General features: G+C 70.7%; 204 protein-coding genes, 3 tRNA genes, 4 pseudogenes and 1 riboswitch (2 of these 212 cut by a window edge). Of the genes and pseudogenes, 119 read left to right on the top strand and 92 right to left on the bottom strand.

The window, feature by feature from the left end; all coding sequences use genetic code 11:
• From OG199_RS16335 to OG199_RS16325, 3 genes and pseudogenes are all read left to right on the top strand, one after another.
• Positions 1-2,014 (top strand): annotated as a pseudogene (locus OG199_RS16335) (trypsin-like peptidase domain-containing protein); it begins 158 nt to the left of the window's first position.
• A gap of 244 nt (positions 2,015-2,258) precedes the next feature.
• Positions 2,259-2,690: a sec-independent translocase gene (locus OG199_RS16330; protein WP_405830042.1), complete on the top strand. Its 432-nt coding sequence runs from the start codon at positions 2,259-2,261 to the stop codon at positions 2,688-2,690.
• 203 nt (positions 2,691-2,893) lie between these two features.
• On the top strand, positions 2,894-3,550 hold the full coding sequence (locus OG199_RS16325) for a hypothetical protein (RefSeq protein WP_356797096.1): 657 nt from the start codon (positions 2,894-2,896) through the stop codon (positions 3,548-3,550).
• 494 nt (positions 3,551-4,044) lie between these two features.
• On the opposite strand, the gene OG199_RS16320 is transcribed toward OG199_RS16325, so the two are convergent.
• From OG199_RS16320 to OG199_RS16310, 3 genes are read right to left on the bottom strand one after another with little or no spacing between them, the layout of a single operon-like run.
• The gene (locus OG199_RS16320) at positions 4,045-5,178 is read right to left on the bottom strand and encodes an Mrp/NBP35 family ATP-binding protein (protein ID WP_356797094.1); all 1,134 of its coding nucleotides are present in this window, start codon (positions 5,176-5,178) and stop codon (positions 4,045-4,047) included.
• A 44-nt stretch (positions 5,179-5,222) separates the two neighbouring features.
• Positions 5,223-5,807, bottom strand: coding sequence for a DUF1003 domain-containing protein (locus OG199_RS16315; RefSeq protein ID WP_266701203.1), 585 nt, complete (start codon positions 5,805-5,807; stop codon positions 5,223-5,225).
• Positions 5,797-7,086, bottom strand: a complete 1,290-nt coding sequence (locus OG199_RS16310) for a magnesium transporter MgtE N-terminal domain-containing protein (protein WP_356797091.1) — start codon at positions 7,084-7,086, stop codon at positions 5,797-5,799. The genes OG199_RS16315 and OG199_RS16310 overlap by 11 nt, the downstream gene beginning before the upstream one ends.
• Before the next feature lie 300 nt (positions 7,087-7,386).
• On the opposite strand from OG199_RS16310, the gene OG199_RS16305 reads away from it, so the two are divergent.
• Positions 7,387-8,145 (top strand): hypothetical protein, encoded by a 759-nt coding sequence (locus tag OG199_RS16305; protein ID WP_405830039.1) that lies wholly within the window; start codon positions 7,387-7,389, stop codon positions 8,143-8,145.
• Between the two features lie 124 nt (positions 8,146-8,269).
• Here OG199_RS16305 and OG199_RS16300 read toward each other — a convergent pair whose 3' ends face one another.
• Both OG199_RS16300 and OG199_RS16295 read right to left on the bottom strand, forming a co-directional pair.
• Complete coding sequence (locus OG199_RS16300; protein ID WP_405830038.1) at positions 8,270-8,809, bottom strand: hypothetical protein; 540 nt, start codon at positions 8,807-8,809, stop codon at positions 8,270-8,272.
• Between the two features lie 40 nt (positions 8,810-8,849).
• Positions 8,850-9,962 carry a magnesium and cobalt transport protein CorA gene (locus OG199_RS16295; protein ID WP_356797087.1) on the bottom strand — a complete coding sequence of 371 codons (1,113 nt, stop codon included), beginning with the start codon at positions 9,960-9,962 and terminating at the stop codon, positions 8,850-8,852.
• Between the two features lie 520 nt (positions 9,963-10,482).
• On the opposite strand from OG199_RS16295, the gene OG199_RS16290 reads away from it, so the two are divergent.
• Positions 10,483-11,067: a suppressor of fused domain protein gene (locus tag OG199_RS16290; protein ID WP_153288765.1), complete on the top strand. Its 585-nt coding sequence runs from the start codon at positions 10,483-10,485 to the stop codon at positions 11,065-11,067.
• Between the two features lie 28 nt (positions 11,068-11,095).
• On the opposite strand, the gene OG199_RS16285 is transcribed toward OG199_RS16290, so the two are convergent.
• Entirely contained in the window at positions 11,096-12,349 is a 1,254-nt protein-coding gene (locus tag OG199_RS16285; RefSeq protein ID WP_356797085.1) for an MFS transporter, read from the bottom strand.
• 162 nt (positions 12,350-12,511) lie between these two features.
• Between OG199_RS16285 and OG199_RS16280 the strand changes: the two genes are divergently transcribed.
• The 3 genes from OG199_RS16280 (at position 12,512) to OG199_RS16270 (ending at position 14,979) form a co-directional block, all read left to right on the top strand.
• On the top strand, positions 12,512-13,153 hold the full coding sequence (locus OG199_RS16280; protein ID WP_329290223.1) for a DUF6758 family protein: 642 nt from the start codon (positions 12,512-12,514) through the stop codon (positions 13,151-13,153).
• Between the two features lie 199 nt (positions 13,154-13,352).
• The gene (locus OG199_RS16275; protein ID WP_356797083.1) at positions 13,353-14,210 is read left to right on the top strand and encodes a PHP domain-containing protein; all 858 of its coding nucleotides are present in this window, start codon (positions 13,353-13,355) and stop codon (positions 14,208-14,210) included.
• Between the two features lie 163 nt (positions 14,211-14,373).
• Positions 14,374-14,979 (top strand): MarC family protein, encoded by a 606-nt coding sequence (locus OG199_RS16270; RefSeq protein ID WP_356797081.1) that lies wholly within the window; start codon positions 14,374-14,376, stop codon positions 14,977-14,979.
• Between the two features lie 177 nt (positions 14,980-15,156).
• Here OG199_RS16270 and OG199_RS16265 read toward each other — a convergent pair whose 3' ends face one another.
• Positions 15,157-15,309 carry a hypothetical protein gene (locus tag OG199_RS16265; RefSeq protein ID WP_168530098.1) on the bottom strand — a complete coding sequence of 51 codons (153 nt, stop codon included), beginning with the start codon at positions 15,307-15,309 and terminating at the stop codon, positions 15,157-15,159.
• Positions 15,310-15,538: 229 nt separating this feature from the next.
• Here OG199_RS16265 and OG199_RS16260 point away from each other — a divergent pair, with 229 nt between their 5' ends.
• Entirely contained in the window at positions 15,539-16,435 is an 897-nt protein-coding gene (locus OG199_RS16260) for an NYN domain-containing protein (RefSeq protein WP_356797079.1), read from the top strand.
• Positions 16,436-16,529: 94 nt separating this feature from the next.
• On the opposite strand, the gene OG199_RS16255 is transcribed toward OG199_RS16260, so the two are convergent.
• Positions 16,530-17,399 (bottom strand): alpha/beta fold hydrolase, encoded by an 870-nt coding sequence (locus tag OG199_RS16255; RefSeq protein ID WP_405830034.1) that lies wholly within the window; start codon positions 17,397-17,399, stop codon positions 16,530-16,532.
• 240 nt (positions 17,400-17,639) lie between these two features.
• Positions 17,640-20,045 carry a DEAD/DEAH box helicase gene (locus OG199_RS16250; protein WP_405830032.1) on the bottom strand — a complete coding sequence of 802 codons (2,406 nt, stop codon included), beginning with the start codon at positions 20,043-20,045 and terminating at the stop codon, positions 17,640-17,642.
• Between the two features lie 459 nt (positions 20,046-20,504).
• Here OG199_RS16250 and OG199_RS16245 point away from each other — a divergent pair, with 459 nt between their 5' ends.
• Positions 20,505-21,275 carry a ferritin-like fold-containing protein gene (locus OG199_RS16245; RefSeq protein WP_356797073.1) on the top strand — a complete coding sequence of 257 codons (771 nt, stop codon included), beginning with the start codon at positions 20,505-20,507 and terminating at the stop codon, positions 21,273-21,275.
• A gap of 78 nt (positions 21,276-21,353) precedes the next feature.
• On the opposite strand, the gene OG199_RS16240 is transcribed toward OG199_RS16245, so the two are convergent.
• The 4 genes from OG199_RS16240 to OG199_RS16225 form a co-directional block, all read right to left on the bottom strand.
• Complete coding sequence (locus OG199_RS16240) at positions 21,354-21,623, bottom strand: hypothetical protein (RefSeq protein WP_266701215.1); 270 nt, start codon at positions 21,621-21,623, stop codon at positions 21,354-21,356.
• 226 nt (positions 21,624-21,849) lie between these two features.
• Positions 21,850-22,077: a DUF3107 domain-containing protein gene (locus OG199_RS16235; protein WP_028801993.1), complete on the bottom strand. Its 228-nt coding sequence runs from the start codon at positions 22,075-22,077 to the stop codon at positions 21,850-21,852.
• A 145-nt stretch (positions 22,078-22,222) separates the two neighbouring features.
• A complete protein-coding gene (locus OG199_RS16230) occupies positions 22,223-22,864 on the bottom strand; it encodes a TetR/AcrR family transcriptional regulator (protein WP_405830029.1) in 642 nt (213 codons plus the stop codon).
• Between the two features lie 196 nt (positions 22,865-23,060).
• Positions 23,061-23,282, bottom strand: a complete 222-nt coding sequence (locus OG199_RS16225; RefSeq protein WP_401799470.1) for a hypothetical protein — start codon at positions 23,280-23,282, stop codon at positions 23,061-23,063.
• 158 nt (positions 23,283-23,440) lie between these two features.
• Between OG199_RS16225 and OG199_RS16220 the strand changes: the two genes are divergently transcribed.
• From OG199_RS16220 to moeZ, 12 genes are all read left to right on the top strand, one after another.
• Entirely contained in the window at positions 23,441-24,430 is a 990-nt protein-coding gene (locus OG199_RS16220; protein ID WP_405830028.1) for an alpha/beta fold hydrolase, read from the top strand.
• A 503-nt stretch (positions 24,431-24,933) separates the two neighbouring features.
• On the top strand, positions 24,934-26,214 hold the full coding sequence (locus tag OG199_RS16215) for a DUF3152 domain-containing protein (protein ID WP_405830026.1): 1,281 nt from the start codon (positions 24,934-24,936) through the stop codon (positions 26,212-26,214).
• A gap of 79 nt (positions 26,215-26,293) precedes the next feature.
• Positions 26,294-26,386, top strand: a complete 93-nt coding sequence (locus OG199_RS16210) for an Ms4533A family Cys-rich leader peptide (protein WP_356808905.1) — start codon at positions 26,294-26,296, stop codon at positions 26,384-26,386.
• 151 nt (positions 26,387-26,537) lie between these two features.
• On the top strand, positions 26,538-28,256 hold the full coding sequence (locus OG199_RS16205; protein WP_356808904.1) for an ABC transporter substrate-binding protein: 1,719 nt from the start codon (positions 26,538-26,540) through the stop codon (positions 28,254-28,256).
• Positions 28,257-28,260: 4 nt separating this feature from the next.
• A complete protein-coding gene (locus OG199_RS16200; RefSeq protein WP_356808903.1) occupies positions 28,261-29,253 on the top strand; it encodes an ABC transporter permease in 993 nt (330 codons plus the stop codon).
• Entirely contained in the window at positions 29,250-30,266 is a 1,017-nt protein-coding gene (locus tag OG199_RS16195) for an ABC transporter permease (protein ID WP_401799478.1), read from the top strand. The genes OG199_RS16200 and OG199_RS16195 overlap by 4 nt, the downstream gene beginning before the upstream one ends.
• A 5-nt stretch (positions 30,267-30,271) precedes the next feature.
• Positions 30,272-32,095, top strand: coding sequence for a dipeptide ABC transporter ATP-binding protein (locus OG199_RS16190; protein ID WP_405834564.1), 1,824 nt, complete (start codon positions 30,272-30,274; stop codon positions 32,093-32,095).
• A 190-nt stretch (positions 32,096-32,285) separates the two neighbouring features.
• On the top strand, positions 32,286-34,187 hold the full coding sequence (locus OG199_RS16185; RefSeq protein ID WP_405830023.1) for a DUF3492 domain-containing protein: 1,902 nt from the start codon (positions 32,286-32,288) through the stop codon (positions 34,185-34,187).
• Between the two features lie 473 nt (positions 34,188-34,660).
• Positions 34,661-35,797 (top strand): hypothetical protein, encoded by a 1,137-nt coding sequence (locus OG199_RS16180; protein WP_405830021.1) that lies wholly within the window; start codon positions 34,661-34,663, stop codon positions 35,795-35,797.
• A gap of 280 nt (positions 35,798-36,077) precedes the next feature.
• Positions 36,078-37,037, top strand: coding sequence for an NAD-dependent epimerase/dehydratase family protein (locus tag OG199_RS16175; RefSeq protein ID WP_356802489.1), 960 nt, complete (start codon positions 36,078-36,080; stop codon positions 37,035-37,037).
• Positions 37,025-37,774, top strand: coding sequence for a spherulation-specific family 4 protein (locus OG199_RS16170; protein ID WP_405830019.1), 750 nt, complete (start codon positions 37,025-37,027; stop codon positions 37,772-37,774). The genes OG199_RS16175 and OG199_RS16170 overlap by 13 nt, the downstream gene beginning before the upstream one ends.
• A 63-nt stretch (positions 37,775-37,837) precedes the next feature.
• Entirely contained in the window at positions 37,838-39,016 is a 1,179-nt protein-coding gene (moeZ, locus tag OG199_RS16165; RefSeq protein WP_405830017.1) for an adenylyltransferase/sulfurtransferase MoeZ, read from the top strand.
• A gap of 94 nt (positions 39,017-39,110) precedes the next feature.
• On the opposite strand, the gene OG199_RS16160 is transcribed toward moeZ, so the two are convergent.
• The 3 genes from OG199_RS16160 to OG199_RS16150 all read right to left on the bottom strand — a co-directional run bounded on the left by OG199_RS16160 (position 39,111) and on the right by OG199_RS16150 (position 45,305).
• Positions 39,111-40,661 (bottom strand): alpha/beta hydrolase, encoded by a 1,551-nt coding sequence (locus OG199_RS16160; protein ID WP_405830015.1) that lies wholly within the window; start codon positions 40,659-40,661, stop codon positions 39,111-39,113.
• 116 nt (positions 40,662-40,777) lie between these two features.
• Positions 40,778-42,322, bottom strand: a complete 1,545-nt coding sequence (locus tag OG199_RS16155) for an alpha/beta hydrolase (RefSeq protein WP_405830014.1) — start codon at positions 42,320-42,322, stop codon at positions 40,778-40,780.
• A 166-nt stretch (positions 42,323-42,488) separates the two neighbouring features.
• Positions 42,489-45,305: a lysylphosphatidylglycerol synthase domain-containing protein gene (locus OG199_RS16150; RefSeq protein WP_401799495.1), complete on the bottom strand. Its 2,817-nt coding sequence runs from the start codon at positions 45,303-45,305 to the stop codon at positions 42,489-42,491.
• A 186-nt stretch (positions 45,306-45,491) separates the two neighbouring features.
• On the opposite strand from OG199_RS16150, the gene OG199_RS16145 reads away from it, so the two are divergent.
• The 6 genes from OG199_RS16145 (at position 45,492) to OG199_RS16120 (ending at position 56,907) form a co-directional block, all read left to right on the top strand.
• Positions 45,492-45,857, top strand: coding sequence for an MGMT family protein (locus OG199_RS16145; protein WP_356802479.1), 366 nt, complete (start codon positions 45,492-45,494; stop codon positions 45,855-45,857).
• Positions 45,858-46,105: 248 nt separating this feature from the next.
• Positions 46,106-49,603 (top strand): ATP-dependent helicase, encoded by a 3,498-nt coding sequence (locus OG199_RS16140; RefSeq protein WP_405830012.1) that lies wholly within the window; start codon positions 46,106-46,108, stop codon positions 49,601-49,603.
• Between the two features lie 179 nt (positions 49,604-49,782).
• Positions 49,783-53,373 carry an ATP-dependent DNA helicase gene (locus tag OG199_RS16135; RefSeq protein WP_405830011.1) on the top strand — a complete coding sequence of 1,197 codons (3,591 nt, stop codon included), beginning with the start codon at positions 49,783-49,785 and terminating at the stop codon, positions 53,371-53,373.
• 10 nt (positions 53,374-53,383) lie between these two features.
• Positions 53,384-54,796 carry a dipeptidase gene (locus tag OG199_RS16130; RefSeq protein WP_356802474.1) on the top strand — a complete coding sequence of 471 codons (1,413 nt, stop codon included), beginning with the start codon at positions 53,384-53,386 and terminating at the stop codon, positions 54,794-54,796.
• A gap of 129 nt (positions 54,797-54,925) precedes the next feature.
• Entirely contained in the window at positions 54,926-55,867 is a 942-nt protein-coding gene (nudC, locus tag OG199_RS16125; protein ID WP_405830009.1) for an NAD(+) diphosphatase, read from the top strand.
• Between the two features lie 203 nt (positions 55,868-56,070).
• Positions 56,071-56,907: a M55 family metallopeptidase gene (locus OG199_RS16120; RefSeq protein ID WP_405834563.1), complete on the top strand. Its 837-nt coding sequence runs from the start codon at positions 56,071-56,073 to the stop codon at positions 56,905-56,907.
• A 67-nt stretch (positions 56,908-56,974) separates the two neighbouring features.
• Here OG199_RS16120 and OG199_RS16115 read toward each other — a convergent pair whose 3' ends face one another.
• The gene (locus OG199_RS16115) at positions 56,975-57,232 is read right to left on the bottom strand and encodes a glutaredoxin domain-containing protein (RefSeq protein WP_148010353.1); all 258 of its coding nucleotides are present in this window, start codon (positions 57,230-57,232) and stop codon (positions 56,975-56,977) included.
• A gap of 196 nt (positions 57,233-57,428) precedes the next feature.
• Between OG199_RS16115 and OG199_RS16110 the strand changes: the two genes are divergently transcribed.
• The 5 genes from OG199_RS16110 (at position 57,429) to OG199_RS16090 (ending at position 61,317) form a co-directional block, all read left to right on the top strand.
• The gene (locus OG199_RS16110) at positions 57,429-59,624 is read left to right on the top strand and encodes an ATP-dependent DNA helicase UvrD2 (protein ID WP_405830007.1); all 2,196 of its coding nucleotides are present in this window, start codon (positions 57,429-57,431) and stop codon (positions 59,622-59,624) included.
• 164 nt (positions 59,625-59,788) lie between these two features.
• Positions 59,789-60,112 (top strand): hypothetical protein, encoded by a 324-nt coding sequence (locus OG199_RS16105; RefSeq protein ID WP_356802471.1) that lies wholly within the window; start codon positions 59,789-59,791, stop codon positions 60,110-60,112.
• A 174-nt stretch (positions 60,113-60,286) separates the two neighbouring features.
• Complete coding sequence (locus OG199_RS16100; protein ID WP_010984500.1) at positions 60,287-60,655, top strand: WhiB family transcriptional regulator; 369 nt, start codon at positions 60,287-60,289, stop codon at positions 60,653-60,655.
• Entirely contained in the window at positions 60,652-60,975 is a 324-nt protein-coding gene (locus OG199_RS16095; protein WP_401799510.1) for a hypothetical protein, read from the top strand. Before OG199_RS16100 ends, OG199_RS16095 begins: the two co-directional genes overlap by 4 nt.
• Positions 60,976-61,092: 117 nt before the next feature.
• Positions 61,093-61,317, top strand: a complete 225-nt coding sequence (locus OG199_RS16090; RefSeq protein ID WP_401799512.1) for a hypothetical protein — start codon at positions 61,093-61,095, stop codon at positions 61,315-61,317.
• A gap of 100 nt (positions 61,318-61,417) precedes the next feature.
• Here OG199_RS16090 and OG199_RS16085 read toward each other — a convergent pair whose 3' ends face one another.
• Together OG199_RS16085 and OG199_RS16080 are read right to left on the bottom strand one after the other, a co-directional pair.
• Positions 61,418-62,782, bottom strand: coding sequence for an ABC1 kinase family protein (locus OG199_RS16085; RefSeq protein ID WP_401799515.1), 1,365 nt, complete (start codon positions 62,780-62,782; stop codon positions 61,418-61,420).
• Positions 62,775-63,956: a TOMM precursor leader peptide-binding protein gene (locus OG199_RS16080; protein ID WP_405830003.1), complete on the bottom strand. Its 1,182-nt coding sequence runs from the start codon at positions 63,954-63,956 to the stop codon at positions 62,775-62,777. The genes OG199_RS16085 and OG199_RS16080 overlap by 8 nt, the downstream gene beginning before the upstream one ends.
• A gap of 214 nt (positions 63,957-64,170) precedes the next feature.
• Between OG199_RS16080 and OG199_RS16075 the strand changes: the two genes are divergently transcribed.
• The 4 genes from OG199_RS16075 to OG199_RS16060 all read left to right on the top strand — a co-directional run bounded on the left by OG199_RS16075 (position 64,171) and on the right by OG199_RS16060 (position 68,068).
• Entirely contained in the window at positions 64,171-64,767 is a 597-nt protein-coding gene (locus OG199_RS16075; protein ID WP_356804775.1) for a M48 family metallopeptidase, read from the top strand.
• A gap of 136 nt (positions 64,768-64,903) precedes the next feature.
• Positions 64,904-66,604: a TerD family protein gene (locus tag OG199_RS16070; RefSeq protein WP_405830000.1), complete on the top strand. Its 1,701-nt coding sequence runs from the start codon at positions 64,904-64,906 to the stop codon at positions 66,602-66,604.
• An 11-nt stretch (positions 66,605-66,615) separates the two neighbouring features.
• The gene (locus OG199_RS16065; protein ID WP_356270469.1) at positions 66,616-67,296 is read left to right on the top strand and encodes an AIM24 family protein; all 681 of its coding nucleotides are present in this window, start codon (positions 66,616-66,618) and stop codon (positions 67,294-67,296) included.
• 16 nt (positions 67,297-67,312) lie between these two features.
• The gene (locus tag OG199_RS16060; RefSeq protein WP_356804772.1) at positions 67,313-68,068 is read left to right on the top strand and encodes an AIM24 family protein; all 756 of its coding nucleotides are present in this window, start codon (positions 67,313-67,315) and stop codon (positions 68,066-68,068) included.
• An 87-nt stretch (positions 68,069-68,155) separates the two neighbouring features.
• On the opposite strand, the gene OG199_RS16055 is transcribed toward OG199_RS16060, so the two are convergent.
• Together OG199_RS16055 and OG199_RS16050 are read right to left on the bottom strand one after the other, a co-directional pair.
• Complete coding sequence (locus OG199_RS16055) at positions 68,156-68,683, bottom strand: NUDIX hydrolase (RefSeq protein WP_405829998.1); 528 nt, start codon at positions 68,681-68,683, stop codon at positions 68,156-68,158.
• Complete coding sequence (locus OG199_RS16050) at positions 68,680-70,158, bottom strand: zinc-dependent metalloprotease (protein ID WP_405829996.1); 1,479 nt, start codon at positions 70,156-70,158, stop codon at positions 68,680-68,682. Before OG199_RS16050 ends, OG199_RS16055 begins: the two co-directional genes overlap by 4 nt.
• Before the next feature lie 192 nt (positions 70,159-70,350).
• On the opposite strand from OG199_RS16050, the gene OG199_RS16045 reads away from it, so the two are divergent.
• The 4 genes from OG199_RS16045 (at position 70,351) to OG199_RS16030 (ending at position 73,809) form a co-directional block, all read left to right on the top strand.
• Complete coding sequence (locus OG199_RS16045; RefSeq protein ID WP_356804767.1) at positions 70,351-71,466, top strand: SDR family oxidoreductase; 1,116 nt, start codon at positions 70,351-70,353, stop codon at positions 71,464-71,466.
• A gap of 309 nt (positions 71,467-71,775) precedes the next feature.
• Positions 71,776-72,237 (top strand): molybdenum cofactor biosynthesis protein MoaE, encoded by a 462-nt coding sequence (locus OG199_RS16040; protein WP_356804766.1) that lies wholly within the window; start codon positions 71,776-71,778, stop codon positions 72,235-72,237.
• A gap of 184 nt (positions 72,238-72,421) precedes the next feature.
• Positions 72,422-72,628: a hypothetical protein gene (locus OG199_RS16035; RefSeq protein WP_356804786.1), complete on the top strand. Its 207-nt coding sequence runs from the start codon at positions 72,422-72,424 to the stop codon at positions 72,626-72,628.
• An 86-nt stretch (positions 72,629-72,714) separates the two neighbouring features.
• Positions 72,715-73,809 (top strand): PDZ domain-containing protein, encoded by a 1,095-nt coding sequence (locus tag OG199_RS16030; protein ID WP_356804764.1) that lies wholly within the window; start codon positions 72,715-72,717, stop codon positions 73,807-73,809.
• A 33-nt stretch (positions 73,810-73,842) separates the two neighbouring features.
• On the opposite strand, the gene OG199_RS16025 is transcribed toward OG199_RS16030, so the two are convergent.
• Positions 73,843-74,385 carry a PPA1309 family protein gene (locus OG199_RS16025; RefSeq protein WP_356804762.1) on the bottom strand — a complete coding sequence of 181 codons (543 nt, stop codon included), beginning with the start codon at positions 74,383-74,385 and terminating at the stop codon, positions 73,843-73,845.
• A gap of 163 nt (positions 74,386-74,548) precedes the next feature.
• Here OG199_RS16025 and OG199_RS16020 point away from each other — a divergent pair, with 163 nt between their 5' ends.
• The 4 genes from OG199_RS16020 (at position 74,549) to OG199_RS16005 (ending at position 80,318) form a co-directional block, all read left to right on the top strand.
• The gene (locus OG199_RS16020; protein ID WP_401800062.1) at positions 74,549-77,530 is read left to right on the top strand and encodes a UPF0182 family protein; all 2,982 of its coding nucleotides are present in this window, start codon (positions 74,549-74,551) and stop codon (positions 77,528-77,530) included.
• Positions 77,531-77,572: 42 nt separating this feature from the next.
• Positions 77,573-77,646, top strand: a tRNA-Met gene (locus OG199_RS16015).
• A 294-nt stretch (positions 77,647-77,940) separates the two neighbouring features.
• A complete protein-coding gene (locus OG199_RS16010; RefSeq protein WP_405829995.1) occupies positions 77,941-79,773 on the top strand; it encodes a sel1 repeat family protein in 1,833 nt (610 codons plus the stop codon).
• Positions 79,774-80,244: 471 nt separating this feature from the next.
• Positions 80,245-80,318 (top strand) — tRNA-Met (locus OG199_RS16005).
• A gap of 121 nt (positions 80,319-80,439) precedes the next feature.
• On the opposite strand, the gene OG199_RS16000 is transcribed toward OG199_RS16005, so the two are convergent.
• Complete coding sequence (locus tag OG199_RS16000) at positions 80,440-80,859, bottom strand: Fur family transcriptional regulator (protein WP_356809919.1); 420 nt, start codon at positions 80,857-80,859, stop codon at positions 80,440-80,442.
• A gap of 125 nt (positions 80,860-80,984) precedes the next feature.
• Between OG199_RS16000 and OG199_RS15995 the strand changes: the two genes are divergently transcribed.
• Entirely contained in the window at positions 80,985-82,457 is a 1,473-nt protein-coding gene (locus OG199_RS15995; protein WP_405829993.1) for a catalase, read from the top strand.
• A gap of 89 nt (positions 82,458-82,546) precedes the next feature.
• Here OG199_RS15995 and OG199_RS15990 read toward each other — a convergent pair whose 3' ends face one another.
• Together OG199_RS15990 and hisN are read right to left on the bottom strand one after the other, a co-directional pair.
• Complete coding sequence (locus tag OG199_RS15990; RefSeq protein ID WP_266701263.1) at positions 82,547-82,939, bottom strand: cyclic nucleotide-binding/CBS domain-containing protein; 393 nt, start codon at positions 82,937-82,939, stop codon at positions 82,547-82,549.
• 182 nt (positions 82,940-83,121) lie between these two features.
• Positions 83,122-83,922, bottom strand: a complete 801-nt coding sequence (hisN, locus tag OG199_RS15985) for a histidinol-phosphatase (protein WP_266701264.1) — start codon at positions 83,920-83,922, stop codon at positions 83,122-83,124.
• Between the two features lie 298 nt (positions 83,923-84,220).
• Between hisN and OG199_RS15980 the strand changes: the two genes are divergently transcribed.
• Positions 84,221-84,829 (top strand): TetR/AcrR family transcriptional regulator, encoded by a 609-nt coding sequence (locus OG199_RS15980; protein ID WP_356809593.1) that lies wholly within the window; start codon positions 84,221-84,223, stop codon positions 84,827-84,829.
• A gap of 214 nt (positions 84,830-85,043) precedes the next feature.
• Here the strand turns inward: OG199_RS15980 and OG199_RS15975 are convergent, their stop codons facing one another.
• From OG199_RS15975 to OG199_RS15960, 4 genes are all read right to left on the bottom strand, one after another.
• A complete protein-coding gene (locus OG199_RS15975) occupies positions 85,044-85,367 on the bottom strand; it encodes a multidrug efflux SMR transporter (RefSeq protein WP_266701266.1) in 324 nt (107 codons plus the stop codon).
• Between the two features lie 180 nt (positions 85,368-85,547).
• The gene (gene rsgA / locus OG199_RS15970; protein ID WP_356799627.1) at positions 85,548-86,558 is read right to left on the bottom strand and encodes a ribosome small subunit-dependent GTPase A; all 1,011 of its coding nucleotides are present in this window, start codon (positions 86,556-86,558) and stop codon (positions 85,548-85,550) included.
• 16 nt (positions 86,559-86,574) lie between these two features.
• Positions 86,575-87,933 carry a 3-phosphoshikimate 1-carboxyvinyltransferase gene (gene aroA, locus OG199_RS15965; protein WP_356799629.1) on the bottom strand — a complete coding sequence of 453 codons (1,359 nt, stop codon included), beginning with the start codon at positions 87,931-87,933 and terminating at the stop codon, positions 86,575-86,577.
• Between the two features lie 256 nt (positions 87,934-88,189).
• Complete coding sequence (locus tag OG199_RS15960; protein ID WP_356799631.1) at positions 88,190-88,912, bottom strand: M50 family metallopeptidase; 723 nt, start codon at positions 88,910-88,912, stop codon at positions 88,190-88,192.
• 50 nt (positions 88,913-88,962) lie between these two features.
• Here OG199_RS15960 and OG199_RS15955 point away from each other — a divergent pair, with 50 nt between their 5' ends.
• The 10 genes from OG199_RS15955 (at position 88,963) to OG199_RS15910 (ending at position 99,391) form a co-directional block, all read left to right on the top strand.
• Positions 88,963-89,778, top strand: a complete 816-nt coding sequence (locus OG199_RS15955) for an SOS response-associated peptidase (protein ID WP_405829990.1) — start codon at positions 88,963-88,965, stop codon at positions 89,776-89,778.
• Between the two features lie 46 nt (positions 89,779-89,824).
• Positions 89,825-90,463 (top strand): alpha/beta family hydrolase, encoded by a 639-nt coding sequence (locus tag OG199_RS15950; protein WP_405829989.1) that lies wholly within the window; start codon positions 89,825-89,827, stop codon positions 90,461-90,463.
• A gap of 297 nt (positions 90,464-90,760) precedes the next feature.
• Positions 90,761-91,444, top strand: a complete 684-nt coding sequence (gene sigR / locus OG199_RS15945) for an RNA polymerase sigma factor SigR (protein WP_153288710.1) — start codon at positions 90,761-90,763, stop codon at positions 91,442-91,444.
• Positions 91,441-91,743 carry a mycothiol system anti-sigma-R factor gene (gene rsrA, locus OG199_RS15940; protein ID WP_148010381.1) on the top strand — a complete coding sequence of 101 codons (303 nt, stop codon included), beginning with the start codon at positions 91,441-91,443 and terminating at the stop codon, positions 91,741-91,743. Before sigR ends, rsrA begins: the two co-directional genes overlap by 4 nt.
• Positions 91,744-91,956: 213 nt before the next feature.
• The gene (locus OG199_RS15935; RefSeq protein ID WP_405829988.1) at positions 91,957-93,327 is read left to right on the top strand and encodes an HD-GYP domain-containing protein; all 1,371 of its coding nucleotides are present in this window, start codon (positions 91,957-91,959) and stop codon (positions 93,325-93,327) included.
• The gene (locus tag OG199_RS15930) at positions 93,324-94,724 is read left to right on the top strand and encodes an HD-GYP domain-containing protein (protein WP_405829986.1); all 1,401 of its coding nucleotides are present in this window, start codon (positions 93,324-93,326) and stop codon (positions 94,722-94,724) included. Before OG199_RS15935 ends, OG199_RS15930 begins: the two co-directional genes overlap by 4 nt.
• Positions 94,725-94,877: 153 nt before the next feature.
• Entirely contained in the window at positions 94,878-95,858 is a 981-nt protein-coding gene (locus OG199_RS15925) for a hypothetical protein (protein WP_148010382.1), read from the top strand.
• A 101-nt stretch (positions 95,859-95,959) separates the two neighbouring features.
• Positions 95,960-96,610, top strand: coding sequence for a peptide deformylase (gene def / locus OG199_RS15920; RefSeq protein ID WP_356799641.1), 651 nt, complete (start codon positions 95,960-95,962; stop codon positions 96,608-96,610).
• A 328-nt stretch (positions 96,611-96,938) separates the two neighbouring features.
• Positions 96,939-98,024 (top strand): epi-isozizaene synthase, encoded by a 1,086-nt coding sequence (cyc1, locus tag OG199_RS15915; RefSeq protein ID WP_356799643.1) that lies wholly within the window; start codon positions 96,939-96,941, stop codon positions 98,022-98,024.
• Positions 98,021-99,391 (top strand): cytochrome P450, encoded by a 1,371-nt coding sequence (locus OG199_RS15910; RefSeq protein WP_401799551.1) that lies wholly within the window; start codon positions 98,021-98,023, stop codon positions 99,389-99,391. The genes cyc1 and OG199_RS15910 overlap by 4 nt, the downstream gene beginning before the upstream one ends.
• A 36-nt stretch (positions 99,392-99,427) precedes the next feature.
• Here OG199_RS15910 and OG199_RS15905 read toward each other — a convergent pair whose 3' ends face one another.
• A complete protein-coding gene (locus OG199_RS15905; protein WP_405829983.1) occupies positions 99,428-100,390 on the bottom strand; it encodes a GlxA family transcriptional regulator in 963 nt (320 codons plus the stop codon).
• Between the two features lie 94 nt (positions 100,391-100,484).
• Between OG199_RS15905 and OG199_RS15900 the strand changes: the two genes are divergently transcribed.
• Positions 100,485-100,634: a hypothetical protein gene (locus OG199_RS15900; protein ID WP_266701277.1), complete on the top strand. Its 150-nt coding sequence runs from the start codon at positions 100,485-100,487 to the stop codon at positions 100,632-100,634.
• Here the strand turns inward: OG199_RS15900 and OG199_RS15895 are convergent.
• The 8 genes from OG199_RS15895 to OG199_RS15860 form a co-directional block, all read right to left on the bottom strand.
• Positions 100,609-101,067 (bottom strand): hypothetical protein, encoded by a 459-nt coding sequence (locus OG199_RS15895; RefSeq protein ID WP_401799555.1) that lies wholly within the window; start codon positions 101,065-101,067, stop codon positions 100,609-100,611. The genes OG199_RS15900 and OG199_RS15895 overlap by 26 nt on opposite strands.
• Positions 101,068-101,167: 100 nt before the next feature.
• Positions 101,168-103,246, bottom strand: coding sequence for a putative Ig domain-containing protein (locus tag OG199_RS15890; RefSeq protein WP_405829981.1), 2,079 nt, complete (start codon positions 103,244-103,246; stop codon positions 101,168-101,170).
• Between the two features lie 372 nt (positions 103,247-103,618).
• Positions 103,619-104,632: a ribonucleotide-diphosphate reductase subunit beta gene (locus OG199_RS15885; RefSeq protein ID WP_356799653.1), complete on the bottom strand. Its 1,014-nt coding sequence runs from the start codon at positions 104,630-104,632 to the stop codon at positions 103,619-103,621.
• Complete coding sequence (locus OG199_RS15880; protein ID WP_405829978.1) at positions 104,632-107,049, bottom strand: ribonucleoside-diphosphate reductase subunit alpha; 2,418 nt, start codon at positions 107,047-107,049, stop codon at positions 104,632-104,634. Before OG199_RS15880 ends, OG199_RS15885 begins: the two co-directional genes overlap by 1 nt.
• A gap of 126 nt (positions 107,050-107,175) precedes the next feature.
• Positions 107,176-107,331: riboswitch (cobalamin riboswitch) on the bottom strand.
• Positions 107,332-107,363: 32 nt separating this feature from the next.
• Entirely contained in the window at positions 107,364-107,882 is a 519-nt protein-coding gene (locus OG199_RS15875) for a GNAT family N-acetyltransferase (RefSeq protein ID WP_405829976.1), read from the bottom strand.
• 174 nt (positions 107,883-108,056) lie between these two features.
• Positions 108,057-109,667 (bottom strand): monocarboxylate uptake permease MctP, encoded by a 1,611-nt coding sequence (gene mctP / locus OG199_RS15870; RefSeq protein ID WP_356799657.1) that lies wholly within the window; start codon positions 109,665-109,667, stop codon positions 108,057-108,059.
• Positions 109,664-109,945 carry a DUF3311 domain-containing protein gene (locus OG199_RS15865; RefSeq protein WP_356799659.1) on the bottom strand — a complete coding sequence of 94 codons (282 nt, stop codon included), beginning with the start codon at positions 109,943-109,945 and terminating at the stop codon, positions 109,664-109,666. The genes mctP and OG199_RS15865 overlap by 4 nt, the downstream gene beginning before the upstream one ends.
• Positions 109,946-110,251: 306 nt before the next feature.
• On the bottom strand, positions 110,252-111,016 hold the full coding sequence (locus tag OG199_RS15860; RefSeq protein ID WP_148010391.1) for a GntR family transcriptional regulator: 765 nt from the start codon (positions 111,014-111,016) through the stop codon (positions 110,252-110,254).
• 403 nt (positions 111,017-111,419) lie between these two features.
• On the opposite strand from OG199_RS15860, the gene OG199_RS15855 reads away from it, so the two are divergent.
• The 4 genes from OG199_RS15855 (at position 111,420) to OG199_RS15840 (ending at position 116,220) form a co-directional block, all read left to right on the top strand.
• Positions 111,420-112,706 carry an extracellular solute-binding protein gene (locus OG199_RS15855; protein WP_356799661.1) on the top strand — a complete coding sequence of 429 codons (1,287 nt, stop codon included), beginning with the start codon at positions 111,420-111,422 and terminating at the stop codon, positions 112,704-112,706.
• Between the two features lie 90 nt (positions 112,707-112,796).
• Positions 112,797-113,783, top strand: coding sequence for a sugar ABC transporter permease (locus tag OG199_RS15850; RefSeq protein ID WP_356799663.1), 987 nt, complete (start codon positions 112,797-112,799; stop codon positions 113,781-113,783).
• Complete coding sequence (locus OG199_RS15845) at positions 113,780-114,637, top strand: carbohydrate ABC transporter permease (RefSeq protein ID WP_356799665.1); 858 nt, start codon at positions 113,780-113,782, stop codon at positions 114,635-114,637. Before OG199_RS15850 ends, OG199_RS15845 begins: the two co-directional genes overlap by 4 nt.
• Before the next feature lie 8 nt (positions 114,638-114,645).
• Entirely contained in the window at positions 114,646-116,220 is a 1,575-nt protein-coding gene (locus OG199_RS15840) for a glycoside hydrolase family 3 N-terminal domain-containing protein (protein ID WP_356799667.1), read from the top strand.
• A gap of 105 nt (positions 116,221-116,325) precedes the next feature.
• Here OG199_RS15840 and nagB read toward each other — a convergent pair whose 3' ends face one another.
• Positions 116,326-117,111 (bottom strand): glucosamine-6-phosphate deaminase, encoded by a 786-nt coding sequence (gene nagB / locus OG199_RS15835; protein ID WP_356799669.1) that lies wholly within the window; start codon positions 117,109-117,111, stop codon positions 116,326-116,328.
• A 644-nt stretch (positions 117,112-117,755) separates the two neighbouring features.
• Here nagB and OG199_RS15830 point away from each other — a divergent pair.
• Positions 117,756-119,222, top strand: coding sequence for a PAS domain-containing sensor histidine kinase (locus OG199_RS15830; RefSeq protein ID WP_356799714.1), 1,467 nt, complete (start codon positions 117,756-117,758; stop codon positions 119,220-119,222).
• A 231-nt stretch (positions 119,223-119,453) separates the two neighbouring features.
• Here the strand turns inward: OG199_RS15830 and OG199_RS15825 are convergent, their stop codons facing one another.
• The 6 genes from OG199_RS15825 to OG199_RS15800 all read right to left on the bottom strand — a co-directional run bounded on the left by OG199_RS15825 (position 119,454) and on the right by OG199_RS15800 (position 123,835).
• Positions 119,454-119,711, bottom strand: a complete 258-nt coding sequence (locus OG199_RS15825; protein ID WP_006380970.1) for a WhiB family transcriptional regulator — start codon at positions 119,709-119,711, stop codon at positions 119,454-119,456.
• Between the two features lie 318 nt (positions 119,712-120,029).
• The gene (locus OG199_RS15820) at positions 120,030-120,998 is read right to left on the bottom strand and encodes a diacylglycerol kinase family protein (RefSeq protein WP_356799671.1); all 969 of its coding nucleotides are present in this window, start codon (positions 120,996-120,998) and stop codon (positions 120,030-120,032) included.
• 176 nt (positions 120,999-121,174) lie between these two features.
• Positions 121,175-121,630: a hypothetical protein gene (locus OG199_RS15815; protein WP_356799673.1), complete on the bottom strand. Its 456-nt coding sequence runs from the start codon at positions 121,628-121,630 to the stop codon at positions 121,175-121,177.
• A gap of 84 nt (positions 121,631-121,714) precedes the next feature.
• Positions 121,715-122,905: an RNA polymerase sigma factor SigF gene (locus OG199_RS15810; RefSeq protein ID WP_401799568.1), complete on the bottom strand. Its 1,191-nt coding sequence runs from the start codon at positions 122,903-122,905 to the stop codon at positions 121,715-121,717.
• Positions 122,902-123,315, bottom strand: coding sequence for an anti-sigma regulatory factor (locus OG199_RS15805; RefSeq protein ID WP_054228129.1), 414 nt, complete (start codon positions 123,313-123,315; stop codon positions 122,902-122,904). Before OG199_RS15805 ends, OG199_RS15810 begins: the two co-directional genes overlap by 4 nt.
• A 259-nt stretch (positions 123,316-123,574) precedes the next feature.
• On the bottom strand, positions 123,575-123,835 hold the full coding sequence (locus tag OG199_RS15800; RefSeq protein ID WP_405829970.1) for a UBP-type zinc finger domain-containing protein: 261 nt from the start codon (positions 123,833-123,835) through the stop codon (positions 123,575-123,577).
• Positions 123,836-123,896: 61 nt separating this feature from the next.
• Here OG199_RS15800 and OG199_RS15795 point away from each other — a divergent pair, with 61 nt between their 5' ends.
• On the top strand, positions 123,897-125,492 hold the full coding sequence (locus OG199_RS15795; protein WP_356799678.1) for a Na+/H+ antiporter: 1,596 nt from the start codon (positions 123,897-123,899) through the stop codon (positions 125,490-125,492).
• Positions 125,493-125,516: 24 nt separating this feature from the next.
• On the opposite strand, the gene OG199_RS15790 is transcribed toward OG199_RS15795, so the two are convergent.
• The 3 genes from OG199_RS15790 to OG199_RS15780 all read right to left on the bottom strand — a co-directional run bounded on the left by OG199_RS15790 (position 125,517) and on the right by OG199_RS15780 (position 127,520).
• Positions 125,517-126,449, bottom strand: a complete 933-nt coding sequence (locus OG199_RS15790; protein ID WP_405834560.1) for a 1-aminocyclopropane-1-carboxylate deaminase/D-cysteine desulfhydrase — start codon at positions 126,447-126,449, stop codon at positions 125,517-125,519.
• Between the two features lie 98 nt (positions 126,450-126,547).
• A complete protein-coding gene (locus tag OG199_RS15785) occupies positions 126,548-127,138 on the bottom strand; it encodes an N-acetylmuramoyl-L-alanine amidase (protein WP_356799680.1) in 591 nt (196 codons plus the stop codon).
• Between the two features lie 148 nt (positions 127,139-127,286).
• On the bottom strand, positions 127,287-127,520 hold the full coding sequence (locus OG199_RS15780) for a hypothetical protein (RefSeq protein ID WP_356799682.1): 234 nt from the start codon (positions 127,518-127,520) through the stop codon (positions 127,287-127,289).
• 288 nt (positions 127,521-127,808) lie between these two features.
• On the opposite strand from OG199_RS15780, the gene OG199_RS15775 reads away from it, so the two are divergent.
• The 4 genes from OG199_RS15775 to OG199_RS15760 all read left to right on the top strand — a co-directional run bounded on the left by OG199_RS15775 (position 127,809) and on the right by OG199_RS15760 (position 131,687).
• Complete coding sequence (locus OG199_RS15775; RefSeq protein ID WP_168530167.1) at positions 127,809-129,215, top strand: family 2B encapsulin nanocompartment shell protein; 1,407 nt, start codon at positions 127,809-127,811, stop codon at positions 129,213-129,215.
• A 131-nt stretch (positions 129,216-129,346) separates the two neighbouring features.
• Entirely contained in the window at positions 129,347-130,393 is a 1,047-nt protein-coding gene (locus tag OG199_RS15770; RefSeq protein WP_356799685.1) for a family 2 encapsulin nanocompartment cargo protein polyprenyl transferase, read from the top strand.
• 196 nt (positions 130,394-130,589) lie between these two features.
• Positions 130,590-131,216, top strand: a complete 627-nt coding sequence (locus tag OG199_RS15765) for a GNAT family N-acetyltransferase (RefSeq protein WP_405829967.1) — start codon at positions 130,590-130,592, stop codon at positions 131,214-131,216.
• Between the two features lie 207 nt (positions 131,217-131,423).
• Positions 131,424-131,687 (top strand): hypothetical protein, encoded by a 264-nt coding sequence (locus OG199_RS15760; protein ID WP_405829965.1) that lies wholly within the window; start codon positions 131,424-131,426, stop codon positions 131,685-131,687.
• A 58-nt stretch (positions 131,688-131,745) separates the two neighbouring features.
• Here OG199_RS15760 and OG199_RS15755 read toward each other — a convergent pair whose 3' ends face one another.
• Positions 131,746-132,516: a YoaK family protein gene (locus OG199_RS15755; protein ID WP_405829964.1), complete on the bottom strand. Its 771-nt coding sequence runs from the start codon at positions 132,514-132,516 to the stop codon at positions 131,746-131,748.
• A 324-nt stretch (positions 132,517-132,840) separates the two neighbouring features.
• Entirely contained in the window at positions 132,841-133,407 is a 567-nt protein-coding gene (locus OG199_RS15750) for a TetR family transcriptional regulator (protein ID WP_405829963.1), read from the bottom strand.
• Positions 133,408-133,493: 86 nt separating this feature from the next.
• On the opposite strand from OG199_RS15750, the gene OG199_RS15745 reads away from it, so the two are divergent.
• Both OG199_RS15745 and OG199_RS15740 read left to right on the top strand, forming a co-directional pair.
• Positions 133,494-134,420: an SDR family oxidoreductase gene (locus OG199_RS15745; protein WP_401799580.1), complete on the top strand. Its 927-nt coding sequence runs from the start codon at positions 133,494-133,496 to the stop codon at positions 134,418-134,420.
• Positions 134,421-134,601: 181 nt separating this feature from the next.
• Positions 134,602-134,934: a DUF952 domain-containing protein gene (locus tag OG199_RS15740; RefSeq protein WP_405829961.1), complete on the top strand. Its 333-nt coding sequence runs from the start codon at positions 134,602-134,604 to the stop codon at positions 134,932-134,934.
• Between the two features lie 81 nt (positions 134,935-135,015).
• Here the strand turns inward: OG199_RS15740 and OG199_RS15735 are convergent, their stop codons facing one another.
• The 4 genes from OG199_RS15735 to OG199_RS15720 all read right to left on the bottom strand — a co-directional run bounded on the left by OG199_RS15735 (position 135,016) and on the right by OG199_RS15720 (position 137,705).
• Positions 135,016-135,801, bottom strand: coding sequence for a VOC family protein (locus OG199_RS15735; protein ID WP_405829959.1), 786 nt, complete (start codon positions 135,799-135,801; stop codon positions 135,016-135,018).
• A 72-nt stretch (positions 135,802-135,873) separates the two neighbouring features.
• On the bottom strand, positions 135,874-136,731 hold the full coding sequence (locus tag OG199_RS15730; protein WP_401799588.1) for a hypothetical protein: 858 nt from the start codon (positions 136,729-136,731) through the stop codon (positions 135,874-135,876).
• 124 nt (positions 136,732-136,855) lie between these two features.
• Positions 136,856-137,272, bottom strand: a complete 417-nt coding sequence (locus tag OG199_RS15725) for a VOC family protein (RefSeq protein ID WP_356799703.1) — start codon at positions 137,270-137,272, stop codon at positions 136,856-136,858.
• Positions 137,273-137,321: 49 nt separating this feature from the next.
• Positions 137,322-137,705 (bottom strand): helix-turn-helix transcriptional regulator, encoded by a 384-nt coding sequence (locus OG199_RS15720; RefSeq protein ID WP_405834558.1) that lies wholly within the window; start codon positions 137,703-137,705, stop codon positions 137,322-137,324.
• Between the two features lie 175 nt (positions 137,706-137,880).
• Between OG199_RS15720 and OG199_RS15715 the strand changes: the two genes are divergently transcribed.
• The 4 genes from OG199_RS15715 (at position 137,881) to OG199_RS15700 (ending at position 141,494) form a co-directional block, all read left to right on the top strand.
• On the top strand, positions 137,881-138,513 hold the full coding sequence (locus OG199_RS15715) for a hypothetical protein (RefSeq protein ID WP_356799705.1): 633 nt from the start codon (positions 137,881-137,883) through the stop codon (positions 138,511-138,513).
• A 101-nt stretch (positions 138,514-138,614) separates the two neighbouring features.
• Entirely contained in the window at positions 138,615-138,854 is a 240-nt protein-coding gene (locus OG199_RS15710; protein WP_356799707.1) for a ferredoxin, read from the top strand.
• Positions 138,844-140,238, top strand: a complete 1,395-nt coding sequence (locus tag OG199_RS15705; protein ID WP_356799708.1) for an FAD-dependent oxidoreductase — start codon at positions 138,844-138,846, stop codon at positions 140,236-140,238. Before OG199_RS15710 ends, OG199_RS15705 begins: the two co-directional genes overlap by 11 nt.
• A 23-nt stretch (positions 140,239-140,261) precedes the next feature.
• The gene (locus OG199_RS15700) at positions 140,262-141,494 is read left to right on the top strand and encodes a cytochrome P450 (RefSeq protein WP_401799595.1); all 1,233 of its coding nucleotides are present in this window, start codon (positions 140,262-140,264) and stop codon (positions 141,492-141,494) included.
• A gap of 184 nt (positions 141,495-141,678) precedes the next feature.
• Here OG199_RS15700 and sodN read toward each other — a convergent pair whose 3' ends face one another.
• Positions 141,679-142,074, bottom strand: coding sequence for a superoxide dismutase, Ni (gene sodN / locus OG199_RS15695; RefSeq protein ID WP_023546844.1), 396 nt, complete (start codon positions 142,072-142,074; stop codon positions 141,679-141,681).
• A 144-nt stretch (positions 142,075-142,218) separates the two neighbouring features.
• Here sodN and sodX point away from each other — a divergent pair, with 144 nt between their 5' ends.
• On the top strand, positions 142,219-142,653 hold the full coding sequence (sodX, locus tag OG199_RS15690; protein WP_266701310.1) for a nickel-type superoxide dismutase maturation protease: 435 nt from the start codon (positions 142,219-142,221) through the stop codon (positions 142,651-142,653).
• Here sodX and OG199_RS15685 read toward each other — a convergent pair.
• Positions 142,557-143,186, bottom strand: coding sequence for a CGNR zinc finger domain-containing protein (locus OG199_RS15685; protein WP_405829955.1), 630 nt, complete (start codon positions 143,184-143,186; stop codon positions 142,557-142,559). The genes sodX and OG199_RS15685 overlap by 97 nt on opposite strands.
• Before the next feature lie 110 nt (positions 143,187-143,296).
• Here OG199_RS15685 and OG199_RS15680 point away from each other — a divergent pair, with 110 nt between their 5' ends.
• On the top strand, positions 143,297-144,100 hold the full coding sequence (locus OG199_RS15680) for a class I SAM-dependent methyltransferase (protein ID WP_401799600.1): 804 nt from the start codon (positions 143,297-143,299) through the stop codon (positions 144,098-144,100).
• A 115-nt stretch (positions 144,101-144,215) separates the two neighbouring features.
• On the top strand, positions 144,216-144,422 hold the full coding sequence (locus OG199_RS15675) for a hypothetical protein (protein ID WP_405829953.1): 207 nt from the start codon (positions 144,216-144,218) through the stop codon (positions 144,420-144,422).
• Between the two features lie 62 nt (positions 144,423-144,484).
• On the opposite strand, the gene OG199_RS15670 is transcribed toward OG199_RS15675, so the two are convergent.
• Genes OG199_RS15670 through OG199_RS15660 form a run of 3 tightly spaced genes read right to left on the bottom strand, consistent with a single transcriptional unit; the run spans position 144,485 to position 147,199 of the window.
• Entirely contained in the window at positions 144,485-145,246 is a 762-nt protein-coding gene (locus tag OG199_RS15670) for an amino acid ABC transporter ATP-binding protein (RefSeq protein WP_329290342.1), read from the bottom strand.
• Positions 145,243-146,208 (bottom strand): amino acid ABC transporter permease, encoded by a 966-nt coding sequence (locus OG199_RS15665; protein WP_168530186.1) that lies wholly within the window; start codon positions 146,206-146,208, stop codon positions 145,243-145,245. Before OG199_RS15665 ends, OG199_RS15670 begins: the two co-directional genes overlap by 4 nt.
• A 28-nt stretch (positions 146,209-146,236) precedes the next feature.
• Complete coding sequence (locus OG199_RS15660; RefSeq protein ID WP_356799407.1) at positions 146,237-147,199, bottom strand: ABC transporter substrate-binding protein; 963 nt, start codon at positions 147,197-147,199, stop codon at positions 146,237-146,239.
• A 541-nt stretch (positions 147,200-147,740) separates the two neighbouring features.
• Here OG199_RS15660 and OG199_RS15655 point away from each other — a divergent pair.
• The 4 genes from OG199_RS15655 (at position 147,741) to OG199_RS15640 (ending at position 151,156) form a co-directional block, all read left to right on the top strand.
• Entirely contained in the window at positions 147,741-148,988 is a 1,248-nt protein-coding gene (locus OG199_RS15655) for an NADP-dependent malic enzyme (RefSeq protein ID WP_356799405.1), read from the top strand.
• Between the two features lie 291 nt (positions 148,989-149,279).
• Positions 149,280-150,245, top strand: coding sequence for a zinc-binding dehydrogenase (locus tag OG199_RS15650; RefSeq protein WP_356799403.1), 966 nt, complete (start codon positions 149,280-149,282; stop codon positions 150,243-150,245).
• Between the two features lie 135 nt (positions 150,246-150,380).
• Positions 150,381-150,590 carry a helix-turn-helix domain-containing protein gene (locus OG199_RS15645; RefSeq protein WP_148010429.1) on the top strand — a complete coding sequence of 70 codons (210 nt, stop codon included), beginning with the start codon at positions 150,381-150,383 and terminating at the stop codon, positions 150,588-150,590.
• Positions 150,590-151,156, top strand: coding sequence for a Clp protease N-terminal domain-containing protein (locus OG199_RS15640; RefSeq protein ID WP_356799401.1), 567 nt, complete (start codon positions 150,590-150,592; stop codon positions 151,154-151,156). Before OG199_RS15645 ends, OG199_RS15640 begins: the two co-directional genes overlap by 1 nt.
• Positions 151,157-151,242: 86 nt before the next feature.
• Here OG199_RS15640 and OG199_RS15635 read toward each other — a convergent pair whose 3' ends face one another.
• From OG199_RS15635 to OG199_RS15605, 7 genes are all read right to left on the bottom strand, one after another.
• Positions 151,243-152,331, bottom strand: a complete 1,089-nt coding sequence (locus OG199_RS15635) for a helix-turn-helix transcriptional regulator (protein WP_401799614.1) — start codon at positions 152,329-152,331, stop codon at positions 151,243-151,245.
• Between the two features lies 1 nt (position 152,332).
• On the bottom strand, positions 152,333-153,241 hold the full coding sequence (locus OG199_RS15630; RefSeq protein ID WP_401799615.1) for a DUF4097 family beta strand repeat-containing protein: 909 nt from the start codon (positions 153,239-153,241) through the stop codon (positions 152,333-152,335).
• A 525-nt stretch (positions 153,242-153,766) separates the two neighbouring features.
• Complete coding sequence (locus OG199_RS15625) at positions 153,767-153,955, bottom strand: DUF6104 family protein (protein ID WP_356799395.1); 189 nt, start codon at positions 153,953-153,955, stop codon at positions 153,767-153,769.
• A gap of 109 nt (positions 153,956-154,064) precedes the next feature.
• Positions 154,065-157,892, bottom strand: coding sequence for a multifunctional oxoglutarate decarboxylase/oxoglutarate dehydrogenase thiamine pyrophosphate-binding subunit/dihydrolipoyllysine-residue succinyltransferase subunit (locus OG199_RS15620; protein WP_356799393.1), 3,828 nt, complete (start codon positions 157,890-157,892; stop codon positions 154,065-154,067).
• A gap of 282 nt (positions 157,893-158,174) precedes the next feature.
• Entirely contained in the window at positions 158,175-159,275 is a 1,101-nt protein-coding gene (locus OG199_RS15615) for a HAMP domain-containing sensor histidine kinase (RefSeq protein ID WP_266701322.1), read from the bottom strand.
• Positions 159,276-159,315: 40 nt separating this feature from the next.
• On the bottom strand, positions 159,316-160,053 hold the full coding sequence (locus tag OG199_RS15610) for a response regulator transcription factor (RefSeq protein WP_054236710.1): 738 nt from the start codon (positions 160,051-160,053) through the stop codon (positions 159,316-159,318).
• 113 nt (positions 160,054-160,166) lie between these two features.
• The gene (locus OG199_RS15605; protein ID WP_405829949.1) at positions 160,167-160,844 is read right to left on the bottom strand and encodes a spermidine synthase; all 678 of its coding nucleotides are present in this window, start codon (positions 160,842-160,844) and stop codon (positions 160,167-160,169) included.
• A 389-nt stretch (positions 160,845-161,233) separates the two neighbouring features.
• Between OG199_RS15605 and OG199_RS15600 the strand changes: the two genes are divergently transcribed.
• The gene (locus OG199_RS15600; protein ID WP_405829947.1) at positions 161,234-162,130 is read left to right on the top strand and encodes a rhomboid-like protein; all 897 of its coding nucleotides are present in this window, start codon (positions 161,234-161,236) and stop codon (positions 162,128-162,130) included.
• Positions 162,131-162,499: 369 nt separating this feature from the next.
• Positions 162,500-164,923 (top strand): endopeptidase La, encoded by a 2,424-nt coding sequence (lon, locus tag OG199_RS15595; RefSeq protein WP_356799386.1) that lies wholly within the window; start codon positions 162,500-162,502, stop codon positions 164,921-164,923.
• 75 nt (positions 164,924-164,998) lie between these two features.
• Here the strand turns inward: lon and OG199_RS15590 are convergent, their stop codons facing one another.
• A complete protein-coding gene (locus OG199_RS15590; protein ID WP_356799384.1) occupies positions 164,999-165,907 on the bottom strand; it encodes a lysozyme in 909 nt (302 codons plus the stop codon).
• A gap of 280 nt (positions 165,908-166,187) precedes the next feature.
• Here OG199_RS15590 and OG199_RS15585 point away from each other — a divergent pair, with 280 nt between their 5' ends.
• Positions 166,188-166,679, top strand: a complete 492-nt coding sequence (locus tag OG199_RS15585; protein WP_266701327.1) for a MarR family winged helix-turn-helix transcriptional regulator — start codon at positions 166,188-166,190, stop codon at positions 166,677-166,679.
• Positions 166,680-167,307: 628 nt separating this feature from the next.
• Here the strand turns inward: OG199_RS15585 and OG199_RS15580 are convergent.
• Entirely contained in the window at positions 167,308-168,096 is a 789-nt protein-coding gene (locus tag OG199_RS15580; protein ID WP_356799382.1) for a hypothetical protein, read from the bottom strand.
• Between the two features lie 395 nt (positions 168,097-168,491).
• On the opposite strand from OG199_RS15580, the gene OG199_RS15575 reads away from it, so the two are divergent.
• The 6 genes from OG199_RS15575 (at position 168,492) to OG199_RS15550 (ending at position 176,064) form a co-directional block, all read left to right on the top strand.
• Entirely contained in the window at positions 168,492-171,413 is a 2,922-nt protein-coding gene (locus tag OG199_RS15575) for a nitrate- and nitrite sensing domain-containing protein (RefSeq protein WP_405829944.1), read from the top strand.
• On the top strand, positions 171,410-171,913 hold the full coding sequence (locus tag OG199_RS15570) for a roadblock/LC7 domain-containing protein (protein ID WP_168530199.1): 504 nt from the start codon (positions 171,410-171,412) through the stop codon (positions 171,911-171,913). Before OG199_RS15575 ends, OG199_RS15570 begins: the two co-directional genes overlap by 4 nt.
• Positions 171,910-172,317 (top strand): DUF742 domain-containing protein, encoded by a 408-nt coding sequence (locus OG199_RS15565; RefSeq protein ID WP_356799378.1) that lies wholly within the window; start codon positions 171,910-171,912, stop codon positions 172,315-172,317. The genes OG199_RS15570 and OG199_RS15565 overlap by 4 nt, the downstream gene beginning before the upstream one ends.
• Positions 172,298-172,978 carry a GTP-binding protein gene (locus OG199_RS15560; RefSeq protein ID WP_401799630.1) on the top strand — a complete coding sequence of 227 codons (681 nt, stop codon included), beginning with the start codon at positions 172,298-172,300 and terminating at the stop codon, positions 172,976-172,978. The genes OG199_RS15565 and OG199_RS15560 overlap by 20 nt, the downstream gene beginning before the upstream one ends.
• A 24-nt stretch (positions 172,979-173,002) precedes the next feature.
• Entirely contained in the window at positions 173,003-174,256 is a 1,254-nt protein-coding gene (locus tag OG199_RS15555; RefSeq protein WP_356799376.1) for a styrene monooxygenase/indole monooxygenase family protein, read from the top strand.
• A 173-nt stretch (positions 174,257-174,429) separates the two neighbouring features.
• A complete protein-coding gene (locus OG199_RS15550) occupies positions 174,430-176,064 on the top strand; it encodes a multicopper oxidase family protein (RefSeq protein ID WP_356799374.1) in 1,635 nt (544 codons plus the stop codon).
• An 84-nt stretch (positions 176,065-176,148) separates the two neighbouring features.
• Here the strand turns inward: OG199_RS15550 and OG199_RS15545 are convergent, their stop codons facing one another.
• From OG199_RS15545 to OG199_RS15530, 4 genes are all read right to left on the bottom strand, one after another.
• Positions 176,149-177,315, bottom strand: a complete 1,167-nt coding sequence (locus OG199_RS15545; protein WP_405829940.1) for an NlpC/P60 family protein — start codon at positions 177,313-177,315, stop codon at positions 176,149-176,151.
• A 102-nt stretch (positions 177,316-177,417) separates the two neighbouring features.
• A complete protein-coding gene (locus OG199_RS15540; RefSeq protein ID WP_351715517.1) occupies positions 177,418-177,735 on the bottom strand; it encodes a hypothetical protein in 318 nt (105 codons plus the stop codon).
• A 25-nt stretch (positions 177,736-177,760) separates the two neighbouring features.
• Entirely contained in the window at positions 177,761-178,486 is a 726-nt protein-coding gene (locus OG199_RS15535) for a helix-turn-helix domain-containing protein (RefSeq protein WP_356799371.1), read from the bottom strand.
• A gap of 113 nt (positions 178,487-178,599) precedes the next feature.
• Positions 178,600-179,544 (bottom strand): diiron oxygenase, encoded by a 945-nt coding sequence (locus OG199_RS15530; protein WP_356799369.1) that lies wholly within the window; start codon positions 179,542-179,544, stop codon positions 178,600-178,602.
• 138 nt (positions 179,545-179,682) lie between these two features.
• On the opposite strand from OG199_RS15530, the gene OG199_RS15525 reads away from it, so the two are divergent.
• A complete protein-coding gene (locus OG199_RS15525) occupies positions 179,683-180,795 on the top strand; it encodes a ferritin-like domain-containing protein (protein ID WP_405829937.1) in 1,113 nt (370 codons plus the stop codon).
• Between the two features lie 148 nt (positions 180,796-180,943).
• Positions 180,944-181,126, top strand: a pseudogene (locus OG199_RS15520) (ADP-ribosylglycohydrolase family protein); the annotation flags it as partial.
• 39 nt (positions 181,127-181,165) lie between these two features.
• Here the strand turns inward: OG199_RS15520 and OG199_RS15515 are convergent.
• The 7 genes from OG199_RS15515 to OG199_RS15485 all read right to left on the bottom strand — a co-directional run bounded on the left by OG199_RS15515 (position 181,166) and on the right by OG199_RS15485 (position 189,432).
• Positions 181,166-181,930, bottom strand: a complete 765-nt coding sequence (locus OG199_RS15515) for a TIGR03943 family putative permease subunit (protein WP_405829935.1) — start codon at positions 181,928-181,930, stop codon at positions 181,166-181,168.
• Positions 181,927-182,907 (bottom strand): permease, encoded by a 981-nt coding sequence (locus OG199_RS15510; protein WP_356799424.1) that lies wholly within the window; start codon positions 182,905-182,907, stop codon positions 181,927-181,929. Before OG199_RS15510 ends, OG199_RS15515 begins: the two co-directional genes overlap by 4 nt.
• A gap of 244 nt (positions 182,908-183,151) precedes the next feature.
• The gene (locus OG199_RS15505; protein ID WP_405829933.1) at positions 183,152-184,669 is read right to left on the bottom strand and encodes a penicillin-binding transpeptidase domain-containing protein; all 1,518 of its coding nucleotides are present in this window, start codon (positions 184,667-184,669) and stop codon (positions 183,152-183,154) included.
• 19 nt (positions 184,670-184,688) lie between these two features.
• Positions 184,689-186,101: an FtsW/RodA/SpoVE family cell cycle protein gene (locus OG199_RS15500; RefSeq protein ID WP_356799422.1), complete on the bottom strand. Its 1,413-nt coding sequence runs from the start codon at positions 186,099-186,101 to the stop codon at positions 184,689-184,691.
• A gap of 119 nt (positions 186,102-186,220) precedes the next feature.
• Entirely contained in the window at positions 186,221-187,801 is a 1,581-nt protein-coding gene (locus OG199_RS15495) for an ATP-binding protein (RefSeq protein WP_405829932.1), read from the bottom strand.
• A complete protein-coding gene (locus OG199_RS15490) occupies positions 187,798-188,586 on the bottom strand; it encodes a hypothetical protein (protein ID WP_356799362.1) in 789 nt (262 codons plus the stop codon). Before OG199_RS15490 ends, OG199_RS15495 begins: the two co-directional genes overlap by 4 nt.
• A gap of 339 nt (positions 188,587-188,925) precedes the next feature.
• A complete protein-coding gene (locus tag OG199_RS15485) occupies positions 188,926-189,432 on the bottom strand; it encodes a dual specificity protein phosphatase family protein (protein WP_356799418.1) in 507 nt (168 codons plus the stop codon).
• A 97-nt stretch (positions 189,433-189,529) separates the two neighbouring features.
• Between OG199_RS15485 and OG199_RS15480 the strand changes: the two genes are divergently transcribed.
• Complete coding sequence (locus OG199_RS15480) at positions 189,530-190,333, top strand: nuclease-related domain-containing protein (RefSeq protein ID WP_401799641.1); 804 nt, start codon at positions 189,530-189,532, stop codon at positions 190,331-190,333.
• A 165-nt stretch (positions 190,334-190,498) separates the two neighbouring features.
• Here OG199_RS15480 and OG199_RS15475 read toward each other — a convergent pair whose 3' ends face one another.
• Positions 190,499-191,779 carry a GNAT family N-acetyltransferase gene (locus OG199_RS15475; protein ID WP_356799416.1) on the bottom strand — a complete coding sequence of 427 codons (1,281 nt, stop codon included), beginning with the start codon at positions 191,777-191,779 and terminating at the stop codon, positions 190,499-190,501.
• A 338-nt stretch (positions 191,780-192,117) separates the two neighbouring features.
• Positions 192,118-192,999 carry a non-homologous end-joining DNA ligase gene (gene ligD / locus OG199_RS15470; RefSeq protein WP_405829930.1) on the bottom strand — a complete coding sequence of 294 codons (882 nt, stop codon included), beginning with the start codon at positions 192,997-192,999 and terminating at the stop codon, positions 192,118-192,120.
• A 147-nt stretch (positions 193,000-193,146) separates the two neighbouring features.
• On the opposite strand from ligD, the gene OG199_RS15465 reads away from it, so the two are divergent.
• Positions 193,147-194,283 carry a Ku protein gene (locus tag OG199_RS15465; RefSeq protein WP_405829928.1) on the top strand — a complete coding sequence of 379 codons (1,137 nt, stop codon included), beginning with the start codon at positions 193,147-193,149 and terminating at the stop codon, positions 194,281-194,283.
• Positions 194,284-194,421: 138 nt separating this feature from the next.
• Here the strand turns inward: OG199_RS15465 and OG199_RS15460 are convergent, their stop codons facing one another.
• Positions 194,422-196,182, bottom strand: coding sequence for a beta-ketoacyl-[acyl-carrier-protein] synthase family protein (locus OG199_RS15460; protein ID WP_405829926.1), 1,761 nt, complete (start codon positions 196,180-196,182; stop codon positions 194,422-194,424).
• 299 nt (positions 196,183-196,481) lie between these two features.
• Positions 196,482-197,372, bottom strand: a complete 891-nt coding sequence (locus OG199_RS15455) for a LysR family transcriptional regulator (protein WP_405829924.1) — start codon at positions 197,370-197,372, stop codon at positions 196,482-196,484.
• A gap of 201 nt (positions 197,373-197,573) precedes the next feature.
• On the opposite strand from OG199_RS15455, the gene OG199_RS15450 reads away from it, so the two are divergent.
• The 4 genes from OG199_RS15450 to OG199_RS15435 all read left to right on the top strand — a co-directional run bounded on the left by OG199_RS15450 (position 197,574) and on the right by OG199_RS15435 (position 200,425).
• Complete coding sequence (locus OG199_RS15450) at positions 197,574-198,017, top strand: hypothetical protein (RefSeq protein WP_356799349.1); 444 nt, start codon at positions 197,574-197,576, stop codon at positions 198,015-198,017.
• A gap of 38 nt (positions 198,018-198,055) precedes the next feature.
• Positions 198,056-198,478: a nuclear transport factor 2 family protein gene (locus OG199_RS15445; RefSeq protein WP_356799347.1), complete on the top strand. Its 423-nt coding sequence runs from the start codon at positions 198,056-198,058 to the stop codon at positions 198,476-198,478.
• A 232-nt stretch (positions 198,479-198,710) separates the two neighbouring features.
• On the top strand, positions 198,711-199,754 hold the full coding sequence (locus OG199_RS15440; protein ID WP_356799345.1) for a zinc-dependent alcohol dehydrogenase family protein: 1,044 nt from the start codon (positions 198,711-198,713) through the stop codon (positions 199,752-199,754).
• 224 nt (positions 199,755-199,978) lie between these two features.
• Positions 199,979-200,425 (top strand): hypothetical protein, encoded by a 447-nt coding sequence (locus OG199_RS15435; protein WP_405829921.1) that lies wholly within the window; start codon positions 199,979-199,981, stop codon positions 200,423-200,425.
• A gap of 433 nt (positions 200,426-200,858) precedes the next feature.
• Here the strand turns inward: OG199_RS15435 and OG199_RS15430 are convergent, their stop codons facing one another.
• Together OG199_RS15430 and OG199_RS15425 are read right to left on the bottom strand one after the other, a co-directional pair.
• Entirely contained in the window at positions 200,859-201,584 is a 726-nt protein-coding gene (locus OG199_RS15430) for a DUF4839 domain-containing protein (protein ID WP_405829919.1), read from the bottom strand.
• A gap of 725 nt (positions 201,585-202,309) precedes the next feature.
• Entirely contained in the window at positions 202,310-202,684 is a 375-nt protein-coding gene (locus tag OG199_RS15425) for a hypothetical protein (RefSeq protein WP_405829918.1), read from the bottom strand.
• A 1,035-nt stretch (positions 202,685-203,719) separates the two neighbouring features.
• Between OG199_RS15425 and OG199_RS15420 the strand changes: the two are divergent.
• Positions 203,720-204,536 (top strand): annotated as a pseudogene (locus OG199_RS15420) (IS5 family transposase).
• Positions 204,537-204,634: 98 nt separating this feature from the next.
• Here the strand turns inward: OG199_RS15420 and OG199_RS15415 are convergent.
• Together OG199_RS15415 and OG199_RS15410 are read right to left on the bottom strand one after the other, a co-directional pair.
• Positions 204,635-204,862, bottom strand: coding sequence for a hypothetical protein (locus OG199_RS15415; RefSeq protein ID WP_356809390.1), 228 nt, complete (start codon positions 204,860-204,862; stop codon positions 204,635-204,637).
• Between the two features lie 202 nt (positions 204,863-205,064).
• A complete protein-coding gene (locus OG199_RS15410; RefSeq protein ID WP_405829916.1) occupies positions 205,065-206,018 on the bottom strand; it encodes an IS481 family transposase in 954 nt (317 codons plus the stop codon).
• 1,639 nt (positions 206,019-207,657) lie between these two features.
• On the opposite strand from OG199_RS15410, the gene OG199_RS15405 reads away from it, so the two are divergent.
• The 3 genes from OG199_RS15405 to OG199_RS15395 all read left to right on the top strand — a co-directional run bounded on the left by OG199_RS15405 (position 207,658) and on the right by OG199_RS15395 (position 212,248).
• On the top strand, positions 207,658-207,801 hold the full coding sequence (locus tag OG199_RS15405) for a hypothetical protein (RefSeq protein ID WP_405829914.1): 144 nt from the start codon (positions 207,658-207,660) through the stop codon (positions 207,799-207,801).
• A gap of 474 nt (positions 207,802-208,275) precedes the next feature.
• Complete coding sequence (locus tag OG199_RS15400; RefSeq protein ID WP_405829912.1) at positions 208,276-210,465, top strand: ATP-binding protein; 2,190 nt, start codon at positions 208,276-208,278, stop codon at positions 210,463-210,465.
• Between the two features lie 703 nt (positions 210,466-211,168).
• Positions 211,169-212,248, top strand: coding sequence for a ComEC/Rec2 family competence protein (locus OG199_RS15395; protein WP_405829910.1), 1,080 nt, complete (start codon positions 211,169-211,171; stop codon positions 212,246-212,248).
• A gap of 369 nt (positions 212,249-212,617) precedes the next feature.
• On the opposite strand, the gene OG199_RS15390 is transcribed toward OG199_RS15395, so the two are convergent.
• The 4 genes from OG199_RS15390 to OG199_RS15375 are packed head-to-tail and all read right to left on the bottom strand — an operon-like array spanning position 212,618 to position 214,221.
• Positions 212,618-212,995 carry a hypothetical protein gene (locus OG199_RS15390; RefSeq protein WP_405829909.1) on the bottom strand — a complete coding sequence of 126 codons (378 nt, stop codon included), beginning with the start codon at positions 212,993-212,995 and terminating at the stop codon, positions 212,618-212,620.
• Positions 212,992-213,345 (bottom strand): hypothetical protein, encoded by a 354-nt coding sequence (locus tag OG199_RS15385; protein WP_405829907.1) that lies wholly within the window; start codon positions 213,343-213,345, stop codon positions 212,992-212,994. The genes OG199_RS15390 and OG199_RS15385 overlap by 4 nt, the downstream gene beginning before the upstream one ends.
• Complete coding sequence (locus tag OG199_RS15380) at positions 213,339-213,767, bottom strand: ATP-binding protein (protein WP_402175236.1); 429 nt, start codon at positions 213,765-213,767, stop codon at positions 213,339-213,341. The genes OG199_RS15385 and OG199_RS15380 overlap by 7 nt, the downstream gene beginning before the upstream one ends.
• 46 nt (positions 213,768-213,813) lie before the next feature.
• Complete coding sequence (locus OG199_RS15375) at positions 213,814-214,221, bottom strand: NUDIX domain-containing protein (RefSeq protein ID WP_351951160.1); 408 nt, start codon at positions 214,219-214,221, stop codon at positions 213,814-213,816.
• Between the two features lie 107 nt (positions 214,222-214,328).
• Here OG199_RS15375 and OG199_RS15370 point away from each other — a divergent pair, with 107 nt between their 5' ends.
• The 11 genes from OG199_RS15370 to OG199_RS15320 all read left to right on the top strand — a co-directional run bounded on the left by OG199_RS15370 (position 214,329) and on the right by OG199_RS15320 (position 221,987).
• Positions 214,329-215,114 carry a GntR family transcriptional regulator gene (locus OG199_RS15370; protein WP_129813870.1) on the top strand — a complete coding sequence of 262 codons (786 nt, stop codon included), beginning with the start codon at positions 214,329-214,331 and terminating at the stop codon, positions 215,112-215,114.
• 156 nt (positions 215,115-215,270) lie between these two features.
• Positions 215,271-215,627 (top strand): hypothetical protein, encoded by a 357-nt coding sequence (locus OG199_RS15365; RefSeq protein WP_329326438.1) that lies wholly within the window; start codon positions 215,271-215,273, stop codon positions 215,625-215,627.
• Positions 215,627-217,003 carry an FtsK/SpoIIIE domain-containing protein gene (locus OG199_RS15360; protein WP_405829904.1) on the top strand — a complete coding sequence of 459 codons (1,377 nt, stop codon included), beginning with the start codon at positions 215,627-215,629 and terminating at the stop codon, positions 217,001-217,003. The genes OG199_RS15365 and OG199_RS15360 overlap by 1 nt, the downstream gene beginning before the upstream one ends.
• An 84-nt stretch (positions 217,004-217,087) precedes the next feature.
• Entirely contained in the window at positions 217,088-217,708 is a 621-nt protein-coding gene (locus OG199_RS15355) for a DUF2637 domain-containing protein (RefSeq protein WP_402175247.1), read from the top strand.
• 12 nt (positions 217,709-217,720) lie between these two features.
• Complete coding sequence (locus tag OG199_RS15350) at positions 217,721-217,912, top strand: mobile element transfer protein (protein ID WP_030673588.1); 192 nt, start codon at positions 217,721-217,723, stop codon at positions 217,910-217,912.
• Positions 217,913-217,927: 15 nt separating this feature from the next.
• Positions 217,928-218,122: a hypothetical protein gene (locus OG199_RS15345; protein ID WP_405829901.1), complete on the top strand. Its 195-nt coding sequence runs from the start codon at positions 217,928-217,930 to the stop codon at positions 218,120-218,122.
• A gap of 25 nt (positions 218,123-218,147) precedes the next feature.
• Complete coding sequence (locus tag OG199_RS15340; protein ID WP_355875813.1) at positions 218,148-218,393, top strand: SpdD protein; 246 nt, start codon at positions 218,148-218,150, stop codon at positions 218,391-218,393.
• Positions 218,394-218,554: 161 nt separating this feature from the next.
• Positions 218,555-219,847 (top strand): replication initiator, encoded by a 1,293-nt coding sequence (locus OG199_RS15335; RefSeq protein WP_405829899.1) that lies wholly within the window; start codon positions 218,555-218,557, stop codon positions 219,845-219,847.
• Positions 219,844-220,038, top strand: coding sequence for an AlpA family transcriptional regulator (locus tag OG199_RS15330; protein WP_129813863.1), 195 nt, complete (start codon positions 219,844-219,846; stop codon positions 220,036-220,038). The genes OG199_RS15335 and OG199_RS15330 overlap by 4 nt, the downstream gene beginning before the upstream one ends.
• Positions 220,035-221,408, top strand: a complete 1,374-nt coding sequence (locus OG199_RS15325; RefSeq protein ID WP_405829897.1) for a tyrosine-type recombinase/integrase — start codon at positions 220,035-220,037, stop codon at positions 221,406-221,408. The genes OG199_RS15330 and OG199_RS15325 overlap by 4 nt, the downstream gene beginning before the upstream one ends.
• Positions 221,409-221,603: 195 nt before the next feature.
• Positions 221,604-221,987, top strand: a complete 384-nt coding sequence (locus OG199_RS15320; protein ID WP_405829895.1) for a DUF6083 domain-containing protein — start codon at positions 221,604-221,606, stop codon at positions 221,985-221,987.
• Positions 221,988-222,162: 175 nt separating this feature from the next.
• Here the strand turns inward: OG199_RS15320 and OG199_RS15315 are convergent.
• A tRNA-Arg gene (locus OG199_RS15315) sits at positions 222,163-222,234 on the bottom strand.
• A 259-nt stretch (positions 222,235-222,493) separates the two neighbouring features.
• On the opposite strand from OG199_RS15315, the pseudogene OG199_RS15310 reads away from it, so the two are divergent.
• The 6 genes and pseudogenes from OG199_RS15310 to thrB all read left to right on the top strand — a co-directional run.
• A pseudogene (locus tag OG199_RS15310) lies at positions 222,494-223,003 on the top strand (response regulator); the annotation flags it as partial.
• Positions 223,004-223,424: 421 nt separating this feature from the next.
• The gene (gene nrtL, locus OG199_RS15305; RefSeq protein WP_405829893.1) at positions 223,425-224,477 is read left to right on the top strand and encodes an ArgS-related anticodon-binding protein NrtL; all 1,053 of its coding nucleotides are present in this window, start codon (positions 223,425-223,427) and stop codon (positions 224,475-224,477) included.
• Positions 224,478-224,484: 7 nt separating this feature from the next.
• Positions 224,485-225,876, top strand: a complete 1,392-nt coding sequence (gene lysA, locus OG199_RS15300) for a diaminopimelate decarboxylase (RefSeq protein WP_356804065.1) — start codon at positions 224,485-224,487, stop codon at positions 225,874-225,876.
• A gap of 167 nt (positions 225,877-226,043) precedes the next feature.
• The gene (locus OG199_RS15295) at positions 226,044-227,342 is read left to right on the top strand and encodes a homoserine dehydrogenase (protein ID WP_356804069.1); all 1,299 of its coding nucleotides are present in this window, start codon (positions 226,044-226,046) and stop codon (positions 227,340-227,342) included.
• Positions 227,343-227,348: 6 nt separating this feature from the next.
• Positions 227,349-228,407 (top strand): threonine synthase, encoded by a 1,059-nt coding sequence (thrC, locus tag OG199_RS15290; protein ID WP_266701388.1) that lies wholly within the window; start codon positions 227,349-227,351, stop codon positions 228,405-228,407.
• 400 nt (positions 228,408-228,807) lie between these two features.
• Positions 228,808-228,939, top strand: the 5' end (the start) of a protein-coding gene (thrB, locus tag OG199_RS15285; RefSeq protein WP_266701389.1) for a homoserine kinase. Its footprint extends 798 nt past the window's final position; only the first 132 of its 930 coding nucleotides appear in the window; its start codon is at positions 228,808-228,810; its stop codon lies off the right edge, out of view.

The raw sequence follows: 228,939 nt of genomic DNA, 5'->3' as shown, positions 1-228,939 counted from the left end.
CGGCTTCGAGCGTGACGGCGACTACGGGTCTGACGGCGACTTCGAGCTGGAACCTCCTGCGTCCGCGCCCGCGCCCACGGCCGACGCACCGGATGCCGGGACGTTCGCCGGAGTGTCCGCCACCGCACCCGCGGCCCCGGATCCCACCGACCGTCCCAGGCCCCTGCACGACCCGGACCCCTACAGCACCCCGCCGTACGGCGAGCCCGGCCCCTGGGCACCCGCCCCGCCGGTCCAGCACCCGGCGATCACATCCGCGCACGGCACCCCGACCCCGGCACCCGCGCCGGCGCACGGACCGGCGGCTCCCACGGGCGCCGCCGCGCAGGGAACGCCCGCCGCCGCGGCCCCGCCCGCGTCCCCCGCGCCCACGCCCACACACGGCGTCCCCGCGCAGCCGGTCACCCCCGCGCAGGGAACACCCGCCCCCATGTACGGCGCACCCACCCCCGAGGGCACCTCCGCGTACGAAACGCCGGCCGCGGCGGGCGGTACGGGCGGTGCCCCGTACGAGATACCGACCCCCGCGGCCGGTGCCCCGTACGAGATACCGACCCCTGCGGCCGGTACCGCATCCGAAAGACCGACCCCCGCGGCCGGTACCGCGTACGAATCGCCGACCCCCACATACGAGACACCGACCCCTCCGGGCGCCTCCACGTACGGCGCCCCCGCCCCCCTGGGCGGCGGCTCGCTCGGCGCGTCCGCCCCGGTGGCCGTCTCCGGGGACGGGACGGGTGTCCCGGCGGGAACCCCGGTCCCGGGGGCCTCCCTGCCCCCAGGGGCCCCTCCAGTCCCGTACACGAGCGATTCCCGTCCCGCTCCGGACCCCTGGCAGAACTACGACCCCTGGGCCGCTCCCGGGCCCCTCCAGCAGAACGGCGCGGCGTTCGGGACGCGGCCGCGGCGACGGGCGAGGAGGGCGCTGGTCCTCGGGGCCGTGCTGATCGCCGTCGTCTCGGGGGGCGTCGGCGGTGCCGTGGGTGCCTATCTGGAGCACAACGGCGGGACGGGGGACATCGAGCTTCCCCAGGCCGCGAAGGAGGCCCCCGGAAGGCCCGCGGACAGCGTCGCGGGGATAGCCGCCCGCGCCCTGCCCGGCGTCGTCACGCTGCATGTGCGCGGCACCGACCAGGAGGACACCGGCACCGGTTTCGTGCTCGACACCCGGGGCCACATCCTCACCAACAACCACGTGGTCGAACCGGCCGGCACGCGTGGCGAGATCACCGTGACCTTCAGCGGCGGCGAGAGCGCCAAGGCCACCGTCGTCGGGCACGACAGCGGATACGACCTCGCCGTGGTCGAGGTGTCCGGGGTCGGCGGACTGCGGCCGCTGTCGCTGGGCAACTCCGACAGCGTCTAGGTCGGCGACCCCGTCGTCGCCATCGGCGCACCCTTCGACCTCGCCAACACCGTCACCTCCGGGATCATCAGCGCCAAGGAGCGGCCCATCACGGCCGGCGGCAAGAAGGGCGACGGCAGCGACGTCTCGTACGTGGACGCCCTGCAGACCGACGCGCCCATCAACCCCGGCAACTCCGGCGGACCCCTGCTCGACTCCCGGGCGCGCGTCATCGGCATCAACAGCGCCATCCGCTCCGCCGACGGAGCCACCGACCCGGAGGCGGGCCAGGCCGGTTCCATCGGGCTCGGTTTCGCCATCCCCGTCAACCAGGCCAGACGCGTCGCCGAGGAGCTGATCAACACGGGCCGGGCGACCCACCCCGTGATCGGCGTGACGCTCGACATGGACTACACCGGCGACGGCGCCCGGGTCGGCACGAAGACGAGCGGCGGCTCACCGGTCACCCCGGGCGGGCCCGGCGCCCGGGCGGGGATCAGGGCGGGCGACGTCATCACCGAGGTCGACGGGCTGCCCGTGCACTCGGGGGAGGAGCTGATCGTGCGGACCCGCGCCCACCGCCCCGGCGACCGGCTGCTGCTGACCCTGCGGCGGGACGGTGCCCGCGAGCAGATCACCCTGGTCCTCGGCTCGGCCGACGGCGGCTGACCGCCGCTGACTGACCGCGGCCCACCTCGACGGGCGGCGAGGGACGGCGCGCGGCATGTTCGCCCGGGAGGGGCCCGCACCCCGGCCCGTGCGGCAAACATCCGGGAAAACTCGACGTGTACACGGACCCGGAGGCCCCGGCACAGTTCCGGACGGACGGGATCGCCGGGTACCGTGGACCCGGCCCGGACCACGGAGGAACCGCCGAGGGCCGAGGACCGAAGGACATCGCAAGGAGCTTCAGGTGTTCAATGACATAGGACCGCTCGAGCTGGTGGCGCTCGTTGTCCTCGCCGTGCTCGTCTTCGGTCCGGACAAGCTCCCGAAGATGATCCAGGACGTCACGCGCACCATCCGCAAGATCCGTGAGTTCTCGGAGACCGCCAAGGCGGACATCCGTGAGGAACTCGGCCCGGAGTTCAAGGACTTCGAGTTCGAGGACCTCAACCCCAAGACGTTCCTGCGCAAGCAGCTGGACAACGACGAGCTGGGGCTCAAGGAGATCCGCAACGGCTTCGACCTGAAGAAGGAGATGGCCGAGGTCACGGACGCGGTGCACAACCGCGAATCCGAGTCGGCGAGCTCCGGTTCGGCCGGCTCGACCGTGGACATGACCAAGAAGCCCGAGAAGTCCGGCCCGGAGGAGCGACCGCCCTTCGACGCCGACGCCACCTGAGCCGTACCCCGATCGGGGTAGGTCAGGGGCCCGGGGCCGTGTGACACGGCCGGAAATCGACGGCGGGCGCGACCCACGCGACGGGTGCTTTCCCTGCTGCTCGGAGCGGTGTGGCTATGCTGCCCAGTTGTTGTGCGGACTGCTGAGGACGCCCGAGGGGGGCGGGCCGCCTGGTCCGACGAGAGCAAGGAGGCGTCCGGCAGATGGAGACGACAAGTCGGGTAGGCGCGCAGGCACCGGCCACGGAGGGCGGACAACCGGCCCCCTTCGCCCGGCGCACGGTCGACGGCTACCTGCTGGCGCCCTTCCCGTGGTACGGCCTCGACGAGGCCTTCACGGGACCGCGCTGGCTGATGCAGGTGGGCATGTCGGCGGACGGCGCCGTCGAGCACGGTTCGATCGGGCACGGCGAGGAGCCCTCGGTGCGCAGCGAGTCGACCGAGGACAAGGAGCGCTTCGCGGTCGTGGTGACCGTCGCGGCGAGCCCCTCGCGCCGCAGCGCGGACGGTACGGGGCTGCTGGAGGCCACCTCGGTGTCCTCGGCGGCCTGGCTGGCAGGTGTGGGCCTGCTGTCCTTCACCTGGCCCGGCCAGATGGACCACACCCTGCGGGACGACTGGCTGGACCAGCAGACCGAGACGGCGTGGGTCCTCGCGGACGATCTCGACGGGTCGGACTGGTCCTCGCTGTCCCTCCCCGTGGACGGCGTGCCCACGCCGTTCCACTACCGCGAGTCCGAGTTCGGCTGGGTGCTCGCGGGGTCGACCCAGGAGGGCGTGCACGTGGGTGCGTACGGGCGGGGCATGAGCGCGTACGGGCTGGGCTTCGCCGTGATCAAGGACATCGCCGCCTACGCGTGAGTGCTCCGCGGGGTGACCGGTCGGGGGCTGCGGGGCGGTTCTTCGGCCGGGGGGTCGGACGTGGCCGGTCGCGCAGTTCCCCGCGCCCCGAGGGGCGGGGTTCTCCGCGCTGAGGCCGCGCGGATCCTCCGGGCCCGACACGGCGGGCAGCTCTCCGCGCTCCTGGCGGTGCGGGCCCGTCACGGCGCAGATCTCCGCGCTCCTGGCGGTGCGGGCCCGTCACGGCGCAGATCTCCGCGCTCCTGACGGTGCGGGCCCGTCACGGCGCAGATCTCCGCGCTCCTGGCGGTGCGGGCCCGTCACGGCGCAGATCTCCGCGCTCCTGACGGTGCGCCGTTTCCCGCGCCGCCGTCGTGGCCGGTCGCGCAGTTCCCCGCGCCCCTGAGGGGCGCGGGTTCTCGCGTTTCTGAAGGCTGACAGTTCCGCGCGCTCCCGACGGGGCGCGCGGATCCCTCGCGCTCCTGACGGCGCGGGGGCGCGTTCGCGGCGGTGGGCTAGAACTTGTTCCGCGGGGTGATGCCGAGGGACATGCCCGACAGGCCGCGCTGTCGGCCGCCCAGCTTGCCGGCGATGGCGCGCAGGGCCGAGCCGGCCGGGGACGAGGGATCCGTCAGGACGACCGGCCTGCCGTCGTCGCCACCCTCGCGCAGGCGGACGTCGATGGGGATGGAGCCGAGCACCGGGACGCTCGCGCCGGTGGTGCGGGTCAGGCCGTCCGCGACCGTCTGCCCGCCGCCGGTGCCGAAGACGTCGACCATCTCGCCGCAGTGCGGGCACGGCAGGCCCGACATGTTCTCGACGACGCCCACGATCTTCTGGTGGGTCTGGACGGCGATGGAGCCCGCGCGCTCGGCGACCTCGGCCGCCGCCTGCTGCGGGGTGGTGACGACGAGGATCTCGGCGTTCGGCACCAGCTGGGCGACGGAGATCGCGATGTCGCCGGTGCCCGGCGGGAGGTCGAGCAGGAGGACGTCCAGGTCGCCCCAGTACACGTCCGCCAGGAACTGCTGGAGGGCGCGGTGGAGCATCGGGCCGCGCCACACGACCGGGGCGTTGCCCGGGGTGAACATGCCGATGGAGATGACCTTCACGCCGTGCGCCGACGGCGGCATGATCATGTTCTCGACCTGGGTCGGACGGCCGTCGACGCCGAGCATCCGGGGCACGGAGTGGCCGTAGATGTCCGCGTCGACCACGCCGACCTTGAGACCGTCGGCCGCCATCGCCGCCGCCAGGTTCACCGTCACCGAGGACTTGCCGACGCCGCCCTTGCCGGAGGCGACCGCGTACACGCGGGTGAGTGAGCCCGGCTTGGCGAAGGGGACCTCGCGCTCGGCCTGCCCGCCGCGCAGCGCGCCCGCCAGCTCGCGGCGCTGTTCGTCGCTCATGACGTCCAGGGTCACGTCGACGCGGGTGACGCCCTCGACCGCCGAGACCGCCTTTGTCACGTTCTCGGTGATGGTCTCGCGCATCGGGCAGCCGGAGACGGTCAGATACACGGTGACCGCGACCGCGCCATCCGCACCGATGTCCACCGATTTGACCATCCCCAGTTCGGTGATGGGTCGCTGGATCTCGGGGTCGTTCACCGTCGCCAGTGCTTCGCGCACCGCGTCTTCCGTAGCCATAGGGACGATGGTACGGCGCCCGGGCCGGGGCCCGGAAAGACCCGTCAGCGGTCGCCTGTGTCACGTCCGGGCGACCGTTCCGCCGGGAATACGACATGGCTGTCGGAATGGTCCTCCTCCAGTGCCCTGACCAGGTCCTCGAGTTCGGAGCGGATCCAGTCGCGGGTGGCCACCTCGCCGAGGCCGATGCGCAGGGCGGCGATCTCGCGCGTGAGGTACTCGGTGTCCGCGATCGACCGCTCGTTCTGCTTGCGGTCCTGTTCGAGGTTGACCCGGTCGCGGTCGTCCTGACGGTTCTGCGCGAGCAGGATCAGGGGGGCGGCGTACGAGGCCTGCAGCGACAGCATCAGGGTCAGGAAGATGAACGGGTAGTTGTCGAACCGCAGGTCACGGGGAGCGCTGACGTTCCACACCACCCACAGGATGATGACGACCGTCATCCAGACGATGAAGCGCCCGGTGCCGAGGAAGCGGGCGATCCGCTCCGACAGCCGTCCGAAGGCCTCCGGGTCCCACTCGGGCAGCAGTCTGCGGCGTGGCGGCATCGGCTGGTCGAGACGGCTGCGCGGCCGGGTGGTCGCGGTGGCGCCCGTGACGGCCCGTTCACGGGTCTCGCGGTCAGGCGTCATGGCTCCCCCCTGCGGGCTCGTCCTCGTGCAGGTGGAACTCCGTCTCGCGCCAGTCCTCGGGCAGCAGGTGGTCCAGCACGTCGTCCACGGTCACCGCGCCGAGCAGCGAGCCGCTCTCGTCGACCACCGGCGCGGCGACCATGTCGTAGGTGGCGAAGAAGCCCGCGACGACCGGCAGCGCCGCGTCCGGCGCCAAGGGCTGCAGATCGTCGTCGAGGAGCGAGCTGACCAGCGTGTACGGCGGGTCGCGCAGCAGCCGCTGGAAGTGCGCGGTGCCCAGGTACTTGCCGGTCGGTGTCTCGTCCGGGGGACGGCACACGTACACCTGGGCGGCGAGCGCGGGGGACAGGTCGGAGTTGCGGACCCGGGCGAGCGCCTCGGCGACCGTGGAGTCGGGCCGCAGCACGATGGGCTCGGTCGTCATCAGACCGCCCGCGGTGCGCTCCTCGTACGCCATCAGCCGCCGTACGTCGGCCGCGTCGTCGGGCCGCATCAGCGTCAGCAGCCGCTCCACGTCCTCCTCCGGCAGTTCGGCGAGCAGGTCGGCCGCGTCGTCGGGGTCCATCGCCTCCAGGACGTCCGCGGCGCGCTCCTCCTTGAGCTTGCCGAGGATCTCGATCTGGTCGTCCTCGGGGAGTTCCTCCAGGACGTCGGCGAGGCGGTCGTCGTCGAGTGCGGCGGCCACCTCGCCGCGCCGCTTCGGGGAGAGGTGGTGCAGCACGTTGGCGAGGTCGGCGGCGCGCAACTGCTCGAAGGTGGCGAGCAGGCTCTCGGCGCCCTGTCCGTGTTCCTCCAGCGAGAACCCGGTGACAGCGGACCAGTCGACGGTCAGGGTCTCGCCCCGGGTGCGCCGGAAGGTCCCGCTGCGGGCCCGGCGTACGAAGACCCGGCCGATCTCCCACTCCCGCCGGGCCGGCAACTGCTGGATCGACACGTCCAGGACGGTCACCTCCTCGTCCGTGTCGACGAGCCGTACCCTCCGGTCGAGCAGTTCGCCGAACACGAGCCGCTCGGTGGGCCGCTGTTCGAAGCGACGTACGTTCACCACGCCGGTGGTGATGACCTGGCCGGACTCGATACCGATCACGCGGGTCATGGGCAGGAAGATGCGCCGCCGGGTGGACAGCTCGACGACCAGCCCCAGGAGCCGGGGCGGGCGCCGCCCCACGCGCAGCATGGCGACCAGGTCCCGCACCCGTCCGACCTGGTCGCCGTTCGGGTCGAAGACGGCGACACCGGCGAGGTGCGAGACGAAGATCCGGGGGGCGCCTGCGGCCATGCCCGCGCCTCCTTCTTTCCGTGCTGTCCCGGTGGGTGTTTCCCGTGCTGTCCCGGTACGTGCGTCAGGGTGGTGTCGCCGTACGCGTGCTTGGTCCCGCTCTGTCCGCTCGGGTGGGCTTCAGGCTAGCCCGTCCCGGTCGGATACGCCCTGGTGAGCGGTCCGGACGGACTGGCTCCGCCGGGCCGGGGCGGCACCGGTACGCTGCCGTACGCCGTGGTGGGCACCCCGTGTGGAACCCCCGCAGGGCGCCCCGGCACGGACACCCGCATGGACCCCCGTACGAAAGGCAGCCCACCTGTGACTGCGATTCTCCAGGGCCGTACCCGCAGGGCCGCACTGGTGGGCGCGATGTGCGCCCTGGTCGTGACGGGGACGGGACTGACGGGGTGCGGGAGCGAGGATCCGGACGCGGGCACGAACGGGGTGGGCAAGCTGCCCGCCGCCACGATCCAGTCGAAGTCCCGCACCGCGGCCACGTCCGCGGAGGCGGTCAGGCTCGCCGGAACCGTGGTGTCGAACGGACGCACGTACAAGTTCGACATGCGTCTGAAGGCGGACGGCGGCACCGGGTCGGTCACCTCGCAGGGCGCGAGCTTCAGGCTGCTGCGGGTGGGCGAACACCTCTTCCTCAAGGCCGGCGCCGAGTTCTGGAGCCATCAGGGCGACAAGAGCGGCTCCAGCTCGGCCGACACGGCCGCCGCCGACAAGCTCGGCGGCAAGTACGTGAAGGTGCCGACCGGCGACCCGGCCTACAAGCGTTTCATCAGCTTCACGGACAAGGACGTCCTTCTGGACGGCCTGCTGACCCTGCACGGCTCGCTCGCGACGGACGGCCACCACGAGCAGTCCGGCCTGCGCACCATCCGCATCACCGGTGACAAGGGAGCGGGCGGCACCCTCGACGTCTCACTGAAGGGGACGCCCTACCCCGTTCTCCTGGTCCGCGCGGGCGGCGCCGGCACCCTCCGCCTCACCGACTGGGGCAAGGGGTTCGCCCTCGCCGAACCGGCCAAGGACGAGACCGTCGACTACGGCAGGCAACTGCCGACCTCGTGACGTCGGCGCCGTGCCCGTCGGCCACCCGCGCCTCCCGGAGCCACCGTGGCCCCCTGGCCGCCTCGCGCCCATGGGCCGCCTCGCGCCTCGCGAAGCGGCCGGGAACCACGACAGGCGGCCGGGCCTACGACCGCTTGCGCTTCTTGAAGAGGAGACGGGGGACGGCCGCCGGGACGGGCTGCCGGGTCGTCGCCGGGGTCGGCGGGGGCGCGGCGGCCAGCGAGCCGTCCGGCAGCGGGAGCGTGCCGGCCAGGGGCTCCAGACGCAGCACCCGGCACTCGCGCGCCCAGCGGGCCGGCATCTCCTCACCGTCGGGCGCGTTCAGACGCTTGCCCTTGAGTTCCGCGACCGTCTCCTGCCACGCGTCGGTCTCGGGCGCGAGCTCGACCACCCGCGCCGTCCAGGCCACCACGCGCCCGCCCTTGTCCTTGCTGCGGACGGTGACCACGGCCGCGCCCCCGTCGCGGAGCCCGGGCAGCGGCTGCTCGCCGGGCCCGTCGCCGATCACACAGACAGCGCCGTCGTGCCACACGTGCCACAGGGCCTGGGCGGGGTCCTCGGGGCCCGGGGCGGTCGACGGCGTGCCGTCGCCACGCACCCAGACCAGCCCGGACTTCTTGGTGGCCTCCTCGATGAGGGCCCGATCGAGCAGCTGTTCCGTCATGGACTCACCCTAGCCAGCCGGCCGGCGGGAGGCACCGGCGTCAGAGCCATCCGTTGCGCTTCAGGATCCGGTGGATGGAGAGGCAGATGCCGACGGTGACGCCGAGCGTCAGGGGATAGCCGAACTTCCAGCGCAGCTCCGGCATGTAGTCGAAGTTCATGCCGTACACACCGCACACCATCGTCGGTACGGCGATGATCGCGGCCCAGGAGGTGATCTTGCGCATGTCCTCGTTCTGCGTGACGGACGCCTGCGCGAGGTTGGCCTGGAGGATCGAGTTGAGCAGCTCGTCGAAGCCGAGGACCTGCTCCTGCACCCGGGCGAGATGGTCGGCGACGTCGCGGAAGTACTTCTGGATGTCCGGGTCGACCAGCCGCATCGGCCGCTCGCTCAGCAGCTGCATCGGACGCAACAGCGGCGAGACCGCCCGCTTGAACTCCAGTACCTCGCGCTTGAGTTGGTAGATGCGGCCGGCGTCCGTGCCCCGCGGAGTGCCCTTTCGCCCGAGCGAGAACACCGCGGTCTCGACCTCGTCGATGTCGTCCTGCACGGCGTCCGCGACCGCGATGTACCCGTCGACGACATGGTCGGCGATCGCGTGCAGCACGGCCGAGGGGCCCTTGGCGAGCAGGTCCGGCTCGTCCTGCAGCCGGTGCCGCAGCGCCCGCAGCGAGCCCTGCCCGCCGTGCCGGACGGTGATGAAGAAGTCCCGGCCGGTGAAGCACATGACCTCGCCGGTCTCCACGACCTCGCTGGTGGCGGTGAGCTCGTCGTGCTCGACGTAGTGGATCGTCTTGAAGACCGTGAACAGGGAGTCGTCGTAGCGCTCCAGCTTGGGCCGCTGGTGCGCCTGGACGGCGTCCTCCACGGCCAGCGGGTGCAGCCCGAACTCGCTCGCGATGCCCGAGAACTCGGCCTCGGTGGGCTCGTGCAGGCCGATCCACACGAAGCCGCCGTCGCGGTGCACCAGGCGCATCGCCTCGTGCGGGGTGAGGGGCTCGCGGGTCTGGACGCGGGCGCCGTCGCGGTAGACCGCGCAGTCGACCACGGCGGAGTTGGTGCCGGGGGCGCGGGTGGTGTCGTACGAGCCGCCGTCCTTGCGCAGGGAGGGACGGGGACGGACCGCGGCACGGAGGTCACGGATCATCGACATGGCAGGCTCCTTCACAACTGGAGGCCGCCGGCGACGGTTGGAACTGCCCGGAATGGGGACGTCCTGACTGCGGATGTTTGGCACGTCCACAAAGCGGGGAGCACCGCACCGTCGCGGTGGCAGCTTCGCTACTGATTCAGATCAGACAGATCAGGCGGGAACGAAGCGCTCTTCCGTGGTGCAACGGACAACGCTGACACGTATGCACACGTTTGCGGGAGGCGGCAGCCGGCCGGGTAAGGAAACCAGCTACAGAATTCAGCGACCGGAAGAGCGGGTGGTACTGCACGGTCGACTTCGGTCCATTGCAGCCCCACCTCCTCCGGCCGGTCCCCCGTGAGGGACGATCCATCCCCCGTGGGGGAGCTGTCTCCCCGTGGGGGAGATCAGTCAGTCTCAGTGCGTCGGAGCTCGAGAGCGACGCTTCTGCGTGCTGCCCCGACCAGCGGCCAAGACTATCAGCGCACCGAAGCGTCAAGCCGCCGCTTTGCCCGTTGCTGACGAGTTCTATGCTCGGTTCATGGCTGATGTTCTTCCTCTGGTCGAGGCTCGGTTGCGTTCCGCGCTGGGCGAACCCGACGCGCGGGCCGCGGTCACCTTCCTCGGTACCGACCGTATCGAGGTGCTGCGCTTCACGGAGGGCGACGTCGTCCGCTACGCGACGCTCGGCATGTCCGCCCAGCCGATGGCGGACCCCACGGTGGTGCTCGCCGATCCGGTGAAGGGTCCGCGCGCCGAGCTGGTCCTCTCGGTGCGCGCGGGTGGCGCCGAGACCGACAAGGTGCTGCGCGCGCTCGCGGTGCTCGGCGCGTCCCCGCAGGTCGAGGGGCTGGTGGTGGCTCCCGGTGCCTCGCTCGACGTGGGCGGACCGCTCTGGCCCGGCGCACCCTTCACCTCCGTGCTGGTCGCGGAGTCCGGTGGCCTGGTCGAGGACCTGGAGCTGGACGCGCCCGCCGATCCCGTACGGTTCCTGCCGCTGCTCCCGATGACGCCGAACGAGGCCGCGTGGAAGCGGGTGCACGGCGCCGGGGCCCTCCAGGAGCGCTGGCTGAACGGCGGAACGGACCTGCGCGATCCGCTGCGCCGGTCCGTTCCGCTGGACTGAGACCAGGTCAGTTCCTGGCCGGAAGAAGTCAGTTGGCAAAAACCGTGACGGCGTCCTCGGCGGCGTGCCGCGGCTGAAGCTCGGCCGCCTCGTGCGTGAGCGCGTTCCGCCGTACGCAGACCACCGCGGCGCCGATCAGCGCCGTGACGGCCGCGACCAGGAACGGGATGCGGACGGAACTCCACTCCTCGATCTTCGGCGCGAAGTAGGGCGCCGCGGCCGCCGCGAACCAGCGCACGAAGTTGTACCCGGCGCTCGCCACCGGGCGCGGCGCGTCCGACACGCCCAGTGCCAGTTCGGTGTACACGGTGTTGTTCACCCCGATGAAGGCGCCCGAGAGGATCGTGCAGACGACAGCGGTGGTGTGGTCGCCGTAGCCCAGTACGAGCACGTCGGCGGCGAGCAGCACCAGGGAGCCGCAGAGCACCTTCAGCGATCCGAACCGTGCCTGCATGCGCGGCGCCACGACGACGGAGAAGGCCGCGAGCAGGACGCCCCAGCAGAAGAAGACCGCGCCGGACTTGTAGGGGGTCATGTCCAGTACGAACGGCGTGAAGGCCAGCACGGTGAAGAACGTGTAGTTGTAGAAGAACGCGGAGACGGCCGCCGAGGCGAGACCACCGTGGCCGAGCGCCTTGAGCGGGTCGAGCAGCGCGGTCCTGCGGGCCGGCTTCGGCTGCTCCTTCAGGAAGGCCGTGACGCACAGGAAGCCGACCGCCATCAGGAACGCGGTGCCGAAGAACGGGTAGCGCCAGCTGGCGTTGCCGAGCAGTGCGCCGAGCAGCGGTCCGCAGGCCATGCCGAGGCCGAGCGCGGACTCGTACAGCAGGATCGCCGCGGCACTGCCGCCCGCCGCCGCGCCGACGATGACGGCGAGGGCCGTCGAGACGAACAGGGCGTTGCCGAGCCCCCAGCCGGCCCGGAACCCGACGAGTTCGCCGACCGACCCGGAGGTGCCCGCGAGCCCGGCGAAGACCACCACGAGCGCGAGGCCGAGCAGCAGGGTCTTCTTGCCGCCGATGCGACTGGAGACGAAACCGGTCAGCAGCATCGCGACGGCGGTGATCAGGAAGTACGAGGTGAAGAGCAGGGAGACCTGGCTCGGGGTGGCGTCCAGGCCCTTGGCGATGGAGGGCAGGATCGGGTCGACGAGCCCGATGCCCATGAAGGCGACGACGGAGGCCCCGGCGGTCGCCCAGACGGCCTTCGGCTGACGCAGGAGGCCGCCCGCGCCCGCGTCGAACGTGTCCCCTTCGGCGGGGCCTCCCGTACTGCTGGTCATGTCCGCTCCTCTGACTGCCCTGACGAGGTCGTTGTCGTATGCACACAATAAGTTAGGTGGGCTAATTAGTGCAAGTTACATCTAGTTTCGCGCGGTGACGGCGCGCTCCGGACGGGTGATCGTCCTTGACGCGGCGAAAGACGGGGAGGACCGTGGGGCTCTATGAGGGGCGAACCCAGTTGCCCGAAGTGTGGTGGCCGGGTCAGGGCTCCCGGCCTTTTTGCCGACTCCTGGCAGTGCGATGCGCACGGGACCGTGCATCCACTGCAGCCCGTGATCCCGCCCAGCGTCGAGGCCCTCGGTGTCGTGGTGCACCGTGCCCGGGTACCGGTGTGGATGCCGTGGCCGCTGCCGGTCGGATGGCTCTTCACCGGCGCCGGATTCGCGGGCGACGACCGCAGTGGCGGGCGCGCGACCATGGTGGCCTGCTCGGGCCCCGGGCCGCTCGGCGGCATCGGGGAGCTGATCCTGGTCGCCGAGGAGCTCGGCGTCGGCCTCGGCGCACGCTACGCCGGCATCGACGCCCCCGACCCCGGGCCCTACATGAGTGTCGAGAAACCGCCGCAGGCCAAGGTCCTCGCGGCCGGCCGGCCCACCCCGCTGTGGCATGTGGCCGGCGCCCCGGACGACCGCGCCGTCTTCGCGGGCGAGGCGCTCGGGCTGTGGCTGTGGGCGGTCGTGTGGCCCGAGCAGTCGGGCCTGCTGATGTACGACGAGCTGGTGCTGACCGACCTGCGCGACGCGGGGGCGGAAGTGGACCTGCTGCCCTGCGGGGCGCTGTCGCCGCGCATCCTGGAGCCGTAGCGCTCCGTCGGTTCGCCGGGCGGGGATCACGGCCCGCTCGCGGATGGACGCGGGCGCGGAGGCCCCCGAACTGCCGCGGGACCGCTCGTGGAGGTGCTCCGTAGGGGGCGCTCGACGGTTGCGGGTGTGACAGGGGTGCCCGGGAATCCCGTTATCCTTGGGTGTCCCCTTCCGTGCCGTCACCGCCTGGAGTCGCGTAGTGCGCATCGACCTGCACGCCCACTCCACCGCTTCCGACGGCACGGACACCCCGGCCGAGCTGGTCCGCAACGCGGCCGCCGCCGGTCTGGACGTCGTCGCGCTGACCGACCACGACACCACCCGCGGACACGCGGCGGCCGTCGCGGCCCTCCCCGAGGGACTCACCCTCGTCACCGGCGCCGAACTCTCCTGCCGTCTCGACGGCATCAGCATGCACCTGCTGGCCTACCTCTTCGACCCCGCGGAGCCCGAGCTGCTCGCCGAGCGCGAGCTGACCCGGGACGACCGGGTGCCGCGGGCCCGGAGCATGGTCGCCAAGCTCCGGGAACTGGGCGTGCCGGTCACCTGGGAGCAGGTCGCGCGCATCGCGGGCGACGGCTCCGTGGGCCGGCCGCACATCGCCTCCGCCCTGGTCGAGCTGGGGGTCGTGGACAGCGTGTCCGACGCCTTCGGCGGCGACTGGCTCGCCGACGGCGGCCGGGTCTACGTACCCCGTCACGAGACGGACCCCTTCGACGCGATCCGGCTGGTCAAGGCCGCGGGCGGCGTGACCGTCTTCGCGCACCCGGCCGCCGCCAAGCGGGGCCGCACCGTGCCGGAGGCGGCGATCGCGGAGCTGGCCACCGCGGGACTCGACGGCATCGAGGTGGACCACATGGACCACGAGCCGGCGACCAGGGCGCGGTTGCGCGGTCTCGCGGCCGAGCTGGGACTGCTCGTCACGGGGTCCAGCGACTACCACGGCAGTCGCAAGACCTGCGTCCTCGGGGAGTACACGACCGACCCCGAGGTGTACGGGGAGATCACGCGGCGGGCCACCGGGGCGTTCCCGGTGCCGGGAACCGGCGGAGCCTGACCGCCCGCCCCTCGGAACCGTCCCCGGATCCGGGTCCCCTTCGCACGCACCCGGCGCTGTCCGCCGTGTGCCCCGTTCCGCCCGGCGGAACTCCCTTTTCCCCAGCGGTGACTGCTGATCCCGCCGTGCCGCTTTCCCCACCTTCGCAAGGCCTCACTGAACCATGTTCGACGTCGCCGTCTTCGGCTCCCTCTTCCTCACCCTCTTCGTGATCATGGATCCCCCCGGGATCACCCCGATCTTCCTCGCGCTCACCGCGGGACGCCCCGCCAAGGTGCAGAAGCGCATGGCGTTCCAGGCCGTCTGCGTGGCGGGCGGGGTGATCGCGGTCTTCGGTCTGCTCGGTCACCAGATCCTGAACTACCTGCACGTCTCCGTACCCGCGCTGATGATCGCGGGCGGACTGCTGCTCCTGCTGATCGCCCTCGACCTGCTGACCGGCAAGACCGACGAGCCGAAGCAGACCAAGGACGTCAACGTCGCCCTCGTGCCGCTCGGCATGCCGCTGCTCGCGGGCCCCGGTGCGATCGTCTCGGTGATCCTGGCCGTGCAGAAGGCGGACAGCGTCGCCACACAGGTGTCCGTGTGGAGCGCGATCCTCGCGATCCACGTCGTGCTGTGGGTGGTCATGCGCTACTCACTGCTGATCATCCGCGTCATCAAGGACGGGGGTGTGGTGCTGGTGACCCGGCTGGCGGGCATGATGCTCTCGGCGATCGCCGTCCAGCAGATCATCAACGGCGTCACACAGGTCGTCAGGGGCGGCTGAGCCGCCTCCTTGGCGGGCCGGCGGCCCCGGGCACGGCCGGGCGGCCGCGGGCACGGCCGGGCGGCCGCCTCCGGCGCCGCGGCGGTCCGGTCGTATACGCAAAGCCCCGTACGGCGTCGATGCCGTACGGGGCTTTGAAGTCTGAGACGTCCGGGACGTCCGAGAGGTGTCCGCGGGTTACGAAGCGGACGAGTCGGCCGGGCGGATCCACAGTCGCTGCCCGATGGCGGCGGCCTGCTGAACGATCCGGTTGACGGAGGCGGCGTCAACGACGGTGCTGTCCACGGGCGTGCCGTTGACATCGTCGAGTCGCATGATTTCGAAGCGCATGGGCTTCTCCCTTCGTCTGGTCATCCTCCTGAGGAGAACTACTTGGTGTGTGGCGCGCGAGCTGAGACAGTCCCCCGCTTCCGTTCGTATTCAACGGTGTGCGTGTTACAAACATTCCCTACGCTAAGGAAATTTTTCGAGAACCTAATTACCGGCGGGTAAGAAGTGTGAAGGAGACTGAACGGGACCAGTTGTGTTCGAAGCGTGACCGCCGGGAGAATGGGGGGTGATGAACGACGACCTCGCGGCGCTCGGCGCCCGCATCGACCGCACGAACGAGCTGCTCCAGCGCATGCTCGCCGAGGTGGCGAAGACGCCCTCGACCCACGCGATCTTCGTCGACGCCGGATACCTGTACGCCGCCGGGGGACGGCTCGTCGCCGGGACCGAGGACCGCCGCTCCTTCGACCTCGACGCCGAGGGCCTCATCGAGGCCCTCATCGACAAGGCCCGCACCATCTTCGCGGACAGCAGGCTGCTGCGGGTGTACTGGTACGACGGCGCGCGCCGCCGCATCCACACCGCCGAACAGCAGTCGATCGCCGAACTTCCGGACGTCAAGGTGCGGTTGGGCAACCTGAACGCCAACAACCAGCAGAAGGGCGTCGACTCCCTGATCCGGTCCGACCTGGAGTCCCTGGCCCGGCACCGCGCCATCAGCGACGCCGCCCTGCTCGGGGGCGACGAGGACCTGGTGTCGGCGGTCGAGGCCGCGCAGGGGTACGGGGCGCGGGTCCACCTCTGGGGCATCGAGGCGCCCGAGGGCCGCAACCAGGCCGAGCCGCTGCTCTGGGAGGTCGACAGCCAGCGCACCTTCGACCTCGACTTCTTCAAGCCCTACGTGTCCCGCCGGACCGCCACCACGTACGACGCGAGCGCGGTGAGCAGGCCCACGCGTGAGGACGTGCGGTTCGTGGGCGCCCAGATCGCCGCGAAGTGGCTGGCCGCGCGGGGGCGCGAGGCGCTGGTGGACCTGCTGCCCGGCCATCCGTACCTGCCCGGTTCGGTCGACCAGGACCTGCTGGTCGAGGCGGAGGGGCTTCTCCAGTACTCCCTGCGGGGACAGGCGGATCTGCGCCGAGCGCTCCGGGACGGCTTCTGGGAGCATCTGCAGGCGCAGTACTGACCGGCCGGCAGTACTGACCGGTCACCGGTCACCGGTCACCGGCCATCTCCGGCCCCCGGTCTCCGTTGTGGGTCTGTCCGCCACGGGCCACGGGTCACGCGGTCGCGGTGGTGCGGTCCCAGAAGTCGGCGAGGGCGCGGGCGGTCGGCAGGGGCTGGTCCGTGTTGGGGGAGTGCTCGGCGCCCTGTACGACCGTGCGCCGGGCGTCGAGACGTACGGCCATGTCGTCCAGCAGCTCCACCGGCCAGGTGTCGTCGTGCGAGCCGGACAGGACGTGCTTCGGCAGCCGCACGGCGGCCAGCTCGGCGACGCGGTCGGGCTCGGTGCACAGCTGACGGCCCGTCGCGATCAGCTGGGCGGGGCTGGTGGCCAGCCAGCGGCGCCGCAGGTCGTCGCGGTCGTCCAGACCCGCGTCGAGCTCTCCGGTCTCGGTCTCCTCCGGCGGCTCCATCGCCTGGATCGCGTCCCACACCTGGCCCATGTCCATCACGGCGAGCGCGTCCCGGAGCAGCTTGACGCGCTGCTGCTGGGAGCCGGAGATCTGGGCGGGGCCCGAGGACATCAGGGTGAGGGAGGCGAAGGGCGCCGGGTCGAGCAGGACGGCGGCCCGGGAGACCTGCCCGCCGAGGGAGTGCCCGACGAGGTGCACGGGTGTCGCGAGGGCCGCTGCCTGCGCGAGTACGTCACGCGCCAACTCGTCCTGCGCGTAAGCCGTTTCGTCGTGCTCGGGCCCGTCGCTCTCGAACTGTCCACGTCCGTCGACGGCGACGGTCCGGTACCCGCGCGCGGCCAGCGGTTCGTGCAGCGCGATGAAGTCCTCCTTGCTTCCGGTGAAACCCGGCAGGAGCAAGGCGGTTCCCCGTACGGCGGTACCGGCCTCGATCACCGCGAACTCGCCGCGCGCGGTGTCCAGCCGGTACGCGCGCGCTCCGGCCGGCGGGATGAAGGAGGGGGGACGACTCATGGCTCCGAGGCTATCGGGCGGGGCCTCGCTCCACGGTCCGGGGCGTCTGTTCGGGTCGTCCGTCCGGGGCGTCGGTTCAGGTCGCCTGTCCGGGTCGCCTGTCCGGGTCGCCTGTCCGGGGCGTCGGCCGCTGTCGGCCGGAGGGGCCGTCGGGGTGCGTACGGCGCCGGGCGGGTGATGTGCCGGAACGCCGATGGCCCGGCCCCCCGGAAGCGGGGGACCGGGCCATCGGACTGTGGATCAGCTCTCCGCGGGCTCCGCGACAGCGGCGGCCTTACGGGTGCGGCGACGCGGCTTGGCCTCGTCCGTCTCCGGGGTCACCACGGCCTCCGCCGTCTTGCGGGTGCGGCGGCGCGGCTTGGCCTCCGGCTCCTCGACGGCGGCCGTCTGGGCGGGGATGGTCGCCTCGACGGTCTCCGCGGCGGCCTTGCGGGTCCGGCGGCGGGGCGTGACGGGCGCCTCGGCGGTGTCCGCGGTCGCCTCGGTGGCCACCTCGGGCGTGGCCTTGGTGGTCGCCTTGGCGCGCGTGCGGCGCGGCTTCGGCTCCGTGGCCTCGACGGCCTCGGCGACCGCGGCTGCCTCGGTCGTGGCCACCGCGGCCTTGCGGGTACGGCGCGGCTTGGCGGCCGGTGCCTCGGCGACGCCCTCCGCCGTGTCGACCGCGGTCTCGGCGGCCTTGCGGGTGCGGCGGCGCGGCTTGGCCTCCGGCTCCTCGACGGCGGCCGTCAGGGGCGCGCTGTCCGCCTCGACGGTCTCCGCGGCTGCCTTGCGGGTGCGACGCCGGGGCTTGGCCTCCGCCGTCTCCGTGGTGTCAACGGCGCTGTCCACGGCGGGAGTTGCCGCGGTCGTGGCCTTGGCGCGGGTGCGGCGCGGCTTGGTCTCGGTGACCTCCGGCGTGCCCTCGACCGTGTCGAGGACGGCCTCCGCGGTCTCGGCGGCCTTGCGGGTGCGGCGGCGCGGCTTGCCGGCCGGAGCCTCCGCGACGGCCTCGGCGGGCGCGGCGGCGACGGTCTCGGCGACCGCGACGGGCTCGGCGACGACCGTGACGGTCTCGGCCGGGGCCTGTGCCGTCCTGCGGGTGCGGCGGCGCGGCTTGGTGGCCGTGGCGTCCGCGCCCTCGGCCGTCGCGACCGCGGTCTCCGCGGCCTCGGGCACGGCCGGCTCGATCGCCTCGGTGGCACCGGCGGCCGCCACCGGCTCCGACGACGCACCGACGCGCGTACGGCGACGGCGGCGCGGCGTACGGGGCTCGTTGGCCTCCGGAGCGGCGGGCTCGGCCGGAGCGTGCGGCGACGTCGTCGACGTGGCGGGTGTGGTGGAGGTCTCGTCCAGCGGTGTGCCGTTGCGCGTACGACGGCGACGGCGCGGGGTGCGGTCCGGACGCTCCCGCTCCCGCTCGCGCTCGACGGCGGGCGCCGAGGAGCGGCCACCACGGCCGCGCGGACCGCGCCCGCCGGTCTCGCCGAGGTCCTCGACGGCCTCGGCCGAGAGCCCGGCGCGGGTGCGCTCGGAACGCGGCAGGACACCCTTGGTGCCGGCCGGGATGCTGAGTTCCTCGAAGAGGTGCGGGGACGTGGAGTACGTCTCCGGCGGGTTGTTGAAGCCGAGGTCCAGCGCCTTGTTGATGAGCTGCCAGCGCGGGATGTCGTCCCAGTCGACGAGGGTGATCGCGATGCCCTTGGCGCCCGCGCGGCCGGTCCGGCCGATGCGGTGCAGGTACGTCTTCTCGTCCTCGGGGGACTGGTAGTTGATGACGTGGGTGACGCCTTCGACGTCGATGCCGCGGGCGGCGACGTCGGTGCAGACGAGGACGTCGACCTTGCCATTGCGGAAGGCGCGCAGCGCCTGCTCGCGGGCGCCCTGGCCGAGGTCGCCGTGGACCGCGCCGGAGGCGAAGCCGCGCTGCTGGAGCTGGTCGGCGAGGTCGGCCGCCGTCCGCTTGGTGCGGCAGAAGACCATCGCGAGTCCGCGGCCGTCGGCCTGCAGTATGCGCGCGACCAGTTCGGGCTTGTCCATGTTGTGCGCGCGGTAGATGAACTGCGCGGTGTTCGCCACGGTCGCGCCCGCGTCGTCCGGCGCGGTGGCGCGGATGTGGGTGGGCTGCGACATGTAGCGGCGCGCGAGGCCGATGACCGCACCCGGCATGGTCGCCGAGAACAGCATGGTCTGGCGGCGGGCCGGCAGCATGTTCATGATCTTCTCGACGTCGGGCAGGAAGCCCAGGTCGAGCATCTCGTCGGCCTCGTCGAGGACGAGGGCCCTGATGTGCTTGAGGTTGAGCTTCTTCTGGCCCGCGAGGTCCAGCAGACGGCCCGGGGTGCCGACGATGACGTCGACGCCCTTCTTGAGGGCCTCCACCTGGGGCTCGTACGCCCGGCCGCCGTAGATGGCGAGCACGCGGACGTTGCGGACCTTGCCCGCGGTCAGCAGGTCGTTCGTCACCTGGGTGCACAGCTCGCGCGTCGGGACGACGACGAGGGCCTGCGGTGCGTCGGTCAGCTGCTCGGGCTTGGCGCGGCCCGCCTCGACGTCGGCGGGGACGGTGACGCGCTCCAGGAGGGGGAGGCCGAAGCCCAGCGTCTTGCCGGTGCCGGTCTTGGCCTGGCCGATGACGTCGCTGCCCGAGAGGGCGACGGGGAGTGTCATCTCCTGGATGGGGAAGGGGTTGATGATGCCGACGGCCTCAAGGGCTTCGGCCGTCTCGGGAAGGATTCCGAGCTCTCGGAAAGTCGTAGTCAGGGTGCTGCCTCTTCTGTGTACGCGGTGCGAGGCGAGCGCGGGGGTCGTGACGGGGACCGTGCCGGGGACGTCGGCCGCTTGTCGGGCGGGCCGAGTGGCATGGGACCACTGCCGACGCTCGAGCGCTCGTACCGCTGAGGGTCCCTCCGGATGTCGTACGCATCGTGCCGTACCGACGGGAGGGCTGTCGGGTCGGAGCCGATCGGGCCACCGACCGGGCATCCTCATTCGTGCGGCCCGTCGAATACTCGCCGGGCGCATTACCACCATACCCCGGAATCGCGCATATGCGATGGCCGATTTGGTCACGTAGTCGTCGTCACACTGGATGAGCAGGGACTTCCCTGCTGCGGCGGGCGGGCTATTGTGCGCTTCATGACGACGCCTGACAACGCCGCTGACACGTCCGCCGAGGCACCCGGCGACACCACCCCCGCGGCCACCCGGGTCGCCGCGCAGAACTGGGACACGGCCTCCGCCGACCCCCAGTACCGCGCCGCGGTCGTGGACCTGCTCGGAGCGCTCGCGTACGGCGAGCTGGCGGCGTTCGAGCGGCTCGCCGAGGACGCCAAGCTGGCGCCGACGCTGAGCGACAAGGCGGAGCTGGCCAAGATGGCGTCGGCCGAGTTCCACCACTTCGAGCGGTTGCGGGACCGGCTCTCCGGGATCGGCGAGGAGCCGACCGGCGCGATGGAGCCGTTCGTCGCCGCGTACGACGGCTTCCACAAGCAGACCGCGCCCTCCGACTGGCTGGAGGGGCTCGTCAAGGCCTATGTCGGCGACTCGATCGCCAGTGACTTCTACCGGGAGGTCGCCGCGCGGCTGGACGAGGACACGCGCGGTCTCGTCCTCGGTGTCCTGGACGACACCGGGCACGCGAGTTTCGCCGTGGAGAAGGTCCGCGGCGCGATCGACGCGGACCCGCGGGTGGGCGGTCGGCTCGCGCTGTGGGCGCGGCGGCTGATGGGCGAGGCGCTGTCCCAGTCGCAGCGGGTGGTCGCGGACCGCGACGCGCTGTCGACGATGCTCGTGGGCGGCGTGGCGGACGGCTTCGACCTGGCGGAGGTCGGCCGGATGTTCTCCCGGATCACCGAGGCCCACACGAAGCGGATGGCGGCGCTGGGCCTGGCGGCCTAGGTCTGCATAGGTCTGCCTAGGTCTTGTGCGGCCCGGTCCGGATCCGGTTCCTACGGGATGCGCCGTCGCCCGGTGCGGTCACGCCGTCGCCGAGCGGCGGCGAAATCTTTCCGCCGGGCGCAGCAGCAGCGAGAGCAGTGCGGCCGAGACGATCGCGGCGCCGAAGAGGATCACCGGGTAGTACCCGGAGCCCAGCGCCGTGTGGGTGAGGAAGGCTCCGAACAGCCCTCCCGCGACGCCGGTCGACAGGACCAGGCTGCGGGCGGGCAGGCGGTGCGGCAGACGGCGCGAGGCGGCCCATGCCAGGGCCAGACCGAGCGCCGCGGCGCCGAGCGCTTCCAAGAACATGGTGGGGGTCCCTCCCGCACGGCCCGTGCAAATCGGTCGTAGCCGGTGTACCCGTGACGTGCGGAACGCAATCCTCCCCTGTGGCGGAACTGTGCTCCGTCTGTGGTGCGGGGACGGAGGGGCTCGGGGGGCGGGAACGGATTCCGGTGGTCGCGGCGGGACCGGTTTCGGGCAGGTGCGCGGAGGGGCCCGGTGACAGCGTCACCGGGCCCCTCCGCGTGGCTGACTACAGCGCGCTGAATCCCACCTTGCGCTGCGTGGGCTCGCCGAGCTCCACGTAGGCGAGGCGGTCGGCCGGAACCAGGACCTTGCGCCCGTGGTCGTCCACGAGGCTCAGCAGCTGCGACTTGCCGGCCAGCGCCTCGGACACCGCGCGCTCGACCTCTTCCGGGGTCTGACCGCTCTCCAGAACGATCTCGCGGGGCGCGTGCTGCACGCCGATCTTGACCTCCACGGCTTTGTCCCTCCGACGGTCAGTCATGTGCGCGTTCATCCGCGCCGTACGCAGCACACATTAGCCCGGTGAGGGGACGTACACGCTCCGCCCGAGAACGCCAGGAGCGAACAGCGGGTGGGAACAAAGTGGCGGTCAGCGGTGGTCAGTGGTGGTCGGTCGTGTGCAGCGGGAAGCCCGCGATGCCCCGCCACGCCAGCGAGGTCAGCAGCTGGACCGCCTCGTCGCGCGGCACGCTGCGGTCGCTGTGCAGCCAGGAGCGGGCCACCACCTGGGCCAGCCCGCCCAGACCGGAGGCGAGGAGCATCGATTCGGCGCGCGAGAGACCGGTGTCCTCCGCGATGACGTCGCAGATGGCCTCGGCGCACTCGTGCGTGACCTTGTCCACGCGCTCGCGGACCGCCGGCTCGTTCGTCAGGTCTGACTCGAACACCAGTCGGAAAGCGCCGCCGTCGTCCTCGACGTACGCGAAGTACGCGTCCATGGTGGCGCGGACGCGCAGCGAGTTGTCCGTGGTGGACGCCAGTGCGGTCCGTACCGCCTGAAGCAGGGACTCGCAGTGCTGGTCCAGCAGGGCGAGATACAGGTCCAGCTTGCCCGGGAAGTGCTGGTAGAGAACCGGCTTGCTGACGCCCGCGCGCTCGGCGATGTCGTCCATGGCGGCCGAGTGGTATCCCTGAGCAACGAACACTTCCTGGGCGGCGCCGAGGAGCTGGTTGCGTCGGGCACGGCGCGGCAGGCGAGTGCCCCGCGGGCGCGCCGCCTCTGTCTGCTCGATGGCTGTCACGCCGCCTCCCAAAATTGTCCACTTGCGGTGTGCGCCGCGCCGCCATCGTACTTTTCGGTAACCCTGGTGTGCGCGGTGCGAGCGCAGAATTTCACGGACCGGACGCGGGCGATAGCGGCACAGAGGCCGTCCAACGGGGGCAGGGCGGGCGTCGTGGCACCCGGATCACCCCGGTCACCCGGCCGGTTCCTGCGGCCTAGCGGTAGTCGTCCTCGTTGAGCTCGACGACTCTGGCCTGCTCGGCGAGGTCCGCCTCGTCGGCGTTGAGAGGGTCGCCCACGGCCTGGCGGCCGTCGTCCTGCGGTGTCAGTTCCGCGTGCTGTTCGGCGGCGTCGGCCTCGGGGGCCTCCGGGTCGAGGTCCGGGCTCTCGTCAACTACTGCGGTGAAGGTCTCGGGGTCCGTGGGGTCGACTGTCATGGTTCCTCTTCCCGAGTGGTGCGAGTGCGCTCCTGTGTGTCTGCGAGTGCCCTCGTCTGAAGCCTAGGAGACACCCGATCCAGACGCTATGCGATTCGCCCACCATCTGTGACGGCGAACACATGAACCACTGCGTGATCGTCTCGTAACATTGCCGCATGTCTTCGACCGAGCTGCCGTCCGTGCTGGCCGCAACCGTCACGCCGAGGGTGGGGACCGTCCGGGTCGCGGAGGGGGAGCGGCTGAGATCGGTCGGTCTGCCCGGGATCACGCTGACCGTGCGTTCCCGGCCACCCGTGCGTGAGGGGCTGCCGCCCGCGCTGTACGTGCACGGGCTGGGGGGTTCCTCGCAGAACTGGTCGGCCCTGATGCTGCTGCTCGACGGGCTCGTCGACAGCGAGGCCCTGGATCTGCCGGGCTTCGGGGACTCGCCGCCACCGGACGACGGCGACTACAGCGTCACCGGGCACGCGCGCGCCGTCATCCGCTACCTGGACGCCGCCGAGCACGGCCCCGTGCACCTGTTCGGCAACTCACTGGGCGGCGCCGTCGCCACCCGGGTCGCGGCCGTGCGGCCCGATCTCGTCCGCACGCTCACGCTCGTCTCGCCCGCGCTCCCGGAGATCCGCGTGCAGCGCACCGCGTGGCCGACCGCGCTGCTCGCGGTGCCCGGGGTGGCGGGGCTGTTCACCCGGCTCACCAAGGACTGGAACGCCGAGCAGCGTGTCCGCGGGGTCACGGCGCTCTGCTACGGGGATCCCGGCAGGGTGACGCCCGACGGGTTCCGCGAGGCGGTCGAGGAGATGGAGCGGCGGCTGGCGCTGCCCTATTTCTGGGACGCCATGACGCGCTCGGCGCGCGGCATCGTGAACGCGTACACGCTGGGCGGCCAGCACGGACTGTGGCGGCAGGCCGAGCGGGTGCTCGCGCCGACGCTGCTCGTCTACGGCGGGCGGGACCAGCTCGTCGGCTACCGTATGGCGCGGCGCGCCGCGCGTGCGTTCCGTGACGGCCGGCTGCTGTCCCTGCCGGAGGCGGGTCATGTCGCGATGATGGAGTATCCGGAGACGGTGGCCATGGCCTTCCGTGAACTCCTCGCGGAATCCACCGAGTCGACCTCGTCGGCCGTCACCGGTGCGGGGAGCTGAGGCAGGGCGTGGGACGACACAGTCGCCGGGGGCGGGCGGAGAAGAGCGACGCGGGGGACAAGCCGGGGGCACCGGCACCCGGTGCGGCGCCGAGTACGGCCCAGAGGCCGGGAGGCGCGCCGCAGGAGACCCCGCGCGGCGCACTGGGCCCCCGGCCGCCCCGCCCTCAGACGGGCGGGACACCGGCCGCGGGAGCGCCCCGCGGGACGGACGGGACCCCGGCGCACGGAGTGCCGCGCTTCCAGGACCGCTTCCAGGACGGGACGCCGGCCCACGGCATCCCCCGGCAGTCCGACGGGACGCCGGCCCATGGGGTACCGAGTTTTCCTGACGGGACGCCGGCCCGTGGTGTGCCGCGTCTCTCTGACGGGACGCCCGCGCACGGCATCCCGCGTTTTTCCGACGGGACGCCCGCGCACGGCATCCCGCGGATGCCCGACGGGACGCCTGCTCGCGGTGTGCCGCGGATGCCCGACGGGACGCCTGCTCGCGGTGTGCCGCGGATGCCCGACGGGACGCCCGCGCGCGGTGTGCCGCGGATGGCCGACGGCGCTGCGGCCCGAGGGTCGGCCCAGACGCGTGGCGGGCACCCCGAGCAGCGTGAGACCGGCGGTGGCTGGGGCGAGTTCAGGGGCGGTCCGCCGAGCGGAGCCGCGTACGGCGGCCCCCGGGTGACACCCCAGGCCGCGCCCGGTGGCCACTCCGGGCCCGCGGCACCGGGCGGGCCCCGCGTCCCCGGCCAACGCCAGGAGGCCGGAACAGGGCTGGGAACCGGTTCCGGTTCCGGGCGTGGACCCCGGCAGGCCTACGTCGACGCCTTCGACGACGACGGCACCGGGGACGTCGACGTCTTCGCACCCCGCCGGACGACCGCACTCCGCAGCGCTCCCCATGGCCCCGTCACCGACTGGGATCCGCAGATCGTCGAGGAGGCGCCGCCGCAGCCCGACGAGGAGGGCAGGTCCAGGGGCGGCAAGGGCCGGACCTTCACCGGCATCGCCGCGGCCGCCGTCACCACCGTGCTCGCCGTCGTGGTGGCCGGACAGGTGGCCACCGGACGCGACGGCGGCGGCACGCACACGCAGTCCGCCGCCGGTGCGGGCCGGGGCGCCCTCGACCCCGCCTCACGCGGCGACGGCCGGGCCACCGCGTCCCGCGCACCGGGCGTGCAGGCCGTGAAGACGCTGACGTACGACCAGAAGATGGGCGAGAAGTACCCGCTCGGACCCAAGCTCAAGGCGTCGGGCAGGTTCGACGCGGTCGCCGGGTTCGACAAGGCGCCCGGCAGGGGCCGGAAGTACACCTATCGAGTGGATGTGGAACAGGGCCTCGGACTTGACGGCGCGCTCTTCGCGCAGGCCGTGCAGAAAACCCTGAACGACCAGAGGAGCTGGGCCCACAAGGGCGCCCGCACCTTCGAGCGGATCTCCTCCGGCAGGCCCGATTTCGTGATCACGCTGGCCAGCCCGGGCACCACCGCCGAGTGGTGCGCCAAGTCCGGCCTGGACACGACCGAGGACAACGTGTCCTGCGACTCGGCCTCCACCGAACGCGTCATGATCAACGCGTACCGCTGGGCCCAGGGCTCCACGACGTACGGCGACGCGATCCACCCCTACCGGCAGATGCTCATCAACCACGAGGTCGGCCACCGGCTCGGATACGGCCATGTCAGCTGCGAGAAGGACGGCTCGCTCGCTCCGGTGATGCAGCAGCAGACCAAGTTCCTCGACCATGACGGGATTCACTGCCTGCCCAGTCCCTGGCCGTATCCGGGCAGTTGACCCCAAGTCGACAGGAGTCACGTCCGTCACGGGCCGGACCACGTTGACATGCTCCGAAAGTTCGTTCATATTTCTGCGCATGTGGTCCAGTCCTGCCGTGAGTCGCGCCGCCATCGAGCTGGCGCTGATCGGCGTGACCGCGCTCTGCGTGGCCGACATCCACTGTCGCTGACGTCCGCCCCCGGCGTGCTCGTCGCGATTCCGTTTCCTCCGTGACCGCAATGGTCCGTGACCTTTCGGCGACCTGACGCCGGGGCAGACGTCTGTTCACTTTCGTCTCACTCCTCGTCAATCCGTCTCATCATCCGAGAGGTCGTCTTCCGATGCGTCAACCGTCCGTGCACAGAGCCCGTGTGGCCACCGTTTCGCTTGCCCTGGTCGTGGCAGCGGGCGCCGCCGCCTGCGGGCCCGAGGACAACGATGCCAAGGGCGCCGGTGGCGACTCCGAGCTGCGGAAGGGAGGCACGCTCACCGTCCTCAACGCCATCCCGCAGGAGGACTTCGACCCGGCGCGCCTGTACACCTCCGGCGGCGGCAACGTCCCCTCCCTCGTCTTCCGCACGCTCACCACGCGCAACCGTGAGAACGGGGCCGACGGCGCCAAGGTCGTCCCCGACCTCGCCACCGACACCGGCCGTCCGAACAAGGACGCGACCGTGTGGACGTACACCCTGAAGAAGGGCCTCAAGTACGAGGACGGCACGCCGATCACCTCCGCCGACATCAAGTACGGCATCGAGCGTTCCTTCGCGGCCGAACTCTCCGGCGGCGCGCCCTACCTGAGGGACTGGCTGATCGGCGGCGCCGACTACCAAGGCCCCTACAAGGACAAGAAGGGACTCGACTCGATCGAGACCCCGGACGACCTCACCATCGTCTTCCACCTCGACAAGCCCGAGGGCGAGTTCCCCTACCTCGCCACCCAGACGCAGTTCACGCCCGTCCCGAAGGCCAAGGACAATGGCACCAAGTACGAGGAGCACCCGATCTCCTCGGGTCCGTACAAGGTCGTCAAGAACGAGAACGACGGCGAGCGGCTGATCCTGGAGCGCAACACGCACTGGTCCGCGTCGACCGACGCCGAGCGCAAGGCCTACCCCGACAAGATCGACGTACGGTCCGGTCTGGACTCGTCCGTGATCAACCAGCGGCTGTCCTCCTCCCAGGGCGCGGACGCCGCCGCCGTCACCACCGACACCAACCTCGGCCCGGCCGAGCTCGCCAAGGTCACCGGTGACAAGGAACTCGCCTCGCGCGTCGGCACCGGGCACTTCGGCTACACCGACTACATCGCCTTCAACCCGAAGGTGAAGCCGTTCGACGACCCGAAGGTGCGGCAGGCGATCTCGTACGCCATCGACCGCACATCGGTGATCAACGCGGCCGGCGGCTCCTCCCTCGCCGAGGCGGCGACCACCTACCTGCCGAACCAGAAGTCCTTCGGCTACACGCCCTACGACCACTTCCCGGCGGGCGCGTCGGGCAACCCGGCGAAGGCCAGGGAGCTCCTGAAGGAGGCGGGCCACCAGAACGGCCTCACCGTCACCCTCACACACTCCAACGACAAGGACTTCGAGACCAGCCCGGAGATCGCCACCGCCATCCAGGACGCCCTGAAGAAGGCCGGAATCACCGTCAAGCTCCAGGGCCTGGAGTCCAACGACTACAAGGACAAGATCCACGGCGCCAAGACCGAGCCCGGCTTCTTCCTCGCCCACTGGGGTGCCGACTGGCCCTCCGGCGGTCCCTTCCTCGCCCCGATCTTCGACGGCCGCCAGATCGTCAAGGACGGCGCCAACTTCAACACCGGCTTCCTCGACGACAAGGCCGTCAACGCCGAGATCGACGCGATCAACAAGCTGACCGACCTCGACCAGGCCGCACAGCGCTGGGGCGCACTCGACAAGAAGATCGGCGAGCAGGCCCTGACCGTGCCGCTGTTCCACCCGGTGTACAAGCGCCTCTACGGCAAGGACGTCAAGAACATCGTGATCAGCGACTGGACCGGCGTGCTGGACATCTCCCAGGTCGCGGTGAAGTAGCACCGTGAGCGAGGCAATCGTCGCCTCCCAGGCCCCCGGGACGGACATAGCCGTCCCGGGGGCCTCCGGGGCCCGTCAGTTCTGGCGGCGGCTGCGCACGCAGCGCGCCGCCCTCGTCGCGGCGGCCGTCGTCGCGCTGCTCGTCCTGGTCGCACTCGCCGCACCGCTGCTCACGGCGGTCGAGGGCCAGGACCCGACCACCTACCACCCCTCACTCGTCGACTCCGCACGCGGCGGCGTACCCCTCGGTTCGCTCGGCGGTGTCAGCGGCGACCACTGGCTCGGCGTCGAACCGCAGACGGGCCGCGATCTCTTCGCCCGCCTCGTCTACGGCGCCCGGGTCTCCCTCGGTGTCGCGTTCGCGGCCACCCTCGTACAGGTCCTCATCGGCGTCGTCGTCGGTGTCGCGGCCGGGCTCGGCAACCGATGGGTCGACCAACTGCTGAGCCGCGTCACCGACATCATCATCGCGATGCCCCTCATGATCATGTCCCTCGCACTGCTCGCGATCGTGCCCAGCAGCTTCCCGCGCCCCGTCCTGGTCGCCCTCATCATCGGCCTGGTCGCCTGGGGCTCGACCGCGAAGATCGTGCGCGCCCACACGCTGACCCTCAAGGAGCTCGACCACGTGGCGGCGGCCCGGCTCAGCGGCTGGGGCCCCTGGCGCGTCGCCCGCCGCGAACTCCTGCCCGCGCTGGCCGCGCCCGTCATCACGTACGCCGCCCTCCTCGTCCCCCTGAACATCACCGTCGAGGCGGCGCTCAGCTTCCTCGGCGTCGGTGTGAAGCCGCCGACCCCCTCGTGGGGCCAGATGCTGACCGCGGCCGACGTCTGGTACCAGGCGGCACCGCAGTACCTGCTGTTCCCGGCGGGCTCGCTGTTCCTCACCGTGCTCTCGCTGACCGTCCTCGGCGACGGGGTGCGCACGGCCCTCGACCCGCGCGCGGCCTCGCGGCTGCGCGTCGGCACGGGACGCAAGCGGGAGGCCAGGGCATGAGCGGCCTGCCCGGGGCCGGCGGATTCACCGGATTCGCCGTACGGCGTCTGGTCGGCGCCGTCGTCACCCTGCTCGCGATCTCCGTGATCATCTACCTCGTCTTCTACGTCGCGCCCGGCGACGTCGCCCAGATCACCTGCGGCCCGCGCTGCTCGCCCGCCCAGGTGCACCAGGTCTCCGAACAGTTGAAGCTCGGCGATCCGCTGTACCTGCGCTACTGGCACTTCCTGCAGGGCATCGTCGCCGGACACGACTACTCGACGGGCACCTCCGTACAGCACTGCGGCGCGCCCTGCCTCGGCCTCTCGTACCAGAGCGACCAGCAGGTCACCCACCTGATCTGGACGAAGCTGCCCGTCACCCTCTCGCTCGTGCTCGGCGCGATGGTGCTGTGGCTGGTCCTCGGCGTCGGCACCGGCGTGCTCTCCGCGTGGCGGCGCGGCCGGATCACCGAGCGCGTGCTGACCGGCATCACGCTCGCCGGCACCGCCACACCCGTCTTCGTCATCGGCCTGGTGCTGATGATCGTCGTCTGCGGACAGCTGCAGTGGCTGCCCTTCCCGCAGTACGTGCCCTTCACCGAGGACCCCGAGCAGTGGGCGTGGAACCTGCTGCTCCCCTGGCTGGCGTTCGCGCTGATCGAGGCCGCCAAGTACGCCCGGCTGACCCGGGCCTCGATGCTGGAGACCCTCGCCGAGGACCATGTCCGCACCTTCCGCGCCTACGGCGTGGGGGAGCGCTCGATCATCGGCAGGCACGCCCTGCGCGGTGCGATCGCGCCGGTCATCGCGCTGAACGCCAACGACGTCGGCTCGGCGATCGGCGGCGCCGTGCTCACCGAGACGATGTTCGGACTGCCCGGCCTCGGACGTGAACTCGTGCACGCGGTACAGGTCGTCGACCTGCCCGTGGTCGTCGGGATGGTCCTGGTCACCGGCTTCTTCGTGGTCCTGGCCAACGCCGTCGCGGACGTCCTGTACGCGGTGGCCGACCGACGGGTGGTGCTGTCGTGAGTCTCCTGAAAACAGACGAATCCCCGGCCAGCGGCCCTGACGACACCGACGACACTCTCGTGGACGTCCGCGACCTCGTCGTCGGGTTCGGGGACCTGCGCGCCGTCGACGGGCTCTCCTTCACCCTCAGGAAGGGCGCCGCGCTCGGACTGGTCGGCGAGTCCGGCTCCGGAAAGTCCACCGTGGCCTCCGCGCTGCTGGCGCTGCACCGGGGCACCGGCGCGCGCGTCGGTGGCGCGGTGCGGGTGGCCGGGGTCGACGTACAGGCCGCCTCCGACGACGAACTGCGGCGGCTGCGGGGCGGGAAGGCCGCGATGGTCTTCCAGGATCCGCTGTCGTCACTCGACCCGTACTACGCGGTCGGCGACCAGATCGCCGAGGTGTACCGGGTCCATGTGAAGACGTCCCGGCGCGCCGCACGCGCGCGTGCCGTCGAGGTGCTCGACCGCGTCGGCATCGCGGACGCCGCCCGCCGCGCCCGCTCGCGCCCGCACGAGTTCAGCGGCGGCATGCGGCAGCGCGCGCTGATCGCGATGGCGCTGGCCTGCGCGCCCGACCTGCTGATCGCCGACGAGCCGACCACGGCCCTCGACGTGACCGTCCAGGCCCAGATCCTCGACCTGCTGCACACCCTGCGCGAGGAGACCGGGATGGGGCTGCTGCTGGTCACGCACGATGTGGGCGTGGCCGCCGAGAGCGTCGACGACGTGCTGGTCATGCGGCACGGGAGGGCGGTCGAACACGGGCCGGTCGCGGCGGTCCTCGGGGCGCCGCGAGAGGCGTACACGCGCGAACTGCTGGGCGCGGTCCCACGCGTGGACGCACCACGCGTCCGGCCCGGGACCGGGTCGGCTCCTGCCGGGGTGAGCGGGGGCGGCGGGGCGGATGGACGCGAGGTGTCGGACGGGGTCGTGTCGGGCGGTGGTGTGTCGGGCGGTGTCGTGTCGGACGGGGTCGTACCGGTCGGTGGTGCGCCGGACGACGGCGTGCCGGTCGGCGATGCGCCCGGTGGTGCGTCCCGTGACGGGGCGGTCGGTGAGGTCGTTCTCGAAGCGGTCGATCTGCGGCGTGTATTCGGGCGCGGCAAGCGGCGGTTCACGGCCGTGGACGGTGTGTCGCTCACGGTCCGGCGCGGGGAGACGCTCGGCGTCGTCGGCGAGAGCGGCAGCGGCAAGACCACGCTGGGGCGGATGCTGGTCGGGCTGCTGGAGCCCACCGCCGGGTCGGTCCGGTACGAGGGCCGGGCACAGTCCGGCGTCCGTCCCACCGTCCAGATGGTCTTCCAGGACCCCGTCTCCTCCCTCAACCCCCGGCGCAGTGTGGGCGAGTCGATCGCCGACCCGCTCCGGGCCCGCGGCGAACGGGACGAGACCCGCATCCGGGGGCGTGTACGGGAGCTGCTGGAGCGCGTAGGGCTCGAAGCGGCGCACTACGACCGCTACCCGCACGAGTTCAGCGGCGGACAGCGCCAGCGCGTCGGCATCGCGCGGGCGCTCGCCGCCGACCCGCACGTCATCGTCTGCGACGAGCCGGTCTCCGCGCTCGACGTCACGACACAGGCCCAGGTGGTCGCCCTGCTCGCCGAACTGCAGCGCGAACTCGGTCTCGCGCTCGTCTTCGTGGCGCACGACCTGGCGGTCGTGCGCCAGGTCAGCGACCGGGTCGCGGTGATGCGACGCGGCCGGATCGTCGAACACGGCCCCGCCGACGAGGTGTACGAGTCCCCACAGGACCCGTACACGAAGCAACTGCTCGCCGCCGTACCGGCACTCGACCCGGAGATCGCGGCGGAACGACGCCGGGCCCGCAGACAGCTGGCCACGGTGTGACGGGGCGTCACCTCGTGACGCCTTAGCGCGACAGAACGCGACCTGCGCGAGAAAGTTACGACCGTTCACCCCTTTTGGTGGCGCGATGGACAACCGTCCGTCGCGCCACCGCCATGTCCGCATACGTTCTTCCCGCTGCGAGCCGCCGGGTCAACGGCGGCTCCCCATATGGGAGATCGGGGGTGCACTCGTGCGCATCGGACTGCTTACGGAGGGTGGCTATCCGTATGTGAGCGGTGACGCCAAGCTCTGGTGCGACCGGCTCGTGCGCGGGCTCGGGCAGCACGAGTTCGACATCTACGCGCTCAGTCGCAGCCGACGCCAGGAGGACGAGGGCTGGGTCCAACTGCCGCCCCAGGTCAGCCGGGTACGAACGGCTCCGCTGTGGACGGCCGAGGACGACGGGGCGGTGCACGGGCGCAGAGCGCACGGACGCCGGGCGCGACGGCGTTACGCCGAGTGCTTCGGGGAGCTGGCGGCGGCCGTGTGCGCGGGCCCGGGAAGCCTGGACGGCCCCGAGAATTCCGGCGCTCCCGGTGGAGCGGGGGTGGCCGGCGACGCGGGGGCGACCGGTGGCCCCGGTGCCACCGGGGGACCGGGCGTCACGGGGGCACCGGGCGTGGCGGGTCGACCGGGCGACGCGGGTGGACCGGGCTTCGGGGGCGCTTCGGGGGCCCTCGCCGGCTCGGGGGATTCCTTCGGCCTTGAGGCGGACCGTTTCGCCACCGCGCTGTACGGGCTCGCGGAACTCGCCCGCGACGAAGGCGGCCTGGCCGGAGCGCTGCGCTCCGAGGGCGCCGTGCGCGCATGGGAACGCGCCTGCCGCGCGCCGGGCGCACTGCGCGCCGCGCGCACCGCTCGCGTGCCCGACCTGCTCTCCGTCGCCGCCCACGTCGAGCGGTCGCTGCGCCCCCTCTCACTGGACTGGTACACGGACGACGGGCTCGGCGCGGTCGACCTCTGCCACGCGGCCGCCGGCGGCTCGGCGGCCCTGCCCGGTCTGCTCGCCCGGCACTTCGCCTCGGTCCCGCTGCTCGTCACGGAGTACGGGGTGCCGTTGCGCGCGCACTATCTGGCCTCCGCCGCCACCGAGGAGGCGCCCGCCGTACGGGCGTTGCTCGCCTCCTTCCACGGCAGGCTGGCCACCGAGGTCTATCGCCGGGCCGCGCTCATCACGCCCGGCAACACCCACGCCCGCCGGTGGCAGGAGCGCTGCGGCGCCGACCGCGCCAAACTGCGCACCGTCTACCCCGGCATGGAGGCGTCCCGCTTCGCGGAGGTGGGGGAGAGCGCCGAGGGCGCCGGCGGCGCGGACCCGGACACGCTGGTCTGGGTCGGCCGCGTCGAACCGTCGAAGGACCTGGTCTCCCTGCTGCACTCCTTCGCCGAGGTCCGCAAGGAGGAGCCGAAGACCCGGCTGCGGATCTTCGGGGCGCCCGCCGACGGGCCGGACGGCGCGGCCTATCTGGCTCACTGCAAGGCGCTGGCCGCCCACCTCTTCCCCGACGAGGCCGAGGGCGCGCACGCCGTCGGCGACAACCCGGTGTCCTTCGAGGAGATCGGCGGTCCGGAAGCTCCGGGGCTCGCGGAGGCGTACGCGTCCGGTGCCCTGGTCGTCCTGTCCAGCGTCGTCGAGGGCTTCCCGATCAGCCTCGTCGAGGCCATGTTCTGCGGCCGCGCCACGGTGTCCACCGACGTCGGCGCGGTCGTCGAGGTCATCGGCGGTACGGGACTGGTGGTGCCGCCACGCAATCCGCGGGCGCTCGCCGAGGCGTGCGTGGCGCTGCTGCGCGACCCCGAGCGGTGCGCACGCCTCGGCGCGGCGGCACGCGCGCGTGCCCTCGAACTGTTCACCATCGAGCAGAACGTCGAGGCATTTCACGGCATTTACCTGGAGATCGTCTCGCACTCCCCGATCCGGCGGGTCGTCGTGGACGCGACGGGCGAACCACTGCCCTTCGGCGTACCCGCCGAGGCCCACGTACCCGGCCGCTGGACCGAGGCCCGCGTCATCGCCGCGGGGCGTCCGCGCTGGGCGGCGGGAGCCCCGGTACGCGCGACGGTTCCGCTGACCGCCGGGGAGGGCGCGTGACGAGCGAAGCTGGCCGCACCGAAGGACGACTCGGCGAACTGGACCGGCCCCCGACACCGGAGAGTTCCGGGGCCTGGGACGAGCAGTCGGTGGAGTGGCTCGTGGCGGACGAGGGGACCGCCGGGGACGAGGAGGCGGACCCGCGCGCGCGGACGGTCGTCCCGAACGACGGGAGTCCGACGGGGACCGCACCCGCGACAGCACCCGGGGATGTGCCGTTGCGCCCATCCGTATCGGCGGCTGGACCGACACTGCCGGCTGGACCGACACCCGTACCGGTGGCCGAATCGGTGGCCGCACCGGCATTCCCGCCGGCACCGGCGGACGGCTCTGTGTCCACCTCTGTGCCCACATCCGAGCCCACATCTGTGCGCACACCCGTGCTCACAGCCGGGCGCGCATGCGGTCCCGCAGCCGGTCCGGCGGCCCTCGACGCGGGGGCGGGGGCGGGGACAGGGGCCGGGGCTCGGGGCATGGGCACGAGCGAGGTACCGAACGTCTTGAACGACGCGGGCGGCCTCCCCGGGCACTCCCGCAGGCCCTCCGGCCGCAGGAACGCCGTGGACCCGGTGAAGGCCCTGATGCACCGGCACCGCGAGCTCTGCGAACGCGCCGTCGACCCGCTGGAGATCGCGGCGGGCCTGGAGGCACACGGGCTCACCGACCGGACGGCCACCCGCTTCCGCCACCGGGACGTGTTCTCCCTCGCCGAGGAGATGTACGCACGCCGGGCGCGCGACGTGGAACCGGCCCCGCAACCCGCCCCCGCGGAACGCTCCGGCGCGCGCGCCGGCTGGGCCGTGCTCGCCGTGCTTCCGGGCGTCCTCTGCGCGGCGACCCTGACCGGACTGCGGTTCACCGAAGGACAGGCCCACCTCGCCGTCGCCGCGGCCGGCATCCTCGCAGTGGCCCTCGGCCTGCGCGCCGCCCTGCGTCACGGACCCCTCGGCACCGCCCACCGCTCCACGAACGGCACCCGGGCGTGGACCTGTTGGCTGATCGCCTACGCCCTGTTCGGTGACGGCCTGCTCAGCGGCGCCCTCGCCGGCGGACCCGACGACCCCTGGCCCGCCGCCACGGCGCCCGTACTCGCCCTCGCCCTGTCCTGCGCCCCCGCGGCCTGGTGCGCCCACCTCTTCATGACGCGCGCCCGCCACGGACTGGCCGCCAGCCGGGGCCTGGAGGAGTTCGCGGTCTCCGTAAGGCCCCTGCTCCTTGGCGTGTTCGCCCTCTTCCTGTGCGCCCTCGGCGCCCTGCTCGCGCTGTGCGGGGCGGCCCTGGACGAGCCCCCCGCCTACGCCGGAGCGATCGCCCTCGGCGCACTGCTGCTCCTCGCACGCCTGCTCGCGACGCGTGGCTTCACCCACGCCCCCGCTGTCGTGCTCGGCACCGCCGGCGCGGCCGAGGCGACCGCGACGGCCACGGTCTTCGCCGGCCGCCTGCCCGGCTGTTCGTTCCTGGGCACGCCTGTCGAGACCGTCGCCTACGCCTGGGGACCCGGCGCCGTCCCCGCCCTGGTGTGCGGCGCGGGCGCACTCGTCCTCCTGATCCACGCGACCCGCACCCTGACCCGGGCCTCGGCCCACGCCGCACCCGACGGGACGCCATGAGCAGCGCCCCCGCCACCGACCCGGGCCGCGCACACGGCGGCGAACAGCACGGCGCGCCGCCCGCCCCGCGTCACGACCCGCGCACGTCGAACCGGCCCGCGGTCGCCGCCACCCTCGTGAGCCGCCGCAAGCGCCACCCGAGGGTCCAGCCCTTCTGCAGGGCCCACCTCTCCCGCGGGGCCGACACCGCGGGCCTTCCTTCCGACCCACGGCACCACCCCGAAGGAGAACGCCAGATGATCACCTCCCGAACCGGAGAATCCGCCCCGGGAGCCGCCCGATGAGGGTCCTGCTGATCGGAGCCAACGGATACCTCGGCCGTTTCGTCGCCGACAGACTGCTCGCCGACCCGGCCGTGCAACTCACCGCGCTCGGCCGGGGCGACGACGCCGACGTACGGTTCGACCTCGCCTCGGGCAGCCCCGGCGCACTCACCCGTTTCCTGGACGCGGTGCACCCCGGGGTCGTCATCAACTGCGCCGGTGCCACCCGCGGCGGCGCCCGCGAACTGACCCGGCACAACACCGTCGCCGTCGCCACCGTCTGCGAGGCCCTGCGGCGCAGCGGGTGCGGGGCGCGGCTCGTGCAGGTCGGCTGCGGCGCCGAGTACGGGCCCAGCCAGCCCGGCTCGTCCACCGCCGAGGACGCCGTACCGCGCCCCGGCGGCCCGTACGGCGTCAGCAAGCTCGCGGCCACCGAACTGGTCCTCGGCTCCGGACTCGACGCCGTCGTCCTGCGCGTCTTCTCGCCCGCCGGTCCCGGTACGCCCGCCGGATCCCCGCTCGGCCGCCTCGCCGAGGCCATGCGGCGCGCCATGCAGTCCGGCGACGGCGAACTCAAACTCGGCGGACTCGGCGTCCAGCGCGACTTCATCGACGTCCGCGACGTCGCCCGTGCCGTCCACGCCGCCTCCCTCTCCGCCGCACAGGGCGTCATCAACATCGGCTCGGGCCGCGCCGTCCGCCTGCGCGACGCGGCCGCCGTCCTCGCCCGCGTGGCCGGCTACGGCGGCACGCTGCACGAACTCGACGGCCCGCCCGGACCCATGAGGGGACCCATCGGGCACCCGCGCCCCGAACCCGACCACGGGGGCCCGGTCGCCTACCCCTACCCGGACGGCTGCGGCAGCTGGCAGCAGGCCGATGTACGCACCGCGCGCGACCGCCTCGGCTGGCGGCCCCGGATCAACCTCGAGGAATCCCTCGCCGATATCTGGATGGAGGCGGCATGCCGCATCTGACCAGCGCCACAGCGGGCACCCCGAGCACCGGCCTGCGGACCGGCTTCGGCATCCCCGGCTATGCGCACCCCCTCGTCGCACCGGCGGAATGGGGCGCACTCACCCGCCCCGGCACCCCCCTGCACTGGGTCGTCCTGAACGTGGCCGAGGGCCCGGGCGTCCGCCCCGACCCGCACTGCCTGGAGGCCGTCGGCCGGCTCCGCCACGCCGGTGTGCGCGTGCTCGGACACCTGGACGTCACGTACGGCGCACGGGCCGTCGGCGAGGTGATGTCCGAGGCGCACCGGTATCTCGACTGGTACCGGGTCGGCGGGTTCCTCCTGCACCGCTGCCCCACCGAGCGCGCCGCGCTTCCCGAGGTCCGCCGGACGGTCACCGGGCTCCGCGCGCTCCTCGACGACCCGCACATCGTGCTCGGTCACGGCACTCACCCCTACCCCGGCTATGCGGAGAACGCCGACCAGCTGGTGACGTTCTCCGGCCCGTGGAGCGACTACCGCTGGTCGCAGGTCGCCGAGTGGACCGCCGACTACGCGCCCGAACGCTTCTGCCACTTCGTCCACGGTGTGCCCCGCGGTCATCTGGACGAGGCGCTGCGTATCGCCCGCTGGCAGGGCGCCTCGACCATCTACCTCACCGACCGCACGGACCGGGGCGGTCGCGCCGACCCCTGGGAGACGATGCCCGGCTACTGGGACGAGATCGTCTCGCGGATCGGAACGGGTGTCTCGGAATGAAGAAGGGCGTGGCAGTGTTACGGGGAGAACAACTGTAGTGATTGACCGACCAACGGAGTCCCCGTGTCGCTGCCACCCCTGGTCGAGCCGGCTGCCGAGCTCACCGTAGACGAGGTCCGCAGGTACTCCCGCCACCTGATCATCCCCGATGTGGGCATGGACGGGCAGAAGCGGCTGAAGAACGCCAAGGTGCTGTGTGTGGGCGCCGGCGGCCTCGGGTCCCCGGCGCTGATGTACCTGGCCGCGGCGGGCGTGGGCACGCTCGGCATCGTGGAGTTCGACGAGGTCGACGAGTCGAACCTGCAGCGCCAGATCATCCACAGCCAGGCGGACATCGGCCGGTCCAAGGCCGAGTCGGCGCGCGATTCCGTGCTGGGCATCAACCCGTACGTGAAGGTCGTCCTCCACGAAGAGCGGCTCGAGGCCGAGAACGTGATGGACATCTTCAGCCAGTACGACCTGATCGTCGACGGCACGGACAACTTCGCGACCCGCTACCTGGTCAACGACGCGTGCGTGCTCCTCAACAAGCCGTACGTGTGGGGCTCGATCTACCGCTTCGACGGCCAGGCGTCCGTCTTCTGGTCCGAGCACGGTCCCTGCTACCGCTGCCTCTACCCGGAGCCCCCGCCCCCCGGCATGGTCCCCTCCTGCGCCGAGGGCGGTGTCCTGGGCGTGCTGTGCGCGTCCATCGGCTCCATCCAGGTCAACGAGGCGATCAAGCTGCTCGCGGGCATCGGGGAGCCCCTGGTCGGCCGCCTGATGATCTACGACGCCCTGGAGATGCAGTACCGCCAGGTCAAGGTCCGCAAGGACCCGAACTGCGCGGTCTGCGGTGAGAACCCCACCGTCACCGAGCTCATCGACTACGAGGCCTTCTGCGGCGTCGTGTCCGAGGAGGCCCAGGAGGCGGCGGCCGGCTCCACGATCACTCCCAAGCAGCTCAAGGAGTGGATCGACGACGGCGAGAACATCGAGATCATCGACGTCCGCGAGATCAACGAGTACGAGATCGTCTCGATCCCCGGCGCCAAGCTGATCCCGAAGAACGAGTTCCTCATGGGGACCGCCCTGGAGACCCTTCCGCAGAACAAGAAGATCGTCCTGCACTGCAAGACGGGTGTCCGCAGCGCGGAGGTCCTCGCCGTCCTGAAGTCCGCGGGCTTCTCGGACGCGGTGCACGTCGGCGGCGGCGTGATCGGCTGGGTCAACCAGATCGAACCGGACAAGCCGGTCTACTGAGCAACGGGCGAGCCGGTCCGCCGAGCACCGGCTCGCCCCGCACTTCCGACGGCGGGGTCTCGCACACGACAGGTGTGGGGGACCCCCGCCGTCGTCATGAACAGACCTTGCCGTCCTTCGGTACCGTCCCGTTCAGCAGATAGCCGTTCACCGTGGAGTCGACACACTCGCTGCCACTCCCGTACGCGCCATGGCCCTCGCCCTTCCAGGTGAGCTCCACCCCGACGCCCTTGCCCAGTTCGTCGGCCATCCTGCGGGCGCCCTCGTACGGCGTCGCGGGGTCCCCGGTGTTGCCCACGACCAGGATGGGCGCGGCTCCCGGCGCGCTGACCTCCGGGGTGTCGTGCTGACCGGCGACCGGCCAGTCGTGACACCAGCCCGCGGTGTCCCAGCCCATGAAATCGCCGAAGACGGGCGAGATCTTCTCGAACTCCGGCAGCAGCTTCCTCGTCTCCCCGGGAGTCGGCCGCTGCTTGTCGTCCAAGCACGATATGACCCGTTGCGAATGGGTCGTCGTGCCGTAGTGCCCTGCGGAGTCACGGTCGTTGTACCCGTCGGCGAGCTCCAGCAGTGCCGTCCCGTCGCCGTCCTCGGCCGCATCGAGCGCCCTGGTCAGACGCGGCCAGCCCGCCTTGCTGTACAGCGGCTGCACAATGCCGGTGAGGGCCAGGGTCTGGGTGAGCTCGCGGCCGCCGGTGGTCCGCAGTGGCTTCGCGTCGATCCGGTCCAGAAGGTCCACGATCCTCCGGGAGCCCTGCTCGGGGTCCTGGCCGGTGGACTTGAGGTAGTCGTCCAGGGCGCGCTGGAACCCCAGGGTCTGGTTCTTGGCGTGGCCCACCGTGTCGGCGCTCGGGTCGACGACGGCGTCCAGCACCAGCCGTCCCACGTTCTTGGGGAACAAGTGGGCGTACACACCGCCGAGTTCTGTGCCGTAGGAGATACCGAAGTAGTGCATCCGGCTGTCGCCGAGAACCTGGCGCATCAGGTCCATGTCGCGGGCGGTGTCGGTCGTCGAGACGTGCGACATCAGCTTTCCGGCGGCCTTCTCGCAGCCCTTGCCGAAGTCCGTGGCGTCCTTGAAGTAGGCGCTCTCCTCGGCGGCGTCGTCCGGAGTCGCGTCCACCGACTCGGCGGCCTGGATCGCCTTGTCACCGCGGCAGCGCACACCCTCGCTCGCGGCGACACCGCGAGGGTCCCAGCTCACCAGGTCGTAGCGCTCGTGGAGCGGGCCGACGAGGTTCTCGTAGTAGGGCATCGTGGAGACGCCAGAACCGCCGGGGCCGCCGAAGTTGAACAGGAGCGAGCCGAGGCGCTCGCCCTGGCCACCGGTCGCCTTCGAACGGATCAGCGCGAGGCCGATCGTCTCGCCGCCCGGCTTCGCGTAGTCGAGCGGCACCTTGAGTGTCGCGCACTGCCAGCCGCCGCCCTGGGCGGCGGAGCCCGAAGATCCCTTGCAGCGGCCCCAGTCGAGCTTCTGCGCGGTGAGCGAGGCCGGCAGGGCCGAAGCGGCGCCGGACGAAGGCGTGGTGGCCGACGGAGGGTCGCTGTTCTTCCCCTCGTCCTTGCCGTTCCCCGACGAGCCGCCGCAGCCGGCCGCCAGCAGAGCGGCCGCCACCATGGCAGTCCACCGCGCGAAACGCGTCATGAGATTCCCCCCTCACCCGTGGTCCGCCGGATGCCGCGGATCACCTGCACGCCATATTAGGCCTCCGCGGCGAGCAGCCCCGCGTACCTGTGGATAACCGTTTGACCTGCACTTTTCTAGGTGCAGACGGTTCCGGCAGGGGGTACGGTCCCGTCCAGCAGATAGCCGTCCACCGCGTTGTGCACGCACTTGTTCCCGCTGTCGTACGCGCCGTGCCCCTGGCCCTTGTAGGTCAGCTCGACGCCGACGCCCTTGCCGAGCGCCCCCACCATCTTCTTCGCGCCCTCGTACGGGGTGGCCGGGTCACCGGTGTTGCCGACCACGAGGATCGGCGCCGCGCCGGCGGCGCCGACGTCCGGGTGGTCGGCGGCCCCCGGGACGGCCCAGTCGGTGCAACTGAGCATGCCCCAGGCCAGATAGTCGCCGAACAGGGGCGACGCGGCCCGGAACTCCGGAAGTTTCGCCTCGACGTCGGCGGCGGTGTAACGCGGCTTCTCGTCCGCGCAGTTGATGGACACGTTCGCCGCGGTGAGATTGCTGTACTGGCCGTCCTCGCTGCGCCCGTTCATCGAGTCCGACAGCACCATCAGCTCCTTGCCGTCACCGCTGTACGCCTGGTCCAGGCCCTCCGTCAGGTACTCCCAGAAGTCCTTGGAGTACAGGGCCTGGGCGATGCCGCTGGTCGCCGCGGTCTGGGTCAGCTCACGCGGGAAGGTGCCGGGGACCGGCTTGCTCTCCAGGTCGGTGAGGAGCTTGGCGATGCGGCCCTTGACGTCCTGCGGGGTGTCGCCGATCGGGCAGGGATCCGCCTTCGAGGTGCAGTCCTCGGCGAAGTTGTCGAGTGCGAGCTGGAATCCCCTGGCCTGTCCGAGCGCGCTCTGTTCCGGGTCCTGCGTCGGGTCGACCACCCCGTCGAACACGGCGCGGCCCACCTTCTTGGGGAACAAGTGGGCGTACACACCGCCGAGTTCGGTGCCGTAGGAGATGCCGAAGTAGTGCAGCTTGTCGTCCCCGAGGACTTGGCGCATGAGGTCCATGTCGCGGGCCGCGTCGGTGGTGCGCACGTGCGGGATGGTCCGGCCCGAGTTCTTCTCGCAGGCCGCGTTGAACGCCTTGGTGTTGTCCAGGAGCGCCTTGCGCTGGGTGTCGTCGCCGGGGATGGCGTCCTGCTGGAAGTACGAGTCGAGCTGGCTGTCGTCCTCGCACTTCACCCCGTCGCTGCGGCCGACCCCCCGCGGATCGAAGCTCACCAGGTCGTAGCGGGTGCGCAGCTTCGCGTAGTCCCCACCGAAGGCGGGCAGCGTGGTGACGCCCGAGCCGCCGGGGCCGCCGAAGTTGAAGACGAGGGAGCCGACGCGTTTGTCCGGGTCGCCGCTCGCCCGCGCCCGGATCAGCGCGATGCCGATCGTGTCGCCCTTGGGGGCCGACCAGTCGAGGGGAGCCTTCATGGTGGCGCACTGCCACTGCGCACCGCCCGGCAGAGGAGAGGGGGCGTCGCCGCCGCCCTCGGACTCGGAGGGGGCCGGGCAGTCCTGCCAGTCCAGCTGCTGGGCCGCCAGGTCCCCGTCCTTGGGTCCTTCGCCGCAGCCCGTCAGCACACAGGACAGCAGGACGGCGGTCACGGTGAGGGCAGCGGCGCGCCACTGGGACGGGTTCGGCATGTCTCCCATCCTGCGGTCGCGCCGGGCGGTGCGCTCGGGACGCGGGCCGTGCGGGTGAGGGCACGGCGGCCCGTGCCCCGCCCATGCGGGTCAGGGGGGCGGTGCCCGTGCGGCCGGGATGCGCCGCGCCCAAGCCGCCCGGGGTGCGGTGTGCCGCGCCGGCTCCCTACAGGGCGCCCTTGCGCGTGAGGTGGTTGAAGAACAGCCAACCGGGCAGCACCGGCAGCCACAGCGTCAGCAGCCGGTACAGCAGCACCGCGGGCGCGGCGACCTCCTTGGGGAGGCCGACGGCGATCAGACCGACCGTGAGCGTCGCCTCGACCGCGCCGACACCGCCGGGGGTCGGCGCCGCGGAGCCGAGCGCGTTGCCGGCGAGGAAGACGACGGCCACGCTGGCGAGGCTGAGCGTGGTGGTCTCCTCATGACCGAAGGCACGGATCGACGCGTCCAGGCACATCACGAAGCAGGCGGTCAGCAGCAGCATGCCGCCGATGCCGGTGATCAGCTTCTGTGGACGCTGCAGCACGTCCAGCATCCGCGGCACGACCCCGGCGAACAGCGACCTGACGCGGGTGACGATGAACTTCCGCAGGAACGGCACCGACGTCACAACCAGGACGAGCACCGCGACCGTGAGCAGACCGGCGATGACCGTGCGCGAGGGCGACAGGGACGGTGTCTTCTCCGTGCCGGTCAGATAGCCGAAGGACAGCAGCATCAGGATGTGACAGCCGAGCCCGAACAGCTGCGACGCGCCGACGCTCGCCACCGCGAGGCCCGGCCGCACCCCGGCACGCTGCAGGAAGCGCGTGTTGAGGGCGACACCGCCGACCGCCGCGGGTGCCACGATCTTCACGAACGAGCCGGCGACCTGCGCGGCCACGGTCCGCAGGAACGGCACCCGTTCGGGCACGAAGCCGAGCAGGCTCATCGCCGCCGCGAAGTAGCTCAGCGCCGAGAACAGCACGGCCGCGGCGACCCAGCCCCACTCGGCGCTCTCGAAGAGGGTCGCGAACTCGATGTGGGTGAGCTGTGTCAGAAGGAAGTACCCGCCGATGGCACCGGCGATGAAACTGATCAGCGTGCGCGGTTTGATCCGCTCCAGGCGGGCCGGCTCGACCGGTGCCTGCGGTCTGATCCGCAGCACCTGGTGGCGGATCTGGGTGAGCAGGTCCTCCTCGCGTGCCTCGTCCAGCGCTTCGTCCAGCGCCCGCTTCTCGGCCCGCTGCTCCGCCCGTACGGCCTTCTTGCCGGGCTTCTCCGCCACCGTCTCGGCGTGCTGGGCCTGCTCCGCGCGCGCGAGCTTGTCCTGCCGTGAGGCCTCCAGGACCGCCTCGCGCTCGCGCTGGGCACGCTCCCGGGCCAGTTTGCGCAGCGTCGCGCGCGTGGAGCGGGACAACGCGATGGGCTGCAGCAGTGGCAGACAGTCGGCGACGGCGTCCGGACCCAGCACACCGACCGCGGACGCCACCGTGCGCTCGGCGCCGACGCGCAGCCCTAGGGTGGTCAGCAGTTGGGCGATGTCCATGCGCAGCAGCAGATCGCCCGCTGCGATCTCGCCGCCGCGCAGATCGGTGAGGATCACCGTGCCGGAACGATCCACCAAAATCGCGTCACCCGCGAGCCTGCGGTGCGCGATGCGCCGTGACTGCAGCGCCTGCACCTGATGCCAGGTGTCGCGCAGCAGGCCGTCGGTGATGAGCTCCCCGGGCAGCGAGTCCAGGGTGCGTCCCCCCGTGTGCTCGTAGACGAGCATCACGGCGTCCGGACCGAGCTCGGACGTCGCGATCAGCTTCGGCGCGTTGGCGCCGGCCGCGATGGCCGCGTACGCGAGGAGCGCCTCCTGCTCCAGGGCCTGCCGCAGCGACTGGAGACTGCGCCGGGTGGCGAGGCCACGAAGGGTCAGATTGCGCCAGACCCGGTAGAAGAAGCCCTGCGCCTGCTGCTCACGGTCGACCACCGTGACGTCCAGTGGCGGTCCGTCCTCCAGGGTGACGAAGTAACGGCGGCCGCGGTCGCCATTGTCGGACGTGTCCGGGGTCTCCTCGCGGGCGGCGCTGACGGGGTGGAAACCGACGTGCCGGAGCCCCGCCATCAGTGTCCGCCCGGTCGGCCGGACGTTCGGCGACCCGACCGCGTACAGCGTCCCGTAGGCGATGGTCCAGCCGATCAGCACCGTCAGGATGATCGAGAACGGCGTCGTGTAGCCGGTGACCAGCATGGAGAAGGCGTCCAGGAGCAGCACCACCCACAGCACCGAGCGCCAGCGGGGTCTGCGGGACATGCCGACGGCCGTCATGTAGGCGATGACCGGTGCCAGATAGCCGTGCACCGGGTCGGTGAGGGCGTGGATGTCACCCGGTGAGGGCTGGGTGAGGGCCTCCTGGATGGAGCCCGGCGCGGCCTTCGCGACCCACAGGTCGGTGGCGAGGGTCACTCCGTGCGCGAGGACCGCGGCGAGCACGCCGTCGGCGATGCGCAGCCCGTCCCGCTTGATCAGGCGCTCGATCGCGAAGGCGACCGGCACCAGCAGGATCGCGATGCTCGACGCGAGCCCCGCGATCTTGATCAGCAGATCGGGCGCCTGGCCGGTGCCCTTGTTGATGTCCTGTTCGAGCCCGGACGTCGTCCCGTGCGCGAACGCCGCGATGGCGAGCAGCACGACGATCGCGAGGAAGCCGACCAGCAGCCGCATCAGGTCCGACGGACGGTGCACGCGCGCGGGCAGCAGCGGTTCGTCGCCCTCTACCTCGTCGTTGTGGGCATCGTCACCGCAGTCGTCGTCGCCCGTCGCCCGCCGATTCCGCGCGCCGCGCGCCTCGGAGGAGGGCTTTTCGTCCGCCTTCGAGGAGGAATCGGTCTTCGGATCGGGCTCGCCGGCCGTCTTGCCGGAGCCCTCGGCGGCGGCTTCGGAGGCTTCCGGGCGCGACGAAGCGGCGGAGGTGCTCTCCGCGCCTTCGGGGTGCACGCCCTGCTGCCTCATGGTCTCTTCTTGATCTCGTATCACCAGTCACCGCCCGCACGATGGTGGCATGCCCCACCGACACACGGGGGCATCAGGGTGCAAATGCGGGGGCGCACAGTCTGCCCGAAGCGCGCCTTCGGGGCGAGAGATACCCACAGTCGCCATCCCCTCACACTGTCGGTGGGGTGGGGCAGGATGGGGCGGATGAGCGAGGAGAGCCTTCCGGCGGACGAGCTGCCGGAGTACGCGGAGCGGGTCCTTGAGGTCGCCGACCTCATTCCCCCCGGGCGCGTCATGACGTACGGGGATGTCGCCGAGTGGCTGGAGGAGGGCGGCCCGCGCCAGGTGGGCCGCGTGATGGCCCTCTACGGAGGAGCGGTCCCGTGGTGGCGGGTCGTCCGCGCGGACGGAGTCCTGCTGCCGGGCCACGAACTCGAGGCACTGGACCGCTACCGCACGGAGGGCACGCCGCTGAAGGAGGCGAGCAGGGCTTCCGAAGGGCATCGGCCGCGCGTCGACATGAGACGAGCACGATGGGACGGCGACGAACGCGCGCGGGATCACACCTGACAGCTTCCGGCATCGCACGGGCGGACGGGGCGTCTGTGGCCCGTACGGGGGAAACGAGGCACGTCCGTGACATGCCGTACGTTCGACGAGCGGGGAACGCACCGGGTGTGAGGGAAGAACGGGAAGCCGTCCATCCGCGATGTCCACCGGCGTACCGTCGACGGCGCGCATCCCCCTCATCCCGCGGCCACCACCCTCGGCCCGCGACGCTCCGCCCACCAGCACAACCTCCAGGACCGGCGAACCACGTGAGCTCCTCTTCCTCCACCAGGCGCCTGCCGCACCCCCAGGTGCGGCAGGGGACCCGCGGCGCGTACCGACTGGTGCGCACCGCGCCGGTCCGGGTGGGCCCCCCTCGTCTGGACGCAGGACAGCGCACAGTGGTTGACCACGGATCGGGCCCGCTCCTCGTGCTGGCGGGCCCCGGCACCGGCAAGACGACCACCCTCGTCGAGTCCGTGGCGGCCCGGATCGCACAGGGCGGCGACCCGGAACGGATCCTGGTCCTCACGTTCAGCCGCAAGGCGGCCGTGGAACTGCGCGACCGCATGGCGCTGCGCATCGGGGCCGCCCGCGCCCCCCGGGCCACCACCTTCCACTCGTTCTGCTACGCCCTGGTCCGCGCCCACCAGGACAGCGACCTGTTCGTGGAACCGCTGCGGCTGCTGTCCGGACCCGAACAGGACGTCGCGGTGCGCGAGCTGCTCGCGGGCCAGCCCGACCTGGAGCGGCTCGGCCTCGCCCACGTGCGCTGGCCCGACGAACTGCGCGCCTGCCTGACCACACGCGGCTTCGCCGACGAGGTCCGAGCCGTCCTGGCACGCAGCCGCGAACTGGGGCTCGGCCCCGATGCCCTGACCGCCTTCGCCCGCCGGATCGGCCGCCCCGACTGGGGCGCCGCCGCGGCATTCCTCGCCGAGTACCTCGACGTTCTCGACCTGCAAGGCGTGCTCGACTACGCGGAACTCGTCCACCGCGCGGTACTGCTCACGGAGCGCCCGGGCGTCGCCGGACGTCTCGCCGCGCAGTACGACGCCGTCTACGTGGACGAGTACCAGGACACCGACCCCGCCCAGGTACGGCTCCTGCGCGCCCTGGCCGGCGGCGGCCGCACCCTGGTCGCCTTCGGCGACCCCGACCAGTCGATCTACGCCTTCAGGGGCGCCGACGTGAACGGCATCCTGGACTTTCCCGACGCCTTCCCGCGCGCGGGCGGCCACCCCGCGCCGGTCGAAGTACTGCGCACCTCCCGCCGCTCCGGCGCCACCCTGCTCGACGCCACCCGCCTGCTCACCCAGCGCATGCCGCTGACCCGGCTGCCCGCGCCGAAGGTGCGCGCCCACCGCGAACTGACGCCGGTACGGGACGGCGGCACGGTCGAGGTCTACACGTATCCGACGGCGGGCACGGAACTGGACAACATCGCGGACATCCTGCGCCGCGCGCACCTGGAGGACGGCGTCCCCTGGGGCGAGATGGCCGTCCTGGTGCGCGCCGGCTCCCGCACGATCCCGGTGATCCGCCGCACGCTCACCGCAGCCGGAGTACCGCTCGACATCGACGGCGACGACCTTCCCCTGCGGCACGAGCCCGCGGTGACGCCGTTGCTGACGGCCCTGCGGGCGGTCGCCCGCGCCGAGTCCGGGACGGGGACGGGCGCGGCACCGACGCCCATTGCCGACAGCGAGGATCCCGCCGACGCCCCGGACGAGCCCTCCGCTGAAGCCCCTGACGACGCACCTGGAGCCGCTCCCGAAAACGATCCCGGAGCTGCCCCTGAAGCGGTTCCGGCAGCCGTGCCGCAAGCCGTTCCTGAAGACGCGGACGCACAGCCCGAGGACACCGGCCTCCAGAGGACGGTGCCCTGGCTCGACACCGAGACCGCGCTCACCCTGCTCGCCTCACCCCTCGCCGGCATGGACGCCGCCGACCTGCGGCGCCTGGGCCGCGCGCTGCGCGAGGAGGAGCGCGCCGCCGGCAACCACGTACCGCCGCCCTCCGACGAGTTGCTCGCCCTCGCGCTCGCCGAACCGGAACGGCTCGTCGCCCACGACCCGGCCTACGCCCGCGGAGCCCAGCGCCTCGGCGCGCTGCTGCGCAAGGCACGGGAGCGCCTGGCGGGCGGCGGGACGGCCGAGGAGGCGCTGTGGGACCTCTGGGAAGGCACACCCTGGCCGCAGCGCCTGGAGCGCGCCGCCCGGCGCGGCGGCGCGGCCGGACGCAACGCCGACCGCGACCTCGACGCCGTGTGCGCGCTGTTCGCGACCGCGGCCCGCGCCGAGGAACGCACCGGCGGACGCGGCGCCCTCAACTTCCTGGAGGAGATCGACGCCCAGGACATCGCCGCCGACACCCTCACCCGCCGGGCCGTACGCCCCGACGCCGTGCGCCTGATGACCGCGCACCGCTCCAAGGGCCTGGAATGGCACCTCGTCGTCGTGGCGGGCGTCCAGGAGGGTCTGTGGCCCGACCTGCGCCGCCGCGGCTCCCTGCTGGAAGCGGACCGTATCGGTCGAGACGGCCTCGCCGAACCCCTCACCCCCGGAGCGCTCCTCGCCGAAGAACGCCGCCTGTTCTACGTGGCCGCCACCCGCGCGCGCGAACGCCTCGTCGTCACCGCGGTGAAGGCACCCGCCGACGACGGGGACCAGCCCTCCCGCTTCCTCACCGAACTCGGCGTCGAACCCAAGGACGTCACCGGCCGGCCCCGCCGCCCGCTGTCCGTCGCCGCCCTCGTCGCCGAACTGCGCGCCACCACCGTCGACCCACGCGTCTCGGAACCCCTACGGCAGGCCGCGGCCCACCGCCTGGCCCGGCTCGCCGCCCTCGCCGACGACGACGGCCGCCCCCTGGTGCCCTCCGCCCACCCCTACCGCTGGTGGGGCATGTACGACCCCACCGAGAGCAAGGTCCCGCTGCGCGACCGCGACCAGCCCGTCGTGCTCTCCGGAAGCGCCCTCGACCAGCTCGCCAACACCTGCGCACTGCAGTGGTTCCTGGGGCGCGAGGTGAAGGCCGACGCGCCCGCGACCGCGGCCCAGGGCTTCGGCAACGTGGTGCACGTCCTCGCCGACGAGGTCGCCTCCGGACGCACCCCCGCCGACCTCGACGTCCTCATGGAACGCCTGGACTCCGTGTGGAACGCGCTCGCCTTCGACGCGCCCTGGAAGTCGGCGCAGGAGAAGGAGCACGCGCGCGTGGCTCTCGAACGCTTCCTGAAGTGGCACATCGACTCCAACCAGGTCCGCCCCGGCCGTACGCCCGTGGCCAGCGAGCACGACTTCGACGTGACCCTGGAAGCGGGCTCCTACGAAGTACGCATCCGCGGCTCCATGGACCGCGTCGAGACGGACACCGAGGGCCGCGCCTACGTGGTCGACTTCAAGACCGGCAAACACGCGCCCACCGCCGCCGAAGTGGCCCACCACCCACAGCTCGCCGTCTACCAGCTCGCGGTCCGCGAAGGCGCCGTCGACGACGCCTTCGACGGCGTACGCCCCGAGCCGGGCGGCGCCGAACTCGTCCAGCTCCGCCAGGGCGCCGCCCAGAAGAACGGCGGCGAGACCCTCCCCAAGGTGCAGGCCCAGGAACCCCTCACGGGGGAGTGGGTCGGCGACCTGCTGGCCACCGCCGCGGGCAAGGTCCTCGACGAACGGTTCTCGCCGACCACCGGCCAGCACTGCACGCACTGCGCGTTCCGCACCTCGTGCAGCGCCCGCGCGGAAGGACGTCACGTCGTCGAGTGACCGGCCGGCGGCCGGCCGACGGCACGCGCACCGGCGACGGCCGCCGGCTCCCCGGGAGCGCGGTGTCATCGGACGCGACCCGAGTGACGTACGACACCCCACGTGCTGACCAGCGGTTCCCACGGCCCGACAGCCGATGTGGCCGCCCGCTGTCAGTGGGCGCGGCTAGCCTCTCAGACGTGCCAGCCCGTATCACCGATCCCGAGCAGCTCAAGGAGCTCCTCGGCATCCCCTTCACCCCGGAGCAGACGGCCTGCATCACCGCACCGCCCGCCCCGCAGGTGATCGTGGCCGGAGCCGGATCCGGGAAGACCACGGTGATGGCGGCACGCGTGGTCTGGCTGGTCGGCACCGGACAGGTCGCCCCCGAACAGGTCCTCGGGCTGACGTTCACCAACAAGGCCGCGGGCGAACTCGCCGAACGCGTCCGCAAGGCCCTGATCAAGGCCGGGGTCACCGACCCGGACGTGATCGACCCCGACAACCCGCCCGGCGAGCCGGTCATCTCGACCTACCATGCCTTCGCGGGCCGCCTGCTGACCGACCACGGACTGCGCATCGGCCTCGAACCGACGTCCCGCCTGCTCGCCGACGCCACCCGCTACCAGCTCGCCGCCCGCGTCCTGCGGGAGTCACCCGGACCGTACCCGGCGCTCACCCGCTCCTTCCCCGACCTCGTCGGCGACCTCCTCACCCTCGACTCCGAACTCGCCGAACACCTCGTACGCCCCGAGGACCTGCGCGCCCACGACGCCGGACTGCTGCACACCCTGGAGAGCGCCAAACTCACCAACGCCGACCTCCGCAAGGTCCCCGAGGCAGCCGCGGCCCGGCGCGAACTCGCCGAACTGGTGGTCCGCTACCGAGCGGCCAAACGCGAACGCGACCTCCTCGACTTCGGCGACCAGATCGCCCTCTCGGCCACCCTGGCCCGCACCCGCCCCGAGGTCGGGGACATCCTCCGCGACGAGTTCCGCGTGGTCCTGCTGGACGAGTACCAGGACACCTCGGTGGCGCAGCGCGTCCTGCTCGCCGGACTGTTCGGCGGCGGCACGGGACACCCCGTGACCGCGGTCGGCGACCCGTGCCAGGCCATCTACGGCTGGCGCGGCGCCTCCGTCGCCAACCTCGACGACTTCCCCGAACACTTCGCGCACGCCGACGGCCGCCCCGCCGACCGCCAGTCACTCAGCGAGAACCGCCGCAGCGGCGGCCGCCTCCTCGACCTCGCCAACGGCCTCGCCGAACCCCTGCGCGCGATGCACGCGGGCGTGGAGGCCCTCCGGCCCGCCCCCGGAGCCGAGCACGACGGCGTCGTCCACTGCGCGCTGCTGCCCACCCACGCCGAGGAGATCGACTGGCTCGCCGACTCCCTCGCCCACCTCGTACGCACCGGAAAGGCCCCCGGCGAGATCGCCGTGCTGTGCCGCACGGCGAGCGACTTCGCCGAGATCCAGGGCGCGCTCGTCGCCCGCGACATCCCCGTCGAGGTCGTCGGCCTCTCCGGGCTGCTGCACCTCCCCGAGGTCGCCGACCTCGTCGCCGTCTGCGAGGTCCTCCAGGACCCCGGCGCCAACGCCTCCCTGGTCCGCCTGCTCACCGGACCCCGCTGGCGGATCGGCCCGCGCGACCTCGCCCTCCTGGGACGGCGCGCCCGCCTTCTCGTGTCCCACGCGCGCGTGGGCGCCGACGACGACGCCGACCGCCGGCTCGCCGCGGCCGTCGAGGGGGTCGACCCGGCCGAGGTGATATCGCTCGCCGACGCCCTGGACACGTTCCTGGAGATGCCCATCGAGGCCGAGAGGGACGACGACGGACTGCCCTTCTCGCCCGACGCCCGGGTGCGCTTCGCACGGCTCGCCGCCGAACTGCGCGACCTGCGCCGCTCGCTCGCCGACCCCCTGATGGACGTCCTGCACCGGGTGCTCGCCGTCACCGGACTGGAGGTCGAGCTCTCCGCGTCCCCGCACGCCCTCGCCGCCCGCCGCCGCGAGACCCTCTCGAACTTCCTCGACGTCGCCGCGTCCTTCGCCGCGGGCGACGGCGAGGCGACCCTGCTCGCGTTCCTCGCCTACCTGCGCACCGCCGCACAGTACGAAAAGGGCCTCGACAACGCCCTGCCCGGCGGTGAGAACACCGTCAAGGTGCTCACCGCCCACAAGTCCAAGGGCCTGGAGTGGGACGTCGTCGCCGTCCCGGGCCTCGTCACCGGAACCTTCCCCAGCGCCCAGGGACGCGAGAAATGGACAGCCCAGGGCAAGGTCCTGCCGCACGAACTGCGCGGAGACGCCGACACCCTGCCCGACGTCGACACCTGGGACGCCAAGGGCATCAGGGCCTTCCACGAGGCCATGAAGGACCACCAGCGCACCGAGGAGCTCCGCCTCGGCTACGTGACCTTCACCCGCCCCCGCTCGCTCCTGCTCGGCTCCGGCCACTGGTGGGGCCCGTCCCAGAAGCGCCCGCGCGGCCCCTCCGACTTCCTGCACGCCCTGTACGACCACTGCGCCGCCGGACACGGAGAGATCGAGGCCTGGGCCGACGAACCGGCGCAGGACGAGGAGAACCCGGCCCTGCACGAGGCGGCGGCGGACCACGCGTGGCCGCTCCCGCTCGACGACGCGGCACTCGCCCGCCGCCGCGCGGCCGCCGAGACCGTACTCGCCCACCTGGAGCGGGTGGCGTCCCACGAAGAGCCCCACCCCGCCGTCCACGGCCCGTCCTCCCACGACGACCCAGAGTGGCCGCTCCCGCCCGACGACGAGCCGTCCTACGGGGACGAGCCGCACCCCGCAGGAGACGACGACCTCCCTGAAGGCGACGACCTCTCCGAAGACGACGACGCCCTCCTCGTGGGCGACGACTCGGACTGGGACTCCTGGACCACCCACCGTCCGACGCTCCCGCACCAGGCGCCCGCCCCCGAGGACCGACCCGTCCCCGATGCCCGCCCGGCCCCGGTACCGGCGCCCCCGCAGACCCAGCACGCCCGCCCCCACCCGCAGGACGACCCCGTACGCCTCACCCCCGAGGAAGTCCGCACCCTCGCCTCCTGGGACCGCGACCTCGACGCGCTCACCGGAGAACTCCTGCGCGCCCGCGCGAGTGTCACCGACGTCCCCCTGCCCGCCTCGCTCACCGCCTCACAGGTACTGCACCTGGCCGCCGACCCCGACGGTTTCGCACAGGAACTCGCGCGCCCCATGCCGCGCCCCCCACGACCCGCCGCCCGCCGCGGTACCCGCTTCCACGCCTGGGTGGAGTCCCGCTTCGAAGAACTGCGGCTGCCCATGCTCGAACCGGAGGACCTGCCCGGCAGCGACGCCGAGATCGCCGACGAACGCGACCTGGAAGACCTCAAGGACGCCTTCGAACGCACTCCCTACGCACACCGCACGCCCCACCGCGTCGAGACCCCCTTCCAGCTCGCCATCGCCGGACGCGTCGTCCGGGGCCGCATCGACGCCGTCTACAAGGAGGACGACGGCGACGGTACGACGTACGAGATCGTCGACTGGAAGACCAGCCGCACCCGCACCGCCGACCCCCTCCAGCTCGCCGTCTACCGCCTCGCCTGGGCCGAGCAGCAGGGCGTGCCCCCGGAGTCCGTCAAGGCCACGTTCGTATACGTTCGCAGCGGCGAGATCGTCCGCCCCCGCGACCTCCCCGACCGCGCCGCCCTGGAACGGCTGCTCACGCAGGACACCCGGGACCCGTGGCACGAGGCGGCCGGAGAACCACCGGACGAACACGCCCCCACGGGCGGCTAGGCTCGTGAGCATGAGCAAGCCCGTTGACAACGCCGTCAGCACCGTCCGCGCGTACATCCAGAACCACCGCACGGCCTTCCTCGACGACCTCGCCGAATGGCTGCGCATCCCCTCCGTGTCGGCCCAGCCCGACCACGCGGCGGACGTGAGGCGCAGCGCCGACTGGCTCGCCGCCAAACTCCAGGAGACCGGCTTCCCCACCGCGGAGGTCTGGACGACCGACGGCGCCCCCGCCGTCTTCGCCGCATGGCCGTCCGAAGACCCCCAGGCCCCCACGGTCCTCGTCTACGGGCACCACGACGTCCAGCCCGCCGCCCGCGAGGACGGCTGGGACACCGACCCCTTCGAACCGGTGATCCGCGGAAACCGCCTCCACGCGCGCGGAGCCGCCGACGACAAGGGCCAAGTGTTCTTCCACACACTCGGCGTCCGCGCCCACCTCGCCGCCACCGGACGCACCGCCCCCGCCGTCCACCTCAAACTCCTCATCGAGGGCGAGGAGGAATCCGGCTCCCCGCACTTCCGTGACCTCGTGGAAACCCATGCCGACCGGCTGGCCGCCGACGCGGTGATCGTCTCCGACACCGGCATGTGGTCCGAGGACACCCCCACCGTGTGCACCGGTATGCGCGGGCTCGCCGAATGCGAGATCGAGCTGCACGGACCCGCCCAGGACATCCACTCCGGCTCCTTCGGCGGCGCCGTGCCCAACCCCGCCACCGCCGCCGCCCGCCTCGTCGCCGCCCTCCACGACGACCACGCGCGCGTGGCCGTCCCGGGCTTCTACGAAGGCATCACCGAACTCACCGACCGCGAGCGCGAACTCTTCGCCGAACTGCCCTTCGACGAAGCGCGCTGGCTGAGCACCGCCAAGTCGTCGGCCACCCACGGAGAGGCCGGCCACACCACCCTGGAGCGCATCTGGGCCCGCCCCACCGCCGAGGTCAACGGCATCGGCGGCGGCTACCAGGGACCCGGCAGCAAGACGATCATCCCGTCCTCCGCCATGGTGAAGCTCTCCTTCCGGCTCGTCGCGGGCCAGGACCCCGACCACATCGAGAAGGCCGTACGCGCCTGGGCCGCCGAACAGCTCCCCGAGGGCATCCGGCACGAGATCACCTTCGGCGCCGCCACCCGCCCCTGCCTCACCCCGCTGGACCACCCCGCCCTGCAGTCCGTCGCACGGGCTATGGGCCGCGCCTTCGAGCAGCCCATCCGCTTCACCCGCGAAGGCGGCTCGGGGCCCGCGGCCGACCTCCAGGAAGTCCTCGACGCCCCCGTGCTCTTCCTGGGCATCTCCGTCCCCTCCGACGGCTGGCACGCCCCCAACGAGAAGGTCGAACTCGACCTCCTCATGAAGGGCGTCGAAACCAGCGCCCACCTGTGGGACGACCTGGCCGAGAACTGGCGCGAGGCACACTGAAGAAGCCCTTTCACATCCGGAAGAAGCCCCATTCACACCCAGAAGAGCGCCCCGCACACCCGTCCCGCCGTACGTCCTGCTGAACCGCCCGCCGAAATAACCGTTCCACCGGGGGAGTTGGAAGCACCCGTGACCACCTGGACCGACCGCACCGCCGACCGTCCCATCTCGCTCACCGCCCCGAGCGGCATCGACCGGGCCGCCCACCACCGGCTCGACGAGGCCTGGCTCGCGGCGGCCTGGAGTCACCCCACGACCCGCGCCTTCGTGGTCTCCGGCGGGCAGGTCCTCATCGACGAGACCGCGGACGGCACCACCGAACTCGTCATGACCCCCTCCTTCGAGGCCCCGCTCACCGAAGCGCACCGCTACTTCCTCGGCACGGACGACGACGGTGTGAGCTACTTCGCACTCCAGAAGGATGCGCTGCCCGGCCGCATCGACCAGTCCGCACGCCCCGCGGGCCTGCGCGAGGCGGGACTCCTGCTCTCCCCCCGCGACGCCGGCCTCATGGTGCACGCCGTCGCCCTGGAGAACTGGCAGCGACTGCACCGCTTCTGCTCACGCTGCGGCGAACGCACCGTGATCGCGGCAGCCGGCCACATCCGCCGCTGCCCCGCCTGCGGCGCCGAGCACTACCCGCGCACCGACCCCGCCGTGATCATGGCGGTCACCGACGACGAGGACCGCATCCTGCTCGGCCGCCAGGTGCACTGGCCCGAAGGCCGCTTCTCGACACTCGCCGGCTTCGTCGAACCCGGCGAATCCATCGAGCAGTCCGTGCGCCGCGAGGTCTTCGAAGAGGCGGGCATCACCGTCGGCGAGGTCGAGTACGTCGCCAGCCAGCCCTGGCCGTTCCCCTCCAGCCTCATGCTCGGCTTCATGGCCCGCGCCACCTCCCGCGATATCGACGTCGACGGCGAGGAGATCCACGAAGCCCGCTGGTTCTCCCGCGAGGACCTGCGCACCGCCTTCGAGTCCGGCGAAGTGATGCCCCCGTACGGCATCTCCATCGCGGCCCGCCTGATCGAACTCTGGTACGGAAAGCCCCTGCCCCGCAGAGAGGTGTAGCCACCCACCACTCCCAGGGGAGAGACCAGGCGGACCACCGGGCAGCCACCCGAGCCAGCGTGACGTAAAACACACAACAGGGGCGGTTCTTGAGTCACTTCAAGAACCGCCCCACCGCAATGCCCGGGACAACCGACCAGGACACGCGGTGTCCTGAGATCAGGTTCTCGGCGGCCGGGGGCCACGGAGCGGAGGCAGTGGGCGTGCAGGTGTACATCAGCGCCGACATGGAGGGCGTCACCGGACTGGTCGGTGCCCAGGACGTGCAGGCCGGCGGCCAGGACTACCAGCACGGCCGGGTCATGATGACCGAGGACGTGAACGCGGCCGTGCGCGGCGCGCTCACGGCCGGTGCCACCCGGGTTCTGGTGAACGACGCACACAGCACCATGCGGAACCTGCTCGCCGACCGGATACACCCCGAGGCGGAGTTGGTCAGAGGCAAACCCAAACGGATGGGGATGCTCGAAGGCCTGGACAGTGACTTCGCCGCGGTGCTGTGCGTCGGCTACCACTCACGTGCCGGCGCACTGGGCGTGCTCAGCCACAGCTACATGGGCCACGAGATCGAGGACATGTGGCTGGACGACCAGCCCATGGGAGAGATCGGATTCGCACACGCCACAGCCGCCGCACTGGGCGTACCCGTGGTGATGCTCTCCGGCGACGACGCCGCCTGCGACGAGGCGACGGCCTGGGACGCCCAGCTCGTCACGGCTCCGGTCAAGTACGCCAGGGACTGCTTCAGCGCCCGGCTGAGGCCCGCGACCGAGGCGCGCAAGGCGATCGAGGAAGCCGCCGCCGAGGGAGTGCGCCGGGCCGGCCCCCGCCCACGGCCGGCCCGCACAGAAACCGCGGCCACCCTGGCAGTGCGGTGGCAGTCGGCCACCGTCGCCAGCCAGCTCGAAGGGATTCCCGGAGTCGGCCTGCGAGACTCCCGCACCGTCGAGGTGACCGGACCGGTTCCCCAGCTCTACCGGCTCTTCGGAGTCTTCATGCGCGTGGCGTCGGCACTCACCGACCAGCAGCCCTACTGCTGAACAGCACAACGCCGACGAGACCCGCGCCCGTGATCACCGGGCCGGGTCTCGTACGCCTGCTCCCGGGTCAGACGCCGAGCGCGCGCTTCACCTGCGCGAGGCTCGGGTTGGTCATCACGACCTCGACCCCACCGTTGGAGGGGACCACCTGAACCGTCGGAACGGTCTGGTTCCCGCCGTTCGCCTTCTCCACGAACGCCGCGGACGCCGGGTCGTGCTCGATGTTGATCTCCTTGTACGTGATGCCCTCGCGGTCCAGCTGGCCCTTCAGCCGCGTGCAGTATCCGCACCACGTGGTGCTGTACATCGTCACAGTGCCCGGCATGTCTCTCGCGCTCCTTTACTGCTGGGGGTGCGTCATCGCAGAAGGGGAACGTACGCCGGACACGTACCATTCCCGCAGCCGGTACCCCCGCCCCGTACACCGGCACCCCCCGACGCCTGCCGCATTAGTACGACCACAAGACCCTCCCTGTGGACAACCGACTCACCCGCCCCCGGCGACCTGGCAGCATGGCGGGGTGACAGCAGCAACGCACTCCACCCTCTTCCCACAGGTTCCGGACACGGCCGACGCGGTGCTCGACGGGCTCGACCCCGAGCAGCGCGCGGTCGCCACCGCCCTGCACGGTCCGGTGTGCGTGCTCGCAGGCGCCGGCACAGGCAAGACGCGAGCGATCACCCACCGCATCGCCTACGGCGTACGCGCCGGAATCCTCCAGCCCTCCAGCGTCCTCGCCGTCACCTTCACCAACCGCGCCGCGGGAGAGATGCGCGGCCGCCTCCGACAGCTCGGCGCCGGCGGCGTCCAGGCCCGCACCTTCCACTCCGCGGCCCTGCGCCAACTCCAGTACTTCTGGCCGAAAGCGGTCGGCGGCAGCCTCCCCCGACTCATCGACCGCAAGATCCAGCTCGTCGCCGACGCGGCCGCCGCCTGCCGCATCCGCCTCGACCGCGGCGAGCTCCGCGACGTCACCGCCGAGATCGAATGGTCCAAGGTCACCCAGACCGTCCCCTCCGACTACGCGGCCGCCGCCGCCAAGACCGGCCGCGAATCCCCCCGCGACCCCGCAGAGATCGCCCAGCTGTACGCCGCCTACGAAGACGTCAAACGCGACCGATCACTCATCGACTTCGAGGACGTCCTGCTGCTCACCGTCGGCATCCTCCAGGACCGCCACGACATCGCCGACCAGGTCCGCTCCCAGTACCAGCACTTCGTCGTCGACGAATACCAGGACGTCAGCCCCCTCCAGCAACGCCTCCTCGAACTGTGGCTCGGCGAACGCGACAGCCTGTGCGTCGTCGGCGACGCCAGCCAGACGATCTATTCGTTCACCGGTGCAACTCCCGACCACCTTCTCGACTTCCGCACCCGCCACCCCGCGGCCACCGTCGTCAAGCTCGTCCGCGACTACCGCTCCTCACCGCAGGTCGTCCACCTCGCCAACGGCCTGCTCTCACAGGCCCGCGGCCGCGCCGCCGACCACCGCCTGGAACTGATCTCCCAGCGCGCCCCCGGCCCCGAGCCCGTCTACGCCGAATACACCGACGAACCCGCCGAGGCGGAAGGCGCCGCCCGCCGCATCCGCGACCTCATCGCCTCCGGCGTCCCCGCAGGCGAGATCGCCGTCCTCTTCCGCACGAACTCCCAGTCCGAGATCCACGAACAGGCACTCGCCGACGCCGGAGTGCCCTACCAGCTGCGCGGCGCCGAGCGGTTCTTCGACCGCCCCGAAGTGCGCAAAGCCGGATCGGCCCTCCGCGCGGCCGCCCGGTTCGGAGCCAACGACTCCCTTCTCGACGACGTCGTCGACCTGCCCTCCCAGGTCCGCGCCGTACTGTCCGGCGAAGGCTGGACCAGCCAACCCCCCGCCGGCTCCGGCGCGGTCAGAGAGCGCTGGGAATCACTGGCCGCACTCGTCCACCTCGCCCAGGACTTCGCCGCCGCCAAGCAGGACGCCACCCTCGGCGACCTGGTCGCCGAACTCGACGAACGCGCCGGCGCACAGCACGCCCCGACCGTCCAGGGCGTCACCCTCGCCTCCCTGCACTCCGCCAAAGGACTGGAGTGGGACGTCGTCTTCCTCGTCGGCGTCGCCGAGGGCATGATGCCGATCACCTACGCAAAGACCGACGAGCAGATCGAAGAGGAACGCCGCCTCCTCTACGTCGGCGTCACCCGCGCCAGGGAACACCTCTTCGTCTCCTGGGCCCTGTCCCGCTCACCCGGCGGCAGAGCCAACCGCAGGCCCAGCCGCTTCCTCGACGGACTACGCCCCGGCTCCGTCACCACCGCGGGCCGCACAAACGGAGGCGGTCCGGGAGGCGTCGAGCGAGGCATCGGAAGCAGCGGAGGCACCGCCGTACGACGGACGAGCCGAACTCCGGCCCGCTGCCGCGTCTGCGGCCGCACGCTGACCGACGCCGGCGAAATGAAACTGATGCGCTGCGAGGACTGCCCCTCCGACATGGACGAGGGCCTCTACGAACGGCTGCGCGAGTGGCGGGCGGTACAGGCGCAGCGCAGCGGGCAGCCCGCGTTCTGCGTCTTCACCGACAAGACACTCATGGCCATCGCCGAGACCGTCCCCGACGACGAGGGAGAGCTCGCACGGATCCCCGGGGTCGGAGTACGCAAGCTCAACCGCTTCGGAGCCGATGTTCTGGCCATCTGCGCAGGCCAAGAGCCTGACGAGGACCAGCACGACGACTGATTCAAACTCGTCGAGAAAATAGTTTGCGCATGCCCCGGCAATCCCCATAGGTTCTTAGCACGGAAGCGGCGGGCTTCTCCGAAGCCCTGGTTCCGTGCTGTACTTAATACCCGTCGGACTGGCTCACCCCCAGTCCCCCAAGACGCCGAGAGGAGGCGATTCCAGTGATCAGCATCAACGCCAGCTCCAACAGCACCGCCAAAATGACCGATCCCTCGGTCGTCTCCACGTGCCTGCTCGGCGTCTCGAACCTGGGCACCGGTCTGTCCGGCATCTCTGCCGTCCGGCCGGCGTCCGCCCTGTCTCTCGCGGGTCTTCCCATCCGTGAGCGCAATGAGCGACCGATCCAGGCACTGGAAGCGGCAGTAGTGGCAGAGGCGCGTGCCTATGCCTTTGCGGCAACCGGTGCCGGATCCCTGAAGCAGACGAAGCAGCACCACACGATGTGGGCCTTCCGTGGGCCTGAACCCTGGAGTGATCCAGCCTGATCCTCGATCAGGCCGGCGCCTTCAGGGCCGCGGAACCCCACCCGGGATCCGCGGCCCTTCTGTTTGTCCCCGACCGGGGACGGCGGAGCGAAGGGGCCTCGGGACAAGAAAAGAACCCGGTACCAGCCGCCAACCGGCCAACCGGCCGGCACGACCAGACGAGGAAGACCAACCGTGCAACTCGAAGCGCACGCCCCGTCCGTACCGCCTTCCGAAACGATCCCCCCGCCCGGCCTCACGGAGGACTCCACCTTGATCCCGCTCACTGCGCTCACCGCGCTCGACGACGCCATCGAGAACCTCGGCGTACCCGTCCCCTGCCGTTCCTACGACCCGGAGGTCTTCTTCGCCGAGTCGCCGGCCGACGTCGAGTACGCCAAGTCCCTCTGCCGTACCTGCCCGCTGATCGAGGCCTGCCTCGCCGGCGCCAAGGAGCGGCGTGAGCCCTGGGGTGTCTGGGGCGGCGAGCTGTTCGTCCAGGGTGTTGTCGTAGCCCGCAAGCGGCCGCGTGGCCGTCCGCGCAAGAACCCGGTCACGGCATGAACACCGCAGGAACGATCGATCGCCCCCAGACGCACGACCCCAAGAAACAGGCCCCGATGAAGCCGTCCGCGAGTGAGCCCACCGGCTCCGTCATTCCAGAATTCACCACCACCGACGCGAACGACTCGCGTGAGAACAGGACCCGAGAGATGCAACTCATTCCAGAAGCCCTGGCTCGTGCGCATATGCACGAGCGACTGCAAGAGGCCGAGCGGGAGCGTCAGGCCGCGCGCCTGGCCACCGCCCGCCGGATGCAGCGCCGGGCCGAGCGCGCCTCCATGCGTGCCCGGCGTGCGCTGGCCATGGCGGTCATGCAGTAAGCAGCCGAAGGCAGTCGCAGACATCCACAGACACACCGCGGGGGCCGGTCCGGACGGACCGACCCCCGCGGTGCGTTGTGCCGGGCGAACACCCGACCACGGCGCTATCGTCGCCAGGTGACGAGTCTTCCCGGGGACAGTGACAGCAGCGACATCACCGAGCGGCCCGACACCGCCCAGACCCAGCGCATCGCATGCGCCCGCTGCGGCACCTCGGCGGAAGGCCCCCAGCCGACCTGGACCTGCTCCATGGAGAACGGCAACCGCCACTACCTCTGCGACAACTGCGCCCGGGCACATCTGCGGGCGATCGAGGGACGGCTGGATTCGGCTTGGTGGTAGGGCGGGACTTGCTCCGGGCTTCTTCCTTTGGGGGGCTCCCCCGCCCCCCGCCCCCTCCCCACCCCCCGCCCCGCCACAGCCGCCCGAAGGCAGCCCGAACTCACGCCCCAGCCGCTGTGTCCTCCTCGTCCGGCAGCTCTTCGGTCGGGACGAACCCCGGCAGCCACTCCTCCAGTTCGTCGCGGAGCCGGACCGTCGCGCCCAGCTGGCACAGGACGCCGATGGTGCTCAGCGTCACACGGTGGATCAGCAGGTATGACGGTGGAAGGTTGAGGAGCCTGCCCAACTGGTGGGCGGGGGAGCGGGGATCGGCCACCCGGGCGGCCTGGCTGCGCATCCAGCCGCGGGTGAAGGTGAACTCGTCCACCTGGGCCGGTTCGATGATCGGCAGCAGGTAGTCGAGGACCGCGTCGGGTTCGAGCTCTATCGACTCCTTGACGAAGCCCTCCTCGCGCAGCAGGTCGTAGACCGCTTCCGCGTCGCCGTCGAGGGTCATGCGGAGGGAGTCGCCGATCGGTGAGGGCAGACCGCCGGGGAGACGGTCGACCGTGCCGAAGTCCAGGACGCCGAGGCGCCAGCCGTTCTTCCCGTCCGGCAGGAGCCGGAAGTTGCCCGGGTGGGGGTCGGCGTGCAGCAGTCCGGTGCGGGCGGGGCCGGAGAAGAGGAAGCGGGCCAGCAGTTGCCCCGCGCGGTCCCGTTGCTCCTGGGTGCCGTCGGAGATCACCTCCGACAGAGGTGTGCCGTCGATCCATTCGGTGACCAGGATCTGGTCGCACTGGTGGACCACGGCCGGTACCAGGACGTCGGGGTCGCCCGAGAACTCCGTGGCGTGGGCTTCCTGGGCCTGTGCCTCCAGCGCGTAGTCGAGCTCCTCGGAGACCCGGTCGCGCAGTTCCGTGATGAGGGGCTTGATGTCCATGCCGGGGATGAGCGGGCCCAGCAGCCGGGCGAATCGGCTGAGCTGGGTGAGATCGGAGAGCAGGGCCTCGCCCGCTCCCGGGTACTGAACCTTGACGGCGACCTCGCGTCCGTCGTGCCACACCGCCCGGTGCACCTGGCCGATCGAGGCGGCCGCGGCCGGCTTGTCCTCGAATTCGAGGAACAACTCGGACCAGTCTTCGCCGAGTCGCTCCCGGAGAACGGAGTGCACCGTGCGGGTCGGCATCGGTGGTGCCGCTTCCTGGAGTTTGGTGAGCGCCGCGCGGTACGGGCCCGCGACCTCCTCGGGCAGCGCCGATTCGAAGACGGACAGTGCCTGTCCGAACTTCATCGCGCCGCCTTTCAGCTCACCGAGCACCTTGAAGAGCTGCTCGGCCGTGCGCTGCTGAAGCTCGCGGCCCACGATCTCCGCCGACTTCCCGCCTATCCGCTTGCCCAGGCCCCAGGTCGCTCGCCCGGCGTAGCCGAGCGGTAGCGCGGCGAGTTTGGCGGTTCGGGTGACCGCCTTCCGGGGAAGATCAGACATGCGCCCTCCAAGTCCCAGACAGCCGTGCCGCATGCGGCTGTTGCCCCGCCATTGTCTCGTGCGGCTCCTCGGCTTCGGCGGCGCGTTCCCCCTTCTTACTTTTCTCCGCGGCGCCGCACGGGCAATCGGGGTGTGGCCACACCGGTTTCGCGTGCCAGTGGAGCGCCGGAGCGGAGGTTTCCCAGCGGGCTCCGGCGCTGGAGGGTGGCCGGCCGTCGAGGAAGGCGAGCGCATGTGCGGCGGCGATGCCGGCGACGCCGGTCGCCACGGTGAGGTCGCACGCCGGTACGTGGCGTGAGGAGCCGGAGCGCCACTGGGCGATCAGGCGCGGCCAGGTCGGATCCCGGTCGGCGCGGCTCCGGTCCAGGCAGCCCGCGCAGCCGGTGTCGCCGGGCAGGACCAGCGGGCCGACGACTCCCGTTCCTTCCACGACTCCCGCGTAGAGATGGGGTGCGCCGGAGGTGATCAGCGGTTCGGCGGCGGTGGGATCGGGGGCGTGGACGGACAGGCCGTCCCGAGGCGTGATGATCACCAGGGAGAGTCCGGGCTCCTCGCCCTCGGTGGCCGGCCGGGGCGGGCGGTCCGGCGCGGCTCGGCGCACCGCCCGTCGGGCGGCTTCCTCGCGGCGCTCTCCGATGGACTCCGCCGTCAGTCCGCCGGGTGCCACGTCCCACGGTTCCACCCGGCCGACGTCGCGGACCTCGATCCGGCCCACGCCCGCGCCTGCCAGGAGGGCGGCCAGGGTGACCCCGACCCGGCCCGCGCCGCGCACCTGTACCCGCAGGTGACGGCGGGCGGCCAGGTGTCCGAGGGCGTCGCCCGGTGCGGGGGCGACGAGGGAGAGGGCCGCGAGGTCGGGGCGCAGCCGGGCGAGGACCGCCTTCTTCGCGCGCAGGGTGTCCGCGGCCGGGCCGCCGCCCGTCGCGTCGTCGAGCAGTCCGGAGTGGGCCAGCCGTTCCACGAGTGCGTCGACATGGCCGTCGGGCAGGCCCATGCCGCGTCCTTCCTCGCGCAGGAGGGGGAGTCCGCGGGTTCCGTCGAGCAGGTCGAGGAAGCTGCCGGTCGCCGTGTCCACCGGGCCCAGCACTATCGCGTGGGCGGGTGCCATGCCGAACTGCACGGTGTTGAGGTCCCGCCAGCCGCGCCGCAGCGCGGGCTTCACCATCGGATGCATGATCGACCCCCGTATTCGTGGAGCATCCCCGTGTGCCGGCGGGCCGGGCCGGGTCCGCCGTCGGATGCCAGGATGCCCGGGGGTGGGGGGAGGGTGCGGAAAGTTGTCCACAGGCTGTGGTGTTCGTCGGATAAATCGAGCGCGCAGGTGCGGATCGACACCGAACCGTCCTGGGGACGGGACTTCCCCCACGTGCAGCGGGTAACGTCGGGGCGTGCCCGCCGACCCACTGCACCGCGCCGGAAAACCACAGCGCAGCACGACGAGCCTGCCGCCAAGCGGCTCGGGGGCGAGCGCGATCGAGGTTCGCAGGAGTGCGCGACGGCGCAGGACGGTCTCCGCGTACCGCGAGGGCGATCGCACTGTCGTGCTCATCCCCGCCCGGATGTCCGAGGCGGAGGAACAGCGCTGGGTGACCGTCATGCTCGACAAACTGGCCGCCCAGGAGAGCAAACGGGTGCTCGGTGACTCCGAGCTGACCGAGCGTGCCGCGCGTCTGTCGGACCAGTACTTCGACGGGCGGGCCCGGCCCACCTCGGTCCGCTGGGTGACCAATCAGAACACGCGGTGGGGTTCCTGCACCCCGGCGGAGGGCAGTATCCGTCTTTCGCACCGGTTGCAGGGCATGCCCGAGTACGTCGTCGACTACGTCCTCGTCCACGAACTCGCCCATCTTCTGGTGCCCGGGCACGGTCCGCGCTTCTGGCGGTTGCTGGAGGCGTATCCGCGGACGGAGCGGGCGCGCGGCTACCTCGAGGGGGTGGTCGCGGCCGCCCGGCTGCCCCATCCGCCCGTCGGCCGCGACGAATAGCGGGCGGGGCGGCCGGGGTCCGTCCCGGGCGGGGGGTGATTGTGTACCGGGTCTGTACCGGCTGCGTTCACTTCCGGGGTTTCCCGTTAGCCTGACGCGACGCAATCGCATTCGGGATGGGGGACGGTCGTTACGCATGGCCAGGGAATTCCAACGCGGCCACAAGGCCAGAATCAGTGACCTCACCGCGGGCACCGATCTGTACGTGGGTGTGCAGATCACCGGCCCCGGACTGACCTTCGACATCAGTTGCTTCGGCCTGGACGCCGACGAACGGCTGTCGGACGACCGGTACTTCGTCTTCTTCAACCAGCCGAAGACCCCCGAGGAATCCGTCCAGCTCCTGGGCGCCCAGTCGGGTGACACGGAGTCCTTCCGCGTCACCCTCGACCGGATTCCGGCGCAGATCCAGAAGCTGTCGTTCACGGCGACGATCGACGGCGCCGGACAGATGTCCCAGATCGCACCGGGGTACCTCCGTGTCGTCGCGGGTGGCGAGGAGGTGGCCCGGTACTCGTTCAGCGGAGCGGAGTTCTCCACCGAGCGTGCGGTGATGCTGGGCGACTTCTACCTGAAGGACGTCTGGCGGTTCGCTGCCGTGGGACAGGGTTTCGACGGCGGCCTCGATGCGCTGCTGAAGAACTTCGGCGGCGAGGTCGCCGAGGAGGAGCCCGCCGCGCAGCAGCCGCAGGGCGGCGGTGCAGCGCCCTCGTTCTCGCCTCCCACCCAGGTGACCCCGGCGCCCGCGTTCGGAGCGCCGGCCGCTCCGGCTCCGGCCCCCGCGGCGCAGCCCGCTCCGCAGGGGTTCACGCCGCCGCCCGCCCCGTCCGCGCCCTCGGTGCACGCCGCGCCGACCATCGTCGCGCCGTTGCACAGCCCGCCGGGCGGCACCGTGCCGCCGCCGGGGCCCGCCCCGTACGCGCAGCCGCCCGGTCCGCCCGGTCCGCCCGGTCCGCCGCCGGGCTACGGTCAGCAGCCTCCCGGGCAGAGCGCCCCCATGCCGCCCGGCTACGGTCAGCAGGCTCCGTCCGCGCCTCCCGGTTACGGGCAGCAGGCCCCGCCGGCACCTCCCGGTTACGGGCAGCAGCCGTCGTACGGCCAGGTGCCGGGGCAGTACCCGGGACAGCCCGGCGCGCCCTCCCCGTACGGTGTTCCCCAAGGCGCTCCGCAGGGCGGGGCCGGTGTGCTCGCCGCGCTGGGGGCGTTCAAGGAGACGCCCACCGGGCAGCGGTGGACGCAGCAGAACAAGAAGCTCATCCGGGTCGACCTCGGTATCGGTGACCAGCCCGTGCTGGCCCGCCAGGGCAGCATGGTGCTCTACCAGGGCAAGGTCGACTTCAGTTACAAGGGCGCCGGCTTCGCCGGACGGATCGTGGGCAACGCGACCGGGCAGGAGATGCAGCTGATGCGCTGCTCGGGCCGCGGTCAGGTGTTCCTCGCCGAGAACGCCGCCCATGTGCACCCCATCGAACTCCAGGGCGACGCGATCTGTGTGTCCTCCGAGAACGTCCTCGCCTTCGACGAGACGCTCCAGTACGAGGTGCGCAGGATCGAGGGCCACGGCATCCCCGGGGGCGCGCTGTTCACCATGCAGTTCCAGGGGACCGGCACGGTCGTGGTGAAGACGCACGGCGCGCCCGTCGTACTGCCCGTGACACCGACGACGTTCGCCGACTGCAACGCCGTCGTCGCGTGGTCGGCGGCCTCCCAGGTGATCGTCTCCAGCCAGGTGCGGATGCGGCGCAACGCCTACCCGGGCGACACCGGAGAGAGCGTGAACCTCCAGTTCCGCGGCGCGCCAGGCAATTTCATCGTCGTCCAGCCGTACGAGGTCTGAGGGAGCCCGTCATGAACCAGCCACTCACGGGCTACGCCCCGGCACCCGTCACCGCCCGCATGGAGAACCACGGCAGTCACATGCTGAAGGTCGCCATGCAGACCGGAAGCGACCTCTTCGCGCGCGTGGGCTCGATGGTCGCCTACGAGGGCTTCGTCCAGTACGAGCCGAACCCGCCCGCGGTACGGCAGATCGCGCGGGACTGGATGACCGGTGAGGGAGCACCCCTCATGAGGTGCCACGGTGACGGTCTGCTCTATCTCGCGGACTACGGGGCGAACGTCGTCGTCATCAACCTCAACGGGGACGCGATCTCCGTGAACGCCACCAACCTGCTCGCCTTCGACGCGCATCTCACCTGGGGCGTCGAGCGCGTCAAGGGGCTCGCCAAGTTCGCCGGACAGGGACTGTGGAACACCAAGATCTCCGGCCAGGGCTGGGTCGCGCTGACCTCCCGGGGCGAGCCGATCGTGGTCGACTGCGGTGGCGGCGAGGACGAGACGTACGTCGATCCGGACGCGCTGGTCGCCTGGTCCCCGAACCTCAAGGTGAAGGGCAAGCGCAGCTTCAAGGCACAGTCGCTGATCGGCCGCGGCAGCGGCGAGGCGTACCAGATGGCGTTCTCCGGGCAGGGCATCGTCGTCGTCCAGCCCAGCGAGGACAGCACCGACCGCCTCCGGATCCGGGGCTGAGGGGGAGCAGGACATCATGCAGAGCCCGCTTTTCGGCTACAACGAGCAGCAGACCCAGGAGCGCTACAGCCTGCAGAACTCGCAGATGCTGCGGGTCGTCATGGAGGGCCACGACGACATCCTGGCCCGCAAGGGCACGATGGTCGCCTACCAGGGGCTCGTCGAGTTCGACGCCGAGTACCAGAACAACAGTCAGCACCGCGCGCGTGCGTACACCGGTGAGGGACTGGACCTGATGCGCTGCCACGGGCAGGGGACGGTCTACCTCGCGAACCTCGCCCAGCACGTGCACGTGGTCGACGTGGACCAGGACGGTCTCACCGTCGACAGCAGCTATGTGCTGGCCATGGACTCCTCGCTGCACCACGAGGTCATCGCCGTGGACAGCCAGTACGGCATCTCCGGATCCGGCAAGTACCAGCTCAACATCACCGGACGCGGCAAGGTCGCCCTGATGACCTCGGGGGCGCCGCTGATGATGCAGGTCACGCCCGACAAGTACGTCAACTGCGACGCCGACGCGATCGTCGCGTGGTCGACCGGCCTGCGGGTGCAGATGCAGGCGCAGACGCACTCCTCCGGGGTGTGGCGGCGGCGCGGCAACACCGGTGAGGGCTGGGAGCTCAGCTTCCTGGGCCAGGGGTACGCGCTCGTCCAGCCCAGCGAGCTGCTGCCGCCGCAGAACGCGGTGATCGGCCAGGGCCTGCGCGCCCAGTACGGCATGGGACAGCAGGGTGTCCACGCGCAGAACCAGGGCAACGTCTGGAGCTGAGCGACGGGCGGGCTGCGCGCGACGGTAAGGGGCGACCGCCCATGGCGGTCGCCCCTTACGCGCGTCTCGGGCGCAGGGCCCCCGCTCTCAGCCGGAGAGCCTCGCGCGGGTCGCCTCCAGCAGGCGCACGACCGACGCGTCCGCCACCTCCGCGACCTCGTCGTAGCGGAACCAGCGCAGGTCGAGGGACTCGTCGCTGATCGCCGCCACGGCTCCGGCCGGGGCGAGCGCGGCGTACTGGACGTCCAGGTGCCAGTTGCACGGCGCCGGAATGGGGTGCCGGTCCAGGCTGACGGGGCCGCCCGGCAGCAGCGTCAGGCCCTCGATGCCCGACTCCTCGGCCGCCTCGCGCCGCGCGGCCGACGCCAGCGTCGGGTCACCCGGCTCGCAGTGACCGCCCATCTGCAGCCACATCCGCAGCTTGCGGTGCAGCGTCAGCAGCACGCGGCCGCCCTCGGCGTCCACGACCAGCGCACTCGCCGTGACATGACCCGCCGAGCACGACTTCCACATGCCGTCGGGGTGCGCGGACAGGTGGTCCAGATAGCCCTGCCGCAGCTCTTCCTGGCCCTCGTACCCCTTCAGTACGAGGACCGCGTCGTCGTGGAGGGTCACTCGGCGCCGTCGCCCTTGCCGTCGCCCCGGTCGCCGTCCGTGCCGTCCGGGTCGCCCTTGTCGGCCTTGCGGTCGTCCTTTTCGGGGTCCTTCGTCAGGTTCGGCCGATCGGCGGAACCGCTCGCCGCCTCGCCGAGCATCTTGTCGAGCTCGGAGAAGTCCAGCTGCTCGCGGTGCACGAAGCCGTCCGGGTCGTCCAGGTCGGACGCGGTCGGCAGCATGTCCGGGTGGGCCCACAGACCGTCGCGGCCGTCGACACCGCGCGCGTCGGTGAGCGAGGCCCACAGGCGCGAGGCGTCCCGCAGCCGGCGCGGGCGCAGCTCCAGGCCGATGAGCGTGGCGAAGGTCTGCTCCGCGGGTCCGCCCGTGGCCCGGCGGCGGCGCAGCGTCTCGCGCAGCGCGTCCGCGGACGTCAGGCGCGGCTTCGCGGCCGCGTGCACGACCGCGTCCACCCAGCCCTCGACGAGTGCGAGCGCCGTCTCCAGACGGGCCAGCGCGGCCTTCTGCTCGGGCGTGTCCTCCGGCTGGAACATGCCCTGCTGGAGAGCGTCCTGCAGCTGCTCCGGGTTCTGCGGGTCGAGCTGGCCGACCACGTCCTCCAGCTTGGCCGTGTCGACCTTGATCCCGCGCGCATAGCCCTCGACGGCGCCGAAGAGGTGCGAGCGCAGCCACGGCACGTGCGCGAAGAGCCGCTGGTGGGCGGCTTCACGCAGGGCGAGGTAGAGCCGCACCTCGTCCTTGGGGATGCCGAGGTCCTTGCCGAACGACGCGATGTTCAGCGGCAGCAGCGCGGCCTTGCCGGCCGGGCCGAGCGGCAGGCCGATGTCGGTGGAACCGACGACCTCGCCCGCGAGCACGCCGACGGCCTGCCCGATCTGTGTGCCGAACATGGCGCCGCCCATGGAGCGCATCATGCCGATGAGCGGGCCCGCCATGGCCTGCATCTCCTCCGGCAGGACGTCCCCCATGGCCGCGCCGACCCGCTCGGCGACCGGGTCCACGAGCTCCTTCCACACCGGCAGGGTCGCCTCGACCCACTCCGCGCGGCTCCAGGCCACGGCGGTGCCGGCGCCGGACGGCAGGGAGGTCGCGTCGTCCAGCCACAGATCGGCCAGACGGACGGCCTCCTGGACCGCGGTGCGCTCGGCGGGGCCGACACTCGCGTCCTTGGTGCCGTCGGAGGTGCCCTGGGAGACCGTCTGGCGGGCGATCTGCTTGGCCATGTCCCAGTTCACCGGGCCGCCCTCGTACGAGAGCATCTGGCCCAGCTGCTGGAACGCGGCTCCCAGGTCGTTGGGGTTCATGGAGCCGAACATCGCTGCGAGCGGATTGTCGGCGCCGGGACCGCCGGCTCCGGGCAGCCCGAAACCGAACGGTCCCTGACCACCACCGCTCTCCTGGTCCTTCTTCTTGCCCTCGTCGCCGTTCTCCGGCTCCTCCGGCGGAAGGCCGAATCCGAATGGGGTGTCACTCACGGGGTTCCTCGGCTGGTTAGGGCCGCCGGTTCGTTCCGACGGCGGCTGCCCGACAACACCACCCAGCGTAGACACCACAACCCGATCGGGCCTCGGTGCTTCGCCGACTCTTGGCCTGCGGCAGGATGGATGCCACCTGGTACGGACGCGTCACGCGCGCCCGTTACTGAAGACAACCGCTGGAGACGCCCGGTGAGTTCCCCAGATCCACAGGTTCGCGCAGCGCGAAACCACTCAACCAGCCCGCTCCCGCGCGGGCCCGTCGTCGCGGTCACCGGAGCCGCGTCCGGCGTGGGCGCGATGCTCACCGAGCGGCTCGCCGCCAGTGAGGAGATCAAGCAGGTCATCGCCATAGACGAGCGCCGTGGCGAGTGCGCGGGCGCCCAGTGGTACATCCTCGACGTGCGGGACCCGGCGATCGCGGAGAAGCTGCGCGGCGCGGACGTCGTGGTGCATCTCGCACTCGACCTCGACCTGGAGACGGACGCCGCCGCCCGTACGGCCTACAACGTCCGGGGGACCCAGACCGTGCTCACGGCCGCCGCCGCGGCCGGCGTGCACCGGGTCGTTCTGTGCACCTCCGCGATGGTCTACGGGGCGCTGCCGGACAACGAGCTGCCGCTCTCCGAGGACGCCGAGCTGCGGGCGACCGCCGAGGCCACCGGGGTCGGCGACCTTCTGGAGATCGAGCGGCTCGCGCGGCGCGCGCCCCGCGCGCACCCCGGGCTCAATGTCACCGTCGTGCGCCCCGCGGTGCTGGTCGGGGGTGGCACCGACACCGCGCTGACCAGGTATTTCGAGTCGCCTCGGCTCCTGGTGGTGGCGGGCTCCCGGCCCGCCTGGCAGTTCTGCCACGTCGAGGACCTGTGCAGTGCTCTGGAGCACGCCGTGCTGGAGAAGGTCGACGGGGAGCTGTCCGTCGGGTGCGACGGGTGGCTGGAGCAGGAAGAGGTCGAGGAACTGAGCGGGATCCGGCGGATGGAGCTGCCGTCCGCCGTGGCCCTGGGGGCGGCGGCACGGCTTCACCGGATCGGGCTCACCCCGTCACCGGCCGGGGACCTGGCCTACACGATGTATCCCTGGGTGGTGAGCGGCAGCCGGCTGCACGACGCCGGGTGGCGGCCGCGGTGGACCAACGAGGAGGTCCTCGCGGAGCTGCTGGAGGAGGTCGCCGGGCGGCACACGGTGGTCGGGCGGCGGCTGGGCCGCAAGGACGCGACGGCCGCGGGAGCCGCGGGAGCGACGGTGGCGCTGCTCGGTACGGCGGCGATCGTGCGCCGCGCGCGGAAGGCCCGGCGCAGGATCTGAGCAGGACAGCAGGACAGCAGGACGGCAGGACGGCAGGACAGAAGGACAGCAGGACAGCAGGACGGCAGGACGGCAGGACAGAAGGGCGGCAGGACAGAAGGACGGCAGGACGGAAGCGCGGCGGGACGGCAGGACGGGCCCTGGGGGCCGCGCCCCCGGACACGCGCGACGAGATCCGCCGCCCCGGGCCCTCGGCCGTCCGCACCGCCTGGAAAGGCCCCACCCTGTAGGACGCTCCAAAGGGGCCCGCGCCCGAGCCGGGGGAAACGCGTATTCCTCGGCGTCCCGGGGGTGCGGCACGATGGGGACATGGCACCTTCCTTTGAACACCCCGGCGAGCGGGCCGCGCAGGATCCCATTCGGCTGGTGGCGGTCCGGGACGAACCGCTGTCCCTGGACGAGGTCTTCCGGGCCGTCGGCGACGACGCCGCCGGGGGGACCGCGCTGTTCGTGGGGACCGTGCGCGACCACGACGGCGGTGCCGACGTCGACGGACTGGGCTATTCGAGCCACCCCAGTGCCGAGGCGGAGATCCGCAGGATCGCCGAGAAGGTGGTCGCCGAGTACCCGGTACGGGCGCTGGCCGCCGTGCACCGCGTCGGAGACCTGACCGTCGGGGATCTCGCGGTCGTCGTCGCCGTGTCGTGCCCGCACCGCGGCGAGGCCTTCGAGGCCTGCCGCAGACTGATCGACGACCTCAAGCACGAGGTGCCCATCTGGAAGCACCAGAAGTTCTCCGACGGCACCGAGGAGTGGGTCGGCGCCTGCTGAGGAACACGACCCCGAGCAGGGACGGAGCCCCGGCGGAGCCGCGACGCGCCCACGGAGGGAGCACACCGGTCCTCCGCCCGTGCTCGGGTTGCGTAACCGACCCCCTGGCGTGAGCGTTAACACTGCGAATGGTTAATCTGCTGATCAGTCAGTTGCGGTCGCTCATTGGGGTTGGGAGGTCGGCATGGCGTCGCTCGCCTGGTTGCTGATTCCGCTTTTGGCCGCGATCGGTGCCGGACTGTGGGGAAGTTGGGCCGGCCGCAATCGCAAGACGGCCGGAGACGGCGTCGAGCTCGAGGGCTACGCCCGCTTCCGTGCGGCCATGGAGCGGTCCGACGCCGTCCCGGCACGGTCCGACACCCTGGAGAAGTCCCCCTCCGACGCGGCCTGAGGGCACGAAGCCCCGTACGCCGGCCGAGAGCCCCGTACGGGCGGCCCCGAGGGTGCACTGACAGCACCGTCCCGTACTGTCGACTCATGCCACGCCGCACCGCGACGATGCTCGCCTCCACCCTGATCCTGATCGCGCTCCTGTGCGCGGGAGTGTTCATCACCGTGCCGTACTCGGAGATGTCACCGGGACCGACGGTGAACACGCTGGGCGATCACGACGGCGAGCCGGTGCTGCAGATCTCCGGGCGCAAGACGTACGCCACCACCGGGCACCTGAACATGACGACCGTCCGGGTGACCAGCGCCGACTACCGGATGAACCTCGTCGAGGCCGTCTACGGCTGGCTGGCGCACGACAACAAGATCGTCCCGCACGACACGCTCTACCCCGACGGCAAGACCGAGCAGCAGTCGACCCAGGAGAACGCCGAGGAGTTCAGCCAGTCCCAGGAGAGCGCCAAGGTCGCGGCCCTGAAGGAGCTGAACATCCCGGTGAAGTCCTGGGTGATCGTCTCCACGGTCGTCAAGGGCTCGCCGGCCGAGGGACGCCTGCACGCCGGGGACGTGATCAAGAAGGTCGACGGTACGGCGGTCAAGGCGCCCGACGACGTCGCGAAGCTGGTCACCCGCCACAAGCCCGGCGAGAAGGTCGTCTTCACGGTCGTGCCCTTCAAGGAGCAGGCCGCCGCGGAGAAGGCCGACAAGACGGCGACCGAGACCCAGGACGTCACGATCACCACGGCGAAGTCCGCCGACAAGGGCGCCTCCCGCGCCATCGTCGGCATCTCGGCCGGAACGGACCACACCTTCCCGTTCGACATCGACATCAAGCTCGCCGACGTCGGCGGACCGAGCGCCGGCCTGATGTTCGCGCTCGGCATCGTGGACAAGCTGACCCCGGACAACCTCACCGGCGGCAAGTTCGTGGCCGGCACCGGCACCATCGACGACGGCGGCACCGTCGGCCCGATCGGCGGCATCGAGATGAAGACGGTCGGCGCGCGCGAGAAGGGCGCCCAGTACTTCCTGACGCCCAAGGACAACTGTGCGGCCGCCGCCAAGGACACCCCCGAGGGGCTCACGCTCGTCAAGGTCAACACCATCGACGACGCGATGAGCGCCCTCAAGGACATCCGGTCCGGCAAGACGGCCGACCTGCCGAAGTGCACGACCAAGTAGCCCGGGCCGGCCGCACCGCCAGGTAGCCCGGGGTTAGTCCGCGAACGTCGCCGACAGCGCCTCCGCGAGCCCCGGCACCAGACCCGCCCCCGTGAGCACCTCCGTCGCCGCGTCCTTCTCGCGCAGCCGCAGCGCCGAGTCGCGCGACCCGTCGCGCAGGACGCCGACCGTCATGCGCACCTCCTGACGGTCCGGGTGCTCGGCGACCCACCTCGCGAGCTTCTTCTCGCTCAGCCCCTCCGGAACGGAGGCCTCCGCGGACGGCGGCAGCATCAGCCGCTCCACGGTCAGCGCGCAGCCGACCACGGCGTCGGGCCAGGCGATGGTGCCGAGGAACTCGTCCAGCGGCTTGCCGGCCGGGATCTCGTCCTGCTCGATGGGGGTGAGAGCGGTGCTCTCGGGCTCGTCCTGCAGACCGAGCTGGGCCGCGAGGCCGGGTTCCTGGGTGCGCAGTCGTGCGGTGTCTACGAGGGCGAAGAGGCGAGCGGGCTGGTCCCAGCCGAGGCCGGAGGCGTACTCGTCGATCTCGAGTACGGCCCGGGTGAGCGGGCTCGCTGCCATGGGAGTGTTGGACATGGTCACAATCCTGCCTCGTTAGTACCCGGAAGCGGGAACCGAGTAAAGCGTGAGTAAGTTGCATAGGTGAGGCTCCACGATCACGGAGCCTGATGGATGGTCCGCGTTCACGGGGACCTGACGGATCAACAGCGACTTCGAGGTGCGCACCTTGGCTTTCCAGATGCCGGACCGCGGCGGAGGCCCGACGGGGCCACGGATGAGAGTGGGCCGCCCCTCCCGGCGTGTCCGGACCCTGCTCATGACACTGGGCGTGCTGGTCGTCCTGGCCATGGCCTTCGTCATGTTCGCGGGGTTCTGGACGGACTGGCTCTGGTACCGGTCGGTCCACTACTCGTCCGTCTTCACGACGACCCTGTGGACAAAGATCGGACTCTTCTTCGTCTTCGGCCTGCTCATGGCGGCCGCGGTGGGGGTGAACATCTGGCTGGCGCACCGGCTGCGGCCACCACTGAGCGCCATGTCGATGGAGCAGCAGAGCCTCGACCGCTACCGGATGGGCATCGCGCCGTACAAGCGGTGGCTGCTGCTCGGCATCACCGCCCTGGTGGGGCTGATCGCAGGCGCGTCCGCGTCCGGCCAGTGGCGCACCTGGCTGATGTGGGTGAACGGAGTCCCCTTCCACCAGAAGGACCCCCAGTTCCACCTCGACGTCTCCTTCTACGCCTTCGACCTGCCCTGGTACCGGTTCCTCCTCGGCTTCGGCTTCGCCGCCGCCGTGCTGTCGCTGATCGCCGCCGCCCTCACCCACTACCTCTACGGAGGGCTGCGGATCACCAGCCCGGGGGCGCGCGCCACGGCGGCGGCCACCGGCCACCTCTCGGTGCTCCTCGGTGTCTTCGTCGCGCTGAAGGCGGTCGCCTACTGGCTCGACCGGTACGGACTCGCCGTGAAGTCCAGCGACTTCAAGGCGACCGGAAACTGGACCGGCCTCAGGTACGTCGACGCCCACGCGTACCTGCCCGCCAAGACGATCCTCTTCTGCATCGCCGTCATCTGCGCACTGCTGTTCTTCGCCACCCTGTGGCGGCGCACCTGGCAGCTGCCCGTGATCGGCTTCGGCCTGATGGTGCTCTCCGCGATCCTCATCGGCGGCCTGTACCCGGCGATCGTCCAGAAGTTCCAGGTCCAGCCGAACGAGCAGGCCAAGGAAGCGCCGTACGTCGAGAAGAACCTGAAGGCGACGCGCGAGGCCTACGGCATCGACGGCACCAAGGTCTCGGAGTACGCGGGGACGAGCGACACCAAGGACAAGGCCAAGCTGCGCGATGACGCCGACACCACGGCGAGCATCCGGATCATGGACCCGAACATCGTCTCCCCGACGTTCCAGCAGTTGCAGCAGATGAGGAACTACTACGCGTTCCCGACCAACCTGGACGTCGACCGCTACACCAAGGACGGCAAGGACCAGGACACGGTCATCGGTCTGCGTGAGCTGAACCTCAACGGCATCCCGAAGAACAACTGGATCAACGACCACTTCCGCTACACGCACGGCTACGGCGTGGTCGCCGCCAAGGGCACCACGGCGACCGCCGGCGGAAGGCCGGTCTTCACCGAGTCCGACCTGCCGTCCAAGGGCGACCTCGGGACGTACGAGCAGCGCGTCTACTACGGCGAGAAGACCACCCAGTACTCCATCGTCGGCGGTCCCCAGAAGGAGATCGACTACTCCGACGACAGCGGGGAGAAGACGACCAGTTACCAGGGCGGCAGCGGCGTCAGCCTCTCCAGCCCGATCAACCGGGCCGCGTACGCGGTGGCGTTCGGTGAGCCGCAGATCCTCTACTCGGGCGCGATCGGCGAGGGTTCCCGGATCCTCTACAACCGCACCCCCAAGGACCGTGTCGAGGCGGTGGCGCCCTGGCTGACCATCGACGGGGACGCCTACCCGGCCGTGGTCGACGGCAGGATCCAGTGGATCGTCGACGCGTACACCACGACCAACGGCTATCCGTACGCCTCCCGCACCACCCTCGGTGACACGACGGCCGACTCGCTCACGGCGACCAACAACCAGCGCGCGGTGGTGGCCCAGCAGAACCAGGTCAACTACATCCGCAACTCGGTGAAGGCGACCGTCGACGCGTACACCGGTGACGTCAAGCTCTACCAGTGGGACACCAAGGACCCGGTCCTCAAGACCTGGATGAAGGCGTTCCCGCACACGGTGACGTCGAAGAAGGACATCTCGCCGTCGCTGATGGACCATCTCCGGTACCCGCAGGACCTGTTCAAGGTCCAGCGTGAACTGCTCACCCGCTACCACGTGAAGGACGCACAGACGTTCCTCAGCGGCAGCGAGGTGTGGCAGGTCCCCGACGACCCGAGCAACAAGTCGGGCAACGCGGTGCCGCCGTACTACCTGAGCATGAAGATGCCCGACCAGCAGGCGCAGACGTTCTCGCTGACGACGACGTTCACGCCGAACGGCCGGGACAACCTGAGCGCCTTCATGTCGGTCAACGCCGAAGCGGGCACCAGCGACTACGGCAAGATCAGAATCCTGAAACTGCCGACGAGCGAACCCGTCGACGGACCCAAACAGGTCCAGAGCCAGTTCAACTCCGAACAGACCATCGCCGAGTCCATCAGACTTCTCAGCGGCGGCGCCTCGGAGGTCGAGTACGGCAACCTGCTGACGATCCCGCTCGACGGTGGACTGCTCTACGTGGAGCCCGTCTACGTACGCGGCGGTGGACTCAAGTACCCGCTGCTGCGCAAGGTGCTGGTGACCTACGGAGGCAACACCGCCTTCGAGGACACGCTCGACCAGGCCCTCAACAAGGTGTTCGGGACGGACGTCACGACCACACCACCGGACGACACGGGCACCACGAAGCCGCCCACATCGAGCAACCCCACGGTCCAGCAGGCGCTCGACGACGCCCAGAAGGCCTTCGCCCAGGGCCAGGAAGCCCTCAAGAAGGGGGACTGGACGGCGTACGGTCAGGCGCAGAAGGACCTTCAGGACGCTCTGAAGCGGGCTGAGGACGCCCAGGCCGCGGCAGGCAAGCCCGGCGGCGCCGGCGGCAGCAAGAGCGGCGACAAGAACGGCGACAAGGGCAGCGACAAGAACGGCGGCCCGAGCGACAGCCCGAGCGGCACTCCCAGCAGCGACGGGAGCTCCGGAAGCAGCTGAACGGAGTCCCCTCCGCGCCGTGGTACGGTTGCAACACAACGGCGCGGGGTGGAGCAGCTCGGTAGCTCGCTGGGCTCATAACCCAGAGGTCGCAGGTTCAAATCCTGTCCCCGCTACTGAAAGGCGAAGGCCCGGATCCTCAAGGATCCGGGCCTTCGTCATGTGCGGTTCCGTGCGCCGCCCCCATGGGCGTCGCCGCGCCCGTACGGGATGTGCGGTCGGGTCGCGTACCGCCGGTACGCGGGGTGCGTACCGGCGTCGGTCGGCGACACGCGCGAAGGCTGCGCCATCCGTGGGGAGTTGGGGATTTTGTGTTTCACTTGTCTCTCTGTGGGCATGTCGACAAAACGCTGAAGTGACCTCACTGACTGCGGTATACCGGGTGTGGCCAGGTTGCAGGTGGTGCGACGATGGACGTTATGGGGGACAAGGCAACTCTGTTGGAGACAGGGCGTTTTGTGCAGCCTTCGGACCGGGACGAAACCGGCGAGGCCGCCGAAGAGGCACGTCAGCGGCTCGCCGCCGAAGCCGGCGACGTCGAGGCGATGAGCGTCCTCGGAGCGATGCTGCTGCGCCGCGGCGATCTCGACGCGGCCGAGCCCCAGCTGCGCGCCGCCACCGCCGCGGGTGACCGTGCCGCCGCCAACAACCTCGGTGTCCTCCTGCACCAGCGCGGGTACACCGACGACGCCGCGGGATGGTGGCGGATCGCCGCCGTCGCCGGTTCCGCCGCCGCCGCGCACGCCCTCGGCCGCTACCACCGCGAGCGGGGCGACGAACCCGCCGCCGAGTACTGGCTGCGCCAGTCCGCCGAGCAGGGCCACGCCCTCGGGGCGTACGCGCTCGCCGACCTGCTGGAGCACCGCGGCGACGTCGGCGCCGAGCAGTGGATGCGGGCGGCCGCCGAGCGCGGGCACCGCGAGGCCGCGTACCGGCTGGCGCGCACGCTCGACCGGAAAGCCGTGGACGCGGGCGAAAGGGGCTCGGACAACGGTGTCATCGGCGTGCTGGGCGTCATCGGGGCCGCGGGCGAAGAGGCCGAGCAGTGGTACCGGCAGGCCGCCGCCCGGGGGCACCGGCGGGCCGCGCTGCACCTCGGGGCCATCCTGGAGAAGCGCGGCGAGCTCAAGGAGGCCGGACGCTGGTACCTGACGTCCGCCAAGGACGGCGAGGCGCGGGCCGCCTGCGCGCTCGGATTCCTGCTGCGGGACGCCGGTGACACCGACAGCGCCGCCGTGTGGTGGCTGCGGGCTGCCCAGGAGGGCGACGGCAACGCCGCGAACGCGCTCGGCGCGCTGCACGCCGAGCGGGGCGAGACCCAGACCGCCGAGCGCTGGTACCGGGCCGCGATGGACGCGGGCGACACGAACGGCGCCTACAACCTCGCGCTGCTCTGTGCCGAGCAGGGACGGACCGCGCAGGCCGAGCAGTGGTACCGGCAGGCCGCGTACGCCGGGCACCGGGAGGCGGCGAACGCCCTGGCCGTCCTGCTGCTCCAGGTCGGCGACGCGGCCGGTGCCGAGCCGTGGTTCTCCAAGGCGGCGGAGGCGGGGAGCGTCGACGCCGCGTTCAATCTCGGCATCCTGCACGCCGGGCGGGGCACCGCGGCCGACGAGGCCGCGGCGCTGCGGTGGTACGAGCGTGCCGCCGCCGCCGGGCACACGGAGGCCGCGCTCCAGGTCGGCATCGCACGGCTGCGGGACGGGGACGAGGGTGCCGCGGAGCGGCATCTGCGCCGCGCGGCCGGGGGCGGCAGCGCGGAGGCCGCGTACCGGCTGGCCTCGGTGCTCGACGCGCGGCGGCCACCCGCGCCGGCGCACGAGCTGGGGGAGCCCGCGCACGAGAAGAGCGAATGCGAGGAGTGGTACGAGCGGGCGGCGTCCCAGGGGCACCGGCGGGCGCAGGTGCGGGTGGGGATGCTCGCGGCGGCGCGGGGGGACGTGGTCGACGCGGCGCGGTGGTACCGCGAGGCCGCGGAGGCCGGGTCGCGGAACGGGGCGTTCAACCTCGGGCTGCTGCTCGCCCGGGAGGGGAGTGAGCCGGAGGCCGCGCTGTGGTGGGCCCGGGCGGCGGACGCGGGACACGGACGGGCGGCGTTGCGGCTCGCCCTCGTGTGCGCGCGGCGGGGGGAGCTGGCCGAGGGACAGCGGTGGGCGGATCGGGCGGTTTCACTGGGACCGGCGGAGGTGTCCGAGCGGGCGGCTCGGTTGCGGGATGCGTTGCGGGAGGAGTTGTCGGCGTAAGCCGGGGGCTCCGCCGGTGGGGCAGGTCGTGTCTGGGGCCTGTCTGTGGGGCCGCCTGTGCCTGGGGTCTCGTCCGCGGAGCCGCCCGTGCCTGGGGGCTCTGCCCCCAGACCCCCGTTCGGCCTGGACGGCCTCGTCCTCAAGCGCCGGACGGGCTGGAGATGCGGGCCCGCGCTGGGGATGCCGACCGGCGCTGGGGACGTCGGCTGGCGCTGGAGATGTGGGCCCGCGCTGGAGAGGCCGGCCCGCGCCGGAAGGCGTCAGGGTTCGTCGGAGAGGCCGGCCCGTGCCGGAAGGCGTCAGGGTTCGCTGGAGATGCCGGCCCGTGCCAGAAGGTGTCACGCTCCGCCGGAGGTGTCGGTCAGGCCTGCGTCGGAGGGTGTCGGTTCGTGCTGGTGGTGTCGGTCCCGGGGCCTGGGGAAAAGCGATTTGCGCTGGTCCACCCAGGTGACGTAACGTTCAGTTCAACGACGCGGGGTGGAGCAGCTCGGTAGCTCGCTGGGCTCATAACCCAGAGGTCGCAGGTTCAAATCCTGTCCCCGCTACTCAAGACTCAGGGCCCGGATCTTCTGATCCGGGCCCTGAGTGTTTTCCGGGGGACGCGCGGCAGGCAAAAGCCCCGGCCGCCGAGAGGGCGGCCGGGGCTTCGTGCGTGCGGTGCGGAGGTCAGGCCGCCGTCGCGCAGTCCGGGCACACGCCGCGGTACGTCACCTCGACGTCCGAGACCGCGAAGCCGAAGCGCTCGGAGTCCGGGAGGTCCGCCAGCGGGTTGCCGCCCGGGTGGACGTCGCGGATCGCACCGCACCGGGCACAGACCAGGTGGTGATGCGGACGGTGCGCGTTCGGGTCGTAGCGCTTCGCGCGCTTGTCCGTGGCGACTTCCAGCACCTCGCCGAGCGAGACCAGCTCACCCAGCGTGTTGTAGACGGTCGCCCGGGAGATCTCCGGCAGCTTGGCGACGGCCCGCGCATGCACCTCGTCGGCCGTCAGGTGGACGTGATCACCCTCGAGCACCTCGGCCACGACACGTCGCTGTGCGGTCATGCGCCAGCCGCGTCCGCGCAGTCGCTCCAACAGGTCACTCATGCCGACCAGCCTAACAGCAGGGGGACCAGATCCCGATCGAGTGTGACTTTGGAAGCCTAGTTGACTTAGATCTTGTCCATTGTAGGATCGGATCGATAGTGGCCGGGGAACAGGTCCGGGCAGGAATGACGCAGGAGGCGCACGTGACGCAGGGACCGCTTACGACGGAGGCCGGTGCGCCGGTGGCCGACAACCAGAACAGCGAGACCGCGGGTGTCGGCGGCCCCGTGCTCGTCCAGGACCAGGTGCTGCTGGAGAAGCTCGCCCACTTCAACCGTGAGCGCATCCCGGAGCGCGTCGTGCACGCCCGGGGCGCCGCCGCGTACGGCACCTTCACGCTCACCCGGGACGTGTCGCGGTGGACGCGCGCGAAGTTCCTCTCCGAGGTCGGCAAGCAGACCGAGACGTTTCTGCGCTTCTCGACGGTGGCCGGGAACCTCGGCTCCGCGGACGCGGTCCGTGACCCCCGCGGCTTCGCGCTGAAGTTCTACACCGAAGAGGGCAACTACGACCTCGTCGGCAACAACACCCCGGTGTTCTTCATCAAGGACGCCATCAAGTTCCCCGACTTCATCCACACGCAGAAGCGCGACCCGTACACCGGCTCGCAGGAGGCCGACAACGTGTGGGACTTCTGGGGGCTGTCCCCCGAGTCCACCCACCAGGTGACCTGGCTCTTCGGTGACCGCGGCATCCCGGCCTCCTACCGCCACCTCAACGGGTACGGCTCGCACACGTACCAGTGGAACAACGCGGCCGGCGAGGTCTTCTGGGTCAAGTACCACTTCAAGACCGACCAGGGCATCAAGAACCTGACCACCGAGGAGGCCGTCCGTCTCTCCGGCGTCGACCCCGACTCCCACCAGCGCGACCTGCGTGAGGCCATCGAGCGCGGCGACTTCCCGTCCTGGACCGTGCAGATCCAGGTCATGCCGGCGGACGAGGCGGCGCACTACCGCTTCAACCCGTTCGACCTCACCAAGGTGTGGCCGCACGCGGACTACCCGCCGATCGAGATCGGCAGGCTGGAGCTCAACCGCAATCCGGAGAACGTCTTCGCCGAGGTGGAGCAGTCGATCTTCTCGCCCGCGCACTTCGTGCCGGGCATCGGCCCCTCGCCCGACAAGATGCTCCAGGGACGCCTGTTCGCCTACGGCGACGCGCACCGCTACCGCGTCGGCGTCAACGCCGACCACCTGCCGGTGAACCGCCCGCGCGCCACCGAGGCGCGTACCAACTCCCGTGACGGCTCCCTGTACGACGGCCGGCACGGTGGTGCCAAGAACTACGAGCCGAACAGCTTCGGCGGCCCGTTCCAGACGGACCGCCCGCTGTGGCAGCCGACCGCGGGCTTCACTGCGGGCACCGGCAACCACGAAGCCCCGGTCCACTCCGAGGACACCGACTTCGTGCAGGCCGGTGACCTCTACCGGCTGATGTCCGAGGACGAGCGGGGCCGTCTGATCGAGAACCTGGCGGGCTTCATCGCCAAGGTCTCCCGTGACGGGATCGCCGAGCGCGCGATCGCCAACTTCCGTCAGGCGGACGGTGACTTCGGCAAGCGGCTGGAAGCCGCGGTCCAGGCCCTGCGCGGCTGATCACCAGCACTGGATCGCTTGTCGCCGACGGCGGGCCGGATCTCCTCGGACGACGAGGGGTCCGGCCCGCCGGTGCGGGCGGGACCCGCTCAGGCCGGTACGCGCTGCCGGGCCGGTGCCCAGCAGCGGATGATGTCGCGCACCGAGACGATGCCGACGGGGCCGCTGCCGTCGAGCACGATCAGATGGCGGAAGCCGCCGTGCGACATCGCCGCCGCGGCCTCCTCCAGGGTCCAGACCGGGGCGGCGAAGACGACCTCGGTGGTGGTGTGGGTGTCGGCGGTCTCGGCGTCGGGGTCCTGACCGAGGGCGAGCGAGTTGAGGATGTCACGCTCGGTGAGGATGCCGACACCACCGGCGTCCTCGTCGAGGACGACGGCCGCGCCGACGCGGCGTGCGGACATCAGACGGGCCGCCTGGCGGAGGGTGTGGGCCGGGCCGATGGTGAGGACCACCGTGCTCATGGCGTCGCGGACGAGCATGGAAGGAGCCACCTCCTACGAATCCGTCGACCTTGCGAGCGGATTCACAAGTTCACAAGTGGGGGGACTCTCAGAGTCGCAGTTAAAGGGACGGTCAACAAGGGGGCGCGTGCCGTGAGATCGGGGGCGCCCAGGGGTTACTCAGAAACCCCAGGTCACCCCGGGGTGCGCAGGAATCCGCTTCAGTAGCGCTGATTCAGGTACCCGAGCATCTCGTCGTGGAGGATGCCGTTCGAGGCGGCCGCGTTGCCGCTGTGCGGGCCCGGACGGCCGTCGAGGCCGGTGAAGGAGCCGCCCGCCTCGGTCACCACGATCGCGTTCGCCGCCATGTCCCAGAGGGACAGCTCCGGCTCGGCGCAGATGTCCACCGACCCCTCCGCGACCATCATGTACGGCCAGAAGTCGCCGTATCCGCGGGTGCGCCAGACGGCCTTCGTCAGGTCCAGGAAGCCGTCCAGGCGGCCCTGGTCCTCCCAGCCGGACAGCGAGGAGTACGCGAAGGAGGCGTCGGCCATCCGGGAGACCTGGGAGACGCGCAGCCGCGAGGCCGAGGAGAGGCTGCGGCCGGTGAACGCGCCGTGGCCCTTCGCCGCCCACCAGCGGCGGGCGAGCGCGGGCGCGGAGACGACGCCGACGACCGGCTGGTAGCCGCCCTCGACGGCTTCCATCAGGGAGATCAGCGTGGCCCAGACGGGGACGCCCCGGACGTAGTTCTTGGTGCCGTCGATCGGGTCGATCACCCAGCGGCGCGGGCCCGTGCCCTCGATGCCGTACTCCTCGCCGAGGACCGCGTCGCGCGGCCGTGCCCGCTGGAGATGACCGCGGATGAGCTCCTCGGCGGCCTTGTCCGCCTCGCTCACCGGCGTCATGTCCGGCTTGGTCTCGACCTTCAGGTCGAGCGCCTTGAACCGGTCCATCGTCGCGGCGTCGGCGGCGTCCGCCAGGACATGGGCCAGGCGCAGGTCATCGCGGTAGTCGGGCATGACTGCACCGTATATGGGTCCCTCGGGCCACAGCCAGACGGCCCGGGGGAACAAGCGGGGTCGTTCGGGTCGCGCCACGGGGAAGCCGGTGCGGCACGCGTTCTCCTTCTCGCGGCCCGGGTGATCGCGGGCACGCGGTCGTTCGGGGAGCCGGTGACGGAGGCCGCGTAAGGCCGGGTGATCGTCGCGGCGCGCACCGGCTCGCGTACGCCCCTCGGCGCCGCCGCGAACCCTTGACAGTGCCCGTGCACGCGTCAAATCTGAGCTGCAGTGCCGCCCGCTCGCCCCAGGGAGGCGAATGATGCCTGCAGCGCGGGATTCACTTCTGGACGCCGCTCACACGGCGCTCGCCCGTCGGCCGTGGTCCACGGTGCGGATGGTCGACGTCGCGGCCGTGGCCGGAGTGTCCCGGCAGACGCTCTACAACGAGTTCGGCAGCAAGGAAGGGCTCGCACGAGCACTCGTGCGGCGGGAGGCCGACGGCTATCTCGCCGGCGTCGAACGCGCGCTGGCCGCGCACGCGGACGCGCGCGAGCGGCTGGTCGCGACCGCCGAGTGGACCATGTCGGCGGCACGTGGCAACGCGCTGGTACGGGCCATGCTCACCGGCTGCTGGAGCGAGCGGCTGCCCTCGCCCACGCTCTCGGCGGTGCCGTCCTCGTCCGCGGTGCCCGCGCAACGGCGGGCGGACGGGCCGCTTCCGTCGCCGGCCGACTTCGTGGCCCTCGTCAGAGACCGGGCCGTCGCGGCGCTCGCCGGTCCCGGCGCGACCCGGGCCGACGCCCTCGAACTGGCCGGATCCTGCGAGCTGGTGACGCGGTTGGCGCTGTCGTGCGTGGCGGCTCCGCCGGGGGAGGGCGGGGTGACGGACCTGGTGCGGGGCGCGTTGCCCCGGCAGTGGCGGTGAGAGTCGCGCCGCGCGGTCCGGCGTCGCCCTTCACGGTGGGGTCACCGTACGGTCCGGTGTCGCCCTTCACGGTCGGGTCACCGTACGGTCCGGCGTCGCCCTTCACGGTCGGGCCACCGCGCGGTAGGGCGTCGCCCCTCACGGTCGGGCCACCGTACGGTCCGGCGTCGCCCCTCACGGTCGGGCCCTGCCCCGGTCCCGGTGGGCGGGCGGGTCAGTGGGCCGATCCCGAGAGCTGGAGGCCGACGACGCCGATGATGACGAAGCTGATCGAGACGATCTTCAGGGTCGACACCAGGTCGCCGAGGAAGATCATTCCGTAGATCGCCGTGCCGGCCGCGCCGATGCCCGTCCACACCGCGTACGCCGGGCCGACGTCGAGTTTCTTGAGGGAGAGGGTCAGCAGGCCGAAGCTGCCCAGTGCGAAGACGCAGAAGGCGACTGTCGGCCAGAGTCTGGTGAAGCCGTGCGAGAGCTTCAGACAGACGGCGAAACCGGTTTCGAGCACTCCTGCCACAACGACCAGCAGCCACGCCATGTCTTGTCCTTCCGCGTCCGCACGTCGACTGCTCCGTCTGGCTCGGATCAGGCCAGCGGTCCCCGAGGGCGCTGGGTGCGATTATGCATTTACCGGGCTGCCGCGGACGCAAACAACGCGGAGGTCACGAGGGGAACCTCGATCGTCCCGTACGGGGGGACACGCGTGGGCGTACCGGGATCAGTCGCCCTCCGTGCGTTCGCGTGTCGCCAGCAGCCGGCGCAGCGAGTAGAGCCGGGCCGGGTCCGCGTGGCCGTCGGCCACCCACTGGTCCAGGGCGCAGTCCGGTTCGTCGTGGCTGCACGCGCGCGGACAGCCCTCGGTGCCGGGTTCGAGGTCGGGGAAGGCGTGGATGACCCGGGACGGGTCCACGTGGTGCAGGCCGAAGGAGCGGACACCGGGGGTGTCGATGACCCAGCCCTCGCTGCCCGGCAGCGGAATCGCGCGCGCCGAGGTCGTGGTGTGCCGGCCGCGCCCTGTCACCGCGTTGACATGGCCGGTGCTGCGCCGCCGCTCCAGCGAGACCAGCGCGTTGACGAGGGTCGTCTTGCCGACGCCGGAGTGCCCGACGAACGCCGTGATCTTGCCGTCGAGTTGCTTGCGCACCCGCTCCACCGCCGTGCCGCTCTCCAGCTCCTCGCGGCTGGTCACCACGTAGGGCACGCCCAACGCCCCGTACATCTCGAGGAGTTCGTCGGGCGGGGCGAGGTCGGACTTGGTCAGCACCAGCAGCGGCTCCAGGCCGCCGTCGTACGCCGCGACCAGACAGCGGTCGATCAGCCGCGGGCGCGGCTCGGGGTCGGCGAGGGCCGTGACGATGGCGAGCTGGTCGGCGTTGGCGACCACCACGCGCTCGTACGGATCGTCGTCGTCGGCCGTCCGGCGCAGTACCGAGGTCCGCGGCTCGATCCGGACGATGCGGGCGAGGGTGTCCTTCGCGCCGGACAGGTCGCCGACGAGGGCGACGCGGTCGCCGACGATGGCCGCCTTGCGGCCCAGTTCGCGGGCCTTCATCGCCAGGACCGTACGGTCCTCGACGAGGCAGGTCAGGCGTCCCCGGTCGACGGTGAGGACCATGCCCTCCGCCGCGTCCTCGTGCTTGGGGCGGATGTTCGTACGCGGCCGGTTGCCCTTGCGGTTCGGCCGCTGGCGGATGTCGTCCTCGTCGGTGTTCTTGCCGTAACGGCGCATGATCCAGGTCCGCCCGTCAGTTCCCGAGCGTTCCGGGGGTCCCGAGCATTCCGGTCCACAGGTCGGGGAAGTCCGGCAGCGTCTTCGCCGTGGTCGCCACGTTCTCGATCTGCACGCCCTTCACGACCAGCCCGATGATCGCGCCGGCGGTGGCCATGCGGTGGTCGTCGTACGTGTGGAAGACGCCGCCGTGCAGCCTGCGCGGGCGGATGTGCAGCCCGTCGGCGGTCTCGGTGACGTCGCCGCCGAGTTCGTTGATCTCCTTGGTGAGCGCGGCCAGCCGGTCCGTCTCGTGCAGCCGCAGATGGGACACGCCGCGCAGGGTGGAGGGGGAGTCCGCGAGCGCGGCGACGGCCGCGATGCCCGGGGTCAGCTCGCCGACCTCGCCGAGGTCCACATCGATACCGTGGATCGCACCCGAACCGGTGAACTCCAGTCCCCTGTCGGTCAGTTCGCAGGAGCCACCCATTTCGGTGAAGATCTCCCGCAGTCGGTCACCGGGCTGGGTGGTGCGCGCGGGCCAGTCGGGTACGACGACCGTGCCGCCCGTCACCAGGGCCGCCGCGAGGAACGGCTGCGCGTTCGACAGGTCCGGCTCGATGATCAGGTCCCGGCCGAGCAGCGCGCCCGGGGTGACCCGCCAGACGTTGGGCTCGCCGCCCGACTCCGGGGTGTCCACCTGGGCGCCGACCGCGCGCAGCATGTCGACCGTCATCCGGATGTGCGGCATGGAGGGGAGCGTCGAGCCGATGTGACGGACCTCGACACCCTGGTTGAAACGGGGGCCGGAGAGCAGCAGGGCCGAGACGAACTGGGACGAGGAGGACGCGTCGATCTCCACCGGGCCGCCGTCCAGGGCGCCCCCGCCGTGCACCGTCAGTGGCAGCGCGCCGCGCCCCTCGTCGTCGATGCGGGCGCCGAGCAGGCGCAGCGCGTCGATCACTCCGTTCAGCGGGCGCTCGTAGGACCGCGGGTCGCCGTCGAAACGGATGGGGCCGTCGGCGAGCGCGGCCACCGGCGGCAGGAAGCGCATCACGGTGCCGGCGTTGCCGACGTCCACCGTGGCCGGGCCCTGCAGGCCCGAGGGGATCACCCGCCAGGCCTCGCCGGAGGCGTCCGGGCCCGCCGCGACCGTGGAACTGGACGCCACCGTCTCCTCGACACCGACCCCCATCGCGCGCAGCGCGCCCGCCATCAGCAGTGTGTCGCGGGAGCGCAGCGGGCGGCGCAGCCAGCCCGGCTCGGAGGCGAGCGCGGCGAGGACGAGGGCGCGGTTGGTGACCGACTTCGACCCGGGCACGTGGACCGTCGCGTCGACGGCTCCGCTCGCGTGCGGGGCGGGCCAGAGGGCGGTGTGGGCGGGGTTCGCGGTCATGGGCCCCACTTTAGTGGCTGGGGGTGGGCGGAGATCTTGATCAAAAGTGGCGGAACCTGAACGAAAACGCTCCGCTGGGTGGGGAGGGGGGTGGGGGAGGGGAGGGGTGGATGTGGGTGCGGGTGGAAGTGGGCGGGTGCGGGGCGGAACGAAAGGGGAGGGGGTGCGGGGGAGCGTCGGGTGCGGGTGGGTGGGGGCTGGGCGCGCAGTTCCCCGCGCCCCTTTCGGGGCGCGTGTGCCGGGGTCGGTCGAGGGGTCAGAGCGGGAGGAGCCAGTGGGCGCCGACCAGGAGGGAGCAGAGGGACACCGCGTGGAAGAGGAAGAGCCAGACGCCGGCCGGTACGTGGGTGAGGCGGGAGAGCTGGTCGGCGTCCGAGTCGCGGGCGCCGCCGCGACGGCGCTTGGCCTGGAGCTCGAAGCCCGGCCGGACACCGCCGAGCAGCAGGAACCACACCACGGCGTACGCGAACGCCGCCTGCACCTGGGGCCCGGCGAGCCAGGACACCATCACGAACAGACCGCCGGTGAGGACCACGGTGAGCATGCCGTACGCGTTGCGGATCATCACCAGCATCGCCACCAGCAGAGCCGTGGCCAGCCACAGCAGCAGCGTGATGCGTCCGGCGCCGAGCAGCGCGGCGCCGCCGAGCCCGAGCAGCGGAGGGGCGGTGTAGCCCGCGGCGGCGGTGAGGATCATGCCGAGGCCGGTGGGCTTGCCGCGGCTGACGGTGAGGCCGCTGGTGTCGGAGTGCAGCCTGATTCCGCTGAGGCTCCGCCCGGTGAGCAGGGCGACCAGCCCGTGGCCGCCCTCGTGCGCGATGGTGATGGTGTTGCGGGAGACGCGCCAGACGCCGGGCGGGACGATCACGGCGAGGGCCGCCACCAGGGTGGCTATGACCACCCACAGATCGGGGTCCGGCTGGGTGCCGGAGACCTGGTCCCAGAGTGAGGCCAGCGAAGTGGATGCGGTGCTGTCCATTGTCTGCGGTGGCTCCCTCAGGTGTCGCGGAATCTGGCAGTCTGGCACGTATGTGCGGACGGTATGCAGCGAGTCGTGGGCCCGAGGATCTCGCAGGAGTCTTCGAGGTGGAGAAGTGGGAGCCGGAGGAGGCCCTGGCGCCCGACTACAACGTGGCCCCGACGAAGGAGGTCTACGCCGTCCTGGACCGCCCTCTGAAGGACGCCGCCGGCCCGAGGCCGGTTCGCCAGCTGCGCAGACTCAAGTGGGGACTCGTCCCGTCCTGGGCCAAGACACCCGAGGGCGGCGCCCGGATGATCAACGCGCGGGCGGAGACCGTGCACGAGAAGCCCTCGTACCGCCGTGCCTTCGCCACCCGGCGCTGCATCGTGCCCGCCGACGGCTACTACGAGTGGGTCACCGGGGCCGCCGAACGCGACCTGGAGGTCGAGGGCAGGAAGAAGCGGTCGCGCAAACAGCCGTACTTCGTGCTCCCCGCCGACGGCTCGGTCTTCGCGATGGCCGGGCTGTACGAGTTCTGGCGGGACCGGACGCTTCCCGACGAGCACCCGCTGGCCTGGTGGGCGACCTGCTCCGTCATCACCACCGAGGCCGAGACGGACCCGCTCGCGGACGGCCCGGCCGAGGGCCCGCGGACCCTGGCCGACATCCACCCCCGGATGCCCCTGATGCTCACCCCGGACCGCTGGGACGCCTGGCTCGATCCGGCCCGTACCGACGTCGACGAACTGCGCGCGCTGCTCACCCCGCCGCCCACCGGGCTGATGCGCGCCTACCCCGTCTCAACCGCCGTCAGCAGCGTCCGCAACAACGGTCCGGAGCTGCTGAAGGAGCTGACGGGGCCCGAAGAGGGCACACTGTTCTGACGTGACGGACTCAGACGTGACGGACTCAAACGTGACGGACTCTGACATGACGGACGACGTGACACAGGTCGTCGAGACGGATGCCGGAACCGCCCGCCTCACCTGGCACCGCGCGCAGCGGGCACGGCTCGTGCTCGCCGTGAGCCACGGAGCGGGCGGCGGCATCGAGGCCCGGGACCTGCGGGCGCTGGCGCGGGTGCTGCCCGCCCACGGAGTGAGCGTCGCGCTCGTCGAGCAGCCCTGGCGGGTGGCCGGGAAGAAGCTGGCGCCCGCGCCGAAGACGCTGGACGTGGGATGGCGGGGCCTGTGGCCCGCGGTCGCGAAGTCCGGGCTCCCCGTGATCGCGGGCGGGCGCAGCGCCGGAGCCCGCGTCGCCTGCCGCACGGCGACGGAACTCGGCGCCGCCGCCGTCCTCGCGCTGAGCTTCCCGCTGCACCCGCCGGGCCGGCCCGAGAAGTCCCGCGCCGGGGAACTCCTCGGCTCCGGGGTGCCCACCCTCGTCGTCCAGGGCGGCAACGACCCCTTCGGGAAGCCGGAGGAGTTCCCGGAGGGCTCCTATGGACTGGTCGAGGTGCCGTACGGCGATCATGGCTTCGCGGTCCCCCGACGGGCGCCGCTCGACCAGGACGAGGCAGTGAGGATCGTCACCGACGGCGTCGTGCGATGGAGCGCGGCACTGACGTAGACGGAGCCGTCACCGGCGTGGAGGTGGAGCGCGTCACTCACGAGAACACTGGGAATGTCGCGCGGCGGTCGGCTGTTGTGCCGAGCAGGAAGCACGGACCGTGCTGAACCGTTCGAACGAGAGGAAGTCCGCCGCATGGGTTCGACCATCTGCCCGAGCCGCAGCAGCGCTGAGCTGGACTGGACGGTGCTGCACGCGTCGAAGGCCGCCCCCGTTCGGGCGGCGGCGGGTGTGGATGTTCGTCTATCCTCCGATTCGAGTGGGACCGGTTTCGGTTCCACCACATCGCTGGAGGAGGTGGGTCCGGTCACTGGGACCGACGCAGGGACCGAACACGGCCAGGCGGAGCAGCCCGAGGGCCAGGGCACGGGTGCGGAATCGACCGCCGAGCGCACCGCGCGCTTCGAGCGGGACGCGCTCGAATTCCTCGACCAGATGTACTCGGCCGCCCTGCGCATGACGCGGAACCCGGCCGACGCCGAGGACCTGGTGCAAGAGACGTACGCGAAGGCGTACGCGTCCTTCCACCAGTTCCGTGAAGGCACCAACCTGAAGGCTTGGCTCTACCGCATCCTCACCAACACCTTCATCAACTCGTACCGCAAGAAGCAGCGCGAACCCCAGCGCAGCGCGGCCGAGGAGATCGAGGACTGGCAGCTCGCGCGTGCCGAGTCGCACATGTCGACCGGTCTGCGGTCGGCCGAGTCGCAGGCGCTGGACCACCTGCCCGACTCGGACGTCAAGGAAGCGCTGCAGGCGATTCCCGAGGAATTCCGCATCGCCGTCTATCTCGCGGACGTCGAGGGCTTTGCGTACAAGGAGATCGCGGACATCATGGGGACACCCATCGGCACGGTGATGTCCCGGCTGCACCGGGGCCGTCGTCAACTGCGCGGCATGCTCGAGGACTACGCCCGTGACCGTGGCCTGGTCCCGGCCGGCGCCGGAGAGTCGAACGAAGCGAAAGGCTCGGGCTCATGAGCTGCGGAGAGCCGCACGAGACGGATTGCAGTGAGGTACTCGATCACCTTTACGAGTTCCTCGACCATGAGATGCCGGACGCGGACTGCACCAAGTTCGAGGTGCACTTCGAGGAGTGCTCTCCGTGTCTCGAGAAGTACGGCCTGGAGCAGGCCGTGAAGAAGCTGGTCAAGCGGTGCTGCGGGCAGGACGACGTGCCGACCGACCTGCGGGCGAAGGTGATGGGCCGGATCGACCTGATCCGCTCCGGACAGACGGTGCCGGAGCACGACGTCAGCGCGACACCCCAGGAATCCTGAACCTCCGGGACTCCCTCGGGGACCCCTGAACCACCGGGCGCCGTCCCCCTGGGTGTCCGACCTCGGGGCGCGGCGGCCCCTCGGGGAAATCGTCCGGTTATCACCCGAACGTGCGAATCCGTGGGCTTCGAGCCCGCGGATTCCGCCGTTGCCGCCCCCACCCCCGCGCCGCGCCCCTAGGCTCCGGAACCTGAGCGGGGAGGGGACGCGGAGATGGGGACGATTCCGGCAGGGGCCCGGGTGTACGTGGCCTGTGTCGTCCTCGCCGCCCTCGCCTGCCTCGCCCCCCTGCCGGCCGTTCGCACCTCCTGGTGGATCGTCGCCCTGCTCGCCGCGCTGTACGCGGGATGCGAGCGGATCACCCTGCCGCACGGCCCCAGGGGCGCCGCCACCCGTGCCGCCGAGCGGCGCGCGCCGCAGGGCCTGGGCACCTTCCTCCCCGTGCTGCTCGCCGGCGCCTTTCTGCTGCCGCCGGCCGCCGCCGCGCTCGTCGCACTGCCGGGGGCGCTGCTCGCCCGGGTGGAGCAGCGCCCGCGCGGACTCCGCCGGACCTGGCGCGCGGCCCAGCTCGCCGTCGCCGTCTGGGCGGCCTCCCGGGTGCACTGGGCGCTGGACGGCCGGGACGCGGTCCTCGCACCCCGCTTCCCGTACGCGCTCGTCCCCGCCGGGGCCGCGGTGCTCACCTTCTGTCTGGTGCTGACCGTCCTCGACGGCGGGATCCTGGCCCTGGCCGAACGGGTCCCGGTGCGCACCGCCTGGCGCGGCCTCTTCTCCCGCTCCCTCGCCTCCGTCGCCGTGCACGGACTCGCCGGACTGATGATGGCGGTCCTGTGGCGCAGCCCGTACGGGCCGGTCGCCGCACTCCTCGTGCTGCTGCCGATGTACGTCTCGTGCTGGGTGTTCGCCCAGTACCACCGGGAACGGGCCGCCCACCAGGCCACCATCCGGGCTCTGGTGCAGGCCGTCGACATCAAGGACGGGTACACCCGCGGACACAGCGAGCGGGTCGGACAGGCCTCCATGATGATCGCGCGCGAACTCGGCATGGACGACGAGCGGGTCGAGGTGCTGCGATTCGCGGGGATCCTGCACGACGTGGGCAAACTCGGGGTGCCCACCCGGCTGTTGCGCAAGGACGGGCCGCTCACGCCGGACGAACGGCGGATCATCGAACTGCATCCCGAGTACGGCCACGAGATGGTGCGCGGGATCGGCTTCCTCGGGGAGGCCCGCTCGGCGATCCTGCACCACCACGAGCGGCTCGACGGGAGCGGCTACCCGTACGGACTGGTCGGAGGGCAGATCCCGGAGTTCGCCCGGGTGGTGGCCGTGGCCGACGCCTTCGACGCGATGACGTCGACCCGGTCCTACCGCAGGGCCCGTCCGGTGCCCGCGGCGCTGGCGGAGCTGGAGCGCTGCGCCGGGGCGCAGTTCGACCCCGGGATGGTGCGCGCCCTGGTACGGGCCCTGGACCGGCACGGCTGGCACCCCGCGGTGACCGCCGGCGACGACCGGACGACGGCCCCCGTCCCGCGTCCGACGGACAGCCGTCCCGCCGACAGCGCGGGCCGGAGAGGCCCATGAACCCGGCGGAGCGGAGCGCCGCCGCCCCGCGCCGACGCGAGGAGCGCGAGGGCTACGCGGAGCGTGAGGGATACGCGGAGCGCGAGGGCTACGCGGAGTACGAGGAGTACGCGGGGTCCGCCCGGTCCCGGGCCGACGCCGATCACCCCCTCACCGGCCCGCACCGCGACACCTTCGGCACACTCGCGCGTACCGGTGCCGCGCTGCTCGCCGTCGTCGCCCTGGCCGTCACCCTCTGGAGCGGTATCGACGAACGCGGGACGGCCCTCGCCTTCGGCATTCTCGTCACCGTGGGGGAACTCACCCGCTGGAGCGGCACCGAGGACCGGGAGTCCGCTCCCCTCGGGGCCGCGGGCGCGCTGTCCTACGCGCTGCTGGGCGAGCAGGCGGGGCACCCCAGCCAGCACGGGGCGCTCCAGGTCGTGGCCGTCGTGAGTGCCGCCGCGCTGCTGGGCTGCGTCCCGCACGTCGCCCGCGGCGGCGGGCCGACGGTCGACCACCTCACCCGGCGCGTGCTGACCGTCGCCTTCGCCGTCGTCTGCTTCCAACCTCTCTACAACCGGGGGAGGTTGATGGGATGGGCCGGCCCCTCGTACGCCCTGCTGCTGGTCGCGCTGCTGGTGCTGACCGCGCTGTGCGACGCGGTGCTCGCGGCCGCGATGGCGCACGCCCGGACCCGCTGGCCCTTCGGACCGCTGCTGCGCGACGAACTGCGGGCCACCCTCGGCATCGGGTCCGCGGTCTGCGCGACCGGGGCCGTGATGTCGCTCGCGGTGGCGGTCGTGGGGCTGTGGGCGCTGCCCGTGTTCTCGCTGCCGCTGCTGCTGACCCAGCTGTCCTTCCGGCGGTACGCCGCCGTGCGGGTCACCTACCGGCAGACCATCGCCTCCCTCGCGCGGGCGACCGAGATCGCCGGCTACACCCCCGCGGGGCACGCCCGCAGAGTGGCGGCGCTCAGCCGCGCCGTCGGGCGTGAGCTCGGACTCTCCGAGCCCGACCTGACCGTTCTGGAGTACGCGGCCCTGATGCACGACATCGGACAGCTCAGCCTCGTCGATCCGGTCCCGGCCGGCGCCACCTCCGCGCTCTCCGCCGAGGAGCAGCGCCGTATCGCCCTCCTCGGTGGCGCGGTCGTACGCCAGACCGGGGTGGACGCCGAGGTCGCGGTGGTGGTGGAGCGGCAGGCCGATCCCTACCGGGAGCAGCCGGTGAACGCGCGGATCGTACGGACGGTGAACGCCTACGAGGAGCTGGCGAGGGAAGCGGGGCCGGGAGGACCCCTGACCGCCCTGGAGAAGCTGCGGCTGGCCACGGCCCACGACCATCAGCCCGAAGTCGTGGAGTCGCTGGCCAGGGTCCTGTTGCGGGGCAGCCTTACCCTGCCCCAGGCTGGGTAACCCATGGGTAATGAGCGCCCGTCCGACGGTACGTGGTTGGATGCGAGGAAGAGGGTGTTCGGGGGCACGGGCCACCCCGTGGCCGCACTGTCTTCAAGGGACTCTTCGAGCGACCGGCAGGCGGGAATCGCAAGGAACTGGCAGGCGGGAATCGTGAGGATCTTCGGCAAGGGACGACACCGGCCCTCCGCCTCATGGCGGCAGGCCACCGACCGTGCGTTCACGCTGATCGGTGACGGCCGGTACGAGGACGCGGGCGCGCTGCTGACTCGCGCCGCGGACCTGGAGCCGTGGCTGTCCGAGTCCTGGTTCAACCTGGCCCTGCTGCACAAGTTCCGGCACGACTGGGAACAGGCCAGGGCGGCCGGTCTGCGGGCCGTCGCGCTCCTGGACCGGGAGGCGGGCGCCCCCGACTGGTGGAACGTCGGCATCGCCGCGACCGCCCTGCAGGACTGGCCGCTGGCCCGCCGTGCCTGGCAGGCGTACGGGCTGCGGGTGCCCGGCGGAGCCGCCGTCTCCGGCGAGCCGGCGGGCATGGACCTCGGCAGCGCGGCCGTACGGTTGTCACCGGAGGGCGAGGCCGAGGTCGTGTGGGGCCGCAGGCTCGATCCGGCCCGGATCGAGGTGCTGTCCATTCCGCTTCCGTCCTCCGGGCGGCGCTGGGGCGAGGTCGTCCTGCACGACGGAGTGCCGCACGGGGAGCGGACCACCGCCGCCGGGCACGCCTACCCCGTCTTCGACGAGATCGAGCTGTGGGCGCCGTCCCCGGTGCCCACCTGGGTCGTCCTGCTGGAGGCGGCCACCGAGGAGGACCGGGACGCCCTGGAGCAGCTCGCGGCCGACGCCGGCTTCGCCGCCGAGGACTGGTCGTCCTCCGTACGGCTGCTGTGCCGGATGTGCTCCGAGTCCCGGATGCCGTCCGACGAGGGCGACGGCGAGCACCTCGACCCGCACGACCACAGCGAGCCGGGTCACCCGGGTCCGCTCGGCCACCGCACCGACGGGCAGCTGTGGGTGCCCGAGCGGGAGTGCGGGCTCGCGGCACCGGCCTCGCTGGTGCGCGGACTGCTCGACGGCTGGGTCGCCGACAGCCCCGACTCCCGGGACTGGCGGGACCTCGAAGAGGTCTGTTGACCGGTTCCCGCCGGGCGCGGACGCCTGCCGAGGGGTGCGCGCGGCCCCGTAGGCTGTATGCCGCAGAACTCTCATGGATTCCAGGAAGGCGTACGTCGGTCATGGCGCAGCAGGACACCGAACAGCAGCACGCGGGCGTGCTCCCCGTGGACGACGAGGGTTTCGTCATCGACACCGAGGACTGCGAGGAGCGTGAGGCCGCCTACCGCGAGCCCGGCACCTCGCGGCCGATCACGGTCGTCGGCAACCCGGTGCTCCACAAGGAGTGCCAGGACGTCACGGAGTTCGACGACGAGCTCGGCCGGCTGGTCGCCGACATGTTCGCCAGCCAGCGCACCGCCGAGGGCGTAGGCCTGGCCGCCAACCAGATCGGCGTCGACCTGAAGGTCTTCGTGTACGACTGCCAGGACGACGAGGGCACGCGGCACGTCGGTGTGGTCTGCAACCCCGTCCTCGTCGATCTGCCCGCCGACCGGCGCCAGTTGGACGAGAGCAACGAGGGCTGCCTCTCCGTGCCGACCGCCTACGCGCCGCTGGCCCGCCCGGACTACGCCGAGGTCACCGGGCAGGACGAGAAGGGCCATCCGGTCAAGGTGCGGGGCACGGGCTACTTCGCGCGCTGCCTCCAGCACGAGACCGACCACCTGTACGGCTACCTCTACATCGACCGGCTCTCCAAGCGTGAGCGCAAGGACGCGCTGCGGCAGATGTCCGAGAACGAGCCCCGCTACCCGATCGTCGCGAACGACTGAGCCGCGGCCGTGAACGGCTGAGACAGAAAACGACAGACGGGGCCCGCGATCTTCCGTGGGTCCCGCGCGAACGGCGCCTGGTCGGAGACTTCCCTGACCAGGCGCCGTTCGTATGTGCGTCGCACGTTCGATCGCCTGCGTCCTCTAATGATCCATATTCAGTCATGCAAGGGGGTGTTCTCGGCACTCTCCGGTAGTGAGTGGAGCAAATCCATTCCCAGAACAGTCAGTTGTGGTGCTGAATGGGAAGTGCGGGGATACGCAACGGCGCACGCCCGGCACGACGAGAGGGGCGTAGCGCCAACTGGCGGCTGAGAGGGGTTTGTTCGTGCATGCTTTCTCACACGGCACTTCATCGACACCGACCGTGGTCGCGGTTCCACCGGCACTCTCACTCCCGGTGATCGAGGCCGAGTTTCCCCGTCAACTGCATCCGTATTGGCCCAGGCTCCAGGAGAACACACGTTCGTGGCTCCGGGAAAAACGGCTCATGCCTGCCGACAAGGTCCAGGAATATGCCGACGGCCTTTGCTATACGGACTTGATGGCGGGCTACTACATTGGCGCGGCCGACGAGGTCATGCAGGCGATAGCGGACTACAGTGCGTGGTTCTTCGTCTGGGACGACCGGCACGACCGGGACGTCGTCCACGGGAGGTCGGCGGCCTGGCGGAGGCTCAGGTTCCAGCTCCATGAGGCGCTGGACTCCCCCCGGGAACACCTGCATCACCCGGATCCCCTGGTCGCGGGGTTCGCGGACAGTGTGGTGCGGCTGTACTCGTTCCTGGGCGACAAGTGGAACGCGCGCTTCGCGCGGCACTTCCACGCGGTGATCGAGGCATACGACCGGGAATTCCGGAACCGTACCTCCGGAACCATTCCCACCGTCGAGGAATATCTCGAACTCCGGCGGCTCACCTTCGCCCACTGGATCTGGACCGATCTCCTGGAGGCGAGCGCGGGCTGTGAACTCCCCGCCGTCGTACGGAACAGTTCCGTATATCGGCGGGCGGCCCTGCTGAGTCAGGAATTCGCCGCCTGGTACAACGATCTCTGTTCGCTCCCCAAGGAAATAGCGGGCGACGAGGTGCACAATCTCGGAATCAGTCTCATTCATCACGAGGGGCTGACTCTCGAGAGTGCCGTCAAGGACATGCGGCAACGGGTCGAGGAATGCGTCACCGAATTCCTCGAAGCGGAGGAGGAGCTCGACGAGTTCGCCGACACGCTCGCGGACGGCTCCGTGCGAGGAAAGGAACTGAGCGTCGCCGTGAAGTCCTGCCTCGGCAATATGCGGAACTGGTTCAGCTCGGTCTACTGGTTCCACCACGAGTCCGGCCGGTACACCGTCGACAGCTGGGACGACCGATCCACACCCCCGTACGTCAACAACGAAGCGGCAGGTGAGTCATGACCGTCGAGTCCGTAAGGCCCGCGCACCCCGAGGCGCCGGAGCTGCCCGCCCCGCCCCTCGCCGGAGGCGGTGTCCCCGTCCTCGGCCACGGCTGGCAACTGGTCCGCGACCCGCTGGGTCTCTTCGCCCGGCTGCGGGAGCACGGCGAGGTCGTCCGGCTCAGGCTGGGCCCCAAGACGGTGTACGCGCTCACGTCGCCGGCCCTCACCGGAGCGATGGCGCTGAGCCCCGACTTCAAGATCGACGGACCGCTCTGGGAGTCCCTGGAGGGCCTGCTCGGCAAGGAGGGCGTCGCCACCGCCAACGGGCCCCGGCACCGCCGTCAGCGGCGCACCATACAACCCGCGTTCCGGCTCGACATCATCCCCGAGTACGGGCCGGTCATGGAGGAGGAGGCGCGGGCCCTCGCGGAGCGCATGGGGTCGGGGCAGGCCGTCGACTGCACCTCCGAGTCGTTCCGGGTCGCCGTGCGCATCGCGGCCCGCTGCCTGCTGCGCGGGGAGTACATGGACGAGCGCGCCGAGCGCCTCAGCATCGCGCTCGCCACCGTCTTCCGAGGCATGTACCGGCGCATGGTGATCCCGGCGGGCCCGCTCTATCGGCTGCCGCTTCCGGCCAACCGCAAATTCGACCGCGCATTGGCCGATTTGCATGTCCTGGTCGACGAGATCGTGGCCGAACGCCGCGCATCTGGTCAAAAGCCGGACGATTTGCTGACGGCCTTGCTGGAAGCGAAGAACGAGAACGGTGAGCCGATAGGGGAACAGGAGATCCACGACCAAGTCGTAGCGATACTCACCCCCGGCAGCGAAACCGTCGCGTCCACGATCATGTGGCTGCTGCAAGTCCTCGTGGAACACCCGGAACACGCCGACCGGGTCGCCGAGGAGGTCAAATCCGTAGCCGGGGACCGGCCCGTCGCATTCGACGACGTCCGGAAGCTGTCGCACACGAACAATGTCGTCGTCGAGGCGATGCGGCTGCGCCCCGCGGTATGGATTCTGACGCGGCGTGCGGTGACCGAAACGGAGCTCGGCGGCTATCGGATTCCGGCCGGTGCCGACATCGTCTACAGCCCGTACGCGATCCAGCGTGATCCGCGGTCGTACGACGGACATCTGGATTTCGACCCCGACCGCTGGCTTCCGGAACGCGCCAAGGACGTGCCGAAGTACGCCATGAGCCCCTTCAGCGTGGGCAACCGGAAGTGCCCGAGTGACCACTTCTCGATGGCGCAGCTCAGCCTGATCACGGCGACGGTGGCGTCCCGTTGGCGCCTGGAGAAGGTGTCGGAGTCGAACGACACGACCCGCGTCGGCATCACGCTGCGGCCGCACCGGCTGCTGCTGAGGACCGCGCCGCGCTGACCGTGCGTGACGGCCCGCGTCCGTACCGGTGCGCGGTCAGGCGGCCCCCGGGACCCTGAACGTGCGCCGGTACGCCTGCGGGGTCGTCCCCAGACTCCGTACGAACTGGTGGCGCAGCGCGGCCGCGGTGCCGAAGCCGGTGCGGCCCGCGATCGAGTCCATCGTCTCGTCCGTGGCCTCCAGCAACTCCTGCGCCAGCAGCACCCGCTGGCGCAGGATCCAGCGGTACGGCGTGGTGCCGGTCTCCTGCTGGAAGCGGCGCGCGAAGGTGCGCGGGGACATGTGGGCGCGGGCCGCGAGCTGTTCGACGGTCACCTCCTCGTCGAGGTGGCGCTCCATCCACACCAGCACCTCGCCGACCGTGTCACAGGTGGAGCGGGGCAGCGGGCGCTCGATGTACTGGGCCTGGCCGCCGTCCCGGTGCGGGGGCACCACCATGCGCCGGGCGATGGCGTTGGCGACCTCCGGGCCCTGCTCCTTGCGGACGATGTGGAGACAGGCGTCGATGCCCGCGGCGGTGCCGGCCGAGGTGATCACCGGGTCCGCGTCCACGTACAGCACGTCCGGCTCGACGGTCGTGCGGGGGTACTGCCGGGCGAGCTCGTCCGCGTGGTGCCAGTGCACGGCGCAGCGCCGCCCGTCCAGCAGTCCGGCCGCGCCGAGCACGAAGACGCCGGAGCAGACGCTGAGCACCCGGGCGCCGCGGTCGACCGCGCGGCGCAGCGCGGCGAGCAGTTCGGGCGGGTAGGAGCGGGAGGCGTAGGCGTTCCCGGCCGGCAGGGCGATCAGGTCGGCCGTCTCCAGCCGGTCGAGACCGTGCTCCGTGTGGAGCGAGAACCCCGCGTGCGTGCTCAGCGTCGGGCCCTCGGCGGAGGCGACCGCGAAGTCGTACACGGGCAGCCCGTCCTCGCTGCGGTCGATGCCGAACACCTCGCAGACCACGCCGAGTTCGAAGGGATGCACTCCGTCGAGCAGCACGGCGGCCACGTTCTTCAGCATGCCGTCCAGTGTGCCTGAGAGTTGGCAGGAATTCGAGGGTGCACGGCAGTGCTGCCACTGACGGTAAGGAGTAATCGGCGCGACAGTACTGTTCATGAACTCATTCATGGACAACCTCGTCGGAATGCTCCCCGTCCTCGCCGTCCTCGCGGCCCTCGCCGTGGTGGCGCTGCCGTCGCTGATCGGACTCGCGCACGAGCGGCGCGTGGACCGTCAGATCAGGGCTTCGTCACTCGCACGGTGACCGTCCACTCCTGGAGTCCCTTGCACGACATCCGGTGCGGCTCGGTGGCGCACAGGGGGCGGGACGAGGTGAGGTGTACGATCCCGGCCGAGACCGCCCGGAAGGCGGCGGAGGCGTCGCCCGGCTGGAGGACGATCCCGCTGTTGGTGGCCTCCAGACCGTTGCCGTCGGCCTTGACGGGCGTCCAGGGCCGGGCGGCGGTGCCGTCCAGGGAGAGGCGGAGCTCCCCGCCCGTCGCGAGGCAGTATGTGCGGCCGGCGTCGGCGGTGCCGAGCTCCGCGGGCGCCGTGCCACAGCCCTGGGAGTGCTTCGTGGGGGACGGGGACACGGTGCCGCTGCCTCCCGCGTCGCCTCCGCCCTGGGTGCCGCAGCCCGCGAGCAGCAGCGTCAGGGTGGCGAGGGCGAGGACCGGGTGAGTGTGCGTAGGGCGCATGGGGGTGACCTCCTTGCCGCTTGGACGTGTCACCCGCGTATCAGGATCCCCACCGGAGGGGCGGGACCCCGGCCGCGGTCCGGCCGGGGTCCCGCGGTGCTCAGCTGGTCGTGACGGCGGTGTCGTCGAGGACGAAGCTGGTCTGGAGCGAGGAGTCCTCCACGCCGCTGAACTTCAGGGTGACGGTGGAGCCGGCGAACGAGGAGAGGTCGAAGGTCTTCTGGGCGTACCCGGTGGCCTTGTTGAGGTTGGAGTACGTGGCCAGGGTGGTCGATCCGGCGGTGACCGTCAGCTTGTCGTAGGCGCTGCTGGTGGTGGTCTCCGCGGTGTCGATGTGCAGGTAGAAGGTGAAGCTGGCCTTGCAGCCGGCGGGGATGGTCACCGACTGGGAGAGCGTGTCGGTGTGGGTGGAGCCGTAGCCGTCGAGCCAGGCCTTGTACGAACCGCCGTGCGCCGCCTCACCGGTGTCGGTCGTGATGACGCCGCTCGACGCGGTCCACGAGGTGCTGCCCGACTCGAAGCCCGGGTTGCCGAGCAACTGCGCCGAGGTGCAGCCGCCGCCGGAGGTGCTCACGGTCCACGTGAACGAGGCCGAGCCGGAGGCGCCCGTGCTGTCCTTCGCCGTGACGGTGACCGCGTAGGTGCCCGCGGTGCTCGCCGTGCCGGAGATCAGTCCGGTCGAGGCGTTGATGGACAGCCCCGTCGGCAGCCCGGTCGCGCTGTACGTGAGGGCCGCGCCCGCGCTGTCACTGGCCGTGATCTGCAGACTCACCGAACTGCCCGTCGCGGTGGACCGGTTGCCCGGGTTGGTGACGGTCACCGTGTTGCCCGTGCTGGTGCCCGAGGTGAAGGCGGCCGTGCCGTTGGGGGTGCCCCAGCCGGTCGGTCCGTCGTAGCCGGTGGTCGCGGTGCAGAAGTACGACGGCGAGCAGGAGCCGTTGTTGCCGCTGGTCACGTCGTAGAGGCTCGACGTGTGGGCGTAGGGGTACTTCGCCGGGTAGTCGGCGGACCCGGGGGTGCCGGCCAGTGCGTACACACCGGCGATGATCGGCGCCGAGGCACTGGTGCCGCCGTAGACCGCCCAGCCTGAGCCGCCGTAGGTGTCGTAGACGGCCACGCCGGTGGCGGGGTCGGCTACCGCGGAGACGTCGGACTCCATGCGTCGCGAGCAGCCGGTGTCGGTCTGCCAGCTCGGCTTGGCGTCGTACGCGGAGCAGCCGGAGCCGGTGCCCTCGGTGCTGCTGGTCTTCCACACGGACTCGGTCCAGCCGCGGGAGCCGGAGGACGTGGACAGCGCGGTGCCGCCGACGGCGGTCACGTACTGGGACGTGGCCGGGTACTCGGCGCCGTAGGCCTCGTCACCGGAGGAGACGGTGATGGCGACGCCCGGGTGCTTGAAGTACGAGGTGTCCTCGCTCGTCTGGGAGGACGACTCGGCGCCGCCCCAGCTGTTGGACACGAACTTCGCGCCCAGCGCGACGGCCTCGTTCTCGGCGGTGCCGAGGTTGGCGTCGGTGGGTGAAGTGGCCTCCACGAGAATGATGTTGCAGTTCGGGCAGACGGCGCTGACCATGTCGATGTCGAGCGCTTCCTCGCCCGCCCAGCCGCTGTCGTTCGTCGGCAGCGAGGTGGTCGAGCCGGTCTGGCTGACCTGCTTGAAGCAGCCGTTGGCCTTGGTGCAGGCCGACAGGCCGAACTGCGAGCGGTAGGTGGCGAGGTCCGACTCGGCGTTGGGGTCGTTGTAGGCGTCGACCACGGCGACCGTCAGGCCCGAACCGCCGGTCGAGGGCAGGTTGTAGGCGCTGTGCAGGTTGGCCGGGCTGAGACCGGACACCGCGGCGGCGGCGTCGGGGGAGACCGCGGCGGCCAGCTTCTGCTTGATGTCGGTGCGGCGCTGGGCGAAGCAGGCCGCGTGACCGGGCGTCGGGGCGCCGCACAGATGGGTGGTCGGCACCTTCTGGCCCGCCCTGCCCGTCGCGTGGACGGCCTGGGCGGCCGGGGCGGTCAGGGCCTTCGCGTTCTGGGTCACGCGAGAGGTGTGTCCGGCGGCCGGCGCGGTCTGGGCGCCGGCGGCCGGGGCCGCCATGAGACCGGCGACGGTGAGGGCGAGTGCGGGGGCGGCGGCGGTCAGGAGTCTTCGCAACCGCCGGGCGGGCCTGCTGGAGCGTGTCTCACTCATGGGAGTGCTGCCTCCATCGGTTTGAGGCCGGTGCCGCGCGGGCCCGGGTGGGGCCGTACGCGGTTCCACAGCCGGGAGTGGGGTTCTCGGCGCTGAGCTGAGGTGCGGGCCCGTGACGCGCGTAGCGCGGTGAACGCACAGCTTTGTCATGGGCATGACACATTGATCGTCCAGGGATGCCACGGTGCGTGGCACGGCGGGACGGCCAGAACGTAACCGGGACGGACGGCACACGAACAGTCACGCCCGAAGAACTTTGCCGCTCCATAGGCGGGGATTGGAACGGGGATTGGCGTGGCTGGGGGCGGACGTGACGAAGCCGGGCCGCGCACGCGGCCCGGCCCCGTCACCCGAAGGCCCGTTCAGGAGCGGTCAGAACTCCTCGTCGAAGCCGACCGAGCCCTCCACGGCGACCTGGTACGCCGAAGGACGGCGCTCGAAGAAGTTGGTCAGTTCCTGGACGCCCTGGAGCTCCATGAAGGAGAAGGGGTTCTCGGAGCCGTAGACCGGGGCGAAACCGAGACGCTGGAGGCGCTGGTCGGCGACGCACTCCAGATACTGGCGCATCGACTCGGTGTTCATGCCCGGCAGCCCTTCACCGCACAGGTCGCGCCCGAACTGCAGCTCGGCCTCCACGGCTTCCCGCAGCATGTCGGTGACCTGCTGCTGGAGCTGGTCGTCGAAGAGCTCGGGCTCCTCCTTGCGGACGGTGTCGACGACCTCGAAGGCGAAGGACATGTGCATCGTCTCGTCGCGGAACACCCAGTTGGTGCCCGTCGCCAGACCGTGCAGCAGACCCCGGCTGCGGAACCAGTAGACGTAGGCGAAGGCTCCGTAGAAGAAGAGGCCCTCGATGCACGCGGCGAAGCAGATGAGGTTCAGCAGGAAGCGGCGCCGGTCGGCCTTGGTCTCCAGGCGGTCCAGCTTCTCCACCGAGTCCATCCACTTGAAGCAGAACTCGGCCTTCTCCCGGATGGAGGGGATGTTCTCGACGGCCGCGAAGGCCGCCGTCCTGTCCTCCGGGTCGGGCAGATAGGTGTCCAGCAGGGTCAGATAGAACTGGACGTGCACGGCCTCCTCGAACAGCTGGCGCGAGAGGTAGAGGCGCGCCTCGGGGGAGTTGATGTGCTTGTACAGCGTCAGGACGAGGTTGTTCGCCACGATCGAGTCGCCCGTCGCGAAGAACGCGACCAGCCGGCCGATCATGTGCTGCTCGCCCTCGGACAGCTTCGCCAGGTCGGCGACGTCCGAGTGGAGGTCGACCTCCTCGACGGTCCAGGTGTTCTTGATGGCGTCCCGGTAGCGCTCGTAGAAGTCCGGGTAGCGCATGGGACGCAGGGTGAGTTCGAAGCCCGGGTCGAGCAGGTTCTTCTCGGTGGAGCTCATTACTGACAGGCCTCGCAGGACTCGGGGTTCTCCAGGGAGCAGGCGACGGCGTCGGGGTCGGCGACCTGCTGGAGGGGGATGGTCTTCTCGGGCTGGGCCTGCGCCTGGGCGGCACGGGCGATACGGGTCGCCGGACGCGAGCGCAGGTAGTACGTCGTCTTCAGGCCCGACTTCCACGCGTACGCGTACATCGAGGAGAGCTTGCCGATGGTCGGCGTCTCCAGGAAGAGGTTCAGCGACTGGGCCTGGTCCAGGAACGGGGTGCGGGCCGCGGCCATGTCGATGAGGCCGCGCTGCGGGATCTCCCACGCCGTGCGGTACAGGTCGCGGACGTCCTGCGGCACCCAGGTGAAGCCCTGCACCGAGCCGTTCGACTCGCGCAGCGCCTCCCGGGTCTGCGCGTCCCACACCCCGAGCTTCTTCAGCTCGGCCACCAGGTAGGAGTTGACCTGGAGGAACTCACCGGACAGCGTCTCGCGCTTGAAGAGGTTCGAGACCTGCGGCTCGATGCACTCGTACACGCCCGCGATGGACGCGATCGTCGCGGTGGGGGCGATGGCGAGCAGGAGCGAGTTGCGCATGCCGACCGCGGCGATGCGCTCCCGCAGCGCCGCCCAGCGCTCCGGCCAGTTCAGCTCGACGGCGAAGTGGTCGGGGTGCAGCACACCGCGGGCGGTACGGGTCTTCTCCCAGGCCGGCAGCGGACCGTTGCGCTCGGCGAGGTCGGCGGAGGCCTCGTAGGCGGCGAGCATGATGCGCTCGGCGATGCGGGTGGAGAGCGCGCGGGCGGCGGGCGAGTCGAAGGGCAGACGCAGCTTGAAGAAGACGTCCTGGAGGCCCATCGCGCCGAGGCCGACGGGGCGCCACTTGGCGTTCGACCGGCCCGCCTGCTCGGTCGGGTAGAAGTTGATGTCGACGACACGGTCGAGGAAGGTGACGGCGGTACGGACCGTCTCGTCCAGCCGTGCCCAGTCGAGGTCACCGGTCGTCGTGTCGACGAACGCGCCGAGGTTGACCGAGCCGAGGTTGCAGACGGCCGTCTCCCCGTCGTCCGTGACCTCCAGGATCTCGGTGCACAGGTTCGAGGAGTGCACGGTGTGGCCCGGCTCCGCCGTCTGGTTGGCCGTGCGGTTGGCGGCGTCCTTGAAGGTCATCCAGCCGTTGCCGGTCTGCGCCAGGGTGCGCATCATGCGGCCGTAGAGGTCACGGGCCGGGATGGTCTTCTTCGCCAGGCCCTTCGCCTCCGCCGCGCGGTACGCCGCGTCGAACTCGGCGCCCCACAGGTCGACCAGACCGGGCACGTCGGAGGGGGAGAAGAGGGACCACTGCGCGTCGGCGTCGACCCGGCGCATGAACTCGTCCGGGATCCAGTGCGCGAGGTTCAGGTTGTGCGTACGCCGGGCGTCCTCGCCGGTGTTGTCCCGCAGTTCCAGGAACTCCTCGATGTCGGAGTGCCAGGTCTCCAGGTAGACCGCGGCGGCGCCCTTGCGCCGGCCGCCCTGGTTCACCGCGGCGACCGAGGCGTCGAGGGTCTTCAGGAACGGGACGATCCCGTTGGAGTGCCCGTTCGTGCCGCGGATCAGTGAACCGCGGGAGCGGATGCGGGAGTAGGACAGCCCGATGCCGCCCGCGTGCTTCGACAGGCGCGCGACCTGGTGGTAGCGGTCGTAGATGGAGTCGAGCTCGTCCAGCGGGGAGTCGAGGAGGTAGCAGGACGACATCTGCGGGTGCCGCGTACCGGAGTTGAAGAGCGTGGGGGAGGAGGGGAGGTAGTCCAGCCGGCTCATCAGGCCGTAGAGCGCGGCCACTTCGTCGACCGACCGGGCCGTGTCGTCCTCCGCGAGGCCGGACGCCACCCGGAGCATGAAGTGCTGGGGGGTCTCGATGACCTTGCGGGTGATCGGGTGCCGGAGCAGGTAGCGGCTGTGCAGGGTGCGCAGGCCGAAATAGCCGAAGCGGTCGTCGCCCGCGGTGTCGATCAGCGCGTCCAGCCGGGCCGCGTGCAGATCGACGAAGTCGGCCGTGCGGTCGGCGATCAGACCCTCGCGCCGGCCCGTGGTGATGGACTCGGAGAACGTCGTGACGCCCTGCGAGGCGGCCTCCTCCGCGATGCCGACCGTCAGCAGCCTGGCGGCCAGCCGCGAGTACACGGGGTCCTCGGAGATGAGGCCCGCGGCCGCCTCGGTGGCCAGCTCGCGCAGCTCCGCGTCGTCCGCGTGCGTGGACCGGCCGCGCAGGGCGGCGGCGGCGACCCGGCCCGGGTCGGCGCCGGGGAGGTCGGCGGTGAAGTCGGTCAGGGTACGCAGCAGCGTGGTACCGGGACCGTCCGTCTCCACCGGGGCCCGCTGCGCGGACTCCGCTTCCACCGGGGCCTGCTGGGCGGAAACTGAAACCGGGTCGGCTGGCGCGATGGTCACTTGGGGCTCTCCCTCGCTCGGCACGGGGCCTGGCGGAGGGCAGCGGGACACGCGACTCCGTTACGGGTACGCGTGCGTCCACCGGCCCATTCCACGAGGCCCGGACGTCGTCGGCGCCCGGCCGGCTGGCCGGGGCACGCTGTCGGCAGGTCCTCGGACTGAAGCCCGTGCGCGAATGCGCACAAGTACACCGTTGCGGGACAGTTCCGGATTCGCACCGGATTCCCCTGCGACGACAGCGAGCATGAGCATACATCTAGTGCCGGGCTGAGGAAGCACCCCCACATGTTGTGCCGTGTCGGCTTCGGGGGGCGCTACGGAGTGTGCCCGAGGGTCAACTCGTAGGTGAGGAGGAAGATGTCGTCGAGGTGCGGAACCGGGTTCCAGTCGCGCTCGGGGGTGCGGGTGAAGCCGAGGCGTTCGTAGAGGCGGTGGGCGGCGCGCATGGTGCGCTGGGTGGACAGCACCACGCGCGCGCAGCCCCCGGTGGCCCGTGCGCGGTCGACGCAGGCGCCCACGAGGGCCGTTCCCGCACCCCGGCCGCGGGCCTCGCGGGCGACGGCGAGCATCCGGATCTCGGCCTCGCCGGGCCGCGCGATGTCGGCCATGGGCCCGCCCCGGGGGACGAACGTCACGCCGCCGAGGATCCGTTCCCCCTCGACCGCGACGAGCACCTCGGCCGCGGCGGCCCGCTTCGCGACGTCCCGCAGCTCTCCGAGATACGGGTCGCTCTCCCCGTAGTCGAGCAGCCCGTCCCCGAGATAGGTCCGCACGGTGATCTCGCCGACGCCGGGGTACTCCTCCGGCCGCGCCGGCCTGATGACGATGTCCATGCCGGGAGTGTGCATCAGGGACACGGCGACGGGCCGCCGGATTTTCCTCCGACGGCCCGCTCGCCGCTGCGCTGTCCCGGGGCGCGCCCGGCCGTTCCCGCCCGACGGGAACCGTCGGACGCGGTCCAGGACGTGTCGCGGAGGTCCCGCCTGCCTCGCGACGTCCGGCAGGCCCTAGTGGCCCGCCTCCGCGGTGGCGGGGGGCAGTTCGACCTGGACTCCCGGGTCGCCGGCGTCCGCCGTGTAGTCCGCGGGTGACGTCTCGTCCACGCCGTCGGGCGCCTTGAAGGCCCGCAGGGCGAAGGTGAGGACGACGGAGACCACCACGTTCATGACGAACGCCGTCAGGCCGATGTATCCGATCTCCCCGATCCCCGGGATCTCCTTCGAGCTGCCGCCGAAGTGCGCTTGCGTCGGTGAGGCGACCCCGTAGGCGGCGAGCGTGCCGTAGAGCATGCCGACCGCCCAGCCGCCGAGCAGCGCCCAGCGGTGGAACCAGCGGGTGAACAGACCGCCGACCAGGGCCGGGAAGGTCTGCAGGATCCAGATGCCGCCCAGGAGCTGGAAGTTGATGGCGACCGTCTTGTCCATCGTCAGGACGAAGACCAGCGCGCCCACCTTCACCAGGAGCGAGACCAGCTTGGAGACCTTCGTCTCCTGCTGCGGGGTCGCGTCCGGCTTGATGAAGTCCTTGTAGATGTTGCGGGTGAAGAGGTTCGCGGCCGCGATGGACATGATGGCCGCGGGGACGAGCGCTCCGATGCCGATCGCGGCGAAGGCCACCCCCGCGAACCAGTCCGGGAACATGTCCTCGAAGAGCTGCGGGATGGCGAGCTGGCCGTTGGTGACCTTCACGCCGGCCGCGATCGCCATGAAGCCGAGCAGGGCGAGCAGGCCCAGCATCAGGGAGTAGAGCGGCAGGATCGTGGTGTTGCGCCGGATCACCTCACGGCTGCGGCTGGACAGCGTCGCGGTGATCGAGTGCGGGTACATGAACAGGGCGAGCGCGGAGCCGAGCGCCAGGGTGGCGTAGGTCCACTGCCCGGCCTGGGCCGGTACGATCCCGCCCGCGCCGGCCGCGGCGTACTTCTCGCTCGCCGAGTGGAAGATCTCGTCGAACCCGCCCAGCTTGATCGGGATGTAGATGATGGCCACCGCGATCACGATGTAGATCAGGGTGTCCTTCACGAACGCGATCAGGGCGGGGGCGCGCAGGCCCGAGGAGTAGGTGTACGCGGCCAGTACGCCGAAGGCGATGAGCAGCGGGAGGTCCTTGACGAACCAGTTCGTGTTCTCGCCGCCGCCGACGCCCATCACGTCCAGCACGGCCTGGATGCCCACCAGTTGGAGCGCGATGTACGGCATGGTCGCGAGGATGCCGGTGACGGCCACGGCGAGGGACAGACCCTTGGAGCCGAAGCGCCCGCGTACGAAGTCCGACGTCGTCACATAGCCGTGCTTGTGCGAGACGGACCACAGGCGGGGCAGGAACGTGAAGACCAGGGGGTAGACCAGGATCGTGTACGGCACGGCGAAGAAGCCGGCCGCGCCCGCCGCGTAGATGGCGGCCGGTACGGCGACGAAGGTGTACGCCGTGTAGAGGTCGCCGCCGAGCAGGAACCAGGTGACCCAGGTGCCGAACGACCGTCCGCCCAGGCCCCATTCGTCGAGGCTGTGCTCGTTGTCGGCCTTGCGCCAGCGCGCGGCCAGGAAGCCCATGACCGTGACGGCCACGAAGAAGATGATGAAGACGGTGAGTGCCACGCCGTTCACGCCGTCGTTCATGCGTCGGCACCGCCCTTCGTGGTGGCGCGGGCGCGCTGGTCACGCTGCCACAGCTGGTACGCGGTCACGGTGAGGACGGTCGAGAGGAGCACCCACAGCATCTGGTACCAGTAGAAGAAGGGGATGCCGATGAAGGTGGGGTCGACCTTCGCGTACGAACCGACCCACAACATGGCCACGAACGGGGCGATCAGGCAGAGGGCGATCACCACGCGGACCGGTGTCACCACCCGGACCGGTCTCACCACCGGTGGTTTCGCTTCCGGCACGTCTGACATGGGCGGCTCCGTCCCCTCGCTGGTCACCTGTGCAATGCGCAGGAAATCTAGGCGACGGTTCCGCTTTATGGAACCCCATCCCGGGCGGTGGATGTGGAGGGTTGGTGTGCGGGAGCGCGGGCGGAGCGGCCGGTGAACTCCCGTACGGGGCCGGGCATCGCCCCGACGGCCCGGAGCGGCGCCGGCCGCGTCGCGAACCGATTCCGCCGCGCCCCGGCCGGGACCGTGCCTCGAACGTGAACGCGAAGTGGTACGGCAGGTCGTCCGGGGTACCGCCGGTCCCCCGGACCTCGGGGGACCGGCGTCTCAGTCCTGCGGGCGCTTGAGCCTGGCCACGAACTTGTAGCGGTCGCCCCGGTACACCGAGCGCACCCACTCCACCGGTTCGCCCTGCCGGTCGATCGAGTGCCGGGACAGCATCAGCATGGGCAGACCGACGTCGGTGCCGAGCAGTCCGGCCTCGCGCGGGGTGGCCAGCGAGGTCTCGATGGTCTCCTCGGCCTCGGCGAGGTGGACGTCGTACACCTCGGCGAGCGCGGTGTAGAGAGAGGTGTACTTGACGAGCGACCGGCGCAGGGCGGGGAAGCGCTTCGCGGACAGGTGGGTCGTCTCGATGGCCATCGGCTCGCCGCTGGCCAGGCGCAGCCGCTCGATGCGCAGCACCCGGCCGCCGGCCGAGATGTCGAGCAGTTCCGCGAGGGTCTCGTCGGCGGTGATGTAGCCGATGTCCAGGAGCTGCGAGGTGGGTTCCAGGCCCTGGGCGCGCATGTCCTCGGTGTACGAGGTGAGCTGGAGCGCCTGGGAGACCTTCGGTTTGGCGACGAAGGTGCCCTTGCCCTGGATGCGTTCGAGACGGCCCTCGACGACGAGTTCCTGGAGGGCCTGGCGCACGGTCGTGCGTGAGGTGTCGAACTCGGCGGCGAGGGTGCGCTCGGGTGGCACGGGTGTGCCGGGCGGCAGGGTGTCCGTCATGTCGAGCAGGTGCTTCTTCAGGCGGTAGTACTTGGGCACGCGCGCGGTACGGATGGGGGCCCCACCCTCGTTCTCCGCACTGCTGACGTCGGTGCTCATGCTCTGCCTTCCCGGCTCCGGGTGCCGAAGCGACCGGCATCCCGCCGGTCACGGGTCACATCGTGGCACGGCTTCGTGTGCGAGTGTCTCCCGCACGCTCCGTGATCCCCTCTATATACCGTCGGTGTACCTGTTGGTCTAGTCCATCGCGCGCACGGGGTTCGTGAACAGCCCTGCCTTTTATGTCACTTACCTACTTAAAGGTCCTTGCATATGTAGGTCCCATAACGGACGGTCGGCCTGGCTTACACACCCTTGACACCCCTCTAGGTCTAGGCCAAGCTCCCCGTACTGGTCTACACCATTGGTCCAGGTCCCAGCCCCACGGGCAGTAATCGGCAGCGATTCGGCGTGTGTCACCGCGGTGGGCAGGGGGGTTTGTGGCATCCCTGAGGAGGGTGGCGTGAAGCGGAAGCTGGCAGCTGCGATCGGTATCGCGGGCATGATGGTCTCCATCGCGGCGTGCGGGGGCAGTGACGACAAGTCCGGGGGGTCGGACAAGGGCGCGGACGCCAAGGAGCTGACCGTCTGGCTCACGGTGGACGCGCAGAACAACTGGCCCGAACTGGTCAAGGCCGCGGACGCGGCGGTGACGGCGAAGCACCCGGGCGTCAAGATCAACCACGAGTACTACGGCTGGCCGGACAAGAACACCAAGCTCGACGCCGTCCTCGCCACGGACAAGGCCCCCGACGTGGTCGAGATGGGCAACTCCGAGATGCTCGGCTACATGGTCAAGGGAGCCTTCGCCCCCGTCGACCCCACGAAGTTCGACAACTCGGCCGGGTGGCTGGACGGCCTCAAGACGTCGGTCACCTACGAGGACAAGACCTACGGCGTGCCGTACTACGCCGGTGGCCGCGTCGGCAACTGGCGCAAGGACGTGGCGGCTTCGGCCGGCATCAAGGCGACCCCGAAGACGTACCAGGAGCTCACCTCCGACCTGGACAAGATCCAGAAGAAGGAGGGGAACAAGTTCAACGCCTGGTACCAGCCCACCCGCGACTGGTACGCCGCGATGTCCTTCGTCTACGACGCCGGCGGCTCCATCGCCACGGACGAGGGCGGCCAGTGGAAGGCCAACCTCTCCTCGCCCGAGTCGGTCAAGGGACTCACCGAGTTCAAGAACGTCGTCGACAAGTACATGCACGGCGACAAGACCAAGGACGAGTCCGACCGCTACATCGTCTACGGCCAGGGCAAGTCCGCCATGATCTTCGGTGCCGCCTGGGAGGGCGCGACCGCCGAGGACCCGAAGAGCGACAAGACCGGCAAGCTCAAGGGCAACCTCGAGAACTTCGTGATGCCCGGCCCGTCCGGCAAGAACCTGCCCGTCTTCCTCGGCGGCTCCGACCTCGCCATCCCGGTGAAGTCCAAGGCGCAGGCCCTCGCCGGTGAGTGGATCAACGCCTTCACGGGCACCAAGGGCCAGAAGGGCCTGATGGCCAAGGGCAACCTGCCCAACAACAAGACCGACCTCGCGACCCTCAAGAACGACCCGGCGACGGTGGTCCCGGCCACCGCGGCCGAGAGCAGCTGGTTCGTGCCGATGGCACCGGGCTGGGGCCAGGTCGAGAAGGCCCAGGTCCTGCAGACGATGCTGCAGAGCATCGGCACCGGCAAGAAGTCGGTGGAGGCCGCCGCGAAGGAAGCGGACGCCGCGATCGACAAGGTCATCAACACCAAGTGACCTGAGCGCAGGGCCCCGTCGGACCCCGGGGAGTTCCGGGGACGGGGCCCTGCTTCTCGTACGACCTGAGGGACCGCTGAGGAGCGCGCGATGAGTGCCGCAGAGACGACCACCCCGACCAAGGCGCCACCGGCGCGGCAGGCATCGCCACCGGCGGCCACCAGAGCGCCACGCAGGAAGCGGGCTCCCGGCGCAAGCGCCACCCCCTGGGCCCTGCTCGCCCCCTGTCTGCTGATCCTCGCGCTGGTCATGGGCTACCCCCTGGTCCGGCTCGTCACCCTGTCCTTCCAGAAGTTCGGCCAGTCCCAGCTCTGGGGCTTCCAGCCGGCCGAGTCGGTCGGCTTCGACAACTTCACCAAGGTGCTCGGCGACGGCGAGTTCTGGGCCGTCGTCCTGCGCACGATCGTCTTCGCCGCCGGGTCCGTCGTCTTCACGATGGTCGCCGGCATGCTGATCGCGCTGCTCCTCCAGCGCGTCTCCGGCTGGGTCAAGACGCTCGTCAACATCGTGCTGGTGGCCAGCTGGGGCATGCCGATCATCGTGGCCACCACCGTCTTCAAGTGGCTCTTCGACTCGGACTACGGCGTCTTCAACGCGCTGCTGAGCAAGCTGCCGGGCGTCGACATGGTGGGCCACAACTGGTTCGCCAGCGGTCCACAGGGCCTGGCGGTGATCATGCTGCTGGTGGTGTGGGGCGCGGTGCCCTTCGTCGTCATCACGCTGGGCGCGGGACTGACCCAGGTACCCAAGGAACTCGAGGAGGCGGCCCGCCTGGACGGCGCCGGCGCCTGGGGGGTCTTCCGCTACGTCACGCTCCCCATCCTCAAGCCGATCGTCGTGATGCTGACGACGCTCTCCGTCATCTGGGACATGGGAGTCTTCCCGCAGGTCTTCGTGATGCGCGGCGGCCACCCCGAGGCCGAGTTCCAGCTGCTCACCACCTACTCCTACGACCGCGCGTTCGTGGTCAACGACTATGCCCAGGGATCGGCGATCGCCCTGCTGACCGTGCTGCTCCTGCTCGGCGTGGTCGCCGTCTACATGCGCCAGATGCTCAAGATCGGAGAGGTCGAATGAGCGCCGTCGCCACACCGAGGCGTACGCCCTCCGGACCCCGCAGGTCCAAGCTCGGCTGGAACGTCCTCGGCCTGCTCGTCTTCGTCACCGCGGGCTTCCCGGTCTACTGGATGCTGAACACGGCGTTCAAGCCCGCGAAGGACGCCATCGACCCGGATCCGAGCCTGTTCCCCACCGGGGTGACGCTCGACAACTTCCGCCGCGCGCTGGACATCGCGGACTTCTGGGGCCCGGTCGGCCGCAGCCTGATCGTGTCCCTGTCGGTCGTCCTGATCGGCGTCGTGGTGGGCATGCTCGCGGCGCTCGCCATCTCCCGCTTCGCCTTCCGCGGCCGCAAGATCGTGATCGTCGGCATCCTGGCCGTCCAGATGATCCCGCTGGTCGCCATGATCATCCCGGTCTTCCTGCTCCTCAACGACCTCGATCAGTACGACAAGCTCTCCGGCCTGATCGTCACCTACCTGACCTTCATCCTGCCCTTCACGGTGTGGACGCTGCGCGGCTTCATCGTCAACATCCCGAAGGAACTGGAGGAGGCGGCCATGGTCGACGGCTGCTCCCGTACCGGCGCCTTCGTACGGGTGGTCTTCCCGCTCCTCGCCCCCGGCATGGTGGCCACCTCGGTGTACGCCTTCATCCAGGCGTGGAACGAGTACCTCTACGCCCTGATGCTGATGAGCCAGAAGAACCAGACCGCCACCGTCTGGCTCGGCAACTTCACCACCAAGCACGGCACCGAGTACGCCCCGATGATGGCCGGCGCCACCATGATGGCCGTGCCGATCGTCGTCCTCTTCCTCATCGTCCAGCGCAAGATGGCCGCGGGGCTGACCGCGGGCGCCGTGAAGGGATAACGCCCCCGATGACGACACTCGCCAGCGGAGCAGCCGCGTCCAACGCGGACAAGGATGACCTGACACGCGACGCGCTGACCGTCCTGCAGCCCGGCTTCACGGGGACCACGGCCCCCGACTGGCTGCTGCGCCGGCTCGGTGAGGGCCTCGCCTCGGTCGGCCTCTTCGGCCGGAACATCGCGTCGCCCGAACAGCTTTCCGCGCTGACGGCCCAGTTGCGGGCGGAGCGCGACGACGTCCTCGTGGCCATCGACGAGGAGGGCGGCGACGTCACCCGTCTGGAGGTCCGGTCCGGCTCCTCCTATCCCGGCAACCACGCGCTGGGCGCGGTGGACGACGTGGAGCTGACCAGGGAGGTGGCCTCGGCACTCGGCCGGCGCCTGGCGGCCTGCGGGGTGAACCTCAACTGGGCCCCGTCCGCGGACGTGAACTCCAACCCCGGCAACCCGGTCATCGGCGTACGGTCCTTCGGTGCCGACACCGATCTGGTGGCCCGGCACACCGCCGCCTATGTCACCGGCCTCCAGTCCGCCGGCGTCGCGGCCTGCACCAAGCACTTCCCCGGGCACGGCGACACGGCGGTGGACTCGCACCACGCCCTGCCGCGCATCGACGCCGGCCTGCCGGTCCTCCAGGCGCGCGAACTCGCGCCGTTCCGGGCCGCGATCGCCGCGGGCACCCGTGCGGTGATGAGCGCGCACATCCTGGTCCCGGCCCTGGACCCGGACCGCCCGGCCACGCTCTCCCGCCGCATCCTGACCGGCCTGCTCCGCGAGGAACTCGGCTACGAGGGACTCATCGTCACCGACGGCATGGAGATGCAGGCCATCGCCGCGACGTACGGCATCGAGCGGGGCAGCGTCCTCGCCATCGGGGCCGGCGCGGACGCGATCTGTGTGGGCGGCGGCCTCGCGGACGACGAGACGGTACGACGGCTGCGCGACGCCCTCGTCTCGGCGGTCCGCACCGGCGAACTGGCCGAGGAGCGGCTCGCGGACGCGGCGGCACGGGTCCGGGCGCTGGCCCGGTGGACGACGGACGCGTCGGCACGGGGTGCGGAGGGCGCGGGTTCCGGGGGCGGCCCGAGCGGTACGGGTGCGGGCGGCGGTGCGAACGGCAGTGGTCCGGGGGGCGGCGGTGCCGAGATCGGGCTGATCGCCGCCCGGCGCGCGCTGCGGGTCACCTCTTCCGCGCCGTACACCCCGCTCACCGGCGCTCCCTACGTGGCCGCGCTCACGCCGGTCGCGAACATCGCCGTCGGTGACGAGACCCCCTGGGGTGTCGCCGCCGAACTGGCCCGGCTGGTGCCCGGCACGGAGACCGGCGGCTTCGCGGGCGACGACGCGGGCGCCGAGGTGCTGGCCGCCGCGGGCTCCCGGCGGATCGTCGCCGTCGTCCGCGACGAACACCGGCACGCCTGGATGGCGACGGCCCTCGACATCCTGCTGGCCGCCCGCCCCGACACGATCGTCGTGGAGATGGGCGTCCCGCAGGCGCCGCCGCGGGGCGCCCCGCACATCGCGACGCACGGCGCGGCCCGGGTCTGCGGCCGGGCGGCGGCGGAGGTCATCGCGGGGGAGTAGCCGACCCCCGACCCGCGCACACGAAGGCGCCGGGCACCCTGTCGAACAGGGGCCCGGCGCCTTCGTCCGCCGCGGGCCGGTGCCGCACCCGTCACGGGACAGCCCTCAGATCCCCTGCCAGTCAGGCTTGTTCGCGAAGGTGTGCCGGAAGTAGTCCGCGAGCTTCAGCTCGGACGCCGCCGCCTCGTCCACGACGACCGTGGCGTGCGGGTGGAGCTGGAGTGCCGAGGCCGGACACACCGCGGCGACCGGACCCTCCACGGTCGCGGCGACCGCGTCGGCCTTGCCCTCACCGGTGGCGAGCAGCACCAGGTGCCGGGCCTCCAGGATCGTGCCGATGCCCTGCGTGATGACGTGGTGCGGCACCTGCTCGATGTCGCCCCCGAAGAACCGCGCGTTGTCGACCCGGGTCTGTTCGGTCAGCGTCTTGATCCGGGTCCGCGAGGCGAGCGAGGAGCACGGTTCGTTGAAACCGATGTGCCCGTCCGTCCCGATGCCGAGGATCTGCAGGTCGACCCCGCCGGCCGAGGCCAGCGCCCTGTCGTACGCCACGCAGGCGGCCTGGACGTCCCGCGCCGCGCCGTCCGGGCCCATGAACGCGGCCATGTCCAGCCCGAGCGGCTCGAGCACCTCGCGCCGCAGCACCGACCGATAGGACTCGGGGTGCTCGGCGGGGAGCCCCACGTACTCGTCGAGCTGGGCGATCCGGGCCCGCGAGGCGTCCACGGCGCCGGAGCCGACCCGCGCCGCCAGCGCCTCGTAGATGGGCAGCGGGGTCGAGCCGGTGGCCACGCCGAGCAGGGCGTCGGGCTTGCGCCGCAGCAGTTGCGCCATGGCCTCGGCGATCAGCTCGCCGCCCGCCTTGGCGTCCGGAACGATGACAACTTCCACGCTGGGCCTGCCGATCTGGGGAGGGGCTCGCCGGGAACCGAAGGGAACACATGTGGTGTAGACCAATCTAGCAAAGATGGTCCGCCCGTGGTCGTGGGACGACCGGCGGGACGCCGTGCCCCGTGCCCGGCCGGCTGCGCGGACGCGGCGCCGGCCTCCGTCCCCCTCGGGCCACCGTCGTTCCCGTCCTTCCCGCCCGTCGCGGCGAGTGACGCGTATGACCCCCGTTCGGCCCCGCACATGACCAGAACCGGCCCCCGCCGGGGGCCGAAGCGGGCTAGTCTGCATGGTGGATGTCGTGGGAAGTTCGATGAAGTGACAACAACAAACATCCGTCGGCTCATGGACGCGGGAACGTGGTCTAGTCCACAATGTTCGGTAGGCGTCCGTGGCCCACAGTGCCGCCGCATCAACTGAACAAGCCTCCGTCTTCCCCGCACAGGAAGACGGACCGAGGAACCGGCGCTCTCTGCCCTGACTGCTCCGGGTCCTCTCCATCGGCCGACCGGGACCGCACACCCCACGGCCGTTGCTGCTCCGGGCTGCGGTGCCGGGAGGGTTGAGGGTCCCTCCCAGGCGCCGCGGCCCGCGGGTGTTTTCGGACCGGGGTCTAACCCCCGGGTACGCTCGCACATGTGCCCTCCATGAACGACCTCGTACGCCAGCACACCGCTCTCGGTGCCTCCGATCTCGAGTGGCTGCATCTGCTGGTCTCGGAGTGGCAGTTGCTCTCCGACCTCTCCTTCGCCGACCTCGTCCTGTGGGTCCCCACCCGGGACGGCACCCGCTATGTCTCGGTGGCGCAGATGCGTCCCAACACCGGTCCGACCTCCTACCAGGACGACATGGTGGGCCATCTGGTCCCGCGGGGCCGCCGCCCGCTGCTGGACGCCGCGCTCGACGAGGGCCGCATCGTGCGCGAGGGCGACCCCGAATGGCGGGAGGAGGTGCCGGTGCGGGTCGAGTCCATTCCGGTACGGCGGGAGGGGCGCGTCCTCGGCGTCATCGCGCGCAACACCAACCTCCTCACCGTGCGCACCCCGAGCCGGCTGGAACTGACGTATCTCCAGAGCGCCTCCGACCTCGCCCAGATGATCGCGGCCGGCTCCTTCCCGTTCCCCGACCAGCAGGTCGACATGGACGCCTCGCCGCGCGTGGGCGACGGGCTGATCCGCCTGGACGCGGAAGGCATCGTGCAGTACGCCTCCCCGAACGCACTGTCTGCGTACCACCGGCTGGGCCTCGCCTCCGACCTGGTGGGCCACAACCTCGGCGTGACCACCTCCGAACTCGCACCGTCCCGCGGACCGGTGGACGAGGCGCTGGCCAAGGTCGCGAGCGGTTGGGCGCCCCGCGAGTTCGAGATCGAGAGCGCCGAAGGGGTGATCCAGCTGCGGGCGATCCCGCTGAAGCCCAAGGGCACCCGGGTCGGTTCCCTGGTCCTGCTGCGCGACGTCACCGAACTGCGCCGCCGCGAGCGGGAGTTGATCACCAAGGACGCGACGATCCGGGAGATCCACCACCGCGTCAAGAACAACCTCCAGACGGTGGCGGCACTGCTGCGCCTGCAGGCCCGGCGTATTGAGTCGGAGCGCGGCCGGGAGGCCCTGGAGGAAGCCGTTCGGCGGGTCGGATCGATCGCGATCGTGCATGAGACGCTGTCTCAGAACCTGGACGAGCGGGTGGAGTTCGACGAGATCGCCGACCGGGTGCTCGCGATGGTCGCCGAGATCTCGCCCGGCAAGGTCACCGGCCGTCGCACCGGCCGCTTCGGGGTGCTGGACGCGGAGGTCGCGACACCGCTCTCCATGGTCCTCACCGAGATCCTTCAGAACGCGCTGGAGCACGGCTTCCGGGAGGGCGACCGGGGCACGGTCGAGGTCTCGGCGGTCCGGGGCGGCACCACCAAGGAGACCCGTCTGCTGGTCACCGTCCAGGACGACGGTGTCGGTCTGCCGGAGGGCTTCGACCCGCACCGCTCGGGCAACCTCGGCCTGCAGATCGTACGGACCCTGGTGGAGGGCGAGTTGGGCGGCACGTTCGACATGGTGCCGGCCCCGGAGCGCGGCACGCAGGTCATCCTGGACATTCCGGTGCGGGCGAGCAAGTAGCGCGGCCGCCGCGCCCCGACGGCACGGGGCGCACGGCGGCGGCGCATGACAGAGGCCCCGGACCGTTCGGTCCGGGGCCTCTGCTTACGTTGCGATGGGGGTACCCCCTGCTCGAGCGTGTGTCGAGAGTTCGGGGGGAGCATCGGGGGTACTGCGCGCTGCGGCTCGGGGGCGGGAGATGCGTACGCGCTGTACGCGCCGCCAAGCTCAGGCTCGTTGCGGGGTGGGGTGTCAGGCGGTGGCCTGACGGGCCCGGTTGCGGGCGGCGCGGCGCTTCATCGCACGACGCTCGTCCTCGCTGAGGCCACCCCAGACGCCGGAGTCCTGGCCGGACTCGAGCGCCCACTGCAGGCACTGCTCCATGACGGGGCAGCGGCGGCAGACGGCCTTGGCTTCCTCGATCTGCAGCAGCGCAGGACCGGTGTTGCCGATGGGGAAGAAGAGCTCGGGGTCTTCCTCGCGGCAAACGGCGTTGTGACGCCAGTCCATGGCTGCTACCTCTCCTTGGTATTACATGCACGTTGCTTGTGAATGTGAACGCTTTCACGAATCCCTCAACAAGTGAAGGGCCGACTACCAGACGGACTGGTGTGGTCCTGTGATTTGAGGAGGGGTTCTGGCGCTCTGTGGGGCCGATGTTGCGGGCCGTCCCGAGCGCCACGTAGAGACTCGCAAACCTCAGCGGCGGATACAACCCCTTCTGGAAAGTTTTTTTTGATTCCTCGGTGTCGACTAGGTCACAGCCGTACTTCCATGGGGTGGACCCTGGTCTAAACGTTCGAGTGAAAGGACTTTGAGGCCTTCCACTCACACAATCACACGCAGTGCACGGCGTACGCCTGTGAACGTCACGCTCGTGCGCAGTCCCAGGTGGTCGCCGTCCATCTGGAGGGGGAGCGGCACCTTCGAATGCAAGGTGAAGTCGGTCAGGTCATGCAGGGACAGGGCGTGCTTTCCGTGCGGACCGCGCTCGGGGGACGAAGTGAGCAACTGGGTGGCATACCGGGCCACCGCGGTCGTCGACATGCGGCTGAGGCCGAGTACGTCGAGCCCGGTATCGAACGAGGCCTTAGGCGACGCGTACACCGGACGATTGCCGAGAAACGTCCAGGGCGAGGTGTTGCAGATGATGGACAGGACGAGATCGGTGACCGGGTCCTCGCCGGGGCGGTCCAGGGTGATCGTTCCGTGCCTGCGGTGAGGTTCGTCCAGAAACTGACGTACCACTTGGCGCAAATACAGGGCGTGCGTGGAGCGCTTGCCGCGCTCCCGCTGCTGCTCGACCCGGCCGATCACCCCGGCGTCGAAGCCGAGTCCCGCGCAGAACGTGAACCAGCGGGAGGGGACGGACTCGTCCTCGGTGCCGGGGGTGCCCGCGGCGAGACCGAGGCCGACCGTGCGCTCGCGGTTCTCCCTCAGCGCGTCCAGCAGGGCGCCGGTGGCCTCCACCGCGTCGTTGGGCAGGCCGAGGGCGCGGGCGAAGACATTGGTGGAGCCGCCGGGGACCACGGCGAGGCGGGGGAGGCGGTCCAGTCCGGGGCCGTTGTGCAGCAGACCGTTCACCACTTCGTTGACGGTGCCGTCGCCGCCGAGTGCGACGACCAGTTCTATGTCCTCGCCCTCCGCGGCCTGCCGGCCCAGGTCCCGGGCGTGCCCGCGGTACTCGGTGGTGACGACCTCGAGCTTCATCTCGCTCGCCAACGCGTGGATCAAGACGTCGCGCGTGCGCGCACTTGTGGTGGTTGCTGCCGGATTGACCACGAGAAGTGCACGCATGCGAAGCAGCGTACCTACCGTGCGGTACTCGTCCCAGACCGAGGTAGGGATCGGGTAAGAGATGAGGGCGTGAGTCTCGACACGGGGAGAGCGGACAGGAACGGGGTACGCCGCCGGCCCGGAGGCGCGGCACGGGCCGGCCGCGCACGTCGGGCGGGTGCGGCGGCCCTGGCGCGTCAGGGCCGCTGGGATTCCTCCGCGCCGCCGGGACCGCGGATGCCCAGCGCCGCCGTCGTCGCCGGGCTCACGAGCAGAACCAGTGCCGCGACCGCGACGACGGCGAGGACGATGCCCGCCGGGATGGCGACGCTGTCGGCCTGGAGCAGGTTGTAGGCGACGGGCAGGGCCAGGATCTGGGTGATGACCGCGGGGCCCCGGCTCCATCTGCGGCGCAGCAGCAGCCCGCGCGCGGCCAGCAGGGGCAGCAGCGCGAGCACGATCAGTGTCACGCCGCCGGTGACGGCCTGCCGGCGGTCGTCGGGAGATCCGGTGAGCCCCTGCACGAACAGGTAGACGCCTCCCGCGGCCAGGGCGAGCCCCTCGAGCGCGGCCAGCGCCGCCGCGGCGGTCAGCCGTCCGGGACGGGGCCGCGCGGTCGACGCGTCGGGGGCGGGGGTCTGCTCAGCGCTCACCCCTGAAGGGTAGCCGCCGGGCCCCGGCGTACGACCGGCCCCTGGACCGTGCCCCGCTGCGGCCGCCCTGCCGTACGGGGTGGGCTACTCCTCCACCAGCAGCTTTTCGCGGAGCTGGGCGAGGGTGCGGGCCAGGAGACGGGAGACGTGCATCTGGGAGATGCCGACCTCCTGCGCGATCTGCGACTGCGTCATGTTGCCGAAGAAACGAAGGAGAAGGATCCGCTTCTCGCGCGGCGGAAGGTCCTCCAGCAGCGGCTTCAGCGACTCCCGGTACTCGACGCCCTCCAGCGCCTCGTCCTCGGCGCCGAGTGTGTCGGCGACGGCCGGGGACTCGTCGTCCGTGTCGGGAACGTCCAGGGACAGCGTGGAGTACGCGTTCGCGGACTCCAGACCCTCCAGGACCTCTTCCTCCGAGATGGCCAGCTTCTCGGCGAGCTCGTGCACCGTGGGCGAACGCCCGTGCTGCTGGGAGAGTTCCGCGGTCGCCGTGGTGAGCGCGAGGCGCAGCTCCTGGAGGCGGCGCGGCACGCGGACCGCCCAGCCCTTGTCACGGAAGTGCCGCTTGATCTCGCCGACCACCGTCGGAGTCGCGTACGTCGAGAACTCGACGCCGCGCTCCGGGTCGAACCGGTCGACCGACTTGATCAGGCCGATGGTGGCGACCTGGGTCAGGTCGTCCAGCGGCTCCCCGCGGTTGCGGAAGCGGCGCGCGAGGTGCTCGACGAGCGGGAGGTGCATGCGGACCAGCTGGTTGCGCAGCTCCGCGTACTCGGCGCTGCCGTCCGGCAGCTTGCGCAGCTCGATGAACATCGCCCGTGCCCCGCTGCGGTCCTGCGGGTCCTTCGGGTCGTGCTGGATGTGCTGGACGCTCGGCCCGTGCTGCGTGGCCTGCGCGCTCTGCACGTTCTGCGCAGCTGTCTTGTCGTGTTGTTCTTGCTCGCTCATAGTCCCGCCCGTCACCAGCCGCCGCCCTTCCGAGGACGTGCTCCGCGCGGCACCCTCCGGATCCCGTTGCCGTTCGTCCCGGCCGGGGAGCTTCTCCTGTCCGTCCTCGTCGACCGGCGCGTCCCCCGCGTTCTCGGCTTCGTTCGGGCTGGGGGGATCCCCGGCCCGGGAGGCTGTGCCGTCGTCCGGGTGCGGCCGGGCCTGCTCGGGGATGCCGTCGACGCCCTCCGCCACGCGCCTCGGCGCGTCGAGGCCGTCGACGCGCCCGGCGGGAAGCCCCCGTGTGCCGCGCTCTTCGTCCCGCACCGGCCCGTCCCCGTCCCTCACGCCGGCCCGGGTCCCGCGCCGCGCTGTTTGTAGAGGCTGATCGAAACGGTCTTGTCCTCGGCGACGGTGGAGTCGACCTTGCCCGCCAGCGCCGAGAGCACGGTCCACGCGAACGTGTCCCGTGACGGAGCGTGACCGTCCGTGGTCGGAGCGGAGACCGTCACCTCGAGCGAGTCGTCGATGAGCCGGAAGACACAACTGAGCACCGAGCCGGGGACGGCCTGCTGCAGCAGGATCGCGCAGGCCTCGTCCACCGCGATGCGCAGGTCCTCGATCTCGTCGAGGGTGAAGTCCAAACGGGCCGCGAGGCCGGCCGTGGCCGTGCGCAGCACCGACAGGTAGGCACCCGCGGCGGGCAGCCGGACTTCCACGAAGTCCTTCGTCGCGGGCTCGCCTGCGATCTGGGACACCCTCACCTCCAAGGTGGTACAAGCTCATTCGAGCTCTTTCGGGGCCGAGGGTCGCCCCCCGGGGTAACGCGCCAGGTGTTCAGCGGTGACGCTACCGCGCTCCCGACTTTCCTGTCCTGGGGACCCCACTCCCCTGCTGTCACTCATAGTAAGCCCATGAGCACGGACAGTGGCTAGGGGTCTGCGGGCCCAAATAGGAAGAGCGCGCGCCGGGTTGACGTACCCAGGCGTCAGACGGTCGAACCGTCCGGACGGCGGGTCACGCCAGTACGTGGTCGACGAAGCACCAGCGCCAGCTCTCGCCGGGCTCGAACGTTCGCATCACGGGGTGCCCCGTCTCCTTGAAATGCTCTGTCGCGTGCCGCAACGGCGAGGAGTCGCAGCAACTGAGGTGCCCGCATTCCAGGCACAGCCGCAGCTGTACCGGATGTGTGCCCGCGGCGACACACTCCTGGCACGTGTCGCTCGTGGGCTCTGGTTCGGGGTGCGGCAGCGCGTCGGCATGCGTGCACTGTTTCATGATTGCCAGGTTACGTCGGGCGTGCGGGATGCCGCGCGAAAACGAGGGCGGGCGGACGAGGATGCACGTATTGCCACTGCTGTTGCTGGTCGCGGGAAGCGCCGCGGTCGCCGGAGCGGCCCGCCGTACTCCGGTCCCGGCGCCGCTGCTGCTCGTCGCCGCGGGCCTGGTGGTCGCGTACGTCCCCGGGGTGCCCGGATACGAACTCGACCCCGAGGTCGTCCTCCCGCTGCTGCTGCCCCCGCTGCTGTACACGGCCGCCACCGACAGCTCGTACCTCGACCTGCGGGCGCATCTGCGGCCCATCGCGCTGTTGTCGGTCGGGTACGTGCTCTTCGCGACGCTGGCCGTCGGCTGGGTCACCTATCTGATCGTGCCGGGTCTGCCGCTGCCCGCGGCGCTGGTGTTCGGGGCGGTGGTGGCGCCGCCGGACGCGGTCGCGGCCACCGCGGTGGCGCGCCGGGTGGGGCTGCCGTCACAGATCACCACGATCCTGCAGGGCGAGTCCCTGGTGAACGACGCGACCGCGATCACCGCCTACAAGGTGGCCCTCGCGGCCGCGGTCGGCGAGGGCGCGACCTGGTCGGGCGGCATCCGTGAGTTCCTGCTCGCGGCGGTCGGCGGGGTGGTCGTCGGCCTCGTCCTGATGGTGCCGATCCACTGGCTGCGCACCCACCTGAACGAGGCGCTCCTGCAGAACACCCTCTCCTTGCTGATCCCCTTCGTGGCGTACGGGATCGCCGAGCAGGTGCACGCCTCCGGGGTGCTCGCGGTGGTCGTCGTCGCGCTCTACCTCGGACACCGCGCCTGGGAGGTGGACTTCGCGACACGGCTCCAGGAGGAGGCCGTCTGGAAGATGGTCGCGTTCGTCCTGGAGTCGGCCGTGTTCGCGCTGATCGGCCTGCAACTGCCGGTCGTCCTCAAGGGTCTCGGCCCGTACGAGGGCGTCAGCGCCGCCTGGTACGCGGTGGCCGTCTTCCTGGCGGTGGTCGCCGCCCGGTTCGTGTGGGTGTATCCCGCCACCTTCCTGCCGCGCATCCTGTCCTCGCGCATCCGGGGGCGCGAGGAGAACCCCACCTGGAAGGGGCCGTTCGTCATCGGCTGGGCCGGCATGCGGGGCGTGGTGTCGCTCGCCATCGCCTTCTCCATCCCGCTCTCGGTGGACGGCGGCGAACGCTTCCCCGAGCGCAACCTCCTGCTCTTCCTCACCTTCACCACCGTCATCGCCACCCTGGTCGTACAGGGGCTGACCCTGCCTCCGCTGATCCGTCTCCTGAAGCTGCCCGGCCGCGACCCCCAGGCCGAGACGCTCGCCGAGGCCAACGCCCAGGCCCAGGCGTCCCGGGCCGCCGAACAGCGCCTCGACGAACTGCTGGCCGACGAGCGCAACGCCCTGCCCCCGCCGCTCGCCGACCGCCTGCGCTCGGTCCTGGAGCGCCGCCGCAACGCGGTCTGGGAGCGGCTCGGTGCCGTCAACCCGGTGACGGGGGAGACCGCCGACGACACCTACCGCAGGCTGTCCCGCAAGATGATCAGCGCCGAGCGCGAGGTCTTCGTGCGGCTCCGCGACCACCGCTACATCGACGACGAGATGCTGCGCACCCTGCTGAGACGGCTGGACCTGGAGGAGGCGGCGGCCTACCGGGAGGCGGCGTGAGGTCCCGCCGCGCCGGCACCCGGTTCAGACGAGCGGCGCTCCGGTGACGACCGCCGCCACGGTCGTCCCCGGGGCGAACGCCCCCTCTTCGGTCAGGGCGACAAGTCCGTACAGCATCTTGGCGACATAGAGACGTTCGACGGGCAGGCCGTGGCGCTGCTCGAAGTCCTCGGCGAAGAAGTCGAGTTCGGGCGCGGTGCGGGCGTAGCCGCCGAAGTGGAAGCGGTCGTCGAGGGACCAGGTGCCGCGGCGGCCGCCGAAGGCGGAATCCTGGAGGGCCCGTACGTCGGCGTCCAGGAAGCCGCCCTTGAGGACGGGGACGCCCAGCGCCCGCTGGCCGTCGGCGAGGCCGGCGGCCAGGCCCGCGAGGGTGCCGCCGGTCCCGCAGGCGACGGCGACGACGTCGGCGTGACCGCGCAGCTCCGCGCCGAGCTCCTGGCAGCCGTGTACGGCGAGGGCGTTGCTGCCGCCCTCGGGGACGACGTACGCGTCCCGGGCGTCCGCCGCGCACAGGATCTCGGCCAGCGTCCGCGGCTCCGCCTTGCGGCGATACGTCGACCTGTCGACGAAGTGCAGTCGCATGCCGTCGGCCGCGCACCGGGTCAGGGAGGGGTTGAGGGGGCGGTGGGCCAGCTCGTCGCCCCGGACCACGCCGATGGTCGGCAGTCCGAGGAGACGGCCCGCGGCGGCGGTGGCACGCAGATGGTTCGAGTACGCGCCGCCGAAGGTGAGGATCGTGCGGCCGGCCGCGGCGCGCAGGTTCGGGGCCAGCTTGCGCCACTTGTTGCCGATCAGCTCAGGGTGGATCAGATCGTCCCGCTTGAGCAGCAGCCGGACGCCGCGGCGCGCGAAGCGCCCGTCCGCGACGGGGCACAGCGGCGAGGGCACTCGGGGCCGCAGACCGGTCGGGTCGCCGGTCGGGTCGAGCGCTTCGGGGTCGTCCGGGGCGTCGGGCACGGCGGGAGTGCCCGGGATTCCGGGGCCGTCGGGGCTGGTCACCCCACCATTGTCGGACAGCCGTGCGGGAATCCCGGTGACCGGCGAACGCCTGTGCGTCACTTGAGGCGGTCGCGGACACGCCCTCTCATCGAGGCCATCGTGAAGCCGCGCGGGTCGACCTTGCCGGGCTGCCACTCCAGGTGGCCGATGACCGAGCGCTCCGTCCAGCCGTGATGGCGGCAGATCGCGGCCGCGACCTTCTCGATCGCCTCCAGCTGGACCTCGGGCCAGGGGTCCTTGCCGTTGCCGAGGTTCTCGCACTCGAAGCCGTAGAAGTGGCGGTTGCCGTCGGTGTTCGCCTCGTTGTCCGTGGGGAGCGCCTTCTCCGCGATCACGGCACGCAGTACGTCGTCGTCGCCCAGGCCCGCGTGGTTGACCCGGCCGTAGCCCACGAGGTGCACGACGCCGTCCTTGGTGATGACGCCGTGGCACAGGGGTCCCGGCAGGTCGGCGCGGCCCGTGCGACAGAGGCCGATGGTCTGCTCGTCGCCCGAGGACGCCGTGTGGTGGATCATCACCCCGTGCACCGGGCCCCACGGCCCCTTGTGATTGCGGTTGTGATGCTCCCACTCGCCGACCTCGACGACGGTGGCGCCTTCCCTCCTGAGCCGGTCCAGGAAACCGGCCGCGGACATGGGTGAAGCCATGACCGCCTCCTTCGCGCTGCACGCCGGCCACCGGGCGCGGCCGTCTCGTACCGCCGCTTCTACCCGGAACCGGACGCTCCGGGTTGGCCGTTCGTACAGCGTGCGAGCCGATCCGGTCAGGGCCGGGCGCGCGTCGGGGCGGCGCCGCTCAGGAGCGCAGGAACGCGTCCCCGTTCGCCGCGATGTGGCTTTCCAGCACCTGGAGAGCCTGCTGGGTCGCCTCGGGGGACCCGCTGCCGCGCCGCTCCGCGTAGTACGCCGCGCCGAGTCTCTTGAGGAGGTCGGCACCCGCGCGCTGGGCCTGCACCTCGTCCAGCTTCTGCTTGCCCTGCGTGAGCCCTCGCTGCGCCTGTTCCTTGGCGCGGTCCAGGAAGCCTGCCATTGCCGTCTCCCGTCGTCGTTCGTCGAAGGGGCAAACGGTTGGCCGGATCTTGGAGTTCCCGAGCCCGACGACCTGCGGCTGTTCGAGGGCGCGGGCCCCGGACGTTCGAGAGCGCGGCACGGCATTTCCGGACGCCGGGGTTCCGCACGATGCGCCCGCTCGACAAAGTGCGCGTCTCTGCCCAATCCGGCGTGATCCATTCCCCCTCATTCGTGTAATAGCACCGGCACGCTCCGTGATGGAAGGCTGAGCGACGCAGATCAGTGCATGACCGGGAGGGCAATTTTCATGTCGGTAGGCGAAGAGGTCCGTTCGGGTCAGGGCAGGCCGCAGCAGAGTCTCGGCACATCGGCCGCGCGGAACCTGGCCACCACCACCAAGTCCGCACCCCAGATGCAGGAGATCAGTTCACGGTGGCTGCTGCGCATGCTCCCGTGGGTGAACGTGCAGGGTGGCACGTACCGCGTGAACCGGCGGCTCAGCTACTCCGTGGGCGACGGCAGGGTGACGTTCGTGAAGACCGGTGACCGCGTCCAGGTCATCCCCGCCGAGCTCGGCGAGCTGACCGTCCTGCGGTCCTACGAGGATCAGGAGGTGCTCGGCGAGCTCGCCCAGCGCTGCCAGCAGCGGGAGTTCGCGCCGGGCGAGGTGCTCGCCTCGTTCGGCAGTCCGTCCGACGAGGTGTTCCTGCTCGCGCACGGCAAGGTCGAGAAGATCGGCACGGGTCCCTACGGCGACGACGCGGTCCTCGGCGTCCTCGCCGACGGCGCGTACTTCGGCGAGCAGGCGCTCATCGACCCGGACGCCATCTGGGAGTACACGGCCCGCGCCGTCACCGCGGTCACCGTGCTCACCCTGCCCCGCCAGGACCTGGAACAGGTCGCGGAGCGCGCCGAGTCCCTGCGCACCCACCTCCAGCAGCTGCGGGCGATTCCCGAGCAGCGCACCAACAAGTACGGCGAGAAGGAGATCGACCTCGCGGCCGGTCACACCGGAGAGGAGGACATCCCCGGCACCTTCGTGGACTACGAGGCCGCGCCCCGCGAGTACGAACTGAGCATCGCCCAGACGGTGCTGCGCCTGCACACACGCGTGGCCGATCTCTACAACCAGCCGATGAACCAGACCGAGCAGCAGCTCCGCCTCACCGTCGAGGCGCTGAAGGAGCGCCAGGAGCACGAACTCATCAACAACCGGGAGTTCGGACTGCTCAACAACTGCGAGTACGACCAGCGGCTGCAACCGCACGACGGTGTGCCGAGCCCCGACGACCTCGACGAACTGCTCAGCCGCAGGCGCGGGACCAAGCTGCTGCTCGCCCACCCGCGCGCGATCTCCGCGATCGGCCGCGAGTGCAACAAGCGGGGACTGGTGCCGGAGAGCGTCGAGATCGCGGGCAACCGCATCCCGACCTGGCGCGGCGTCCCGATCTTCCCGTGCAACAAGATCCCGGTCAGCGACGCCCGTACGACCTCGATCATCGCCCTGCGTACCGGCGAGGCCGAGCAGGGCGTCATCGGGCTCCAGCAGGCGGGCATCCCGGACGAGATCGAGCCGAGCACGTCGGTGCGCTTCATGGGCATCAACGAACAGGCGATCATTTCCTACCTGGTGACGGCGTACTACTCGGCCGCGGTCCTCGTCCCGGACGCCCTCGGCATCCTGGAGAACGTCGAGATCGGCCGCTGGCGGTGACCTTCCCGACGCCGGCCACCGTGTTCCCGCCGGACCGGACGGGCAGACCGGGCAGACCGAAGCCCCAGCAGAGCGCGCCCGAGACCCTCGACGGGCGGAGTCCTCTCGGCGGGCCCGTGGACGGGAGGCCCATGCCACAACAGGTTCCGCCCGTCGCGTCCGACGGGCAGGAAGCGGCGGGCATCCTGGAGCGCGCGCGGGCGTCTGTCGACCCCGAGCTGCGCAGAGCCATCGACTCGCTGCCGGGTTCGATGCGCCGGATCGCGCTCTACCACTTCGGCTGGGAGCACGCGGACGGCACCCCGGCGGCGGGCAACGCGGGCAAGGCGATCCGCCCCGCCCTCGTACTCACCGCCGCGGGAGCGCTCGGCGGGCAGCAGGCGTCGGCCGTACGGGCGGCCGCCGCCGTGGAGCTGATCCACAACTTCACCCTGCTGCACGACGACGTCATGGACCGGGACACCACCCGCAGACACCGGCCCACCGCGTGGACCGTGTTCGGCGACGCCGCCGCGATCCTCGCGGGGGACGCCCTGCAGGCGCTCGCCCAGCGGCTGATGGCCGAGGACCCGCATCCGGCGTCCCCGGCCGCCGCCGCCCGGCTAGCGTCATGCGTCGTCGAGCTGTGCGAGGGGCAGCACACCGACACGGCCATGGAGAAACGCGACCCCGGCGAGGTCACCCTCGACGAGTGCCTCGCCATGGCCGAGGCGAAGACGGGCGCGTTGATCGGCTGCGCCTGCGCGATCGGCGGGCTCTACGCGGGAGCGGACGACGAGGACGTCGAGGCACTCGACGCGTTCGGCCGGCAGGCCGGGCTCGCCTTCCAGCTCATCGACGACGTGATCGGGATCTGGGGGGACACGAGCCGCACCGGCAAGCCGGCCGGGGCGGACCTCATCGCCCGCAAGAAGTCCCTGCCCGTGGTGGCCGCGCTCGCCTCCGGCACCCCGGCGGCGACGGAACTCGCCGAACTGTACGGAGTTCCCTACGAGAAAGGTGAGTTGGAGCGCACGGTGCTGGCCGTGGAGCGGGCGGGGGGCCGCGACTGGGCACAGCTCCAGGCGGCCGACCGGATGTCCCGGGCGATGCACGAACTGTCCCGGGCGATCCCCGACCCGGAGGCCGCGGGCGGTCTCCTGGCTCTCGCGGAGTTTGTCACGCGACGCAGTAACTGAAGCCGCCGGACGACGGTTGAAGACCCCGGGGCCACCGGGACCGTACGGCACCTGACCTCCGTACGGTCCCAGGCTCCGGCCGGGGCGGATCCCGCGCATCCCCACGGTGCGCGGGGCCCGCCCCTCTGCCGCGCGTGAACCCCGCTAGGCTTCGACGGCCGTACGGCCAGGGGCGGTTGAGGGGAAGGGGCGGGACATGGGCGTGGCGATACGGGTGGCGGCCGAGGACGATCGCGAACGGGTCGTCCAGTTGCTCGACGACGCGTTCCGGGACGACCCGGTGAGCGGTTGGGTCTTTCCGGACGCGGCACACCGCCGTGACCGGCATCCCCGGCTGATGGCGGTGTTCGCCGACATCGTGTTCGCCGAGGGCCGTGTCGACATCACGGAGGACGGCGCGGCGTGCGCGCTGTGGCTGTCGGTGTCCGCCGACGAGGACCACGCGGACGAGGGCCACGCGGACGAGGACGGTCCGGTCCAGCTGCGCGAGGCAGTGGACCCGGACAACGTACGGGTCGAGCTGGTGGGCCGGCTCACCGCCGAGATCCACCCCTCGGGCCGCGCCCACGAGTACCTGTGGATGATCGCCGTGGCACCGGAGCGCCAGGGCGAGGGCCTCGGCAGCGCGCTCGTCCGGTCGGTCCTCGACCGCTGCGACCAGGAGGGTGTCCCCGCCTATCTGGAGGCCAGCAACGAGCGCAGCCGCGCGCTCTACGAGCGGCTCGGGTTCGGTCGCACCGGCCGCCCCCTCGAGCTGCCGGACGGCCCGCGCATGTGGCCGATGTGGCGCGAACCGCGGGCGGGGTCGGCCACCGAGGCGTAGCCGGCGCCGAGGGCCACCGTTCCCGGCCGCTCTCGCGCCCGGCCGCTCTCGCGCCCGGCCGTGCGAGTGGTGCGGGCGCGTGGAGCCCTCGGCGGTTGCTCGGGCGCGTGCGTCCCTCGGCGGGCGTCGCCCGGGTGCGCAGGGGCCCTGGAGGGACGTGCGGGCGCGCGGAGGGCGCCGGAGCGGGTCCCGCCCTACCCTGAAGGCATGGGCACCGATGAGCATGTCTGCCCCGCCTGTCAGCAGCCGGTCGCCACGGTCGTGCGGCGCCGCAAGACGCTGGGCGCGTTCGTCCCCGTCTGGGGCCCCGGCCCCTGCCACAACCCACGGTGCGAGGCGTGCGAGGAGCCCGCGTCCTTCCCGGAGACCCGTGATGCGGGGGAGGCCCGCGCGTCCCGGTGGCCCCGTGATCCCGGTCGGACGGCGGAACTGCGACAGACGGCGGCGGAACAGGCCACGGAGAATTCCTGATCCGTGCGCCCGTGCCCGGCGGGTCCTCCGGCCGCGGCTCGCGGCGCGGCCGAGCCTGTCAGGAAGCCGAGGCCGAGGCCGGGGGAGGCGGCCGGTGGTGGGGCAGGTCCGCGTGGACTCCCGACAACGCCAGCGCCATGACGACCGTCGCGACGACGAGGAGCGCGCGGCCCGTCCCCCACGGCGCCATGAGCGTGCCCAGGGTCCCGCCCAGGAACATGCCGCAGATGGTCGCGGTGAGACGGGTGCGCGCGAGTCGTCGCAGCCGCCCCTGCGCGCCGTCCGGAACCCGTGGCGTGGTGGCGAAGTCCGCCACCAGCTGGACCAGGGACATCTGGAGGAGGAGCGTCGGCATGCCCGGCACCGCCACGCGCAGTACCACGGCGGACCTCACTCCCATGGCGAGGGCCACGACCGCGAGGGGGACCAGATCGGGATCATGAGCGAGTGAACCCGTCCCGGCGCGCAGCAGGGCCAGGGTCCCCGCGACCGCGAGAAGCACCCCCTCGGTGCCCAGGGCCGCCGGGAACCAGCGGTGTCCTCGCGCGGTGAGTGCGCGGATCCCGAAGGTGGCCGTGGCCACCCCGGCGGCGAACGTCACGAGCGCGACGGCTGGCCGGATCACGGAGATCGGGCCCGATCCGGCCAGCGCGAAGGTCAGGAACAGCACATTGCCCGTCTCGAGCGCGGCGAACACCTGGCCCATGGTCAGGAAGGTGATCGCGTCGACCGCCCCCGCGACCACGGTGAGCACCGTCATGATCGTGGTCCTGCGGAGCTCGGCACGGTCGAGGAAGGCGGCTACGGAGTCGGCTGAGCTTTCGGGCATGGGCAAGTCTCAGCAGATCGCGGGCCGGAGGGGTCGGCCGCGAGGCGACACGCAGGGGGAGTACCGCCGTCTGCCGCAGCCGGCGCCGGTCGCGGCAGGCGGGCGCGACCCGTCGCCACCCGCTCCCGAGAGCACCGACCGCCCGCCGCGAAGGCATCCGCCCTGGAGGCCGACGGAGGGGGGGCTGACAGCCCCCGGTCACGGCCTTGAGCTCGGGACCTACCGGCCCCCGGTCACGGCCGTGAGCTCGGGACCTACCGGCCCCCGGTCACGGCCGTGAGCTCGGGACCTACCGGCCCGCGGTCACGGCCGTGAGCTCGGGACCTACCGGCCCGCGGTCAGGGCCTTGAGCTCGGCCAGTGATTCGCGCATCAGCCGTGCCATCTCGCGTTCCTCGGTCGCCACGATCCAGCGCTCGAAACCGACCTTGAAGACGGCGACCCCGGCCTCTGCGGTCAGGCTCGCGGCCGGCTCCGTGACGCCGCGCCCGCGCAGGGCGCCGGCGAGCGCGGCCGCCATCGAGGCGAGCTTGATCAGCTCGCGCTCCTGGAGTTCCGTGTTCGCCATGATCACAGCCTGCCGTGCGCGTGCGAAGTCGCGGCGGTCGGCGAACACCTCGGAGACCGCGTCGAGCCCCACCGCCATCGCGTCGATCGGCGCGGCGGACTCCGGAGCGTCGGCGACCGCCCGCACGAACAGCTCCTGCAACTGGCCGGAGCCGGCGAACAGCACCTCGCGCTTGTCGGCGTAGTGCCGGAAGAAGGTGCGCTCCGTGAGTCCGGCCCGTCTGGCGATCTCCGCCACCGTGGTCTGTTCGAAGCCGCGCTCGCTGTAGAGCTCCAACGCCGCCTTCGCCAGGCGCCCGCGCGCGTTCGGCTCCCATCTACCCATGCGCAGATCCTACGTGATGACAGCAACTGACATCAGGTGTTAGCGTTGATGACAGTAACTGACATCAACGGGTTTGGGGTTTCTCCATGCGCATCTTCGTGACCGGCGCGTCCGGCTGGATCGGTTCCGCCGTCGTTCCCGAACTGACCGAGGCGGGGCACCAGGTCGTCGGACTCGCCCGCTCACAGGCCTCCGCCGACGCGCTCACCGCGGCCGGGGTGGAGGCGGTCCGCGGCACCGTCGACGATCTCGACGTGCTCCGGGACACGGCCGCCGCGTCGGACGGGGTGATCCACCTGGCCTTCAAGCACGACATCGCCTTCGCCGGCGGTTTCCAGGACGCCGCCGAGGCCGATCGCCGTGCCGTCGACGCCCTCGGCGACGCGCTCGCGGGCACCGACCGCCCCTTCGTCCTCGCCTCCGGCGTGGTGGGCCTCGCCCCCGGGCGGCCGGCCACCGAGCGGGACATGCCCCCGATCGACGGCTCGCCGATCTCGATCCGGATGGCCACCGCCCAGGCGGTGCTCGCACTGGCCTCGCGCGGGGTGCGCTCGTCCGTGGTGCGGCTCTCTCCGACCTGCCACGGCGACGGGGACAACGGTTTCATGGCGGCCCTGGTCGCCATCGCCCGCGCCAAGGGCGTCTCCGGCTACCTCGGCGACGGCGCCAACCGCTGGCCGGCCGTCCACCGTCTGGACGCGGCACGGCTGTTCCGCCTGGCCCTCGAGAAGGCCCCCGCCGGGTCGGTGCTGCACGGCGTCGCGGAGGAGGGCGTCGAGCTCCGTGACGTCGCCGGCGTGATCGGCCGTCACCTCGACGTGCCGGTGACCGCCGTGGCGCCCGAGGACGCGGCCGGGCACTTCGCCTGGCTGGGGTCTTTCCTCGGCCTCGACTCCCCGGCGTCGAACACCCTCACCCGCGAACTGGTGGGCTGGGAGCCGACCCACCCCGGTCTCCTGGAAGACCTCGACAAGGGCCACTACTTCACCGCCACCACCGACACCCACGCCTGACCGGTCGTGGAGGCGCGCCCGCGCGGTACGTGTCCAGTGCCGTGCGGGGAGCGCGTCCGCGGGGCCGACGCGCCCTGGGCGAGCAGCCCGCGCCCCCCGGCGAGCAGCGGAACGGAAGCCGAAGGGAGGGGGCGTGGGAGGGGAAGCCGAGGCCGTACACCCGACGCCGTAGCGTTGGGGCATGCCCGAACCCCTGTTGCACATCACCGAGCGCTCGCTGTGGGACGCGGCCCGCGCGTCCGGCGCGTACGAGATGTCCACCCGTGGCCGCACCCTCGGGGAGGAGGGGTTCATCCACTGCTCGACGCGGGCCCAGCTCCCGCGGATCGCTTCCTTCCTGTACGGGGCCTACGAGGGTCCCGACGACCTGGTGGTCCTGGTCGTCGACGCCGAACGGCTGGAGGTGCCCGTGCGGTACGAGGCCGTGAAGCCCGGCGGCGAGGAGTTCCCGCACGTCTACGGGCCGATCCCGGTCTCGGCGGTGGTGGACGTGGAGGTGTGGGAGCCGACCTAGGCGTATCGCTCCCAGCGGTCGGGCGTCCGCCTGAGCCGGGGGTTCGCCCGGGCCGGGAGGCCGCCCAGACCGGGAGGCCGCCTAGACCGGGAGGCCGCCGGTGCCCGGGTCGCGGCCCGTCAGGCAGTACGTACCGCCGGCCGGGTCGCGCATCACGGCCCAGTGCGTGCCGCGGCCGACGAGGGTGGCGCCCAGGCCCTCGTGGTGGGCGCGGACGGCCTCGATGTCCGAGCAGGCGAGGTCGAGATGGGCCGAGGTGGGGCGTTCGGTGCCGAGGCGTTGCAGCAGGACGCGGACGGGCAGGGCGGCGGGCGGCCTGATCACATGGAACTCCGGGAGCGAGCCGGGGTGGGACTCCCATCCGGTCAGGCCGCTCCAGAAGGCGACCTCCGCCTCGTACCGGGAGGAGGCCACGTCGACGCACACCTGGTCGAGGCGGCTGGTGACGCCGGCGGGTCCCTCGGCGGCCGGCGGCCGTACCGACTCCCCCTGCCACGGGACCGCGCAGAACAGCAGGCCGCCGGGGGAGCGCAGTACGGCCCAGCCCCCCTCGTCGGCGCTCCCGTGGTCGGACACGGTCTCGGCTCCGAGCCGCAAGGCCGACTCCACCAGCGCCGCCACGTCCCCGACGGCGAGGTCGAGGTGCGCGCCGCCCGCGCCCTCCTCGACGCCCTGGGCCTTCAGACAGGCGTCCGCCCCGTCGGGCAGCAGGGTCACGAACTCGTCCTGACCGCCGCGCGGTGCGGACGGGGCGGTCCGCGTGACGGAGGTCCAGAAGGCGCGGGCCGGCCCGAAGTCCATCCTGGGCCGGTCGATGAAGGCGTACGCCCACCGGATCGGTTCGGTCCCGCGGATAGGTTCGGACATGGTGCGGCTCCCCTGGGCGGACGGCTCGGAACTGTTCGGACAGGTCGGACGGGTCGGAACCGTTCGGACCGTTCAGCCCCGACCCGCGGTGTCCCGTACCGTCTCCTGCCCGATCAGACCGCGCAACGAGGTTTTCATCCGTGCGACGAAGGCGTCCCGTGCGGCGGGGGAGAGGACGTCCAGCGACAGATACGGGTTGAGGTCCTCCAGCTCGACGAGGAGCAGCTCGCCGTCCGGTGCCCGGCAGGCGTCGACGCGCTGGATGCCGTACGCGATGTCGTTCCAGTCGACGAACCGCTGCGCGAACTCCCGGTCCCGCCCGGTCGCTTCGTAGGGTTCCAGTTCCCACCGCCGGTCCGGGCGGGGTGCGTACAGGGCGTACTGGAAGGTGCGGTCGACGAAGTAGAAGGACACCTCGTAGCGGAAGTCGATACGCGGCTGGACGAGACGGTCGTCGTACGACAGTTCGGCGAGCCGGTCGCGCGACACGAACTCCAGGCCTATCGAGTCCGCGCCCAGCTTCGGCTTCACCACGTACGTGTCGACATCCGGCAGCCGGTGCAGGTCCCGGGCGCGGTCGATGGTGGGGATGACCGGGAACCCCGCCGCGGTGAGGTCGAGCAGGTACTGCTTGCCGGCCATGTCCCCCTTGCCGGAGAGCTGGTTGTACACGCGGACGCCGTCCGCGAGCGCCCGCCGCCGGAAGGCGTCGTACTCCGCCTGGTGGTGCAGCACCGGCCCGCTGTTGCGGACGACCACGGCGTCGAAGCCGGTCATCAGCGCGGCCGCGTCCAGGGGATGGCACACGGCCACGTCGAAGTCCTCGCGCAGTCGGGAGGTGAGGAACACGTCCTCGTCGCCGTACCGCCGACCCTTGGCCGGATAGGCCAGGTCGCTGACGTAGAGGACGCGGGAGCGCGCGGACGGCATGGGTGTCTCCGGTGGTGAGCGGTGCGGCGGGACCGACGCAACGGTAACCGCAGTCGGATTCCCGGGAGACGGGCACCCGAGGGACGGGCACCCGGGCCCGTTTCCCGGGGAACGGGCACCGTGGTCAGGCCGCCGGGCGCTCCTTGAAGCGGAGGAGGTTGCCCGCCGGGTCACGGAACGCGCAGTCGCGGGCGCCCCACGGCTGGTCCGTCGGCTCCTGGAGGACTTCGGCGCCGGACACGCGGACCCGTTCGTAGAGGGCGTCGCAGTCGGTCGTGGAGAAGATGACCCCGCGCAGGATCCCCTTGGCGAGCAGTTCGACCATGGCCCGCTTGTCGGCGGGGGAGGCATCCGGGCTCGCGTCCGGGGGCTCCAGGACGATCTCCACGTCCGGCTGGAGCGGCGGGCTGAGGGTCACCCAGCGCATCCCCTCGAACCCGACGTCGTTGCGCACCTCCAGGCCCAGGACGTCCCGGTAGAAGGCGAGCGCCTTGTCGTGGTCGTCCACGGCGATGAAGCACTGGGAAAGTTTCAGGTCCATGGCCCCAAGGCTAGGCCGGGTCCGGGCCGTTCCGCCGGGCGGACGGGGCCTACAGGCGCGTCCCCGGTTCCCCTTCGTCCGGTCTCCGGTGGCGGGAGGGGCGGGTGAGGCGACGGGTCACGCAGGGCGGGATGGGGGCGCCGTGGTCGTGCGAGCGGGCACGGTAGGCGCTGGGGGTCTCACCGACCAGCTCCGTGAAGCGGGAGCTGAAGGAGCCGAGCGAGGTGCAGCCCACGGCGAGGCAGACCTCCGTGACCGTCAGGTCGCCGCGCCGCAACAGGGCCTTGGCGCGCTCGATCCGGCGGGTCATCAGATAGCCGTACGGCGTCTCCCCGTACGCCGCGCGGAAGCTGCGCTGGAAGTGCCCGGGCGACATCAGCGCCGTACGGGCGAGCGCGGCGATGTCCAGCGGCTCCGCGTACTCACGGTCCATCCGGTCGCGTGTCCGGCGCAGCCGGACCAGGTCCTCCACGGTCACCCCTCCAGGATGGCACGGGCCACCGACAGCGGGGAGGGGCGTCACCCCCGCGGGTGCCCCCGGTGGCGTGCGGGCACATGTGCCCGCTTGCTTGGACCGAGAGGGGAACCGGGACGGAGGGCGGGCGACGATGGAGCCGAACGACGAGCGGCTGCGGACACCGCGGGCCGCCGGCGTGGCCGGGGCGGTGTTCGCGGTGCTGCTGGCGGTGGCGATCGTGCTGGTGCGGATCTCCGTGCCCGCCGGGAGCCCGCCCGGCGCGAAGATCGATCCGGACAAGCGGTGGGCGGTGCAGACCGCGCTGGAGATCCTTCCTTTCGCGGGCATCTTCTTCCTGTGGTTCATGGGCGCCGTGCGCGCACAGGTCGGCGACGCCGAGGACAGGTTCGTCGCCACCGTCTTCCTGGGCAGTGGATTGGTGTTCGTCGCCACGATGTTCGGGGCTGGCGCCGCGGCGGGCACCGTCCTGGACGAGGTCCGGTCCTCCGACTTCGGGCGCTACTTCGCCTACACGATGATGACGACGTACGCGCTCCGGATGGCGGCCGTGTTCGTCTTCACGACCTCGACCATCGGACACCGCCTCGGCGTCCTGCCACGGCCCCTCGCCCTCCTCGGATACGTCGTGGGCCTGGTGCTGCTCGCCGCCGGGTCCTCCCTGCCCTGGTCCGAACTGGTCTTCCCGGCCTGGGCGCTGATCGTCAGCCTCCACATCCTCCGCGTCGGCCTGCGCGAACCGCGCCGGTCCCGGAGCCCGTGGTGACCCCGTCGTCCCGTCGGACGCTCCGGCGAGCGGGTCCACGTCCTCTCCCGCATGCTGAAGGGCGAGGGGGCGGGACGGGGCCACGGAAAGGCTGTTCCTCGGTGAGACTTGTCGTCGACCTCAACCGCTGCCAGGGGTACGCGCAGTGCGCGTTCCTCGCTCCCGACGTGTTCGCCATGCACGGCGACGAGGCCCTGCTCTACAACCCGGAAGCCGACGAGAAGCAGCGCGACGACGTGGCGCGTGCCGTCGCGGCCTGCCCCGTCCAGGCCATTCTCGTGGACGCCGACGACCGGGACGAGAACCCCGCGACCGCCCGGGAGGTCACCCGTGAGCAGTGACGGATCCCTCGACCGGCTCAAGCGCGAAGGACGTGTCGTCGTCGTGGGCGCCTCGCTCGCGGGCCTCCGGGCCGCGGAGACCCTGCGCGAAAAGGGGTTCACCGGCTCCCTGACGATGGTCGGGGACGAGCCGTACGAGCCCTACGACCGGCCCCCGCTGTCCAAGCAGGTCCTGCTGGGCCGGGCGACGCCGGACCGCACCTCCCTGCCCCGGCGCCGCGCGATCGACGCGCAGTGGCGGCTCGGGGTGCCGGCCACCGGTCTCGACATGGCGGCCCGGCGGGTACGGCTGGCCGACGGTGACGAGGTGGAGTACGACCGGCTGCTGATCGCCACCGGCGTCCGGGCCAGGCCCTGGCCGAGGGAGAGCGAGGCGGAGCTCGACGGTGTCTTCGTCCTGCGCACCCGCGACGACGCGACCGGGCTGGAGCGCGCGCTCGCGCAGAACCCCCGCCGTGTGCTCGTCATCGGTGCCGGGTTCACCGGCTCGGAGATCGCCTCCGCCTGCCGGGAACGCGGGATCGCGGTCACCGTGGCCGAACGGGCCGCGGCGCCCCTGGTCGGGGCGCTCGGCGGGGTCGTCGGCCAGGTCGCGGCCGAACTGCAGCACGAGCACGGAGTCGACCTGCGCTGCGGCATCATGGTGACCGGCCTGGAGGGCGATGCCGCGAACCGGGTCCGCGCCGCCCATCTCTCCGACGGGAACACCGTCGAGGCCGATGTGGTGGTCGTGTGCCTCGGCGCCATGCGCAACACCGAATGGCTCGCGGGATCCGGACTGGGCGCGGGCCCCCGCGGCATCGCCTGTGACGCCGGCTGCCGGGCCTTCGACATCCGTGGCATCGTCACCGACGACGTCTACGTGGCCGGCGACGTGGCGCGGTCCCCGCATCCGCTGTTCGGCTACCAGTTCCTGTCCCTCGAGCACTGGGGCAACGCCGTCGCGCAGGCCGAGACCGCGGCGCACAACATGATGAGCGACAGCGTGGACCGCCGCCCCCACATCTGGGTGCCGGCCTTCTGGTCCTCGCAGTTCGGCGTGAACATCAAGTCCGTGGGGGTGCCGTCGATGGGGACGGAGATCCTCATCGCGCAAGGCGCCCTCAACGAGCGCAGATTCACCGGCGTGTACGGGTACCAGGGGCGCGTCATCGGCGCCGTCACCTTCGACCAGACGAAGTGGCTGCAGTTCTACCAGCAGCTGATCGAGACCACAGCTCCCTTCCCGCCGTCCTTCCCGACCGTGGACCGCCGCCCCGGGGGACAGCGCCCGGTGGACGCGGACTTCCCCGACCCGTCAGTACCCACGAGCGGCCCGACCGTCACCCTCACCGGATATTCGCCGGCCGACCGGCGGATGACGTTCACCCCCGCCGGGCACTGATCCGACGCTCACGAGGACGCACCATGACGCAAGCCATCCTGCGGCAGATCATCGACTACTCGCACCGCGCGAACCCGTATCCGCTCTACGAGGAACTCCGCGAGACCCCGGTGTACCACGACGCGGACGGGCCCTATGTCGTCAGCAAGTACTACGACATCCAGAGCCTGCTGCACGACCCGCGGATCAGCTCCGACGCGCGCAACCTGAAGGCGACGGCGGGCGATCCGCTGGGCGACACGGAGGAGGAGTCGGCGCTGCCACCGGCGTTCCTGCGGCTCGACCCTCCGGAGCACGACCGGCTGCGGCGCATGACGAACCGTCCCTTCGGACCCCCGCACTCCCCGCGGCGCGTCCACGAGATGCACGGCGAACTGGAGGACATCGTCTCCGGGCTCATCGACGGCATCGGCGACCCGGAGCGGATCGACCTGGTCGACCAGTTCTCGTACCCCTTCCCGGTGACCGTGATCTGCCGGCTCCTCGGCGTGCCGCGCGAGGACGAAGCCCGCTTCCACACCTGGGCGGACATCCTCGCCGCCAGCCTGGACCCCGTCCCGGGCGCCGACGCCGGCGAGCGCGCCAAGGTCGCGAACAACGCCCGCACCGAGCTGGGCATGTATCTGGCCGGGCTGATCGAGGAGCGCCGCAAGAAGCCGGGCGAGGACATGCTGTCGCAACTGGCCACCGCGCACGGGCCGGACGGCGCCATGACGACGATGGAGGTCATGAGCACCGCGGCGCTGCTGCTGATCGCCGGTCACGAGACCACGGTCAACCTCATCACCAACGGCATGCTGACCCTGCTGCGCAACCCCGGCGTCCTGCAACGGCTGCGCGCGGACCCGAAGCTGGCCGTCCCCGTCGTCGAGGAACTGCTCCGTTTCGAGCCGCCGGTGCAGCTGTTGCCGCAGCGCAGCACCCTCGCCGACATCGAGGTGCGCGGCGTGACCATCCCCAAGGGCTCGTCGCTGTGGCTGGTGCTGGCGGCGGGCAACCGTGACCCCGACCGCTTCGAGAACCCGGACCGGTTCGACCCGGACCGCGGGGACATCCAGCACCTGGGCTTCGGCAGCGGCATCCACAGCTGTTTCGGCGCTCCGCTGGCCCGGCTTGAGGCGCAGCTCGCGCTCGGCGAACTGGCCCGGAGGCTGGAGAACCCCCGTCTGGTGGAGGACCCGCCCCCCTACCGGCAGAACGCGGTCCTGCGCGGCCCCCGGCACCTGTCGATCGCCTGCGACGGCATCCGCCCGTAGGGCGACGCCGCCGGCCCACCCGGGCCCGTGTCCGACGATTCCCGTCGGGCGACGCCCGCGGTCCGGACAGGACCTGACCCGCACGTCCGAAGGGGCCCGGCCGGAACTCCGGCCGGGCCCCTTCGGAACGCCCGTCGACCTGCGAGGGTGCACCGCTCGCCGGTCATGGCGAACGTGGCCCGGGTCAGGCCTTCTTGGTCTCCCAGAAGATCTTGTCGATCTGGGCGATGTAGTCCAGCGCCTTCTGGCCCGTCGCCGGGTCGGTGGACGCCTTGGCGGCCGAGAGGGCCTTCAGGGCGTCGTTGACCAGCTGGTGCAGCTCGGGGTACTTCTCGAAGTGCGGGGGCTTGAAGTAGTCGCTCCACAGCACCGAGACGTGGTGCTTGGCGAGTTCGGCGCGCTGCTCCTTGATGACGGTGGCGCGGGCCTGGAAGTGCGGGTCGTCGTTGCCGGCCATCTTTTCCTGGACGGCCTTCACCGACTCCGCCTCGATGCGGGCCTGGGCAGGGTCGTACACGCCGCAGGGCAGGTCACAGTGCGCGCTGACCTTCACCTTGGGGGCAAACAGGCGGGAGAGCATGGAACTGTCCTTCCTCGTGATCGTCTTCTCAGGTGGGACATTACTCCGTGGGAGACGTCTTTTCGCGAGTGCCCCCGAGGGCTTAGGACAAAAGTCCGGGGTGAGACTGGGACTGGTGGAGGATGGACCGGGGAGGTGCCGGTGATGCCGGAGTTGTCGCAGGAGAGCGAACGTGGACGGGCCGTGCTGCCGTTCGGGGCGGCCGAGGTGCGGGGACCCTCGATGGTTCCCACGCTCCAGCACGGGGATCGGCTCGTCGTGCAGTACGGGGCCCGGGTCAGGCCCGGTGACGTGGTCGTCCTGCGTCATCCGTTCCAGCAGGACCTGCTCGTGGTGAAGCGGGTGGCCCAGCGGCGCGAGGCCGGGTGGTGGGTGCTGGGCGACAACGCCTTCGCCGGCGGGGACAGTACCGACTACGGCGCCGTGCCCGAGGAGCTCGTCCTCGGCAAGGTGCGGTTCCGGTACCGGCCCCTCAAGGACGGTCAGCGGTCGCCGTTCGCGCTGGTCCGCTGGGCGCTGTCGGCCGCCAGGCCCGTACTCTCCGACCGGTCGGCCTCCAGGCGCTTGCGGGCCCGGTAGGCGGCCACGTTGGCGCGGGTCGCGCAGCGGTCCGAGCAGTAGCGCCGGGAGCGGTTCGTCGACGTGTCCAGGTAGGCGTTGCGGCACGGCGAGGCCTCGCACAGGCCGAGCCGGTCCACGCCGTACGAGGTGAGGTGGAAGGCGAGCCCCATGGCGGCGATCGCCGCGTAGCCCGCCGTCACGTTCGACGGGTGGTCCGCGAGGTGCATGTGCCACAGCGGGCGGCCGTCGTCGTCCCGGAAGTCGTGCCCGGAGATCTGCGGGCTGACGGGGAATTCCAGGAGCAGCGAGTTCAGCAGGTCGACCGCGAGGGTCTCGTCGCCGCCGTCCGCCGCCTCGAAGACCGCGCGCAGCCGGGCGCGGACCGAGCGGAAACGCGTCACGTCGGCGTCCGTGGCGCGGCGCGCCGCCGAGGCGTTGCCCGCGAAGAGGTCGCGGACGGCCTCGACCGAGGTGAGCGCGTCCTTGCCCCGGGTCGGCTCCTCGCTGTTGACGAGACGGACCGCGTAGTCCGAGTAATAGGCCAGTTCCACTTGTAGTCCTTACGGAGGCGCTCTATCGTCATGCGTGCGGTCAGGTAACGGCTGATTGCGCTTCCAGGGTATTACGCGGGTGAGTGAAGACGAGTGAAGAAGGGGCTTCCATGACCGTCAGCACCGGAACCGACCACACCGGAACCGACCACACCGGGACGCACGGCACCGGAACCGACTGGCAGGCCTGGCAGGAGAGCTGGGACCGGCAGCAGGAGTGGTACATGCCGGACCGTGAGGAGCGCTTCCGGGTGATGCTCGACATGGTCGAGGCCCTGGTCGGCCCCGCGCCGCGCGTCCTCGACCTCGCCTGCGGCACCGGCACCGTCACCGCCCGGCTCCTCGCCCGGCTCCCGGAGGCCACCAGCACCGGCGTCGACCTCGACCCCGCGCTGCTCACCATCGCCGAGGGCACCTTCGCGGGCGACGACCGGGTCTCCTTCGTCACGGCCGACCTCAAGGACCCGCACTGGACGAAGCGGCTGCCGTACGGGTCCTACGACGCCGTGCTGACGGCCACGGCCCTGCACTGGCTGCACAGCGACCCCCTCGCGGCCCTCTACGGCCGGATCGCGGGGATCGTCCGCGCCGGCGGGGTCTTCATGAACGCCGACCACATGATCGACGAGTCCACGCCCCTGATCAACGCGGCCGAGCGCGCGCAGCGGCACGCCCGGATGGACCGGGCCAAGGAGGGCGGCGTCCTCGACTGGGCCGCGTGGTGGGAACTCGCCGCCCAGGACCCGGTCCTCGCCGCCCCGACCGCCCGCCGCTTCGAGATCTACGGCGAGCACGCCGACGGCGACACCCCCTCCGCCGACTGGCACGCCCGCGTGCTGCGCGAGAAGGGCTTCGCGGAGGCACGGACGGTGTGGCGCTCGCCTTCGGACGCGTTGGTGCTGGCGGTCAGGTGATCGGTGGGGTGCTGCGGTGGGGGCGGCAGGGGAACCCCTGCCGCCTTATCCGCGTCCCGGGCGGCCTTCCGTCGCCGCGGGGGAGTGCCAGCGCAATGGGGAAGAAGCACGCGAAGTGCACGTCCTGATCAGGGTCCTCACGACGGGCGAGAGGATCGTGTCCAAGAAGTCCTATCCCTGTCCCACCGGCAAGGTGATCAACAAGCACTACGCCGGCAAGGACTTCCACGGGAAGGGGCAGTTCACGACCTTCGTGCAGTTGCAGGGACTCAGCACCGAGGGCCACCTCACGCCGCGCAGCCCCTGGCTGAACCTGAAGTGATCCGGAACGCCGGATGCCGCCCACCCCTTCCCGGGGTGGGCGGCATCCGGCTGTCGGAGTTCTCAGAGCACCTTGGACAGGAACGACTTGGTGCGCTCGTGCTGCGGGTCCGTCAGGACGTCGCGCGGGTTGCCGGACTCGACCACGACACCGCCGTCCATGAAGACCAGGCTGTCGCCGACCTCGCGGGCGAAGCCCATCTCGTGGGTGACGACGACCATCGTCATACCGGACTCGGCGAGGTCGCGCATGACGTCGAGGACGTCACCGACCAGCTCCGGGTCGAGCGCCGAGGTCGGCTCGTCGAAGAGCATCAGCTTCGGGTCCATCGCCAGTGCGCGGGCGATCGCCACGCGCTGCTGCTGGCCGCCGGAGAGCTGCGAGGGGTAGTTGCGCGCCTTGTCGGACAGGCCGACACGTTCGAGCAGCTCCATCGCGCGGTTCTGGGCGTCCGACTTCTTCGTGCCCTTCACCTGGATCGGCGCTTCCATGACGTTCTCGACGGCCGTCATGTGCGGGAACAGGTTGAAGCGCTGGAAGACCATGCCGATGTCCCGGCGCTTCAGGGCGACCTCGCTGTCCTTGAGCTCGTAGAGCTTGTCGCCCTTCTGGCGGTAGCCGACCAGGTCGCCGTCGACGTACAGCCGGCCTGCGTTGATCTTCTCCAGGTGGTTGATGCACCTGAGGAAGGTCGACTTGCCGGAGCCGGACGGGCCGATGAGGCAGAACACCTCGCCGGTGTTCACCTCCAGGTCGATGCCCTTGAGCACCTCCACCGGGCCGAAGGACTTGTGAACGCCCTCGGACTTCACCATCGCGGTCATGCGGTGCCCCTCTCACGGCCGAGCCCGAGCATGTTCGCCTTGATCTTCTGGAAGACGGTCGGCGGCAGGCTGCGGCTCGAACCCCGTGCGTAGTAGCGCTCCAGGTAGTACTGGAAGACGCTGAACACGCTGGTCATGGCCAGGTACCAGATGGAGGCGACGAACAGCATCTCCATCACGGCGTACGACGTGGAGCCGATCGCCGAGGTGGAACGCAGCAGCTCGTTGTACGTGACCGCGTACACCAGCGACGAGGTCTTCAGCATGTTGATGAACTCGTTGCCGGTCGGCGGCACGATCACGCGCATCGCCTGCGGGATCACGATCCGGAACAACGTCTTGGTGTGGCTCATGCCCAGGGCCTGCGCGGCCTCCGTCTGACCCTCGTCGACGGCCAGCAGGCCGGCGCGGCAGATCTCGGCCATGTACGCGGCCTCGTTCAGACCGAGACCCAGCAGGGCGCACATGAACGGAGTCATGACGTCCGTCATCTCGTTCTTGTAGATCGGGCCGAGATTCAGAACGGGGAAGATCAGCGCGAGGTTGAACCAGAGCAGCAGCTGGACGTAGACCGGGGTGCCGCGGAAGAACCAGATGTACAGCCAGGCGACCGTGCTGGTCACCGGGTTCTTCGAGAGCCGCATCACCGCGAGGACGATGCCCAGCACCACACCCACGATCATGGCGAGCACGCTGATCAGAAGCGTGCGGCCGGCGCCCTGGACGACGCTGGACACGAACAGCTGGTCGCCGACCGTGTGCCACTGGATGTTGCCCTGCGAGAACGCGACGCCGAGCGCCAGCAGCAGCGCGACGACGATGACGCCGCTGATCCACCGGCCGTAGTGCCGGACGGGGATCGCCTTGATGGTCTCCGGGTCCGGCCCGGCGGCCGCGCTCCTGGCCACCGTGTCGCCGGGGGGCGCGGCGTCCGCGGGGGACTTGTCGAATTTGTCAGTCACGTGACTGCCCTTCAGTGGTGCGCTCGGCTTACTTGCCGCCGTTGATCGCGGACTGCTCGATCGCGCCGGACTGGGCGCCCCACTTCTCCAGGACCTTCTGGTACGACCCGTCCTTGATGATCGCGTCGACGGCTTCCTTCAGCGCGTCACGGAGCTGGGTGTTCTTCTTGTTCAGGATGATGCCGAACGGGCCGGCGTCGTACTGCTTGTTGATGACCTCGAAGGCCTTGCCGCCGTCGGCCTTGTTGGCCAGGTCGACCGCCACCGGGTAGTCGTTGATGCCGGCCACCGCGCCGCCGGACTTCACCCGGGTCTGGGCCTCGGTGTCGTTCTGGAAGGCCTCGATGTTGATGGCCTTCTTGCCGGCGTCCGTGCACTTCTTGGACTGGTCCTTCAGGGCCGTCTCGTACGTCGTGCCCTGCTGCACGGCGGCCGTCTTGCCGCAGAGGTCCTCGATGCCCTTGATGCCCTCGGGGTTGCCCTTCTTCACGTAGATGGCCGTACCGGCCGTGAAGTAGTCGACGAAGTCGACGCCCTCGCCGAGCTTCTTGCCCTTGTCGTCCAGGCCCTCCTGGCGCTGCTTGTTGTCCGTGATGGACGACATGCCGACGTCGTAGCGGCCGGAGTTGACGGCGGTGATCAGGCCGTCGAAGGAGCCCGAGGTGAACTCGAACTTCACACCGAGCTGCTTGGCCAGCGCGTCGGCCAGGTCCGGGTCGACGCCGACGATCTTGCCGCCCTCGGTCGACTCCATGGGGGCGTACTCGGCGTTCGTGCCGACCTTGATGACGCCCGCGTCCTGGATCTTCTTCGGCAGCTTGGAGAAGAGGGGAGCGCTGTTGGACTTGGCCGATTCGGTGGAGCTGCCGCCGCCACCGTTCGTCTGGTCACCGCAGCCGGTGAGAACCAGGGCCCCGGCGACCGCGATCGCACCGACCGCTGCTATCCGGGACTGCGCGGCCGTCGTACGACGGGTGGTGCTTGCGGTCATGGTGGGTGCCTCCGGCGGATGAGGGAGTTGCCGATGGGTCGACGAGAACACACACCTTTGGGTGTCGCGACCTCGTGTGATGACGGCATCTTGCCATTCGGATTGCGCCCTTCAGAGGACTCGCTATGTCAAAATCGGATAACGGGTGACCCCCGGACCAACACTGGGTGCCCGGGTCGGGCCGGATCCTGTGCGGGAATCCTCCCTTTCGGCCGGAAGATCTTCGGCGCACCTCCGGATGCGGACCGCCACGACTCCGCGCTTGCGACGACATGACGTCAAATCCTGGACTTGTCCACATATTCGGGTATGAGTCATGTCACCGGCGTGTGAGCTTCGCGTTATGGGCTCGTCCTCGGCACAGTCCGTCCGGTAAGAAGGTTCTTTACACCCCTCATCCGGGGCTCAGGGCGCGTGTGCGGCGCGCCCGTCGCGTATCCGCCCGTACGCAACCACGGCGGCAGGGCATACGCGGTGCCCGCCCACCCCTCAACCAGGAGTGGTCACCCTCAATCAATGAAGACTTAAGGGGTAAAACAAAGTGGCAGCGGAGATCGTCAATCCTCGCAGCGACAGCAGTACGGGTCCCGAAGGCGACGTGGAGCCGGTGAATTCCGACGGCTCCGTGGACTCGCTGGCCTTCGACCCGGCGTTCGCGCTGCACCGTGGCGGGAAGATGGCCGTGCAGGCCACCGTGCCCGTGCGGAACAAGGACGACCTGTCCCTGGCGTACACGCCCGGCGTCGCGAAGGTGTGCAGCGCCATCGCCGAGCAGCCCGAACTGGTCCACGACTACACGTGGAAGTCGTCCGTGGTCGCGGTGGTGACGGACGGCACGGCCGTGCTCGGCCTCGGCGACATCGGTCCGGAGGCCTCGCTCCCCGTGATGGAGGGCAAGGCGATCCTGTTCAAGCAGTTCGGCGGGGTGGACGCCGTGCCGATCGCGCTGGACTGCACGGGCGTCGACGAGATCGTCGAGACCGTGGCCCGTCTCGCGCCGTCCTTCGGCGGCATCAACCTGGAGGACATCTCGGCGCCGCGGTGCTTCGAGATCGAGCGGAAGCTCCAGGAGCGGCTGGACATTCCCGTCTTCCACGACGACCAGCACGGGACGGCCGTGGTGACGCTGGCGGCCCTGCGGAACGCCGCGAAGCTGACCGGGCGCTCGCTCGGCGAGCTGCGTGCGGTGATCTCCGGCGCGGGTGCGGCCGGGATCGCCATCGCCAAGTTCCTGCTGGAGGCCGGCATCGGCGACGTGGCGGTCGCGGACCGCAAGGGCGTCGTGTCGTCCGACCGGGACGACCTCACGGACGTCAAGCGGGAGCTCGCCGGGATCAGCAACAAGGCGGGGCTCTCCGGGTCGCTGGAAGCGGCGCTGGCGGGTGCGGACGTCTTCATCGGCGTCTCCGGCGGCACGGTTCCGGAGCCGGCGGTGGCTTCCATGGCCGAGGGCGCGTTCGTGTTCGCGATGGCCAACCCGAATCCGGAGGTGCATCCGGAGATCGCCCACAAGTACGCGGCGGTGGTCGCCACCGGGCGGTCCGACTTCCCGAACCAGATCAACAACGTGCTGGCGTTCCCCGGGATCTTCGCCGGGGCGCTGCAGGTGCGGGCGTCCCGGATCACGGAGGGAATGAAGATCGCGGCAGCCGACGCGCTGGCCGCGGTCGTCGGGGACGACCTCGCCGCCGACTACGTCATCCCCTCGCCGTTCGACGAACGGGTGGCGCCCGCGGTGACCGCGGCGGTGGCCGCGGCCGCCCGGGCCGAAGGGGTCGCGCGCCGGTGAGGTGAGCGGTTCGGCACCGTTTCGCTCGTGAGTGGTTCGCGAGCCGCGTGAGCGTGGTTCGAGGACGGCTGCACACGTTTCGGTGCCGTTCGAGAGCGGATTCGTGGCCTCGCCGGGGTTGTCCCCCGGCGGGGCCACTTCCTTTGCCCGGGCATTGGGCCGTACGGATGGTTCGCGGAGGGTTCCCGGGGCGAGCCGGTACCGGTGTGAGGTGGGCCGCGGAACGGGCGGGACGCGTGTCACAGCCGGACGTGGTTCCGCGGCGCGGGGGCGGAGCCTATCGTCAAGGTCATGTTCGCTGCCTACGCCGCTCGCATTGACCGTGACCAGCCGCTCAACGGCCTGGAGTTGGGGGAGCGTCCGGCCCCCGAGCAGAGGCCCGGCTGGACGACAGTGAACGTCAGGGCCGCGTCCCTGAACCACCACGACCTCTGGTCCCTCCGGGGAGTGGGTCTCGCCGAGGACAAGCTGCCGATGATCCTCGGTTGCGACGCGGCCGGCGTCGACGAGGACGGCAACGAGGTCGTCCTTCACTCCGTCATCGGGCAGACGGGGCACGGAGTCGGCCCCGAGGAGCCCCGGTCGATCCTCACCGAGCGCTACCAGGGAACCTTCGCCGAGCAGGTCGCGGTTCCGGCGTGGAACGTCCTCCCGAAGCCCAAGGAGCTCTCGTTCGAGGAGGCGGCCTGCCTGCCGACGGCGTGGCTGACGGCGTACCGCATGCTCTTCACCAACGCCGGGGTGCGGCCGGGCGACTCGGTCCTCGTGCAGGGGGCCGGCGGGGGTGTCGCGACCGCCGCCATCGTGCTCGGCAAGGCCGCCGGGCTGAGGGTCTTCGCGACGAGCCGTGACGAGGCCAAGCGCAAGCGGGCCGTCGAACTCGGGGCCGTGGAGGCGCTGGAGTCCGGCGCGCGGCTGCCGCAGCGGGTGGACGCGGTCATCGAGACGGTGGGCGCGGCCACGTGGTCGCACAGCATCAAGTCCCTGCGGCCCGGCGGCACGCTGGTGATCTCGGGCGCGACGAGCGGGGACCGTCCCGCGCACGCCGAGCTGACCCGGATCTTCTTCCTGGAACTCAAGGTCGTCGGCTCCACGATGGGCACCAAGGACGAGCTGGAGGATCTGCTGTCCTTCTGCGCCGCCACCGGGGTGCGGCCCGTCATCGACGAGGTGCTGCCGCTCGATCGGGCCCGGGAGGGGTTCGAGCGGATCGCGGCGGGCGACCAGTTCGGGAAGATCGTCCTCACGGTGGGCTGAGGTCCGCCCGGCCGGGTGGGCCGGGGTGCAGGAACGTGGTGGCCGCGGCGGGCCCGGGAGTCTCCGGGTCCGCCGTTCCGCACAGGGGTGTCAACTTTGATTGACGGACGCCTCCTGTCAATGTAGGTTGACGCCATGACCGAAGCAACGGATCTCGCCGAGCGTGCGGGTGACCGCGATCCGCGGATCGGGCTGCGGGCGGTCTCCGCGCTGCGGAGGCTGCTGGAGCAGCTGGAAGCGGTACAGGTGCGCAGTGCGCGCCATCAGGGCTGGTCGTGGCAGGAGATCGCCGCGGAACTCGGAGTGAGCAGGCAGGCCGTCCACAAGAAGTACGGGAGGCAGTGATGTTCGAGCGTTTCACAAAGGATGCCCGGGCCGTGGTCGAGGGCGCGGTCGGGTACTCCGAGCGGGCGGGGGCCGAGGCGGTGGACGAGGAGCACATGCTCCTCGCCCTGCTGGACCGGGAGGGCAGCCGCGGCTCGTTCGCCCTCGCTTCGCTCGGCGCGGCCGAACGCCGTGGCTCGGTGGAACGGGCGCTTGCCGAGACGCGCCGACGGGGTGGGCTCTCCCGCGCCGAGACGGAGGCGCTGTCCGGACTCGGCATCGACGTCTCGGAGATCGTCTCCCGGGTGGAGGAGGCCCACGGGGTCGGGGCGTTGGAGGCGGGGAAGCGGGGCGGAGCCGGCCGGCGGTCCGGGCGCCGCCCGTTCACCCAGGGGGCCAAGGAGACGCTGACGCAGTCGCTTCGCCTGGCGCTCGCCCGTCAGGACCGGCACATCGGCGACGAGCATCTGCTGATGGCCCTGACCGTCCGGCCCGGTGTGCTCGCGGAGGTGCTCGCCGATCACGGGGTCACGTACGAGACGGTGACGCGTGTGCTCTACGGCGGCGGGGAGGCCAAGGCGGGGTGAGGCGGCCGCGGGGGACCTCCGTGGTCCCCCGGCCGGAACTCGGGGATCCCGTCCCGTCCGGGAGGTCCCCCGGGCGCCACCGGCGGTCAGCTCTTCGGTGTCCGCAACGCGGCCGCGATGTGTGCCGCCGCCGTCGACAGGTGACGGCGGGTCGCGAGGAGCTGGTCCTCCGTCACCCCGTGGTCCCGGGCCGCGTCGCGGATGTCGTCGCGGAACCGGTCGAGGAGGCGGTCGAGGTCGCGGGCGGGGTCGCCGGTGGAGCTCTCGTGGGCCCAGGAGGGTTCGTAGCCGGCCGGGAAGTCGTCCGGGGTGGCCGAGTAGTCGGGTTCCGGAGTGCGCGCCGAGCCGGATTCCGCCGTGCTCGGGCGGCCGGTGTCCTTTCCGAAGGACTTGCCGAAGTCGCCCCCGAAGGTCTTGCCGAAGTCACCGAACTCCTTGGCGAGTTCGGTGAGGCCCTCGCGGACTCCCGTAGGCCAGTCCCCGCGCGCGAAGTGGTCCTGGACCTGTTCCTGGACCCGCTTGGCCATGCGCTGCATCTCTTCCTGGGCCTGCGCGCGGACCCTCTCCTGTGTCTCCTTGGCCTGGCGGCGGGCCCGCTGGGCCTCGTCGCGGGCCCGCCGGCTCTCGTCCTTCGCGCGCCGGGCCTGCTCCTTCCACTCCTGCTTGACGCGCCGCATCTCCTCCTTCGCGACCCGCCACGACTCCTTGTCGCGGTGGTCCCCGAAGTCCCCGAAGCCGCCCGCGGGACCTTCGTGCTCCGTGGCGTCGCCGGCGTGTCCGTTGCCGCGCCGGGCCTCCGTGGCCGCCGCGCGCATCTCGCGGCGCAGATCGCCCGCGGCGCCCCGCACGTCGGCGCGGATCTCCGCGGCGAGCTCGGCGACCGACTCGCGGATCTCCAGTTCCAGATCGGCCAGTTCGCCGCTGCGGTCGGCCAGTTCGGCGCGGCCCGCGTCGGTGATCGCGTACACCTTGCGGCCGCCCTCGGTGGTGTGGGTGACCAGTCCCTCGGCCTCCAGCTTGGAGAGCCGCGGATAGACGGTGCCCGCCGAGGGCGCGTACAGGCCCTGGAAGCGCTCCTCCAGGAGGCGGATCACCTCGTATCCGTGCCGCGGGGCCTCGTCCAGCAGCTTCAGCAGGTAGAGGCGCAGACGGCCGTGGGCGAAGACGGGAGGCATCTCAGAGCACCTTCTTGTCGGTCGGGCCGTCCGTGGAGTCGTCGGGCGAGCTGTCCTTCGCGTGCGCGGACGGTGACAGGTCCGGCTCGCGCGGTTCGTCCTCCGCCGGTGGCCTGCGGAGCAGGGCGATGGAGCCGGAGGCGGTCACCGCCCTCAGCTTGCCGTTGCCCGCGCCCAGCCTGCCGGTGATCTTCTTGGCGCCCCACTGGCCGGTCACCCGGAGGTCCTCGAAGGCGCTGGAGACGGTGCCGCTCGCGGTGTTGGCCTCCACCTCGGCGTCCGCGGGGTGCGGGAGGCGGATGGCGATCTCGCCCGAGACGTTCGTCAGGCGCACGTCGGTGGGGGTGCCCGTGGGGTCGAGGTCCACGATCATCGAACCGCTCACCGAGTCGGCACGCACGGAGGAGCCCGACGCCTCGACCACGGTCAGGTCGCCGGAGACGGAGTTGAAGCGGAGGTCGCCGGTGACGGCCTGGGCCTCCAGGCTGCCGGAGACGGTGTCCACCCGGACGGGGCCGGAGAGGCGTACGAGTGTCGTGTCGCCCGTGACGCCCTTGACCTCCACCCGGCCCTCCACACCGGAGACCACGGCGGCGGCGCCGACCACGCCGACCTCGACCTGCGTGCCGGCCGGGACGGCGAGGGAGACCACCGCGCTGCGACGCCAGCCCTTGCTGTCGAGCCACTTGAGGAAGCCCTTCCAGGGCAGGTCCTCGTACGCCACGGTGAGGGTGCCGTCCCGCTGGGTGACCTGAAGCGGGGGGCCCTCCAGCTGGGAGACCTGGAGCCTCGCGGAACCCTCGTCGGTGCCCACGACGTTCACTGTTCCGTTGACGACGCGCACGTGCAGCGCCGTCACGGGGTCGTCGAAGGTGAGCTTCCCCGGCTCTGCGACGGACCACTCGGACATGGTGCAGACCTCCAGACGACCGGTCCCGGACGGGCTCGGACACGGAATCGACGCGCCATATCGCGTCTTCCGTCATTCACGATATATCGCGGATACGGAAAGTCAAGACACCCGTTTCGGTGAGATGCGGGAGACGCGGCAGACGCGGAGCCACGGCGGGACAGGGGGAGACAGGGGGAGTGGCAAGGGGGGCGCGTGGCGTGGTGAAGCGCCGCGGGGCGGCACCGCGGGAATGCGGGCGCGGGGACACGGGGACGCGGGGGCGGGCCCTGGCCGCACGCCGCCGAGTCCGTCACCAGGTGTCGGCCGGATGGGCCACGACCGGGTGGGCCACGGCCGGGTGCCCACGGCCCTCGCCGTGGGCTTCGCCTGTTGAGGGCTGGGCGCACGCGCCGTCGCGGGACCGCGGCCGGACTCCCGTTACGGGGGCGCCGACGACGCGCTCGGGATCACGTACGACCCGCGGCGCGCCCTCGAGCGCAGGGCGGGAAGGAGGCCGTCACGCACGGCCGGACGCGACGGGACCTACTCGTCGTCCTCCTCGTCCTCGTCGTCAAGCCGTGCCAGCCATGTCGCCAGCCGCTCCACCGGTACCTCGAAGTCCGGGTTGAGGTCGACGAACGTGCGCAGCTGCTCGGCGAGCCACTCGAAGGTGACCTCCTCCTCGCCGCGCCGCTTCTCCAGTTCCTCGATGCCACGGTCGGTGAAGTACATGGGCGGTGCTCCGGTCGGTGAAAGGGAAAGGGAAGGAAGATGCCGCAGGCCCGGCTCCCCCGAGAGGGAGCCGGGCCCGCGACGACGTACGGGACGCCGGGTTCGGGACCTAGGCCTCGAACACCTCACGCACCAGCTGCTCCTGCTCGGCCTGGTGCCGCTTCGCCGAGCCCACGGCCGGGGACGACCCGGCCGGGCGGGAGATGCGGCGCAGCCGCTCGGCGCCCGGGATGTCGGCGCCGACGGCCAGGTCGAGGTGGTCGATCAGGTTGAGGGCGATGAAGGGCCACGCGCCCTGGTTCGCCGGCTCCTCCTGGGCCCACAGGTACTTCTCGGCGTTCGGGTACTTGGCGATCTCCGCCTGGAGCTCCGCACCCGCGAGGGGGTACAGGCGCTCGATGCGGATGATCGCCGTGTCCGTGACGCCGCGCTTCTGCCGCTCGGCCTCGAGGTCGTAGTACAGCTTGCCGGCGCAGAACACGACCCTGCGGACCGCCGCGGCCTCGACCGAGTCGTCGCCGATGACCGGACGGAAGGCGCCCGTGGTGAACTCCTCCGCCTTCGAGGCGGCGGCCTTGAGGCGCAGCATCGACTTCGGGGTGAAGACCACCAGCGGCTTGTGGTGCGGGTTGTGCACCTGCCACCGCAGGAGGTGGAAGTAGTTCGACGGGAGCGTCGGCTGGGCGACCGTCATGTTGTTCTGGGCGCACAGCTGGAGGAAGCGCTCGATGCGGGCCGAGGAGTGGTCCGGGCCCTGGCCCTCGTAGCCGTGCGGCAGGAGCAGGGTGACGCCGGACGTCTGGCCCCACTTCTGCTCGGCGGCCGAGATGTACTCGTCCACGACCGTCTGCGCGCCGTTGACGAAGTCGCCGAACTGCGCCTCCCACATCACCAGGGCGTCCGGGCGGGCCAGCGAGTAGCCGTACTCGAAGCCCATGACCGCGTACTCGGAGAGCAGCGAGTCGTAGACGTTGTAGCGGGCCTGGTCGTCGGAGAGGTACTGGAGCGGGGTGAAGTCCTCGCCCGTGACCCGGTCGATCAGGACCGCGTGGCGCTGGCCGAAGGTGCCGCGGCGGGAGTCCTGGCCCGACAGCCGGACCGGGGTGCCCTCCAGGAGGAGGGAGCCGATGGCGAGGGTCTCGCCCATGCCCCAGTCGATCGTGCCGTCCTCGATCATCGCCGCCCGGCGCTGCAGCTGTGGCAGCAGACGCGGGTGGACGGTGACGTTGTCGGGGATGTTGACCTGGGACTCGGCGATCCGCTTGACGACCTCCTGGGAGACCGCGGTCTGCACGGCGACGGGGAACTGCGCCTGCGGGTCCGAGATCTGCACCTCCGCCCCCTGCGAGACGGCCTCGCGGACCTCGGTGAAGACCTTCTCCAACTGGCCCTGGAAGTCCTGCAGCGCCTGCTCGGCCTCTTCGAGGGTGATGTCGCCGCGGCCGATCAGGGACTCGGTGTAGAGCTTGCGCACCGAGCGCTTCTTGTCGATCAGGTCGTACATCAGCGGCTGCGTGAACGCCGGGTTGTCGGACTCGTTGTGCCCGCGGCGGCGGTAGCAGATGAGGTCGATGACGACGTCCTTGTTGAACGCCTGGCGGAATTCGAAGGCCAGGCGAGCGACGCGGACGACGGCCTCGGGGTCGTCGCCGTTCACGTGGAAGATCGGCGCCTCGATCATGCGGGCCACGTCGGTGGCGTACATGGACGAGCGCGACGACTCCGGGGCGGCGGTGAAGCCGACCTGGTTGTTGATGACGATGTGCACCGTGCCGCCGGTGCGGTAGCCGCGCAGCTGCGACATGTTGAGCGTCTCGGCGACCACACCCTGGCCCGCGAAGGCCGCGTCACCGTGCAGGGCGACCGGCAGGACCGTGAAGTCCGTGCCGCCCTTGTTGATGATGTCCTGCTTGGCGCGGGCGATGCCCTCGATGACCGGGTCGACCGTCTCCAGGTGGGAGGGGTTCGCGGCCAGCGAGACCTTGATCTGCTCGCCGTCCAGGCCGGTGAAGGTGCCCTGGGCGCCCAGGTGGTACTTCACGTCGCCGGAGCCGTGCATCGACTTCGGGTCGAGGTTGCCCTCGAACTCGCGGAAGATCTGCGCGTACGACTTGCCGACGATGTTGGCGAGGACGTTCAGCCGGCCGCGGTGGGCCATGCCGATGACGACCTCGTCCAGGCGGGACTCCGCGGCGCTGTCGATGACGGCGTCGAGGAGCGGGATGACGGACTCGCCGCCCTCCAGGGAGAACCGCTTCTGGCCGACGTACTTCGTCTGCAGGAAGGTCTCGAAGGCCTCCGCCGCGTTCAGCCGGCGCAGGATGCGCAGCTGCTCCTCGCGCTCCGGCTTGGAGTGCGGGCGCTCGACGCGGTCCTGGATCCACTTGCGCTGCTTCGGGTCCTGGATGTGCATGAACTCGATGCCGGTGGTGCGGCAGTACGAGTCGCGCAGCACGCCGAGGATGTCGCGCAGCTTCATCATCGACTTGCCGGAGAAGCCGCCGACCGCGAACTCGCGCTCCAGGTCCCACAGGGTGAGGCCGTGCTCGGTGATGTCGAGGTCGGGGTGCTTGCGCTGGCGGTACTCCAGCGGGTCGGTGTCGGCCATGACGTGGCCGCGGACCCGGTAGGAGTGGATCAGCTCGAAGACGCGGGCGGCCTTGGTGACGTCGTCGTCGTGGCTGGCGTCGATGTCCTTGAGCCAGCGGACCGGCTCGTAGGGGATGCGCAGCGCCTCGAAGATCTCGTCGAAGAAGCCGTTCTCGCCGAGGAGGAGGTTGGCGACGATCCGGAGGAACTCGCCGGAGGCGGCGCCCTGGATCACCCGGTGGTCGTAGGTCGACGTGAGCGTCATGACCTTCGAGATGCCGAGCTTGTTCAGGGTGTCCTGGGAGGTGCCCTGGAACTCCGCCGGGTAGTCCATGGAGCCGACGCCCATGATGACCGACTGGCCGGGCATCAGGCGGGGGACCGAGTGGACGGTGCCGAGGCCGCCGGGGTTGGTCAGGGAGACCGTGACGCCGGTGAAGTCGTCCATCGTCAGCTTGCCGTCGCGGGCGCGGCGGACGATGTCCTCGTAGGCCTGCCAGAACTCGAAGAAGTTCAGCGTCTCGGCCTTCTTGATGCCGGCGACGACGAGCTGGCGGTCACCGTTCGGCTTCACCAGGTCGATGGCGAGACCGAAGTTGACGTGCTCAGGCTTGACCAGGGTCGGCTTGCCGTCCTTCTCCGCGAAGGAGTGGTTCATGGACGGCATGGCCTTGATGGCCTGCACCATCGCGTAGCCGATGAGGTGGGTGAAGGAGATCTTCCCGCCCCGGGCGCGCTTCAGGTGGTTGTTGATGACGATGCGGTTGTCGAAGAGCAGCTTCACCGGGACCGCGCGCACGGACGTGGCCGTGGGCACCTCGATCGAGGCGTTCATGTTCTTCGCGACCGCGGCGGCGGGGCCGCGCAGCGTCACGAACTCGGGACCGGCAGGGGCCTCGGCCGCGGCCGACGGCTTCGCGGCGGCCGGAGCGGCCTTCGCGGGAGCCGGGGCCGGCGCGGCGGCGGGCTTCGACGCCGCGGGCGCGGCGGCCGGAGCGGGCGCGGCGGGCGCCGGGGCCGCAGGAGCCGCCGGAGCGGCCTGGGCCGGTGCCTGGGGCGCCGCGGGCGCGGCAGGAGCCGCCGGGGCGGCAGGCGCGGACACAGCCGTGGTGGTGGTCCCTGCGGCCCCCGCGGCCGCAGTACCCGCCGGAGCCGAGGCGGCCGGAGCCCCTGGCTTGTAGTCGGCGAAGAAGTCCCACCAGGCTCGGTCTACGGAATTCGGGTCCTGGAGGTACTGCTGATAGATCTCGTCGACGAGCCACTCATTGGGACCGAACGCAGCCGCGGGGTTCTTCCCGGCTTGGCCTTCGGTCGAGATGCTCGAGTTACTGGGGGACTGTGGCGACACGGCGGCAACCGCCCTCTTCCGCTTCACAAGGTGATGGACAGCGGGAATAAAGGCTACGCCTCCCTGGCCGGGAAGGTCAGGCCGGGCCGGTCCAACGTCGTGCAAGTCACATCGGAAAGCGTGTTTCGGTGCGGGAAATGGCGGGAAACAAGCGTGGTTCCGGACCGGAATGGGTACGTCGATCCAGGGTCGCGGCACGACTCACGCGGCCCTCTGCCTGATCACACGTGTCCACGAGCACCGGACACGGATGGATCTTGCGGCTCCGGTTCGAACTTTACGTCAACTTGGCAGAGAGGGAAGGCCCGGAAGGGTGACCTGGATCCGGCAGCCCCGCTGGGATTCGGCCACGCCGATCCGGCCGCCGTGCAGATCGACCGCCCAGCGGGCGATGGCGAGCCCCAGGCCCGTACCGCCGTCGCTGCCGGGCCCGTGCGGCGACGGCACCCCACCGCGGTTGAACCGCTCGAAGACGCGGTGCCACTCCGACTGCGGAATACCGGGGCCCTCGTCCAGGACCTCCAGGGCCAGCGACTCGGGGAGGTCGCCCCGGCGGGCCTTGACGGTGACCCGGCCGTGCGGCGGGCTGTGCTTGACCGCGTTGTCGATGAGGTTGGCGACGACCTGGTGGATCCGCTCCGGGTCGGCGTGCGCGGTCAGCTCCGGCGGGGAGACGTCGAGGTGCAGGTGGACGTCGGTGCGGGTGTGGCTGCCGGAGCCCGAGGCGAGGCCCCCGCGCGCGGAGGCGACCATGTTGGCCTCCTTCAGCACGCCCGACAGGTACGGCCACACCTCGAAACGGCGCTTGCGCAGCGGTACGACGCCGTTGTCCAGCCGGGAGAGGTCCAGCAGCGTCTCCACCAGCCGGCCCAGCCGCTCCGTCTGCTTCAGGGCCGTACGCATCGTCTCGGGGTCGGCCGCGGAGACGCCGTCCACGACGTTCTCCAGGACCGCGCGCAGGGCCGCGATGGGGGTGCGCAGCTCGTGCGAGACATTCGCCACGAGTTCCTTGCGCTGGCGGTCCTGGGCCTCCAGCTCGTCGGCCATGAGGTTGATCGTCTGGGCCAGGTCGCCCAGCTCGTCGCGGCGGCTGTCGCTGACCCGGCGCGTGTAGTCGCCGTGCGAGATGGACCGGGCGACCGTGTTCATCTCGTCCAGCGGCGCGGTAAGCGAATGCGCCACGAACTGCGTTATCAGGAGGGTGGCGATCATCGAGAAGACCGTGATGAAGCGCAGCTCCGTCTCGGTGCGCACCGCGATCATCAGCAGACCGGTGGTGATGAAGACCGAGACCACGACCAGCGTGCCCAGCTTCGTCTTGATCGAGAAGGGGCGCACGGAGCCCCAGGGCCCGGCGTTCCCGCGCTCTCCCGGTCCGCTCATGAGATCAGCCCCCTCAAACAGGTCCTCGCGCGGGCCCCGCTCAGGGAGTCGGGGTCTCCAGCGCATAGCCCACACCGTGCACGGTGCGGATCCGCTCGGCGCCGATCTTCCGGCGCAGCGCCTTGATGTGGCTGTCCACGGTCCGGGTTCCCGAGGCGTCCGCCCAGTCCCAGACCTCGGCCAGCAACTGCTCGCGGGAGAGTACCGCGCGCGGCGTGTTGGCGAGGCAGACCAGCAGGTCGAACTCGGTGGGGGTGAGGTGCACGTCCTCCGAGCGCACCCGTACCCGGCGCTGCGCGTGGTCGATCTCCAGCTCGCCGAGGCGCAGGATGCCGCTGCGCGGCGTCGAGGCCGCCACCACGGCCCGCTCGACCCGGCGCAGCAGGACGTGCACGCGCGCGGCCAGCTCCCGCATCGAGAACGGCTTCGTCATGTAGTCGTCGGCGCCCACGCCGAGACCGACCAGCATGTCGGTCTCGTCGTCGCGCGCGGTGAGCATCAGCACCGGTACCGGACGCTGGGCCTGGACCCGCCGGCAGACCTCCAGGCCGTCGAAGCCGGGCAGCATGATGTCGAGGATCAGCAGGTCGGGCTGCCAGGCCTCCGCCGTGTCGACGGCGGCCGGTCCGTCGCCCGCGGTTTGCACGAGGAACCCCTCGGCTCGCAGGCGGGCCGCGATGGCGTCGACGATCGTCGGGTCGTCCTCGACCACCAGCACCCGGCGCTGAGCGCCCGGCGTCGCCGCCGTGCCGTTGTGGGATGTGTGGGTCTGCTCCATCGCCCGCCCCTGATGTGTGCTTTCCGGAATCCGTGGGGTGATCCCATGACTGCGCTTGACGCTTGAATGATCCGCGCCAGGGGAGCAGCGTAAGGGCAGTCGGCTGCGCTCGGCTATCCAGGCCCTGTCGCGAGGTGGACGACGTCCGGAACGCCCCGGGCAACCGGGATCTCTTCGGTACGCACCCGTCGGAATCCGGCATTCCGCAAGCTTCCTTCAAATTTGGGAGAGGGCTGGGCCGACCACACGGCGAGCACCCCGCCCGGTCTCAACACCCGCGCGCAGTCCGCGAGTCCGGCCGGTCCGTACAGGCTGTGGTTGTCCTCCGTGACGGTCCAGTCGGGGCCGTTGTCGATGTCCAGGCAGAGCGCGTCGTACGTGGCGGATGTCTCACGGAGGTGAGCGGACAGATCGGCCTCCACGATCTCGGTGCGCGGATCGGCGAACGCCCGCGCGGAGAGCCGGGCCAGCGGACCGTCACGGTGCCAGTCGACGATGGCCCGCTCGCGCTCGACGACGGTGATGCGCCCCCAGCGCCGGTCCGCCACCGCGTGGGCGAGCGAGAACCCGACGCCGAGCCCGCCGATCAGCACGTCCGGCTCCGGGCGCCCGTCGAGGGCGTCGTACGCGGCGTCGACGAGCAGCCGCTCCGAGCGGCCGTCCGAGGTGTCCATCAGGAAGCACCCGTTGGCGATGATCTGCAGCAGTGCGCCGTGGCGCCGCAACACGACCTCGCCGTACGGGCCTTCCCTGCGGTCGATGACTACGGGGGTGTCGTACGGAGCCGTCATGGCTCCCATCCTGGCAGTACCCCCGGAGGTGCGGAGGGGAAGATCCCCGGCTGCGCGGCGTGACCGATCCTCAGGTGTGCCGTCCGCGCGTACGCCCCGGGTGCCCGGCTGTCCCACGCCCCGGGCGCGCGCCTCGCGGCGTCGTCCGGCGACGGCCGGTGGCGATCGGCTGTCTTTCATACATGCGGACATGCATGGGGCCACGCATACGGCCATGCATACGGCGAGGCGCAACGGTGACAGCCTCGGCCGCTCGTGCGGTCGCGCGGCTGTGCGGACGCCGTTCCCGGCTGTGGGGTTGCTGTGAATCCCCCCGCGGGTGGCGTCGGTCATAGACAGTGACGCGCGGGACACCCAAGGGTGGGTGGCGACGGAAGGAGCCCTCCACCTTGGACCGGAGCACGACCGCGGCGGCCACGGCCTCCCCGTCCGACGTCACGCCCGAGAATCCGCAAGCGGGCACGTCCGTGCTGGACGGCATGCCGCGACAGCGCGGCGACGCGGTCACGGAGACCTCCGCGCCCCGCCCGACCGCCTCCCGCCCGCTCGCCCGCACCCGCGCCCTCGCCCGGACGCGCGCGCCACGGCCCTGGCGGCTGCTCCCCACCCCCACCGGCACGCCCTTCACCTTCGGATACGCGGCCGTTCTCGCCGCCGTCTCGGTGACCGCCGACCACGCGGCCCCCTCTCTCGTCCACGCGCTGCAACAGGGCTCCAGTACGGACGTGGCGCATCTCGTCCGCCATCCGGTGCTGGTGCTGCTGGCCAGCGCGCTGTGGATCGCGGGCGGCATCGCGTCGATGTACGCGGCCGGGTTCGTGCTCGTACTGACCGCGCTGGAACGGCGTATAGGCGGGCTGCGGGCGGCGGGTGTCTTCCTGCTCGGTCACGTCGTGGCCACGCTGGCCACCGAGGTGCCCGTCGGTCTGTCGGTACTGGCGGGGCACCTCCCCGGCAGTTCCCTGCACCGTCTCGACTACGGCATCAGCTTCGGTGTCGCCGCGAGCGTCGGCGCCCTCGCCGGGCTGCTGACGCCATGGCTGCGCTGGCCGGTGCTGATCGGCTTCGCGGGGGTGCTGATCGGCGACCTGATCGCGTTCACGGACCCGATGACCGACTGGGGGCATCTGCTGTCGCTGGCGGTCGGCGTCTCGACCTGGCCGCTGGTACGGCGTCGGCACCGGGCCGGTGCCGGCGGGGGCGCAGGCGGAGGCCGCACTGGAGGCCGAAGCGCGGGCGACCCCGCCGTCCGCCCGGTCCAGACCTCCGGCACCGTCGCCGCCTAGGGTCGTCGGCCTCCCCGGGCCCCGGGGACGAGCCCCCGTGGGGCGGGCTTGCCGGTATCCCCACGGGCAGGCCCGCGGAAGACCCGGGCCCCCGCGGACGGCCCTGGCCCATGGCCGCGGGGACCGCCCCCACGGATGCCTCTCCGCGGGAACAGGGCGCCTCACGAGGTGGTTCTTGCCGTATACCCCGGGCGGGTGCAGTCCCGGCGGACCCGTCGACCCGTCGAAGGCGAATGCTGACCTGCGCGGATGCCCGTCGTCCCGAGGGGTGGCCGAGTGATCGCCCAGAGCGAACAGGCCCCGGGGAACAATCGGGGACTCACGTGCATTGAGTCGGTGTAGCTCAACTTGACTGCCGGAGGGAAGATCATGGCTTCGACGTCCACATCGCTCACCCTGCCCGTGCTGCCGCTCGACGACGAGGTCGTGCTGCCCGGGATGGTGGTTCCGCTGGACCTGAACGACGCCGATGTGCGCGCCGCGGTGGAGGCGGCCCAGGCCGCCGCGCGGTCGGAGCCCGGCAAGCCGCGGGTTCTGCTGGTGCCACGCATCGACGGGGCGTACCCGAGCACCGGTGTGCTCGGCACCGTCGAGCAGGTCGGCCGGTTGGCCGACGGCGACCCGGGCGCGCTGATCCGCGGCCGTGGACGCGTGAAGATCGGTGCCGGCACGACCGGTCCCGGCGCCGCACTGTGGGTCGAGGGCACCCAGATCGACGAGACCGTGCCCGATCCGCTGCCCGGCCACGTCACCGAACTGGTCAAGGAGTACAAGGCCCTCGCCACCAGCTGGCTGCGCAAGCGCGCGGCCTGGCAGGTCGTGGACCGCGTACAGGCCATCGACGACGTGTCCGCGCTCGCCGACAACTCCGGTTACTCCCCGTTCCTGAGCACCGAGCAGAAGGTCACGCTGCTGGAGACCGCCGACCCGGTGGCCCGGCTGAAGCTCGCCACCGAGCAGCTGCGTGAGCACCTCGCCGAGCAGGACGTCGCCGAGTCCATCGCCAAGGACGTCCAGGAGGGCGTCGACAAGCAGCAGCGCGAGTTCCTGCTGCGGCGCCAGCTGGAGGCCGTCCGCAAGGAGCTGCGCGAGCTGAACGGCGACGCCAAGGAGGGCGAGGAGTCCGACGACTACCGGACCCGCGTCGAGGCCGCCGACCTCCCCGAGAAGGTCCGTGAGGCCGCGCTCAAGGAGGTCGACAAGCTGGAGCGGTCCAGTGACCAGTCGCCCGAGGGCTCCTGGATCCGGACCTGGCTCGACACGGTGCTGGAGCTGCCGTGGAACGAGCGGACCGACGACACCGGCGCGTACGACATCCAGGGCGCCAAGGCCGTCCTGGACGCCGAGCACGCCGGACTCGACGACGTGAAGGAACGCATCACCGAGTACCTCGCCGTGCGCAAGCGGCGTTCCGAGCGCGGGCTCGGCGTGGTCGGCGGGCGGCGCGGCGGTGCCGTGCTCGCGCTGGTCGGACCGCCCGGCGTCGGAAAGACCTCGCTCGGCGAGTCCGTCGCGCACGCGATGGGCCGGAAGTTCGTCCGGGTCGCCCTCGGCGGCGTCCGGGACGAGGCCGAGATCCGCGGCCACCGGCGTACGTACGTCGGCGCCCTGCCCGGCCGTATCGTCCGCGCCATCAAGGAGGCCGGGTCCATGAACCCGGTGGTCCTGCTGGACGAGATCGACAAGGTGGGTTCCGACTTCCGGGGCGACCCGGCCGCGGCCCTGCTCGAGGTCCTCGACCCCGCGCAGAACCACACCTTCCGGGACCACTACCTGGAGGTCGAACTCGACCTCAGCGACGTGGTGTTCCTGGCGACGGCCAACGTGCTCGAAGCCATCCCGGAGGCACTGCTCGACCGTATGGAGCTGGTCAGGCTCGACGGGTACACGGAGGACGAGAAGGTCGTCATCGCCCGTGACCACCTGCTGCAGCGGCAGCTGGAGCGGGCCGGTCTGGCGAAGGACGAGGTCACGCTCGACGAGAGCGCGCTGCGCAAGCTCGCCGGGGAGTACACCCGGGAAGCGGGCGTCCGCAACCTGGAGCGGGCCGTCGCCCGGCTGCTCCGCAAGGTCGCGGCACAGCACGAACTCGGCGAGCGGGAACTGCCGTTCACGGTGACCGACGCCGATCTGCGCGGGCTCCTCGGACGGCCGCACCACGTGCCCGAGTCGGCCCAGGACCCGGCCGAGCGCCGTACCGCGGTGCCCGGTGTCGCCACCGGGCTGGCGGTCACGGGCGCGGGCGGTGACGTCCTCTACGTGGAGGCGTCGCTCGCCGACCCGGAGACGGGCGCGGCGGGTCTGACCCTGACCGGTCAGCTGGGTGACGTGATGAAGGAGTCGGCGCAGATCGCGCTGAGCTTCCTGCGGTCGCACGGAGCCGAGCTGGAACTGCCGGTCGGCGACCTGAAGGACCGGGGCGTGCACATCCACTTCCCGGCGGGCGCCGTTCCCAAGGACGGTCCGAGCGCGGGCGTCACCATGACGACCGCCCTCGCCTCGCTGCTCAGCGGACGGCCGGTCCGTACGGACGTGGCGATGACCGGCGAGGTCTCGCTGACCGGCCGGGTGCTGCCGATCGGCGGCGTCAAGCAGAAGCTGCTGGCCGCCCACCGGGCCGGGGTGACGACGGTCGTGATCCCGAAGCGCAACGAGCCCGACCTGGACGACGTCCCGGCCGAGGTCCTGGAGAAGCTCGACGTCCACGCCGTCACGGACGTCCGGCAGGTGCTGGAGCTGGCGCTGACCCCGGCGACCAGCGGTGCGACCCCGGAGGTGTCGGTGGCGGCGTGACGGACGCCGCCGGTACGTCCGGACGGGGAAGGCCCGGGCCCGTGAGGGAGCCCGGGCCTTCCCCTGTCCTGGCGCTCACCCGTTGGCGAGCGCCTGCAACCGGTCGAGCGCGCCGTTGAACCTGTCGTGGTCACCGACCGTCGGTCCCGACGACGTGTACTGCCACATCGTGTAGAGGGACCAGCCGGCCGGGAGCGTGCCGGGGTCGGAGGCGTAGCGGGCGATCCACAGCGGTTCGGCGGCGGCGAATCCGCCGTAGTTCCCGGTGCAGTCGCTCCACCAGCTGGTGGCCGTGTAGATCACGGCGTCCCGCCCCGTGCGCGCCCTGTACTGGGCGAGGAAGGAACTGATCCAGCTGACCATCGCGCTCTGCGTCTTGCCGTAACAGGCGGCGCCGTACGGGTTCCACTCGATGTCGAGCACGCCCGGCAGCGTCCTGCCGTCACGGGACCAGCCGCCGCCGTGGTCCACGAAGTAGTTGGCCTGGGTGGCGCCGGTCGTCGTGTCCGGGGTCGCGAAGTGATAGGCGCCCCGGATCATGCCGACGTCGTACGAGCCGTTGTACTGCTGGGCGAAGTAGGGATTGGTGTAGTACGTCCCCTCGGTCGCCTTGGTGTAGGCCCACCTGACCCCGCTGCTCCACAGGGTCGACCAGGCGACGTTGCCCTGATGGCCACTGACGTCCACGCCCTCCGTCTGGGTGGCGTCACCCGTGCTGGGCGTGCCGCTCCGGCCGTCGTGCGCGAGGACGCCCATGCCCAGAGAGGCGGAACCGCGGGCGGGGGCGGGGTCGGAGACGGTGGCGGTGGGGGAGGAGGGGGCGACGCTCCGTACAGGCGTGGCGGGGAGCGCGGGGGACGCCTGGGCCGGAGGGGCGAGGAGAAGGGGGAAGAAGAGCGCGGAGAGGGCTGCGAGCAGCGTCCAGGCCCTGGGCGGGCGCCCCGGTGGGGGCGTGGTGCGGCTTCCGGATCCGTGCGCGGGCATGTCGTGCCTCCGAGGGGATCGGTGGTGCACGGTGGGGGGAACACTGACGGACTGACGGCATCGCGCCCGACGCCCGTGGGGGCCAGGTCCTCGTCGACCTGTTGATGGCGTGCGCATGCCAGTATTTGTCTGTCGAAGAAGCTAGGCACGGGGAAGGCCGCGGGGAAGGGGGCCCGGAGGCTGCCGTTGGTCTATGCCTGCGAAATACTGGCGGAGCTGCGGCAACGGCGACTTTTGGCAGAAACTTTCAGGATCGGGAAACCGGGTCAGGGGTGCTGACGTGCACGAGGGCGCAAACGGCGACGGACGTCGTGTCGAATCCGAGGCGTCGGAAAATGGTGTGGACCAGGAATTCCCGGCGCTGGAACGGGAGTTGACCGTTTTCCTGCGACGCGCCCGGGCCAATTCCGGTGAGATGGCCCGCGAGGTGCACCCGGACCTGGAGTCCTCGGCGTACGGACTCCTCTTCCGTCTGGAGGAGTGCGGCCGCCAGCGCGCCACGGAACTGGCCGCCTACATCGGGGTCGGCAAGGCCACGATGTCCCGCCAGCTCCGCGCCCTGGAGGAGCTCGGCCTCGTCGCCCGCGAGCCCGACCCGGCCGACGGCCGCGCCTGGCTCGTCCACCTCACCGAGGGGGGCCGGGACCGCTTCCGCCGCGTCCGGGAAGCGAGACGGGCGCGGTACGTCCGCGAGCTGGCCGGCTGGGACCCGCACGAGGTGGCCGAACTCGCCCGGCTGCTGCACCAGCTGAACCAGGGCATGGAGAAGTAACGGTCGCTCCGCGGGCGGACCGGTGCCCCGTGGGTGCCGTACTGCTCCGCGGGCGGTTCCTTCCCCACGGGGCCGCCCGTCTCCACGAGGCCTGCCCGCCGTCCCGCCCTCGCGGACGGTCCGCCCCGACCGGGGTCCGCCGAGTCGCGGGTACGCGCCGCTCCGGGGCGGCCGTCCTGGGGGTGCCCTTCTGTTCCGTGGGAGGTCCGCCTTCCCCGTGGGCGGTCCGCCTCCCGCGGGCGGCATGCTGTCTCGGGCGCCGGGCGCCGGGCGCCCGGCGCCGGTCGCCGGGACGCGTCCGCCACCCGTGGGCCGCAGCCGCGGGGCGTCTCGTGGGTGCCGTGCTGCTCCAGGGGCTCCCCGCCCGTCCTGGAGGACGGCCCGCCGTCGCGGAGCCCGCCACCCCATAGCGCGGCCCGCCACCTCGTAGGGGACTCGGGGCCCCTACGGGTGGCACGCCCTCCCGGGCGCCCGCCGTCCAGCGGCTGGCCGCACGACTCCACGCACGCCGGCCCCCCGCGCGTGCCCCTTTCGCCGGGCCCCCGCCCCTCCTCGACGGTTCGGCGCCCCCGACGCCCGGGCGCCGTCCGTCGCGTCGCGCGGCGGGTCGCCCGCGCGCGGGCCCCGTTCAGTACTCCACGAACACCACGGTCGCGTCGTCGTGCGTCTTGCTCCGGCGCAGACGCACACGGTTCTCCGCGTCGTCGCGCTCCAACGTCCGTACGCGGTCGACGAGGGCCTGCCCGCCCTCCTTCCGGAGGAGGGTGAACAGCTCGCCCCAGTCGCCCTCCTCGAACTTCTCGACCCAGCGGGTCGCGCCGTCCGTGAGGGCGGCCAGCGCGCGCACCTCCGCACGCGGCAGCACGCCCGTCACGGCCCGCGCCGCGACCGACGGATCCGCCGCCGCCGTGAAGAAGCCCCCCTCCTTGTTGCGGACCGTCGCGTCGGCGATCGCGTCCGTGGCGAGCCAGGCGCGCGGGACGAGGTCGAGGCGGCCGTCCAGGACCGGTGTCACCTCCCCGGCGGGGGACTCCAGCAGGAGGGCCGAGTCCGACAGGACCAGGTACTCGACCAGCTCGGCGGACCACCGTACGACCACCACGGTTGCCTGCGGCGTCCGCGGGTGAGAAAGGTCACAGGAGCCTGCGTGGGCCTCGGCGGTGCGCCGGATCGCCCGGGAAAGGATCTCCGACAGGGGTAGATCCCGGCGGGAAACGGATAGTTCGGTCAGAGACCCGCCGAGCCGCGCCGAGAACCAGGCGACGGAATGAAGACATCCGTCGTCACCGGGCGGCGGCGTCACGCCGTCGAGGAGGACCAGTGAACCCCCCTGTCCCGAGGCCGGAAGCCCGACCGATGCGAAGTCCTCATTGGGGCGGCCCGGGTCACCCGGTTCGGAAACGAGTTCGGTGCGCATCCAGCCAGTCTGCACGAGCTCTTCACAAGGTCCACGAAAGGCTGGCAACGGTCGCCGAACGGGTACGGACCCGCAGCTCAGCCGCCTGGTTTGGCATGGAATGATCGACTCCGGGAACACGTGGCGGCGAATACTGCCAAAGCCCGCCGCCGACGTCCAACCGGCCCGCCGCGCAAGGGGGGCGCACACGCCACAGGAACTTGCCCGCCAACTCCCGTCCGGGGTTCACTCCTTCGGGTGGCGGGTCAGATGATGCGCGACCACTGCCCACCGGCACTGGGAGGGTCGGGAGCCGATGGGGGGTACCCCCTGCACACGCCGAGTCGAAGGCGTGCGGAGGGCGGACACCTTCATTGACGGAGCGTCACCCGGTCCCTTGGGTACACGAGTCAGGAATGCGAGCACCGGTGCAGAAAATGCGGTCTCGGCGCACAGGCAGGCAGTCGGCCCCCGAGGGGGGCGCGGAACGCACGCCGGGGGCCGCGGGGGACACCTCCGCGGGCAAGGGCCGCGCCGCTCACGTGCGCAATCGGCTGATCGTCGCCGTGGCGGTCGTCGCGGCAGCCATCGCCGGCGCCGGCGCCCCCACGGTCATGGCGGCCTCCGAGCAACTCAACGACTCCCAGAACCTGGTGACGCTCGCGCAGCGGACCCAGGAGGCGCTGACGCTCGCGCACGCGCTGGCCGACGAGCGCGACGACGTCACCACGTACATCGCCGCGGGCCGCCCCAAGTCCAAGGCACCCTCCGAGCAGCGCAGCGCCCGGGTCGACCGGCAGGTCACGGAGCTGCGGGCGGACGAGGACGCGCCCGCCGTGCTGCTGAACGACCTGGACGGCATCGGCACGGTCCGCAGAGCGGCGCTCACCGGCAAGAGCGACGCTCTCGAGACCCACGAGGCCTACTCCGCCGTCATCACCGAACTGCACGGCCTCGCCGAGGACCTCGCCGAGCGACTGCCGCCCCGGGCGGGCTCCGGCGCGCACTCCCTCGCCGAGCTCGACTCCGCCGTCCAGCAGTCCGCCGCCGCCCGCGGGCTGCTCCTCGCCGCTCTCAGCATCCCGCGCACGACACGGACGGTCATCGACCCGCTCACCGGACTGCCGACCACCACGAACAGCTCGTCGGCCGCCGGCACCAAGCGGCGCGACGCGCTCAGCGCCGCCGCCCAGCAGGCCCGGCTGCGCTCGGAGGCGGCCCTCGCCGACTTCCGCGAGACCGCGCCCAAGGCCGCCAGGGCCTCCTACGACTCGACGGTCACCGGGCCGGACGTCACCGCCGCCGACAAGTACCTCGCCGGTCTCACCGACCAGCCGACGTTCTCCGACGACGAGCTCGACACCAGCACGAAGAAGGCGGACGCCGCGCTCTCCGCCCGGGTCGAGCTGATGCGCGGCGCGGAGGCCTCCCTCTACGACCACCGCACCAAGGACCTCGAACTGCTGCGGGACGACGACGTCACCGCGCTGGAGGTCCGGATCGCCGTGATCGGCGCCCTGCTGCTGGTCGCGGTCGGCGTCTCGATGGCGATGGCCCGCACGCTCACCCGGCCGCTGGCCGTGCTGCGGATCGGGTCGGCCCGCCTCGCCGCCGACCCGGGAGCCGGGGAACCGGTCAGGTTCACCGGCCGCAACGACGAGTTCGCCCAGGTCGTCCGCTCCGTCAACGCGCTGCACGCGCACGCGGCCGGGCTGCACGAGCGGCTCACCACGCTCGAGGCGGACCGCAAGCACCTCGTCGGACAGCGCCGGCTGATGGCCGACGAACGGGATCGGCTGCGGGCCGAACTCGCGCAGGCCGCTTCCCACTTGGAGCAGGTGCGCGGCACCATCCACGGCACCTTCGTCAACCTCGCGCTGCGCACCCTCGGCCTGGTCGAGCGGCAACTCGGTGTCATCGAGGGGCTGGAGGAGCGCGAGCAGGACCCGGAGCGCCTCGGCACGCTCTTCAAGCTGGACCACTTCGCCACCGTCATGCGGCGCCACAGCGAGAACCTGCTGGTCCTCGCCGGGCACGAGCACGTCCAGCACCACGCGGGCCCGGTCCCGCTGGTCGACGTCGTGCGCGCCGCGGTCAGCGAGATCGAGCGGTACGAGCGGGTCCGTATCGCCGCGCTGCCGCCGCACGCCCACCTGGCCGGCTACGCCGCGGACGACCTCTCGCACCTGCTGGCCGAACTCATGGAGAACGCCTCGTCGTTCTCGCCGCCCGACCTCCCCGTCGAGGTCTCCGGCTGGCTCCTGGAGAACGGCGAGGTGATGCTCTCCGTGCAGGACGAGGGCATCGGGATGGCCGCCGAGCGGATGACCCAGCTCAACGCCCGTCTCTCCGCGTTCGATCCGGACGACGCGTACGACCAGGAGAGCGGCGACGGACTCGGGCTCGGCCTGTACGTGGTGGCCCGGCTCGCCCACCGGCACGGCGTACGCGTACAGCTGCGCGAGCAGAAGCAGGGCGGCACCGCCGCGGTGGTGGTCCTCCCGAAGACGCTGCTGTCCGCGTCGCCCGCCGGCACGGTCCCCTCGACCACCCCGGTCCCCGGCGCCGCCCCCACGGTGACCCTCCCCGGGGCCGCCGCCGAGGTCAACTCCAACGTCCTGCGCGGACGTTCGGCCCTCAAGGCGGCCGTCCCCGCCACTGCGGCCGGGGACGAGGACCCCTTGATAGCCGCGGCGGAAGAGGCCGTACGGGACGCCGGGGCGCAGGATTCGCCCGTACCCGATCCGACGGCTTCCGAGACCACGATGGTCCTGGCGCCGGTGCCGCCGGCCGACGCGCCGGTCCCGCCGCCGCGCGGCCCGGTCACGCGGACGGACGGACCGATGGCACCGGCGGCCGGACCGATGGCACCGGCGGTGCCCGCGGAGGATCCCGCGACGGCGCCGGCGGACGGTCCCGCGACGGCGGCGGACGGACCGGGCGCGGCCGCGGCGGCTCCCGCCCCGCACACCGTGCCCGCCCCCCGGCCCGCCACCGACCCCTATGCCATCGGACCCGACGTCCACGACCGCGCACCGGACGACGAGCCGGAGCGGGTCACCGACAAGGGCCTGCCCAAGCGCACCCCGAAGATCTCCGCGCCCGCGCCCGCCCCCCGGGCGCGTGCCGGCGGGGTGGACGCCGAGGCGCTGCGGCGCAGGCTCGGCGGCTTCCACCGGGGTGCGACGGACGGCCGCCGCGACGTCGAGGCGGAGATCGCCGAACGGACGGCACAGACACGCACCCCCGGCGCGCCGGACGGCCCGGCCACCGCACCTCACCGGGCAACGGACGCAGTAGACGCATCGGGGGGCACAGTCGAGGAGGCAAGCAGTTGACCGCGCCCAGTACTTTCGGTCTGAGCAGTGAAGCCCGCAATCTGCACTGGCTGCTGACCAACCTCGTCGAGGAGGTGCCGGGACTCCTGTCGGTCGCGGTCGTCTCCTCCGACGGTCTGCTGCTGCTCTCCTCCGACCCCGGCAGGAACGCGGAGGCCCGCACCGGGACGGAGCAGCGCCCCACCGGCCCCAAGGGGTCCGCCGCCGACCTCGCCACCATCGTCTCCGGCATCGGCAGCCTGACCATCGGCGCCGCGAAGCTGATGGAGGCGGGCGGCGTCAAACAGACCATGGTCGCGATGGACGACGGCAGTCTCTTCGTGATGTCGATCAGCGATGGTTCGCTGCTCGGTGTGCACGGCGCCCCGGACTGCGACATGAGCGTGGTGGCCTACCACATGGCGCTCTTCGTCGGCCGCGCCGGCCATGTGCTGACCCCCGAACTCCGCAGCGAACTGCGCCAGTCACTAGAAGCCAAGCCGACGGGGAGTGCCCAGTGAGTTCTTCCTCCGCGCCCAAGCTCCCCATACGCGGCGGCGACCGCAAACCCGCCCGGGTCCGCCCCTACTCGCTCACCGGCGGCCGTACCCGCTTCGGGCACGTGCTGCTCGTCGAGACCTTCGTGGCGGCGCTCGACGCCCCCGAGGAGCGCAGGGAACTGACCAACGGGTCGCTCGAGACCCGGGTGATGCCCGAGATGCGGGCCATCGTCGAACTCTGCCGCCGGATGCGTACGGTGGCCGAGATCGCCGCCCTCCTCAGGATGCCGCTGGGTGTGGTCCGCGTGCTCCTGAGCGACCTGGCGGACCAGGGAAAGATCCGTGTGTACGGAACAGGTCACGGCCCGGGACAGCCGGACCGCGCTCTGCTGGAAAGGGTGCTGAATGGACTCCGTCGTCTCTGAGGGCGCGCCGCGAACCGCCTTCCCCGCCACGGCTCCGATGCCACTGGCCCCGGTGCCGCTGTCCGGGGCGGAGTCCGACGAGAACCTCCAGGCCTGGCAGACGGACCGCAGTCGCGCCCCGATCGCCACCAAGATCGTGGTCGCGGGCGGTTTCGGCGTGGGCAAGACCACGCTGGTCACGGCGGTCTCCGAGATCACGCCCCTCCAGACGGAGGCGCTGATGACCCAGGCCAGCGAGGACACCGACGACCTCAGCGCGACACCGGAGAAACTGACCACCACCGTGGCCATGGACTTCGGCCGCATCACGCTCGACGACGACCTGGTGCTCTACCTCTTCGGCACGCCGGGGCAGCAGCGCTTCTGGTTCATGTGGGACGACCTGGTGCGCGGCGCGATCGGCGCGGTGGTCCTCGCCGACACCCGCCGCCTCAAGGACTGCTTCCCGGCGCTCGACTACTTCGAGAGCTGCGGACTTCCGTACGTCGTCGCGGTGAACCACTTCGACGGCAGCGAGCCGTTCGACGCCGCCGACGTGCGTGAGGCCCTCACGGTGCCTCCGCACATACCTGTCATGATCATGGATGCCAGGCGTCGGATCTCGGTCGTCGAGACGCTCCTCGCGCTGGTGGGGCACGCGCTCGACGTGAGCCCCGAATAAGACGTACGCAGAGTAAGGACGCCCATGCGGAAGATACTCGTCGTCGGAGCCGGTCAGTCCGGACTCCAGCTCGCCCTCGGCCTCCAGTCGAACGGGTACGAGGTCACCCTGATGTCGAACCGGACGGCGGACGAGATCCGCACGGGCCGGGTCATGTCGACGCAGTGCATGTTCCACACGGCACTCCAGCACGAGCGCGATCTCCAGCTGAACTTCTGGGAGTCCCAGGCCCCGAGGATCGAGGGGCTCGGCGTCTCGGTCGCCGCCCCCGGCTCCTTCGACCCGGGCCCCTCGCAGCGCGCGATCGACTGGGTCGGCAGGCTCGACGGCTACGCCCAGTCGGTCGACCAGCGGGTGAAGATGGCCGGCTGGATGGAGACGTTCGCCCAGCGCGGCGGCCAGCTGGTGATACACGGCGCCGCGGTCTCCGACCTGGACTACTTCTCCCGTACGTACGACCTCGTGCTGGTCTCCGCGGGCAAGGGCGAACTGGTGTCCATGTTCGGCCGGGACGCCTCCCGTTCCCCGTACGCTCAGCCGCAGCGGGCCCTGGCCGTCGCCTATGTGCACGGTCTCGGTCCGCGCCCGGAGCACCCGGACTACGACGCGGTCCGCTGCAACCTGGTCCCCGGTGTCGGCGAGCTCTTCGTCATGCCGACGCTCACCACCTCCGGCCGCGCGGACATCCTCTTCTGGGAGGGTGTGCCCGGCGGTCCGGCCGACGTCTTCAACGGCGTCAAGGACCCGGCGGAGCACCTCTCCCTGACGCTGGAGCTGATGGAGCGGTTCGTGCCGTGGGAGTACGCGCGCGCCACCAAGGTCGAACTGACCGACGCCAACGCGACGCTGTCCGGCCGTTACGCGCCCACTGTCCGCAACCCCGTCGGCCGTCTCCCCGGCGGCGGCCTGGTCCTGGGCGTCGCCGACGTGGTCGTGGCGAACGACCCGATCACCGGCCAGGGCTCCAACTCCGCCTCGAAGTGCGCGGCGGCCTACCTCGGCTCGATCCTGGAGCACGGCGAGAAGGAGTTCGACGAGGCCTGGATGCGTTCCACCTTCGACCGCTACTGGGACACCGCCCAGCACGTGACGAAGTGGACGAACGCCATGCTGGGCGTCCCGCCGGAGCACGTCCTCCAGCTGATCGGCGCCGGCACCCAACTCGAGCCGGTGGCTCGCCGTTTCGCCAACGGGTTCGACAACCCGGCGGACTTCGAGAACTTCTTCTATGAGCCGGAGAAGACGGAGGCGTACCTCGCCTCGGTCGCGGGGGCCTGAGTCCCCCCTCCCGGTGTGGGCCGAGCGTGCCCGGCCGCGCGGTTCCCGGCGCTCCTCCAAGGAGTGCCGGCGCCCGCGCGGGCCAGGGAAGTAACGATTCTTCACCACCCTGGTGCCAGGACACGCCGCGCCAGTTCTCGCACACATGCGGACAAGACGTGTGTTATTCATCCATGCACACATATAAGCGGCGCACCGTGCTGGGTGCCTCGATCGCGGCCGTCGGCTCCGGAGTCCTGGCAGGCTGCTCCGGCTCCGACTCGGGGTCCAGCCCGAAGTCGGGGGCCGGAGCCGCCGGCAACGCGGGCGACGGCGGCGGCTTCGTACCCAGGGGACCCGGCGGCTATGTGAACCCCTCCGATCCCGAGGTCCTCGCCGCCGAGCGCAGACGCGGCACCGGACCCGTCCGGGAGTTCCGGCTCACCGCCGCCGAGACCTCCCTCGACCTGGGCGGACGCATCGTCAGATCCTGGGCGTACGGCGACGCGCTGCCCGGCAAGGAGGTCCGGGTCACCAAGGGCGACATCCTGGCCCTCACCGTCGCCAACCACCTGCCGACGGACACCACGCTGCACTCGCACGGGGTCCGGATGCGCTGCGACATGGACGGCGTGCCGGGACTGACCCAGAACTCCATCAAGCCCGGCGCGGACTTCACCTACCGCTTCGCCATGGCGCACGCGGGCACCTACTGGCTGCACTCGCACTCCGGCATGCAGCTCGACCGCGGCCTGTACGCACCCCTGATCGTCGAGGACCCCAGGGAGCCCCTGTCCTACGACAAGGAGTGGGTCGTCGTCCTCGACGACTGGGTGGACGGCGTGGGCGGCTCCACCCCGGAGGGAGTCCTCTCCCAGCTGCGCGGTGGCAGGGGCGCGCCGATGGACATGGGAGAGGGCGGCGCGCACAGCGGATCAGGCCACGACGCGGCGGCCGGCGCGCAGTCGTCGGGCCACGGTCGCTCCACCGGTCCCTCGCGCATCCTGCACGGCTCGCGCAGCCGCATCCTGCGCAGCGAGGGCGGCAACGTCGACTACCCGTACTACCTGGTCAACGGCCGTATCCCGCAGGCCCCCTCGGTCTTCCGGGCGCGCCCCGGGGACCGCATCCGGCTGCGGATCATCAACGCCGGGGGCGACACGGCCTTCCGGGTGGCGCTGGGCGGGCACCAGATGACGGTGACCCACACGGACGGCTATCCGGTCGAGCACATGACGACGGACGCGCTGCTGATCGGCATGGCCGAGCGCTACGACGTGCTGATCACCGCCAAGGACGGCATGTTCCCGCTGGTCGCGCTGGCCGAGGGCAAGAACGCCCGGGCGCTGGCGGTCCTGGGCACCTCCAGCGGGGCCCTGCCGCGGCCCTCCGTGCATCCGCGTGAGCTCGACGGCAAGGTGGTACCGGCCCGACGGATGCGGCCGCACGAGTCGGTGGCGCTCAACGACTCCGGTCCGGACCGCCAGCTGCGCGTCAAGCTGACCGGCAGCATGCGGAGGTTCGACTGGGCCTTCGACCACGAGCCCTACTCCCTCGAACGCCGCCATCCGATCCGCGAGGGCGAACGGGTCCGCCTGACCCTCATCAACGCCACCAACATGTGGCACCCCCTGCACCTGCACGGCCACACGTTCGCGCTGATGGGCCTCGGGGCGGTCGGAGCACGCAAGGACACCGCCGTGGTGCTGCCGCACCGCAAGATCGTCGTCGACTTCTACGCCGACAACCCGGGACTGTGGATGCTCCACTGCCACAACCAGTACCACTCCGAGTCCGGCATGATGACCCTCCTCGGCTATCGCAGGTGAGAGCCGGATGTCGCGCCCTGCCGGGCGGACGCCGCGCCCCTGCCGGACGGGATGCGGCGCCCCCGACGGGCGGGACGACGGCCCCTACCGGGCGCTCCCGTCCGGCCCGTCGGTCGCCGCCGCGGGCAGCGCCGGCGGGGTGTACTGCCGGACGGGCTTCCCGGCGGGGTCGGGCCGTACGGCGCCGAGGACCGGGTTGGCGGCGATCGGTGAGATCTTGATCCTCGCCCCGGGCCGTGGCGCCTGCACCACCATTCCGTCCCCCATGTACATGGCGACGTGCGTGGCCTCGGGGAAGTAGACGACCAGGTCGCCGGGGCGCAGCTCGGTCAAGGGGATGCGGGGCAGCCGCGCCCACTGTTCCTGGCTGGTGCGCGGAATGGGCTGCCCGGCGTGACCCCAGGCCTGCGAGGTGAGCCCCGAGCAGTCGTACGCCCCGGGTCCCTCGGCACCCCATCGGTACGGCTTCCCGAGCTGCTGCACGGCGTACTCCACCGCCTCCAGGCCCTCCGACGAGGGGGCCCGTACGCTGCTCAGCGCCCCGGACGTCACCAGTTTCCGCTGGGCCGCCTCCGTCCCCCGCTTCTCCAGCGCGTCGAGTTCGGCGAGCTGCCGCGCGGTGAGCGAGGCGAGCAGCTGCTCGACGTCCTTCAGCCGTCCTTGGACCTCGTCGCGCGCCTTCTTCTGCCGTGCGGCGAGGGTGAGCTGAGCGTCCAGGGCCTTGCGCGCCCGCCGGGCCAGCCCGTCGGCGTGCCGCTCGCTCCCGGCCAGCCGGTCCACGGCCTTGACCCGCTCCCGGGACAGCTGCCTGATCACCTGTCCCTCGTCCAGCGCGCGCTGCGGATCACCGGTGAGCAGCAGCCGTACGTACGAGGAGACCCCGCTGCTGCTCTGGTACTGCTGCCGGGCCAGCCGCCCCGCCGCGCCGCGGCTGTCGTGCAGGGAGAGGCGGGCCCTGACGAGTCTCGCGTCGAGCCTGGCGACCTCGGCGCGCTGTTTTTTGAGCTTCTCCACGGTCGCGTTGTACGCCTCGGTGGCACGCTCGGCCTCCCGGTAGCGCTGCTGGAGGTTCGTCAGCATCCGGGCCGCGGAGAGCACTTCGGGACCGCCCGCGCCGGCCCCCGCGCCCGTACCGGCCCGCGCGGACGCCGAGGGTCCGGGAGCCGGGGCGGCCACGGCGGGTACGGGCGCGAGCAGCGCCCCGGTCGCCACCGCGACCGTACAGACCAGGCGCAGCATGCGTCCTGACACTTCATCACCTCCGGTGCGGGGGTGGTAGGTCCACCTCGCACCGGCAGGATGGGGCGTGCGCGCCCCGCGTGCGCGCCCGGTGACCGGTTCGGCCCAAGAACCTCACTCGTCGGCGTGGGACTCCGGCGTGGCGCCGCCGCCCCTGGTGCCCGGCCCGGACCAGGGCCACTTCGGTCCGCCGCGCGCTGCGCCCGCGCCGCCCTCGGGGTCGAACGCGTACTTCCATCCCTGGTGCAGCCCCAGGCGCCTGCTCCGGCCCGCCTGGACGCGGCGGTAGACGAGGACGGTCGGCGGGCCGCCGGCCGCGTCCGGTACCGGTACGCGGTACACCTTCGGCGGGTGTCCGGTCAGACCGAGCAGGACGGGCAGCACACGCCCGTCCAGCGGGCCTCCCTCGAAGGGGGTGTCTTGGCTCTTCACCGCACCAGTGTCACAAACCCGCCGCTCAAAGGAGTCGCGCGGCGTCACCGAGCAGCGGGACGACCCGCCGGGCCAGCAGCCCCACCGCACCCTCCGGCGCCTCCAGGGCGAGCGCCGCGCGCACGACGTCGGCGGTCTGCGGATCGCGCCCCGCGCTCGCCACCAGCATCGCCACGAACTGCTCCACCAGCCAGTCCCGCAGCTCGTCCAGGGGCGGCTCCTTGCCCCCGTCGAGCCAGCTGAGGGACGCGCCCTCGACGGCGGTGATCCACATCCGTACGGTCATCCGCAGCCGGGGCCCCGGGTCCCGCACGGCGAGATGGTCGACGATGTGCTCGGCGGCGGCCCGCCGCACCCCGTCCACTATGGCGGTCGTCCTGGACGTCTCGACGACACTGCCGCCCTGCAGCAGCGCGCTGAAGCCCGCGTCGTGCTGGTCGACGAAGGCGAGGTAGCGGTCCAGGGCCCGCGACAGCCGTTCGCTCAGCGATCCCCGCGGCGGCTCCGCGAAGCAGTGCTCGAGCTCCTCCGCCGCGGAACGCAGCGCGGCCTCGTACAGCTGCTGCTTGCCGCCCGGGAAGTACCGGTACACGAGGGGCCGCGACACCCCCGCGGCCTCCGCCACGTCGTCCAGCGAGACCTCCTCGGGAGCCCGGTGCGCGAAGAGGGACAGCGCCGCCTCGAGGAGCTGCGAACGCCGCTCCTCGACGCTCAGCCGGCGGTATGCGGGGGTGGGGGCCGCGGAGGTCATGTCGGCAGCGTAACCCGTGTGTTCGCCGCCGCCCCTGCTCGCACCCGTCCTGCGGGGCTCCGTCCGGTGACCCTGTTCCGGGCCCCCGCGACGGGCAGCGGCGCCGTGCCCTCTCAGGCCAGCAGTCCCGACGCCTTCCACAGCCGCCGCCCGACCCCCCGCAGCACGCCGATGTCGTCCAGGAAGTCGGTCAGGCGTTTCGCCCCGGTCTGCATCACCTCGCGCCGGTGTCCGCTGGCCCGCACCTGCGCCACGGCCTCGCGCCGGTCCAGGCCGACGTTCGTGTAGACCTCGGGATTGACGAAGGCGACGGAGAAGACACGGGCGAACTCGCCGGAGGTGACGCGGGTGAACTCCTGGGACCAGCGTGGCGCGGTCACCATCTGGCGCCGCAGCTCCTCCCGCGCGTACCGCACGTGCCGGGCCTCCTCGACCACATGGATGCGGGTGACGCCGCGCACCAGGGTCTGCACCCGCTCGTCGGGGAAGGTCAGCCGCTGCATCCAGTCCAGGATCTCCTCGCCGAGCAGGGTGGCGGTGAAGGAGCCGGGGGTGGTCGAGATGGTCTTGAAGAGCCGCCCGAGATTCTGATGGGCACGGCTGACCGGGTAGTGCGGTGTGCCGCCGCGCGAGATCAGCCGGGCGAACATCTTCGAGTGCCGGCACTCGTCCTCGATCTCGGTGAGCGCGTACCGCACGTGCGCGCTCGTGGCCGCCTTGTCGTAGATGTGACGCACCAGCAGCTGCATCAGGATGATCTCGAACCAGATCCCGAGGGAGGCGAGTGCCGCCGCCTCGTGCTGCGAGAGCAGGATCCGCTGCTCCTCGCCCATCCGCTTCCACAGCGGGGTGTCGTAGAGGGACACCAGCTCGGGCGGCCAGAACCACTTGCCCTCCTCGAAGGGCGCGTCCCAGTCCAGTTCCTTGTCCGGGTCGAAGGAGTGCTTGGCGGAAGAGTCGAGCAACCGTTCGGCCACCTGCTCCCGGTCCTTGAGCAGGCCGAGCGCGTCGCGGAGCCCGTCGAGCCCGTCAAGTCCGTCTTCCGTCACCGTCGTCATGACTGTTCCCACCTCGTCGTACGGGATCTTCAGGGGTTACCGGCGGTCACTACTTATGAGACTGCCTGTCAGCAAGCTCGTCAATCCCCTGTGCGCGACTTGTTGACGACGCGTCTACTCCGTGTGAGCCTGCCGAGTATGCCGACGCACGAGCTGTACGCCAAGGACCCGGGAGATCCCCTCTGGCAGATACCGGCCTCGGGGGCAGCACGCTTCAGCTGGGAGTACGACGACGGTCGCGACCGGCTCCTCGCCCTGTACCAGAAGGGCAAGGACAAACAGTGGGACGGACAGCGGCGCATCGAGTGGGACATCGAGGTCGATCCGTACGATCCGCTCGGCACCCCCGACGAGGCGATGACCCTGTACGGGACACCGCACTGGGCGAAGATGACCGAACGGGACAAGGGCGAACTCCGGCGGCACTACACCGCCTGGCAGTTCAGCCAGTTCCTGCACGGCGAGCAGGGCGCGATGGTCTGCGCGGCGCGCATCGTGGAGTCCGTCCCCGACCTCGACGCGAAGCTCTACTCGGCCACCCAGACCATGGACGAGGCCCGGCACGCGGAGATCTACGGCCGCTTCCTGCACGAGAAGATCGGAATGCTCTACCCGGTCAACGACCACCTGCGGTCCCTGCTCGGCGACACCCTCCGCGACTCCCGCTGGGACATGCCCTACCTAGGGATGCAGGTCCTGATCGAGGGACTGGCGCTGGCGGCCTTCGGCATGATCCGCGACACCACGGACAAACCCCTCCCCAAGCAGATCCTCGCGTACGTGATGCAGGACGAGGCCCGCCATGTCGCCTTCGGCCGCATGGCGCTGCGCGACTACTACCGGCAGCTCTCCGACGCCGAACTGCGCGAACGCGAGGAGTTCGTCATCGAGGGCTGCCATCTGATGCGGGACCGGCTGCGCGGCGTCGAGGTGCTGGAGAACTTCGGTGTCCCCAGGGCCGAGGCCGAGCGGTACAGCGAGCAGTCCGAGTTCCTGCACCTCTTCCGCCGGCTGCTCTTCAGCCGCATCGTCCCCTGCGTCAAGGACATCGGCCTGTGGGGCGAACGCCTCCAGCAGGCGTACGTCGACATGGGCGTCTTCGAGATGGGCGACTCCAACCTCGATCTGCTGATGACCCAGGACGAGGAGATCGCGGAACGGCTGGACGCGCAACGGTTCGCGGCGGAGGAGCGGGCGCGCGTGGCCGAGGTCGAGGAGATGATCGAGTCGGGCGCGGACTCCTCCTCCTGAGGACGGTGTGCTCGAACCGGGGTGAGGCGGTCCGCCGGGGACGGTGTGCTCGAATCCCGGTACGGCGCACCGTCCCGACCGGCATGATCTCCGCACGACGCCCGAGCCGAACTCCGTCCCGGCCGACCGCCCGTCGGCGCGCCGCAGCCTGGAGGGCCTGGCGCTGGGCGACGCCTTCGGCGAGCGCTGGTTCCCGCTCTTCCGCGACCGCCCCGAGGCCTGTGCGGAGATCCGCGCCCGGCTCACCCCGCAGGAGCCGGCCTGGCACTGGACCGACGACACCGCGATGGCGCTGGGTGTGCTCAGGGTCCTCGACCCGTACGGAGAGGTCCGCCCGGGCGAGGCGAACGGGCTGCCCGGGACCCCCGTCTCAGTTGTTCCAGCTCTCGTCGTACGGATCGTGCGGGGTCGGGACCGGCTTGGCCTCGGTGACGTCGAGGAACGGGATGACACCGTCGTTGACCGGGTCCTTGGCCCGCTTGCCGGTGTAGGTGCCGGTGACCCGCAGCCAGGCGTCGGGCTGGAGGACGGGCGGGATGTGACCGGTCAGACCGATCTTGACCGGCTGGGCGTCGGCGGCACAGCAGTTGAGGGCCATCCGGACCAGGTACGGGGTGCCGTCGTGGCCGAGGGCGACGAAACCGGTGACCTCGATCCGCCGGTGTCCCAGGGTGCTGCCGTGTCCGTACGCGGCGCGCCCCGCGTAGTCGACGACGCTGAGCGGGAGCGGGTCGGTGGCCGGCAGGCGCGGGTAGGCGAGGGGTGCCTGGAGGGCCGTACCGGTGTGCAGGGCGCTGTAGGAGCCGAGCGCGGGCGGGGCGACCAGGATGAGGGCGAACAGGGGCAGCACGAGGAGCCAGGAGACACGGGGTTCCCGGTGCGCGTGTCCGTCCCCGCTCTCGGCCCCTTGCCCCTCGCCTTCCCCCGCGCCCTCCGCGTGGCGGTGTCCGTCCTTCGACGCGCGCCGGTCGTACCAGACCGTCGCCAGCGCCGCGAGGATCAGGACGACACCGGCCGCGAGGAGCAGGGGGCGCAGCCCGGCCTTGACGTAGCGCAGATAGAGGTCGGTGAAGCCGGCGTGCAGCACCGCCGCGCCGACCAGGAACATGATCGCCGCCTGGGCCTGCCGGTTCACAGGAGCACCGTCCCGACGAGCACCGAGCCGAGGACGGCCAGCGCGAAGGTCGCGGGCGCGAACCGCAGGGCGAACCCGCGGCCGAACGTGCCGGCCTGCATGGCGAAGAGCTTCAGGTCGATCATCGGTCCCACCACGAGGAAGGCCAGCCGCGCGGTCAGCGAGAACTGGGTCAGGGACGAGACGACGAACGCGTCGGCCTCGGAGCAGATGGACAACAGCACCGCCAGGACGGCCAGGGCGAGGATGGCCACCACCGGGTTGTCGGCCGCGGCGTGCAGCCAGCTCGCCGGTACGACGGCCTTGAGCGTGGCCGCCGCCATGGCCCCGATGACGAGGAAGCCGCCGGCGTGCATCACGTCGTGCCGTACGGACCCCCAGAACGCCGCCCCCTTGCCGAGGCCCTCGTGCGAGGGGCGGGCCGGTGGCCGCAACCAGTCGGCACGGCCCAGCCGCTGCCACAGCCACCCCATCGAGCACGCCACGAGCAGGCTCGCCACGAAGCGGGCCACGACCATCTCGGGGTTGCGCGGGAACGCGACGGCGGTGGCGGTCAGCACGATCGGGTTGATCGCCGGGGCCGACAGCAGGAACGCCAGCGCCGCCGCCGGTGTCACGCCCCGGCGCACCAGCGCCCCGGCCACCGGCACCGACGCGCACTCGCAGCCCGGCAGCACCGCCCCGGCCATCCCGGCCACCGGCACGGCCAGCGCGGGCCGCTTCGGCAGGGCGCGGGCGAAGAACGCGGGCGGGACGAACACCGCGATGGCCGCCGACAGCAGCACGCCGAGGACGAGGAAGGGCAGCGCCTGGAGGACCACCGCGACGAACACGGTCATCCAGCTCTGCATCACGGGCGCGGACAGCGCGCCGCGGACCGGGCCCTGCGCCAGCACCAGGACGACCAGCAGCATGACCAGCACGAGCGGCGAGTTGAAGTGCCAGCCCTGCGGATCGTCGGCCCGCGGTTCCCTCACCCCGGCCGGTGGTCCGCCCGCTTCCCCGGCCGATGGTTCGTCGGCGTCCTCGACCGGCGGTTTGCCCGCGCTCCTGACCGGCGGTCCGTCCGCGTCCTTGACCGGCGGTCCGTCCGGGTCGCGGTGGCCGGGCCCCGGCGGGGCCGCTCTGGTGATGCTCACGGGCGAGGTACCTCCGGCATGACAGGACAGGGGCCGTGTGGTGGGGAGCCCCCCATCAGTACGCCGATTCCGGCCGGATATCTCATTCCGGCCGCAACCGGCCTCCAGGACGCCCCTTCGGGCCTCCTTCCCCGTGCGCGTCCCGGGACCCGAGCACGGCCTGCATCACCGCCCTCGCGATCGGCGCCGCGTCCCCGCCCCCGCTGATGTCGTCGCGGTCCGCCGCCGCGTCCTCGACGACGACCGCGACCGCCACCGCGGGCTCCAGGGAGTCGTCCGCCTGGGCCCAGGAGATGAACCAGGCGTACGGCAGCCCCAGGTTGTCGATGCCGTGCTGGGCGGTCCCGGTCTTGCCGCCGACGATCGCCCCCGGAATCGCGGCGTTCGCGCCGGTGCCGTCCGTCACCACGTCCGTCATCAGCCGGCGCATCCGCGCGGCCGTCGCCGGGCTCATCGCCTGCCGGAGCGTGCGCTGTCCGGTCGTCGAGACGATGGTGCCGTCCAGCCCCTTCCTCCGTTCCACCAGGTAGGGCGACTTGACGATCCCGCCGTCCGCCACGGCCGCCGCGATCATCGCCATCTGCAGGGGCGTGGCCCGGGTGTTGAACTGGCCGATGGAGGAGAGTGCCAGCTGCGCCCTGTCGAGGACGGTGTCGAAATTGCTGGGCGCGGCCAGGAACGGGATCCGCAGCTTCCTGTCGTTGAAGCCGAAGTCCGCCGCCGTGCGGGTCATGGCCCGCAGTCCCACGTCCACACCGAGTTTGGCGAAGACCGTGTTGCACGACCACTCGAAGGCGTACCGCAGCGACGCGTCCTCGCAGCCCTCGGTCTCGTTCGTCAGCCAGGTCGTGCTGCCGGGCAGCGTGTACGGGTCGGGGGAGTCGGTCGAGTCGTCGACGTCCGACACCACGCCGGACTCCAGCGCCGCCGCGGCCGTCACCACCTTGAACGTCGAACCCGGCGGATAGGTCTGCCGGATCGCCCGGTTGAGCATCGGCTTGTCCGCCGCCTCGTTCAGCCGCCGCCACGCGTCCGTCACCGACGTGCCCGTCCCCGACAACTGTCCGGGATCGTAGGAGGGCGTCGAGACCAGCGCCAGGATCCTCCCCGTGGACGGCTGGATGGCGGCGACCGCGCCCCGGCGGCGGCCGAGCCCCTCGTACGCCGCCCGCTGCGCGGCCGGATCGAGGGTGGTGACGACCTGGCCCCCGGGGTTGCGGGCGCGTGTGACGTCGTTCCACAGCGGGAGCGGGGAGAGCATCGGATCGGTGCCGGAGAGGATGCCGTCCTCCGTGCTCTCCAGCGATGTCCTGCCGTACACCTGCGAGGCGAAGCCGGTCACGGGCGCGTACAGCGGGCCGTCCGTGTACGTCCGCTCGTAGCGGAGCTGCTCCCCGGTGTCCCTGGAGCCGGTGACCGGCCGGCCGCCGACCAGGATGTCGCCGCGGGGCTGCCCGTAACGGGCGATCGACTGGCGGCGGTTGGCCGGGTTGTCGTCGTACGTCCCGCCCCGGACGACCTGGACGCGGGCGGCGTTCACGAGGAGGGCGACGAACAGCACGGCGCACAGGGCGGCGGCCCTGCGGATGTACTTGGTCATGGTGAGTCCTTCCGGCGGCTCACGGCGCCGCCGTCCCGTCGTACTGGCTGCGGGCCGAATCGCTGATCCGGATCAGCAGCGCGACGATGATCCAGTTGGTGACGACCGAGGAGCCGCCCTGGGCGAGGAACGGCATCGCCATGCCGGTCAGCGGGATCAGACCGGTCACCCCGCCGGCGATCACGAAGACCTGGAGCGCCACGATCGAGGCGAGGCCGATCGCGAGGAGCCGTCCGAAGGGGTCGCGCAGGGCGAGGCCGGCCCGGTAGCCGCGCTCCACGAGGAGCGCGTAGAGGAGGAAGATCGCCGAGAGCCCGGACAGGCCCAGCTCCTCGCCCGCCGTCGCGAGGATGAAGTCCGACTTGGCGGCGAAGCCGATCAGGATGGAGTGGCCGAGCCCGAGACCGGTGCCGAGCACGCCGCCGGCGGCGAACGCGAAGAGGGACTGGGCGAGTTGGTTGGGGCCGAGGCCCGCGTCGATCGAGGCGAAGGGGTGCAGCCAGTCCTGCACCCGCCCGTGGACGTGCGGTTCCAGCCGGCCCACGGCCATCGCACCCGCACAGGCGAGCAGGAGGCCGACCGCGATCCAGCCGGTGCGGCCGGTCGCGATGTACAGCAGGATCACGAACAGGCCGAAGAACAGCAGCGACGTACCCAGGTCCCGTTCCAGGATGAGCACCAGCACGCTCAGCAGCCAGACCGTGACGATCGGGCCGAGGACGCGGCCGGTGGGCAACTGCAGCCGGATGAAGCCCAGAAGGGGACGGCCCGCGTGGGTGAGCGCGTTGCGGTTGGCCGCGAGGTAGCCGGCGAAGAAGACCGCGAGGAGAACCTTCGCGAACTCGCCCGGCTGGATGGAGAATCCGGCGATCCGGATCCAGATCCGGGCGCCGTTCACGGCGGGGAAGAGGATCGGCAGGAGCAGCAGCGCGAGCGCGGTGACGACCGAGACGTAGGTGTAGCGCTGCAGGACGCGGTGGTCGCGCAGGAAGAACACGACCACGATGAAGAGCGCGACACCGAGGGTCGACCAGATGAGCTGGATGGGGGCGGCCGGGTCGCCGGGGGTCTCCAGGTCGAGACGGTAGATCAGCACCAGGCCCAGCCCGTTGAGGAGGACGGCGATCGGCAGCAGCAGCGGATCGGCGTACGGCGCCCGCAGCCGCACCGCGAGGTGCGCGAGGAGTGCCAGCACACCGAGCCCCGCGCCGTAACCGGCGGCGCCGGGCGGGACGGTGCCGTGCCGGGCGAGTCCCACGGCGCAGTACCCGTACACGGAGAGCAGCACGGCGACGACGATGAGCGTGAACTCGATGCCGCGGCGCCTGGCGAGGCGTGCGGACGGGAGGGGCGGGGGCGGGTCCGCCACCACGGTCGTTCCGGTCGTTCCGGCTGTTCCGGTCGGGTCGGTCGTTCCGTCCGAACCGGGCATTCCGGGCTGAATCATGTCCGGAACGTAGCAAGTGGTGGAGCTGATGTCCCGTCATGTAGTGATGAACGGTCCGTTTCGGTGTACCTCGCGCGGGTTCACCGCGCTCGGCGGCGGATGACTCAGAGGCCGTTCCCGCGGTCCCGGCCGTTCTCGTCGCCCCCGTCGCCCCCGTCGCCCCCGTCGCCCCCGTCGCCCCCGTCGTGCCGCGCGCTCCGCTCGTCGTGCTCGTTGTGCTCGTTGTGCTCGTCGTGCTGATCGTGCTCGTCCGGCTCTTCCCGGTCGTCCCACGGTTCCCGTTCTTCCCCTTCGTCCCGAGGGAGCGTCAAGGTCGCCAGCGCGCCGCCGTCGGGAGCGTTGGTGAACATCAGCCGCGCGCCGAGCACCTCCGCCTGGCCGAGCGCGATCGTCAGGCCGAGGCCGTGGCCCTTGGAGCCGCCCTCGGTACGGAAGCGCTGCGGCCCGTGCTCCAGCAGGTAGTCCGGATAGCCGTCACCGTGATCGCGTACGGTCACCACCGGGCCGTCGACGGTCAGCGCCACCGGCGCCCTGCCGTGCTTGTGCGCGTTGGCCACCAGGTTCCCGAGCACCCGCTCCAGCCGGCGCCGGTCGGTCTCCACCCGTGCGTCGCGCACGACATGGACCTCGGTCTCGGTGCCCGACGCCCACACCACCCGGCCGGCGAGCGGGGCCAGCGGCTCCGAGTCCAGTTCCAGCCGCTCCCGTCCGGCGTCCAGGCGGGAGATCTCCAGCAGATCCTCGGTGAGCGTGCGCAGCGTGGCGACCCGGTCGCGCACCAGTTCGGTCGGGCGGCCCGGCGGCAGCAGCTCGGCCGCCGCGTGCAGCCCGGTCAGCGGGGTGCGCAACTCGTGCGCGACGTCCGCGGTGAAGCGCTGCTCGCTCAGCAGTTTGCTCTGCAGCGAGGCCGCCATCGTGTCGAGCGCACCGGCGACGGCGGCCACCTCGTCCTGGGGGCGCGTCGGCCGCTGCGTACGCGGGTCGGCGACGGCGCGGGGGTCGACGACGCCACGGGAGTCGTAGGCGGTACGGGAGTCATGGACGGTACGGGGGTCGTTGACGCGCGCGTCCAGGTCGCCGGCGCTGATCCGCCGGGCCACCCGCGCCGTCGCGTGCAGCCGCCGGGTCACCCGGGTCACCGCGAACGCCCCCACCAGCAGGGTCGCGCCGATCGCCAGTGCCGAGGACCACACGATCGCCCGGTCCAGGGCGTCGATGGCGTGGGCGCCCTGCGCGTAGTCGAACTGCACGGCGAGCGCCCGCCCGCGGCCGGCGGGTCCGGCCGCCCACATGGTGGGGTGCGTGTCCTGGTCGCCGACCATCGTGCCGCGCCGGCCGTCGGTGGCCAGTTCGCGCAGCGGGGCCGGCAGCCCCGGCAGATCGACGCCCGCGCCCGGCGGCAGCCGGTCGCCCTCCTCGTACTCCGCCGTCACCTCGGTCAGCCGGTCGAGCGCGCGGCCGCGGGCCTCGCCGACGGTCTGGTTGGTCACCGACACGTGCACGAGGACGCCGAGGAGGGCGGCGAGGCCGCAGCACATCACCGCGAGGAAGGCGGTCGCCTTCCAGGTGAGGGTGGCCGTCCAGTGGGGGACGCGGCAGAGGGCCCGCAGGGTGCGCACGGCACGGAGACGCCGGGCGGGGCGGAGGTGTCCGGCGGGGCGGAGGTGCCGTCGGGCGCGCGTCATGTGCCGCTCGCCGACGGGGACGGGGACGGCGACGGGCCCGAGGTCGTGAACGGGGGCGCGGACGCGGACGGCGGCGGGAGTGGCGCGGGGGTGGTGGTCCGGGTGGGGGAGGGGGTGCCCACCCGGAGGATCTCGTCGCGGGTCGCCAGCATCGCGTTCTGGTGCGCGTCCCAGGTCCACACCGTACGGAACTCGTAGCCCGGCAGGGTCGAGGGCGAACGGATGATCACCTGGCGGCCCGCGAGCTCGACGCTGACCACGCTGTCCGAGGTGCCCATGACCTGCACCAGCCTGTGGTCCAGGAAGGCGTACACGCGCACGGCCAGCTGGTTGCGGGGAAAGCGGATGCCGAGCACCATGTCGTCCTTCCCGTCACCGGTGAGATCGCGGTAGTACGCCTTCAGGACCGGGCAGTCCTTGCCGAGCGCGCCCTTCTTCCCGCAGTTCTCCAGCTGCCGGGCCGTCGCCGCGTGCGAGGCGTTCGCGCCGGAGTACTCGTCCGGGTGCGCGGCGACCTCGGCGCGCACCACGTCGAGCGGGTTCACCTTGTGGATGTCGTCGCCCGGCGCGGTGACCCCCTTGACCGTCTCGGTGTCGGCCTCGCCGTAGTCGAGGGCGGGCGTCGACGCGGGAGGCAGCTCCGGCCAGAGCCTGGCGGGGCCGACGGCGGTGGGCGTCTCACCCGCGGCGCGCAGGGCACCGGAGTCGCCGCAGCCGGCCAGGACCGCCACCAGCGCGGCGGCGAGGGCGGCGAGCGTGAGGCGGCTGGGCCGAGTGGGGGTCACTGCTCTCCTGCGTCCGGGCCCGCCTCGGTCCGGGGCCGGGGACGGCTCGGTGCGCGAGGCCGGCGTGAAACCGACGGAACCGACGCCCTACACCTTATTCGTACGGAAGTCCTTTTTGTTCGCGAGCGGGCCGTCGACCGGACTCCCGTGTTCCGGCGGCCGAGACCCCACCGTTCCGGCGGCCGAGACCCCACCGTTCCGGCGGCCGCGCCCCGCCGTCATGCCGGCCGGAGCCTGCTGTTCCGCCGCCCGAACCCCGCCGTTTCGACGGCCGGACTCCCTGGTTCCGCCGCCGTTCCTGCCGCTCGGTCCCCGCCGGGACGCCCGCCCGTGCCTCCGCTACTCCGCCAGTTCCTCCAGGAGCCGGGCGGTGGGAAGCCCGGCCCGCAGGTACTCCACGAACAGTTCGTTGTGCAGGGCCCACGGCGAGCGGCGGCCCCGGATCAGCCGTATCGCCTCGTCGGAGCTGTGCCCGGCGAGGACCAGCGCGTGGGCCACGACGAGCCCTGAGCGGTTGTAGCCGTGGTAGCAGCGGACCAGGACCCGGCGCCCGTCCTCCAGCGCGTCGTCCGCGGCGCGCGCGAGACGGATCACGCCCGCCAGCTGCGTGCCGTCCAGGGGGCCGTCCGGGATCGGCCACACATGGTGTTCGACGCCCGGGTCCGGGCCGTGCCCCGGGAGCCGCAGCAGCGTCAGGACCAGGTCGAACTCGTCGTGCACGACGGCGAATTCCGGCTCCCCGGAGCGCCCCGCGAAGGCGTGCCCGCCCATCCACAGGCCGGGCACGATCTCACTCCACGGGTTCTGCGGAGCGGGTACATCGGGTTGCTTTCTGCGAGTCCGCAACGGCGCCTCCCACAACTCCCCCAACTGCTCACAAAGGTAACCGGGTTCTTGCCCCTGGAGCACCCCGCCTGTTCCCATGGTCATGGGGTGATGGTGCATGAACGGACTGCGGGTCGTACCGGCCTGGCGCCACGGACAGGAGCGTCTCTACGTGTGCCTGACCGACGGGAGGAACGTCGCCTGGTACGACCGTGACACGGCCCGGGTCAACCTGCTCAGCGAGGACCGGCGGGAGGACGTGCTCGACACGCTCGCCCCGTTCCTCACCGGCCCCGTGACCGTGGGGCCGCCCCCGGTCCCCACCCCGGCGGAACTGGCCCGCCTCGCCCTCCACCCGGACGACGACCTCGCGCCCAACCGGCCCGGCGAGGCACTGGTCGTCGCCCTCGACCGGGACCCGGGGCCCGCCCACCGGCTGCGGCCCGACCCGCGGCGCCGCGCGCTCGCCGCCGAGCAGGCCGTCGGCGACGCCCTCGACCGGCTGGAGGGGGCGGGCTGGCACACCGTGCACTCGGTCCCCCTGCCCGGCGGTGACCGTATCCACCACCTGGTCATCGGTCCCGGGGGCCTCTTCTCGGTCCGCGCCCTGTACGCCCGCAAGCAGCGGGTCCTCGTCACCGACCCCATGGTCACGGTCGGCCGCCGCGAGCCGCGCCCCCTGATCCGGCAGGTCCGCGCCGACGCCGGCCGGGCCTCGTACGCGCTGACCGCCGAGGTCCGTCCCGTCCTGGCCCTGGCCGGGGCCGCCGCCCTCGACGTCCTCTCACCGCTCCGTGAGCTGCGCGTGCTCCAGGACACCGAGCTGTCCTCGCTGGCCCGGCTGGGCGGGGTCCTGAAGCCGGCGGACGTGGAGGCACTGCACGCGATGGCCCGCGACCGGCAGACGTGGCTGAGGGTGTGACGCCCCCGCCGCCCGTCCCGCTACCGCCGGGTGACGGGTGCTCGTTCGCCGGGGACACGGGTGCTCGACCGCCGGGGACACGGGCGTTCGACGGTCGGTGTCGCGTCCCTACGTCACATCCGCACGTGACGTCACATCCGTCCGTACGTCACATCCGTCCGTACGTCACATCCGCACGTGACGCTCGATGTCCTCCTCGAACTCGGTGAGGGCCTGCGCGGTGAGGGTCGGGCGGGTGTCGGCGACCGCCGCCAGGTAGTCCTCGGTCCCGGCCGGTGTGCCCCGGCGGTCGGTGATCTCGCGCTCGAACGCGGCCTGGGCACCCTTGCGGGCGGCGAACTCGATGTCGGCGGGGGTGAACATCTCACTGGCCGCCACCAGCCGGTGCAGCTCGACCCGGTCGGCGGCGGGCCCGAGATAGCGCCGCCAGATGGCCTCCCGAGCGGCCGGATCGGGAGGGCCGACCGGGATGACGTAGTCGAACCGCCCTGGCCGCAGGAACGCCGGATCCAGTGAACGCACGGAGTTCGTGGCGCAGATCAGCAGCCGCTCGTCGTGGTCGCGGAAGCCGGGGATCAGCTTGAGCAGCTCGTTGGTGACTCCGTGGCCGGGATCGACGGCCAGACCGGACCGGGCGCCGGCGATCTCCTCGACCTCGTCGATGAACAGCACCACCGTCTCCAGTTCCGCCAGCTCGGCGAAGGTGTCCCGCAGCGACGCGGCGAGCCCCTCGGCGCCCGCGGCCAGCCGGGACGGGAAGAGCTCCACGAACGGCCACTCCAGCCGGGAGGCGACCGCCTTCGCGAAGCTGGTCTTCCCGGTGCCCGGAGGCCCGAAGAGGATGACCGCCTTCGGCGGCGCCACCCCGTACCGCTCGGCCAGCGCGGGCTCGGCCAGCGGCAGCACGATCCGCCGCTCGATGGCGTCCTTCTCCCGCTCCATCCCGGCAAGTGCGTGCCAGAGCCCCTGCGGTTGCAGTCTCCCGCCGAGTTCCGCGAGCAGACCCGCCTCGCCCGCGCCGAGATGTTCGACCTTCTCGTAGAAGACCAGCCCGGTGCGCACCCGGTAGCCGGAGTTCTCCAGCGCCGTCGTCCCGGTGGCCCCCGGGGCGAGCAGCGCCCCGATCCGCCGTACGTCCTGGGTCCGCAGCCGCCGTTCGAGTTCGCCGATCAGGGCGCTGCCGATGCCCCGGTCGCGCCACGCGGCGGAGAGCGCCACCAACGTGATCCAGGCCCGATCGCCCCGGGCCTGCGCCACCGCCATGCCCACCACCACGTCGTTCCCCGCCACGGCGACCACGGCGGGGCCGCCGCCCCGGGCGGCCGCCATGACCTCGGAGACCGGGAACACGGTGGCGGCGTCGTCCGCCTGCCGGTTCTGGTCCCACATCTGGATCGCCTGGTCGAGATCATCGTCGTGGAAGTCCCGCAGTCGCCACGTCGGCATCATCGCCACCTCGCCGGCAGGCCGCCACCGCCCCTGGTGGCGTGCGGCCACCCACCCAGCGCCGCCTTGTCCCGTCCCGCCTCGTCCCGACCTGTCCTGCCCTGCCCTGCCCTGCCCTGCCCTGCCGTGCCCTGCCGTGCCCTGCTGTTTCACGGCCCGCCCCCGTGACTCGTTGCTGTTCATTGTCCGCGCGGGCCGGACGCCCGGCGACCCGAGGCCAGGTGCCCCGGCGACCCGTCTACCAACGGGGAACGGGGCCCACGGGCCGATGGCGGTCCGACAGGACGCGCGAGCCGGGAGGGCGCCGCGCGCCAGGAACCCCGTCCGGCGTCCGTCGCTCACGGCAAGGGGTGCGCGCGGCCCGGATCCAGCAGCGGTGCCAGCAGATCGCCGTACCGTTCCAGCCGCGGCGCGATGTCCCGGGCGTGGAAGACGAGCCGTCCCGGCTCGCCGCAGTCCGCGACCTCGTCCCAGGTGACGGGCGCGGAGACGGTCGGCGTGGCCCGGGCCCGAAGGGTGTACGGCGTCGCCGTGGTCTTGCGCGCGGCGTTCTGGCTGTGGTCGACGAAGACCTTCCCCGGCCGCAGGCTCTTCGTCATCCGGTGGGTGACGAGGCCCGGCAGCGCCCGCTCCGCCTCGACGGCGAGCTCCTTCGCGTAGGCGCTGACGTCCTCGGACGCCACCGGCACCAGCGCCGCCAGCAGATGCAGCCCCTTCGAGCCGGACGTCTTCGCGTACGCCGTGATGCCGTCCGCCGCCAGCCGCTCCCGGAGCCACAGGGCGACCTGGCAGCACTCGACGACCGTCGCGGGCGCGCCCGGGTCGAGGTCGAACACCAGCCGGTCCGCCTCGCCGGGCGCGTCCGCCCGCCACTGCGGTGTGTGGAACTCGGTGACGAGGTTCGCGGCCCACATGAGCGAGGCGAGGTCCTGAACCAGGACCATACGGGCGGGACCCTCCGTCCGGGGGACCTCGGCGGTCCGGACCCAGGCGGGGGCGCCGGGCGGCACGTTCTTGGTGAAGAAGACCTGGCCGTCCGGTCCGTCGGGATAGCGCAGGAAGGAGACCGGCCGGTCGTGGAGGTGCGCCAGCAGAGGGGCCGCGGCCGTCGCGCAGTAGTGCAGGACCTCGCCCTTCGTGAAGCCGGTCGCGGGGTAGACGACCTTCTCCAGGTTGGTGAGCGCGAGCCGCCGTCCCTCCACCTCGGTGATCGGCGTCATGGGTCGAGCGTCGCACGAAACCGTGGGCGAGGCGCTCGACCGCCCGCCTGCGGATGTGCTGCCGCGAACACGCGTCTAGCCTGACTTCCAACCGCACCTCTCGAATTCCGTGTCGGACCTCTCGCCTCACCCATCCGTGTCAGGAAGGTGCTGCACGTGCGATCCATCTGGAACGGCGCCATCTCCTTCGGGCTGGTCAGTATCCCGATCAAGCTCGTGAACGCGACGGAGAGCCACTCGATCTCCTTCCGCCAGATCCACCTCGAGGACGGTGGCCGGATCCGGTACCGGAAGTTCTGCGAACTGGAGGACCGCGAGGTCACCTCCGGTGAGATCGGCAAGGCGTACGAGGACGGCGACGGCTCGCTGATCCCGGTCACGGACGAGGACCTGGCCGCGCTGCCGCTCCCGACCGCCAGGACGATCGAGATCGTGGCCTTCGTGCCGGCCGACCGGATCGATCCCTTGCAGATGGACACGGCCTACTACCTGTCCGCGAACGGCGTCCCCGCCACCAAGCCGTACGTCCTGCTGCGCGAGGCCCTCAAGCGCAGCCGGAAGGTCGCCATCGCGAAGTTCGCGCTGCGCGGACGGGAGCGGCTCGGGATGCTGCGGGTGGTGGACGACGTCATCGCCATGCACGGGCTGCTCTGGCCGGACGAGATCCGCGGTACGGACGAGGTGGCCCCGGACGCCGGCGTGACCGTCCGCGACCAGGAGCTCGACCTGGCGGACGCCCTCATGGACACCCTCGGCGAGGTCGACCTCGCGGACCTGCACGACGACTACCGCGAAGCCGTGGAGGAGTTGATCGCCGCCAAGGCCTCCGGCGAACAGGCGCCGGCCGCGCCCGCCGGGGAGAAGGCGGGCGGCAAGGTGCTCGACCTGATGGCCGCCCTGGAGAAGAGCGTGCGCGCGGCGAAGGAGTCCCGCGGCGAGGAACCGGACGGGGCGACCGGCGGGAAGGCAGGGGAGCGGACCGGCGGGAAGGCCGGGGAGGCCGGCGGGACCGCCGAGGTCACCCCGCTCCCGGCCCGCAAGTCGGCCCGTACGGCGCCGAAGGCGGTCGGGGGGAAGAAGTCCACGTCGACCGCGAAGAAGACGGCGGCGAAGAAGGCGGCGACGAAGAAGACCACGGCGAAGCAGTCCTCCGGGACCACCGCCCGGACGGCGACGAAGTCGACGGCCCAGGGGTCCGCCAAGGGCGCGGCCAAGAAGACGGCCGCCAAGAAGAACACCGCGACCGCGAGGAAGACGACCCCGCGCAAGCGCGCCTCGGCCTGAGACACGGCGGGCCCGCGGCGTACCGGTAGGCCCGCCCGTACGCCCGTACGCCCGTAGCCCGTAACCCGTAGCCCGTAGCCCGTAGCCCGTACGCCCGTATGTCGGTCTGTTCGGTCTGTCGGTACGCCTGCACGGCGGTCACCCCGTCCGGCGAAAGGCCAACACCGCGTTGTGGCCGCCGAATCCGAACGAGTTGCTGAGGGCGAGGTCGCCGGACGCGGGGAGCGGGCGGGGGCTCTTGGTCACCACGTCCAGGTCGATGGCGTCGTCCGGGACGTCGCGGCCGATGGTGGGCGGGATGAGGCCGTGATGGAGGGTGAGCACCGTGGCGACGGCCTCCACACCGCCCGCTGCTCCCTGGAGATGGCCGAGGTGCCCCTTGAGCGCGGTGACGGGCACACGCGCGCCGAGCACGGCGCGCAGCGCGCTCGCCTCGGCGAGGTCGCCGTCGACGGTGGCGGTGGCATGCGCGTTGACGTGGACGACGTCGACGATGTGGGCGCCCGCGTCCTGGACGGCCCTGCGCAGCGCCAGTTCCACGCCGCTGCCGGACGGATCGGGCGCGGCCATGTGGTGGGCGTCCGCGGACAGGCCCCAGCCGGCGGCCTCGCAGTAGACGCGCGCCCCGCGTGCCCGGGCGTGCTCCTCGGCCTCCAGGAGCAGGAACCCGGCGCCTTCGCCGTTCACGAAGCCGTCCCGGTCGCCGGCGAACGGCCGGGAGGGGCTGGTGGATCCGATCGGGTGGGCGGACAGCGCGCGCATCGCGGCGAAGGAGGCCATGATCGCCGGGGTGACCACCGCCTCGGCGCCCCCGGCGAGGGCGACGTCGACCCGCCCGTACCGGATGCGGTCAATGGCCTGCCCGATGGCCTCGGTGCCGGAGGCGCACGCGCTCGTCACGGTGCGGGCCTCGCCGGTGATGCGCAGGAAGAGCGACACCTGTGACGCGGCCTGCGAGGGCACGGTCATCGGCGTGGTCAGCGGGGAGACCGCGCGCGGTCCGCGGTCGCGCAGCCTCCGGTCGCCGCCGACCAGGACGGAGGCGTCGCCGAGGATGGCGCCGACCGAGACGCCGACCCGCTCGGGGGCGAGCCCGCTCTCCCTCGTGCCCGCCGGGTCGAATCCGGCGTCCTGCCAGGCCTCGCGGGCGGCGAGCACCGCGAACTGGGCGGACCGGTTCATCCGACGCGCCTGCGGCCGGGGCAGCAGTCCTACGGGGTCCACGGGCACGGTCCCCGCGATCCGCACCGGCAGTCCGGCGAACTCCTCGCTCTCCAACTCCCGTATCCCGCAGCGGCCTTCGATCAGCCCCTGCCACAGTTCCCCGACCCCGACACCGAGGGGCGTCACGGCGCCGAGCCCGGTGACGACGACCCGGCGCGGCGCACGGACCTGGTCGGATCGGCGCGGACGCGGGTGATGACGTACGACGTGTCCCCGCCGGACGGCTCGCGCGGCCCGCTCCCGCAACTCCGCGTCCGAGACCGGTTCCTGGGCCCCGCTGTCCAGGTCCCGGTACCACCGGCCCCACCTACGGGTGTACGACTCCTCGACGGCGTCGGGGTCCACGACGCGCAGCGAAGCGACGCGGTCCCCGTCCCTGAATTCCACCGCGTGGAGGTCGGACGAAATGATCTCGGGAATTGCCGACACGTCCATCCGGCGGCACCCGACGGTCACTCGGAGACTCCGCTCGAATACCGCGTCGTGATCTTTTCCGCCGAGTGGCGGCCGCAAGGTCAGTCGAATGGTGTGCGGGGTCTCGGGCAACGTGTGCATCACCACGGACCAGGTGTTCTCCGCCACGTCCTGCGCGGAGAGGGCGAGAAGATCACCGGGAACCACTTCGGCGACGGTGACGGCGTGCGGCTGTACGGGAACGTCGGATGAGTAGTGCATATGAGCGATTGCTTCCTGTGGGGCCTTCCGTCATCAACTGTCGGCGAAGAAGTACGGATTGCCTAGATGCGTGCACCATTTACGTGGGCAACGCCACCGAAAGCAATTGAGCCCTTTCCACGCGGCCGATGATCGGGGGGCACCGAGGAGATGCGCGTCGCGCGACGCCCCCGTGCCGCCGGGGGAGGTATCCGAAGTCCCAACGCACGTTCACAGAAGCCGCGTTGGCTCCCCGTGCTGCCGTACTCGACCGCCTCACGCCTTGGCCGGGCGGGTCACCCTGCGCACGGAGGCGACGCTCACCCTTGCCAGAGGAACTCGCGCGCCATCTCGATCATGGCGCGAGCCGCGGCACGGGGCGTGCGCCCGGACGGAGCGGCCAGGGAGAACTGCCATTCCAGGTCGGCGTCGTCGACGGTCAGGGTGGCGACGTCCTCTCCCTTGCCGAGGGAGACCCGTGGCAGCAGCGCCACGCCCAGGCCGTTGCGGACGTAGGCCACACCCGTGGTGAGGTCGGTGATCTCGATGGCGACGCGATGGGGGACGGAGGCAGCGGCGAAGGCCCGGTCGGCCACGGTCCGGTTGCTGTAGCCCGCGGGGAAGTCGACGAAGTCCAGGCCGGCCAGTTCGGCGATCGACACGGTGCGGCGTTCCGCGAGCGGATGCGTGGCCGGCACGACGAGGTCGAGCACCGAGGTGGCGAGGTCGGTCAGCGTGATGCCCGTCGGGGGCGGTCCGGGCCCCGAGACGAAGGCGAGGTCGAGCCGCCGTTCGAGGAGGGCTTCGACCAGGCCCTGGGAGCCGGAGGGGGCGGCGCTGGTCTGGAGGAACACGCCGGGATGACGTCGGTGGAAGTCACCGAGGAACACGGGCAGGTCGATGAGCCCGACCGTGGCTATCGCGCCCAGCCGCAGGGTGCCGCGCAGTCCGCCGCGGACCTCGCCCACGGCGTCCGCGGCCTCCCGGGCGGCGTCGAGGGCGGCATGGGCACGCGGCAGCAGGGCGGCACCGGCATCGGTGAGCAGCACGCCTTTGCGGGTGCGCTCCAGCAACGGCGTGCGGAGTTCTCGCTCGAGGGTCTTGATCGTGGTGGAGACCGCGGACTGGACGACGTGCAGCCGTGCGGCGGCACGGGTGAAGTTCGCTTCCTCGGCGACGGCGACGAAGTACTCGAGCTGGCGCAGTTCCACCCTCCGAGTATCCCTCGGCGAGCCCTCGAGGTATCTCCCAGCGAGATGGCGGCAGTCTCCGACTTTCGTTGGACAGTACCGCTTGCGTCCAGCGATCCTGTTAGAAGTTCAACCGATGAATTTCCACCGATTAAGTTCAACCAATGAAGTTCAACCAATGAAGTTCATTCGATGAATTAACCGACAGCAGGAGGCTGAAGAATGACGTACAAGACGCCACCGACATATCTGGGCAGCGGCGATCCGGCGCGACAGCGCCAGGACTACTACCCCCCTTGGCTGGACAATCTCGCCGACGACGTGACGCTGGAGGCCGGGGTCTTCAGGGGCACCATCCACGGGGCCGAGGACGTCTTCGCGATGCTGTCCTACGCGCGCACTCTGTACGACTTCCAGGACTTCATCTACATCGGCGAGTATGGAGAGAACGGCTTCGTCGAGGACTACGCGGCGACGGTGGACGGCAGGCCGATCGGCAACATCGCGGTCGTCTACTTCAACGAAGAGGGGAAGACGCAGCATCTCGTGATGAACCACCGTCCGCTGCAGATGCTCAACTACTTCTCCCGCAAGCTGGGCGAACACTTCGCGGGGACCGAGTACGCGAAGTATGTCGCCGACCCGTCGGATGCCGACCGCGACTGACGGATTCCCCCTCATTTCTGCTGCGATCCGGAGGAAACATGTCGCGTAATCAGGCAATAGTGGACGCTTGCCGGCGAGCATATTCAGGATTCGAGGAGAACGACTCCTCGGACCTGGTGGCCCTCATGTCGCCCGAGGTGGTGTTCGACTTCCCCACCTCCCTGCCGTACGGCGGGACATTCCATGGGCCTGAAGGGTTTCTCGCCTTCTACCAGGACATCTACGATCACTACTACGAGACCTTCACGTACGACGCACACACAGTGCTCGATGCCGGGTCGCACGTGGTCGTTCCCGTCAGGGCCAGGGCGAAGGCGAAGACCGGCCGCACCATGGAGAACGAACACTGCCTGCTGTTCACCGTGAACGACGGGCTGATCGTCGCGGCCCGACTGTACGCGGACACCGCCAAGGGTCGTGACTCGATCGACGGCCTCCAGGTGGCACCCCGGGCCTCCTGAGCCCGGCACCGGCGCAGCGGGCATTCGCACTCGCGGAATTGCCCGCCGCCGGAAATCTTTCCCGGGACCGGGCATACCGATCCCGAAATGACAGATTCATCATCCGAACTTAGAGTAGTGCGCCCGCGGCGAGCGGTCCTGATCGCGGACCTGTGGGCTAGTTTCTATCCAGAACGCCCGCCGCCGAGTTCGTCGGGCACTGAGAGGCGAAAGGTCACTCATGCCTCCATTCATGCGCGCGCTCGTAGCCGGAAAGACCGGCGAGCCCATCGACGTCCTGCGGCTGGAATCCCGGCCCGTTCCCACACCGGAAGCCGGTCAGGCGTTGATCCGCGTGACGGCGACTCCCATTCACGCCAGCGATCTGCACGTGCTGCGCGGCCGCTACGGTTTCTCCCCCGAGTTTCCCACGGTCGGCGGCCACATGGAATGCGTGGGCCGTATCGAAGCCCTGGGCCCGGACACCGAGGGGCTGAAGATCGGTGAGCGCGTGGTGGCCGTCGCGGTCCCGGCGGTACCCGGGCCGCCGGTGTCCGGCACCTGGCAGGAATACCTTGTCGCCGATCAGCGGAGGCTCCTGCCGATCCCCGACAGCCTGAGCGACTCCGACGCCTGCCAACTCGCCGTCAACCCGTTGACCGCGCTGCTCCTCGTGACGCGCGAACTCGACGTACAGCCAGGTGAATGGCTGTTGCAGACGGCCGCTGGCTCCACCGTCGGCCGGCTCGTCATTCAGCTGGCCCGACATCTGGGTATGCGCACGATCAATGTCGTGCGGCGGCGCGACGCCGTCGAGGAGATCAAGGCGCTCGGCGGTGACGAGGTCATCTGCACCGAGGACGAGGACCTGTCGCAGCGAGTGGCGGAGATCGCGGGACCGGCCGGCGTGCGCAAGGCCACCGACTGCGTCGCGGGCCACGTGGGTGCCCAGGTGTCCCAGGCATTGGCCCCGGGAGGAGAGCTCGTGGTCTACGGCGCGCTCTCCACGCACCGGCAGACCGACCCGGCAGCGCTGACGATCCCGTTGCAGGCACGTTCGGTCATCTACGAGACCAAGACGGTCCGTGGCTTCTGGCTGAACCGCTGGTTCGGCACGGCCGCACCCGAGGACGCCCTCCGCGCGCTGTCCGAGGTCCTCGGTCTCGTCACCGACGGAGTGCTGACCATCCCCCAGGGCCGGCCGTACCCACTCGAACGCTTCCCGGAGGCTCTCGCGCTCGCCGAAACACCCGCACATGGCGCGAAGCCGTTCTTCGCCTTCGACGCCGAGAGATAGGACGGGCTCTGCCGATGCCGATGCCGGTGCCGGTGCCGGCAGCGGTGGCGGTGCCGTCGGCGGCGGGACTGGGGGCGCCCATGCCCGCGGCGCAGCCACCCCGGCCAGACCACACCGCCCGGTCGGCCGACCAGGGGCATCGAGCGGCCGCGCCCACCTCGCGGTCGCCCCCACCAAGTGGAGCCGGCCCCCGCCACGGAGGCTGGAAGCAGAAAGGCTGGAAGATGGCTGACAAGACGAACCCGATGTACCTGGGCAGCGGCGACCCGGCCCGACAGCGCACGGACTACTACCCCTTTTGGCTGGACAACCTCGCCGACGACGTGACGATGGAGGGCTCGGTCCTGAACGGGGTCGTGCGCGGGGCCGAGGACGTCCGCACGGTGCTGTCGTATGCGCGCACTCTGTACGAGCACCAGGACTTCATCTACATCGGCGGCTACGGAGAGAACGACTTCGTCGAGGACTACACGTCGACGGTGGCCGGCGAACCGATCGCCAACATCGCTGTCGTCTACCGCAACGCAGCGGGACAGACGCAACACCTGGTGGTGAACCACCGCCCACTGCCGTCGGTCCTGCTCTTCTCCCGACTACTGGGCGAACACTTCGCCGGGACGCGATACGCGCAGTACTTCGCCGCCCCGTCGACCGCTACCGACTACGACTGAAGAGTGCTTCCGGGCCCATGACATGAGGGAGCCTCAGGGGCGCGGGACCGGGCGACGTTCTCCGGGACACGGTTGATGGCGCGGGTCTCGGAGAAGTAGGCGATGCGGGCCATGCATCCAGCCTCGCACGTGTCCTCAGCCGTGCGCAGGATCAAATGCGCTGTCACCTAGATCCTGTCAGGTGGGTCATGTGGATGTCGGGTCGAGGGCTCGTTGTGTTGGCGTGGGGCGGGATGACCTGACGAATGCAGCTGGAGCCGCATCTGCCTTCGCCAGGGCATCGTGGCGGCTCGTGGAACGATCACCGCACGGTGATCAACCGGTGAGCTCGGGCCACGAACTGCTCATCGGATGTCGAGCCACCGAGCCCTTCTGACGACGGCGTCAATCGGCCCGGCACGCTGGTCCGTAATGACGCGGCTGCCTCTCTTGACTACCGGACCTCCGTCGAGACCGGGTTGAGGAAGAAGATGCACTGGTCCGCGTTGAACTCGCGTACCTCGGCGACGAAGCGGAACTTGTCGCCTGCGTCGACGGTGGCGGGGATCTTCTTGCCGGTCAGTTTCAGGTCAAAGGTGTTGACGTCCTCGTACTTGAAGGCCGGGCCGACCGTCGTGTTCGGTCCCTGGTCGCCTGGGCCCAGGAGGAAGTCGTAGCGGGTGTCGTAGTCACCGTGGGGCGCCATGTTCACGATCGAGCCGTCGAATGCGACCGTCTGGCCCGCGTGCCTGGTCGCGAAGTCCAGGTTCGCGTCGTCGCACGAGTCCGCCTTCAGAAGCGCCGCGAACTCCGGGTTGTTCTGAGGCGTGATCACCTCGGTGGTAGTCGACTCGGCCGCGGTCGGAGCCGGCGTAGCGGAAGGCTTCTCGCTCGCAGCGGCCACCGGCTTGTCCGACTCGTCCTCCTTCTCGCCTCCGCCGCTGAGCGCTGAGGCAACGCCGATGACGATGGCCAGGATCACCGGGACGGCGACCAACGCGCCGATCAGGAGCCACGGCTGCGGTTTCTTCGGCCGACGGAAGGTGAGGGTGGAGCGAAGCGTGCCCTGGACCTGCTCCACGAGCTCCCAGCCGTCCTTCTGCATCTTCGAGATCATCAAGCCGTTGGTACCGCGCACTGTCCGCACGGTCTTGTACTCGTACTTGATCTCGTCGGCCATGCGGCTCCGCGCCCCCTGAATGGACTGTTCACACCAACTGCCCCGCGAGCATAGGGGACTCCGCTTGGCCCTCGGCATCACCTGCGGCACAGGCCTTCCGGACTCGATGGCAGAAACGAAGGCCAAGCTCACCTGGTACGACTTCGCCTTGAAGTACTTGGCGATGAAGTGGCCACATGCTGCGCCCAACACCCGCGACGGGATCAACGAATCACTGCATCGAACGCGTCCGAGCGTCGGCAAGAAGTGGACGGATTTGGGTGAGAGTCACGACGACCGCGGGCTGAAGAACCGACCGCAGAGGACGTACGCCGCGTGCCGATCCCGCCCCAACTCGTGGCGATCCTCAGCGAACACCTCGACGCCTTCGGGACCGCCGTTGACGGACGCCATCTACAGTGAGGGTGGGGGAGTGGTCGCCTCGTCGACGTACTGGAGGGCCTGGGCGGAAGCCCGCTCCCTTGCCCTTCCGCCGGCCGCAGTGGCGTCGCCGTTGGCGCGCCGGCCGTACGACCTTCGCCACTCCGCTCTGTCGACATGACTCAACGCGGGGGTCGACCCGACCGAGGTCGCTGAACGGGCGGCCAACAGTGTCGAGGTCCTGTTGGGCCGTTACGCCGAGTGCATTGACGGGCGGCAGGAGATCGCCACCGGAAGATCGAGGAGCTGATGCTCGAGTACGAGTGAGGCCGGGAGGTATGCCTTGTCGCTGGCCCACATCCCTGTCAGGCTCCGGAGCGCGCTTTCAGGGACTGGCGGAAATCGAGGTACGAGAGCGCTATGACCAGAAGCGGAACAATCATCCATAGCAGGGCGTGGCGGAGCCAACCTTCGGTCAGAGCAGCGACAAGAACCACTGCGAAGGCGCTTCCGACGAAGCCGAAGAACTGCCGGTAGGAGCGGAAACCACCGATCATGGCCGCGTGGCGTGCGGCGGGATCGTCTTCTTCGGCGAACGCGGTACGCATGGGGTGGCTGTCGCCCTCACGCCTGGCTCGCTGCCAGGCGAAGAACCAACGTCCGAGCGCGTAGAGGACGAACGTTCCCAGAAAGATCCACCACTCGGTGGCATCGTCGGGCAATGAGCGCGCCAGTGTCATGGACGCCAGATTCCCCGGGCTCGGGGGAGTAGACGGTTCCGCGTTCGGGCTGGAGTCGACACTGCGGGCTCCTCTTGGATAATCGGTCAGTTGACCAGGGAAGATGCTCCAAGATCCTGGCGACGAACAGTGCACAGACGCCGACATAGGGCCGCTCAGGGCGGCATACGGCTGCACAGGGCTGTAGATACGCGAAGACCCCGGCCTCAGCGTTTCCGCTGGTGACGGGGTCTTCGGGCACCTCATGAGGGGTGCCCCCGGCAGGATTCGAACCTGCGCACACGGCTCCCTAGCACAATTAGATTTCGGCTTGCGAAGCGGCTCTGATCAGCGGGTTCCTTGATCCCAGGAGGTGTCAGGTGCCCTGGTGTATCGCAGATAGTGCGTAGTCCGAAGTCGCCTCCGGCTCCTGCGCCCATTGAGAGGTTGGCTCCGCCGACGGGCTGCAACATCAGGGGGCTGTTGCAGCCGTCTCAGCCCGGACAGCCCGGACAGCCCGGACAGCGGTCCATCGGGCTGTCCGGGCTGTCCGTGCAGTTCGAGGCCGTGCCCGGACAGCCGGACACCTGGGACACCCCTGTCCGGATTCGCGGTGCGCGTCCGATCAAGCACCGTCGAGTCGGTCGAGCAGAGCCTGAGCCTCGACTGTGCGGCGATGGTCGGGGCCGAATGAGGCCAGACAGGCAGCGTGAGCAGCTGCGGCCTGAACGTGAGCAGCTGCGGCCTGAAGGCGAGCTTCGGTGCCGCGGTGTAGTCCCAGGAGGGCGGTGGCTACGGCCAGCTCGATGACGCCGGTCTCTGGGCGGCTCGATCCCGCGGGCAGGCTGCGGTCCAGCTCACGGGCGCGCGAGAGCCTCCTCGTGGCGGGCTTGGCCGTTGAGGCTGCGTGCCAGGCCGAGCCGCAATGCCAGAATCAGCCGGTCCGGTTCAGGATGGGCGCCCAGGGTCTCGCGGGCGCGTGCCTCGGCCTCCGGGTGGCGCTCCTGCGCTCTAAGACCGTGTCCTATGTGGAGCTAGGTCGTTGGGCTTGGTTTTATGGGGCGGGGTATGTGGAGTTGGATTGTTCCGGACGGGCTGTGGGAGATCGCGGAACCGCTGATCCCGCCGTCGAAGGTGCGGCCGCAGGGCGGCGGGACGCAGGACACGCCTGATGAGACGCTGTTCGCGGCGATTGCCTATGTGCTGGTTAGTGGGTGCGCCTGGCGGGCTTTGCCGCCGTGCTTCGGGATATCGAAGTCGACCGCGCACCGCCGGTTACTGATCTGGTCGCGGGCGGGTGTGTGGGGCCGGTTGCACGAGGAGATCCTGCACCGTCTGGACGACGCCGGCCTGCTCGACCTCTCCCGAGCTGTTCTCGACTCCGCCCACGTAAGGGCGAAAAAAGGGGCGAACTCACAGGTCCGAGCCCCGTGGACCGGGGTAAGCCCGGTTCGAAGATGCACGTCCTGTCGGACGCGAACGGACTGCCCATCGTCGTCGGCCTCTCGGCAGCCAGCACCCACGACAGCCTCGCCCTCAAGCCCGTGATCCAGGGTCACAAACGAGACACGACCCCCACCGCGGCCGGTACTTCAAGCCCCGACGTCTCCACGCAGACAAGGCCTACGACGTCCCTCACCTGCGAAAATGGCTGTGGGGCGAGCACATCGGTGTCCGTATCGCCCGCAAGGGAGTCGAGTCCAGCGAACGGCTGGGGCGCCGACGATGGGTCATCGAACGCACCATGTCCTGGCTGACCGGCTACCGCCGACTCAACCACCGCTACGAACGCCACCTCCGCAACTACCTGGCATTTCTCGGCCTCGCCGCCGCCCTCTGCTGCTACAAGCGACTCATCCGCCTCACCACGTAGGACACGGTCTTATGGGTCGGCACGTACCTGCGGCTCTCCTGGCTACGGCTCGCCTGGGAGCGCCCCGCAGCGCGTGGCTGCGGGGCGCCTAGTGGGGTTTAGTCGACATCCTGCCCGTTGAACTTGCCGCCCTTGCAGATCGGGAGCTTGGCCGCGGACGTGTGCGACCGATCGACCGTTCCGCCGCCCTGCTCGCACTCACCCGGGGTGAGGCTGGCGGGGGTGGCGGTGGCGGTTGTGGCGGTGGCGGTGGCGGCGCCTGTGATGCCGAGTCCGGAGAGGGCTGCCGTCGCGATGACGGCGGCGAGGATTCGTCGAATGCGCATTTGGTTCGCCTTTCACGGAATACCTCGGTTGGGACACCACTCAGCTTGATGTTCATCCATGTGGGTGACACATCGTGTTAGGCCGTTCGAGTGACATTGTTGTCGGGTGCGGAGTCGGTGACGCGACCCGCCGGACAGGTCGCTAGACGTGCAGCAAGTGTCCAAAAGCCCTGTTGGCCCGCGCTGTCGGCTCAGGTATCGCCTAGCTGTATTGCCCTGTGAGGTTGGGGACGCGGCTGGCGGGTGGCTTGCCTGCGAGCGCGGTGTGTCCGCGGTGGTGATTGTAGGAGTGCAGCCAGTCCGGAAATGCGTCGCGTCGTTCCTGCTCTGACCTGTAGGGCTTGGCGTAGGCCCATTCGTCGAGCAGGGTGCGGTTGAGGCGTTCGACCTTGCCGTTGGTCTGGGGTCGGTAGGGCCGGGTTCGCTTGTGGGCGATCCCGGCCAGAGCAAGTGCGTCGCGCCAGGTGCGGGACTTGTAGCAGGCGCCGTTGTCGGTCAGGACGCGCTCGACGGTGATCCCTGCGCTGGTGAAGTAGGCGTGGGCGCGGGTCCAGAAGGCGGTGGCGGTCTCTTTGCGCTCGTCGGTGAGGATCTCGCTGTAGGCGAGGCGGGAGTGGTCGTCGACGGCGGTGCGGATGTAGCTGTAGCCGGCCCCGGACCGCGTCTTGCGGCCGGCCTGCCGGCCCAGGGCCTTATGGCCTCCGCCGTCGGGGATGTTGCCGAGCTTCTTGATGTCCACATGCACCAGCTCGCCGGGCCTGTCCCGTTCGTAGCGGCGTATGGTCCGGCCGGTCGCGCGGTCCAGGTGCGTGAGGCGTGCCAGCCGGTAGCGGACGAGGACCCGGTGGACAGTGGAGGGCACCAGGCCCAGCAGGTGGGCGATGCGGGCCGGTCCCCAGCGGCGCAGGACCCTGACCTTGATGACCCGGCGTTCGGTGCGGGTCGGTGTCCGTCCGGGGCTGTTGTGCGGGCGGGAGGAACGGTCGGCCATCCCGGCTTCGCCGAACTGCCGGTAGCGCTCGGCCCATCGCCGGGCGGTCGTCGGTGAGACCTGGAACCGCTCGGCGGCCCGCCGCAACGGCCAGCGGTCTTCGACCACGCAGCGGGCCAGACGCAGTCGGCCGGTCTCGGTCAGGGGTGCATTACGGTGGACCACGAGGGCCTTTCTGGTCGGTGTAGACGTCGCAATCCACACCGAACCCGGAAGGCCCTCACCTGTTCAAGATCCCGCAGCCGAGACCTGCCTCACCCGTCCACAACCTCCCCGGACAGAACACCTAGCGCCGCCGGTACGCCTCGTATCGAACCCGGGCGTCTTCGAACATCTCGATGGCGGCTGGGATGGCGCCGCACTCTTCGAGGTAGGCGTGATGCCCGACCGCCCCTTCCGTGAGGGCCGGTCGGGATTATTAGCGACATCGCCGATGCCACTATTTCGACCGGTTTAGGTCATTGAGAAACCCTCATCAACCACGCCGTGAACCTCTTCGGTTTGGGCATGTCCACATGCTTCCGCAGAGGCCTCCGACGTCGGCAGGGGTGCCCTGTTCGTGAGGAGCGCGTGAGCGTGTCGGAGGTGTGTCGCGTGTATCGCAGATGGTGCGCGGATAGTGAGAGACAACAAGAGAGGGCGGGAGTCAGTGAGGCTGAATCCCGCCCTCTTCTGTCGGCATCCGCCCTGGTCAGCGCTCTATTCTTGCTGATCTGTGGCGAGTGCCCCCGGCAGGATTCGAACCTGCGCACACGGCTCCGGAGGGGGTGTGTCTAGGGCAGGTTTTTCCTGGTCAAGGCATGGTTAGGCTGCAGGAGCGGGTCCTTCGTCCACGAATGGTCCGCGGCGCGCGTGCACAAGCTCCGAACAGATCGCGGATTTGGCACAGGCGATCAGGATCCTCGTTCCTCGAGGACTAACATCTGTAGCGAACAATGCAGCCTTGAGCTGGGGCGTCCGCAGGCCGCTTCCATAGACAAAGTGAGAGCTCTTACTTGGTGGGCCACGGAATAGAACGGACAACGCCGACTGTCAAGTGTCGACACCTTATCCGTTGATCCAGCCAGAGTGAAGTTTCCGGAGATTCCAGAACCTTAAGCAGTCGCTCGCAGTCATCGGCAGATCCATTCACTGGATCCAACACGATGACGTGATTATCTACCGCGATAGGGATCGACCCGGTAACTATGGTTCCAGAGGCGCGCCCGAAGCCTCCGGAGCGTAGCCCCGGACGGGAAGTCCGGCGGATAGCCACGAATGGAGGAGTAAACAGCCGACCAGAAAAATTTCGATGACGGATAGGGGCGCACAATTCTCGGGATTCGCCGAGGTCACGAGCCGTTAGAAAAGGCGAGGCTGGACCTAGGTGGGGGTCCCGATTGTCCACAACAGTCCCGACGCGCACGTCGAACACTTCGCTGATGGTATGCATTGGATCTGCAGCCGGCCACCACAATGTGCCTTGACGCTGTTTAGCGCGACGTCGGCGACGGCCCGAGAGAAGAAATACATCAACATCAGTGTGTTCGTCAAATTGACCATACAGATCAACCTGATCTAGCTGTATGGTCGATTCGATCTCTTCTCGCCAACGTGCGTAGCGCGACCCGCTGCGCAGCACGTCAGGTAGTACGGCAACTACTTGATGCTCAATAGCAAGTTTCTGGATAGCCGACAGCGTCATGACAGCAGCCTGTGACACAGATCCACTTGCCCATTGGCAGTCGTGAGGCGCCTGCATGGATCCAAAGGGAGGGTTGATGACAAGTGACCCTTGAAAGCTGTGGGTCGACTGAATTGCCTCGTGAGCGTTGGATACTTTAATATTCCTGAAGGCCTTGATACCTTCGGTGGAGCTTTGATCAATTTCATCTCCTCGCTTACGGTGACGGGCAGCAGCAAGCAAGAAGAGTCGAAGTTTGGCGACTTCAACAAAAGAAGGCTGTAGATCTCCACCGCGGAGCGAGGCGCCCCAGGTGTCCAGTGTGTCTCTGAGGTTCGCGGCTAGGGGAAGTCGCTCTGCTGCGGCCAGTAGCAAGTCACCCGCGCCGCAGGCAGGGTCCCAGAAGCCTGGACCGTCTGAGAGCAAGCTGTCGAACCTCGCCCTGACCTGGCTTCCGGTGAAGTACGCGCCTTCTGCTCGCCGGACTGCGCGCGGGACCAAGTCTCGCAGCCGTGTGCCAGCTTGCCCGTTGAGTGCTGACTCAACGTCAGCTTGAGCTGCCTGCCATGGCACCGCGCGCAGCCCGTCGGCAAGTCTGCGCAGGTCGCTGCTGTACGCGGAGTAGGCGTCCGTCGTCATTTCATCCTCCCCTGACCGCTTGACCCTATGGCGGATGTGATCTGAGCTTGGCTACTCTGCAGCAGACGACCTGCGCCGTAGCACCGAGGGCGCGAACTCAACACCGGGGGGCCTGACCTGATGAGCGTTCACCTGCGCTTCGCTCCCGAGATCTTGGCACGTCTGGGCGAGGAACTCATCCCTCACCCCGACCTCGGAGTCATGGAGCTCGTCAGGAACTCCTATGACGCTGATGCGACCTGGTGTGAGGTCACTCTGGTCAACGCCTCACGGGTCGGCGGGACACTGGTGGTGAGCGACAACGGACATGGGATGACGCCTGATGAGATCGCAGGCGGATTTCTTCACATCGGGCGCTCGTCGAAGACTGAGTCCAAGAACACGCTGCACTTCAAGAGGCGTAAAGTTGGCGAGAAGGGCCTCGGAAGACTGGCATCTTTGCGCCTGGGTAAGGAAATCGAGGTCATTACTAGGCCGATTTCCACCCCGGGAATTGCCCACCGCCTCACTATCGACTGGGCGGCTTACGATAATGTCGACTCCGTAGATGAGGTCGCGCTTGAGGTGCAGAGTTATGAGACCTCGGAGAAACCGGGCACGAAGGTTATCATCAAGCGTCTTCGTGAGAAGTTTGAAAGCGAAGGAGCGAAAAGACTCGCTCGCTCTTTGCTTCTTCTTTCGGGCGCCTTCGGCGCGAGCGGAAATGGCTCCGTGGTTGCAACGAAATCTGAGCCTACCCCAACAGATTGGGAATCCACGCCGGCGCGCGACCCAGGTTTTGTGGTTACCATGGACGCGCCCGAATATAAAGCTTTGACTCGTGCCGTCAGCCAAGGTTATTTCGATGAGCACGAATTTAAACTGACTGCCGAACTTGATGCAGATGGTAAAGCCAGTGCAGTACTCGTCGACTGGCGTGGAGTAGTGATCGCCGAGGCTGGCCATAGTGACGTTGCTTTGCCGAGAGGAGGAAAAGGGCAACCGCCTATCAAATACGCGGCTCCGCCGAGCAAATTTGAACTTTGGATGTTTTTGCGTGACGCAGAGTCATTTAAACGACGGAATTCCAGGCGCACTCTTGGCGAGGTTACTCCTTGGCTTGATGTTGTCGGCGGAGTCCACCTGTTCCATAGGGGCCTTCGAACGCATCCGTACGGTGATCCTGGACATGACTGGCTTGACCTCAATCTAGGGCGCAACAGGGATCCTCAGCAGCGACCCTCGACAAATAACAGTGTCGGAAGGGTTGTCGTAAACGATCCGGACAATGTGCTTGTACCGAAAACGGACCGGATGGGGTTCCAAGAGAACCTTCCGTTTTCTGATCTTCGTGATTTTGCGCAACGGGCTGTCGAATGGTCTGCGCGAGTCCGCAAGAGCAAGTGGGAAGATGCTCGCAGTGGGGAAGTCGCTATTGCGCGGCAAGAAAAGAAACGTGAGCGCACTGAGGCGGAGCGTGTAATAAAGAGTCTGCCCCCCTTGCAGGCGGCACCATTGCGTAAGGCGTTCGAAACTAATGATCGCCTGATCGCAGCCCTAGAGCGTGACCGCCTTTTGTATCGGGCATTGGCTACGGTAGGAATCAGTACTGCGGTTTTTGCTCACGAATCTCTCAATACCGCGGGTGGTCTGGGCTCCGATCTTGAGCTGCTGGAGCACTATGCTCAATTGCTCCTGGATGAAACTTCCTACGCTGAAAAGATGGAAGAACCGCTCGACCGTGCCCAACGCAGCGCGGCTTCAATCCACTCTTTTGCGAAGCTTCCCTTGCGAATGCTCCGGCGAGGTAAACGTCAATTGGTAACAGTGGACGTCAATGAGGTATGCCTCGACTTCGTTGAGATGTTCGGTGGGTACCTTAAAGACTGGCAGATCGACCTTCAGGTGGATCTTTGCGGTGATGCTGCGACGGTACGCAGTACCGTCGCTGACATTGAGTCCTTGTATGCAAACCTTGTGATCAATGCAGCTCGCGCATTTGGTGGGGCAGGGGAAAGTTCGAGAGATCGTGTTGTCCGGATCCGTACTTCGGTTTCGGGTGAGGTAGTTCTAATTGACATTGCCGACTCAGGGCCGGGAATATCAGGCATCGATATCGAGAAGATCTGGGAGCCTGGTGAGGGGAGCGACGAGGACGGCACAGGTCTTGGCCTCACGATCGTCAAAGACATCGTGGCGGATTTGCACGGTAAGAAAAGAGTGTTGGCCGACGGGAATCTGACTGCGGTGGCCCATGGTGAATTGGGTGGGGCGCAGTTCACGATTCATCTGCCTAGGCAATTGAAGAGTGCTGGGAGCGAGGATCGATGAAGGTTGCAGTTCTCGATGATGATGAAGCCGCTCTGGCCCGAGGCTGCGATCAGGTGAAAGCTTTGGAGAAGGAGCCCTACAGGGTGCTTGTTCGATCTCACCGTCCTCTGGATGAGATCTTGGATGAGGTTCAGTCTGAGCACTGTGCGGCAGTTATCTCCGATCACAGGTTCCGAACTCGTTCCCAGGTCAGCTTTAACGGGGCAGAGTTGGTTTATCGTTCTAATCAGCGAGGCTTGCCAGCTGTGCTATACAGTGCGCATGTGGATGAAGATGAGGCAGATTCCATTAGGGCGTGGCGTTACGGAATCCCTCGGGTAGTACGTAAGGCACCCGGAGCTCTGAAAGCGCTTAGTGAAGCGCTGCGGGTTGCTGAGTCTGAGGCTCATGGCAACCGCGAACTAAGTCGGCAGGGCTTTCTCACGCCGGTACGTGTCGTGGGCATCTCTGGGGCCGGCGAGGGGCGACACGGGCAGGGCGGACAAATGGTTGAGGTTACTGTCACAGCGTGGCGACCCAAGACGCCGATTCAGATGCCAGTGTCCCTTCTCCCTGAAAGTGATCGTGAAGTTACCGAATCTCTGGTAGGCCGCATTTACCTGGGCGAAGTCAATTATTACGCAGAAAGCGTGAATGAGCTTTTCTTCCATCACTTGCAGGCGGCTCCTAGTCCTCGACCTCGCGGCGCTGCTCGGAATGCAGCATGACCGAGGTCCAGGCGGGTCTGCATATAGCCCCTCAGAGCTCGGTTGGCGTGGCAGAAGCTGTAGTTCTGGACGTAGGGCATGGTAATTGTGCCATCTTGCGTGATGGAGACACCTGTGCGGTGGTCGATGCAAGATCCGGAACTTTATTGCTGTCCGAGCTGCAGCGTATGGGAATCCGTCGAATTGAGCATGTGGTGCTGTCTCATTCGGATGAAGACCATATTCAGGGGGCGTTGCAGTTGCTTCCGCATCACGATTTTTCTATAGGTAAGGTTTGGGCGAATTCTGACAGCGCCAAGGATTCCGACCTGTGGGATGAACTGCTGGCTCTGATTGACCACTTGGATGCGAGTGGTTTGTTGGAAGCTCAGATCGGAATTAGTACAGCTCAACGGGATAGATTGGGCTTCGGTCGAGTTGGAATTTCCGTGTTGCATCCTACTCCTTACGAAATTGGGCATGGGCCTGGCAAAGCAAAGGGGTCGCGGCCTCGCTTCACGACGAACGGTTTGTCTGTCGTGCTGAAGGTAAGCCTCGAAGGTGAGCCGATACTGCTGCTTCCAGGGGACATTGACTCTCCCGGTCTGCAAAGGATGTTGCAGCGTCATCCAGATATTTCAGTGCATACCGTGGTTTATCCGCACCACGGGGGTGGCAATGGTGGTGGGTCGCATGGCGGCTTTGTTAAATCGCTTGGAGATGCGAGTAAGCCGGAGATGGTCGTATTCTCGATGGGGAGAGACCGCTTTAGAAATCCGGTTCCGGAGGTCGTGGCTGCCTTTGGTGAATCTTTCCCCTCGACAAGAATTGCCTGCACGCAGCTATCTTCCTATTGCCATGCAGGGGAATTGCCTTCAGTGGAGAGGAAACACCTAGGTAAGCGGGCGGCTGCGGGCCTTGCTGACGGAAAGTGTTGTGCTGGCACCCTGACCATCACGGTGGCGGAGGGCGAAGTCAAGGTGCACCCGGAGCCAGGAGCGCACCGCGACTGGATTAGGGGGAATGTACAAGCACCCATGTGCTCGAGTGTGCTGCCGCTGCCGGGGCAGCGGCCTAGTAGTGCTGCTGAGGAGTGATACGGGCACTGTGCGAGCGGAGCGGGTTTGGCCGGTGGCCTGCCCGGTCTGGGGTCGAGCATGACCAGGGGGCCGTACGCTGGTTGGCAACTCGGGCAGGCTTTGGGCCTGACCGCAATTAGCACGAGTGGCCCCCTGGTCTTGCTCGACGCGGGACCCTGACCGGGGAGGTGGCTAAAGCCGTGGAGCGGACCGGCCCCAGCCACGATGGATCCCTTCTCTGGCAGCAGGCGGCTGATTGCTCTGTGCGCGGCACGGGCGCCGGCCGGGCTGGAGCGGGGCGGAGACAGGAGCGCAGGCCCGGCCGGGGGCTGGGCCGCGCGCGGGGAGCGGAGCGAGCCGCCTTGAACCAGTAGAGAAAGTTGTAACTCAGTCGGTCGCGTGGGGCTTGAAGTCATATGCGCAGGGCGGAAGTTCGAGGCTTCGTCGGTGTGCCAGGGGCAGGAAGAGCGCTGGGCGGGCCGTCCAAGAGATGCGTGTGCCGCCCTGGTTGATCGTGACTGTGCAGAGCTCCGAGCGCAGGAGAGCTCTCCTCGTCTGGATGCGGCCCTCGTACAGCCACTCCCAGGCTTCGTCGGACGCCCTGGAGTCCAGCGCTGGCGTGATGGTGTGGAGTGCGATCGCTATCCAGCGGTCTGCCTGGCTGGCCGAGTACGCGTCGAACGAACTGTGAAGCGCCGGCTGCTCTGCCCTGGTGAGGTCTTCGGTCCAGCATTCGCACCAGAAGCCGCGGATGTATCCGTTCACGAGGTCACTCCGGGCGGGTAGGCCACGAGGACGTAGCGCGTGTTCTCGTCGTGCAGGGTGAGTTGGTAGGCCGTGCCCGTGATCAGGTAGGAAAGGGCCCGTTCGTGTTCGTGCTCGTCCCTTAGCCAGTAGCGGCCCGGCTGGGCGTATGCCGTGTCGAGCTGGTCCGTGACGTTCCTCGTGCGTTCGCGTAGCCACCGCAGGGCCAGGCGGGGACTCGTCGCCTCGTGCGATCCCAGGAGGATCGAGCTGGTCTCGTGCAGCGGGTACGCCGCAGCCCAGCAGCGGTAGGTGCCACCCCGTCCCGTCCCCGCTTCCGCTAAGTCCTCGGGAGTCGTCGACGTCAGCACCGGGGACCTCCCGACTGGGTACCCGTGAAGAGTTCCGCAGTGACCGTGTGACCGGCCTGGCTGTCGTGGATCACGACCCGGTGGGCGATCAAGCTGACCATGCCCAGGCCCCGCCCGTGTGTGGCGTCCTGGTCGGCGTGCTCGGCCTTCGGCGCTGTCCCGGTGCCGCCGTCGTCTGTGACCGACAGAGCAACCACCTGGGAAGAGACCGCGAGAGCCAGATGGAAGCTGCCCGACCGCTGTCCGCTGGCGGTGTGGAGGATCGCGTTGGCGCTCAGCTCGCTCACGATCAACTCGGCGTCCTCGGCCAACGGCGAACCACGCAGGATGTCCCGTGTCCAGCGGCGGGCCCTGCTCACCTCTTCTGGGAAACCTGGGCAAGTGAGGCCCCAGACCCGCGCAGTGCTCGTATACTCGTGCATACAAGTTCCTTCGTGCTGGTAGGCCGCCATGTGCAGCGGGTTCGGGCTAGACGAGTTTCACGCCGTCATGGGCGCGGATGGCCGGCGGGGATGCCGCGTCGAGAGCGTCCAGGACGCGGATCGCGTACGCCTCGTCGGCGAGGTCGGTGACTTCATCGCGGGTGGCCCAACGCAGTGCGCGGGTCTCGTCCCCGGTGGTGGGCGAGCCGTCGGCGGCTTCACAGCGGAAGACCAGAGAGACGATCAGGCCCGTCATGTTCTTGTAGACGCCGGTGAGAGTCGCGGGAAGCGCGATCTTGATGCCGGTTTCTTCGAGGACTTCGCGCTGGAGTGCCTCGGGGAGGGTTTCCTCCCGCTCGACAACGCCACCCGGAGGTTCCCACTGGCCGTTGTCGCGTCGCTGGATCAAGAGGGCCCGGCCCTGGTCGTCGACGATGACTCCGGCAACGCTCACGGAGTGCGGACGGTCAGTGCTCACGTTCCTCGGCCCTCTCAGATCGCTAGGCTCTCCACCGTAGCAACAACACTCGCCCACTCGTCTAGATACCTAAAGGAGTACTCGTGACCTCACTTCCGTCCCTGCTCGGCGATCTGGACCCCACGAGCGATCGTGCGGTGTTCCGGCAGATCGCTGACCAGCTGCGCGAGGCCATCGACCGTGGGCGATTCAAGGAGGGCGAGAAACTCCCCTCGGAAGCTGAGCTCGTCGAGCACTACGGCGTATCCCGGATGACCGTCCGCAACTCCTTCTCCATCCTCCAGGGCGAGGGCCTGGTCGCCGCCGAACATGGGAAAGGCGTCTTCGTCCGGCCGCGTCCGCCCGTCCGCCGGCTGGCCTCCGACCGGTTCGCCCGACGCCACCGCGAACAGGGGAAGTCCGCGTTCATCGTCGAGGCGGACGCCGCGGGCAGTCACCCCCAGGTCGACAGCCTTGAGGTCAAGGAGGAGAAGGCCAGTCAGGACATCTCCACCCGACTCGGGTCCGTACGGCGCGTGCTCGCCCGCCGGCGCCGGTACCTGCTCGACGGCCGACCGGTCGAGTTCGCCACCTCGTACCTCCCGCTCGACATCGCGCGCGGCACGCAGATCGCCGAGCCCAACCCCGGCCCCGGCGGCATCTACGCCCGACTTGAGGAGCTGGGACACCACCTCGACCACTTCGAGGAGGAGATCCGCGCCCGGATGCCCGCGCCGTCCGAGGTCAAGACACTCCGGCTGGCTTCCGGTGTGCCGGTGATTCACCTGATCCGCACCGCGTACGACACGGAGGGACGGGCCGTCGAGGTCTGCGACACCGTCATGGCGGCGGACGCGTACGTCCTCTCCTACCAGCTCCCGGCGACCTGACAGGCGGTGCGCGAGGCCACTTCTTCGGACTCGTAAACGCCAACAGGCATACTCGTATAGACGAGTGGGCAAGTTGTGTGGCAGGGTGGTCCGCGTTCCCGGAGAGATCGGGTTCGAAGACTGCATCTTGTATAGACGAGTAGATAGGAAGAACTCTTGCGCACCATCCGTGTGGAGACCTCGGCCGCGACGATCCTGCTGACCGAGGCACCCGAGCCCAAGGTCCGTGACCGTCAGACCGGCGAGATCGCCAAGGACGTCAACACCGGTGAGGCGCTGATGACGATCGGCGTCGTCTACATCGAGGAAGGGGAGTCCTCTCTGATCAAGGTCACTGTGCCCGAGAGCGGGGTGTCCGAGGGACTCGCGCTCGGCGCACCGATCTCGCTGCCGGGTCTCGTGGCCCGGCCGTGGGAGAGCGTGTTCAACGGCCAGCAGCGGCACGGCATCGCCTACCGCTCCGCCGCCGTCACCCCGGCCATGTTCCCGGCGGCCATGGGGGCCACGGCCTGATGACCGACCTGACAACGCTCCTGGAGGTGGGTGGTCCTGTCGCCGCACTCGGCGGCGGGGCTGCCTACACCCGGGCCAGGCACCCCGGCGTCTACTGGTCCACGGTCGGCCTCCCGATATCCACGGCCCGGCTCCTCGGCTCGTACAACTCGGTCATGGAGGCGTGCGGCCTGACTGTGGCTCCGTCCCGGCTGCGGGTCTTGGCGGTCAAGGCCACCACCCGCCGTGAAGTTCGGCCCGTACCACCGCGGCGGGGCATCATCCGGCCGACCTCGACCGGGTTACGCCTTCGCCTTCGGCTCGCGCCCGGTCAGGAGCCGGCAGACGTCGCCGCCTCGGCGGAACGGCTCCGGCACGCCTGGGGGGTTCACGCCGTGTACGTCACGACCGTCAAGCCGGGCGTGGTCGAACTGCGGCTCGTCGGCTTCGACGTACTGCGGCGTGTGCGTATGCCTCGCAAGGTCGCGTCCGGGCTCCTCAAAGTGCCCGTGGCCCTGCGGGAGGACGCCACCCCGTTCGTACGCGATTACCGCACCGTTCCCCATCAACTCACCCTCGGAGCAACGCTCTCCGGCAAGTCCATGTACCTGCGTCACCTCGTCGCCGGACTCGCCCCGCAACCCGTCGCCCTGGTCGGCATCGACTGCAAGCGCGGCGTGGAACTGTCCCCCTTCGCGGCGAGGCTCTCCGCCCTCGCCACCGACCCCGAGCAGGCGGCCGAACTGCTGCCCGCGCTCATCCAAGAGATGGAGGACCGGTACGAACTGATCAAGGCACGCCAAGGTCTCGCCCCGGGCACGCCAGACGAGGAGATCACCTCGGACGTCTGGGGGCTTCCAGAGGACGAACGCCCCGTCCCCATCGTCCTGTTCGTCGACGAGGTGGCCGAACTCTTCCTCGTGGCCACGCGCAAAGACGAGGACCGGCGGGACGAGATGGTCACCCAGCTCATCCGGCTCGCCCAGCTCGGCCGCGCCGCCGGTATCTACCTGGAGGTGTGCGGGCAGCGCTTCGGCGCAGAACTCGGCAAGGGAGCGACCATGCTCCGGGCCCAGCTGACCGGCCGCGTCTGCCACCGCGTCAACGACGAAGCCTCGGCCAAAATGGCTCTCGGTGACATTGCCCCTGAAGCGGTCTCCGCCGCCTGCGCCATCGCACCCGAGCGGCCCGGTCTCGCCGTCGCGGGCGATTCCTCCGGCGGCTGGTCCCGCATCCGCACGTCGTACCTCTCCCTCGGCGATGCCGCCGAGATCTGCCGGGAGTCAGCGCACCTGGTGCCTGACCTGCCCGCGCTCAAGCCCTTTCGGCCCGACGTGCCCGTACGGCCCGTTGAGTCTGCGGCCCCGGTTGTCCAGCCTCGCCCTGTGACCGACTGATTCCTTTCCCTCCACTCCGGCCGGCGTGACCTCTCGCGCCATGTCCCTACCCCTGCCATGCCTGAATCCGGAAGGAGCCGCAGCATGCGCGCCCAACTGGCCCGTGTCGACGCGGTGCTCGTCCAAGCGGTCATCGCTGCCGCGCTGTCCTTCGCCCACCTGCACGACGTCGCCTCGGCGGCTGGTCAGGACGGGTGGAAGGCGTGGGCGTATCCCATCTCGGTCGACCTACTGCTCGTCGCCGCATGGCGCCGACTGCGGGTCGGTGACGCGAAGGCGGCCGGGTGGTGCTGGTTCGTCATCGCGCTGGTCGCCTCTCTCGGCGCGAACGTCGCCACTGCCGGGCTCCTCGACCTGGACCAGGTCCCGGCCTGGCTCCGCATCCTCGTCGCGGGCTGGCCCGCGGTCGCCTTCCTCGGCGGAACGCTCCTCGCCCACTCGGCACCGTCACCGCACGAGGACACCGAGAGCATCGAGGACCAGGTGGACGCGTCCGAACTCGTTCCGGCGCTCCCCGCGCAACCGGTGCCCGAACCGACCCCCGCTCCGCCCGTCGTGTCCGTCCCGGCCGCCTTGGTCGAGCACGCCCGAAAGGTCGCCGCGGAACACCGGACGCGGACCGGAGAGGCCATCGACACCCCGACCCTCCGCGCCCGACTCGGCGTCCCCGCACCCATGGCCGACGCCATCGCTGCTCAGCTCTGAAAGGAGATCCGCGTGACCGCCAACCGCCGCTTCCGCTCTGTCACCCGCATCGGCCCCGTTCAGGTCGGCACGTCCTACGACGGCCGGGGCCGTGAGAAGCACACCGCCGCCTGCACCGCGCCGCGCTGCGGATTCTCCGCCGACTACGACAGCCGCGCCGCCGCCGAACTCGCCGCCCGCACCCACCGCTGCCCTGTCCGCTGAAAGGACCTGACCTCCGTGACCGTCAGCCTGCCACTCGTTTTCGTGCTCGGCCTCATCGCCTGGGGAGCGGTCAAGTTCCTCGGCGTCCGCACCTGGATCGTCGTCGTGATCGCTCTGTTCGGCTTCCTGCTCTCGCGCACCTTCATGGCCCCGGCCATCGACTCCGGCACGCGCTCCGGCGTGGACGTCATAAAGGGCTCACATAACTAGACGAGTAGATAAGGAAACCTTCGCCGTGTTCCTGCCCAAGTACCCCGACAACCCGACCCCGCCGCCCGCTCACACCCACACTCCGGCCGACCCGGCACCCGTACGTCGTGCGGCACCGCAGATCTCCATCAGCACGGGAGCGGTCGCGGCCGTCCTCGCCGGCGGAGTCGTACTGACCGCGCTCCTGGCCGCCGTCGCCGTCACAGCCATCTCCGTGGCCATCGCCGCCGTGGTCCTGCGCTCGATGCTCCGCGACCAGCACCGCCGCTGAGCCGCTGCACGCCAGACCCCCGGGACGGCCTTGATACCGCCAAGCATCCGCCGCCCCGGGGTCCTACCCCTCCTGACCGAAGCCAGAAGGAGAAACCCATCATCACCCGCGCCACCCCGCCCCCGCTCACCGAACTCGGAGAGCTGGCCGCGCTCGGCACCATGCCCGCACTCCTGCGCCAGCTCTCCAGCCTCGGTGGCTGCACGAACCCCATCCGCCTCGACGGCCACCGCACCGAATACGACGTGAAGACCCGCACGGGAGAGATCGGCAACCTCCTCCACCGCCTCGACTCCACCGAGCTCCCGGCTGGTCACCTCCTGGTCCGCTGCAACAACCGCCGCGCGACGCGCTGCGCGGCCTGCGCCGAGGTCTACCGCCGCGACACCTTCCACCTGATCACCTCCGGACTGCGTGGAGGCAAGGGCATCCCGGAGCGCGTCGCCGCGCACCCCCGTGTCTTCGCCACCTTCACCGCACCGAGCTTCGGCCCGGTCCACAACCGCCCCACCGGCCCGGCCGGTTCGGTCCGCCGCTGCCGCTGCGGCGTCCTCCACGACCAGGCCGATGCCGCACTCGGTACCCCGCTCGACCCGGACACCTACGACTACGAAGCGGCCGTCCTCTGGAACGCGCACGCCGGTCCACTCTGGCGGCGCTTCTCCACCTACGTCCGCCGCGAGGTCGCCAAGCGGGCAGGACTTTCACAGCGCGCGTTCCGGCAGTACGCCCGGGTGTCCTTCGCCAAGGTCGCCGAATATCAGAAGCGCGGCGCCGTCCACTTCCATGCCGTCATCCGAATCGACGGTCCCGAGGGCGGCGACAGCCCGCCCCCTGCATGGGCCACCGCCGAAATGCTCACCGACGCCATCGCTGCTGCCGCTGCCCACGCGCGCGTGGACGGCCCGGTCATCGACGGACGCGCGCACATCTTCACCTTCGGTCGTCAGCTCGACGTACGCACCATCCGTAGCGCCGACTTCGACGGCGGCCAAGAGCTAACGGAGCGTGCCGTCGCCTCCTACATCGCCAAGTACGCCACCAAGGGCGCAGAGACCGCGACGGGAGCTCTCGATCGCCCGCTGAAGTTCCTCGCCGAGCTGGCCCAGCTCGACATCAGCGAGCATGCCCGCCGGCTGATCCGAACGGCCTGGACGCTCGGAGCCCGCAAGGAGTTAGAAGAGCTCCGGCTCCGGGCCTGGGCTCACATGCTCGGCTTCCGCGGCCACTTCTCCACCAAGTCCCGCCGCTACTCCACCACCCTCGGCGCCCTCCGCACGGCTCGCGCGGACTGGCGCCGTGCTCAAGCGGCGTCCGCACAGCCCGAGCACGAGCCCGAGACGACGTACGTCCTCGCGCACTGGGCCTTCGTTGGAACCGGTCTCTCGGCGGCGGAAGCCTGGCTGTCCGCATCCCTCGAACCCGCCCTTGGTACGGAAGGAGAACCGACATGAACTCGCAGCGCGACGAACTGATGACCGTGCGCCAGGTCTTGGACGAGCTGGGTGGGGTGTCTCGCCGGACGTTTTACCGTTGGCGCGAGTTGGGGTTCGGGCCGGCGGCATTCAAACTGCCCAACGGAGAGCTCCGGGTGTGGCGAAGTGATTTCACGACGTGGCTGCGGAAGCTGGAGGCAGCGGCGTGAAGTCTCTCGATGTGAAGGTGTGGGGCGTTCGTAAGCGGAACACGAAGAAGTCGTCCTATGACGTTCGGTGGATCGTTGCGGGGAACGTGTTCTCGGAACAGTTCCGGACCAAAGGGCTGGCGGATCACTTCCGATCCAAACTGCTCCAGGCCGCGCACGGTGGTGAGGGGTTCGACACGGCCAGCGGGTTGCCTGACTCGATGGTCGAAAGAGCGGCTTCGATGAGCTGGTACGCCTTCGCTCTGCGGTACCTCGCAATGAAGTGGCCCCACGCTGCACCCAACACGCGCAGTGGGATCAACGAGTCGCTGACGGCGGTGACCATGGCTCTCTTGGACGACCGGCCGGGTCAGCCGTCCGAGGAGCTGATCAGGAAGACGCTCCGAAACTGGGCGTTCGTCCTCCCCGGCCCTGATGAGCGCGAGTTGCCCGATGACGTCGCGAACACTCTGAGCTGGGTGTCGAAAGCTTCGCGGCCTCTGGCGGACCTCGGCGATGCCGCCCTCGCAAGGGCGGTCCTAGACTCGCTGAGGCTGAAGCTCGACGGGACCGCTGCGGCCGCGGAAACCGTCCGGCGTAAGCGTCGAACGCTGGTAAATGCTCTGCACTACGCGGTGGACCTCGGTGAGTTCAAAGAGAACCCGGTGGCCCGGATCCGGTGGAAGAAGCCGAAGGTCGCCGGCGAGGTCGACCCGCGCGTGGTCGCCAACCCTGAACAGGCTCGTGCTTTGCTGACGGCCGTGTCGTACGTCGGCGAGTACGGTCGGGCCCGCGGTCGTCGACTCGTCGGCCTGTTCGCTTGCATGTACTACGGAGCCTTCCGGCCAGCTGAGGCCGTGGCGCTCAGCGAGGTGGACCTGAAGCTGCCCGAACGCGGCTGGGGTACGGCGCTCTTGAACCGGACACGGCCAAGTGTCGGAAAGCAGTGGACGGACTCGGGCGAGACTCACGACGACCGGGGCCTGAAGAATCGTCCTGCCGAGGAGGTCCGGCTCGTTCCGATTCCGCCTCAGCTCGTCTTCATTCTCAAGCAGCATCTCGACACCTTCGGCACTGCTGAGGACGGTCGGTTGTTCACGAACGAGCGTGGGGGAGTGGTCGGCTCGTCGACGTACTACCGCGTTTGGCAGGAGGCTCGGGTGCTGGCCTTTCCGCCGGCCGCGGTCGAATCACCGCTCGCTGCTCGGCCGTACGACCTTCGGCACTCGGCCTTGTCGACCTGGCTCAATTCCGGGGTGGACCCGACCGAGGTTGCCGAGCGGGCAGGGAACAGCGTTGAGGTCCTGCTCGGCCGCTATGCGAAATGCATCGACGGGCGCCAGGAGATCGCCAACCGGAAGATTGAAGATCTCCTGAGCGAGTATGAGTGAATTGGGCCGCTTGGCGAACAGCCCCCAGCCTTTACGGGTTGGGGGCTTCGTCGTGTACTGGCCGCACTTTCTAAGCCGCTGGTTGCTGGATGCACCTGTCGCGTCGATTTCCCTCTCGCTGATGCTCGGGTGCCCCAGGAGTCCCGTCCGGTTCGCCCTCTACGCACGGACGGGCGGATTGCTGACCCTCGCTGTATGGGGGCTTCAAGGAAGTCGACGCGCAGGCTGGGCGGGGCACGGCTGATGTGCCCGTACTGCGGTCTGCCGCAGGAACGCGTGGCGACGATCGAACACGACTGGGTGCTGTTGGAGCCCGACATGGCTCCGCTCGCCCACCTGGTGCCGGCGGAGTACCGGTGGATCGAGACGTCTGACGGGCGGGTGGCGGTGTACGGCGTCTGCCCTCCAGATCCGTTCCAGCGGTGCCGGATCGAACATCGTCTGGCCTGTCCCGAGCAAACCCTCCCGGACCTGTGGCCGTGGTTGACGAGCCTGCGAGGGGAGAACGCGCGGCAGGCCCAGCGGCTGAACGAGCCCGAGTCGCCCCGCCCTCCCGAGGAGTGGCCGGACGCCGGATGACGGGCATCGGCTGAATTGGTGGGCTGACCTGGGGCGACGGCCCAAGATCCTGTCCACAAATAGTCCACAGAGGCCGTCATAGGGCCGCTCAGGGCCGCATACGCCTGCACATACGCGAAGACCCCGGCCTCAGCGTTTCCGCTGGTGACGGGGTCTTTGGGCACCTCATAAGGGGTGCCCCCGGCAGGATTCGAACCTGCGCACACGGCTCCGGAGGCCGTTGCTCTATCCCCTGAGCTACGGGGGCGTGTCCGCCGTGGTGTGCGGCGACGGGTAGAACCCTACCAGCTCTTTCGAGGGCGACTGGCATGGGTTTATGTGGGGGAGGGGCGGTGTGTTGGGGCGTGCGGGGAGGGGGCCGTGAGTGAGGGCGGGGGCGGCCCGTGGGCGTGGGCCGAATGGGTCCTGGAGCCTCGACGGGAGGCCGGGACGGGGGCGGAGAAGGGGGGCGGAGAAGGGGGCGGGGCCGGGCCGGGGCGGGTTCGGGACCCCCGTCCGGGGTGGAAGTGGGGAAAACCCGGACGCGGTGGTGGGAGCGGACCTACTCTCGAGTTGTGTCAGGCGCGTCCGGTCGGGTGCTTGTTGTGGACGACAACAAGGTCATCCGGCAGCTGATCAGGGTCAATCTCGAGCTGGAGGGCATCGAGGTCGTGACCGCGGCCGACGGTGCCGAATGTCTGGACGTGGTGCATCACGTGCGGCCCGATGTGGTGACCCTGGACGTGGTCATGCCCCGGCTCGACGGTTTGCGTACCGCCGCTCGGCTCCGTGCCGATCCGCGGACGCGGAACCTTCCCCTCGCCATCGTCAGCGCCTGTACCCAGTACGAGGTCGAGAGCGGGCTCGACGTGGGTGTCGACGCCTTTCTCGCCAAGCCCTTCGAGCCCTCCGAACTCGTGCGACTCGTACGGCAGTTGATGGAGCGGCGGGGGAGTCGGGGCGGCGAAGGCGGTGGTGACGACGACTGCGGGTCGCCCTTCCAAGGCGCCTTCGAGGGCGCGGCCGAGGGTGAGGGCTTCGGCTCGGAAGGGTTCGGTACGGACGGTTTCCGTACGGAGAGGTTCGATACCGAGAGGTTCGGGCCTGACGGGTTCGGGCCTGACGGGTTCGGGGTCGACGAAGCCGAGCGCGCCGGCCGCTCCGGGCATTGACGAGAGCTGTCCGCCGGCCCGCCCGCACTGACCCATACCGCTCACACATCGACCGTGGGTCATTGTGCGGGGAGTGGCTGGTGGCCTCTCCGGCGGCCCCGGATCAGTCGTTCGGGTCACTACGTCTTGTCTCGCCTCACCGCACCGCGCCTCACCGCACCTCGCCGCACCTCACCTCGCCTCCCTCCGGTTCGGGTGCGGCCGTACGCCCGTACCCCGTCCACATCCCGGACCTCCGGACAAACCGACTCGCATACCCACCCCCCTCCTCCCCTACGCTGGTCACGTGACCCCCGTCGAGCTCTCCCGTACCGTGCTGCGCGCGGTGCGTCGTGCTGTGGACGCGGGTGAGCTGAGTGTGGCCGTGCCGGTGCGGGCGGTGGTGGCGCCCCCGGGGCCCGGTGGGTGCGGGGACTACGCCACGAACATCGCGTTGCAGCTGGCCCGGCCCGCCGGGCGCTCCGCGGTGCAGGTCGCCGAGATTCTGCGGCCCCACCTCGTTGGCACCGACGGTGTCGCCGACGTCGCGATCACCGGGCCCGGGTTCCTCAACATCCGCCTCGGCGGCGCGGACTCCGCCGTCGCATCCCTCGTACGGGAGATCGGGCGCGGTTCCTACGGCCACGGCGACGCCCTCGACGGGCAGGTCGTCCCGCTCCTGATCCCGATTCCGTACGACCTCCGTGCCGAGGTCGTCGCCGACGCGCTCGTACGGATCATCGCCACCCAGGGCGGACGGGCCCTGGTGCAGTACGCCGAGCCGCCGCGCACGGATGTCGCCACACCTACCGCCACCACCACCCCGACCGGCCCCACCACCCCGACCGGCCCCACCACCCCCGTGACCCTCCGTCCCGTCCCCGCCCCCGAAGACCCCACCTCCCTCGGCCCCGACGCCGCCCGCTGGGCGCTGCTGCACCCGGCGGGGCATGATCGGCCCCGGATCGATGGTGGGCATCTTCTTCAGCGGGAGAGCAACCCGCTCTACCGCGTCCGGTACGCGAACGCCCGCACCCGGGCTCTCACCCGCAACGCCGCCGCCCTCGGCTTCACCGGCACCCCCGGTGACGTCCCGGGGGCCGACGAGCTGCTCGGCGCCCTCGCCGAGTACCCCCGTGCCCTGCGCGTCGCCGCGACCCATCGCGCCCCCGACCGCCTCGCCCGGCATCTCGTCACCACCGCCGACGCCTTCCTCGCCCTCCAGCACCTGGTGCTGCCGCTCGGCGACGAGAAACCCTCGGCCGCCCACCGCGCCCGGCTCGCGCTCGCCGAAGCCACCGGGACGGTGCTGGCCGGCGGCCTGTCCCTGCTCGGCATCAGCGCCCCTGACTATCTGTGAGAGAAGAATGAGCCGTTCCGCACACCCCGCCGGGCCCCGTCACGCCGATGTCCTGCCCGAAGGCCACTACAGCGCCCCGCCCGCCGACCTCAACGCCCTCGACCCCAAGGTCTGGGCCCACACCGTCACCCGTACCGACGACGGGGTCGTGAGCGTCGGCGGCGTCGAAGTCACCACCCTCGCGGAGGAGTTCGGCACCCCCGCCTACTTCCTCGACGAGTCGGACTTCCGGGCGCGCGCCCGTGCCTGGCGCACCGCCTTCGGACACGACGCCGACGTCTTCTACGCGGGGAAGGCGTTCCTCTCGCGCGCCGTCGTGCGCTGGCTGTACGAGGAGGGGCTGAACCTCGACGTCTGTTCGGGTGGTGAACTGGTCACCGCCCTCTCCGCCGGCATGCCCGCCGACCGCATCGCCTTCCACGGCAACAACAAGTCCGCCGAGGAGATCACGGCCGCCGTCCGGGCCGGCGTCGGGCGGATCGTGCTCGACTCCTTCCAGGAGATCGTGCGCGTCGCCCACATCGCCCAGTCCCTCGGCACGCGCCAGCGCGTACAGATCCGGGTGACGGTCGGCGTGGAGGCGCACACGCACGAGTTCATCGCGACCGCCCACGAGGACCAGAAGTTCGGGATCGCCCTCGCCGACGGGCAGGCCGCGGAGGCCGTGCGCCGTGCGCTCTCCCTCGACGGTCTCGAAGTGGTCGGGATCCACTCCCACATCGGCTCGCAGATCTTCGACATGGCCGGGTTCGAGGTCGCCGCCCGACGGGTCGTGGCGCTGCTCGCGGCCGTCCGCGACGAGCACGGGATCGAACTGCCCGAGATCGACCTCGGCGGCGGCCTCGGCATCGCGTACACCAGCGACGACGACCCCCGCGAGCCGCACGAGATCGCCAAGGCCCTCAGCGAGATCGTCACCCGGGAGTGCGAGGCCGCGAAGCTGCGGACGCCCCGGATCTCGGTGGAACCCGGGCGCGCCATCGTCGGGCCGACCGCCTTCACGCTCTACGAGGTCGGCACGATCAAGCCGCTCGAAGGGCTGCGGACGTACGTCTCCGTGGACGGCGGCATGTCCGACAACATCCGTACCGCCCTGTACGACGCCGAGTACAGCGTCGCCCTGGTCTCGCGCACCTCCGACGCCGAGCCCATGCTCGTGCGCGTCGTCGGCAAGCACTGCGAGAGTGGTGACATCGTCGTGAAGGACGCCTTCCTGCCCTCCGACCTGGCCCCCGGCGACCTGATCGCCGTTCCGGCCACCGGCGCCTACTGCCGGTCGATGGCCAGCAACTACAACCACGCGCTGCGGCCACCGGTCGTCGCGGTCAACGACGGCGAGGCGCGGGTCATCGTCCGGCGCGAGACGGAGGAGGACCTGCTCCGTCTCGACGTGGGGTGAGGGACGGCGGCCACGGGCGGGGTCCCGGCGGCCGGAGAAAGATCTCCGGTCCGTCGGCCCCGCGAGAATGAAATAGACATCTCACGATCCGGACGAGGGACAGAAACCCCCGTCCGGTGAGTGAGACTGGTTCCACCGTAGACGGTATGAGGAAACGAGGTCGGATGATGCGTACGCGTCCGCTGAAGGTGGCGCTGCTGGGCTGCGGGGTTGTCGGCTCAGAGGTGGCTCGCATCATGACGACGCACGCCGACGACCTCGCCGCGCGCATCGGGGCCCCGGTCGAGCTGACCGGCGTCGCGGTGCGGCGGCCCTCCAAGGTCCGCGAGGGCATCGACCCCGACCTGGTGACCACCGACGCGACCGCCCTGGTCAAGCGCGGGGACATCGACGTCGTCGTGGAGGTCATCGGGGGCATCGAGCCCGCCCGCTCCCTCATCACGACCGCCTTCGAGCACGGCGCCTCCGTCGTGTCCGCCAACAAGGCCCTGCTCGCCCAGGACGGTGCCGCGCTGCACGCCGCCGCCGAGGAGCACGGCAGGGACCTCTACTACGAGGCCGCCGTCGCCGGTGCCATCCCGCTGATCCGCCCGCTGCGCGAGTCCCTCGCCGGCGACAAGATCAACCGCGTGATGGGGATCGTCAACGGGACCACGAACTTCATCCTCGACAAGATGGACTCCACGGGAGCGGGCTACCAGGAGGCCCTCGACGAGGCCACCGCGCTCGGGTACGCGGAAGCCGACCCGACCGCCGACGTCGAGGGCTTCGACGCCGCCGCCAAGGCCGCCATCCTCGCCGGGATCGCCTTCCACACGCGGGTGCGTCTCGACGACGTCTACCGCGAGGGCATGAACGAGGTCACCTCCGCCGACTTCGCCTCGGCCAAGGCGATGGGCTGCACCATCAAACTGCTCGCCATCTGCGAGCGGGCCGCGGACGGCGGCTCGGTGACGGCGCGCGTGCACCCGGCGATGATTCCGCTGAGCCACCCGCTCGCCTCCGTGCGCGGCGCGTACAACGCCGTGTTCGTCGAGTCGGACGCCGCCGGTCAGCTCATGTTCTACGGACCGGGCGCCGGCGGCGCCCCGACCGCCTCCGCCGTCCTCGGCGACCTCGTCGCCGTCTGCCGCAACAAGCTCAACGGTGCGACCGGGCCCGGCGACTCCGCGTACACCCAGCTGCCCGTGAGCTCCATGGGCGAGGTCGTCACGCGCTACCACATCAGCCTCGACGTGGCCGACAAACCGGGTGTTCTCGCCCAGGTGGCCACGGTCTTCGCCGAGCACGGCGTCTCGATCGATACGGTTCGCCAGCAGGGCCGGCAGGACGGAGGCGGCGAGGCCTCTCTCGTCGTAGTCACCCACCGTGCGTCCGACGCGTCCCTGAACGGGACCGTCGAGGCGCTGCGCAGCCTCGACACCGTGCGGGGTGTCGCCAGCATCATGCGGGTTGAAGGAGAGTAACCAGCAATGACCCACCAATGGCGCGGAATCATCGAGGAGTACCGGGACCGGCTTCCGGTGTCCGAGAACACGCCGGTCGTGACGCTGCGTGAGGGCGGTACGCCGCTCGTGCCCGCGCAGGTGCTCTCCGAGCGCACGGGCTGCGACGTCCACCTCAAGGTGGAGGGTGCGAATCCGACCGGGTCCTTCAAGGACCGCGGTATGACCATGGCCATCACGCGGGCGAAGGAGGAGGGCGCCAAGGCCGTCATCTGCGCCTCCACGGGCAACACGTCGGCCTCCGCCGCGGCCTACGCGGTGCGGGCCGGGATGGTCTGCGCCGTCCTCGTGCCGCAGGGCAAGATCGCGCTCGGCAAGATGGGGCAGGCCCTCATCCACGGCGCGAAGATCCTCCAGGTCGACGGAAACTTCGACGACTGCCTCACCCTCGCGCGCTCACTGTCCGACAACTACCCGGTGGCGCTGGTCAATTCGGTCAATCCGGTACGCATCGAGGGCCAGAAGACCGCGGCCTTCGAGATCGTGGACATGCTCGGCGACGCGCCCGACATCCATGTCCTGCCGGTGGGCAACGCGGGCAACATCACGGCGTACTGGAAGGGCTACACCGAGTACGCCGCCGACGGCATCGCCACGCGGACCCCGCGCATGTGGGGCTTCCAGGCCTCCGGCTCCGCGCCCATCGTGCGCGGTGAGGTGGTCAAGGACCCCTCGACCATCGCCACCGCGATCCGCATCGGCAACCCGGCCTCGTGGCAGTTCGCGCTGGCCGCGCGGGACGAGTCGGGCGGTTTCATCGACGAGGTGACGGACCGTGAGATCCTGCGCGCCTACCGGCTGTTGGCCGCGCAGGAGGGTGTCTTCGTCGAGCCCGCGTCGGCCGCGTCCGTCGCCGGTCTGCTGAAGGCCGCCGAGCAGGGCAAGGTCGACCCCGGCCAGCGGATCGTCTGCACGGTCACCGGCAACGGGCTCAAGGATCCGGACTGGGCCGTCGCCGGCGCCCCGCAGCCCGTCACCGTCCCGGTGGACGCGGCCACGGCGGCGGAGCGGCTCGGACTGGCGTAAAGCCGCCTGGCGCGAACCCGCCGCCACTGCGTGGGAGTCCCTGACGGGAGTCCCCGGGAGCGCGCGGGGGCGCGTCGGAGCCCTTGGCGATGGGTGGAAAGTACCGGGAACGGGCATAAAGCGTCCGTCGCCACGGGCGGCCCCGGGGCAATCCGACGGGGGGTGCACAGGGGGCTTACGACACGCATCGTGCGCCTCCTGTGCGCCCTATGTCGCCACAGAACCTTCCTTCGATAGGCTGTACCGAACCCGCCCGCCGCATATGCCGCGGTGCCGCGCCGTCCTTGCGGCCTCCGGGTCTTCTCGTAGGCATCGCAACCCGTCGCAGTTCCTCGCAGCAGTTCACCGCAGTTCATCGAGAATCTCGCACATCACGCAGCTCAAGGAGAGTCATCGAGCGATGGCCGGTCCAGCGTTCCGCGCCGCCGCCGTCCGGGTGCGCGTCCCCGCCACCAGCGCCAATCTCGGGCCGGGCTTCGACGCCTTCGGCCTGTCACTGGGGCTGTACGACGACGTGGTCGTCCGGGTGGCC

The sequence above is a fragment of the Streptomyces sp. NBC_01176 genome (assembly GCF_045039825.1).
GTDB lineage: Bacteria > Actinomycetota > Actinomycetes > Streptomycetales > Streptomycetaceae > Streptomyces.
The sequence above is the reverse complement of the archived record's forward strand: the minus strand, read 5'-3'. Positions and strand labels throughout refer to the sequence as shown.

What these genes read in the sequence shown, in the direction of transcription:
- OG199_RS16325 (WP_356797096.1), top strand. Translation starts at nt 2,894, where the DNA reads ATGGAGACGACAAGTCGGGTAGGCGCGCAGGCACCGGCCACGGAGGGC.
- OG199_RS16320 (WP_356797094.1), bottom strand. Translation starts at nt 5,178, where the DNA reads ATGGCTACGGAAGACGCGGTGCGCGAAGCACTGGCGACGGTGAACGAC.
- OG199_RS16315 (WP_266701203.1), bottom strand. Translation starts at nt 5,807, where the DNA reads ATGACGCCTGACCGCGAGACCCGTGAACGGGCCGTCACGGGCGCCACC.
- OG199_RS16310 (WP_356797091.1), bottom strand. Translation starts at nt 7,086, where the DNA reads ATGGCCGCAGGCGCCCCCCGGATCTTCGTCTCGCACCTCGCCGGTGTC.
- OG199_RS16300 (WP_405830038.1), bottom strand. Translation starts at nt 8,809, where the DNA reads ATGACGGAACAGCTGCTCGATCGGGCCCTCATCGAGGAGGCCACCAAG.
- OG199_RS16295 (WP_356797087.1), bottom strand. Translation starts at nt 9,962, where the DNA reads ATGTCGATGATCCGTGACCTCCGTGCCGCGGTCCGTCCCCGTCCCTCC.
- OG199_RS16290 (WP_153288765.1), top strand. Translation starts at nt 10,483, where the DNA reads ATGGCTGATGTTCTTCCTCTGGTCGAGGCTCGGTTGCGTTCCGCGCTG.
- OG199_RS16285 (WP_356797085.1), bottom strand. Translation starts at nt 12,349, where the DNA reads ATGACCAGCAGTACGGGAGGCCCCGCCGAAGGGGACACGTTCGACGCG.
- OG199_RS16280 (WP_329290223.1), top strand. Translation starts at nt 12,512, where the DNA reads ATGAGGGGCGAACCCAGTTGCCCGAAGTGTGGTGGCCGGGTCAGGGCT.
- OG199_RS16270 (WP_356797081.1), top strand. Translation starts at nt 14,374, where the DNA reads ATGTTCGACGTCGCCGTCTTCGGCTCCCTCTTCCTCACCCTCTTCGTG.
- OG199_RS16265 (WP_168530098.1), bottom strand. Translation starts at nt 15,309, where the DNA reads ATGCGCTTCGAAATCATGCGACTCGACGATGTCAACGGCACGCCCGTG.
- OG199_RS16260 (WP_356797079.1), top strand. Translation starts at nt 15,539, where the DNA reads ATGAACGACGACCTCGCGGCGCTCGGCGCCCGCATCGACCGCACGAAC.
- OG199_RS16255 (WP_405830034.1), bottom strand. Translation starts at nt 17,399, where the DNA reads ATGAGTCGTCCCCCCTCCTTCATCCCGCCGGCCGGAGCGCGCGCGTAC.
- OG199_RS16250 (WP_405830032.1), bottom strand. Translation starts at nt 20,045, where the DNA reads ATGACACTCCCCGTCGCCCTCTCGGGCAGCGACGTCATCGGCCAGGCC.
- OG199_RS16240 (WP_266701215.1), bottom strand. Translation starts at nt 21,623, where the DNA reads ATGTTCTTGGAAGCGCTCGGCGCCGCGGCGCTCGGTCTGGCCCTGGCA.
- OG199_RS16225 (WP_401799470.1), bottom strand. Translation starts at nt 23,282, where the DNA reads ATGACAGTCGACCCCACGGACCCCGAGACCTTCACCGCAGTAGTTGAC.
- OG199_RS16220 (WP_405830028.1), top strand. Translation starts at nt 23,441, where the DNA reads ATGTCTTCGACCGAGCTGCCGTCCGTGCTGGCCGCAACCGTCACGCCG.
- OG199_RS16215 (WP_405830026.1), top strand. Translation starts at nt 24,934, where the DNA reads ATGCCCGACGGGACGCCCGCGCGCGGTGTGCCGCGGATGGCCGACGGC.
- OG199_RS16210 (WP_356808905.1), top strand. Translation starts at nt 26,294, where the DNA reads ATGTGGTCCAGTCCTGCCGTGAGTCGCGCCGCCATCGAGCTGGCGCTG.
- OG199_RS16205 (WP_356808904.1), top strand. Translation starts at nt 26,538, where the DNA reads ATGCGTCAACCGTCCGTGCACAGAGCCCGTGTGGCCACCGTTTCGCTT.
- OG199_RS16195 (WP_401799478.1), top strand. Translation starts at nt 29,250, where the DNA reads ATGAGCGGCCTGCCCGGGGCCGGCGGATTCACCGGATTCGCCGTACGG.
- OG199_RS16180 (WP_405830021.1), top strand. Translation starts at nt 34,661, where the DNA reads ATGGGCACGAGCGAGGTACCGAACGTCTTGAACGACGCGGGCGGCCTC.
- OG199_RS16175 (WP_356802489.1), top strand. Translation starts at nt 36,078, where the DNA reads ATGAGGGTCCTGCTGATCGGAGCCAACGGATACCTCGGCCGTTTCGTC.
- OG199_RS16170 (WP_405830019.1), top strand. Translation starts at nt 37,025, where the DNA reads ATGCCGCATCTGACCAGCGCCACAGCGGGCACCCCGAGCACCGGCCTG.
- OG199_RS16160 (WP_405830015.1), bottom strand. Translation starts at nt 40,661, where the DNA reads ATGACGCGTTTCGCGCGGTGGACTGCCATGGTGGCGGCCGCTCTGCTG.
- OG199_RS16155 (WP_405830014.1), bottom strand. Translation starts at nt 42,322, where the DNA reads ATGCCGAACCCGTCCCAGTGGCGCGCCGCTGCCCTCACCGTGACCGCC.
- OG199_RS16150 (WP_401799495.1), bottom strand. Translation starts at nt 45,305, where the DNA reads ATGAGGCAGCAGGGCGTGCACCCCGAAGGCGCGGAGAGCACCTCCGCC.
- OG199_RS16145 (WP_356802479.1), top strand. Translation starts at nt 45,492, where the DNA reads ATGAGCGAGGAGAGCCTTCCGGCGGACGAGCTGCCGGAGTACGCGGAG.
- OG199_RS16130 (WP_356802474.1), top strand. Translation starts at nt 53,384, where the DNA reads ATGAGCAAGCCCGTTGACAACGCCGTCAGCACCGTCCGCGCGTACATC.
- OG199_RS16115 (WP_148010353.1), bottom strand. Translation starts at nt 57,232, where the DNA reads ATGCCGGGCACTGTGACGATGTACAGCACCACGTGGTGCGGATACTGC.
- OG199_RS16095 (WP_401799510.1), top strand. Translation starts at nt 60,652, where the DNA reads ATGAACACCGCAGGAACGATCGATCGCCCCCAGACGCACGACCCCAAG.
- OG199_RS16085 (WP_401799515.1), bottom strand. Translation starts at nt 62,782, where the DNA reads ATGTCTGATCTTCCCCGGAAGGCGGTCACCCGAACCGCCAAACTCGCC.
- OG199_RS16080 (WP_405830003.1), bottom strand. Translation starts at nt 63,956, where the DNA reads ATGCATCCGATGGTGAAGCCCGCGCTGCGGCGCGGCTGGCGGGACCTC.
- OG199_RS16070 (WP_405830000.1), top strand. Translation starts at nt 64,904, where the DNA reads ATGGCCAGGGAATTCCAACGCGGCCACAAGGCCAGAATCAGTGACCTC.
- OG199_RS16065 (WP_356270469.1), top strand. Translation starts at nt 66,616, where the DNA reads ATGAACCAGCCACTCACGGGCTACGCCCCGGCACCCGTCACCGCCCGC.
- OG199_RS16060 (WP_356804772.1), top strand. Translation starts at nt 67,313, where the DNA reads ATGCAGAGCCCGCTTTTCGGCTACAACGAGCAGCAGACCCAGGAGCGC.
- OG199_RS16040 (WP_356804766.1), top strand. Translation starts at nt 71,776, where the DNA reads ATGGCACCTTCCTTTGAACACCCCGGCGAGCGGGCCGCGCAGGATCCC.
- OG199_RS16035 (WP_356804786.1), top strand. Translation starts at nt 72,422, where the DNA reads ATGGCGTCGCTCGCCTGGTTGCTGATTCCGCTTTTGGCCGCGATCGGT.
- OG199_RS16030 (WP_356804764.1), top strand. Translation starts at nt 72,715, where the DNA reads ATGCCACGCCGCACCGCGACGATGCTCGCCTCCACCCTGATCCTGATC.
- OG199_RS16025 (WP_356804762.1), bottom strand. Translation starts at nt 74,385, where the DNA reads ATGTCCAACACTCCCATGGCAGCGAGCCCGCTCACCCGGGCCGTACTC.
- OG199_RS16020 (WP_401800062.1), top strand. Translation starts at nt 74,549, where the DNA reads ATGCCGGACCGCGGCGGAGGCCCGACGGGGCCACGGATGAGAGTGGGC.
- OG199_RS16010 (WP_405829995.1), top strand. Translation starts at nt 77,941, where the DNA reads ATGGACGTTATGGGGGACAAGGCAACTCTGTTGGAGACAGGGCGTTTT.
- OG199_RS16000 (WP_356809919.1), bottom strand. Translation starts at nt 80,859, where the DNA reads ATGAGTGACCTGTTGGAGCGACTGCGCGGACGCGGCTGGCGCATGACC.
- OG199_RS15995 (WP_405829993.1), top strand. Translation starts at nt 80,985, where the DNA reads ATGACGCAGGAGGCGCACGTGACGCAGGGACCGCTTACGACGGAGGCC.
- OG199_RS15990 (WP_266701263.1), bottom strand. Translation starts at nt 82,939, where the DNA reads ATGCTCGTCCGCGACGCCATGAGCACGGTGGTCCTCACCATCGGCCCG.
- hisN (WP_266701264.1), bottom strand. Translation starts at nt 83,922, where the DNA reads ATGCCCGACTACCGCGATGACCTGCGCCTGGCCCATGTCCTGGCGGAC.
- OG199_RS15980 (WP_356809593.1), top strand. Translation starts at nt 84,221, where the DNA reads ATGATGCCTGCAGCGCGGGATTCACTTCTGGACGCCGCTCACACGGCG.
- OG199_RS15975 (WP_266701266.1), bottom strand. Translation starts at nt 85,367, where the DNA reads ATGGCGTGGCTGCTGGTCGTTGTGGCAGGAGTGCTCGAAACCGGTTTC.
- rsgA (WP_356799627.1), bottom strand. Translation starts at nt 86,558, where the DNA reads ATGCGCCGTTACGGCAAGAACACCGACGAGGACGACATCCGCCAGCGG.
- aroA (WP_356799629.1), bottom strand. Translation starts at nt 87,933, where the DNA reads ATGACCGCGAACCCCGCCCACACCGCCCTCTGGCCCGCCCCGCACGCG.
- OG199_RS15960 (WP_356799631.1), bottom strand. Translation starts at nt 88,912, where the DNA reads ATGGACAGCACCGCATCCACTTCGCTGGCCTCACTCTGGGACCAGGTC.
- OG199_RS15955 (WP_405829990.1), top strand. Translation starts at nt 88,963, where the DNA reads ATGTGCGGACGGTATGCAGCGAGTCGTGGGCCCGAGGATCTCGCAGGA.
- OG199_RS15950 (WP_405829989.1), top strand. Translation starts at nt 89,825, where the DNA reads ATGACGGACGACGTGACACAGGTCGTCGAGACGGATGCCGGAACCGCC.
- rsrA (WP_148010381.1), top strand. Translation starts at nt 91,441, where the DNA reads ATGAGCTGCGGAGAGCCGCACGAGACGGATTGCAGTGAGGTACTCGAT.
- OG199_RS15935 (WP_405829988.1), top strand. Translation starts at nt 91,957, where the DNA reads ATGGGGACGATTCCGGCAGGGGCCCGGGTGTACGTGGCCTGTGTCGTC.
- OG199_RS15930 (WP_405829986.1), top strand. Translation starts at nt 93,324, where the DNA reads ATGAACCCGGCGGAGCGGAGCGCCGCCGCCCCGCGCCGACGCGAGGAG.
- def (WP_356799641.1), top strand. Translation starts at nt 95,960, where the DNA reads ATGGCGCAGCAGGACACCGAACAGCAGCACGCGGGCGTGCTCCCCGTG.
- OG199_RS15910 (WP_401799551.1), top strand. Translation starts at nt 98,021, where the DNA reads ATGACCGTCGAGTCCGTAAGGCCCGCGCACCCCGAGGCGCCGGAGCTG.
- OG199_RS15905 (WP_405829983.1), bottom strand. Translation starts at nt 100,390, where the DNA reads ATGCTGAAGAACGTGGCCGCCGTGCTGCTCGACGGAGTGCATCCCTTC.
- OG199_RS15900 (WP_266701277.1), top strand. Translation starts at nt 100,485, where the DNA reads ATGAACTCATTCATGGACAACCTCGTCGGAATGCTCCCCGTCCTCGCC.
- OG199_RS15895 (WP_401799555.1), bottom strand. Translation starts at nt 101,067, where the DNA reads ATGCGCCCTACGCACACTCACCCGGTCCTCGCCCTCGCCACCCTGACG.
- OG199_RS15890 (WP_405829981.1), bottom strand. Translation starts at nt 103,246, where the DNA reads ATGAGTGAGACACGCTCCAGCAGGCCCGCCCGGCGGTTGCGAAGACTC.
- OG199_RS15885 (WP_356799653.1), bottom strand. Translation starts at nt 104,632, where the DNA reads ATGAGCTCCACCGAGAAGAACCTGCTCGACCCGGGCTTCGAACTCACC.
- OG199_RS15875 (WP_405829976.1), bottom strand. Translation starts at nt 107,882, where the DNA reads ATGGACATCGTCATCAGGCCGGCGCGGCCGGAGGAGTACCCCGGCGTC.
- mctP (WP_356799657.1), bottom strand. Translation starts at nt 109,667, where the DNA reads ATGAACGACGGCGTGAACGGCGTGGCACTCACCGTCTTCATCATCTTC.
- OG199_RS15865 (WP_356799659.1), bottom strand. Translation starts at nt 109,945, where the DNA reads ATGTCAGACGTGCCGGAAGCGAAACCACCGGTGGTGAGACCGGTCCGG.
- OG199_RS15860 (WP_148010391.1), bottom strand. Translation starts at nt 111,016, where the DNA reads ATGAGCACCGACGTCAGCAGTGCGGAGAACGAGGGTGGGGCCCCCATC.
- OG199_RS15850 (WP_356799663.1), top strand. Translation starts at nt 112,797, where the DNA reads ATGAGTGCCGCAGAGACGACCACCCCGACCAAGGCGCCACCGGCGCGG.
- OG199_RS15845 (WP_356799665.1), top strand. Translation starts at nt 113,780, where the DNA reads ATGAGCGCCGTCGCCACACCGAGGCGTACGCCCTCCGGACCCCGCAGG.
- OG199_RS15840 (WP_356799667.1), top strand. Translation starts at nt 114,646, where the DNA reads ATGACGACACTCGCCAGCGGAGCAGCCGCGTCCAACGCGGACAAGGAT.
- OG199_RS15830 (WP_356799714.1), top strand. Translation starts at nt 117,756, where the DNA reads ATGAACGACCTCGTACGCCAGCACACCGCTCTCGGTGCCTCCGATCTC.
- OG199_RS15825 (WP_006380970.1), bottom strand. Translation starts at nt 119,711, where the DNA reads ATGGACTGGCGTCACAACGCCGTTTGCCGCGAGGAAGACCCCGAGCTC.
- OG199_RS15820 (WP_356799671.1), bottom strand. Translation starts at nt 120,998, where the DNA reads ATGCGTGCACTTCTCGTGGTCAATCCGGCAGCAACCACCACAAGTGCG.
- OG199_RS15800 (WP_405829970.1), bottom strand. Translation starts at nt 123,835, where the DNA reads ATGAAACAGTGCACGCATGCCGACGCGCTGCCGCACCCCGAACCAGAG.
- OG199_RS15795 (WP_356799678.1), top strand. Translation starts at nt 123,897, where the DNA reads ATGCACGTATTGCCACTGCTGTTGCTGGTCGCGGGAAGCGCCGCGGTC.
- OG199_RS15785 (WP_356799680.1), bottom strand. Translation starts at nt 127,138, where the DNA reads ATGGCTTCACCCATGTCCGCGGCCGGTTTCCTGGACCGGCTCAGGAGG.
- OG199_RS15780 (WP_356799682.1), bottom strand. Translation starts at nt 127,520, where the DNA reads ATGGCAGGCTTCCTGGACCGCGCCAAGGAACAGGCGCAGCGAGGGCTC.
- OG199_RS15775 (WP_168530167.1), top strand. Translation starts at nt 127,809, where the DNA reads ATGTCGGTAGGCGAAGAGGTCCGTTCGGGTCAGGGCAGGCCGCAGCAG.
- OG199_RS15770 (WP_356799685.1), top strand. Translation starts at nt 129,347, where the DNA reads ATGCCACAACAGGTTCCGCCCGTCGCGTCCGACGGGCAGGAAGCGGCG.
- OG199_RS15765 (WP_405829967.1), top strand. Translation starts at nt 130,590, where the DNA reads ATGGGCGTGGCGATACGGGTGGCGGCCGAGGACGATCGCGAACGGGTC.
- OG199_RS15760 (WP_405829965.1), top strand. Translation starts at nt 131,424, where the DNA reads ATGGGCACCGATGAGCATGTCTGCCCCGCCTGTCAGCAGCCGGTCGCC.
- OG199_RS15755 (WP_405829964.1), bottom strand. Translation starts at nt 132,516, where the DNA reads ATGCCCGAAAGCTCAGCCGACTCCGTAGCCGCCTTCCTCGACCGTGCC.
- OG199_RS15750 (WP_405829963.1), bottom strand. Translation starts at nt 133,407, where the DNA reads ATGGGTAGATGGGAGCCGAACGCGCGCGGGCGCCTGGCGAAGGCGGCG.
- OG199_RS15745 (WP_401799580.1), top strand. Translation starts at nt 133,494, where the DNA reads ATGCGCATCTTCGTGACCGGCGCGTCCGGCTGGATCGGTTCCGCCGTC.
- OG199_RS15740 (WP_405829961.1), top strand. Translation starts at nt 134,602, where the DNA reads ATGCCCGAACCCCTGTTGCACATCACCGAGCGCTCGCTGTGGGACGCG.
- OG199_RS15735 (WP_405829959.1), bottom strand. Translation starts at nt 135,801, where the DNA reads ATGTCCGAACCTATCCGCGGGACCGAACCGATCCGGTGGGCGTACGCC.
- OG199_RS15730 (WP_401799588.1), bottom strand. Translation starts at nt 136,731, where the DNA reads ATGCCGTCCGCGCGCTCCCGCGTCCTCTACGTCAGCGACCTGGCCTAT.
- OG199_RS15725 (WP_356799703.1), bottom strand. Translation starts at nt 137,272, where the DNA reads ATGGACCTGAAACTTTCCCAGTGCTTCATCGCCGTGGACGACCACGAC.
- OG199_RS15720 (WP_405834558.1), bottom strand. Translation starts at nt 137,705, where the DNA reads ATGGACCGTGAGTACGCGGAGCCGCTGGACATCGCCGCGCTCGCCCGT.
- OG199_RS15715 (WP_356799705.1), top strand. Translation starts at nt 137,881, where the DNA reads ATGGAGCCGAACGACGAGCGGCTGCGGACACCGCGGGCCGCCGGCGTG.
- OG199_RS15700 (WP_401799595.1), top strand. Translation starts at nt 140,262, where the DNA reads ATGACGCAAGCCATCCTGCGGCAGATCATCGACTACTCGCACCGCGCG.
- sodN (WP_023546844.1), bottom strand. Translation starts at nt 142,074, where the DNA reads ATGCTCTCCCGCCTGTTTGCCCCCAAGGTGAAGGTCAGCGCGCACTGT.
- sodX (WP_266701310.1), top strand. Translation starts at nt 142,219, where the DNA reads ATGCCGGAGTTGTCGCAGGAGAGCGAACGTGGACGGGCCGTGCTGCCG.
- OG199_RS15680 (WP_401799600.1), top strand. Translation starts at nt 143,297, where the DNA reads ATGACCGTCAGCACCGGAACCGACCACACCGGAACCGACCACACCGGG.
- OG199_RS15670 (WP_329290342.1), bottom strand. Translation starts at nt 145,246, where the DNA reads ATGACCGCGATGGTGAAGTCCGAGGGCGTTCACAAGTCCTTCGGCCCG.
- OG199_RS15660 (WP_356799407.1), bottom strand. Translation starts at nt 147,199, where the DNA reads ATGACCGCAAGCACCACCCGTCGTACGACGGCCGCGCAGTCCCGGATA.
- OG199_RS15650 (WP_356799403.1), top strand. Translation starts at nt 149,280, where the DNA reads ATGTTCGCTGCCTACGCCGCTCGCATTGACCGTGACCAGCCGCTCAAC.
- OG199_RS15645 (WP_148010429.1), top strand. Translation starts at nt 150,381, where the DNA reads ATGACCGAAGCAACGGATCTCGCCGAGCGTGCGGGTGACCGCGATCCG.
- OG199_RS15640 (WP_356799401.1), top strand. Translation starts at nt 150,590, where the DNA reads ATGTTCGAGCGTTTCACAAAGGATGCCCGGGCCGTGGTCGAGGGCGCG.
- OG199_RS15635 (WP_401799614.1), bottom strand. Translation starts at nt 152,331, where the DNA reads ATGCCTCCCGTCTTCGCCCACGGCCGTCTGCGCCTCTACCTGCTGAAG.
- OG199_RS15630 (WP_401799615.1), bottom strand. Translation starts at nt 153,241, where the DNA reads ATGTCCGAGTGGTCCGTCGCAGAGCCGGGGAAGCTCACCTTCGACGAC.
- OG199_RS15625 (WP_356799395.1), bottom strand. Translation starts at nt 153,955, where the DNA reads ATGTACTTCACCGACCGTGGCATCGAGGAACTGGAGAAGCGGCGCGGC.
- OG199_RS15615 (WP_266701322.1), bottom strand. Translation starts at nt 159,275, where the DNA reads ATGAGCGGACCGGGAGAGCGCGGGAACGCCGGGCCCTGGGGCTCCGTG.
- OG199_RS15610 (WP_054236710.1), bottom strand. Translation starts at nt 160,053, where the DNA reads ATGGAGCAGACCCACACATCCCACAACGGCACGGCGGCGACGCCGGGC.
- OG199_RS15605 (WP_405829949.1), bottom strand. Translation starts at nt 160,844, where the DNA reads ATGACGGCTCCGTACGACACCCCCGTAGTCATCGACCGCAGGGAAGGC.
- lon (WP_356799386.1), top strand. Translation starts at nt 162,500, where the DNA reads ATGGCTTCGACGTCCACATCGCTCACCCTGCCCGTGCTGCCGCTCGAC.
- OG199_RS15590 (WP_356799384.1), bottom strand. Translation starts at nt 165,907, where the DNA reads ATGCCCGCGCACGGATCCGGAAGCCGCACCACGCCCCCACCGGGGCGC.
- OG199_RS15580 (WP_356799382.1), bottom strand. Translation starts at nt 168,096, where the DNA reads ATGCGCACCGAACTCGTTTCCGAACCGGGTGACCCGGGCCGCCCCAAT.
- OG199_RS15575 (WP_405829944.1), top strand. Translation starts at nt 168,492, where the DNA reads ATGCGAGCACCGGTGCAGAAAATGCGGTCTCGGCGCACAGGCAGGCAG.
- OG199_RS15560 (WP_401799630.1), top strand. Translation starts at nt 172,298, where the DNA reads ATGGACTCCGTCGTCTCTGAGGGCGCGCCGCGAACCGCCTTCCCCGCC.
- OG199_RS15555 (WP_356799376.1), top strand. Translation starts at nt 173,003, where the DNA reads ATGCGGAAGATACTCGTCGTCGGAGCCGGTCAGTCCGGACTCCAGCTC.
- OG199_RS15550 (WP_356799374.1), top strand. Translation starts at nt 174,430, where the DNA reads ATGCACACATATAAGCGGCGCACCGTGCTGGGTGCCTCGATCGCGGCC.
- OG199_RS15535 (WP_356799371.1), bottom strand. Translation starts at nt 178,486, where the DNA reads ATGACCTCCGCGGCCCCCACCCCCGCATACCGCCGGCTGAGCGTCGAG.
- OG199_RS15530 (WP_356799369.1), bottom strand. Translation starts at nt 179,544, where the DNA reads ATGACGACGGTGACGGAAGACGGACTTGACGGGCTCGACGGGCTCCGC.
- OG199_RS15525 (WP_405829937.1), top strand. Translation starts at nt 179,683, where the DNA reads ATGCCGACGCACGAGCTGTACGCCAAGGACCCGGGAGATCCCCTCTGG.
- OG199_RS15505 (WP_405829933.1), bottom strand. Translation starts at nt 184,669, where the DNA reads ATGACCAAGTACATCCGCAGGGCCGCCGCCCTGTGCGCCGTGCTGTTC.
- OG199_RS15500 (WP_356799422.1), bottom strand. Translation starts at nt 186,101, where the DNA reads ATGCCCGGTTCGGACGGAACGACCGACCCGACCGGAACAGCCGGAACG.
- OG199_RS15495 (WP_405829932.1), bottom strand. Translation starts at nt 187,801, where the DNA reads ATGACGCGCGCCCGACGGCACCTCCGCCCCGCCGGACACCTCCGCCCC.
- OG199_RS15480 (WP_401799641.1), top strand. Translation starts at nt 189,530, where the DNA reads ATGAACGGACTGCGGGTCGTACCGGCCTGGCGCCACGGACAGGAGCGT.
- OG199_RS15475 (WP_356799416.1), bottom strand. Translation starts at nt 191,779, where the DNA reads ATGCCGACGTGGCGACTGCGGGACTTCCACGACGATGATCTCGACCAG.
- ligD (WP_405829930.1), bottom strand. Translation starts at nt 192,999, where the DNA reads ATGACGCCGATCACCGAGGTGGAGGGACGGCGGCTCGCGCTCACCAAC.
- OG199_RS15460 (WP_405829926.1), bottom strand. Translation starts at nt 196,182, where the DNA reads ATGCACTACTCATCCGACGTTCCCGTACAGCCGCACGCCGTCACCGTC.
- OG199_RS15450 (WP_356799349.1), top strand. Translation starts at nt 197,574, where the DNA reads ATGACGTACAAGACGCCACCGACATATCTGGGCAGCGGCGATCCGGCG.
- OG199_RS15445 (WP_356799347.1), top strand. Translation starts at nt 198,056, where the DNA reads ATGTCGCGTAATCAGGCAATAGTGGACGCTTGCCGGCGAGCATATTCA.
- OG199_RS15440 (WP_356799345.1), top strand. Translation starts at nt 198,711, where the DNA reads ATGCGCGCGCTCGTAGCCGGAAAGACCGGCGAGCCCATCGACGTCCTG.
- OG199_RS15435 (WP_405829921.1), top strand. Translation starts at nt 199,979, where the DNA reads ATGGCTGACAAGACGAACCCGATGTACCTGGGCAGCGGCGACCCGGCC.
- OG199_RS15430 (WP_405829919.1), bottom strand. Translation starts at nt 201,584, where the DNA reads ATGGCCGACGAGATCAAGTACGAGTACAAGACCGTGCGGACAGTGCGC.
- OG199_RS15425 (WP_405829918.1), bottom strand. Translation starts at nt 202,684, where the DNA reads ATGACACTGGCGCGCTCATTGCCCGACGATGCCACCGAGTGGTGGATC.
- OG199_RS15415 (WP_356809390.1), bottom strand. Translation starts at nt 204,862, where the DNA reads ATGCGCATTCGACGAATCCTCGCCGCCGTCATCGCGACGGCAGCCCTC.
- OG199_RS15400 (WP_405829912.1), top strand. Translation starts at nt 208,276, where the DNA reads ATGAGCGTTCACCTGCGCTTCGCTCCCGAGATCTTGGCACGTCTGGGC.
- OG199_RS15395 (WP_405829910.1), top strand. Translation starts at nt 211,169, where the DNA reads ATGACCGAGGTCCAGGCGGGTCTGCATATAGCCCCTCAGAGCTCGGTT.
- OG199_RS15380 (WP_402175236.1), bottom strand. Translation starts at nt 213,767, where the DNA reads ATGCACGAGTATACGAGCACTGCGCGGGTCTGGGGCCTCACTTGCCCA.
- OG199_RS15360 (WP_405829904.1), top strand. Translation starts at nt 215,627, where the DNA reads ATGACCGACCTGACAACGCTCCTGGAGGTGGGTGGTCCTGTCGCCGCA.
- OG199_RS15355 (WP_402175247.1), top strand. Translation starts at nt 217,088, where the DNA reads ATGCGCGCCCAACTGGCCCGTGTCGACGCGGTGCTCGTCCAAGCGGTC.
- OG199_RS15335 (WP_405829899.1), top strand. Translation starts at nt 218,555, where the DNA reads ATGCCCGCACTCCTGCGCCAGCTCTCCAGCCTCGGTGGCTGCACGAAC.
- OG199_RS15330 (WP_129813863.1), top strand. Translation starts at nt 219,844, where the DNA reads ATGAACTCGCAGCGCGACGAACTGATGACCGTGCGCCAGGTCTTGGAC.
- OG199_RS15320 (WP_405829895.1), top strand. Translation starts at nt 221,604, where the DNA reads ATGGGGGCTTCAAGGAAGTCGACGCGCAGGCTGGGCGGGGCACGGCTG.
- lysA (WP_356804065.1), top strand. Translation starts at nt 224,485, where the DNA reads ATGAGCCGTTCCGCACACCCCGCCGGGCCCCGTCACGCCGATGTCCTG.
- OG199_RS15295 (WP_356804069.1), top strand. Translation starts at nt 226,044, where the DNA reads ATGCGTACGCGTCCGCTGAAGGTGGCGCTGCTGGGCTGCGGGGTTGTC.
- thrC (WP_266701388.1), top strand. Translation starts at nt 227,349, where the DNA reads ATGACCCACCAATGGCGCGGAATCATCGAGGAGTACCGGGACCGGCTT.